This is a genomic window from Sphingomonas sp. Leaf257 (assembly GCF_001422185.1).
Lineage (GTDB): Bacteria > Pseudomonadota > Alphaproteobacteria > Sphingomonadales > Sphingomonadaceae > Sphingomonas > Sphingomonas yabuuchiae.
This window is the reverse complement of record NZ_LMMH01000032.1, coordinates 1-227,011: the sequence shown is the minus strand read 5'-3', so window position 1 is coordinate 227,011 and position 227,011 is coordinate 1. Positions and strand designations below refer to the sequence as shown.

The following is a 227,011-nucleotide window of genomic DNA, read 5'->3' as shown; positions in this document are numbered from 1 at the left end:
TGGCCGCCGCCTATCATGACAAGCAGGCGGCAGAGACCGCCGCCGATACGCTGATGCCCCTGATCGAGCCGGAGCCTGTGCCCTTGGTTCGGGTCACGGCTCCGCTGATCCTGCGCGATGTCGCCATCCAGTATCCGGGCAGCGATGCCCCCGCCGTCTCGCATCTGTCGCTGCGGATCGACGCGGGCGAGACGGTGGCGTTGCTCGGCCCCTCGGGCAGCGGCAAGACCAGCGTGTTGCATCTGCTATTGGGGCTCGCGCCGCTATCGGCGGGAACGGTCGAGGCGGGCGGTGGCCCACTCACCTCGCTGGCGGGACATGCAAGCTGGGCGGGCCAGCACCCCCTGCTGATCGCGGGCACGATCCGCGACAATCTGACGCTGGCCCATCCCCGCTCGGATGAACTGGCGATCCAGCGCGCGGTCGCGGCGGCGGGCTTGGGGCCGATACTCGCGGCCCGGCCGGGTGGCCTCGGCGCCATGCTCGACGCGCGGGGCAGCGGGCTGTCGGGCGGCGAGCGGCGGCGGATCGCGCTCGCCCGCGCGCTGCTCAACCCCGCGCTCTTCCTGCTGCTCGACGAGCCGACCGCGCATCTCGACGCCGCCGCCGAAGCCGCGCTGATCGCCACCATCGCGCGCGCCGCGAAAGAGCGCACGACGCTGATCGCCACCCACAGCCCCGCGCTGGCCGCCATCGCGACTCGCGTCGTTCATCTGGGACATGCCGCATGACACTCCACAGGCTGATTGCCGCCGAACGCTGGCGGGAACGTCGTCGTCTGCAGCAGGCGGGACTCTGTGCCGCGCTGGTTGCGATCGCTTCGGTGCTGCTGCTCGCCTTGTCGGGTTGGTTCCTGACCGCCGCCGCGCTGGCGGGGGGAGCGGGGATCGTCGCGGCGCAGGCGTTCAACTATATGCTGCCCTCCGCCATGATCCGGTTGCTGGCGATCGTGCGAACCGGGGCGCGCTATGGCGAGCGGCTGGCGAGCCATGGCGCGGCCTTTGGTGCGCTCGCCCGGCTGCGGCCCGCGCTCTACCGCGCGCTCACCGTCGCGCCGCCCTCGGTCGCGCTGGCGCTCGGCCGGGGCGAAGCGACCGCGCGGCTGATCGGGGATGTCGATGCGGTGGAATGGCGCTTCGTCCGTTTGTCGGGGCCCTGGGGTGTCGTCGCGGCGCTGGCCTCGGGCGCGGCGCTGACGCTGCTTGGCGGCTGGCTGGCCATGGTCGCGACGCTGGCCTGTGTCGGGGGAGCGCTCGGTCTGGCCCGTGCCTGGGCGCACCGGTTGGAAGAGCCCGGCCGCGCGGTGCAGCAGGCGATGGGGGCCTTGCGCGAGGAGGTGGCGACGATCGGCGGCGCGGCGGCGGAACTCCGCTGTTTCGCACTGGAGGATTGGGCGACCGCCCGGATCACGGCGGCGAGCGACCGGCTGGCCGAGGCGCAGGCGCGGCAGGCGGCCGTGGCGGCCCGGTTCGAAGCGCTCCACGTGCTCGGCGTCGCGCTGGCAGCGGCATCGGCGCTGGTCCTGTCGGCGGACGCCGGCGCACCGATCGCGGCACTGGCGGCGCTGGCAGCGGCGATGACGGCCGATGCGAGCGCACCGATCCTGCGCGGCATGACCGAGCGGGGACGGCTGTGCGAGGCGGAGGCACGGCTGGAAACGCTGTTCGAGGCGGCGGAAGCGCATCCGGTTACGGACGTGGCGGAGGACGCGAGCCTCTTGATCGACCGCATGCCATTCGCGCCAGGCAGCCGGATCGCCCTGACGGGGCCATCGGGCTGCGGCAAGACGAGCCTGGTCGAGGGATTGCTGGGCCTTCGCCCGCTGTCACCCGGCCGGATCATGATCGGCGGACGCGATGCCGCCTCCCTCGCACCTGCCAGTCTTCGTGCGACCTTTGCCTGGACTCCGCAGGACGCGGCATTGATGGCGGGCACGGTGCGGGACAATCTGCGGCTGGCCGACGACCAGGCGAGCGAGGATCGAATCTGGCAGGCGTTGCACGATGCCGCGCTCGACGACGTGGTGCGCGCCTTGCCGCAGGGGTTGGATACATGGCTGGGCGAGGATGGGGCGCGGCTGTCGGGCGGCGAGCGGCGGCGGCTCTCCCTGGCGCGGGCCTATCTGGCGGATGCGCCCTGGCTGCTGCTCGACGAACCGGGCGAGGGGCTGGATGCGGTGGTCGCGGCACACGTCGCGCGGCGCATGGACGCACGGTTGAAGCGGACCGGGCAGGGGATGATCCTGGTCAGCCACCGCCCGGTGCTTTCGGCGCTGTGCGATCGCCAATGGGCGGCCGATGGGGGAAGCCGCCGATCCGCCGCTTAACTCGCGATCCCGGCCAGGCGGACCCGGTCGAGCAGGTGCACGCCCCGCAGACCTGCGAATGTGATCAGCCCATCCTGCTGGAACGCGGTCATGTGACGGCTGACCGTCTCGACCACCAGACCCGGCGCCTCCGCCATCGCAGCCCGCGACAGCGGCCATGTCGAGCAGCGATGCTGGCCCGCGCCTCGGCCTACGCGCGGGCCAGCATCGGCACCCAGCGTCGTCATCGTCCGGCGCAGCGATCGTGTCGGCGCAATGGCTGGCCGGATCGCCGTTCCGGCCGGATGCCTGTCCGGCCCTCAATCGGCGGCGGCGACCGATATCATGAAGCGCGGCGGCCGGTCAGACGGCATGGCTGAAACGCGTGTCGTCCTCGCTGCGCCAGGCGTCGAAGGCGGCGGCGATGCTGCGGGCATAGGGCAGCGCGTCGGCGGTCAGGCGGAGGCAGTGCCCTTCCCATCGGAGCAGTCCGGCCTGCTCGAAGCGGGAAAGCCGGGCATGAATGGCATCCCGCTCCGGCAAACCTTCCGTATCGGCGACTCCCTGGCACAGCACCCCCGCGATCGCTGCGCCCCGCCGCCGGTCGAGCGGCGTCCGCCGGATACCCCGCGCGGTCGCGAACCGACCGGCGTCGATCGCCTGGTGCCAATCGCCCGCCTTCTTCGCGTTCTGAAGCAGTCGGTCGGGGAATTCGCTGATCGCGCTCGCCCCTAGGCCGATCAGGATCTCGGCGGGATCGTCGGTGAACCCCTGGAAATTGCGGCGCAGCGTGCCGTTTGCCGCCGCCTGTGCCAGCGGATCGTGCGGCTTGGCGAAGTGATCGAACCCGACGGCCCGGTACCCGGCCGCCGTCAGTCGCTCATGCGCCGATGCCGCCTGCGCGAAGCGCGCTGCCGCACCGGGCAGCGCGGTCGCGTCGATCCGGCGCTGGCGTGGGATCAGGTGGGGGACATGCGCATAGCCGAAGACCGCCAGCCGCTCGGGCGCAAGCGCGACCGCTTCTTCCAGCGTGGCTTGAAGCGCCGCATCGGTCTGTCCGGGCAGGCCGTACATCAGGTCGAAATTGATCGATCCGACCCTGGCCCCGCGCAGCAGCGTGACGGCGCCGATGATATCCTCACGCGGTTGAACCCGGCCGATCGCCGCCTGGAGCATGGGATCGAAGGTTTGCACGCCCAGGCTGACCCGCGCGACGCCGGTCGCGGCGATGACGCTCGCCCAGTCCGGCGCGAAGCCGCGCGGATCGATCTCCAGCGATAGGGGTGCGTCTTCACACGCAAAGGCCCTGCGCAGATGCGCGACCAGTGCCGCAAAGGCGCCCGGCGAAATGGCGTTGGGACTTCCCCCGCCAAAGGCAATCCGCCGGATTCGTCCGCGCCCCTCCAGCCGGGCGGCGATCCTGTCGATCTCGGTATGGAGCCGGGCCAGATAGGCATCCAGACGCGCGGTGCGGTTCGCCGCGCCGGTGTTGCACCCACAATACCAGCAGATCGCCCGGCAATAGGGGATATGCAGATAGAGCGACACATCGGCATCCGCATCGACGGCATCGAGCGCGGCGGCCATGTCGTCATGACCCACCCCGTCGCCAAATTCGGCGGCGGTGGGATAGCTGGTGTAGCGCGGCACGGGCCGGGCGAGCAGGTCTGGATGATAGGGCCACATGGCGCATCCTGTGCCCAGATGCAGCCGACGTGCCCTTGACCATCGTCAAAACAGCCTTTGTCGATGATGAAGGCGGCGGGGGAGGCCCGCTCCCAATCGGCCCCCATAATGTAAGGCAAGAGACGACCGGTGTCAGAACCGCCGCCCTTCCGTTTCCGCGCGTCGGCTTCGACCCAGCATCGAACCGACGCACAGACTCAGGTCCGGGTCGGTGTGCGTGCGGGTGACGTTCTGTTCCATGCCCATGCCATCTCGGCTTCGGGCAGATCGCCTGCCGACCGTCCTGGGCTCGACGATCGCGGCGTGATGCCTGACCCGGGGAACAGTAAGGGCGCCGCGCAGGATGTCGGCTCGATTGCCCTCGGTACGTAGCCGCTGCCGGTCGAAAGGCTTCCTTGCACGCCTCCAGCAGGGAAATGATCCCCTCCTATCCCCATCCGGGTAGCCGATGATGGACGCGTGCCAAGGCAATTCGCCTTCCGCTTCGTCTGATGAGTGAGGGCGGCGAGAAAGCCTTGTGTGCCAGGTCTTGCCGGATGAACGGGAGTTACAATGCCGATGCGTCTTTGGGTTTTTGCCGCCATGGGATCGGTGGTGTGCCTTGGCGTGCCGGCGCTGATCCTGAACAGCAGCGAGGCGTTCGGGCAGATGACAGAGGGCAACGCCGCGCCCGGTATCTGCGTCCGCGCCGGCGGGGTGGGCATCGTGGTCAATGGCGGGAGTTACTGCCGCCTGGGGGACGGACGCCTTGTCGACCAGCGACTGCTGTTTCGTCGTCGGCCCCGGCGTGCGGTCATGCCCAATCCTGCCAGTGCCTATTGCGAACACAATGGCGGTTGGATCGAAACCGTAAATGCTCCTGGTGGCCAGACGGGCTATTGCCATCTGCCAAACGGTGCCGTCGTCGAGGAATGGGCATTTTTTCGTGGCCGCTGATATCGCGAACGTCGCCAGAGCGACGGTGGCTGTCGACCCTCAACAACGACAGACGATCTCTCCCCGGCCGGGCAAACGAAACATGGCCTGTCGAAATTCATTTCTCACGATTCATCCGGTAAGGGCCACGGCATGGTCCAATCCATCAATGTCGGTGCCGATGTCGTCAAACGGGCTTGAAGCGGTTTATCTTGCCAATCGTGACAAACTTGTCCGGTTTCTTGTCGCGCGTGGCGCGGGAGATGCAGCCGAAGACTTGGTTAATGATCTTTGGCTAAGGATATCAACGTCTTCGTCATCAGGTCCGATCGCCAATCCGATGTCCTACCTGTTCCGGGCGGCCGATACGCTGATGATCGACCGCTACCGCGCGAAACGCCAGGGGGAGAAGCGGGAGCAGGACTGGTACGAGCTTAGCGGGGATGGCGAGGCTTCACCCGAACCGGCGGGCGAGCGGGTGATCGGCGCACGACAGGAAGTGGCGAAGGTCGCCGCGGTCCTGGCAAGGCTGGGAGCACGCCGGGAAGCCATCTTCCGGCGCGCCCGGATCGATGGCGTGTCGCAACGGCAGATCGCCGCGGAACTGGGCGTCAGCCTCAGCACGGTGGAGGCCGATCTGCGGATCGCCACCCGTGCACTGATCGAATTGAAGGATGAACTGCAATGACCGGCAGACAGGTCGACGAACAGGCGCTGGAATGGGCGATCCGTGCCGCCGATCCTCACTTTGAAGACTGGGACGGCCTGACCGGATGGCTGGAGGCCGATCCGGGCAATCACGACCGGTATGACGATGCGCTGACCGCCATGGCGGAGGCCCGCGATCGTGTCGCCGCGATGCCCGTCCAGGCTGAACCGGTCGCGGCCAATGACGAACGGCCGGTGCGGCACGGCTTTTGGCGCTGGGGCGGCAGCGCCGTCGCCGCGATGCTCGTCGCGGTCGTGGGCGTCTCCGTCTGGAACGAGCGCAGCCAGCCCTATGCGGTCGAAACCGCCCCGGGCGAACAGCGCGCGGTGCAACTGGCCGATGGCAGCGAGATCGTCCTGGCCGGCGGTTCGCGCGTGACATTGGACCGGGCGGATGCGCGGGTGGCGAGCGTCGAGCATGGCGAGATGCTTTTCCGGGTGCGTCACGACGCCGCGCACCCGTTCCGGGTCACTGCAGGCGACACGCAGATGGTCGACCTCGGCACGGTGTTCGACGTAACGCATGATGCGGGAGGGACCCGCATCGCCGTCGCGGAAGGGGCGGTGATGGTCGCCCCGGACAGCGCGAAGCTGCGGCTCGAGCCAGGACAGGCGGTGGTGGCACGCGGCGGGGAACTGCGTCGACAGGTCGCGACGGATGTCGGCGGGTGGCGTGAGGGGCGGTTGACGTTCGACAACGCGCCATTGTCGGACGTCGCGCGCGATCTCACCCGCCAACTCGGCCGCACCGTCCGGGTGGATCCCGCACTGGCCGCCAGACCGTTCAGCGGGACGATCGACATCCGCAGTCTACGAGACGATCCGGCGCGGCTGGGTCGCTTGCTGGGGGTATCGGTCCGGGCCGATGGCAAGGAATGGGTGCTGGGCGACAATCGGTGACGTTCGGTGCGGCTGCGGTCGCGACAGGATTGACGCTCGCCATGACGGTGGCGGCTCCGGCGGAGGCGCAGAGCCTGTCGATCGATCTGCGCGCGGGCAGCGTCCGCGATCAGGTGACCACGCTCGGCCGTCTCGGCGGGATCAGCGTCGTGGTGACGGACCCTGGCCTCTGGTCGAAGCCGGTGCCGCGTTTGCGCGGACGGATGAGTGCGGTCGTAGCCCTTCGCCTGATTGCGGCACGCTGCGGCGGGGAAGTCGAGGCGATCGACAACCTGTTGTACCGGATCGTTCCCAGGCGCACGCCGAGGCCTCGTCCGACCCCGCCCCGGCCTAACCCCCAACCCGAAGCGGCGAAGACGCCCGAGGCCCCTCCGCCCGACATCATCGTCATCGGCAGCAAGCGCGATCTGCCGTTCGGCCAGACCGCCGGGCAGGTCATACGGGTGTCGGGGCAGGATCTCGAACTGGGCGGTGCCGGTGGAACCGGACGGCTCACGTCTCGGCTGACGACGATCGCCTCGACCAGCCTGGGGGCGGGCCGGAACAAGCTGTTCATCCGGGGCATCGCCGATTCTAGCTTTTCGGGTCCGAGCCAGGCGACCGTCGGCCAGTATTTCGGCGACCTGCGGCTTGGCTACAACGCACCTGATCCCGACCTTCGCCTCGCCGATCTGGCGGCGGTCGAAGTGCTGGCCGGGCCGCAAGGCACGCTGTACGGGGCGGGATCGATGGGCGGGCTGATCCGCCTGGTTCCCAATCCTGTCGAGCTGGACCGGACCGGTGGGTCGGTGGCGATCGGGGCATCCGCCACGGCCCATGGCGCGCCCGGCTTCGATACGCAGGCTGTCCTCAATCTCCCGGTCGTCACCGATCGACTGGGAATCCGGCTGGTCGCCACGGCGGTCGAGGATGGTGGCTATATCGACAAGCCGCTGCTCGGCCGCCGCAACGTCAATACGACCCGTATCGCGGGCGGGCGCGGCACCCTGCATCTCAACATCGCCGATGGCTGGAGCGCGGAGCTGATCGGCATCGCGCAGCGTATCCGGGGTGCGGACAGCCAATATGCGGATCGCGATGGCCCCTTCCTCACGCGCAGGACACGCGTGGTCGAGGGGTTCGGCAATGATTTCGGCCAGGGGCAGTTCGTGCTGGACGGACGAATCGGCGATATCCGATTGCGGTCCTCCACCGGCCTTACCGCGCTCGACCTGACCGAGCGCTATGATGCGACGACGCCCAACGATCCCGCGACGCTTTTCGTCCAGACCAACCGCACCCGCATGATCGCCAACGAGACACGCGCCTGGGTCACGCATGCCAACGGGTCGGGGTGGTTGCTGGGTCTGAGCTATACCGGGAATCGCACCCGGTTGTTGCGGTCCTTCGTCTTGCCCGGCCAGCGCTATCCGCTTCCCGGCGTGTCCAATCACCTGCACGAACTCACCGCCTATGGCGAGGCCAGCGTCCGGCTGACTCCGGCGATCCTGTTGACCAGCGGCGCGCGGGTCAGCCGATCCGTGTTGTCCGGCGCGGCGGAAGATGCCCGGGTGCAGGATGTGCCGATCGTGTCCGCTACCGTGGCGACGCGGCATGAATGGTCCGTGCTGCCCTCCGCCTCGCTTCTCGTCGACCTGCGTGGCGGGGCATCCGCTTTTCTGCGCTATCAACAGGGGTTCCGTCCGGGCGGTCTGGCGGTCGACGATGACTATGTCCGTCAGTTCGACAGCGACCGGGTCTCGACGATCGAGGCGGGCTATCGCTTCGGCCGTGCGGCGCGAGACCCCTTCGCCCTGACACTCACCACCGCCCATACCGATTGGCGAAATATCCAGGCGGACTTCCTCGATAGCGGAAACCTGCCGTCGACCGCCAATATCGGCAATGGCGATGTCTGGACCGTGGAGGCATCCGGGGCGATCCGCATCGCGAAGGGGTGGCGCATGGAGGGGGCCGTCTCGCTCAACGACAGCAGTGTCAATGAGGGCGATCCGAACGACCTGCCGCTGCAAGGGGCGCCCGGCGACCAGGGAGGCGTCTCGGCGCGCCTGCGTCCCATTCCCAATATCGCCGATATCACGGCACGGATCGGCATGAGCTATGAGGCCGCGCTGGGCGACCGGTCGCGGCTGAAGGTCGACGGCTGGGTTCGTTATATCGGGCTGTCGCGCCTGGGGCTGGGACCTGTGCTGGGGGATGAGCAGGGCAATTATGCCGACAGTGCCGTCACCGCGCGTATAGGCCGGGACCGCTTCGGCGTAACCGTCGGCGTGTCCAATATCCTCGACGCGCGGGGCAACCGTTTCGCGATGGGTACACCCTTTGTGACCGGCAAGGAGCAGATCACGCCCATTCGCCCACGCACCTTCCGCGTCGGACTGGATACGGCCTTCTGAAAAAATTCCTACGGTGTCGGCCTGTCTGCTTCGTCATCGTCATGCTGGCACCGCCACGTGGTGGCCGTGTCATGCAAGGCGGCGAACATGTTCAGGCATCGGCAATGCCGATGAAGGAATGTTCCGGCTGCTGAACTTGCAAACCGAACCGGACGACCAATCCGGCTTCGCCAGTAGGGACGATGAGATGAAGTCTGTAGTATTGATGAGCACCGGCCTGGTCTCGGCAGCGGCGGCCATGTTGTCCGTTCCGGCGCAGGCGGCCCCGGACAAGGTCGGCATCGCCAACCCGGCATCGGTATATTGCGGCTCGATCGGCGGCACGTCGTTCGTGCGCAAGACGCCGTCGGGCGATGTCGGCTATTGCCGCCTGCCCAACGGCCAGGTCCATGAAGAATGGGACCTCTTCCGGAACAGCCAGAAGCCTTCGCCCAAGCGCCGCACCGATGCGCATCTAGGCAATCCCGCCGCAGTGCATTGCACCAAGGTCGGCGGGACCAACCTGAACCGCCGGACCGCACGCGGTGACGTCGGGCTTTGCCGGTTGCGGAACGGCAAGACGGTCGACGCCTGGGACCTATTCCGCGGCGCCAATGGTAAGGGGAAGGACACGAATTCCCGCAATCACCGCGCAGTCATGACGAACCCTGCTTCCTCCTATTGCGTGGATCAGAAGGGAACGATCGAAGTTCGTCAGGACTCAGGGTATTGCCATCTGCCGAACGGACGGGTGGTCGAGGAGTGGAAGCTCTTCCGCGAACAGCCGGCCGGCCGCGCCCGCTAAGCACCCATGACATGAGCCGCGTCCGAAAGGGCGCGGCTCATATATTTGCGGTACATCCTATCCATCTGAAATCCTCAGCTAAAATCTCGGCTTATATAGTTTCTAAAAAAAGTTTCAGCTGCACCTAAGGCAATTCGAAAAGGGTGACGTCTTGTGAATGTAGGGGGACGCGAACTGGTGCGACCCACTCGATCACACGTTCCATTTCGAAGGACCAATTCCAATGACCCTGGTTAGCACGCTCGCGCCCGCCTATCGCGGTGCGCGCCGGAACTCGGCTGCTCTGTTCGCAGGCTTTGCCGCAGCGATCGTCGCAGTATCCCCCGCCGCCGCGCAGAAGGCGGAGCCAGGCGCCTATGCCGTCGCCCGCACCGGCGTGCAGATCGATTCCGACGTGAAGCCGACCCAGGTCCTGGCGAAGGGCCAGACCGTCGCCAAGACGACGCCGACCCTGCCCAAGAACATCGACCATGACGGCGGCTTCACCGGCGAACTCGGCATGGGGTACGACTTCGGCGGCCTCCGTGTCGAGGGAACGGCGGGCTACGACACCGCCAAGGTCAACGCCAAGGCGCTGAGCACCAAGACATATTCGGGCGCCGGGCGCACCAAGTCGTTCGATCTCGGAGTCGCCGCCTATGTCGACCTGGTCCGCGAAGGTCCGTTGAAGCCGTTCGTCGGCGGCGGCATCGGTGCCTCGCGCGTCGACTATTCGATCAGCCGCCTGATGATCGACAAGACCCCGGGCACCCGGAAGCCGATGGTTGGGATCATGGGCAAGGACTGGGGCTTCCGTTGGCACCTCGATGCCGGCGCGAGCTATGATGTGACGCCGCAGACTGCGATCGAAGTGCTTGGCCGCTACTCGCAGACCACCGGCCTGCGGATGAAGGACACGGCGATCGACGAAAATCTGGTCCCCCAGACGATGGACTATAAGCTGAAGAACACGTCGGTCTCGATCATGGCCGGTATTCGTCAGAAGTTCTGACCTCAAACCCGTACCCAAGGAAGGCGTCGCTCCCATTGCGGGGGCGGCGCTTTCGCTTTGCCTGAAGCTGATAAGCGATCGGATTTTACCGTATTTGGGCAGCCTTGGACGGAAGCGGCGCCTCGCCCGCATCGGTGTGGGAAGTGGCAAGGGTCCTGGGCGGTGTCTGCACTTGGATGGTTTCCTCGACGGGATCGATCCCGTCATCGAGCTCGGCCTTGGCCTCGTCGCGCTTCCGGCGCGCCTGGACCAGGGAGACATCGGGGAAACTGCCCAGCGACAATTTGCGCTTCATGCCGCAGCATCGATAGCGAAGGCGCCAAAGCAGGGCGCCGGATGGCTGCACCAGCAGATACATGCCGTCCGTATCGGCCACCTTGGAGGGACGCGCTGCCGGTTTCAGCGCCCGGATCTGCGCAACCGTCAGCATGAGGCCACGCCTCCCACAACGTTCGTGGCCCCTTTTGAATGGGCCACGGCGGAACATAATGAGATTTCGCGGGACCGCGGTGAGGCAGTTTACAGCAGATTTCTGCGGTTTTCCAGGTTTGTTCCGGAGTCGTGATGGTGCCGCTTACAGGACTCGAACCTGTGACCCCCGCATTACGAACGCAATAGATGTCCTTCATTTTGGGGAATCTTGAGCGTCGTTAGCGCGGTGCCAGCGACAATTTAGCCAGCATTTACAGAGAACGTCTCTGACCTGCGCGGGAATTGCGCAGGAAGGCTGCTGGCCAATCCCACCCTTCAAGACCTGGTGACAGGTCTGCCGATTTGCACAGCGCGCGTCTGAAAATGCGATTCAGGCGGCGCTTTCGTGCATCCAGATTACTTCGGTTGGGGAAGCCGAAAGATGACGTTCGCGGCCGCGCGGGAGACGCGCCAAATCACCAAGGCCCTGGCAGCAAAGCTGTCCGGAAAAGTGCGAGGAGAAGACCGCACGGTCCGGCGCGACAGCTATGACGTCGACGATAAGCGGGCCAATGTCTGGCGTCCGATCGGCGACGGCACGGTCGGGGGCGCGATGGACTGGCGGGATTCATTCCTCCAGACCGCCCGCGAATATGACGATCATCACCGAGGCGATCGGGGCGTGCGGCCGCTAGGCTGGACCGGCATCCGTGTCCTCGAGATGCTGCTCGGCGTGCGCGGCGTGCCGATCTGCTTCAAGACCGGCCGCCTGGAGCCCGCTATCGACACGCTCGCGCGAATCGGCCGCTTGTCCAGGACGACGGTGATCCGCGCCCTTGCGCGCCTGAAGCAGCACAATTTCCTGCGCTGGGTGCGCCGATCACAGAAGACCGACCGCAAGGGCGAGTTTGCGCCCCAGCGCGTCCAGGTCACGAACGCCTATTTCTTCGACATAGGCAGCCTGCCCAAGAACGTCCGCCAGCGCTTCCGCGACCTCATGAGCCGTCGTGCCCAGCGCCGCGCCGCCCACGCCACCCGGCAGCACTCCACGCCGCCTTTGCCCCCAGCGCCGCCGCCAGTGCCGTCGTCTCCGGACCTGCGAGATGCCTTGGCGCGCCTCGGCGCGCAGGTCGAGAGCGCGAGTACACCTAAGGGTCAGTATCCGGCTCAAGGGGTTAGATGAAAAGGAATGGCCCCGCTTTAGGCGGGTCCATGCGCAGTTTGTTAGGTCCCCCCCAGGTCTGACCGGCCTACCCAAAGCACCCGACGGCCAAGAGGCGTCCGTCGGGACCGGGCGGCTGTGCCGCCCGTGGGCTATCGAGGGGGGGACGGCACGAACCGTGCCATTCTCATTCCGGCCGATCGCCCGGCGCTGGCGTATCGAGCAGGATTTCCGCCCACCGATCGAACAGCCACCGTCGCCGGTCGAGATGCTGCGCCCGATTGTACGCCGCCTCGACGGCCGACGCCTGGACGTGGGCCAGGGCGCGATCGATGGCGAAGCGTTCGTCCGGAAAGCGGTCGTTCAGCGCCGTCGAAAAGGTGGCGCGCCATCCGTGAGGCACATGCCGCCCGCCGACACCGCACCGCGCGTACAGCGCGCCGATCGCGCCCTCGCCGATGGGTCGGCCCCCGCGATGAAAGATCAGATCCGCGCCGCCGATGGCCCGCGCCTGGCGAAGCACCGCGACGGCCGCCGCAGACAGCGGCACGAGGTGGGCATTGGCCGCGTCGGCCTTCTTGGCGACCGCCATCTTCATCCGCACGGCCGGAATGCGCCATAGCGCCGCCGGTGCTGGCGCGTCGGTCGACCAGTCGACGCCCTCGATCTCGTCCCACCGCGCGCCCCGCACGGCCGCGAGGCGGACAGCGGTCAGCGCCAATAATCGCGACGCCAGCCGGATCGCCGGGGCGACACGCGCGCGATCGGCGGCATCGAGGAGCGCGCGGGCTTCGCCCAGATCCTCCAGCGCGGGCTGGCGCTTGACGGGCGCGCCGGTCGCCAGCTCGCGGACCAGGCCAGCGGCGGGGTCGCCGTCGACGATACTTCGGGTACGCGCGAAGCGATAGATTGCCGAGAGGCGCTGCGCGATGCGCCGCGCCGTTTCGGCCGCGCCGGTGCGCGCAATCCGGCCGAGCAGGCGCAGCAGCTGCGGCGTGGTGATGGCCGTCGCCAGATCCTCGCCGATCACCGGGAAGACATGGCGCTCGAGGCTGGCCAGAACGTCGGCCGCGTGGACGGCGGTCCAGCGGTCGCGGCGATCGGCGTGCCAGTCGCGGGCCAGCTGCTCGACGGTGATCGCCGACTGCGCCAGGCGCTCGGCCATCTTCGCAGATATGGCCTTGGGCTCGACGCCGTGGATGTACATCCCGCGCGCGATGCCCGCTGCCTCGCGGGCGTCGTCGAGCGACACATTGGGCCAGTCGCCCAGCGAGATGACGGCCTCGCGCCGGTCGGCCCTGATCCGGACGCGCCAGGCCCGCAGGCCGGTGGGCGCGACATACAGGTGCAGGCCCTGCGCGTCCCACATCTTATAGGCGCGGGGCTTCACCCGCACGCGCTGAAGGGCGGCGTTGGAGAGCATATTGGTATCCGAAAGCACGAACGCCCCTGCCCAGGTGGACTAGGCGGGGGCGTTCAGTTGGGAGGAAGTCCAAGGCGCGGCGTGGCGCGGTAACGAAGCCTTCACCCGTGTGGGCGAAGCTGTCGGGCAAGCTCTGCCCGCAATCGGGGCGGAGGGAGTATCCGCCCCGGTTTCGCCGAATCGGCGGAAAAGCGCGGGTTCATGGGGTCGTTGGGCGACCGCCATTCCCCAGCGATACCCCCCGCTAGACGAACAGCGCCTTCCGCCCCTGGGAAATGGCGGCGACGATGATCCGGACCATTGAGGGCAGCGGGTGCACGCCTTCCGGGCAAGCTTGCGGGCGCAGGACCGTACCGGCGGGCAGCACGGCCGTCGTGGAAGAGACCGTGACGGTGTACGGCCCCGCGCCTGCGACCGCCTGGACCTGCAGCCAGGTGCTTCCCGATACGAGGATATCCCCGACCAGAGGCGCGGTAGTGGTCTGGATCGTGGTGTAGGCGGTCGTGCCGTCCGTCCCTGCCTGGGCTGCAAGGGTGAAAGTATTGGGGATGACCGGCCAGGTGGCGGGATAGGCCGGATCAAACCACGCTGGTCGCGTGTCGATATAGCCGGTCAGCCGACCGCCCGCGCCCGCCTCCTTGAAGGCTTCCAGCAGCCATTTGAACCCGTTGCCCCAACCGTTGGTGGTCGACGTCCATTCGTTATAGGCGGCAGGCGTCTGGCCGGTGCGACTGGTGAACATGTCGTTGGAAGTGTCGCGGCTTAGGACGCCCACCCCGACCATCGGCGCATTCGGGTAACGCGACTTGAAGCGGTCGACCAGGCCGGTCCAGTTGGCCTGCATCGTCGAATAGTTGCTATTGGAGTCGTTCTGCCCCAGCTGATTGAGCACGCTCGTGAACGGGCGCGCCGAATTGGTGTTGAAGGCGATCGCCTGATCCAGGACCTGCCAGCGCAAGGTCGCGTTAGTCCCCAGCTCACGCGCCGACCCGCAGCCGGGCATCCCCATCACCCAATGCGGCACCCGGCGATACGTGGGATCATCGACGTCCAGCCAGCGCCGCAGCCATCCCATGTTGCCGCGCGTATCGGCCTCGAGCGCATATTCCTGTCGCGCCTCGCCGATACTGTCGACCAGGCCCAGCAGGACCGGACGCCCGTCCCAGCCCCGTGCGACCGTCATATCCGGGCCGTAATAGGCGGGCATCGACTGGCCGAAGCCAGTGTCCAGCGACGCGGTCGACGGCGTATCCGGCGCGGTCAGCATGGGCATAAGGCTCGCTGCATCGGTGGCGCCCCATATCCGCTCGCCCCGGTGCCGCTGGATACGATACACCGGAATCTGCTTTTCGCCCGCCGCCGTCGAATAAAGCGTCCACACCGCCACCGCCGCCTCGGCCGGGATTTCGACATTGGGCTCGTCGGTCCACACGCCGATGTTGCCGCTGGCGATCGTCGCCCCGGGCTGACCACCGAACGACAGCGCGATCGGCGCGCCACCGTTCACGCTAAGCCAGGCACCGACGATCGTCTGCGCATTCCCGGGCAGGACCGTCTCCTGCGGGCTGTTACTGCCCTCGGTCGAGGCAAACCCGCTGAAATGAAAGCGCGGGTTGGTGACGGTGTGAACCGGCGCGTTCATCACGATCTTGCTGAGCTTGAAGTTCGTGTCGGCCGCAGCGGTCGTCAGCGCGCCGGATGGAAAGCGCGCCCTAGTCGACCAGAACATGTAGCGGGCCGCGTCGACCACCTGGGTCGGCATCAGAGGTGCCGGATCGACCGACACGGGCAGCCCAGCGATCGCGATCGCCAGCGCGGAAAAGCCGAAGCCGAACATCAGTCGAGCGCCACGATATCGGCAGCGGTGGTGCCCGTTGCCTTGATCAGCTTGAAGCGCATCGGGTGATATCCGACCCAGACCTTATAGGTGCGGTCAGCGACGTCGTCGCGCAGGCGGCCGACGATCGTCCCGGCCGTGCCGACCATGATACCCTTCGGGAGGAAGCCCAGCTCGTTCGTGTCGTGCGGCACGACATTCAGCGACCTGTTGGCGGGCGCGGTTACGGTATCGGCATTCGAGCCGTAGCGATCCTGGGGCATGTCAGTCCTTCCGGTTGGAAATGTTGGAGATGATGAGTTCGCGGACCCGCTTCCCGCTGCCGGAGCCGACCGTGTAGGTCGTCTCGACGTCCTCGATGTCGAAGCGGGAGAAGACGGCGCGCGCGCCGTCGGTGGCGTTGATCGAGAGGATGAAGCGGCCGCGAATGGTGGCGAGCTGGTCGGCCAGGCGCTCGAAGTCGGCGCGCTCGAAGACGCCGGTGCCGTAATCGTCCTCGCAGTCCCAATAGGGCGGATCGAGATAGAACAGGGCGCGCGGGTCGTCGTACCGCTCGATGACGGCCGCATAGCCCAGGCGTTCGATCGTCACGCCCGCGAGGCGCGAGCCAAGGCGCTCGAGGTTGGGGATCACCTTGCGCGGATCGAAACGGCTGGAGCCGGTCTTGTCGACGCCGAAAGTGCGGGTGCGGATCTTGCCGCCGAAGGTCAGGCGCTGAAGGTACAGGAAGCGACCGGCCCGTTCGATGTCGGTCAGGGTCGTTGGATCCACGCGGCGCAGGCGCTCGAATTCCTCACGGCTCGACAGTCGGCCGCGCAGATCCTGGGCCAGTGCGTCGGGGTGGCGCTGCGCCACCCGGAAGAAGTTGATGACGTCGCCCGAAATGTCATTGATGACCTCGACCGGCGCGGGGCGCGATCGGCGGAGGAAGATCCCGCCCATGCCCACGAAGGGCTCGACGTAGATCCGATGCGGCGTCGCACCGATCAGGGCGGTCAGACGCTTGGCGAGGTTACGCTTCCCGCCGAGGTACGGGGCGGGGGTCGAGATGCTGGAAATGGGATTGTCCTTCGCGAAGGCACGTCGGCTACGCGCGCGAAGTCTGGCCCACCGGCGGACTGCCGGCAGGGGGTGGCGCTCTGTCGCCAGGGAACGGGTAGTGACCGATAATGGTCGGTAATGGGGGAGTGGTGGGGCGGTCTCTGCCTATCGCGCCACCCGGCCGCGTACCGGGCGGGTCTTTCATTCAGCAGGCCACCCGGCAAAGCCGGTGCCTGTTCTTGCCGCGCACGGGCTGCTCCTTTCGGCTAGTCCAGAGCAGCAAGTCGGCCTTGCCGCCCGGACCGCCGATCGTCAACCGCCGGTGACGAAGCGGTACTCGGCCGTCGCCTTTTCGGCCGTGCGCAGCGCGTCATTGCGCTCGGCCGTACTGGACGCGCTGCGCGCCGTCGCCAGCGCCTGGCTGACCAGCTCGGCCGCCGCGCGCACCAGGGCGGCCCGCTCGGGCGGCAGGAAGGCGACGAAGGGCGCGGCGAATGCGCGCGCCTGGTCGAATTGGTCGGTAATCCGCGCCAGCCGCTGCATCGAGGAGGGCGCGCCGGTCGGGGTGGCGCACGCCGCCAGGCCCAGCGCCAGGCCGATCGCCGCGATCCTAGCGCGGGCACCCATGCCGGGCGGCAGGGTGTCGGTCGCAATGACATGGGTTGACCGGAAGCGCAGGATCAGCGTCGCGATCGCGACGAAGCCCATGATCGCCCCGACCAGCTGGTCTTGGTCGATGCCGGTGGGCAGGATGTTGAAGGTGGCGAGGATGGCGAAAAGCGCGGCGACGATCTGGAGCCAGATCGTCCGGCTCTGCCACCAATATTTGATGTCGGTCATGATGTCCTCCAGGGGATCAGGCGGGGCGGCCGACGCGCGCATATTCGGTCAGCGCGTCGAAGCAGGGGCAGGCTTTCAGCCATTCATTCGGCGTGATCTGGCCGTCGCGGTTGCGATCGGGCGAATAGTCGCGGTGGCCCTTGATGACGGCCGCCGGGTGCGCGCCCTTCAGCTCGGCCAGCAGATCGAGCATTGCGGCCTTCTGCGCCGGGGTGCGGGTGTCGACGGGCTTTCCGGCCGCGTCGGTACCGCCGACATAGACCACGCCGATGGAATGGGCGTTGAAGCCCTCGACATGGGCGCCGGGTTGCGCCTTCGGTCGGCCGATCTCGATCGTGCCGTCCAGGCCGACGACGAAGTGATAGCCGATATCCTTCCAGCCCTTGGCCAGGTGCCAGCCGCGGATCTGTTCGGCGCTGACCGCACGCCCGGCCGGGGTTGCGGTGCAGTGGACCGCGATGCTGCTGATCGAGCGGGTAATGGGCGCGCGCGCGGCTGCGCGCCACGGTGCGAGTGGCGTCGTCATGGTCGTCGGTCCTTTCAGGTGGTCGGGGTCAGCGCGCGGGGAGCTGGTCCAGCTCGGCGTCGACGCGCTTCAGGAAATGGTCGCGCGCCAGGCGCACGAGGCGATCGGAGCTGACGGCCGCCAGCGACCCGATCAGGACGCGGTAATCGGTCCCGACCGAGACGCCTATGATCCGGGCGGCCGCGTCGCTGATCGCGATCGCCAGCAGGCCCAGCATCCCAAGCAGCAGCAGATCCGCAAAGACGCTGCGCCAGGACAGTCGCCGCCCCTCGGTCACGGCCAGGCCGTATTTGGCGGCCGTCCCGATCACCATACCGGCGATCGTCGGCCCGTATTTCGCCCCGGCCAAGCCGAAGAAGTTGATCGGCTCGGACATCGGGTGTCTCCTAAATGGTACTGTAGATCAGGAAGAAATCAGGCAGCGGCGCGCGCAAACGCCTGGTCCGTGCGCAGCTCGGTCTCGCCGGGCGGCAGCGCGGTGATGCGAATGTCGAGCAATTTGGCGACGTTCGTGGCCCGGTTGGATTGGAGCACCCCGCCGGTCGGCCGATCGATGAAAAGCCCGACGTCCGCGTCGCGGATGTCATTGTCGTTGGCGACGAAATCCTTGCGATATTGCAGCCGGACGACGCGGCCATCCAGTGTCATCGTGGTTGTGCCATTGCCCGACGACGAGATACCACGACGACAGCCGACGATCACATTGCCATAGATGTGCAGACTGACGACATCATTGTCCTCGCCCGGCCCGATCGCCCAGCTGTAGGGATAGAGATTGGCATTTTCGCAGTAATTCCAGCGCACGATACCGCTTGCCATCACGCCGATGCAGAAATTGTGCCCGCGCACTCGATTGCCCTCGATCAGGCACGTCTCGGACCGCACGACGATCGCGCCCTTGCCGCCGCCCGTAAAGGCCACGACGCAATTGTTGCGCACGATGGCGTAGGCTGGATTGCGGACGTACAGCGCCGTCGAGCGGCCGATCTGGATACAGTCGGCCTGCGCACCCTCGGGCGGTGGCACGTCGCACGCCTCGATCAGCGTGACCCCGCCAATGCCCTCGCAATAGATGCCGTCGCCCGCACCATTGCCAGTGCGAAGGCCGTAATTGTCGTGGACGTAGCAACGCCGCACCGCGACATCCTCGGCCAGCGCATTCCCTGGGAAGGCGATCTCGCGAAACGGCAGCGTGCGCAGCTCGACCACGTCGCCGATCGCAGCGGTCCCGGCGATGGTGAAAGAGATGCCGACCGTCGACGAGGAATAGGCGACCCCACCGCTGGCCGTGCCCACGACCGATCCGTCCGGCCGACGTATCTGCCAGCGCGTCTCGCCACCGCTGCCGCCGGTCGTGCACTCCAGGCGAAAGACGCCGGTCAGCGCGGCTTCGGTCGCTCCGATCCCCGTCACCTGCACATCGGCCGGGGCCAATTGCAGGACGGCCACCGCGCGACGCGTATTGCCGCGCAGGGCGATGGCGATCGCATTCGGGTCGGTGCGCGACCCGTTCCCCGTCACCTCGCAGGTGTCGATAATGATGCCCGAGCCGCCATAGGTATTGACCCCGCGCTGGGTCGCCCCGGTGACGCAAAGCCCGTCGAGCCGCCAGAGGCTCTGGCCATTCTCGTCGACGCCGACCGATCCTCCGCCGACGCGGGGGCGATCGCCCGCGCCGAAGCCCGTGTACGTGCAGCCATAGCTGGCATAGAGCGTCTCGGCCCAGGTGCCGCCTCGCGCCAGCCGAAGCTCGCTCCCCGCCGCCAGCACGCCCAGCATCGCTGCGACCGCCAGCGATTTCCACGCCTTGGCCGGGGTGGTCCCGTCCGCCGTGTCGTCGCCGGTCGGCGAGACATAGCGTGCCGCGTCGACCACCATCGTGCCGGTCGCCGTCCACTGTGCCAGCGCGCCGTCCGACAGCTCGCCGCGCACCTCGACCGACCGGATCGTGCCGTTCAGCGGCGTGCCTCCCGCCGCATCCGCGCCGATAATCAGCCTGGACAGACCGGCAGGCGGCTCGCGCCAGCAATCGTGGCGCAGCATCCCTGCCGCCGCCAGCGTCCAGCCCCTGGGCGATACGCGCAGCGCCACCCGCAGCCGCCCCGGCCCCAGCACGCGCGCGATGCGCGGCCGCCACGGGCTGGCGGTCGAGGTGACGGACAGCGCATTGTCGATCGTGCGGCTGACCGCGATCTCGCCGCCGGTCGGTGACACGAGGGTCAGGACGCGGCGATCGATGCCGTCCGCCCGGTCCAGCTCCAGCTCGATCAGGATTGTGTGCGGCCGGGAATAGCGCGGTGCGACATCGACCAGCGTCTCGGCTCCGCGCGTGGCAGCCTGGCCCAGCGTGACGATCGGGCTTGTGATGCGGTCCAGCTCGACCTGTGGCAGGATGATGAGGACTTCGGACCCGGCCCGCACGATCAGGCGCGCCTGGCCCCCGCTCGCCGTCGCCGTATGCACGCGGCCGACCCGTCGCCATTCGGGGCCGGAGAAATCGGGCGTCGACCCGCCGCCGCCCGTGACGGTCAGATAGCCGGAGCCTTTGACACAGCGGACATAGGCCGAAATCCCCAGCCGCTGGCCACCCGCCGCATTGGCGAAGGGAACGGCGAAATCGGTGTCGCTTGGATTGATGCACCGGATGACCTTGCCCGACATAACGCCCGCTGCGAGCAGCTCGTCGAATATCCCGGATGCGGCCAGCGCCGCGCTGTCATCGGCGACCAGGATATCCGCGCCGCTCGGCCGATTGGACAGCCGGGCATAGCCGTCGATCGACGTCGGCGCCGCGTTGCGCATCGTCAGCAAATTGGTCGCGGCAGGCTCCAGCTTCAGCCCGGCGCTCGCCACGATGCGCGGCTGTCCGGCAGGCGACAGGCGCAGCCTCCCGTCCGACGCCAGCGTGATCCCGCCCGCGCCGATGACCGTCATCCCGGCCACGTCGGCCGCGCGCGCGAAGCTGCGCTTGCCGACCGAGAAGCGACCGCCCGCGAAATCGACCCGCAGCTTGCTCATGCCCAGGTGCCCTGAAGGACCAGGCGCAGGCCCTCCGCATCCTTGCCCTCGGCCTGGACCGCCAGCGTCATGAGGCTGTCCAGGCCGACCAGCGCGCGGGTGATCGTCGGCTGCGCGGTGCCCGCCGCCCGGCTGGATCGCTGCCCTGGCAGGACGCGCAGCGGAGCCGACAGGATCGACGCCCCGCTGACCTTCAGGTCGGCCTGGATGCCGAGCGTCCCGGCAGGGGATTGATCCGGCTTGCGCACCGACAGGCTGACAGCCGACAGCATCATGGCGGCGGGGGCCATCATCCAGCCCGCCTCCTCGTCGACGCGCACGATTTCGTCATCCGCATAGCATTCGATGGGGATAGTGAAGGGCGCGCCGACCGCTCCGACGACCTGACCCGCATCGATCAGCCTGCCATCGGTCAGGCGCTGCATCAGGTGGCCGGTGGCCTGGTCGACATAGGCGTTCGCCACGCCGACGCCCTGGGGGCCGCGATCACCCTGCGGGGGATTCACGACGGCCGATCCGGCCAGCGTCTCGGTCGCCGCGATGAGAGACAGCACCTTCCGGGAAAGGGCGTAATTCTCATTCATGATCGGCAGCAGGAAATAGGACAGCTGGGCGGCCGTCACGCCTGGATAAGGCTCGACCAGCGTCAGGCTGCTCGGACCGTCGACCGAGGCGACCGGAAACACCGCGCCCGCGATGTTGAGCACCAGGCCGTCATAGCCCGCCAGCCATGCCGTGCCCGTGCCTGTCACGGTGCGCGACCCGCGCGTGACGGCGACCGTGCCTGCCTGTTCAAATGGGCTGGGCATTGCTGTGTCCTTCAATCAGTAGCCGACCGCGAACCAATCGAAGCCGTCGAGGGTCTGGCGGGTGACGTTCGGTGCCTGGGTGTAGACGGAAGCGCCGAAGCGGCTGGGCGCGCCCATGTTCTGGAGCCACAGGTCGCGGACATCGCTGGCGCTGTTGATGTACGGCGTCGCGACAAAGCTCATGCACATCGTCGGGAATGCTATCGGGAAGACGATAGAGAGAGACGTCTCGCTGTTGATGTATTGGCGGTACTGCCCCCACATCATGTAGAAGCCACCCGGCAGCGCCTGGTAGCCGCCAGCCGGGTCTCTCAGCGATTGCCTCGACAGAAACTCGAAGTCGATCGCACCCGCCGACAGATGGTCGACACGCACATTCGGCATGTAGACGCCGCCGATATCCGCCCGCAGTAGCGGCTTGTCGCCACCATCCGGCGTTTCAATGCTCAGGGTGTCGGTGGTCAGCACGATCGCCGACACGCCGTTTTCGCTCGCGATCCCCATGCCCGCGACGCGCTTCCGTCCATTCCGGTCCGTCTGGACCTTCAGCGTGTATTCGGCGGAAAGGCCGGTGACCTTGTCGGCGACCGTCTTGAAGGATTGCTCGATTGTCGCACCGCCAACATCATCCATGCGGGCAGCGAGCGTCTTTACGCTTTTGGCGACCGTGCCGACGTCGGTCTTGTACGATGTGTCGACGGTCTGGATCGCCGACTCCAGCGTGACCGGCTTCCCGTTGAGCATGACGGTGACCCGCGTGCCCAGGCCTTGAATGCGCTCGACGACGAGATTTCCATTCTCGTCGATAAGCATATTGCGCAGGTCTTTGATGGCCCCAGCGCGATCCAAGCCTTCCTGAACGACACGGAGACCGACTTCGTCGACGCTTTTGTAGACGGCCTTGTTGGCCTCGACCCGCGCCTTTTCCTCCTTGATCTGCCAGGCCGTCACGCCTTCGCCGTAGGTGGCAATCCGATTGTCGACGGCCTCGAACGACGCGTAATTCGCGTTGGCGATGGTCCGGCGCAGCTGGGTCATCCCCGCTGCGACCTCGCCCTTGACGTCGATCCCGGCCACCTTCTTTTCGGCCTCGTCCAGGCGGCTGGTCAGCTGCTCGAAGCTCTCCGCGACCTTGCTGCCATCGTCCTCGATCCGGGTGCCAAAGGTCTGGATCGCGACCAGGTTCTGCTTGGCCAGGGCGCTGGCAGCGCTGATCGCCGCCGCGCCGAAATCAATATTGAACGCGGCCTGCTCGTCCAGCGGGGTCCGCAGGAGGTTGCTCAGCTTATCGCCGACCAGGTTCTTCGTGATCGCGTCGGCCTTGTCGCCCGCGCTCTTGATGGCCGTGACGACGCCTTCGGTGCCCGAGACATTCGACCACTCGGCCGTCTTGCCAGCATCGGCGATGGCCTGTTGCACCGGCCACAGCGTCGGATCGTAAGTCGTCGGCGCAGCGGCTTTGATTGCCGCCGCTTCGTTGGAATAGGCCAGATAGATGTCGGGATGTTCTTCCCGCAGCATCATCGGCACGGTGCCGTCGACCTGCGTCGCCATGTCGGCGATGCGGAACAGCTTCTTGTCCCACCCGAGCGGCAGGAACGAGAAGCGGATGACGTCGCCCTTCTGGTATTTCCAGGCCGTCGCCTGGAACACGGCGGTGAAGGTGCCACCATATTGCGCGCGGCCGAGGCGCAGCTTGAACAGCCGCTGGCCTTGGCCCGGCGATTGGACCAGGGCGAGGTTCACGGTCTGCGGTCGATCGATCCCATCCGGGCTCGCGATCTTCACCTCGGGCAGGTCGACCAACTGATACAGGGAATTGGCCGAGGGGTCGGTGTACCCGCCCCGGATGATGTTGACCGAGTCCGTCAGCGGCGGGGTCTGCAACCAGGTGAATTCACCCATGACGTCGCTGGTCGACAGGTCGCCGATCGGCGTCGCCAGATCATTGTGCAGGACGGTGACGCGGATTTTGCCATCCGCATCGTCCAGCACGGCATTCATCGCCGCCTTGTAATTGTCGAGGACCAGGCCGGGATCGTCGCCCTCGCTGTAGATGCCGTCGCTGCGATAGCGCGCCTCGGTCGTACCGTCGGCGCGCGTCACCGGCTCATCACAGAGGTTCGCGGCGGTGATGAAGCTCGGCAGATCGATGCGCGAGGCGGGGATGCCCTTGCCGACCGCCAGCTTCCATTCGCCCGTCGCCGGGTTCTGAATGCGCCAGCCCAGCAGGAAGAACAGCAGGCCCAGCGCCGGATTGCGGCAGGCGCTGGCGCTCCAGGCCCAGGTGCGCTGATCATCGGCGCGCATCGGGCCCGACCCACCGGGGACCGTCGAGTCGAGGCGGGGATCATAGAAGAGCGCGCCATCGCCGACGATCGTGACCCGCGACGGGATCGACGATGCGAAGGGCGACTCGGCCTTCTTGCCGTTCCCCGTCAGCTTGAAGCGGAGATACACATAGGCGAGGCCGGTATACCGCCGGGTGTTGCCCATGCGCGCGCCGATGTTGATCGCGTTGGCGGCGGAACCTTCCAGGACCGGCGTGACGTCGAGATAGCCGACATAGGGAGCCTGGACCCCGCCGGTCGCCGACCAGGCCAGCTTGTCGTCGAACCAGATCTCGCGGATCGCCTGGCAACGATGGCTGGCGCAAACGATGAAGCGGTGCAGGATGCTCTGATCGGCCGACCATTCCTGATCGCGCAGATCCGTCGCCATCGCGGTCGATCCGACCACGGTCTTGCGAAAAGCCCGCACATCCATGGAAACGGTCAGGCGATTGGCGTTCGCCTCACTGGTCGCCGGTGCTTTCGGTTTCGGCGATAGCAGCGACCCGGCGGTGTTCAGCACGGCGCTGGCCGCGATCAGACCGCCGACCGTCAGGCTGCCCACGCCGAAACTGGCCGACATGATGAAGCTCAGCGACGCACCGGCCGCCAGGCCGCCGGTGACGATCGCAAGGCCCGCGACCGCAACGACGGCTCCGGCGATTTTCAGCGCCTTCGCCATCAGCCGACACCCCAGCAGCGCGCCCATTCTGCGCGCGGATAGCGGACCAGGCCCGCCGCCCCGTCTTGCTCGCCGATGAAGATGGCATCGGTGCCGATGCACACGCCGACCATGCCGTCGACCATGACCAGGTCGCCGCGCCGGGCGTGGCCGATCGGCCGCTCGGGAAAGTCCGCCGATATCGTCTCGGCCAGCGATCCCGCGCCATAGCGGCGGAGCGCGCGCGCCGATCCGATCGCCGTCGTATAGCGCCCGCGATAGGCGGCAGCGGGATCGATGCCGGTCATGGCTTCCACGGCCCCGGCCGCGAACAGCGCGCAGTCCAGCTCGCCCCAGGCGAATACGGCCCCGTCCAGCGCCGCCATATAGGCGTGCAGACGTGCCTCCCAATCGGGCAGCCGGATCATAGCGCCTCCATCCGGCTGTACATTCCGCCCCCGCCACCGGCTGGGCTTTGCGTGGGGGTGTTGCTGACAAGCGGACTGCCCGACATGCCGTTCGCAACCGCGATCGCCGCGCGCGCGGACTGGTCGCCAGGGTCGAAAGTGTCCTGATCGAGATAGGTGCGCCCCGACGCCTTGCTGAAGGCGGCGAGATAGCTCTCGATCGTCAGGTTGATAGTCTGGCTCTCGGGCGATCCGCCGATCGCCAGCGACGTCATCCAGCCGGTGTAATAGTGCTGGACCCCGCCCTGTTGGTTGCCGTTCTCGTCGCGGATCATCCGCCACAGGCGCGCGGTCCGCCCCTGCCAATTGGCCTTGTTGCCGATGATGTTCAGCAGGTCGGCATCAAGCGCGACGATGCCCGACAGCTTGGCCGTCACCGCATCGGCACCGCCATCCTTGTTCCGGACGGGCCCGATATCGACGACGGTCGGATCGATCCCGTCGAAGGTGAAGCCGTCCAGGTCGACGTCGCCAGTACCGGAGAAGCCGAAGCTGCGCCCGGCCGTGCAGGCGCGCATTGGGTCGCCGACAATATCGAGGTAGCAGAAGAAGACCGGGCGAATGACCGACGCGTCGAGCGCGGCCGAGGCGGCAGCATCGGGGCGGCTCATCGGCGCTCCTCGGCCGTCACGGCGAATTGGTACATCTGCCCAGGTTCGACATCCCAGCCGGGCGGCTCGCTGGTCAGCGCCACGACGGCGTAGGGACGCTGAATCTCGACCGCCGCGCCTGCTGCCGGCGCTTCGCCCAGCTCGGGGCCGAAGACCGCCGTCGCCAGGCCCTGGCCATTCGTCACCAGATCCTGCGTCAGGCAGACGAGGCGGCGATGCCCGCTGGGCAGAAATACCGTCATCAGGTCGCCCGTCACCAAGACGGTAGCATTGGCGGGCAGGCCCTGGAGCGGGCAGCTATTGCCGCTGCCAGCGCCCGACCGCACGGTAGGGTTTGCCGCGCTGGTTTGGCGAGCGCTCTCGATCGCGACGATCGGGAAGCGGTGCACCGGCCCGTTGAGACTGACGAAGAACCCGCGCCAGCGCTTCGCCCGGTCCTCGCCGATCAGGACGCGGAAATTCCCGCTGACGGTCCAGAACTGCGCACCGGGCAGCCCGACCGTTTTGGTGGTGCCGGTCCATCCGGATCGATTGACCTGGGCGGCGAACGGCAGACGCCACTTTACGTTCTTCAGCGGTAGGTCCGCTGGCGGCATGATCAGGGCCATGGCAGTCCTAGAGGCTGGGGCGCTTGAGGATCGCGACCGTGGCGGACGCTGACGCCTCGACGAGCTGGGGCGCGGCGGATTTCACGACCTGGACGGCGACACCCGCCGCCCGGTTGTCGATCCGGGCGTCCAGGTCCTCGCTCAGCGCAATCGAGACGGTGACATTGCCCGACGCCCCGCCCAGCGCCGGGCTGCTCAGCGCGGACAGGGCAGGCGCGCGGGTGGGAATGATGCTGGACGGGGTCGATGCCCCGGACAGCGAACCGCCGGTGGCGAAGCGCGGCAGGCGACGACCATTGATCGCGGCCATGGTATCGGCCCCGTAATAGTCCACCGCGCGCTCGTTCATGATGAACTCACGGTTCGACAGCCGCACCGCACCGCCGCCAGGACCGCTCAGCAGGGCGAGGATGCTATCCGACCGGCCGGTGCCTGGCCCGCTGATCATGCCGCCCAGGGAGCCGCCATTGGCGCGCCCTGGTATCGACGACAGCGAGCCGCCATCCGCGAAGCCAAAGCCCGTGGAGCCGCCGATCGCGGCAAGGATCGCCTTCTGAATACCGATCCGGACCAGGTCGGAAATGATGCTCTCGGCCATTTTCTTGAAGGCCGAGCCGACGTCCTCGGTCCCGCTGATGATGCTTGCCAGGCCGCTCTCCAGCGACTCCAGGCCATTGACCTCGACGCTTTGCAGCGCCTCTTTCATGTCGCCGGTCGCGGCCTGAAGGCGCTGGCGATACTGGTCGAGCGGCCCGGCATTCTGGCGATCGACGTTCTTTTCGTCGGCCGCCTGAAGGTCGCCCAGCATTTCCTTGCGGCGCTGGGCGATTTTCTTTTCCGCCTCGGTGGAGTCGCGCGAGGCGAGGACGCCTTCCAGCTTTGCCCGCTCTTCCTCATACTGGATGTCGAGGATGCGGCGCTCCAGATCGCGACGATCCGATGCGGACGTGACCAGATTGCCCTGCGCCTTCAGCAGGTCCGTATGATTGGACCGATCGGCGCTGGCCAGCGCCAGCGCCTCGTCGGCGATCCGCTGACGCTCGCGCGCGTCGACGACTTGCGCTTCCAGGGCCGCGCGCTCGTCGTTCTTGGCCTGAAGGGTCTTCAGGCGCTGCTGGCCGGTTTCGCCGTCGCCCAGGCTGCCCTGCTTCGCCTGCTGGGCCAGCTCCTCGTTCCGGCTTTGCCGCTCGGCCTCGATCCGGGACTTCTCGATCGCGGCACGCTCGACGGCGGAATTGGTCAGGTCGGCGCGGGCGGCCGCGATATCGTTGTTCGCCTGGCGCTCGGCCGACGCAAAAGCACGGGTGTCGGACGCCGTGTCGCGCACCTGAGCGATTTCACGCTTTGCTGCCGCGTCGGCCTCGCGATCGGCCTTGTTGCGCGCGGTCCGGCTGATGCGGGCATTGCGATCGCCCTGCGCCCCGGCCGAGGCGCTGCGGAAGGACGCGGCGTCAGCGCTGGCCGCCTCGGACGCAGCTTGGGCCGACAGGCCGTCCTTCCGATATTTCTTGTACTGGGTCAGCTCGAATTTCTGGGCTTCCAGCGTGTCGATCTGCGACCGGATGCCGCGCTCCCTGGCAACCGTCAGGTCACGCGTGACGCGGGCCAGATCGCCGTCGACGTCACGGCCGCCGACGCGGTCGCTTTCCTTAATGCGCGCGACGAGTGGGATGTTGGCGGCAGCTTGCGCGCTGCGGTACGCGTCATTCTGACGCTGGCGAGCATCGCGAAGCGTGAAGCGATCCTTCTCGTCATCACGGCTCTCCGCTGCCGTATACTGGCCGAGCTGCCCGCGCACGCTCCGGTTCGCGACGGTCTGGGCGCGTGCATTGATGCGCGACTGGGCGGCATTCGCCTCGGCTTCCGCCGCGACGGAAAGGGACGTCAGGCCGAGCACCTGCTCATGGCGGCGCGCCTTGGCCAGATCATATAGCTTCTGCGCGGCTTCGCCGACCGCCCCAGCGAAATTGCGCATCTGGCCGGTCGATGATGCCGCCGCACCGCCAGCCTGGCTGATGGCGCTCGCAGCGGCACCGGCGGTTTGTGCCATCTGCGCCATGCGCTCGTTCAAGATCCGATTGGCCTCGGCGTTGCCCTGGAATGCCAAGGCGGTCGCCTTGCTGCGCTCCTCCGCCTCCGCCATCTGATGGTTCGCGTAGAGGATGGCCGCGACTAGCGCGCCGATCGTCAGCACCGCCGCGCCGCCCGCAACGGAGCCGCCGATCAGCGTCAGCCCACCGGCGAAAAGCTTCGACGCGGCCGCCGATGCGCGGCTGGCGATCGTCAATTCCGCCGCTGCCGCCGTGGATGCGGTCGAGGCGGCTGCGGCGCGGCCCTGGGCAGCGGCCAGCGCGTTCTCCAGCTCGATCAATTCGGCGTCGACGGTGGCCAGCGCGCGCTTGGTGACAAGCTGCGCCTTCAGGTCGGCATTCACGCGCCCCGCATCGGCCGACGTCACCGCCCGGCCGAGCCCGAAATTCAATTTCGAGTTGAAGGCCTGCTGCTCGGCCGCCTTCAGCGATTCCGCGCGCTGTGCCTCGATCAGCGCCATCGTCTCGCCGATCGCGACCTGATCCTGACGGCGGGCCGCGATCGTCGCCTCGATCGCGGCGACCTCGGTCCGCGCCGACGCTGCGGCAAATTCCGCCTTCTGCGCCGCCGCAGCCTTGCCGCTTAAGAGTACGATGCGCTCGCCATCCAGCGCCTTGGTCAGCAGCAGCACCTCGGCCGCCACCGCCGCCACAGGCCCCGCTGCAAAGCGGGTCGCAAATCCCGCGCCGACTATGGCCAGGGCGGGGACCAGCGTGTCCAAATTCTCCGACATGGCGACGATCGCGTTCGACAGGCGCGCTGTCGCGCTCAGCCCGGCATCCGTCTCGCCGATATACTTGCCCAGGGCATTGTTCAGGATCGTCAGCGACGCGCCGATCGTCAGGTTCGCTTTTGCGGCCTGCGCCTCCAGATCCGCCGAGCCCTTCAGGAAGGCGCGGAAAAAGTCGGTGTTCGACACCTTGCCGTCGTTGACCAGCTGCTTGAGCTTGGACACCGAGCCGCCCGCCCCGTCGAGGTTCTTCGCGACGGCCTGGAGGATCGGGCGCGCGCCATCGACGATCGAATTGAATTCTTCGGCCTGCACGCGCGAGCTGCCGAGCAGCTGCCCCAGCTGCTGGAGCGCGCCGCTCGCCTCCTGGGTCGATCCGCCCTGGACGCGCAGCGCGGCTGACACGCCGCTGGTGAAGCGGAGCAGGTCCGCGTTCGATGCCCCCAGCTCCTTCGCGGCCGTCGCCGCCTTGCCGTAAAGGGTGCCGACCGATTCAAGCTCGACGCCATTGCGCTGGGCGACGGCGTAAAGGTCGTTCTGCGTCTTGGCGAGCTGGATGCCCTCCAACCCGGCGACCTTCAGCTGATTGGTGTAGCGGGTGTAGCTGTCCGCATAATCCTTCACGCGATCGGCCGAGAAGGCTGCGGCCAGGCCCGACGCCGACCCGAGGAGCGCGGCCTTGATGCCGCTGGTCGAGGCGCGGATGCGCCCCTCGGTCTGCTCGACGGCCGTGCCGATCGTCGCGATCTGGCGGCGGGCGGCATTGATCGACGTCTGCATGCCCGCCAGGGGACGGCCGAACTCGCCGAACCGGCGATCGGTGGCGTCCAGGCGGCGCTGCGTCTCGGAGGTGAAGCGGTCCACCTGCGCCTGCCCGGCGCTGAGGTTTCGCCGCAGCAGCTCCACCGAGGCATCCACCTGGAGGAGGAGCGTCTTGACGTCGGTCGCATCCGCCATCGCCTCACTCCTCGCTGGACACGTTCATGGATTTCCAGACCTCGAAAGCGGCCCAGAACTCATGCGGTGTCGATTTCCAGAACTGCGCGGCGGGCCACCCCAGGGCGGCCGACGCGATGCCCGCTAGTCGGCGACGGGGATCTCGGGGGTCATCATCCCCGTCGCCTTCGCTTCCCCCGAGGGGAGGCATCCGCCGGTGGCCGCCAGGCCGAGGACGATCGCGATGCGCGGCTGCACGGCCATCACACCGACCGGGAACAGCAGCTCCGCGATCGTGTCGACGTTGACCCCTTTGTGCGCAGTGACCCGCGACCGTTCCGAAGCCGAGGAATATTCATCCAGGACCTGCTCGCGGCCCCAGCCGCGAACTAGCTCGGTGACGACGATCGCCTGCGCCTCTTGCGTCAGCACGCCTTGCTCGGCCAGCTGGGTCAGCTGCAACAGCGCGAGGCCGGTCTTCTTTTCCATCGCGACGATGGCGGTATACGACGGGCGAAGCACAAAGCTCTGCCCGTCGAGTACCAGGTCAACCTCGCCGCGAACCGCGTTCGCGTCGCCCATGATCAGGCGAGCTTGTCGGTGGTCGGCGCGGCTGCGGCCGAGAATTCGATTTTGGCCTTCACCGCGTCATTCTGGCCGAATTCGGTCGACGCGATGTTGCCATAGACCGACCCGGCAAAGACGACATCGGCGGGCGATGCGCCGGTCTGGCCACCCTTGCGGATCTGGACATTGAACGGCGTGGCGGGCGCGGCATTGCACAGCGTCTCCAGGCGAGTGTAGCCATCGGCGTCCGGCAAGTTGGGGATCGCGTCGAGCGACAGCTTCAGCGATTTCAGGCCGGGGGCCGACGTGCCGTAGCCGGAATCGTCCTTGCTGGTCGTGTCGATCGAGCCCGCATCGCGGCTGACCGACAGGGTCTGCTGCCCCTTCACCAGGTTATAGGTGCCTGCGGTCGCGCTCTCGACCCAGAGCAGGTAATCGTTGCCAAGCTTCTTCGCCATCGTGCTTCTCCCATACGAAAAGCCCCGCTGGCGAGGCGGGGCGAGGGTTTATGAAAGGGTGGGGTTCTCAGCTGTCGCTGAAGGCCAGGATCGTCAGGATCGTGGTGCCGATGTAGCCGGAGCCGTCCCCGGCCAGCTCGGCCGCGCTGCTGGCGATGGAATAGTGGAAGTTCCAGCCCAGCCGCTTGAAGGACTTCCCTGCGAGCAAGGCCTCGATCTGGTCCTGGATGTCGGAACAGGGGCGGCGTTCATCGCCCTCGGTCAGCACGATGATGGTCAGGGTGATGCGGCGATCGGGATCGTTGGCGCGGCCGTACGGGGCGCTCAGCATCTCGCCGATGATGACCACCGGCAGCGGCTGATCGTCGGGCACATCCTGGAAGACCGGAGCGCCGGTGATGCCGAGATGCAGCACGTCATAGCTGGTCGCCTCGACGGCCGCTGTGGCGCTAGTCATTGCCACCACCGATCCGCTTCAGCGCGCGGTCGAACACCTTGTTCGCGCGCTGGTTGATCATGTCGCGCAGCTCGCGGTAGCGGCCGGACACGAAATGGTCGCCTGCCCGGCCCCGCACGCGCATCTGATAGACCGACACCAGGTGGGCCGATTTGTTGTTGTTGCCGCCATGCTTCAGGTGCGCCGTCTCTTTCGCCCGAGCCCCGCGCTTGTAGCGGCGGACGGTGACGGTCTGCGCCCTGCGCCCCTTGTCCAGGATGAAGCCGTAAAAGAGCTTGGCCCGGCCGCGCGGCGTGCCCAGCAGGCCGACCTGAAGGCGCAGCGACTTCGGCAGCACCTTGTACTTCACACCGGCGATCAGGCGTCCAGTCCGGTTCCGGGCACGCGCCTGCATCGCGGCGCGGATTTTCTGACCGCCATCCTCGAGGACCGAAACAATCTCGGCCGAGACGGCATCGGGCAGCTGCTTGAGGCGGCGACGCAGGGCCCGCGCGCCCTTTACGGTGCTCATCGGCCGTTCCCTCCACTCTCGCAGGTCAGAACCAGGCCGTCGCCCGCCTCGTTGGGCGCTGCGGCCGTGATGTTCATCACGATCGCACCCCAGACCAGGCGCAGCTGCGGCGTCACGTCGTTGCGGTGTCGGATCGTGACGCGCCACAACTGCACCGCCCGCTCGATGCTCTCGCGCACCGCTTCCTGCCCGCGCAGGGCGATGATCTCGGCCCAGGGCATGGCGACGTCGGTCCAACCGTCTGTCGCCGGGTTCTTCTTTCGCCCGCCAGTGCCGTTATCAATGGTGTCCGGACGCTGAAGCTTCACCAAATGCTTCAACCGGCGACTATCGAGCGCGCTCATCAGTAGATCCGATCGTTGACCAGCAGCGGCTCGACGTCGACCGGCCGATCGTCGAACCGGCTGCGGATCAGCACGAACAGCACGAGGCGCAGATTGGCCGGGACGGCAGACGGGTCGGACCCATATCCAACATTCAGGTCGACCAGGATCGGGCCCGCCACGGTACGCGGCAGGCGATAGCCTGGCACCGCCGCGATTCCGCGTTCCAGGCCAAGGCCGGTCAGATACAAGTTGGCGGGATCGATCGCGGTGGGCGCGCCAGGCGCGCCATAGGTGACGGCCTTGATGCTTTTGACCGGACCGACCGGCAAATGGTCCAGATCGTCGAAGCTGTCAGCCTGAACGCGCACGACCTGGTCGAGAAGCCGCTGGCCGGTAATCCGCTCCAGATCCGACCGCGCCGCCTGGATGAGCAGCGAGACGTCATCGTCCTGCGCGCTGCCATCGATACGAAGGAAGCGCTTCACCGCCTCCAGGTCGATCGGCTCTTTCGCCGGTGCGACGATGGTGACGGTCGCGCCGATCATGTCAGGCCGAGACCGCGAAGTCGGCATCGATCAGGCGCTGCGCCTCCTCGGCACCGATGTCGGTGCCGATCGTCAGCTCCTGACCACGAACCCGCGTCACGCTGGGGCCTTCCTGGCCTACCAACATTCGGATCGCGACCAGCTGGTCGGTCGGGGGCGGGGCGTCGGCCGTCGACGCGGTGTCGGTCGCGGGCGGAGTGTCGGCCGTCGGCGCGGTGTCGGTCGCGGGCGGGGCGTCGGCCGTCGACGCGGTGTCGGTCGCGGGCGGGGTGTCGGCCGTCGACGCGGTGTCGATCGCGGGCGGGGTGTCGGCCGTCGACGCGGTGTCGGTCGCAGGCGGGGCGTCGGCCGTCGACGCGGTGTCGGTGGCGGGCGGGGTATCAACCGCCGACGCAGCGGCGGTCGCGGTTTCGACCTTCGCAACCCGTGCAGGCTTCGCGGTAGGGGATTTTGCCATGGTGGGGGCTCCTTTGCGAGCGGCAGGCTCACCTGCGGCTGGCAGAAGAGGCGGGCCGCTTAGGACCCGCCTCCCTGGTCGATTACGCGTGCTTCAGGTGCTTCACGGCGTTGGCGTCGACCAGATTGCCGTCGTACCGGATCAGTCCGGCCATACCGACCTTCGGCCAGAAGCGTTCGCGGACGGTGCCAATCAGCGGCGAACCGACCTTGCGCACGGTGTAGGCGCTCAGATCGCCGAAGATGACCGAGCGATTGCCCGTGCCGATCTGCGGAACGTCGTCGTTCACCGCATAGGGCTTGCCCAGCAGCACGTCGGGCGCATTCGCGCGAACGTCGCCCATCTGCCACAGGAAGTTGCCCTGGCCGTCCTTCAGCTTGCGCGCCGCAGCCAAGGTGGTGTCGGCGAACATCCACCGACAGAACGGAGAGCGGCGATATGCCTGGTTGACCGAGTGCTGAAGGTCGATCAGCTCTTCGGCCGCCAGCGCGGCAGCGGACGCTGCCTGCTTGCCGAGCGCCGAGGCCACGACAATGCCCTTCGGGCCGCCTTGGCCGGTGCCCACGGTCAGCTTGCCGTTTGCACCCCGGCCAAGGCGCTGACCGAGCTTCTTCGCGATGAACTGCTCGACATTGAACTGGCTGTCCTGAAGCAGTTCGAAACTGATTTTCAACCAGGGGGTGGCGAAGACATAGGCGCTGAGCGTGGCCTGGCCGAAGGCCAGATCACCCGAGCCATCGTCGACGATATCCGCTCCTTCGTTCAGCGGCGCGGAGGTATTGCCGGTGTCGTCGTTGGTCGGGATGTCATACGGATTGCCCGAGCTGGTCGTCATTTCGTCGGTGATGCCCGGATCATACATCGGGCCCCAATCGCGCATGACCTCGACAATGCGATTGGCGAGGGTGCGCGGAACGGTGAAGCCGCCCGCTGCCGGGGTTCCGACGGTCTGGGTACGATTCTCGACATAGCCGCGACGAAGCATGGTGCGGTGTTCGGTCGAAAGCGCACTAACGTCGCCACCCTCGGCCATCAGGGCATAGAAGGCGGTGCGATACTCGTTGTGGAGGCGATCCCCGTCGGCCGGGTCGTCGCGCTGCGTGCCGTCCTGACCGCGAACCTCCAGGTCCTCGCCGGTGGGGCGCAGACGGGCGCGGCGCTCTTCCTGGCTGCGCTCGGCCGCTGCCACACGCTCCTCGCGCGCGATATTGCGGTCGAGCGTGTCCAGCTCGCCCATGATGGTGTCGTGGCGCGCCTCCAGTTCGGCGGTGCGGGCGGCGTCGGTATTGGCGGTAATCTCGGCCAAGGCGGCGCGCGCCGACGTGACGAGGGTCCCGCGCTGCTCATGCAGCTGGGTCAGCATAACCATGGTGGTCTCCGGGCTTCAGGGGGATGGGCGTCGGATTGAAGCGCCGACGCGCGCCTCGGGCTGGGCCCGGTGACTAGATGCCGCGCTCGATCTGCGCCTGGCGGGCGCGGCGGGCGGCGAGGCGGGCACCCGCGCCCGCGCGATTATGGTCGCGGCGCTCGTCGCGGATCTGCGCGAGGCTGCGCAGCGCCACTTCGGTATCGCGGTAGGCGGGATAGGCGGTGTAGGTGATCTCGAAGAGCATCGCCTCCAGGATCGTGCGCTCGGTCAGGTCCTTGGTTTCGTCCCATTCCGAACGCACCGATACGAAGCCGATCGACATGCCCGCGATATCGCCGCGGTCGAGTTGGACGATCAGATCCCGGCCGTCATTGGTGTCGGGCAGCGGGTTCTCGAAGGCCAGGCCCTTGGCATCTTCGCGCAGGATCAGCGTCTTCGCGCCGAGGCGGCCGACGACGCGACCGCTATCGTGACTGTGCAGCGCCAGGACGTCGCGTTCCTGTAGCGACTTGGTAAAGGCACCAGGCGCAATACGCTCGCGCCACATGCCGCCGATATCGGTCCAGGTGTCAAACAGGGCGGCATAACCAACCCCGGTTCGGACCGATCCTTCAGCCGCAGCGCGTAGCTCGAGCGGGGTGATGATCGCGCGCGTCTCGCGGCCGTCAATCTTCGGTGCGGGCATCATTCTGGTCCTTGGATGCGTCGTCTTCCGACGTGGCGTCGTCGTCGAGTGCTGGTCCGCCGTTGTGGCCAATGGGCGCGGAGCCGAGGGGGACGGTCGCGCCCTGAATGTACAGGCGGGCACCTGCGCCGCTTGGATCGGGCGGCCGGTTCTCCAGCGCGCGGGCTTCGTCGGGCATCAGCTGGCCGGTCTGGATCGCGCGGGCGAGACCTTCGATGCGGGATTTGAAATCGCCGCGCTGCAAGCCGTCGAGGTTGTGCTTCACCTCGCGAGCGCGTCGGCGCTGGCCGAACAGCTTGAGGTTCAGCTCCTGCTCGAAGATGACCGCCCAGTGGACGACCAGGTGCTTTACGAGTTGCAGATCCTGCTGCTCGGTATTGGCGAAGGTGCCCTTCGACAGGTCCTGGAGGAAGACGGGCGGCAAACCGTAAAGGCGCGCGATCTCCTGAATCTGGAAAAGCCGCGCCTCGGTCATCTGACCCTTGGCGGGATCGATGCCGACCGGCTTCAGCGCATGCCCAGGCGGCATCCCGAAAAAGGCCCGTCCGGATTTACGGGCCAGCTCGATCGCGCGCTGAATCTGCTCGGTCGCACGACGGAAGGCGTCATTACCCTGTGGCAGCGGCCCTTCCAGCGCCATGGGCGGGATGCCGCCACCGGCGAAGAAACCGGCCGCGAAGTTGTTCATGGCGATCGCCAGGCCGATCGCCTTGCGCCCCATGTGGATCGGCCCATAGGCGCTGAGCTGATTGCTCCGGATGCCGAAGGTCACGTCGATGACGTCGGTCGCGGGATATTCGTTGCTACCGCACCGATAATATTTCCGGCCATTGCGACGCACGACGGTGGTCGCGGTCGGGTCCATGGGCCAGATCGCCACCGGCTTGACGCCATTGCGCTCGATCCATGACACTCCCCGCCCGCCGGTGAAGACACCGTGCCACATGTACCGTCGCCAGTTGGCGCTGGTCCATTCGGGGTTCGGTGCCTCGTTGAGCAGCATTTGCAGCTCGCCATCGACCCGCTCGGCCTTGCCAGCGGCATCGCGGAACGCATGGAGCGGCAAGGTCGCCATCATGCGCTCGAGGAAATTCACGGCATCGAACACGGCGGGCACTTCCAGCGCGCTCTCGACCGTGACGGTCGGCAGCTCGACGGTTCCGTTGGCGATGCCCAGGAACTGCGACCATTCTTCCCAGCTCGCCGACGATGCGATGGTGTCCGGGCGCTCGAACGACCGCTCTTCGCGGTCGCGGCCGAAAGGCCACAGCCTCATTCTTCGCCCACCATGTTGTAGTCGGGATCATCCCAGGGGGAAGCTGCCATGGGTTCTTCCTCCTTGGACAGTGCGACGGCCAGGGCGGCGATCAGCGCCACCGGGTTGTCGATCTTCGCCTCTGCGCGAGGCTTGCGGGGATAGACGTTGTCCTTGGCGTCCATCTGGGCGACGACGTTGGCGACCTGCCATTCCATGACCGGGCAGCCTGCGTGACGAATCAGCCCGCCCTTCATGAAGGCGTCGAGCTGTTTCATCGGATCGGAGAAGTTCAGCACGTTCGGCCGGACTTCCAGGACCGGCGCGCCCTGCTTGACCAGGTGATTGATCAGCATGGTTGCCTGCGCCGGGTCGTAAGCGACGGTCTCGACGTCGAACATGTCGCGCGCCTCGGCGATCGCGATCGCGATTTCGTCGAAGTCGGTGATGTCGCCCTCGTTCACGTCCAGCAGCTGCTGGGCGTCCCAGGCTTGGTACGTGCTGACGTCCTCCACCGCCTTGGTCGGCAGGAAGTACCGCCCGAGCCGGATGAACGGGTCTTTCTTCGTCGGTCGGCCGTCGATCGGCGGAAATAGATACTCGATCGCGGCGATATCGACCTTCGACGCCAGATCGAGGCTCAAGATGCAGCGACGGCCGCGCAGCCACTCCAGTGCCGCCGCCTCGGCGAACAGGACCGGAATTTCCGGATCGGCGCAGCGTCGCCACGCCTCGATATCGAAATAGGCTGCCTTCGCCGCGACCCACAGATTGAGGTGCTTGGTCTTGAAGATCGCCCGTTTGCGCGGTGTCGAGATGGCATCACGCTGCCGCGACAGCAGATATTCCAGGCCGACCGAAATCCCGATGTTGGGATTGGCCTTCCGGAGCGCCGCCTCGGTGCGCCAGTCGTCATCCTCGTCGATTGAATATTCGACGAAGAAGGTATCGTCCTCGATCGGCGGTCCGCCGTTATGCCCGATGCCTGCAAGCCGCTCGCGCTGCTCCAGGATCATGGCATAGCATGGGCCGCCTAGGTTTTCCCCGGCGGTGGTGATCAATAGCTGAAGCGGCTGATCGCGCGCACCCATGCCGGTGATCATCGTGTCGACCTGGGCGTCGTCGGCGTGTTCGTGATACTCGTCGTGGATCGAGCAGCTGGGCGATTGGCCGTCACCGGGGTCCCCGATGATGGTCTCCATCCGCGACCCGTCGTCGGGACGAAGCAGCTGCTTTGCCAGCAGCTGTATCCCGAACTTCTCCTTCAGCGCGGGGAGCTTCGACACCATCAGGCGGGCAGGTCGGAAAACCTCCCACGCCTGTTTCTCGTTGGTCGCCCCCGAATAGACCTCAGCGCCATATTCATCATCGGCACAGAGCATGTAGAGCGCCAGGCCCGACGCGACCGCCGACTTGCCGTTCTTTCGGGGAACAACCAGCAACCACCGGCGGAACCGCCGCGTACCCGCCTGCGTCCCGGACTTATGCAACCATCCGAAGACGACGCAGAAATTCCAGATCTGCCAGGGCTCGAGGATCAGGCGCTTCTTTTGGCGCGCCCAGATCCCCTTGGTATGGGGCAGCCGTTCGATGAACCGACACGGCCGCGCCGCCTTCGCCTCGTCGAAGCAATACGGGAAATCGTCCGACGCGCTGCGGACCAGATCGCTAAGAAAGCGCTGGCATTGCAGCCGGATCTGTTTGCCAGCCGGAATGCGCCCGGAAACGACGTCGGCCGCATACTGGCGCGCGATCGCGGGATAGTCCCTCGATGGCAGCCCTTGAGCTGTCGACACCCTAGAAGTCGTCGAACTCGCCCGGCCCGTCCTTCTTCCCGCCGCCAAGCTTCATGGCGGCCGAGGGGCTGAGCATCAGATCCCCCAGCAGGGACTGGGCGTGACGCATGGCCTCGGACAGCATCGCGACCTCCGGCCGCGCCCGAATCATCTCCGTCGTGACCTGCTTGCCGTCGACCTTACGGATCGTCGTGCTGGTGCAGGTGTCGCCAGTGCTTTCCAGAACGGCTTGGAACCGCTGCACCTGCTCGAGGCGCTGGGCCAGCAGGGCGACGATCTGGGCCCATTGGGGTTCGGCGCGCCCCTGCGCTTCCAACATCGCCGCAATGTCCGCGAACAGCAGCTGCGCCAGGCTCGACAGGTGAATCGGTGGGATCATCTGCGGCGTCGCGCCGGGCACAGGGATTTGCTGCTGCTGGGCGGCCGATAGCGTCAGGGCCACCGGCTTCGGTTTCCGGCCGGAATTCGGCCGCGATCCACCACTCGCCATAGGCCACCTCCGTGGGGATCATTTTGGTTTTGAAATCGCCCGCGCGAGAATTTGGTTAGCCATCGGTGTCCGGGGGGAGGCGACCAAACCTTTTGACCCTCCCCCCCCCGGTCAGTCGACGTCGGGGCGCGATCGGCGGGCCAAGGCCCGTTCAGCGGCGGACTTCCTCGCGTGGCACGGGGCACAGAGCGCCTGTTTGTTGTCCCGCGTGTCCGTCCCGCCTTCGCTGAGCGGGCGAATGTGATCGACCTCGTCTGATCCGATCTCTTTCCCTGCCTTCAGGCAGGCGCGGCAGAACGGTTCCTCGGCCAGCACCTGGGCGCGATCGCGCTGGCCAGCTCGGCCGCGCTTGCGCTTGTCCTTACGGTAGGGCGATGGCTCCCAAGCCTTGCGCGGCGCGGTCTGACGACCGAACCGAGGGGGCTGCATCGGCATCGAGGATCAGGCCGAAGCCATGTCGATCGAGACGGCGCGCCACGATGCGTCCGGCTGGGCCCGGTCATAGAAGCGCATGTAGGTCCGGGTCGACACGACCCGCATCGAGTCCCGGATCGCGTCCATGGCGCGCTTCCAGCGCTCGTTGGTGGTCTCGACGCGCAGCAGCATGAACAGCGCGCCGCGATTGATCTTGCCCTGCTGGTCGACCTGGAAGACGCGGTTGACCAGCGCGCGCATCTCATGGGCGCTGCCCTCGCTCCATTCGGTCAGGCATTCGTCGACCAGGGCCTTGGCGGCCTGAAGCTCGGGGCCGAACTCCAGCAGGTCCGACACCTGGACCTGCACCTTCATGCACCCGTCGAAGGTCAGCAGGGTGACGTTGCCCTTCGTGCCGCCCACGGTCGCGCCATATTGCTGGGCCAGCAATTCTTGAAAGGCGTTGACCCGGTCGAAGGCGCGCCGCTTGAACGCCGCTATCTGCTCGGACAGCGCCTGGGCCTCGGCCAGCATCTCCCGCACCGTCTCATCCATGAGCAGGTCCTGCGCCTTCACCGAGGCGAGCGGGACAAGCGAGCCCTTCGCATCGCGCAGATAGGGCAGGCCACCGACATCGATGGCGGCGGGGTGCTGGCGATCGGTCATGCCGCCGCGCTCAGGGGCGGCGTATAAGCGTTGCCGGGACGCGAATAGGGATCATGGTCCAGCTCGGCGCGCCCGGCGCGGCTGGCATGAAGCTCGGCATAGACCTGCGCCAGGAAACGCCGGGTGACGGGGACCGAGTCATGCGGCTCGCCAGCCGTCGCGACCTTGTTGAGTTGCGTCAGGTCAATACCACGGGTCATCGTCACCATCCTGCGGAACGGCCGTCTGGGCTGACCCACAGCGGCGGATTAACGGGGCGGGCCTCCGGCCCACGGAAAGGTTTGACCAGGTCGCGCGCAATCCGATGCGCTTCGGTTTCCTGGTCATGAAAATCGGCGTGGGAGCGCGCACCCTTACGAACGCGGCGAATCAGGGCCTCCAGCCGATCGCGCACGCTTTCCAGGTCGTCGGCCGGGTGACGCCGCTGCTCGCCTCGGGGGGAGGCGGCAGCGGCGCGGCCCGCGCAACCGGGGGGCGTGCTACGGTTGGGTGGGGCCATCTCGGCATCTCCAAGACGCGAAAAGGCCCGCCTCTCCAGGGGGGTGAGAGGCGGGCCATGCGGTCGGGTCGCAATTCGCGCGGGGTCGAAATGGCCCGAAATGTGGCCGCTTGGGGAGGGGATATTTTGGGTTGTCTCAATAATATTTGCGCCGGGCGATCGTTCCCTCCGTCAGAGGATGCCCGCATGGGCAGCGGCCAGCGTGGCCGGATCGATCTCTTTGCAGGCTTCCGCCTGGTAGCGGGGCCAAGCGTCCAGCGCCTCGATCAGCAGCCGTTTGGCGCGACGGTGCGACATGCCATAGCGAGCGGCCGCAACCGTGAAGGCCACGCCATTGACGATCATATCCAGCACCGCCGCCGCATGGGGCAGCACGGCCCGCCAATTGGTATAGGCCACCTCGGCACGAACTGCGCCCAGCGCTTCGTAGAATGCGCCGTCGCCGCGCGGCGATCGGTCCACGCGGGCCTCGATACTGGCAACCGCGATGCTGACCTCACCCACGACACGGCGATGAACCGTCTCGATCGCCTCGGCCGCTGCCAGTTGATCCTTATCGATATCGCCGGTGCCGTACAGCCGCATGAGCGATCCGAAGGGGCGATGGGCGACGTCGCGTAGCGTTTCCGGCGTTGCTTCCTTGCCGGTATAGCGTCGGTCTTCTTTCAGCCGCTGGTCGTGCAGCCGGGTGGCGGCGTTGCGCGCGGCTTTGCGCTCCTGCTTGTTCAGCCCCGTCGTATCCACGGCAGGCATGATGCGCGGCTTGCCGAGCACCAGGCGATGTACGCGATCGGCCTCGCGCGCGCGGCTGGCGGCGACCAGCACCATGGTTTCATCCGAACTGCGATATTGCGGGCATGGTGTCGCGCGAATGAGGCGCGCCATCTGGTCGGCTACACTTGAAACCTGCGTCATTCGAAATTCACCCCACTGTCATCCGGGGTCGTAATCCAGCTCCGGAACGGGCGGCAGGGGAGGAAATGGGCTGCGCACGACGTCCTCGTCGACGATAAAGCCAGCGGCACGCAATTCTCGCAGCGCGTCCGCCAGCCGGTCCGGGAGGACGATACCACGCGCGCCAGGGCGACGGATGATCAGGCCCTCCGCCTCCAGATATCGCAGCGCTTTCTTGACGGTGTCCCGGCCGGATTTGGTGCCCTGGGCGATTTCGGAAATCGACGGTGAGCCACCCCACCGACCGATATAGTCGCGAATGAAGGCCAGCATGAGCAATTTCCGGCTCGCCATAGCCGGTTCCAGGCGCAACGCCCCGTCCATCGATTTTTATTATCCCCCGCCCGATTAATATAGGGAGAATCAGGGCTGTAGGAAAGACACGGCCGACCTGGGCTTTCCGCCGGATCGCGTCGGATTGCCTATTTCCTACACGGCCGTGTTCTGCTTCCGTTCTTGCATGGGCGATGCAGAAGAATTGGTGGCGGGATATTTCCACCTCATGCGGTCGCAGCGCCGCAAGAAGAAGACCGAGTGGACGCCCGCCCACCACCAGATGCTGCGCGCGATCGAGCTGCGCGCCGAGAATGACCGGCGACGCGCGCTGCGTCAGGCGCGCCTCGAATGGGCCGAGGATCGCGACGCTTGGGAACGCCAGTGGCGATAGCGGGCGGCCGCGATCGCGCGGTTACGCCGCCGGGCTGGCGAACCCGCGCACCGTCATGGGATCAGCCGCGCGCCGCCAAGAGCATCCGCGCCCCTTCAGCGAGGAAGCCCGAACGGTTGGCCGAAACCTTTTCGATTTCGGCGAGCAGGCTCTCGTCCATCGTGACGTTGATCCGGCGCTGCTTGCCGGGCAGATCGGCCCGCACCAGGATGCGCGCCGCCTCGTCGACGTCGGGATCGCGGGCGACCGCGTCCAGGTCGGACGGAGCCGGGATTTCGTCGCCATATTCGACGGACAACTTGATATGCCCGTTCAGCGCGACCTCGGCATTACGCGCCGCCTGTTGCAGCGTGCTGCCGTGCGAGGTGCATCCCGGCACGTCCGGGAAGAAAACGCCATACCCGTCCGGGGCGCGTTCGATGATTGCGGGATAATATGCGATGGCCATGACACATCCTTTCTAAGCCGTGGAGGGAGAGATGGTTGGGAGCCGGGGGCTCCGCTGACCCTTAGGTCAGCTTCACCCCCGTTTGCCTCTCGATGCTCTTCAAAGTCCCGATTGGCATTTCACGTTTCGGGTGGGGGACGGTGGCCGTTCCGGGCTTGGTGGGGTGCCTGAAGTGCTTGTGGCTCCCACTCTGCCGGACCTCGAACCATCCGTCCGACCCGATCCGCTTTATGACTTCCTTACTCGTCATCTCCTTCCCCCTTCATAAGTGTGTATATACATACCAGAGCAGAGGGCAGCAAGAAGAAAGTGTGTACAGTGTGTATTAAATTTGGCTATTGGTAGGCAGCGAAACGGTCACCCTCACCGGGCGCGCGACCAATTTGACGCCTTTCTTCCGCTACCTCAGTGACAAAGGCGAAGCGTAAACCCAAAACTTTCATCGCTATGAACACCCTAGGCCACAGGTCTTGTTCGACCTCGTCACTCTCGCCGCGCGCGAACTCGACCAACGACTCGGCGCGTGCATACAGTGTTGCAGCCTGCAATATTATGTTGCCTAGCCACTCCAAAGAGACAGGTTCACCGGATTGGAATGGCCTTGTACGTGCGTCAAGCACCTGAGCCTCACGAAAGATACTTGCGATCCGGTCATGTACATAAGGATCGTCGAGGTTGACCAAAATTTCTCGTAGCGGCATCACGAGCGCCGCCGGAAACGTTGGAACGTCGATGTTCATAATGGGAGTTTGGCCGGGCCCTCTCTCACTGGGATATAATACGGCGCTGACGGGCCATGATGCGGCTAGAAGCTTTGCAACATTTCCCGCGTGATCGCAGATTGCCGATAGTACCCCCGGTAGCGCCGCCCTTGCGGCTCGCAAATTACGTTGACGACGATCCGCTTCATCTCGCTGTTGTGCTTCGAGCTGTTGCCTTGCCGCTTTGACTTGATCCCGACCAATGCTCAACGCGTTAGCCGAGATATACGCCGCAATTGCCGCAGCTAATAGGGCTAGAAGGCCCGTGATCATCGTTTGCCAGTGGTCGGCCCAGTCAACCCAGCACCAGCCGTCGTCAAGGCGGCAGAAGCGCCACTTGTTCATGAGTCCCCCTCAACAGCGACCGATGCGGCCGCCTTTATCCCAATCGGCACGATACTTTGCCTGTCCACGCCGCAGTTGGATGCAGGATAAATCCTTTCCACTGGCTGATACGAAAGCCAGTGTTCGCCCGTATCGGTCGCGGCCGACGCGCTCGATGGCGATAGGGGCGACCAGTGCGCGGGTCAGGCTGTAGCGCGCGGCGAATGGATCGCCGATGACGCACCGCCGTCCAGCGCGGCAATGGCCAGGCATCTCGGGCGCGTCGATACCGATCAAACGGATACGCTCGCGGCCGCAGCGCAGCGTGTCGCCATCGACCGCGCTACATCGCCCCCGCGCTTCGATAGTTTGCGGCGCGACCAACATGGCGACGGCAAAAAGGATCGGTATCCTCATGTTATCGTGTGACCAGCCAGAGCAGGAGGGCTAAGGCCGCAATCCCTAGGCCGACGGACATCGCCCAGCCGTCCACTTTGCGCTGTTGCTCCACGGCCTCCGCCCGCATCTGCACCACCTTCGCGGCGTCCGCCTCAGCCGCTTCCTCAGCGGCCGCCGCCTCGGGATTGAGAACCCGCAAGGTCCTGCGCGCTTCGGCGATTTTGGCCTGCACCTCGGCCGTTTGGGATGGGCTCAGAGCACCAGCAAGCGCATCGTTCCCGGCGCTGACGATCAACCGCAATCCCGGCTCGAACTCCGGCATCCAGCGCATCCCGACGTCCATCGCATCCAGAATTGCCAATGACACCGATGAACGCCGTTCCGCCATACCTGGCGCACCGGCAAATTGCGCTACGTGCTCCAGCAGCTGGATCGAAATTTTCAGGCCAATGTTCGTCAGCTCTGCGATCGCCAAGCGTGCCGTGTCCGGCTGCGCTTCCTTCGGTGTAGTGGCAATTGCGTGTCCGAACGACACCGCCATTTCCCGCATCCGCACATTGGCTAGGCTGGATTGTCTTGCGACCGCATATCCCTTGCCGAGCCAGGCTTCGGACACGGTCGGATCGATCTCAAGCACGCGATTGAAATAGCTGATCGCTTCGTCATCGTTTCTTGCCTCGACGGCGGTCCGCGCCATGCCGAGCAGATTGCCGATATTGGCCTGTCCCTGTTCCACCCTGTCCCCCTGAACCTGTCTCGGGCGGTTAACCCACATAGGTTAGTTCGCCGCCGCCTCCCATCCGGCCACCATCTGGAGGCCCCCCAATTCGTGAATGAGTATCTGTTGCCGAGTCCTGCCTGCCCGTTGGCTTGCCCTGAATGCCCCCTGAGATGCGCAACTATTGCGAAGGTGCTGACCGAGCGTCACGCGAGCCTTCAGGATCTTCTTCACGCTGCGCGGGCTGGTAGACCCGATGCGACGGCCGAGCGGATCGCGCAAGCGCGAGCGCTTTGGGAAGCTGCACTGAAAGCTCGTGAGCGAGTTCGTCCGTCGACATCCCCTCCGATGCCAGAAGAAGCCCCGCGAACATCTGCTCCAGCGCTGGCTGGCTAGGAAATAGGACTTCCAACGTTACCGCTTGGAAGTCCGCTTCCGGCGGTGGAGGCGGAGCATTCTCGTCAGGATCGTTGATTTCGCCGGTCAGATATTCCGGTGATGTCAGCAGCGTGCGCGCGATCTTGTGCAAGTGTGCGGATGAACGGGATGACCCCCGGATCAAACCGTTGATAGCAGGTTGGGTAATGCCAACCTGCCGCGCCAGCCAAGACTGGCTCTTCCCTAGGGCACTGAGGCGCAGGAGGATGCGTTCGCCGATCATCGGCTAGGCACCCTATAAACGAAATTATAGGCTGCCACATCAGTCTCGTGTTGACTGACCTATAAGCATACTTATAGTTGAGCGCATGGACTCGAATCTCACGATGCTCGCAGCGCTTGAGCTGGCTGTCCGCCGGATCGGCGGACAATCAGCCACCGCGCGGTGCCGTGGGGTTTCGCAGCCCACGGTTCACAACTGGCTTCACAAGGCGAGGAAGTGCCCTCCAGAGCATGTGCTGGGCCTTGAGGCCGCCAGCGAAGTATCGCGTCATGACCTGCGGCCGGATCTGTATCCGCGCGATGACGCGACCCCGACGCCAGCCGCACCGCCGCTGATCGAGCCGACTCAGGGAACGCGCGCATGAGCCGCGATCATGACCCCGCTGAAATCGCCGCTGATGCAGCATTCGTGCGGCAAATCCTCGTGGTTCTTGCGGACAGCGAGTGCGCCGGGTTGGCCGAGCAAGCCCTCCGCAATCTTGGGCAAGACGCGTCGGACGAATGTCTCGCCAAGCTGTGGCAGCTGACGCGATGACCGGCGCGCACATCACTTCCTGCCTCGTCCGCCAGTCGGGTGGCGAGCGCCAGCAGCGCCTTCCTCGGGGGTTGATGCTGCTGGCGACCTGTTCCGCATCGCACGGCGATATCGCCGATCGCGCTGCAATGCTTTTGCGGTCGTCCAGCGGTTCCGCAATTCGTCTCGGCGTCCGACGGGGCGTCGTGGGTCGGCGGTGGGTGAATTCATCCGGGGCCGCGCGCCGCCGACCATCCCTGGAATCGGTGCGATGACGCTCCCACGCGAACCCGTGTCCTTCGCCGCGGCACTGGCGACGATCGAGAAGCGCGTCGGCAGCGACGTCGTGCGGCGGATCGCCAGCCGGGCGCAGCGGACCATCGACGACTGGCGTCATCCTGAAACGCCGCGCACGCCGCCGATCGAGACGGCACTGGCGCTCGACTGCGCCTGGCGCGCCGCCGGTGGCGCTGGCGCGCCCATGCTCGAAACCTATCGCCGACTTTTCGAGGTGTCGGCGCCGATCGTCATCGACATCGACGACGGCCAACTGCCCGGTCTGACGGTGGTGGCGATCAAGGAAACTGCCGAGGCCCACGCCGCGCTCCTCATTGCCCTGCAACCGCAGGCAACCGAGCACCATCGCCGCGAAGCCGTCCGGGAAGTCTCCGAGGCGATCGCCGCGCTCGAGGCACCCCTGCCGCACCTCTACGTCCAGCAGCCGCCCTGATGGCCCCCGCCGACCGTACTCCCATCGATCGTACTCCCTACGACCCGACCCGAAGCCGCCCCCGCCGATCCGATGCGATCGGCGGAGCGGTGATTTTCTGCCCGGAGCCTTGATGCCCATGCTCGACACGGACGAATTGTTGGTGGCCCTCGCGATGACGCGCTGCGCCCGCGATCATCTCGCTCGCCAGCTGCCGCATAACTTCGTCCAGGACTCGCCGGAGCAGATGGCCCTGCTCCAGCGAATGAACATGGCGTTCATGCAGATCAGCGTCGCCGCCGCCGATATGGCGCTCGCTCTGAAGCAGCACATGCAGCCGACCATCGACATCGAGTTCGCAACCGGGGGGCAAACGGCATGATGACGCCCGGCGCATACCTGAAGGCCCTGCGGCGCGGTCGCCGCCTGTCGTTGAATGACATGGCAGGGGCGATCGACACCGTGCCCCACCTGACCGATTTCGAGCGGGCCGAATGGCTGGAGCGGATTGAGGCCGATATCGTGCCGATGGACCTCAGCACGCTGGCCGTCCTGAGCCGCGTCTATCCATTCGATATTGCGCTGATCTACGAGCTGGAGCGGCATCGCCTCGGCATAGAGGACGCGACCACCCGCTTCTGCGTCATATGCGGCAAGACCGACCGGGCTGAATGCACCGCTGCCTATGCGGCCGTCTGCGTCTGGAACCTGCCCCCGCTCGCCGCCGGGGCCGCCGTATGAGCGACGAGCTGCACTACCGCGTGACCATCACGCTGCGTACCCTGACCATCGGGACGGGGCTCGCCGCCGGGATCGCCCTAGCCTTTCTGTTGATGGGCCATCTGCGCATCGCGCTGGCCGCCGTCATCCTCATCATCATCGCGCAGGTCCTCTCGATCGAGACGCTGCGCGCCTTCGCCGCCCTCCAGTTACGGGACCCACGCGCATGAAGCCGATCGCGCCCACCTCGCTGCATCCGATGACGTGCCGCTGTACCGAGTGCCGCCCCAAGGAAACTCCGGCCGACAATTACCTGCGGCCGAATGACATCGCCCTGCTGGTGATCGCGGGCCTGATCGTCGGCCTGATCCTCGCCGAGCTGGTCGACTGGATGATCGCTGGGCCCGGCGTCATTCCGGAGCTGGGCCTGTGAGGGAGGTTCCCCGCAACCTCGAGACGATGCCCGTGCTGGTCACGAAGGCGGACGTTCTCGACCACCTGGCTAAGATCTGTGACCAAATGGCCGTTGGCATCGAGATGGCGTCGATGCTCATCGACCTGCCCCTGTCCCTGCCGCGCGGGAGCGACACCGAGAAGCTAGTAGCGGTCTGGAAATCCAAGCTGCCCGCGCCCGATCTTCAGATCGAGGCAGCGCGAAGCGCGGGCAAGATGCTTAGCCACCTGGCATCCGAAGAACGCATTGTCGCGGCACGCACGGCTGCCGGGCAAACCCGGGAGCCGACCCGTGGCTGATGCTCATGGCGACGGCCACAACGTCACCGCCGACGAGCTGCGCCTGCTGATCGAGCGGGCCGAGCGGCTGGAGGAAGAGAAGAAGGGCATTTCGGACGACATCAAGGATGTCTTCGCCGAGGCCAAGGCGCGCGGGTACGACCCGAAGCAAATCAAGAAGATCATGGTGATCCGCAAAAAGAAGCGTGAGGAATATCAGGAGGAGGAAGCCATCCTCCAGGTGTACCTCAAAGCCCTGGGCATGATGTGATGGCAACGCGTCATCACACCCCGGCCGAGCGCATCGCGGCTGCCCTGAACGACGACCTGGAGCAGGTCTTCCTGCGCCATCTGCCGGTGGCGAATGCGACAATGACGCCGCAAGAAGTCACGGACATGCTGACGCGGGTCGCGGTGAACGCCGCCAAGGGGGCGACAGTCACTGCCCTGGTGCACAAGCATGAGGATCATTCCCAGTGGGAGGTCTGCAATGCCATCCAGGCGGCGATCGGCCATATGTTGTGGGTGGCTCGCGGCGAAATCCTCGCGACTGCCGAGCGGACGCGCGCCGTCCTCGGGAAGGCCAGCTAGATGGGTTACGCGGCCAAGACAGAAGTACCCTTCGAGAAATCCATGGGGGAAGTCGTCGCGCTGCTGGCGCGGCACGGCGCGGACCATATCGGTCAGATGCAGTCGCGTGACCGTTTCACGCTGCAATTCGCGCTCGGCGATCGGACGATCCGCTTCGTCATCCCCTTCGCCCAGCCGGAGCAGATCGAGGCGACGCGCGGCCGTCGTGCTTTCGAGGACGCCGCCGACCAGGCGCGCCGCCAGCGCGGCCGGGCGCTGCTGCTGGTCATCAAAGCGAAGCTGGAAAGCATCGACACGGGCATCGAGACGACTGAGCAGGCATTCCTCGCGAATGTCGTGATGCCCGGCGATCGCACCGTCCACGAGCATGTCGCCCCCGCGATCGCTGCCCATTATGCGGGCCAGAAGACCGGCGCGCCCCTTCTGCCGGGGCCGACGCGATGACCTGCGACGCATTCCGCCGCGCCGATCGGTGCTTTGCTCTAGCCCGGTCGACCACGTTCCCGGCCGAGCGGGAAACGGCGATCGCACACGGCACCACCATCGCCGAGGCGGCGGGGATCGACCTTGATCGCTTCGACATCCCCGGCCGCGCCCAAGCCGCGCCGAAGCACCACCAGATGGGTTTCCGGTCCCAGCCCGCGCCCGACGACTACAACGTCGACGAGATTGGCGACCTGATGCGCGCCCATCGTCGCCACATGGAGGAGGCCAGCGCATGACGTTAAACACCGAACCGAAACAGGCCCTGACGGAAATGTTTCACGACTATGTCGCCTCGACCATCGATCCGGACGGCTTCCCGATCCCAAATGCCCTGGTCCTCGATCAAAATGGGGCGCTGACCGTGGTGGCCTTGGCGGTGGGGCCTACCGAGGCCTATCCCGTCATGCTGAAGCTGTGGGACCAAGGTGCCGCAGAAATGATCTTCGCGCTCGATCGCTATGCGCTACCTGGGCAGGGCACGACGCTCGGGGATCTACTGGCGGGCTTTCACTTTACCCGTCACGCGGCCCCGCGTCCCTTTATCATCGAGTACCAATACGACCCTCGGATCGTGCAACCCATCGATTGGGACAACGCCTATTGGACGGCCGGGCTGTACGGCGAAATCAACCAGTACCTGCGCCAGCGCCTGGGGGTCGATCCTGCGGCAGTGAGGCAATAATGGCGTCCGCCCATTCCGTCGTCCGATTAGATCAAAAGCTCGCCCGCGCCGTGGAGGCGGGGCGAGGTATCCGTCTGGAAGCCCCCGATCTCGATATGCTCGCCCAGCTGGGCCTGTTCGAAATCACCAACCGCGCAAAAAATGAATATCTGAAAGATCGGGCAAAATGTCGGGACGCGAAGCTCCAATCTACCAGCGCGGCAAATACTGGCTCAACCACTACAAGCGGAAAGACGGAAGCCTCCGAAGCGAAAACTTCTATGTCTTCTGGTACGACCCCGCCGCGCGACGTCGATGCAGCGCGTCGACGGGTACGGCCAATGAGGAATTAGCGCGTCGCAACCTCGATCAGCGGTATCTCGCCGATCGCGGCGAAGCGGCGGCATTTTGCGAGACGTGTGGCCAGCCCTTGGCTTCGGCGAGCGGCTATCTGCTGACCGACGCCATGGCCGACTATAATCTGGAATGGGGCGTGAATCAGGTGTCAGGCGACACGATCGCGTCTCGCCTGAATCACGTCGTCGCCTTCCTCGATGCCGAACAGGCCTTAGGGGCCAAGGGGCGTTTCGGACACGCCACCACCTGTGCGGTGGCGTGCAGCAAGCCGTTCGTGACCGCCTTTCGCGCCTGGTCTCGGAAGCAGCCGGTCGTCTGGAAGAACGGGAAGGGGGAAATCACAAAAAGCCGCCCTCGGTCCCCGGCCGCGACAGAGGCCGCGATCGCTCAGCTGATCGCGGCCCTGAATCACGCGGCCGATGCTGATCCGCCCCGGATCGACAAGCGCCCGATCTTCAAGCCGCTGCCCGCTGCCCAGGTTCAGCGGACGCGACGCACCCGGATTGGCGTCGAGGATCTGGCGAAAATGCTGACCTACGCGGCCGAGCCGAACGTGCAGCGCGAATCGCTTCACGCTTTCCTTGTCGCGTCGATCTGCACGATCGCGCGGCCGGGGGCAGTCGTCGACATCAATGTCTCGCCCGAAAGGGAGCAATGGTGGCCGGGGGCAGCGCAGATCGATCTCAATCCACGTGGCCGCGCCCAGAACAAGAAACACCGCGCCTTGCTGCCCGTCCTGCCGCTGCTGGATGCTTGGCTGCGCGAGGAGCTGGCGATTTACCAGAGCCTGTCACCCGACGCGCGCGAAGGGCGCGGGTGGCTGGTGAACTATTTCGGCCGAGGAATTCAGGACGTGGACCGCGCATGGAACACGATGCTGATCAATCTCGACATGCCCCAGGTCAAAGAGATGCGACCCTATGTCCTTCGTCACAGTCTGGCGACGCTGGTCCGCAATCGCGGTGCCACGCGCTGGGACCTTGAAGGCTTCATGGGACACCGCTCGGGCAGTCAGACCGAGGTGTACGCGATCGGCGAATATCCGACCGTCGTAACAGCCTTGGAGGCCATCATTTCCGATCTGGAAGCCCTCGCACCCGGCGCATTGCGCAGGAACCGCGCAGGAACAGATCAGCCCTACGCATTCGAGGGAGGCGAAAAAATGTCGCCATAACAATGGATTAGGGTGGTGCCGCTTACAGGACTCGAACCTGTGACCCCCGCATTACGAATGCGATGCTCTACCAGCTGAGCTAAAGCGGCCCGTCTCGTGAACCGGCTGGTTTCCGGTCAGGTGGGGGCGCTTAACAGGTCGTTGGGGGGCTGGCAAGCGGCTTATGGCGGGTGGGGCGATCTTCATCGATGGTTAACTATGTCGGGGCATGACAGGAGCATGACCAGGAAGACCGTCATGGACCGCGAACCGCAAAACCCCCGGGATCCCGTTCCGGCTCGTCCGGCGGGCGAGATCGCGGGCGGGGCGGAGGATGCGCTGTCGCGGCTGGGCGGGGTGGAGCGGCGGCTTCATGCGCGGGCCTATCACCACTGGGTTTCGCTGTCGGGGGAGGCGCGGTTTCCCTCGATCCGGGCGCTCGATACCGAGGCGATCGGCGATTTTGCGGCCAATTCTGTACTGCTGGATTTTCGCGGCGACCGGATCGATCCGGCCATCGCCTATATCGGCCAGGCCCTGCGCGAGGAATGCGGCACGGCGGCGCGACCGACTCGAATCGGGGAATTGCCCGAAGCGTCGTTGCTGGCGCGGCTGACCCGGCATTTCGACCATGTGCTGGCCGATCAGGTTCCGGCCGGGTTCGAGGCAGAATTCGTCAACGCGCGCGGGCGCATGACGCTGTATCGCGGCATATTGCTGCCCTATTCGTCCGACGGGTTGATGATCGACTTCATCCACGGCGTCCTGAGCTGGAAGGAACTGGCCGATCCGCTGTTGCAGGCGGCGCTGGATTCGGAGCTAATGGATTCCGCCGGGGAGGGGATCAAGCCGCCGCCGCCGGGTTCGGCCGCCGCGCTGTGGAACGGGCCGTCGTCCCCCGGTAGGGAGGAGCCCGAAGCTATCGCTAACATATCATGGCCGACCGATGCACAGCCCGGCACGCCCGTGGTGATGGTCGGACGCGTCGCCGGGGATGGTAGCGTTTCCATCACCGGGACGGTGGTCGGCGACGTGCGCTTGGCCGAAAGGGTATTGCGCGCTTCGCAATGAAAATTGCGCTGCGGCGCAACATCTTTTCTCTCGCGGCAAAGGGTTGAGCACCGCGAGAGCCCGGCCTAGGACTTGGCACCATGGCACCGAATATGTCGCATCCGATGGCCGACGCGATTGCCGCGCGGCTGACCCAGGGCGCCCTTCCGGCGGAGTTGCAGGGGTTCGGCCCCGCGGAGGTGGCTGCTGCGGCGGCCTTCGTCGCGGGCGTGGCGCAACAGCGCTCGCCGGGAGAACCGTCGATCGCGCTGGAGCCGATGTCGGGCGACGACACGCACCGCCGGATGCGTCTCGCCATCGTCAATGACGACATGCCCTTCCTGGTCGATTCGATCGCGGCGATGGTCGGCGCGGACGGCATCGCGATCGACCGCGTGATCCACCCCGTCCTGCCCGTGACCCGCGATGCCGAGGGACAGCTTCTGGCGATCGGCACGGGCGGAAAGTCCGAATCCTTCATCTATCTGGAAATGGAACGCGCCGATGCGCGTGACCGGCGCGGGCTGGTCGACGATCTGCGCGCGGTGCTGGCCGATGTCCGCGCCGCGGTGGCCGACTGGTCGGGGTTGCAGGACGCACTGGCCGCCGATGCGACGACGCTGGGCGAGAAGAATGGCGAGGGCGCGGCGCTTCTCCTGTGGTTCCTGGGCGGCAAGTTGACGCTGCTGGGCCATGAGAAATGGTATGAGGATGGCCGCGACGCGCCCGCGCTGGGCGTGGCGCGGACGCCGCACAAGGTGCCGCTGCTGGCCGAGACGTCGCGCCAGCGCGCGCTGGACTATTTCGCCGAGGGTGGCGCGGCGCCGCTGCTGCTCAAGTCGAATGCGATCTCGACCGTCCACCGCTCGGTGCCGCTCGACCTGGTGCTGGTGCCGGTGATGGAAGGGGGCCGCGTCGTCGGCCTGTCGATCCATGCCGGGCTGTGGACCAGCGCCGCGCTGGCCAGCCCGCCGCATGAAGTGCCGGTGCTGCGTACGCGCCTGGCCGCGCTTCAGGCCAAGTTCGGTTTCGACCCGCGCGGCCATACCGGCAAGGCGCTGACCCATGCGCTGACCGCGCTGCCGCATGACCTTGTCACCGCCTTCCCGGCCGAGGCGCTGGAGCAGCTGGCGCTGACCGCCATGTCGCTGGCCGATCGTCCGCGCCCCGAGCTGGTGCTGATCCGCTCGGTCTTGCAGCGGCATCTGTTCGCCTTTGTCTGGCTGCCCCGCGACGAGCTGACCACCGCGCGGCGCGTGGCGATCGGCGAGATGCTGGGCGAGGCGGCGAACGGCTCGCTGCTCAACTGGTCGATCGCGCTGGAGGACGGCGTCGTGGCGCTGATCCGCTATACGATCGACCTGCGCCAGGACGGTCGCCTGCCCGATACGGCGGCGCTGTCCGAGCGGCTGCGCAAGATGGTGCGCGGCTGGATGCCCGATGTCGAGGCGGCGCTGGCCGAGCAGGTGCCCGCGCCCCGTGCCGCGCGCCTTGCGCTGCGCTGGGCCAATGGCTTCCCGACCAATTACCGCAATGTCAGCGATGCGGCGGAAGCGGCGGCGGACATTCTGCGCCTGTCGTCGCTGGAGAATGAATCGAGCCGTTCGGTCCGCCTCTTCCCGGTCCAGCCGGGGCAGGATCGCCAGCTGAAGATTTACAAGCTGAACGGCGCGCTGCCCTTGTCGGACGCGGTGCCGGTGCTGGAGAATTTCGGCTTCCGCGTGATCGGCGAACTGCCGACGCGGTTGCGCGACGAGGCCGATCCCTTCGTCCACGACTTCATCGTCGAGACCGAGGCGACGACCGAGCCCAAGGGCGCGGCGGTGCTGGAGGGCGCGATCGCCGCCGTGCTGGAGGGTAAGGCGGAAAATGACGCGTTCAACCGCCTGATCGTCGATGTGGGATTGAGCCCGCAGGCGGTGGTGCTGTTCCGTGCGTGGTTCCGCTATCTGCGCCAGGCGGGGCTGCCTTATGGCCTGACCACCGTGGTCGATGCGCTGCGCCGCGCCCCCAAGCTGGCGACCGCGCTGATCGAGCGGTTCACGGCGGCGCATGACCCGAAGGCGGGGGGCGATATCGCCGCCGCCGATGCCGCCATCGCGGCGGGCCTCGATGCGGTGTCGGCGATCGACGACGACCGGATCCTGCGCAGCTTCCGCGACATGATCGCCGCCACGCTGCGCACCAATGCCTTTGCCGAGGCGGGCAGGGAGGCCCTGGCCTTCAAGCTAGATAGCCACAAGATTCCGGGTCTGCCCGCGCCCCTGCCGTGGCGCGAAATCTGGGTCTATTCCCCCCGCGTCGAGGGTATCCATCTGCGCGCCGGACCCGTCGCGCGTGGTGGCCTTCGCTGGTCGGATCGCCGCGACGACTTCCGCACCGAAATCCTGGGCCTGATGAAGGCGCAGCGGGTGAAGAACGCGGTCATCGTGCCGACTGGTGCGAAGGGCGGTTTCTACCCGAAGCAGCTGCCGTCGCCCGTCACCGACCGTGACGGCTGGGCCGCCGAGGGCAAGGAAAGCTACCGCGTGTTCATCCGCGCGCTGCTGTCGATCACCGACAATATCGTCGAGGGCGCGGTGGTGCACCCGGACGGCGTCCGCGTGCTGGACGGTGAGGACCCCTATTTCGTGGTCGCCGCCGACAAGGGCACCGCGACCTTCTCCGACGTCGCCAATGCGCTGGCGCTGGAGCGCGGCTTCTGGCTGGGCGACGCCTTCGCCTCCGGGGGCAGCCAGGGTTACGACCACAAGGCGATGGGCATCACCGCCAAGGGTGCCTGGGTCTCGGTCCAGCGCCACTTTGCCGAGCGGGGCGTGGACGTACAGAGCCAGCCGATCCGCGTCGTCGGTTGCGGCGACATGTCGGGCGACGTGTTCGGCAACGGCATGCTGCTGTCCAAGGCGATCAAGCTGGTCGCCGCGTTCGACCATCGCCACATTTTCCTCGATCCCAATCCCGATCCCGCGACGAGCTGGGACGAGCGTGCACGCATGTTCGCGCTCCCCCGGTCGAGCTGGGCGGATTACGACACCAGCCTAATCTCGCCCGGCGGCGGCGTCTTCCCACGTTCGGCCAAGACCATCCCGCTGTCGGACGAAATCCGTGAGGCTCTGGGCGTTACCGCCACCTCGCTGGAGCCGGCGGCTTTGATCTCGGCGATCCTGAAGGCCCCGGCCGACCTGCTCTGGTTCGGCGGCATCGGGACCTATATCAAGGCGGCGGCGGAGAATAATGTCCAGGTCGGCGATCCGGCGAACGACCGCCTGCGCGTCGATGCCGAGGACCTAAGCGTCATCGCGATCGGCGAGGGCGCCAATCTGGGCGTCACCCAGGCCGCGCGCATCGCCTTTGCCGAGCGGGGCGGGCGGATCAACACCGACTTCATCGATAATTCGGCGGGCGTCGACTGTTCGGATAACGAGGTCAACATCAAGATCGCGCTCAACCGCGAGATGATCGAGGGCCGTCTGGCGGAGGGCGATCGCAACACGCTGCTCGCCTCGATGACCGACGACGTGGCGCATCTGGTGCTGGAGGATAACCGCCTCCAGACTTTGGGCCTGTCGATCGCCGAGGCGGACGGCGCGGGCGCGATGGCGAGCTATGTCCGCGTCATCGAAATCTTCGAGAGCGCCGGGCGGCTCGACCGCGCGGTCGAGGGGCTGGGCAGCAACGACGTGCTGCTGCGGCGTGGGCAGGACGGCATATCGCTGACCCGGCCCGAACTGGCGGTGCTGCTGGCGACGGCCAAGCTGACCTTGCAGGACGCGATCGAGACCAGCCCGCTGGCACTGGACGACGAACTGCTCCCCGATCTGCGCGCCGCCTTCCCGCCCGCGATGCAGGAGGCCTTCGGTGAGGCCATCGACCAGCATCGCCTGCGCGGTGAGATTGTCGCGACCAAGCTGGCCAACCGGATCGTCAACCGGCTGGGCATCCTCCACCCGTTCGAACTGGCCGAGGAGGAAGGCGCGGCGATGGCCGACATCGCGGCGATGTTCGTCGTGGTCGAGCGGCTGTTCGACCTGCCCGCCCTGTGGACCGCGATCGAGACGGCGGCGATGCCCGAGGCGGCGCGTATCGCGCTGTTCGACGAGGTGGCGCGCGCGACGCGCCCCGGCGGCTCCCTCGGTGCAGATCGACGCGTGGCAGCCCGCTCGGCCCTATCTGGAGCTGTATGACGGCAAGCCCGCCGATCTCGCGGCGCGGGTGGTGCGCGTGTCCGAACTCGACGGCGCGGTGGGGCTGGCCGATCTGGGCCAGCGGCTGTCGCTGGACGAGACGCGGTTGACCCATGCCTTCACCCGCCTGGGTCAGGCGCTGGGCCTCGACTGGGCGCAGGGCCAGGCGGCGCGGATCAGCCCGAGCGATCCGTGGGAGCGCCTGTTGATTGCAGGGCTTGCCCGTGACTTCCAGCAGCAGCGGCTCGATTTCCTCGGCCGTGCGGGAACCACCGACCCCGAAGCGGCGGTCGAGGCCTGGCTGGAGCGTAACGCCGCGCGTGTCGGCCAGTTCAAGGCGGTGATCGACCGCGCCCGCCTGGCCGCCCAACCCAACGCCGCGATGCTGGCCCAGATCGCGGGGCAGGCGCGGGTCCTGCTGGGGCGCTGATCTGTTCCCCGGCGAAGGCCGGGGTCCAGTTCTTGTACCGTGTGAAGCGCGCAAAACGCCGCGTGGGAGGCCCTCCCGCGCGGCGTTTTCTTGTTCACGCGAAGCCGCGATGACGCGAAGATTGATTGCGCGCGGAGACGCGGAGGCGCGGAGAAGAAGGTTCGTTCGCGCAGAGGCGCAGAGGACGCAGAAAGGAATTGCCGCGCGCAGCGGCCTCTATTCATCAACGCCTGATACAAGAGGGCCGCTGGCGCGGCGGGCGAGACACCTCCGCGTCTCCGCGCCTCCGCGCGAACCAACCTTCTTCCGCTTCGCGTGAAAAATCAGATCGCCGCACATTTCTCCAGCAACCAGTCGCGATCCGCCCCCTCCAGCTCCGGCGCCAGAACCTGCGCCACCCGCGCATGATAGGCGTTGAGCCAGTCCCGCTCCGCCGCGCTCAGCAGTTCGGGAACGATCAGCGTCCGCTCGATCGGGCACAGGGTCAGCGTCTCGAAGCCCAGCATGTCGCGGTCCGCGCCCGCGATGGCGCGCGGTTCGACCAGCACGAGGTTTTCGATGCGGATGCCGTACTCGCCCGCCTTGTAATAACCCGGCTCGTTGGACAGCATCATGCCCGCGCGCAGCGGCTCCATTGCCGCACCGCCGGGATAGTTGGGCGCGGCGATACGCTGCGGCCCCTCATGCACCGACAGATAGGCGCCGACGCCGTGCCCGGTGCCATGCGCATAATCCAGCCCGACCTCCCAGAGCGGCCGCCGCGCCAGCGAGTCCAGATGCCCGCCCAGTGTCCCGTCCGGGAAGACAGCGGTGGCCAGGCCGATATGCCCCTTCAGCACGCGGGTGAAGCGATCGCGCATCTCGTCGGTCGGCTGGCCGATCGGCATGACGCGGGTGATGTCGGTGGTGCCGTCCTGATATTGCCCGCCCGAGTCGATCAGGAACAGCTGCCCCAATTCGATGGCCGCGTTCGATTCCTCGGTGACATGATAATGCGGGCTCGCGCCATGCGCGCCGGTCGCCGAGATGGTCGAGAAGCTGGTGTCCTTCAGCAGCCCGGTCGCCTCGCGACAGGCCAGCAACCGCGCGGCGGCGGACAATTCGGTCTGTCCACCCTTGGGGCATTCGCTTTCGACCCAGCGCAGGAACTTCACCATCGCCGCGCCGTCGCGCACCGAGGCGGCGCGGTGCCCGGCGACCTCGGCGGGGTTCTTGATCGCCTTGGTCAGCACCACCGGATCGCGGAGCGCCAGCACCTTGGCCCCGCCTGCTTCCAATGCCTGCGCAATGGCGGCGACCGCGCGCTCGGGATCGGCGACCACGCGCTTGCCCGCAAAGCCGGTCAGATAGCCCTCGAACGCCGAACGCTCGTGCAGCCGGACGGCATTGCCCAGATGCGCGCGCACCTCGGGCGTGATCTTCTCGGGTGCGACGAACAGGTCGGTCTCGCCGTCTGCATGGACGATCGCATAGGAGAGTGCGACCGGCGTATGCGCGACATCGGAGCCGCGCACGTTCAGCGCCCAGGCGATGGAATCGAGTGCCGACAGCACCACTGCATCGGCGCGCTGCTCGGCCAGCCATTCGCCGATCCGCGCGCGCTTGGCGGCCGAGCTTTCGCCCGCCACCGCATCGTCCTGCACGCTCAAGCTGGCGGGGGAGGGGGCGGGGCGGTCGGTCCAGACCGCGTCGATCGGGTTGACGGTGACGGCGACCAGTTCGGCGTCGCGATCGGCCAGCGCGGCGGCCATGTCGGCGACCTGCTGGCGCGTGTGCAGCCACGGGTCGTACCCGATCCGCTGCCCCGCCGCCGTCTCACGACCCAGCCAGCCCGCGACGCTGTCCTGCGGCACCGGGATATAGGCATAGTCCTCGCCCGACACCTGCTCGCGCACCTGAAGGGTGTAGCGCCCGTCGGTGAAGATCGCCGCCTTGTCCGTCAGCACCACCGCCGACCCCGCCGACCCGCCAAAGCCGGTCAGCCAGCCCAGCCGCTGTGCATAGTCGCCGACATATTCGCTCATATGCTCGTCGGTCAGCGGCACGACGAAACCGTCGAGCCCCTGGGCGGCCAGTTCGGCACGAAGGGCGGCAAGGCGGGCGGAATGGGACATGGAACAGCCTGACAGCAATGGAAACGCGGTCGGTCTAGCCCTCCGCCCACACAGCGTCGAGCCTCACAGGGGCTTGTCGAATTTGTCAGACCATATACGATCCTTGAGAGAGCAGATGGGAGGTTGGAATGATGATCGACCGGCGGAGCGTTTTGGCAGGGGCGGGCGCGGTGGCGCTGATGGGCAAGGCCGCGCAAGCGGCGGGACCGGATGGGTTCCGGCCCGGCGAAGTATGGAACGACACGAACGGCGTCGCGATCAATGCGCATGGCGGCGGCCTGCTGCGTCATGGCGGACGCTGGTGGTGGCATGGCGAGCACAAGACGGCCGGAGACGCGGGCAACCGTGCGCAGGTCGGCGTCCATGCCTATAGCTCGGCCGACCTGGTGAACTGGCGCGACGAGGGGGTGGCGCTGGCGGTCTCGGACGACCTCGATAGTCCGATCGCGCGCGACTGCATCCTGGAGCGGCCCAAGGTCGTCTATAATCCGCGCACTCGGAAATTCGTGATGTGGTTCCATCTGGAACTGCGCGGCAAGGGGTACGGCGCGGCGCAGGCGGGCGTCGCGGTCGCCGACCGGCCGCAGGGGCCGTTCCGTTTCCTGCGCGCGGGCCGCGTCAATCCGGGCATCTGGCCCGCCAATGCGACCGCAGAGGACAAGGCGCCGGACACCAAGCTGGCCCAGGACATGCCCGGCGGGCAGATGGCGCGCGACATGACGGTCTTCGTCGACGACGACACCGCCTGGCATGTCTATGCTTCGGAAGAGAATGCCACGCTCCAGATCGCACGGCTGACGCCCGACTGGACCAGGCATGACGGCTATTATGTCCGTGCGCTGCCCGATGGCGGGAACGAGGCGCCCGCGCTCTTCAAGGCCAAGGGGCGCTATTACATGTTCGCCTCGGGGCTTACCGGCTGGCGACCCAATCCGGGGCGGGTCTACGTCGCGGACAAGGTGACGGGGCCGTGGCGCTCGCTGGGCAATCCGGTGCGCGGGAGCGAGGTCGACCAGAAGACGACCTTCCATTCGCAATCCACCTTCGTCCTGCCGCTGCCCGCCGCGCATCCGGGCGGTGAGCCGCGCTTCATCTTCATGGCGGATCGCTGGCGGCCCGAAAATGCGATCGACGGACGCTATGTCTGGCTGCCGGTGGAATGGGAGGGGGAGACGCCGGTGCTGCGCTGGCGGTATCGCTGGACGCTGGCGGATGGGTGGGAGGGTTAAACGCCACCGCCGTTCAGCCTGAGCGAAGTCGAAGGCCACGGGATTCCCTTCGTGGCTCATCGCGGAACGTGCGCTTCGACTTCGCTCAGCGTGAACGGCTGTTGAGGAGGCACGTGGCGAGGGAATGGCGGGGCATGAGAAATAGCCGAGCCGCCGCCTCTTCCGGCAGACCCCAACCCTAGCTACATCCGGGTGATGACCGAACCCGTTGCGCCGACGCCGCCCATTGCCCAGACCCGCCCGCACAGCTTCACCGCGCACGGGATCACCATCACCGACCCCTATGCCTGGCTGAAGGACCCCGCCTATCCGGAGGTCGAGGACAAGGACGTCCTCGCCTATGTCGAAGCGGAGAACGCCTATTTCGAGGCGGTCATGGCCCCGCGCCAGCCGCTGATCGACCGGCTGTACGAAGAGATGAAGGGGCGGATCAAGGAGGACGAATCCTCGGTCCCGCAAAAGGATGGCGACTGGCTCTACTGGACCGGGTTCGAGACCGGTGGGCAATATCGCAAATGGTGGCGCAAGCCGGTCGCGGGCGGTCCGGACGAGCTGCTGCTCGATGAACCGGCGCTGGCCGAGGGCAAGGAATATTTCCGGCTGGGGGCCTTCTCGATCAGCAACAATGGCCGCTACCTGGCCTATGCGATCGACGACAATGGCTCGGAACGGTTCGAGGTGCGGATCAAGGACCTGACCACCGGCGAGCATTTGCCCGAGGTCATTCCCGGCATGCTGTCGGAGATCGTCTGGGTCGCCGACGATAGCGGCTTCCTCTATGGCGTGGCGAATGCACAGTGGCGCACCGACAATGCGCGCTTCCACAAGCTGGGCACGCCGGTCGAGAACGACGTCGAGCTGTTCCATGAGGATGACGAAGGCTATCGCGTCGCCGTCGCTGAAACCTCCGCGCGCAACTGGATCGTGATCGCGACCGGCGACCATGTCACCAGCGAGGTGCGGCTGCTGCCTGCCGACAATGTCTTCGCCGAACCGATCCTGGTCGCCCCCCGCAAGGAGGGCCGCGAATATGACGTGGACGAGCATGACGGCACGCTGTTCATCCACACCAACGATGTGGATCCGCAATTCCGCCTCTGCACCGCCTCGATCGACCATCCCGGCGAGTGGCACGAGCTGATCGGGCCGGACCCGCATTTCTACATGACCGGGGTGGAGTGCTATAAGGACTTCTTCGTGGTCGAGGGGCGCGAGGACGGCTTGGACCGCATCGCCATCCACCGCTACGACACGCCGACCATACCCCAGCGGATCGAATTTCCCGAGGCGAGCTATACGGCGGGCCTGGGCGACAATCCCGAATACGACGTCTCGGTGCTGCGGCTGGGTTACGAATCCATGGTCACGCCGGGCACCGTCTATAATTACGACGTCGCGACCGGCGGCCTGACCGTGTTGAAGGTGCAGGAAATCCCGTCGGGCTATGACGGCGACAAGTACCGGACCGAGCGGCTGAAGATCGCCGCGCGTGATGGGACGATGGTGCCGGTGTCGATCGTCTATCCCAAGGACTTTCCGCGCGACGGATCGGGCAAGCTGTTCCTCTATGCGTACGGCGCCTATGGCTATGCGATTCCGCCGGGTTTCTCGACGGGGCGCATGAGCCTGCTCGACCGCGGCTTCGCCTATGCCATCGCGCATATCCGCGGCGGCGACGATCTGGGCCAGCAATGGTATCTAGACGGCAAGCTGGAAAAGCGGACCAACACCTTCCATGATTTCGTCGACGTGGCGAAGGGGCTGATCGAGGGCGGTTGGACCAAGGCGGGCCAGATCGCCATCGCAGGCCGTTCGGCGGGCGGCGAGCTGATGGGCGCGGTGGTCAATTCCGATCCCGAGCTGTGGGGCGCGGTGATCGCCGATGTGCCGTTCGTCGACGTGCTCAACACGATGATGGATGCCGAACTGCCGCTGACGCCGGGCGAGTGGCCCGAATGGGGCAACCCGATCGAGGACAAGGCGGCGTTCGAGCTGATCCGCAGCTACAGCCCCTATGACAATGTGAAGGCCCAGGCCTATCCGCCGATGTTCATCTCGGGCGGGCTGAACGATCCGCGCGTCACCTATTGGGAGCCCGCCAAATGGGCCGCCCGGCTTCGCGCGACCAAGACCGACGACCATCTGCTGCTGCTCAAGACCAATATGGGCGCCGGGCATGGCGGCAAGTCGGGCCGGTTCGAAAGCCTGCGCGAGGGCGCGGAGGAGCACGCCTTCATCCTGTGGCAGATGGGAGTCGAATCCTGAGCATAGAGGCGATCGTCGCGCGCTACGGCGTTGCGGCCATCGCGCTCGGCGCCGGGCTGGAGGGTGAGACGGCGGTCGTGACGGGCGGCATCCTGTCGCATCAGGGGCTGATCGGCTGGCCCGCCGCCTTTCTTGCTGCGGCGATCGGGTCGTTCCTGGCGGACCAGGTCTTCTTCACCATCGGCCGGCGGGCGCGCGACGGGCGCTGGGTGGGCAAGTTGCGCAAGCGGCGGGTCTATACGCGCGTCACGAAGCTGATGGAGCGTTACCCGGTCGGCTTCATCTTCGCCTTCCGCTTTCTCTATGGCCTGCGCACGATCAGCCCGGTGGCGCTGGGCACCAGCCATGTGTCGACCCGGCTGTTCGTCGCGGTCAATGCCGCATCCGCCTTGTGCTGGGCAGCGATCTTCACCGGCATCGGTTATCTGTTCGGTGAGGCGTTTCACGAACTCGCCGCGCGCTATCGCCCGACACTGCCGCACATCTTGATGGCGGCCGGGCTGGTGATGGTCGCCGCCGCGATCGGCTGGGGCGTCCGCGCGCTGTGGTTGCGATACAGGGAAACGGACGAACAGGCATGAGCCGCTTCACCATGACCTTCACCGCCCAGCCCGATCATATCGACGAGCTGGGCCATGTGAACAACGCCGTCTGGGTCCAGTGGATTCAGGCGATTGCGGGCGCGCATTGGGAATCGGTCGTGCCCCCCGAACATGCCGCCGCCCATGTCTGGGTCGTGACGCGGCACGAGATCGACTATCGCGGCAATGTCGTGGCGGGCGAGACGGTGGCCGCCGAAACCTGGGTGCCGGACCCGCCCAAGGGCGCGCGCTTCGACCGGCATGTCCGCTTTCTGGATGCCGAAGGCCGGGTGAAGGTGGAGGCGGTGACGACCTGGGCGTTGATCGACCGCGCCACCGGCCGGTTGCTGCGCGTCACGCCCGAGATCGCCGCACCCTTCTTTCAGCTTTGACCGCAAGAAGCGGGACGCTTCGGACACGTCCCTGCGCTAAGGTCGCGCCCATGTTGAGCCAATGCACCATGGCCTCGCCGGTGGGCGAGCTGACCCTCGTGGCGAGCGAGCAGGGCCTGCGCGCCGTCCTGTGGACCGAGGAGCGGGCCGGGCGGGTGAAGCTGCCCGAACGACAGGGCGATCCGGCGCACGCGATCCTGACGGAGGCGATGTGCCAGCTGACCGAATATTTCGCGGGGGAGCGCCGCGTGTTCGACCTGCCGCTCGATCCCGTCGGCACCGATTTTCAAAAGGCGGTGTGGACCGGCTTGAACGCCATTCCCTATGGCGAGACGCGCAGCTACGCCGCGCTCGCCACCGCGATCGGGCGGCCGGGGGCATCGCGCGCGGTCGGAGCGGCGAACGGGCGCAACCCCCTGTCGATCGTGACGCCCTGCCACCGGGTGATCGGCGCGAACGGCACGCTCACCGGCTTTGCGGGTGGACTGGCGGTCAAACAATGGCTGCTCGCACACGAACGTGGTGAGCCGGCGCTGGCGCTGGCATGAGCTATCCGCCGCGTGCCTTTCGCGAGACGCGGGAAGAGGTGCTGTTGAAGGCCGTGGCGGAAATCGGCCTCGCTTCGCTGGTGGTGGTGCGTGATGGCGTGCCCGAGGCGGTTTCGTTGCCGATGATCGCGACGCGCGATGGCGGGGCGCTGATCCTGGAAGGGCATGTGGCGCTCGCCAATCCGGTCTGGCGGCTGGCCGAGGGCGGTACGGCGGCGCTGGCGATCTTCCAGGGGCCGCATGCCTATGTCCATCCCGGCTGGTATCCGACCAAGCGCGAGCATGGAAAGGTCGTGCCGACCTGGAATTATGTGGTGGTACAGGCGCATGGGGTCCTGTCCGTCACGCGCGATCCCGAATGGCTGGCGGCCCATCTGGCGCGCCTGACGGAGACGCGGGAAGCGGGCCGGGCAGAACCCTGGTCGATGGACGATGCGCCTGTGGATTTCATCCATGGCTTGCAGCGGGGCATCGTCGGCCTGACCCTGCGCGTCGCCCGGCTGGAGGGCGTGTGGAAGACCGCCCAGCATCACCCCGAGCCCAATCGGCGCGGCGTGATCGCCGGACTGGCGGCATCGGACGTGCCTGGTGACCGGGCGATGGCGGCCGTGATGGAACAGGCCGAGCGCGACCGGGCGGGGTAAGGCGGATCATCCGACTCATTCCTCCCCTGGAAGGGGAGGAATCGGATCACCGCAACGTGACGGCGATGTCACTGGTGGCGGGAGAAATGCGGCCCTACCGGGCCGGATATCCGTCCATGTCGGAGACTCCGGATGCGCCTGTTGCCCGTTTGCTCCACGCTTTTCGCCATCCTGCTATCCGCGCCCGCCCCGGCAGAGGTGCCTGCCACGCCCTGCTGCCGGACTCTGGGTGAAGTGCGTGCCAACATCGACCGGATCGACGACCAGATCCTGCGCCTGATGGCCGAGCGGTCGCGCTATGTGGCGCAGGCCGGGCGCTTCAAGACCTCCGCCGCGACCGTGCGGGACGAGGCGCGGATTCGGCAAATTCTAACGCGCATCCGGGAAAAGGCCGTGACGCAGGGGGTAAGCCCGGATGTGGCGGAAGCGACCTTCCGCGCGATGGTCGAGGGATTCACGGCGGAGGAGGCGCGGCAGAAGAGGCGGTAGGTTCAGGCCTGTTCCTCTCCTTGCCGGGGAGGAACAACGGGAGTCACTCCTCGTCCCAGATAATCGCGATCGGCGCGTCGATTCCCAGCACCGCATGAACCTGACAGGCCGCCGCCGCCGCTTCCAGTCGCTTGCGCTGCGCCGTATCATATCGCCCCGACACCCGGACCGTCACGCCCAGCGTGGTGATCCGGCGCGGCGCATTGCCCATCTGCTTGGTCACGGTCGCCGTCGCGCCCGCCAGTTCCAGTCCGGCGACGCGGCCCGCCATCGCCATGATGCTCAGCACGCAGCCGCCCAGCGACACCGACAGCAGGTCGCTGGGCGAGAAATTCTCGCCGCGCCCGCCCAGTTCCTGCGACGCGTCCATGACCAGCACCGCGCCATTATCGGGATGGGCGACATGACAGCGCAGGCCGCCTTCGTAATGAACCACGAAATCCGCCACCGCTTTTACCCGCTGTTGCGCAACGCCGTGGCGATGCCGTTGATCGACAGCAATATGCCCTCGCCGATGCGCGGATCGTCCTCGCCCGCGCGGTGGCGCTTCATGAGTTCGATCTGGAGCAGGTTGAGCGGCTCGATATAGGGCAGGCGCAGGCGGATCGACGCCTCCAGCGCCGGATTGTCGGACAGCAGGCGTGTCTGGCCGGTGACGGTCAGCAGGCCGTCGCGCGCGCGGTGCCAGCCGTCATGGATCCGCCCGAAGATCGCATCGCGCAGGGCTTCGTCCTCGACCAGCCCGGCATAGCGCCGCGCGATGCCGATGTCGGACTTGGCCAGCACCATCTCCATATTGGCCAGCGTGGCCGCGAAGAAGGGCCAGTGTTTCGCCATCTCGGCGAGCAGCGCCTTGTCCTCGAAATTCGCGATCGCGGTGCCGACGCCGTACCAGCCGGGCAGCATGACGCGCGCCTGTGCCCAGCTGAACACCCAGGGGATGGCGCGCAGATCCTCGATCGCGTCGGACTTCTTGCGGCTGGCCGGGCGGCTGCCGATCTTCAGGCCCGCGATCTCGGCGATCGGCGTCATCTGGCGGAAGAAGGTACGGAAACCCTCGGTGCCATAGACCAGCCCGCGATAGGTGGAGAAGGCGGTGGCCGACAGTTCTTCCATGGCGGCGGTAAAGCGCGCGGTGTCCGCCGCCGACAGCCGGTCCGGCTCCAGGCTGGCGAGCAATGTCGCCGACGCCATGGCTTCCAAATTGGTCAGCGCCGAATCGCGCGTGCCGTATTTGCCCGCGATCACCTCGCCCTGTTCGGTGATGCGGATGCGGCCCTGCACCGTGCCATGCGGCTGGGCGCGGATCGCGGCAAAGGCGCTGCCGCCGCCACGCCCGACCGCGCCGCCGCGCCCGTGGAACAGCTGCATCCTGACGCCCAGTTCGTCGAAGACCGGGCGAAACGCGCTCGACGCCTTGGACAGCGACCAGGTGGAGGTCAGATAGCCGCCATCCTTGTTCGAGTCCGAATAGCCGATCATCACCTCCTGATGGCCCCGCGCGCGGACGATCGCGGCGATCTCCGGCAGCGCGAAATAGGCGCGCATGATCTCGGGGCCTGCCTCCAGATCCTCGATCGTCTCGAACAGGGGCACCGCCATGATCGCGGCGGTGGCGGGCTCGCCGGGGCGGTAGAGGCCGAATTCCTTCAGCATCAGGTTGATTTCGAGCAGGTCGGACACCGACTTGCCCATCGAGACGATATAGTTGGTGATGCACTTCGGCCCATAGGTGGCATGGGCATCGGCGGCGGCCTGGACGATCGCCAGTTCGGAGCGGGTCTCGTCCGAATAGTCGGCATAATGGCTGAACAGCGGCCGGGCATTGGCCAGTTCGCGACGGAGCAGCGCGACACGCGCCTCCTCGTCCAGGGCCAGATAATCCGCCTCGACCCCGGCAACCTTCAGCAGCTCGGCGACGACGCGTTCATGCACCGCCGAATTCTGCCGCAGGTCGAGCGTGGCGAGGTGGAAGCCGAACGTCTCGACCGCGCGGATCAGCCGCCCGAGCGCACCACCGCTGGCCAGCGCCCCGTCGCCCTGTGCGGCCAGCCCCCGCGCGATTGCGACCAGATCGGTGCGCAGTGCCTTGGGGTCGGGATAGGGGTCGCCGGTCAGGCGGCCGGGGCGCGGCGGGGTCTTGCCGGTCAGCTTCTGATGCGTGGCCGAAAGCCGCGCGTAAATGCCCGACAGTGCGCGGCGATAGGGCTCGTCCGAGCGGCTCAACGCCTCGTCGCCGCTGGCATCGGCCAGCGCCAGCACCGCCTCGTCCACCTGCACATGGCCGGTCGAGATCGACAGCTCGGCGCCCAGCGCATGCACCCCCTCACAATAATGGGTCAGCACCGCATCCGCCGCCTGGGCGAGCGCGGTGGTCAGCGACTCGGCGGTGACGAAGGGATTGCCGTCGCGGTCGCCGCCGATCCACGAACCGGGGCGTAAGAAAGCGGGCACGCGCGCGCCGAACGCCTTGTCCCAGCGCTGGTACAAAGCGGGCAGCACCGGCAGGAACACGTCGCGCAGGTACGACAGCGCCGTCTCGACCTCGTCGGTGACGTAGAGCCGCTCGCGGCGCAGCACGCGCGTCTGCCACAACAGCGCGATCTGGCGGCCGATCGCCGCGTCCACATCGTCGCCATCGGGCGTGACGTCACGGCCCGCATCACGCATCGCCAGCAGTTCGGCGATGCGGTTGCGGTGGTCGATCATGCTCTTGCGCCGCACCTCGGTCGGGTGCGCGGTCAGCACGGGGACGACCAGCGCCTGCGCCAGCAGCTCCATCGCGGCCTCGCGGTCAATACCCTGTTCGGACAGCGTCGCCAGCACCTCGGCAATGTCGGTGCCCGGCTCGCGCGCAATGCCCTGCCGGTCCTCGGCCAGATTGGCGAGCATCGAGAACAGCATGAAGCCGCGCACGAAATCCAGCGTCTCGTCGAGCGCGAGGCGTTCCAGTTGCAGGTCGACCGACCCGTCCTCGCCCAGCCCGCGATAGCGATCGACCGAGGCACGCCGGATTGCCTCGGTCGCCTCGAATAGCGCGTCGCCGCCATAACGGCGGATCACATCGCCGAGCTGGGCGCCCAGGAAGCGTATATCGGCATTGTTGGCGATCGGAGGCAGGGTCGTCATGGGCGCTATTGCTGCAACGCAATAGGGCAGGCGTCAACCGATTGCGGACGGTAATTTTGGTATAATATCTAGGCGCGGCAATTACGGGATATTGCGCCTCGACGTAAGGTTGGTCACGGCTAGGGAGTCGCCTGCGATCCCATCAATGTCGACGGGGTCAGGGTCGGGGCGACGACCAGCAGGTCGAATTGCAGGCTCTTTTGGCGCCACGTCGGCGGCATATCCTTGGGTGGATGGGCACGAAGCTGGCGCAGATCGACCAGCATCCATTCGGAAGAGCCGCTATCGAGCCCGCCCAGCGCGTCCTTCAGCCAGACATAGTCCGCATCGTCGGTCATGACGAAGGGCTCGGTGCGCACCTGCCGCCCCACGCCGTTGTAAAGGGCATGCACACCCTTGGCGCCATAGACTGCGATGTGCAGCGACTCGGCGCCTTCGCCCTCGGCGCGTTCGGCGATGAAATTGCCCAGGTCTCGCTGGTCGAGCCCGTTGACGCCCTTGGCGGCGTGGAGATCGCCGAACTTGAACAGAACTCGCGCCGATTTGGGAACCTCGGCCAGATGCTTCATCAGCGTCCGCTTCATCAGACGGGCACGGCGTCCGTTCGAGGCATAGCCATCGTCATTCTGACCCAGATAGATGGCGCGCGTCTCGACCAGGCTGTCGAACAGCTCGCGAACCCGCTGCCCGCCGTCGCGCCGGACGGCGGCGTCCGCGTCGGCCAGCTGGGCCTCGCCGATCGTGAAGATCAGCAGATCGCCGACCGATCCCGATGCCATGGCCTTTTGGCTGGCCGCGCGGTCGAGCTCGACCAACTGCGCGATCGCGGTGCGGGCGACGGGGCCGGGGTGGGCGGCCTGCATCTGTTCGAGCAGAAAGCCGGACACACCAAAAAATTCTTGGTCCAGGCCCCAGATCGCGAAGTCGGGCCCGGCCATCTTGGCGCAATCGGCCGCCATGTCGCTTTCGTCGCGGCCATTCTGGAAGGCCATGCCGTCGGGATGCGTCTGCATGAACGCGGTAAGGCGCGCGACCCGGTCGGGGCGGCGGAGATGGGCGTTGACGATCCGGGCGGCCTCGGGCCCCGTCTCGACGGCAAAGGCGCGCAGCCCGTCCGGCGCCATCAGACGGCATAGGCCGCGCGCAAACATCGGGATTTCGCGTGACAGATGATCCTCCCCGATCATCACATAGCGCGCCTTGGTGACGGCATCGGCGATGGTCGTGGCGCCTGGGCCGTGCAGTCCGGTCGCGTCGACGCCGAAATGCGATCGGGCCTGCGCCAGGCGATCGGCAAAGGGCGGCTTCTTTTGGGGTTCCTGGGCCGACAGCGTGGTTGCGCAGGCCATCAGCGTCACCGTCATCCATAGCTTGCGCATGATCATGCCCCCCAATCCGCATAATCTGACGCATGGTGTCGGCCCTGCCTAGGTCCTCCGTACCGGGCGCCGTGGCGTCAGTTCGCATTCCCCGGCGGGGTCGCGTTCGCGCCCGTCGCGACCGGATTGCTGGGTGTGGCAGGCCGTTCGGTGCGCGACGCCTCGCGTTCTTCGGAGGTGACGGTGCCGTCGCGGTTCAGGTCCATCCGGTCGAAGCGCGCCAGCATCCCTTCGAAGAACTCGCTTTCGGTGATCTCGCCGTCCTTGTTGCGGTCCAGCTCCCACAGGCGCGAATTGGTCGTGGGCATTTCATCGGCGGTGATGATGTCGTTGCCGTCGCGGTCCAGTTCGCGGAAGCGGCGCGCCATCATGCTGCCAAAGTCGACGCGGGACGTGACGGAGGGCGGAACGAAGCCCGCCTTGGCGGCGGCGCGGTCGGCTTCGGCGCGGTTCTCCGCCTTTTTGCCACAGGCGGTCGTGGTGGCGGCCAGTGCCATCAAACCCAGGCTGATCAGGCCCCTTGCCCATCCACGCATTCGACACTCCCGCTTCGTTACGCTTCCAGCTCAACGTCCCAATAGAGCCAGTCGTGCCATGTTTCATGCAGATAATTGGGCGGGAAGCTGCGGCCATGTTCCTGTAAATGCCAGTTTGTCGGGCGGATCGGCTCGATATGCAGCGGCATCGCGGCCTGGCGCGGGGTGCGTCCGCCCTTCTTCAGGTTACAGGGCGCGCAGGCGGTGACGACATTCTCCCAGGTCGTCCGCCCCCCTTGCGCGCGCGGGATGACATGGTCGAAGGTCAGGTCGCGGTGCGATCCGCAATATTGGCAGGAGAAGCGGTCGCGCAGGAACAGGTTGAAACGGGTGAAGGCCGGGAATTGCGACGGCTTCACGAATTGCTTGAGCGCAATGACCGAGGGCAGCTTGACCTTGGCGGTCGGGCTGCGCACCTCGCGCTCATAATGGGCGACGATATCCACCCGGTCGAGGAACACGGCCTTCACCGCGGTCTGCCAGGGCCAGACCGACAGCGGATAATAGGACAGCGGCGTATAGTCCGCATTCAGTACGAGCGCCGGACAACTGTCCGGGTGTCGGATCAAATCGGGATGAAACACAGCTCCTCCCATCGATGTACGCCGACGCTATTCGCGCAAGCGCGTGACATGGCTATGACACTCGGGCGTATGAGAACATGCTATTGGAATCGCGGTCAAGAGGGCGGGCGATGAGTGGAGCGCCACGCACCACGCGTTTCGCGCCCAGCCCGACCGGGCGGCTGCATCTCGGCCATGCGCTGTCGGCGGTGCGTGCGTTCGATCTGGCGCGTGCGGGGGGCGGGCGCTTCCTGCTGCGGATCGAGGATGTCGATGGTACGCGCAGTCGGCCCGAGCATGTCGATGCCATATTGCGCGATCTGGAATGGCTGGGGCTGGAATGGGACGAACTGTCCTTCCAGTCCGAGCGGCTGGACCTTTATGCGGCGGCGCAGGCACGGCTGGCCGATCTGCTCTATCCCTGTTTCTGCACCCGCGCCGAAATCGCCGCCAGCCTGTCCGCGCCGCATGGCGCGACGCCGCTCTATCCGGGGACGTGCCGCCATGTGTCGCCCGAGACGCGCGCCGCGCGGATGGGGGAGCCGCATAGCTGGCGGCTGGACATGGCACGCGCGGTCGAGCGTGCCGGGCCGCTGACCTGGCAGGACGAATATGCGGGCGAGGTCGTCGCCGATCCGCTCGCCCATGGCGACGTCATCCTGGCGCGCAAGGATGCCCCCGCCAGCTATCATCTGGCGGTGACGGTCGATGATGCGGCGCAGGGCGTGACCGACGTGGTGCGGGGCGTCGATCTGTTCGACGCCACCCATGTCCACCGATTGCTCCAGGCGCTGCTGGACCTGCCGACGCCGCTCTATCACCACCACCCGCTGATCGTCGGCACGGACGGCCAGCGTCTGGCCAAGCGGCACGGTGCGCCCGCCCTGGCGGCGATGCGCGAGGCGGGCGAGGGCGGCCGCGCGCTGGCGGATGCGCTGCGGCGCAATATGCTTCCCGCTGGATTTCGGCTGGGGGAGGCGTAAGCTCAAGGGCATGACCACTTTTCTCGTGATCCTGCTGATCGCGGCGATGCTCGCCACCTTGGTCGCGCTGGTGCGCGGCATCATCACCTTTCTCCAGGAGGCGACGGCCGAGGCGAAGGGCGAGGGGCCGACCGCGTCGCAGCTCAAGTCCAACCGGATGATGCAGCAGCGTATCTTCTTCCAGGCGCTGGCGATCACCGTGGTCGTGCTGCTGCTGTTCATGGCTGGGCGGACCTGATCCCTTGGTCAAGCTGACGAAAATCTACACCCGCACCGGCGACGGAGGCACGACCGGGCTGGTCGACGGATCGCGCCGCTCCAAGGCGGATATGCGCATGGTCGCGATCGGCGAGGTGGACGAGGCGAACAGCGCGATCGGCGTGGCCTTGCTGTCTGTCGAAGGGCCGCTGGGCAAGCGACTGACCATGATCCAGAACGACCTGTTCGACCTCGGCGCGGATCTTGCCACGCCCGGAGAGGTGGAGGGGGCGCTTCGCATCATTCCCGAACAGGTCGCGCGGCTGGAGGCGGAGATCGACGCGATGAATGCGTCGCTGTCGCCGCTGACCAGCTTCATCCTGCCCGGCGGCAGCCCGGCGTCCGCGCATCTGCATCTGGCGCGCGCCATCGCCCGGCGGGCCGAGCGCGCCGCCGTGGCGCTGGCCGGGCAGGAGGCGATCAACCCGCCCGCGCTCGCCTATCTCAACCGATTGTCGGATTGGCTTTTCGTCGCCGCGCGCACGATGAACCAAAGCGGCGCATCGGACGTTCTTTGGGTTCCAGGAGGGGCACGCATGGTACGGTAAGGGGCCGACCGCGTTTCCCGCTATCCCGGGGAGCGCCCAATGCCGACCCTTGTGCCGTCCTCTGCGGCAACCCCGACACCTGCCGATTCCCTGGCATCCCGCTATCGCTCGGTCCGCGCTCTGACCCTGGCGCTGGCCGAGCCGCTGTCCGATGCCGATGCGACCGTCCAGTCGATGCCGGACGCCTCGCCCGCCAAATGGCATATGGCGCATACCACCTGGTTCTTCGAAACCTTCGTGCTGCGCGACCATGTGCCGGGTTACGGCCTGCACGACCCGCGTTTCCCCTTTCTCTTCAACAGCTATTATGAGGCGGAGGGAAAGCGCCATGCGCGCCATCGCCGGGGGATGATCACCCGGCCGACGCTGGACGAGGTGCGCGCCTATCGCGCCCATGTCGATGACGCATTGCTGGCGGCACTGCCCGACCTGCCCGCCGAGGCACTCGAACTGGTGGCACTGGGCTGTCACCACGAGGAGCAGCATCAGGAATTGTTCGTCACCGACATCCTGCACCTGTTCTCGGAAAACCCGCTGGAACCGGCAATCTATCCGCCCGAGCCGAAAGCTCCTGTTGCCATGCCCAGTCCGATCGGCTGGATCGAGGGCAGGGCGGGGATCGTCGAGATCGGCCATGACGGGCAGGGCTTCGCCTTCGATTGCGAAGGGCCGCGTCATCAGGCGCTGCTTCAGGGCCATGCCATGGCCGACCGCACCGTCACCAATGCCGAATGGATGCAGTTCATCGACGATGGCGGCTATCATGACGCACGGCTCTGGCTGTCGGACGGCTGGGCCTGGGTAAAGAGCGAGGGCATCGCCGCGCCGCTCTATTGGGAACAGCGCGACGGCGGCTGGACCCGGTTCGGGCTCGACGGGCGGCGTTCGATCGACCCCGCCGCGCCGGTCACCCATGTCAGCTTCTATGAGGCCGATGCCTTCGCCACCTGGGCGGGCGCGCGACTGCCGACCGAGTTCGAATGGGAAGCGGCGGCCGCGTCGTTCGACGCATCGGGCGGCAACCAGTTGGACCGCGCGGGCGCGATCGAGCCGCGCTCTTCCTCGGGCGGCCCGGCCTTTTTCGGCGATGTCTGGGAATGGACCGGCAGCGCCTATCGCCCCTATCCCGGCTTCCGCCCCGTCGAGGGCGCGGTCGGCGAATATAATGGCAAGTTCATGAACGGGCAGTTCGTCCTGCGCGGCGGCAGCTGCGCGACGCCGCGGGGCCATGCCCGCGCCTGTTACCGCAATTTCTTCTACCCCCATCAACGCTGGCAGTTCACCGGCGTCCGCCTGGCAAAGGATCTTTAAGCATGCTGAAGCCCGAGATCGAGGACGGCCAGATGTCGCTGGCCGACCCCGCCTTCCGCGCCGACGTCCTTGCCGGGCTGGAGCGTCGCCCGCGCGCCATCCCCGCGCGCTGGTTCTACGACCGCAAGGGGTCCGAGCTGTTCGAGGCGATCACCGACCTGCCCGAATATTATCCGACGCGGACCGAGACGGCGATCCTGAAGACCATGTGCCCCGATCTGGTCGCGCATGTCGGCAAGGGGCGCGCGGTGGTGGAATTCGGATCGGGCTCCTCGACCAAGACGCCGGTCCTGCTGCGCTGTGTCGAACCATCGGCCTATGTGCCGATCGACATTTCGGGCGACTTCCTGCGCGAATCCGCGCGCGGGCTGCAACAGGCGTTTCCCGACTTGCCCATCCATCCGCTGGAGGGCGATTTCATGCGCCCGCTGACGCTGCCCGCAATGGTGGCGGATGCGCCGAAACTGGGGTTCTTCCCCGGATCGACCATCGGCAACATGACGCCCGCCATGGCGACCGACCTGCTGCGCGCGATGCGCGGCTCGCTGGGCGAGGGGGCGATGCTGCTGATCGGCATGGACCGGACCAAGCCCAGCGACGTGCTGGTCCCCGCCTATGACGATGCGGCAGGCGTGACGGCGGCGTTCAACCGCAACCTGCTCGACCGGATCAACCGCGAGCTGGACGGCACCATCCCGGTCGATGCCTTTCGCCATCGTGCCATCTGGAACGACGACCGCTCGCGGATCGAGATGCATCTGGCGGCGCAGCAGGATGTCGACTTCACCATCGAAGGCCGTCCCTTCGCCATGGCGGCGGGCGAGACGATCCACACCGAGAACAGCCACAAATATGGCCCGCGCGATGCCAAGATCCTGCTGCGTGCGGGGGGCTGGACCCCGGTGAAGGACTGGACGGACCCCGACCAGCTGTTTTCGGTCTATCTGGCCGAAGCACAATCGGCTCGGCTTGCGCCATGAACGTCCTGTCGTGATATCGCGACTAAAAGCTAATTTTTGTTAGTTCGATGCGTCTTTTTCGTCGGAGCCGACGTTTTGACTCCCGGTTCGGCCAAGACCTCGCTCACAAGCCAGGCCTTGGCAAAACCCCACGGCATGTACTTCTGATCGTTACATCATAACAGAAGAGCTGGCCGCTGGTTCCTGATCGGGAGGAGCATGATGACGGAAAGCGCACAACTGCTCGACGCGTTCGATGCACGGGTCGAGCGCCGCAATATGCGGCGCGAATTCTTCAAGACGGCGATGGGCGCGGCAGCCGCCGGCGTGACCGCCTTTTCCCTGGCGGGCAAGGCCGGGGCCCAGTCGACGATCACCGACACCGACATTCTGAACTTTGCGTTGAACCTCGAATATCTCGAGGCGCAGTTCTATGCCTTTGCCGCCAACGGCACCGGCCTAGCCTCCAACCAGCTGACCGGCACCGGCACCCAGGGTGCCGTGACCGGCGGCCAGCAGGTCAATTTCGCGACCGGCAGCGCCGACGACGCCATTGTCGGGCAATATGCCCGCGAGATCGCGGCGGACGAGGCGGCGCATGTCGCCTTCCTGCGCACCGCCTTGGGCAGTGCGGCGGTCGCACAACCCGCGATCAACATCTCGGGCGATGCCAATGGCCCGTTCACGGCGGCGGCGCTGGCCGCAGGCGTGATTACCAGCGGCACCTTCAACCCCTATAGCTCGCCCACCGCCTTCCTGCTGGGCGCGTATATCTTCGAGGATGTCGGCGTGACCGCCTATAAGGGTGCCTCGCCGCTGATCAGCAACAAGACCTTCCTGCAGGCGGCGGCCGGTATTCTGGCGGTCGAGGCCTATCACGCGGCCATCGTGCGTACGACGCTCTATGCCCGCGGCTATGCCGACCCCAACCCGGAATCGTCACTCGTCACCACCGCAGGCAAGATCTCGGACGCGCGCGACAGCCTGGACGGTTCGACCGACCTCGACCAGGGGATCGCCCAGACCACGGTCAACGGACAGCTGGTGTCCAACATCGTGCCGCTCGATACGAACGGCATCGCGTTCAGCCGCTCGCCGGGTCAGGTGCTCAACATCGTGTACCTGAACAAGGCGGCCGCCACGCTGGGCGGGTTCTTCCCGGCCGGCGTCAACGGCAATCTGCGCGCGAGCGTGGCGAACTGATCCCCTTTTTCCTCCTGTGGAGAGGATTTGAATCATGAGCGAAGAACGCTGCATTCTCGAGGTTATTGAAGAAGCCTCCGCCAAGCGTCGGTCCGATCGTCGCCGTTTCATGCGTATGGCCGCCGGGGCTGGCGCCGTCGGCGGCCTGGCGATGCTGGGCGCCTGCGGTGACGATGGCGACAATGTCATCGTCGTGCCTACGCCGACACCCACCACCACCCCGACCGGGTCGGTGACGGATGCCGATGTGCTGAACTTCGCGCTCCAGCTCGAATATCTGGAAGCGCAATTCTACAGCTATGCCGCCTTCGGCACCGGCCTGCCGTCGTCGGCGCTGACCGGCACCGGATCGCAGGGCGCGGTCGCGATCAACACCAGCGCCACCAACGGCGCGGGCCAGCCGCGTAAGGTCGAGTTTCAGGACCGGATCGTCGCGCAATATGCGCGCGAGATCGCCTATGACGAGATCGCGCATGTCAACTTCCTGCGCTCGGCGCTGGGCAGTGCGGCGGTGGCGCAGCCTGCGATCAACCTGTCGGGCGATGCCAGCGGCGCGTTCACGGCGGCGGCACTGGCGGCGGGCGTGATCACCAGCGGCACTTTCGACCCCTATGCCTCGGACGAAGCCTTTCTGCTCGGCGCATTCCTGTTCGAGGATGTCGGCGTCACCGCCTATATGGGCGGCGTCTCCCTGCTGACCAACAAGACCTTCATCGAGGCGGCGGCGGGCATCCACGCGGCCGAGGCCTATCATGCCGGTCTGGTCCGCACGACGCTGTACCGCAAGGGGCTGAGCAATTCGGCGCTGATCACCAATGCGGGCAAGATCTCGGACGCGCGTGACAGCCTGGACGGCTCGGCCGATCTCGACCAGGGCCTCGTGACGACGGTGAACGGCACGCAGGTGGCGAACCTGGTTCCCGCCGACTCCAACGCCATCGCCTTTGTCCGCACGCCCGGCCAGGTGCTGAACGTCGTGTACCTCAACAAGGCGGCGGTGACCGGCGGCGGCTTCTTCCCCAGCGGCCTGAACGGCAACGTCCGCACCAGCGCCGCCAGCGGCTAAAACCCCCTTCCCAAGGTCCCCTCCAAGGGCCGTTTGCCCCGATCGGTCGCTAGTCCCCTGGCCGGTCGGGGCATTTTGTTTGCGTCGCGGGGCTGATCCACCTTCACGCAAAACCGCTTCTTATCCGCCGCGAAGTCGCTTATGACGGGCCCATCCCCGGGGGAGCGCTGGCCTGCGCTTGAGAGGGGGGCAAGAGCCCCTGACCCGCTGAACCTGATCCGGCTGACACCGGCGTAGGGAGGGAGCGGCCCCATCTCTCATGGTCCGTTTCCTCCGCATGGAGTGGACGACTATGGCAGATATCCCCGCAAAGGCCGAAATTGGCGTGACCACCGGCCCCATTCGTGGCTCGAAGAAGATTCACGTCGGCCCGCTGAACGTCGCGATGCGCGAAATCCATCTCGACCCCTCCTCGGGCGAACCGCCCTTGCGCGTGTACGATACGAGCGGAGCATATACCGATCCGAATGCGCGCATCGACATCATGGCGGGCTTGCCGCAGATCCGTCGCAACTGGATCGAGGCGCGCGGCGATGTCGAGGCCTATGACGGCCGCGAAATCCGTCCCGAGGATAACGGCCAGCTTGGCCCCGACCGTTCGGGCGGCGTGCCGCAATTCCCGCGCACCGGGCTGAACCGTCCGCTGCGCGCGCGTGCAGGCATGAACGTCAGCCAGATGCATTATGCCCGCCGGGGCATCATCACGCCCGAAATGGAATATGTCGCGACCCGCGAAAATCTGGGCCGTGAGATGCTGAAGGAATATGTCCGCGACGGCGAGAGCTTCGGCGCGGACATCCCCGATTACGTGACGCCCGAATTCGTCCGCGACGAAGTGGCGCGCGGCCGGGCGATCATCCCCAACAACATCAACCACCCCGAATCCGAACCGATGGCGATCGGCCGCAACTTCCTGGTCAAGATCAACGCCAATATCGGCAATTCGGCGGTCGCCTCCAACGTGGCGTCCGAGGTCGACAAGCTGGTCTGGTCGATCCGCTGGGGCGCGGACACGGTCATGGACCTGTCGACGGGCCGCAACATCCACGACACGCGCGAGTGGATCATCCGCAACTCGCCGGTGCCGATCGGCACGGTCCCCATCTATCAGGCGCTGGAAAAGGTCGGCGGCATTGCCGAGGAACTGACCTGGGAGATCTTCCGCGACACGCTGATCGAACAGGCCGAGCAGGGCGTCGACTATTTCACCATCCATGCGGGCGTGCGCCTGCCCTATATCCCGCTGACCGCCAAGCGCGTGACGGGCATCGTGTCGCGCGGCGGCTCGATCATGGCGAAGTGGTGCCTGGCGCATCACAAGGAGTCGTTCCTCTACGAACGCTTCGACGAGATCACCGAGATCATGAAGGCGTACGACATCGCCTATTCGCTGGGCGACGGCCTGCGTCCCGGTGCCATCGCCGACGCCAATGACGAGGCGCAGTTTGCCGAGCTCTATACGCTGGGCGAGCTGACCAAGCGCGCCTGGGCGCAGGACGTGCAGGTCATGATCGAGGGCCCCGGCCATGTGCCGATGCACAAGATCAAGCAGAATATGGAAAAGCAGCTGGAGGCGTGCGGCGAGGCGCCCTTCTACACGCTCGGGCCGCTCACCACCGACATCGCACCGGGCTATGACCATATCACCAGCGGCATCGGTGCGGCGATGATCGGCTGGTACGGCACGGCGATGCTTTGCTACGTCACGCCCAAGGAGCATCTGGGCCTGCCCGACCGCGACGACGTGAAGGTCGGCGTCGTCACCTACAAGCTGGCCGCCCACGCCGCAGACCTGGCCAAGGGGCACCCGGCTGCCAAGATGCGCGACGACGCGCTGTCACGCGCCCGCTTCGAGTTCCGCTGGCGCGACCAGTTCAACCTGTCGCTCGACCCCGACACGGCGGAATCCTACCACGACCAGACCCTCCCGGCCGAGGGCGCCAAGACCGCGCATTTCTGCTCGATGTGCGGCCCGAAATTCTGCTCGATGAAGATCACGCAGGAAGTGCGCGAGTTCGCGGCCAAGCAGAATGCGCCGGTGGAAACCTTCGTCGCGGCCGAGGATGCCGAGGCGGGGATGCAGGAGATGAGCGAAAAATTCCGCGAGAAGGGCGGGGAGGTTTACCTTCCGGCGGAGTGAGGCTGTTTGATCAGTCTGGATCAGACAACATTGAATGCCGCTTTTCGGCGGATTGATATTTGGCCGGAAGGGGGACCCCTTTCGGCCAATATCCTATTCCCTTTAAATTCAAGAAGCGCTTTGAGCGCCAAAGGTTTGTGCCAAAAACCTTGGTTTTGTCGGTGCCTGGAAAGTGAAACCCTCGGCGTTCAAGCCGATCCATCAGCTCACTGCGCGATAGCGGTTTGCCCGCCTCGGCGATAACCGCTTCGGCCGCATCCATCACGTTTTTAAGCTCTGTGCCTGTCAAGCGGTGACGCGTGGACTCAGGAGCTTCTAGGGACAGCTCATAATTAGCGGGCTCTGCGCGATTGAGAGTGTGAGCCTCAAGTCGTAGATAATCCGCAATGAGATTTTCTACGAGTTTGAGTTCCTGGCGGAGTCTCTCTCGGCGTTCATATGCTTGGCGCAGAAGCTCATCCATGCTCATTCCCTCGCAGCCAATGCCTAATAGGGCCTAAAAGTCACACCTTGCAAGATTTGGACTCGAAAGAGTGTTGACGTGAGTGCTGCGTAATGTATGTATGAGTCGGGTTATCAGAATCTTAAGGAGTGCTCGAAAGGTCATCATGGAAGCCCGGCAATGCCGGAGAAGCGAAGAGGGCCGACCTTTCGGTCGGCCTCCCCGATGTCTCAACGTCGGAGCGACGCGAAACCTCTTTGGTTGCACACTGAGAATCGCACGCTCCGACGGTTGGGTCAACCCCAATCCATTCACGGAGACGTTCCATGGCCGATCAGGCAATGCGTGACGACGGCAAGACGTATATCTTCCGTCAGTGCATCACGCTTCGGAACGGGAAGCGGATTTGCAAGCCTAACGGGCAAGCATTCCGCATCCCGGTGGACGATAACGAGGACAAGTAAAATGTTGAGCCGACGTCGTATGACGTCGGCTCAATAATGATACCGGCACTGTGCCACTTGCAGCACCTGCTCGTCGCCGCTGCCCGCCACCCGGTATACCAGCCGATGCTCATGGCTAATCCGGCGCGACCACCAGCCTGACAGGTTGCCGCCCAGCGGTTCGGGCTTGCCGGTCCCCTTGAACGGGTGGCGGCGGCATTCCTCGATCAACGCATTGAGCTTGTCGCAGAGCTTGGCGTCATGTTCCTGCCAATGGCGATAATCGTCCCACGCCGTCGGCCAGAACGCCACTTTCACGGAAAGGGCACGCCTTCATCGCCCGCCTCAAAGCCGCGCACGGCGTCGAGTAGACGTTCGGCATTCTTGGGCGAGCGTAGCAGGTACAGCGTCTCTTCGATCGACGCCCATTCGCTGGCGGAGATCAGCACGGCGCCTTCGCCCCGCTGGCGGGTGATCGCCACAGGTGCGCGGTCGGCGACGACCTTGTCGATCATCGCCTTCAGGTTCTCGCGTGCTTCGGAATAGGAGACAGCCTGCATACGTGTAGAATTGTACAATCACCTGTCCAATGTCAAGGTTTACCGCTTCCGCACGAACTCCGCCCTCAGCACCAATCCCTTGATCCCGTCGAACTTGCAGTCGATCTCCTGCGCGTCGCCGGTCAGGCGGATCGACTTGATGAGGGTGCCGCGCTTCAGTGTCTGGCCTGCGCCCTTGACGGTCAGATCCTTGATCAACGTCACCTGGTCCCCGTCGTTCAGCACATTGCCGACCGAGTCCCGCACCACCACCGCATCGTCGTCGCTGGCCGTTCCGCCCTTGGCGGCGGCGTCGGCGGCGCTGATCCATTCGCCGGTCGCTTCGTCATAGACATAGTCGTCATCGGCCATCGCCTGTATTCCTTCGTCAGATGGGGATGCGCGACCCTATGCGCGCTCGGGCGTAATGATGCCATAGCGATTACAGATCATGATAGCGGCGGCAGCGCCCAGTCGATCGGCGGCTGGCCATGCTCGACGAGGAAGCTATTGGCCTTGGAAAAGGGCTTGGACCCGAAAAAGCCGCCCCGTGCCGATAAGGGCGAAGGATGGACCGAGGTCAGGACGCAGTGCCGCCCTTCGCCCATCTCGCGCACGAAGCCCGCCTTCTTCTGGGCATAGGCACCCCACAGGATGAAGACGACCGGCTCGGGCTTGGCGGCGACGGCGCGGATCACGGCGTCGGTGAAGCGCTCCCAGCCACGCCCCTGATGCGAGGCAGCCTGGCCCATGCGTACGGTCAGTACCGAGTTGAGCAAGAGCACCCCCTGTCGCGCCCAATGGTCGAGCAGGCCATGGGAGGGCGGCGCGATGCCAAGATCGGTCGCCATCTCCTTGTAGATATTGACCAGGCTGGGCGGCGGCCGGACGCCGGGCTGGACCGAGAAGGCCAGGCCATGCGCCTGCCCCTCGCCATGATAGGGGTCCTGCCCCAGGATGACGACGCGCACCTGATCCAGCGGCGTCAGGTCCAGCGCGCGGAACCATTCGGACGGGCGGGGGAAGACGCGCTGGCCGCCCTCGCGCTCCTGGCCAAGGAAGGTCTTCAGCGCCTTCATATAGGGTTCGTCGAATTCGGGCCGCAGCACCGACAGCCAGCTTTCGTGCAATCGAACGTCGCTCATGAATGCGTCTTGCCGTTCGCGACGGATGCGCGCAACCGGTGTCGCCGACGATCGTTATGCAGGCGATACGGTCGCCCTCCCGCGGCCGCCCGATAGGAAAGGACCTGGATCATGCAGCGTTCCACGATTCTCCTGGCCGTGATGGCCGCCGCGCTGCCGCTGGCGGCGTGCGGCTCGTCGAGCGAACCGGCCAATAACAGCGCGGCCGCCGTCACCACCAACGGCACAGAGATGAGCGCCGACACGCTGGGGGCGAAGATCCGTGCGCTGCCAGAGGGCCAGCGTCGCGGCGTCCTGTTCCGCGCGATCCGCGATGCCGGGCCGAGCGGCGCCAGCTGCCAGTCGGTCACGGCGATGAAGGAAGCCGCCGCCACCAACGGCAACCCGACCTGGAACGCGGTATGCGACGGCACGACCCAGTGGACGATCGTGCTGACCGCCGACCAGTCGGCCAGCGTCACCGGCCCCGGCCCCGTCACGATCAAGTGACGCAGGGCGGAGACTCGACCGTCACCGTTCGGGACGGTCGAGTCTCGCCAGCGTCGCGGGATCGTCCTGCCCGTCGAAGAAGCGCGCGAGTCCCTGGCGGAACGGCGCGGGATCGTCGGCCACGGTGGCAAACAGGGTCAGCGACGAACGCAGCTTCATCGCATCGACCGCGCCGAAGATCGCCTCGGCCGAGCCCGGCGCATTGATCGCGGCGGTCACGGCGTCCAGCAAACGCGGTCCGAGCAGCGGATGCGCCAGATAGGCCCGCGCTTCCCCGGCATCGGCGATGGCATAGAATATCGCGGTCGGGCTGCGGCCCAGTCCGGCGATCTGCGGGAAGATGTACCACATCCAGTGGCTTTGCTTCCGACCGGATCGCAGTTCGGCCAGCGCGGTGGCAAAACTGTTCGCCTGGGCCTCGACAAAGCGGACCAGCGCGGCATCATGGGAAGGCGGGGGTGACATGAAGGGGCAACCGGCCGCAGTCCCGAAGCGTTCCCGCCAACACGAGATTCGTCAGGAGAGAGACATGCGCCGTTTCGCCATCCTTGCCCCCTTGGCTCTGCTCGCGCTGTCGGCGTGTGGCGGGCAGGGTGGGGATACCGACTCGGATGTCGCCCCCGGCAACTTCACCCCGCCGGGCACGGCACGGCCCACGCCGATGCCGGGCGTGGCGCAGGTCAATCCGCTGACCAGCTATATCGGCCATTATCCGGGCGATGCGGTCGACGGGGTCAGCTTCTTCGATCGGACCGAGGTGGCGACCGCGCTGCACGATGCGGTCGGCGATCAGAAGCTGGTCCAGCGGATCATGTCGCGCGGCGCGGTGACGGTGCCGATCTTCCGCCAGGGGGAGCAGGGAATCGCCGCGCATGGCTGCACTCCGCATGACTGCGCCGACAACAACTGGACGGTCGAGATCGACATGAAATCGACCAAGGCGCGGGTCTGCTATCACGACCGCGAGACGATGGGCGACCGCAGCCACTGGTATATGGGCGGCGCGCCGGTGACCCAGCCGGGGGAATGCCCGCAGGAGGGTTGATCCTCCCCCGTGAATGGCGAGGGGGCGCCAGCGGCTCACAGCGAAGCACGCCCCTCCCGCAGGCGGGAGGGGATGGGGGAGGGTTAAGCCGCAGGCGATGGCCTCGGTGAGACTCCTGCCCTTCCTCTCCCCTCCCGCTTGCGGGAGGGGAGAGGAAGGCGCACCGATTGACCCGTATGAAAGGCGTTCATTCCAGGGAGGATCGCCGCCGGATATGCCTACGGCAGTTCCTCCCCGGTCGGGCCTTTAGCTTGTCCTCAGAACGTGTAGGCCAGCCCCAGCGCGCTCAGCCACTGGCTGCGCGAACCGGCCTGCGACACGATGGGGCTGTCGCCGAAGTCGTTGACCATCCGGCCATAGGTCAGGCCGCCGACGACCTTCCAGCCCTTCAACAGGTTGCCGGTGATCGAATAGGTGGCGAGACCGCCGACCGACCAGTCCTTCCAGCCCGAACGCGCGTTATAGACCGGCAGGCCGCTCGCCGCGCTCTGATCCTGGTTGATCGAGAAATAGCGCCGGGCATAGCCGCGCCCGACGCGCTCGGCGGTGGCGAACAGGCCGACCGCCGCCTTGGTCGACAGCGGCGTGAAATAATTGACCGAGGGCTGCCAGATGCCGCTGTCATGCACGCCGGTCACGTCATGGCGATAGCTGACCGACACGGACAGCCGGTCATAGGGGCTGGTGATAACGCCGATCTTGCCGATGCCGACATAGCCGCCCAGCTCGACCGCCGCGCCGATCTTGCCCAGCGCGCGGACGCGGGGATCGTCGATCCGCGACGGCGCGGTACGGTCCAAATTCACTACGCCGATCGGCCCCGCCTGGATATCCCAGTCGCGATTGGCCTTGTCGCCGATCAGGTCGACCGAGACGCGGTTGCCGATATAGGTGATCGTATGCCCGTCGATATAGGCCAGCGCGGCGGGGGCGGGGGTGAACTGATAGTCGTTCGACCCCTCATAATCCGGCAGATAGGCCCCGGCCAGGCCGACGGTGATGGTGTTCTTGCCCAACTGGCCCGCCATCTCGGCGGCGGCGGGGTTGCTGGACACCGTGGCATCCTGCGCAAAAGCGGGGGCCGACAGGGACAGTGCGCCCATGACGATCAGCGGGGCGGAAACGCGCGAAAATAGGCGCAAGACGGAAAACTCCCTGAATTCGGTTATCCGAAATGCAACGCTACGGTAACGATTTCGCTCCGGCGGATTGTGTCAGAAGATGTACCGCATTTTGATCTGTTGTGTTTCGGCAACAGAATCGAGCGTGAACCGCGCCGCGGCAAAGCGCGGCGGGCCGAACCGAATCACCGGATTGCGCGAAAAGCCGAAGCCCTCGCGCGGGATGCCCGCCAGCGTGTCGAGCTTGGCGTTGTTGTTCTCGTCATGGATGACGGCCGCGGCGTAATTGCCGTGCGGCAGGCCGTCCAGGTGGATGCCCCGCTGCCCGGCGGGAACCGAACGGGTCAGCGCGCGGGCATCGTCGACGCATTGCGGGAAGTTATCCGGGTCGGCGGTCAGGCACAGCCGGATCATGCCCTTGGCCGAGCGGAGCTGGTCGATCCCGATGTCCAGTCGGCTGACCGGCGCGGCGCTGATCAGCGGCAGGGCGGCCAGCACCAGAAGCGCGGCGCGCGGCCTGCGCATGGGCGCGCTCGAAATCCCCGAGCCCCCGGTCCGTGCCGCACAATCGATCCCAGAACCGGAAATAGAGTCCATAATTGCACCCACATTGCTCATGATGCCGTTGATGATGGCTTGCCGTGATGAGCCACCCCCCCAGGTGCCCCTGCCACAGGAATCGCGGAAAAATCTCCCAACCCATGTGGTTGGTCACGCCCATAACGGTCATGATGGTCAGCACCAAGCCGAGCGCGCCGATGTGAATCGGAATCACAAACACAAGTAGCGGAATTACCACAGCGCCCGTCACCGCCTCGATCGGGTGGAACGCCATGGCGGCCCAGGCAGTCGGCGGTCGGCTGGCATGATGGACGGCGTGGGCGGCCTTGAAGATGGCGGGCCGGTGCATCCAGCGATGCGTCCAGTAGAACCAGGTGTCGTGCGCGATCAGGTACAGCAGCACCGAAACCGGCCAGTACCAGAGCGGCCAGGCGTGGATATCGGCGTAGATTTGCGTCCATCCCCGATTCTGCCAGCCCCAGGCGACGATCCCCGCGGGCACGCCGTAAATCGCGGCGGAGGCGAGGCTCCACCAGATTTCCCGCCGGATCTGCGGATCGAGCCCGGCATAGAGGTTCGGATGCCGCGCCTTGGTCGCCAGCGCGAACGCCCCCGAGGCGAGCAGATAGCGGACACCGACGATCAGCGTCATGGCGATGGCGGACAGGATCAGGGCAAGCGTCACGGGGGTCTTGTACCCTATCCGGGGCGGGGCTTGAACCGCGAACGTCCGGCGCGCGGCCTTTTGTTCGCGCGGAGGCGCGGAGACGCAGAGGGGGCTGGTCGGGCGTCGGCGTCCGCCGCCCGTTCGACCGCTATCCTTGCCGCACCGTCGGTAATGAGAAGGGGCCTGTCGGCCGGGCGTGACACCTCCGCGTCTCCGCGCGAACTTCCCCCTCCCTCCGTTCAGGCTGAGCGAAGTCGAAGCCTACGCCCTGCCCTTGCCGCGCGTGCATTTCTGCGCACTTCGACTTCGCTCAGTGCGAACGGAGGTTGGGATTAACCCCGGTGGAAAATCCGGATCGGACGGTCATGATAAACCCCCTCGACCGGCGTGCCGTAGCCCAGCTTCTCGGCCAGTCGGATCGACGCCACATTCCCCGGATCGATGATGCAGCATGTCCGCGTCAGGCCGCGTCCATCGGCCCAGCCGAGCACCGCACGCATCGCCTCGGCCGCAAAGCCCCGGCCATGCGCCGCCGGGACCAGCGTCCACCCCGCCTCCGGAACGGTCAATTCGGGCACGATCGCACGCCGCGATTCGAGCAGGCCCATATCGCCCAGTACCTGCCCGGTCGTCCGGTCGCACACCACCCAGGCGCCATAGCCGAACACCGTCCAGCACCCGACCGAGCGCAACAGCCGGATCCAGACATCCTCGCGCGGGCGCGGCTTGCCGCCGATCATCCCATAGACCGCCGGATCGGCCCACATCGCCGCCAGCGCGTCGAGATCGCTTGGCTGGTGACCGCGCAGCGTCAGTCGCGCGGTGGTCAGGATTGGGGTCAGGGTCGGGGCGCTCATGCCCCGTAGTTTAGTCCGCCTCGCGGATCACCGCCAGAAACGCTTCGCCATAAGCATCCAGCTTGCGCGCGCCGATCGCCGACAGCAACGACAGCGCCGCCCGGCTGGTCGGACGTTGCGCCGCCATGTCGCGCAGCACCGAGTCGTGGAAGATCACGTAAGGGGGCACCCCCGCCTCCTGCGCCAGCTCGCGACGCTTGGCGCGCAGCGCCTCGAACAGCGGATTGTCCGCCGGATTGGCGGCGACCGGCGCGGCGCGACGGCCCTTGCGTTCGCGCTTGGGCGGCACGACCAGCGACAGCCGCGCCTCGCCCTTGATCAGCGCGCGCGCGGCGGGGCCGAACTCGAGTCCGCCATGGTGATTGGTGCGCAACGCATCGCGCAGCAGCAGCGCCCGGTGGACCGGCTTCAGCAGCGCGACCTCGTCGCCCGAGACGATGTTCCACACCGACAGCGCCTCATGCCCGTTCATCAGGCTGCGCTCGGTCGACTGGCCGGTCAGCACCTGCTCGATATAGCCTGCGCCGAACATCTGGCCGGTGCGGAACACCGCCGAGAGAAATTTCTGCGCTACGGTCGTCGCATCGACGGCATCGGGCGACCCCAGGCAATTGTCGCAGTTGCCGCAGTCCTCGGCCAGCTCCTCGCCGAAATGGCGTAGCAGGATGCGGCGGCGGCATCCCCCCGTCTCGACCAGCGCACCCAGCGCCGACAGCCGTGCGCGCTCGCCCGCCTGCCGCTCCGGCTCGACCTCGGCCATGCGTTGCCGCGCACGGGCGAAATCGTCGGCGCCCCAGAAGAGATGCGCGACCGACGGATCGCCGTCGCGGCCCGCGCGACCGGTTTCCTGATAATAGGCCTCGATCGACTTCGGCAGGCCCGCATGCGCGACGAAGCGGACGTCCGGCTTGTCGATCCCCATGCCGAAGGCGACGGTGGCGCAGATCACCATGTCTTCGGAGGCCACGAAATCGGCCTGGTTCTTCGCGCGCACGGCGGGGTCCAGCCCGGCATGATAGGCGCGCACCGGGCGACCGGTCCGGGCCAGCGCCTCGGCCAGCTTCTCGGTCGCCGCGCGCGTCTGGGCATAGACGATGCCGGGGCCGGGCGTGTCGGCGACCACCCGCGCGATCTGCAGGTTCACATTCGCCTTGGGGCTGATCGCATAGCGGATATTGGGCCGGTCGAAGCCCGAGACGATCATCCCCTCGGTGGGGATGCCCAGCTGCTTGGCGATGTCGGCGCGGGTATGCGCATCGGCGGTCGCGGTCAGGGCGAGCCGGGGCACCTCGGGAAAGGCGTCCATCAGCGGTTCGAGGAGGCGATAGTCGGGGCGGAAGTCATGCCCCCATTCGCTGACGCAGTGCGCCTCGTCGATCGCGAAGAGGCTGAGCGGCGCCGAGGCCAGCAACTCGCGGAAATGCCCCGATGAGGCACGCTCGGGTGCGACATAGAGCAGGTCGAGCTGCCCGTCGCGGAAACGGGCGACCGTCTCGGCGCGGTTCTGGTCGACGCTGGTCAGCGTGGCGGCGCGAATGCCGACCGCCTCGGCGGCGCGCAGCTGGTCATGCATCAGCGCGATCAGCGGGCTGACCACGACGCAGCACCCGTCCATCATCACGGCGGGCAACTGGTAGCAGAGCGACTTGCCCGCGCCGGTCGGCATGACCGCCAGCGTCCGCTGCCGCGCGAGCACGCGGTCGACCACCTGTTCCTGCACACCCCGGAACTGGTTGTACCCGAAAACTTCGTGGAGCTTGGCAAGGGGGTCGGCGACCATCGCCGTGCATGTAGCGACGGCGCGGGGGCGGGGGAAGGGCGGGAACCCCTTCCGGCGTGTCGTCGCGCGGGCTTGGGCATGATTTCGGCATCGCGATAGTGCAAAGATATCAGGAAACATCCTCGCGTTCAGGGGTTTTGACCCTCCGTAATCCCAAAGCCAAAGAGGAGATGTCCCATGAACACCGACACGATGAATGGTGCGGCCACCGACTTCGGCGGCAAGGTGAAGCAGGGCATGGGCGCCATGCTGGGCGACAAGTCGATGGAAGCCGAGGGCAAGGGCGAACAGCTGGGCGGCAAGACGCAGAAGGCGTTCGGCGATGCCAAGACCAGCGTCGACCAGACGGTCCGCCCGCTGCTCGACCAGGCACGCCAGTTCGTGAAGGATCGCCCCTTCGCCTCGGCGGCACTGGGCGGCGTCGTGGGCCTCGCGCTGCTGAACACGCTGCGCGGCAAGTAAGCGCGATCAGAATCGGGCAGGGGGCGGTGCGGCGGGTCCGCGCCGCCCCTTTTGCTATTCGCGCCCAACTGGCTCGGCAGGCCGCAACCCCGCTTGCCCCACCCGGCCCCATGGCTTAGCGCTTGGCCCATGAAGCGATTGGCCATTTACTGCGGGTCGGCGACCCCCTCCGACCCCCAATATATCGAGACCGCCCGGGACGTCGGGCGCGGGCTGGCGGAGCGGGGGATCGGCGTCGTCTATGGCGGCGGGCGGCTGGGCCTGATGGGGGCGGTGGCGGATGCGGCGCTGGCGGCGGGCGGGGAGGTGATCGGCATCATCCCGCAGGCGCTGGTCGATGCCGAGGTGGCGCATCGCGGCCTGACCGAGTTGCATGTCGTGCCCGGCATGCATGAGCGGAAGAAGGCGTTCACCGACCTTTCCGATGGCTTCATCACCATCGCGGGCGGCACCGGCACCATGGACGAGTTGTGGGAGGCGCTGAGCTGGGCGCAGCTGGGCTATCACGCGGATCCGGTCGGGCTGCTCAATACCGGCGGCTATTATGACCATCTCGTCGCCTTCTGGGAGAAGATGGGCGAGGTTGGGTTCCTGCGGCCGCAGCATCGCGAGCTGCTGATCGTCGATACCACGCTTGACGGCCTGCTCGACCGGATGGACGCGCATGTGCCGACCCAGCCGATCGTGCGCATGAACGCGGACGACCTGTGAGCGACACCGCCGCCCCGACCGAGCGCGACGCGCTGGTGGCGGCGGCGCGGGACTCGATCGCCAAGGGCTCGAAGAGCTTTGCGGCGGCGAGCCTGTTGTTCGACCCCGAGACGCGCGCGCGGGCCTGGCTGCTCTATGCCTGGTGCCGCCGCTGCGACGATATCGCCGACGGGCAGGATCATGGCCATGGCATGACCCGCGTCGCCGATGCGCCCGCGCGGCTGGCCGAGCTGACCGAGAAGACCGAGGCGGCGCTGGCGGGCCGGGTGGTCGGCGACCCGGCCTTCGACGCGCTCCGTGTGGTCGCCGCCGAGACGGGGATGCCGCATCGCTGGCCCCGCGACCTGATCGCCGGGTTCGCGCTGGATGCCGAGGACTGGCGGCCCGAGACCGAGGACGATCTCTACCGCTATTGCTATCATGTCGCGGGCGTCGTCGGTTGCATGATGGCGGTGACGATGGGCGTCGCGCCGGACGATGAAGCCGTGCTCGACCGCGCCTGCGATCTGGGCATGGCGTTCCAGCTGGCCAATATCGCGCGCGACATCGCCGAGGATGCCGGCGCGGGGCGGCATTATCTGCCGCGCCAGTGGCTTGCTTATAAGAGCATCGCGCCCGACGCGATCATGGCCCCCTCGCACCGGCCGGGCCTGAGCGCTTTGGCGCGGCGGTTGACCGACCGGGCCGCCTTGTTCGAGGCGAGCGCGCGGATGGGGACGCCCGCGCTCTCCTATCGCTCGGCCTGGGCGGTGTTGTCGGCGGCGGCGATCTATGGCGCGATCGGGCGCAAGGTGGCCAAGCGCGGGCGTCGCGCCTGGGATGTGCGGGTCGGGACCGGCAAGCTGGAAAAGCTGGGTTTCATGACGCGCGCCAGCATCCAGGCGGCGCGACGGGACAAGATGCGGATTACCCCACGCGATCCGGAACTGTGGACACGACCGCGTTAAGCCTGCGCCCATACCCCCGTTCAGCCTGAACGGAGGGAGGGCTTCAGCCCTTGGTCGGCTTGCGCTCGGTCTTGACCATCTGGGCGCCCATGCGGCGGCAATCGGCACCGATCACCGGATAGGGAACGTCGGTGTTGGCGGCGATGCGGTTGGCCAGATCGGCCCGGCACTGCGCCATGGTTTCGTAGCGGGCGGGGATGATCCGCGCCTCCGTGCAGTCCACACTGCCGTCGCCACAACCCAGGATTGCCATCACGAAGAAAACTGGCTGCATAACCGTCTCCACTCGGGAAGAAAAACACGCCAGCGCGGCCGGAGGTTCCGGATTTGCGGCTGTCCGGCGGTGGGACAGATTGCCTTTTTCGCCGGGTGTCGCCGCGTCGGCCATACCGTCGGCATTGAACTCCAGGCCCGATCGTCCGACATGGTGTGGACATGCCCCCAATCGATCCCACCGCCGGGACGGCCGACCGGCCGCTGATCCCGACGCTTCGCCGCTTCCTTCCCTATCTCTGGCCCGCCGGAGAGCCCGGCCTGCGCGTGCGGATCGTGGCGGCGATGGCGCTGGTCATCCTGTCCAAGCTCGTCCAGGTGCTGGGCGCGGCCTATACGTTCAAATATGCGGTCGACCGGATGGCGGCGAACGATCGGAGCGCGGTGACGCTCGTGATCCTGCTGGTCGTCGGTTATGCGGGGGCGCGGTTCGCGACGACGCTGTTCGACAATCTGCGCAATGCGGTGTTCGAAATGGTCGGGCAGGACGCGACCCGGCGGCTGTCGGCCGATGTGTTCCGCCATCTCCACCGCCTGTCGCTGCGTTTCCATCTAGAGCGGCGGACCGGCGCCGTCACCAAGGTCGTCGAGCGGGGCACGAAGAGCATCGACACGATGCTGTATTTCCTGCTCTTCAACATCGCGCCGACCGTGCTGGAACTGGGGCTGGTGCTGGCGATCTTCGGGCGCAGCTTCGGCCCCGTCCTGGTCGTCACCACCATGGCGATGGTCGTCCTCTATATCGTCTTCACCCGCAAGGTGACCGACTGGCGCAATGCGCTGCGCACGCAGATGAACGACCTCGACACCGGCGCGGTCGCGCATGCGGTCGACTCGCTGCTGAATTTCGAGACGGTGAAATATTTCAACGCCGAGGAGCGCGAGGCGCGGCGGTACGAAAACGGCGTCGCGGCCTATGCGCGCGCGGCCACCAAGTCGGAAAACTCGCTGGCCTGGCTGAACGTCGGGCAGGCGGCGATCACCAGCCTGATGCTGGGCTTCGCCATGGCCTGGGTTGTGCGCGAATGGAGCCGGGGCGCGGCGTCGGCGGGTGACGTGGTGCTGGTATCGACCCTGTTGTCGCAGCTGTTCCGGCCGCTCGATCTGCTCGGCATGGTCTATCGCACCATCCGTCAGGGGGTGATCGACATGGGCGCGATGTTCGACCTGATCGACACGCCCGCCGAAGTGGTCGACACGCCCGGCGCGCCGCCGCTGAAGGTCAGCGGCGGGCATGTCCGCTTCGACCAAGTGGTGTTCGGTTACGATCCCGAACGGACCATATTGAAGGGGCTGACGCTCGACATACCCGCTGGCACGACCTGTGCGGTGGTGGGGCCGTCGGGCGCGGGCAAGTCGACGCTCGCGCGGCTGCTCTATCGCTTCTACGATGTGAATTCCGGCGCGATCACCATCGACGGCCAGCCGGTGTCGGCGGTCGCGCAGGACAGCGTGCGCGCCGCGATCGGAATCGTGCCGCAGGATACGGTGCTGTTCAACGAGACCATCGGCTACAACATCGCCTATGGCCGCGAGGGCGCCGACCAGGATGATGTCGAGCGCGCTGCGAAGGGGGCGGCCATCGCCGACTTCATCGAACGCCAGCCCCAGGGCTATGCGACCCGCGTCGGCGAGCGCGGTCTGAAGCTTTCGGGCGGCGAGAAGCAGCGTGTGGCGATCGCGCGCACCCTGCTGAAGAACCCGCCGATCCTGATCCTGGACGAAGCGACCAGCGCGCTCGACAGCCGGACCGAGGCGGACATCCTCGCGACGCTCCAGGCGATCGAGCGCGGGCGCACCACGCTCGTCATCGCGCACCGACTGTCGACGGTGGTCCATGCCGACCAGATCGTCGTGCTCGACGGCGGCCAGGTGGCCGAGCGCGGCACGCACGGCGAATTGCTGGCAAAGGGCGGGCTCTACGCCGAGATGTGGGCGCGCCAGGCCGCCGAGGTGGAAGAGGCCGAGGAGGATGCGCTGCTGGCGTGAGATGTAACGCGAGCCCCTCCCCTTCAGGGGAGGGGTTGGGGTGGGGCCTCTCCACGAACGCCGCGCTTGCGGACACGCCCCACCCCCGGCCCCTCCCCTGAAGGGGAGGGGAGAGAATCCACCTTATGCCGCTAGAGTTTCTTTCCTGACGATCAGCGGCAGCTCAGCCGAATTTGCTTCGCCGGTTTGTCGAAGACGATCGACGAACAACGATCGAGCAGGTCCGCGCCGATCGCTAGTCGATCGCGGTTGATGTCGTGCTTGCCCTTGCCGGTGATGACGACCTCGTTGGGATCGGCATGCTGGTCGGCATCGGCGATCGTTTCTGTGCGGCCATGATCGACCGTGCGTACGCCCAGCGTCGCGATGGTCAGCGGCCCGACCGAGAAGGGCGTCGCGAGAGTCATGGTGCGGATGGGGCGCTGGACGCCGAATGCGATCTCGGTCGGGCTGGTCGCTCCTGACAGCGTGCCGCCATAGGCCCGCGCCAGCCGCACCGCTGCGCCTGCATTGGCGAGGGTCCGCGGATGGTGGGGATCGAAGCGGACGCGCATCGGCCGGCCCTCGACCATGATGACGGCGAACCGCTCGGCCCAGCCGCCGAACAGGTCGCCCTGGTCCACCATCGGGAATGCCGTGACCCGTTCGCCCGCAACAGCGTCATGTAGGCGGAAGCGGACGATCGGGTCGGGCAGGCTACCGGGACCGAACACCCCTGCAAAGCCCGCCGCGTAGGGCTTTTCGGTAAAGCCGATACGCTGTTTGGCGGGCTTTGCGCCGCCGAACGCGACCCGCGCCACGGCCGTTCCTCCGGCGATCATCACTTTGGGGCCAAAACCCATCGCGAAGCCGAACATGCCTCGCTTCATACTGGCGGTTTCAGCAAATTCCTTGGTGATGATCGGCATCGCTGGCACACCCGGATCAATCCGTACCGAGCGTACGACGCCGTTGATCGTGACCATTTCCCGTCCATCCGGGGCGATGACACGCTCCAAGGGTGGCGATGCCGCTGCGGTCAACAGAAGTGCGATTGCAGGAAGCGTGAAACTTAAAAAGTCAATGGCCACAAACATCTTCTCCCATAATGTTGCGCATGTGCAACATTATGGGAGATAGTGGCGCAAAAAAGGCCGGATCGGGCAGACCGCTATTTTACGATGTGGGAGCCGATAAAGTCCGCCACCGTCGTCAAGACGCCGGGCGCGATCGGCAGGTTGGGATCGGCATAGGTCGCGATATTTGCGCCGTGGCTGTTACCTTCCACCGTTTTCAGGACGTGATTGACGCCGGGCAGCAGGACGAGTGTCGCCTTGGGCTGTCCGGCCTTCAACCTTTGCGCATCCTCGACCGTGACCTGCAGGTCGCTCTCGCCCTGCACGATCAGCATCGGCTTTGTGACGGTGGCGGCCAGCTTTGCGGGATCCTTGGCGAGGGCGTTAATCAGAAAGGGCTGGACCGCGTCGGCGAAGATCATCGGCAGGGGCGGGGCCAGCGTCGCGGCGGGGATGGTGCGGCCCGCTTCCAGCGCGTCGATCATGCGGTCGGCGTCGGCCAGGATCGGCGCGTTGGCGGGGTTGGCATGAAACTGCGCCCGCATCACCGTGCCCAGCCGCCGTCCGGGGGTGGAGACGGCGATGACGCCGCACAGCCCCGCCGGTTTGGCGGCGGCGGTATCCAGTGCGACCAGCCCGCCTTCGCTATGCCCCAAGACCCAGACGCACGGGACACCGGTCTTCGCGCGGATAGCGGCGATCCAGGACCGGGTGTCGGCGGCGTAGTCGTCGATCGTCACCTTGTTGGCGTCGGGGATCGCGCCTGCGCTGGCGAACATGCCGCGCTTGTCGATTCGCACGCTGGCGATACCCTTCGCCGCCAACCCTTCGGCGAGCAGGCGCAACGGGGCAGCCTTTAGCCCGCCCGGGCTGTTGCCGTCACGGTCGGTCGGACCCGATCCGGGGATCATCAGCACGACCGGCACCTTGGCGCCTTCCGGTCCGGCCCAACTGCCCTTCAGCGGTCCCTGCGGACCCGGCGCGGCGATGTCGCGGTCGGCCATCGGTGCGGTGGTGGCGATGATGGCGGCGAACAGCGTGACGAGCGACATGACCTACCCCTTTTCAATGACCTTTATTGCCACGCTCCGTTCAGCCTGAGCGAAGTCGAAGGCCACGCGATACCCTCACCACCGGGATGTGAGGCCAGGTTTTCGCTTGGCCTTCGACTTCGCTCAGGCTGAACGGAGGGGGGAGGGGGCCGTTACTGCCGCTCCAACATCAGGGCCGCGGTCGCCTTGGCGCTGCCGACTACGCCCGGAATGCCCGCGCCCGGATGGGTGCCCGCGCCGACGAAATACAGGTTCGGGATCGAATCGTCGCGGTTGTGGACCCGGAAATAGGCGCTCTGGGTCAGGATCGGCTCCAGCGAAAAGGCCGAGCCCATATGCGCGTTCAGGTCGGTCGCGAAGTCGGCCGGGGCATAATGGAACTTGGTCACGATCCGCTCATGGATATCGGGGATCAGGCGGCGGCCGACCTCGTCCAGGATGCGCTTTTCCAGGATCGGTCCGACCTCGTCCCAGTTCATCGGGAACTTGCCCATGTGCGGCACCGGGGCCAGCGCATAGAAGGTCGAATGACCCTCTGGCGCAAGGCTCGGGTCGGTGACGGTCGGGTGGTGGAGATAGAGCGAGAAATCCTCCGACAGCACGCCGGTGTCGTAAATGTCGGTCAGCAGGCCCTTATAGCGCGGGCCGAACAGGATCATGTGGTGCGGGATGCCCGGCCACGCGCCCTTGATACCGAAATGGACGACGAACAGCGAGGGCGAGTAGCGCTTGCGCTCCAGCCGGTTGACCGTCCGCCGGGCCGAGCGATTGTCGGACAACAAATCGCGGTAGCTGTGCATGATGTCGGCATTGGTCGCGACCGCATCGGCCGGGATGGTCAGGCCGCTCTTGGTCACGACGCCGGTCGCGCGGTCGCCCAGCGTCTCGATCCGCGTCACGGGATCGCCCAGGCGGATCACGCCGCCGATCCGCTCGAACTGCGCGACCATGCCCGCCACCAGCCGGTTGGTGCCGCCGCGCGCGAACCAGACGCCGCCGTCGCGCTCCAGCTTGTGGATCAGCGCATAGATGGCGCTGGTCGTCATCGGATTGCCGCCGACGAGCAGCGTGTGGAAGGACAAGGCCTCGCGCAGCTTCTCCGACTTCACGAATTTCGACACCATGGCATAGACCGAGTTCCATGCCTGGTACTTCGCCAGCGCGGGCGCGGCCTTGATCATCGAGGCGAAGTCGAGAAACGCGACATGGCCGAGCTTCTCATAGCCTTCCCGGTACACCCCCTCGGCATAGTCGAGGAACTTGCCATAGCCTTCGATATCGTCGGGGTTCAGCTTGGCGATTTCGGACCGCAGCTGGGTGTCGTCGTTGCTATAGTCGAAATTGGTGCCGTCGACCCAATTGAGCCGGTAGAAGGGGCTGACCGGATCGAGCGTCACATCCTCGGACATCGACCGGCCGGTCAGCGCCCACAATTCCTCCAGACAGGCCGGGTCGGTGATGACGGTGGGCCCGGCGTCGAAGGTGAAGCCGTCGCGCTCCCAATAATAGGCGCGACCGCCCGGCTTGTCGCGGGCCTCGACGATCGTCGTCTGCACGCCCGCCGATTGCAGGCGGATGGCCAGCGCCAGCCCGCCGAAACCCGATCCGATGACGACCGCGCTCTTCATGCCCGGCCCCCCGACTTGTCTCTCAGGGCGGCGATGGCGCGCAGGATCGGCACCGGCGGCCGTCCGGTCAGAATTCGTGCCTTGTCGGCCATGGTCGATTGCCCCGCATAGAAACGCCCGATCAGGTCGGGCGGAAGTCGATAGAAACGCTCGAGCACCCGGTATCGCTCATCCGGCTCCGCGGCCTTGAACAACATCGTGTCGAGCATACGGTAAAAGCCGCGCGCGTCCCAGGCGTCGCGCGCCATGCGATAGGTCGCGTCGTGCAGGTCGGCGCCTGCAAAGTCGCGCCGCTCGGCCAGCATCGCGGCCATGCGGATCGCATCGGGCAGCGAATAGCCGGTGGTCGGGTGGAACAGCCCGGCGCGCATCCCGGCCTTGGGCGTCCTGGCCCCGCCGCTGCGCCAATAGCCGTCGAAATCGCCGCCCATCGCGACCGGCAGCACGCCCGCCTCCTCGCGCACCACCTCGGCCCCCACCCAGTCGCGGCTGTCGGCATAGCGTTCGATCCGCTGGACGATGGCGCGACGGTTCAACTCGGCGGAGGTGGAGTAATAGGTGTCCTCGACGAAAATCCGGTCCTCGGCGAAGGGCAGGGTGTAGACGAAGCGATAGCCGTCCAGCTGCTTGACGGTGGCGTCCATCACCACCGGCCGCTCGACCCCGTGCGGGCGGGTGAGCTTCAGCTCCTGCCCGACGAATTTCTGCCAGCCGCAGGACAGCGAAGACAGGTCGCCCGCGCCGCGCGCGTCGATCACGCCCGTCGCCTCCACCCGGTCGCCATCGGCGAAGACGGCGGCGGTGGCCGACACCGCCAGCACCTTGCGTCCCAGGATCAGCGCGTGCGGCGGCAGCGCCCGGCGCACCTCGGTGTCGAGGCGGTGGCTCTCGATCGAATAATAGGTCTGGTCGATGGTGCGCGAATGCGCCGGAAAGGCGACGTCGTAACTGCGCCAGCCATGCGCGACGAGGCGCTCGACGATCCAGCGGTCGCGCTTGGCCACGTCGCTGCCGAAAAAGGACCAGAGGTGGTTGCCGCCGATCGTCTCGCCCGCATCGACCAGCCGGACTTCGAGCGAGGGGTGGCGGGCTTTCAGCGCAAGCGCGATCAGCCCACCGGCCAGGCCTGCGCCAATGATCGCAACATCACAGGAGATTTTGGCAGCCATCGCGCTACCGCTACCGGAAAGCGGGGCCAAGGCAAAGGGTCGGTGCCATTACAGAAGGACGGCGGTGTCGGGCGCGTCGCCGGTCGCAAAGCCGCCGGTGATCGTCCACGCCGCCAGATCGACGATGGCGATCCGGTTATTCTCCAGTGCGGCGTACAGGATCGATCCTCCGGCGGGCAGGTTCAGCCCCGGCGCGGCGGCGGGCAGCGGCAGCCGTGCTTCCTCGGCCAGGGTGGCGGGGGAATGGCGGGTCAGGCTCTTGTCGGCGGTGTTCGACACGATCAACCGGCCGTCCGCCTGCACGACCACCCGCACCGCCTCGCCGCGCAGGGTGGTGCGGGCACGCGGGCGCAGCGTCACCGCATCGAGCGCGTGGAGCACGCCCGCCGGACGGTCGATGACATAGAGCGTCCGCTCGTCCGGGCTGAGCGCCAGGCCCTCGGGCGCCTTGCCGATATGCTGTTTGACGGGCGCGAAGCTGGCATCGTCGGGGTCGACCATGATGACGGTGCCGCTCATCGTGTCGGCGACATAGGCGCGGCTGCCATCGGCCTTCACCACGAAATAATGGCTGCGTGCGCCGCCGACCGGGATCATCCGGTCGGGGCTGTCGGCACTGGCCGGCGTGTCGAAGCGGGCGAGCAGGCTGTCGGTCTCGGACAGGGCATAGAGGCGCCCCTTCGCGTCCATCCGCATGCCGTGCCAGCGTCGGTGCGGCGACAGGTCGATGGCGCGCGCCAGCTTGCGTCCCTCCAGGTCGATCACCCAGAGCTGATGCCCGCCCTCACCGCCGAACTGCCAGCCCTTCACGCCGTACCCGCCGACATAGGCGAAGCGGCCGCCCGCATCGGCGACCATCTCGTGCGGCTGCGTGCCCAGCGGCACCTGGCCCAGCCGCTCGCCATCGGGCACGCGGTAGAAGACGACGCCGCCGGTGCCCTTTTCGACGACCGCCAGCACGCCGCGCTGCGGAGCCGCCGCCTGCGCCCGGCGCGCCCAGGCGAGGGGAAGGGCGGAGGCCACGCCCAGGGCGGCCAGGCTCCACAAGCCCTGACGGCGATCGATCAGCGGCATGGGGACGGCTCCTGGAACAACGGGGGATGACAGCCAGACGTGGCGCGGGGCCGTATGTTCCGCCGTGCGGCGGAGCCGATACGAAACTGATGCGTCTTTTCCGACAAAGCAGGCCCGCCACCGGTTGCGGTGAAACGGCCCATTGAATAGGTGAACCGCATGATCCGCCCCATCAACGAAAGCGTCGCCGTCGCTCCCCAGATCCGGCCCGAGGACGTCGCCGCGATCAAGGCGGCGGGCTATGCCGCCATCGTCAACAACCGTCCCGATGGCGAGGAGCCTGGCCAGCCGACCGGCGATTCGATTCGCGCCGCGGCCGAGGACCAGGGGCTGGCCTATACCGCCATCCCCGTGACGCCCGGCGGGTTCAGCCATGAGATGGTTGACCAGATGACCCAGGCGCTGGTCGAGGCCAAGGGGCCGGTGCTGGCCTATTGCCGGTCGGGCACGCGCAGCTGCAATCTGTGGGCGCTGGCGGCGGCCAAGGCCGGGCGCAATCCGACCCTGATCGTGATGCAGGCCGAAGGGGCGGGCTATGACCTGTCCGGCCTGCGCCCGACGCTGGACGCGCTGGCAGGCAACGCCGGATGATCCTGCCGCTCGTCGGCACGGTGACGACCGGGGCGCTGACCGGGCTGGGCGTCGGCGTGGCGCTGGGCGGGGCGGGAATCGCGTGGCTCTGCACGCGCCGCCGCGATCGCCGGATCGGCTCGCCCGAGGATGTCGCGGCGGCGGCCGAGGCGGCGCTGACGGGCTTTACCGTCGCGGGGGCCGTGGTCGGTGCCGATGGCCAGGGTGCGCTGGTGGTGGCGACCGATGGCCGGGTCGCGGCACTCAAGCTGCATGGCCGGCGAATCGCGGTGCGCGAAATTCCCTGGACGCGGGTGCGTTCGAGCGCCGAGGGCATCGTCGCGGAGGTCGAGGGGCGTTTCGGGCCGGTGATGCTGGCCGGGGTGGACGTGCTCGACATCCGACGGCTGGCCCCGCGTTGAGGGTGGGGGCTGGCCCCTCCACCACCCGGCTGTGCCGGGCGGTCCCCCTCCCCAAGCACAGCTTGGGGAGGATTGAAGATAAGTCCTCCCCATCTTTGATGGGGAGGGGGACCATCCGAAGGATGGTGGAGGGGCATTCCCCGGCATGATCGACTGGACCTTTCTCGCGCTCGCCGCTGCCGGGGGCTTTGTCGGGGGCGCGATGAACGCGCTGGCGGGCGGCGGCAGTTTCTCGACCATGCCGACGCTGATCGCGCTGGGCCTGCCATCGACCATCGCCAACGCAACCTCCAACGTCGCGCTGCAACCCGCCGCCATGGCCAGCGTCTGGGCCTATCGCCATGGGCTGGAGCCGGTGATGGGCGTGTCGATGCGGCGGATGGCGGCGCTGACCTTCGTCTTTGCGCTGCTGGGCAGCATCCTGTTGTTCCTGACGCCGCCGCGTGCCTTCGACCTGATCGTGCCGTGGCTGCTGCTGACCGCGACGATCGCGATCGCGGGCGGGCGGCATGCCTCGGAATGGCTGGCGCGGATCGCCCGGCCGGGGCCGCGCGCGCTGATGGGGGCGCAGGCGGTGCTGGGTGTGTATGGCGGATATTTCGGCGGCGGCATCGGCATGATGGTGACCGCCGCCTGGGGGCTGCTCTCGGGGCGCAACCCGGCGCAGCTGGCCGCGCCGCGCACGCTGATGCTGGCCACCGCCAATGCGGCGGCGACGCTGGTCTTCGTGGCGACGGGCATGGTCGCCTGGGCGCAGTGCCTGCCCATGCTGGCGGGCGGCATCGTCGGCGGGTGGAGCGGCGCGCTGATCGGGCGCAGGCTGCCCGCCGGGCTCATCCGGGGCTGGACGCTCCTTCTGACGACGGTGACGACGGCGGTGTTCTTCTATCGGGGATATGCCTGACGCGCGATGGCGATCGGGGGCAGGGACTCCGCTTCCAGTTCCGCCGCCAGCGCCCGGATCCCGAATTCCTCGTCGCGCAGCCATGCTGCGATCTCGGTGCGCAACTCGGCGCAGCCACGGCGATATCCGTCCCAGTCGGCGATGATCTCTTCGAGCGGCCAACTCGAAAGAAAGCCGGATATACGCTGGCGATAGGCAGGCATGGTCGCCTGTACCGCGAGCCAGGCGGCACCGCCGGTCGTGTGTGCCAATCGTTGTGCGGTCGGGTTCGCGTTGCGCATCAGCCAACTCGCCCGCTGACGGCTGGCGTTGGAAAGCAGCCAGCGGCTGCGGCTGAGCGCGACGGCATCGGGCTTGGGCGCGTTGCACAGGGCGCGGTGTTCGGTCATCACGCGAACCAGTTCGTCGCGCAATTCGAGCCATTCGGTCAGCATGGGGCGTGCCTTCGATATAGTTGCGATCGCATGCGACGGTTGCCCTCCATCAGCCCACCCCGGCGATGTCCGTGCGATCCCATAAATTATGAACAGGATAGGCCCCCCGGCCTTTCTTGATGGTCATCGTAACCCGGAATCGATGCCCTCCGCGGTGACGATGGAAATGGTCATATTATCGGATCATCAATGCCTCCTAATGACGGCATTGTGACATATTGATCTAAATCAAAGTTTAATGTGGGCATAGCGGGTCATCGGGCCGAATACCGCCATTCCGGCCCTGCGGATGATCACTCCGCGCCGTCGCAGGCGCCGATATGGCGGCCCTCGCTATCGACCTTTTGCGACATCGGATGGGCGCCGGTCATCTCCATCTCCTGATCGGTGGTGAAGCTGGTCGCGGTGAAGCTGCCCTTCGTCTTGCTGTGCATGGTCATGTCGCCGGGCATCCTGCAGGTCAGTTCGCTTTCGACCTTGCCGCCCTCGAAGGTCGCGCTTTTGACGGTGCAGTCCGATTGCGCCTGCTTCAGCAACTCGGCGGGGCCCTTGGCGGCCTGTTCGGCGGTCAGGCAGATACTGTTGGTCTGGGCGGGCGGCGTCGGGCTGACGCCCTTGGGCATGTTCGCCATCTTCAGGTCGCTGACCTGGGTCTTCACCTCCCATCTTGCCCGGCGGATATCGATGGCCGTTCCGCCTGTGCCGTACCAACACATGGATGGGTTTCAGGTTGCGGTCAGAAGGCGGTCGCGGCCGCCGCCATCTGATCCGCCGATGGGGGAAACACGCCTCCCGGCTGCCATTCGACCTCGGTCAGCAACAGCCGCAGATGGCGTTCCTCCGCGAAGAGCCGCTTGTCGGCATCGCGGCGAAAGGCGTCGGCCGCGCGGGCATAGGCGGCCGGCGCTTCCATCACCGCCTCCATCGGCCAGCGGGCAATGAAGGCCGACAGGGCCCGGCCATAGACCGGAGTCTCGTTGCGCAGGGTCAGTAGCCCGGCGGCCGCTTTCAGCGCGGCATGGGCTTCGGCCAAGGGAAAGACCGTGTCCGTCAGAAAGGCGAGCCGCTTCCGGCTGACGAGCGCGATCTGCCACCGGACATGGCGGAGGGCCTGGTAATCGATCGGCGCGGCGGCGCACAGGTTGCGATGGGCATCCAGCCAGCGGGCCAGCGCGGCGTGATGCTCCCGAAGCTCGGTCAGCATGGTGGGCCTTCTGAAAACATCGACCCACCTATCGTGCTCGAGGGTTACAAAGCCGTATACGATTACGGAAATCCTTTGCAGCCCCGTTCGGACGGTTGGATCAGGCGTCGGGGCGCCGCATTTCGAAGCGGGCCGCCTCCGTCACCTCGAAATAATCGACCGGTCCCCCGCCGCGCAGGATAGGGCGGGCGCGGGCGGTCTGGTAGATACCGTTCTCGATCAGGTCGGCGGCGATATGGATGCCCACCGCCTCGCCGATGACCAGCCACTGGTCCAGCTCGCGGCCCTCCTGGGTCTCCAGCCGGATCAGCTGGGTCAGGCGGCATTCGAACGATACCGGGCTCTCCGCCACGCGTGGGGCGTCGACCAACTGTCCGTCCTGCGCCGTCACGCCCGACTGCGCGAACTCGTCCACCTCCGCGGGCACGGTCGCCGCACTGGCGTTCATCGCCTGCGCCAGCGTCATGGTGGCGAGGTTCCAGGTGAAGACCTTGGTCTCGGCGATGTTGGCGACCGAGTCCTTCCACCCCTGCGACGAAAAGCCGATCAGCGGCGGACGGTAGTTGAAGACGTTGAAAAAGCTGTAGGGTGCCAGATTGTTGACGCCCTGCACCGACCGGCTGCCGATCCAGCCGATCGGGCGCGGCGCGACGATCGCGTTCAAGGGATCATGCGCCAGCCCATGACCGTTGACGGGTTCGTAGAAATGCCAGTTGTCGATCATGGATGGTCACCGAAAGGGAGTGTGGATGGAAGCCGGAACGCCGACCGAGCCGGAAAGAGCCCCGGAGTCGCTCCCGGAGCCACCGGGCGTCGTCATCCGTCGCCACGGTTGGGTGACGCGCATCTGGCACTGGGTCAATGCGGTCGCGGTGCTGATCCTGCTGGGATCGGGGCTGGGCATCTCCAACGCGCATCCCCGGCTCTATTGGGGGCGTTACGGCGCGAATTTCGATCACGCCTGGGCCAGCCTGCCGCACTTTCCGGCCTGGCTGACCATTCCGGCACGCTACAATCTGGCGATCTCGCGGCGCTGGCATCTGCTCTTCGCACTGGTGCTGGGGTTCGGGCTGCTCGCCTATATGATCGGCGGCCTGGTCACGCGGCATTTCCAGCGCGACCTGCGTATCCGGGGTTGGGAGCTTCGGCCGCGTGCAATCTGGGCGGATTTTCGGCGGCATCTGGCCCTTCGCTTTCACGACGAGCGTGATCCGCGGGCCTATAATCTGTTCCAGAAGCTGAGCTATGCGGGGGTGCTGTTCGTCGCCCTGCCGCTTGCCATCCTGACCGGCATCGCGCTGTCGCCGGGCATGAATGCGGCTTGGCCCTGGGTCTTGGACCTGCTGGGCGGGCGGCAATCGGCGCGGTCGATCCACTTCATCACGGCGACGCTGCTGGCGCTGTTCACCATCGTACATCTGGTGCTGGTCATCCTGGCCGGGCCGCTCAACGAGATGCGGTCGATGATCACCGGCCGCTGGAGGGTTCCCGAATGACCGCTGGATTGATTGGGCGTCGTACCATCCTGACCGGCGGCGCCGGACTGCTTCTGGCGGGCTGCGACCAAGTGATCCAGCAGCCGACCGCGCGGAAAATCCTGTTCGCGGGCGAGGATATGCAGAAGGGGTTGCAACGCGCGCTGATGGACCGGGGCGCGCTGGCCCCCGAATATCGCCGCGACCAGATGTCGCCCGTCTTCCGCACCAACGGCACGCGCGACCCGGGCACACCCGAATATGCCGCACTCGCCGCCAACCGGTTCGAGGACTGGCGGCTGACGGTCGGCGGGCTGGTGGCCAAGCCGCTGTCTCTGTCGCTGCGCCAGATCGGCGAGTTTCCCGCGCGGCGTCAGATCACCCGCCACGACTGCGTCGAGGGATGGAGCGCGATCGGCGAGTGGATGGGGCCGATGCTGGGCACGATCCTGAAGGCCGCCGATATCAGCACGCGGGCGCGCTATGTCGTCTTCACCTGTGCCGACCTGTACGGCGGCCAGCCCTATTACGAATCGCTCGACCTGATCGACGCCTTCCATCCCCAGACGATCCTGGCCTGGGGCATGAACGGGCGGTTGCTCGACATCGGCCATGGCGCGCCCTTGCGGCTGCGCGTCGAGCGGCAGCTGGGATACAAGCACGCCAAGTATCTGATGCGGATCGATGCAGTAGAAAGCTTGGATAACATAGGTTTGGGCAAGGGCGGATACTGGGAAGATCACGTCGATTATGACTGGTATGCGGGAATTTAAGGCACTAGGCGGTGCCATATGGCGCTGATCGATCTCTTTCTGTCGCGCGCGGTCCGCAAGGGCCGCCTGTCCCTCACCCATCATGATGGAAAGGTCCGCGAGTTCGGCTTGCCCGAACCCGGTTATCCCGATGTCGCGATCCGCTTCACCGATCGCCAAGTCGCCGGGCAGATCGTCCGCAATCCCGCGCTGGCGGCGGGCGAGTCCTTCATGGACGGCCGCCTGGTCGTCGAGAAGGGCGATGTCCGCGACCTAGTCGAACTGCTGACGGCCAATGACAAATGGGAAGCGGGCCGCGCGAACCTGAACCCGTCGCGGCTGGTCCGGGCGGCCGGCGCGATCAAGCACCGCATCGACCGGATCAACATGGAGCGTCGGTCGAAGAAGAACGTCGCGCATCATTACGACCTGTCGGGCACGCTGTACGAACTCTTCCTCGACACCGACAAACAATATAGCTGTGCGTACTTCACCGATCCGAAGAACGATCTGGAGCGGGCGCAACGCGACAAGAAGGCGCATATCGCCGCCAAGCTGGCGATCGAGCCGGGGATGAAGGTCCTCGACATCGGTTGCGGCTGGGGTGGCATGGCGCTCTACCTGCACCAGAAATGCGGCGCCGAAGTGCTGGGCGTCACCCTGTCCGAGGAACAGCTGAAGGTCGCGCGCGCGCGCGCCGAGGCGCTGGGCGTATCGGACAAGGTGAAGTTCGAGTTGATCGACTATCGCCGGGTGGAAGGGCAGTTCGATCGCATCGTCTCGGTCGGGATGTTCGAGCATGTCGGCCCGCCGCAATACCGGACCTTCTTCCGCAAGTGCCGCGACCTGCTGACCGAGGACGGCGTGATGCTGCTCCACACGATCGGGCGGCTGAATGGGCCGGGCGTCACCGACGACTGGACGACCAAGTACATCTTCCCCGGCGGCTATAACCCCGCCCTGTCGGAAATCGTCCGTGCGCAGGAGGGGCTGCGCATGTTCCTGACCGATGTCGAGGTGCTGCGCTGCCATTATGGCTGGACGCTCGACATCTGGTACGACCGGACCGTGGCGGCGAAGGACCGCATCGTCGAGCTGTATGACGAGCGCTTCTATCGCATGTGGCTCTTCTATCTGGCGGGTGCGGGCGCGGCGTTCCGCAATGGCGGCCTGTGCAACTATCAGGTGCAGTTGACGCGCGGGCGGCTCTCGGTGCCGGTGACGCGGGATTACATGTTCGAGGGCGAACGCGCGCTCCGGGATTAAAATCCTCCCCGGCACGGGGAGGGGGACCGCCGCGAAGCGGTGGTGGAGGGGGCGTTCTGCAAGGGATGTCCTATGAGGAAGCCCCCCTCCGTCAGGCCTGCGGCCTGCCACCTCCCCGTGCCGGGGAGGTGCGATTCAACCCAAAGCGGCGAACTTCTCTTCCGCCTCGCGGTCGAGCTGCGCGCGGCTCTTCTTCTCGGCAGCCGTCTTCAACTGGCCGCAGGCCGCATCGATGTCGCGCCCGCGCGGGGTGCGGACCGGCGCGGAAATCCCGCCCTCGAACACGATGTCGGAGAAGCGCCGAATCCGCTCCGGCGTCGAGCATTCGTAATCGGCACCAGGCCAGGGGTTGAACGGAATCAGGTTCACCTTGGCGGGCAGGTCGTAATGGCGCAGCAGCCGGACCAGCTCATGCGCATCGGCGTCCGAGTCGTTCTTGTCCTTCAGCATCACATATTCGAAGGTGATGCGCCGGGCATTGTTGGCACCCGGATAGTCGGCACAGGCCTGCAACAGCTCCTCGATGCCGTATTTCTTGTTCAGCGGCACCAGCTCGTCGCGCACGTCCTTGGTCACGGCGTGGAGCGACACGGCCAGGTTCACGCCGATCTCCGCGCCCGCGCGCGCCATCATCGGCACGACGCCGCTGGTCGACAGGGTGATGCGGCGCTTCGACAGCGCGAGGCCGTCACCGTCCATCACCAGCTTCAGCGCATCGCGCACCGCATCGAAATTATAGAGCGGCTCGCCCATGCCCATCATGACGATGTTGGTCAGCATCCGCCCCTCGGGCTGGCTGGGCCATTCGCCGAGCGAGTCGCGCGCGAGCATGACCTGCCCGACGATCTCGCCCGCCGTCAGGTTGCGGACGAGGCGCATCGTGCCGGTGTGGCAGAAACGGCAGTTCAACGTGCAGCCGACCTGGCTCGAGACGCACAAAGTCCCCCGATCGGCGTCGGGGATGAACACCATCTCGTAATCCTGCCCGTCGGCCGAGCGCAGCAGCCATTTGCGCGTGCCGTCGTTCGACACCTGCGCTTCGACCACCTCGGGACGGCCGATGACGAAGCGTTCCTCCAGCCAGGGATGCTGCGCCTTGGCGATGTCGGTCATGTCGGCGAAACGGGTCGCGCCGCGATTGTAGAGCCAGTGCCAGATCTGCTTGGAGCGCAGCTTGGCCTGCTTCAGCTCCATGCCGCCCGACAGCAAAGCCTCGCGCAGCTGGTCCTTGGTCAGGCCGATCAGGTCGACCCGACCATCGGGGCGCGGTTGCACGCCGCGCGGCACGGGCACGGGATCGATGTGCCCCGGAATGGGCATGAGGGCGGCCGAAACTGTCTGCATGCGCTGCCCATAGCGCAAAATTGCGGAGATTTCTATCCTCCCCTGCAAGGGGAGGTGGCAGGCCACAGGCCTGACGGAGGGGTGTCCCGCTATCGAGAGGGGGGATACCCCTCCGACGCGCTACGCGCGCCACCTCCCCTTCCAGGGGAGGAAAACTTTCACCCCACACACGCCAAGGTCGCGGCATCGATCGCCGCTGCCGCGCCCGCCAGCGCATAGGTATCGGCGAAGGGCCGGTGGCGCGGGTCGACGGCGGAGACGCTCATGCTGCGGCCCGAGCGTATCGCCATGACCAGCGCATGGTCGGTGGCCGCGTCGGGCGCCCAGACGTCCTGGGTGGTGCCGACTAGCGGAAAGCGGCGCTCGCCGATCGCCAGCGTGACGGCGGCGGCGCGGTCGCGGGGGCTGCTGAGATGCGCGTGGAAGGATTCGCGCAGGCGCTTGGCGGGCCAGGTGCCGACGCTGGCAAAGCCGCCGACCCGCCCGTTGGCCAGCACCGGTCTGGCGATGGCGTAGCAGCGATCGGGATCGCGAAACGCGCCCCAGCCCTTGTAGATGCCGATCGTCTCGCGTGCGAGGACCGGCGCGGCGACCAGCGTCAGGCAGAGCGCCAGGCGTTTCATGGGCAAGCCCGGTGGATCACCGTTTCGGCGGAGCCCTCGATCATCACGATCGACCCCTGCGGCAGGCGTTCCGCCACCGGCACACCGCAATGCGGATCATCGGGCAAACCTAGCATCAGCCCGCGCAGCACCCGGCTCGACAGGCCGTGCATCAGGATCAGCCGGTCGCCGTCATGCTCGGCCGTGTCCGCCAGCCACGCGGACAGCCGTGCCGCCATCGCCTCATAACGTTCGCCATCCGGCGCGCCGACCGCCATGCCGTGCGGATGGACGATCGAGCCGTGGATCGAACTCAGCGCCGCGAAATCCTGTCCGCCCCAGCTGCCGAAACCCAGTTCGATGAGCCGCCTATCATGCCGTGTTTCATGCCAGTCGAGCGCCAGATGCTCGGCGATCACCGCCAGCGTCTGCAGCGCCCGGCCGGTGGGCGAGGACCACAGGGTCAGGGCAGGGGATTCGCCCAGCCGTTCGCGCAACGCTTCGCCGATCGCCTCGGCCTGCGCGAATCCCTTGCGGGTCAGCGGGGTGTGCAACTCGACCCGGTCGCCCTGGATACGTCCGATCCGGTTGAACACCGTCTCGCCATGTCGGGCTATATAGTCTCGGCCTTTCCGGGCGGGCGGGGCGGGGTGGGTGGTCATGACCCGCAATCCCTGTCCCGGCTGTTGCCTCCATGCAACGCTTTTTCCTGTTTAGCTGAGGTTCATGCAACGCCTGGGCTTTCGCGTCATTAGTGCCGCAACCGCCGAATGTAACGGCGGCCGGTACAGTAATGGAGTATAGTGTATGCGTAAGCTCATGCTCGCCGCCCTGGCGACCTCGGCAGCCATCGCCGCCGCGGCCCCCGCCGCCGCCCAGACCGCACAGCCCTTCACGGGTTTCCGCGTCGAAGGCCTGATCGGCTATGGCAGCCTCAACGATCGTCAGGGTCAGGACAAGAGTTCGAGCGACGGCGTGCTCTATGGCGCCGCGATCGGTTACGACCTTCCGGCAGGCCCCGTGATCCTGGGTGCCGAGGGCGAGATTTCGGGTAGCAGCTCGGACACGCGCAGTAGCGGCATCCGCGTGCCCGGCGACGAGTTCCGTCTGGGCGCGGGCCGTGACCTCTATGCCGGTGCGCGCGTCGGCTATGTCATCTCGCCGGTCGCGATGGGCTATCTGAAGGCCGGTTACACCAACGCCAAGTTCGATGCGCGCTACACCACGGCGGGCGTCACCACCGTCAATTCGCAGGAAGTCGGCGGCTATCGCCTGGGCGCCGGTCTGGAATATGCGATCAGCCCCAACACCTTCGTAAAGGGCGAATATCGCTATTCGCATTATGACGAACTGGACGGCGTCGGCATCAATCCGAACCGCCACCAGCTGATGGCAGGTCTGGGCCTGCGCTTCTAAGCCGGGATTCTTTTCCACATTAACGGTGGTTTTACTCCCAGTGTAAGAGGGGTCGGAGCCTTGCTTCGGCCCCTTCTTGGCGGGTAGGAACCAAGGCCATTTATCATTCGGACTCGGGGACCATGCGGTCGTTCCGGCGGGGGATCAGGAAATGAAGGCGACGATCGAACGCGCAACGCTGCTCAAGGGGTTGAGCCATGTCCAGTCTGTGGTGGAGCGGCGGAACACGATTCCGATCCTCTCCAACGTGCTGCTGGAGGCGACGGCCGAGGGCCAGCTGCGCATGATGGCGACCGACCTGGACCTGCAGATCAACGACAGCGTCGCCGCCGCCGTCGACCAGCCGGGTTCGACCACCGTGTCGGCGCACACGCTGTTCGACATCGCCCGCAAGCTGCCCGAGGGCGCGCAGGTCCAGCTGACCGCCGCCGAAGGCCGCATGACCATCGTGGCGGGCCGCGCCCGCTTTTCGCTCGGCACGCTGCCGCGCGACGACTTCCCCGTCATCGCCGAGGGCGAATTGCCGACCCAGTTCGAGCTGCCGGTGGAACTGCTCAAGCAGATCATCGACAAGACGCGCTTCGCCATTTCGACCGAAGAGACGCGTTATTATCTGAACGGCATCTTCCTGCATGTCGCCGAGGATAACGGTGCCCCCGTGCTGAAGGCCGCCGCCACCGACGGCCACCGTCTGGCGCGCGTCACCATCGAGCGCCCGAACGGCGCCGAGGGCATGCCCGACGTGATCGTGCCGCGGAAGTGCGTGGGCGAGTTGCGCAAGCTGCTCGACGAGGTGGACGGCTCGGTCGGCGTGTCGCTGTCGGGCACCAAGATCCGTTTCGACCTGGGCCAGGCGATCCTGACCTCCAAGCTGATCGACGGCACCTTCCCCGATTACAGCCGCGTCATCCCGACCGCGAACGACAAGATCCTGAAGCTGGACCCCAAGGCGTTCATGCAGGGCGTCGACCGCGTGTCGACCATCGCGACCGAAAAGACCCGCGCGGTGAAGATGGCGCTGGACCGCGACCGGATCACCCTGTCGGTGACCAGCCCCGAGAACGGCACGGCGTCGGAAGAGGTGCCGGGCGAGTACACCTCGCTGGGCTTCGAGATCGGCTTCAACAGCCGCTATCTGCTCGACATCCTGGCGCAGATCGACAGCGACCTGGTCGAGGTCCATTTGGCCGACGCCGCCGCGCCGACCCTGATCCGCGAGAATGACAAGGCACCGGCGCTGTACGTGCTGATGCCGATGCGGGTGTAAGGCGCTAAAATTCCTCCCCTGCAAGGGGAGGGGGACCATCGCGAAGCGCTGGTGGAGGGGTGTCCCGGCTTGTGATAGATTTCTCGCTGGCGGTTACACCCCTCCGTCAGGCCTTCGGCCTGCCACCTCCCCTTGCAGGGGAGGATGTATTGAGGGCGCATACCCTTTAAGGCGGTCATGATGCTCACCCGCCTGGTCCTCACCGATTTCCGCAATCATGCCGACCTCGCGCTGTCACCGGCGGCGGGGTTCGTCGTGCTGACCGGCGAAAATGGCGCGGGGAAAACCAACGTGCTGGAGGCGGTGTCGCTGCTCGCGCCCGGCCGGGGGCTGCGCCGGGCCGCGCTGTCGGCGATGGCCCGACAGGGGGGCAAGGGCGGGTTCGGCGTCGCGGCGACGCTCGACGGCGATGTCGAGATCGCAACCGGCGCGCTGGCCTCCGCGCCCGAACGGCGGGTCGTCAGGGTGCAGGGGGCGGCCACAAGCGCCAATGCGCTGGCCGACTGGCTGTCCGTTCTGTGGCTGACCCCGGCGATGGACCGGCTGTTCGTCGAGCCCGCGTCCGAGCGGCGGCGGTTTCTCGACCGGCTGGTGCTGGCGCTGGCCCCGGCGCACGGGATGCACGCGACCCGCTATGACGCCGCGATGCGTGAGCGCAACCGGCTGCTGGCGAGCGACGGTCCGGTCGATCCCGACTGGCTGAGCGCGCTGGAGGCGCGGATGGTCGAACATGGCGCGGCGCTCGATGCCGCGCGGGTGGCGGCGGTGGCGGCGCTCGACCAACGACTGGAGGAGGCGCCCGACAGCGTGTTCGCTCGGGCCGCGCTGGCGCTGGAGGGGGAGGCGGTCGACCCGGCGGCATTCTCCCATGCGCTGGCCATGGGGCGAAGGCGTGACGCGGCGGCGGGGCGGACGCTGATCGGGCCGCACCGGGCCGACCTGTCCGTGACGCATGTGGCCAAGGGGCAGGCGGCGGCGCTGTGCTCCACGGGCGAGCAGAAGGCGCTGCTGCTCGGCATCGTCTTGGCCCATGCCGATCTGGTGACCGAGCAACGTGGGCTGCCGCCGGTGCTGCTGCTGGACGAGGTGGCGGCGCATCTCGATCCGTCGCGCCGCGCCGCGCTGTTCGAGCGGCTGGCGGGGCGGGGGCAGGTGTGGATGACCGGGACCGAGCCCGGGCTGTTCACCGATGTGCCGGGGGAGGCGACGCGGGTGGAGTTTTGAGGGGGGCGGGGCTCGGTGAGACACCGGACCCTCCACCATCCCCTCCCGCCTGCGGGAGGGGTGCGTTACCGGGCGACGTTCAGCATACTGAGAAACGGCATCCTACCGTAGCGCCAAGGCACGCCCCTCCCGCAGGCGGGAGGGGATGGGGGAGGGCTCAGGGTCTCCCAGAGACCATCACCCGCGACAGACCCGCATCGCCACCCCGTCCAGCGCCCTGTCATAGCTCGCCGTCTCGCCCGCGCTCAAAAATCCCTGCTTCTCCACGAAGCGGTTCACATCGTGCCGCACCCGTGCAACCGCATTCCACAAGGATTGGGCCTCACTCTGCGACAGGCGACGCGCCTTTCGCGCGGTGCCGATATCCGCCTGAAGGATATCGGCGCGCATCGCGATATGGGCCTGGCGCGGATCGCGGATCGTGCCGCCGACCGGCCCCTTGAGAGCGCGCTGCTGTGTCAGGTTGCAGCTGGGATAGTCCCGCCGCAACGACTGCGCCGAAAGCGGGACGGCGGCGAGCATCGCCAGCATGATGGGGAAGAGTAAGGCCTTGCCGGTCATCGCCGTCTCCAATGCCAAGAAGCGGAAACGGGATACGCGCAAACGGGGGCTCCGGCTCCCGATCGGGGCATGAAATCGGCGTCACGAACGACGTGTCGCCGCCGGGTTTTGCCGCCCGGCGCAAGGGCGGGCGAAAGGGCCGCCGCCCCTCCCATTTCGCTTTCCCTGAGGGCCTGTAATTCCTATATACTCGCTATGGCAGATACCCCCCAGACGAACGAATATGGCGCCTCCTCGATCAAGGTGCTGAAGGGCCTCGACGCGGTACGCAAGCGGCCGGGCATGTATATCGGCGACACCGACGACGGCTCGGGCCTCCACCACATGGTGTTCGAGGTTTCGGATAACGCGATCGACGAAGCGCTGGCGGGGCATTGCGACCGCATCGACATCCAACTGAACGCCGACGGCTCGGTCAGCGTGACCGATAACGGCCGCGGCATCCCGACCGGCATCCACCCCGAAGAGGGCGTGTCGGCGGCCGAGGTCATCATGACCCAGCTGCACGCGGGCGGCAAGTTCGAGAATACGTCGGACGACAACGCCTACAAGGTGTCGGGCGGTCTGCACGGCGTCGGCGTGTCGGTGGTGAACGCGCTATCCGAGTTCCTGGACCTGACCATCTGGCGCGACGGCGAGGAGCATTACATGCGCTTCGCCCATGGCGATGCGGTCGCGCCGCTCAAGGTCGTCGGCAAGGCCGAGCCGGGGCAGAAGGGCACCCGCGTCACCTTCCTGCCGTCGCCCGCGACGTTCAAGATCACCGAGTTCGACTTCGCGAAGCTCGAGCATCGCTATCGGGAGCTGGCCTTCCTGAACTCGGGCGTGCGCCTGTTCCTGACCGATGCGCGGCACGAAGAGCCCAAGACGGTCGAGCTCTATTACGAGGGCGGGATCGCTGCGTTCGTGAAGTGGCTGGACCGGTCCAAGTCGCCGCTCTTCCCCGAACCCATCGCCATCCATGGCCAGCGCGATGCGATCGGCATGGACGTCGCGCTGGAGTGGAATGACTCTTACTACGAGAACGTCCTGGCGTTCACCAACAACATCCCGCAGCGCGACGGCGGCACCCATATCGCGGCGTTCCGCGCGGCGCTGACCCGTACGCTCAACAATTATGCCGACAAGTCGGGCCTCCTGAAGAAGGAGAAGGTCACGCTGACCGGCGACGACATGCGCGAAGGCCTGACCGCGATCGTTTCGGTCAAGCTGCCCGATCCGAAGTTCAGCAGCCAGACCAAGGACAAGCTGGTTTCCTCCGAGGTGCGCCAGCCGCTGGAATCGCTGATCGCCGACAAGCTGGCCGACTGGCTGGAGGAAAACCCGCAGAACGCCCGTGCGATCATTGCCAAGGTGATCGACGCGGCGGCGGCGCGTGAGGCGGCCAAGCGCGCCCGCGAGCTGACCCGGCGCAAGGGCGTGATGGACATCGCCTCGCTGCCCGGCAAGCTGGCCGATTGCCAGGAGCGCGATCCCGCCAAGTCCGAACTCTTCCTGGTCGAGGGTGACTCGGCCGGTGGTTCGGCCAAGCAGGGGCGCAACCGCCATTTCCAGGCGATCCTCCCCTTGCGCGGCAAGATCCTGAACACCGAGCGCGCGCGGTTCGACCGCATGATCTCGTCCAAGGAAATCGGCACGCTGATCCAGGCGATGGGCACCGGCATCGGCCGCGACGATTTCAACGCCGACAAGCTGCGCTACCACAAGATCGTCATCATGACCGACGCAGACGTCGACGGCGCGCATATCCGCACGCTGCTGCTGACCTTCTTCTATCGCCAGATGCCCGAGCTGATCGAGCGCGGGCACCTCTACATCGCCCAGCCGCCGCTCTACAAAGCGACCAAGGGGCGGTCGGAAGTCTACCTCAAGGACGACACCGCGCTCGACGAATATCTGGTCGAGGCGGGTGTCTCGACCATGGTGCTGGAGGGTGCGGGCGGTGCGCGGTCGGGCAACGACCTGAAGACGCTGGTCGATCATGCGCGGCGGATGCGGACCCTGATGCGGTACGTGCCGCGCCGCTACGATGCGTCGATCATCGAGGTGCTGGCGCTGGCCGGGGCGCTCGACCCCGTGCTGACCCGCGAGCAGCGCATGGCGACGGTGGTCGAAACCACGCGGCGGCTGGAGTCGGGCGATCACGAGGCGCGCTGGTCGGCGCGTCTTACGGAAGATGGCGGCGTCCATTTCGAGCGGCTGTGGCGCGGCGTGACCGACCACCATATCGTCGAGGCCAGCTTCATCGCCTCGGCCGAAGCGCGCAAGCTGCATACGCTGGCCGCCGAACAGGCGGAGAGCTTCGCCCATGCCGCCAAGCTGGTGCCGCTGCGTCATGCCGCGACCGAGCCGTCGGCCGATGTCGTGCCGACCGATGAGGACGGCAACGCCACGACGCTGGCACGCGGCGAAACCCGCGTCGCACGGCCGAGCCAGCTGCTGGAGGCGATCCTGACCTCGGGCCGCAAGGGGCTGGCGATCCAGCGCTACAAGGGTCTGGGCGAGATGAATGCCGAGCAGCTGTGGGAAACCACGCTCGACCCGGCGGTCCGCTCGATGCTGCGCGTGACCTCGGACGATGTCGCGGCGGCGGACGAGGTGTTCAGCCGTTTGATGGGCGAAGTGGTGGAGCCGCGTCGCGAGTTCATCCAGGACAATGCGCTGAACGTGGCCAATCTGGACGTGTAAGCCAAATTATCCCGCCCTCCGTTCGGGCTGAGCGAAGTCGAAGCCTAAGGGAATCGCGTGGCCTTCGACTGCGCTCAGGCTGAACGGGGCGGGGGAATAGAACAGTCGAGGAGAGAGCAGGCATGAAGGCGATCGCACTGGGACTGATGCTGGCGGCGGGCACCGTCGCGGTGGCGCAGCAAAAGCCTGCCGCTCCGGCCAAGGTCCCGGCTTATATCACCGCCGCGCTGGCCGACCCCGCGCGCGCCGATCAGGCGGGGGACGACGAACGGCGCCAGGCGGCTGCCGTCCTCGCCTTTTCGGGTGTGAAGCCCGGCGACACGGTGATCGATTACCTGCCGGGAAAGGGCTATTGGACGCGTATTTTCTCGGGCGTCGTCGGGCCGAAGGGCCATGTCTATGCCTATTGGCCCGCCGCCGGGCAGAAATATGCCGAGAAGTCGCTGGGCACGATCCAGGGCTGGAACCTGCCCAATGCGACCGCGCAGGTGCAGGCGGTCAACCTGCCCGCCTCCGACAAGCCGGTCGACCTGTTCTGGACCGTCCAGAATTACCATGACGTCGCCAACAAGGATGCGGCCGAACCGGCGCTGCGCGCCTTCGACCAGGCGGTGTTCAAGCTGCTGAAGTCCGGCGGCACCTATGTCATCATCGACCACGCTGATACGGTGGGGAAGGGGCTGGCCAACACCAACACGACGCACCGGATCGACCCGGAGGCGGTGAAGCGGCAGGTCCAGTCGGTCGGCTTCCGCTTCGTCGGCGAGAGCAAGGTGCTGCGCAATCCGGCGGACGATCATTCGAAGAATGTCTTCGATCCCGCCATTCGCGGGCAGACGGATCAGTTCGTGTACAAGTTCCGCAAGCCTTGAGGTCGAAGACTTAAGCCCCTCCCGCAGGCGGGAGGGGTTTGGGGAGGGCGGGTGCCTCGTGGAGACGGTCGCTTGTGGCGTTCCCTCCCCCATCCCCTCCCGTAAACGGGAGGGGCGTGATGCGCGGAGAGGGCAGGGCTTGGCCTTCGACTTCGCTCAGGTTGAACGGCTGTTGTGGAGGACCTGCTCCCTCGCTCCGTTCAGCCTGAGCGAAGTCGAAGGCCACGGACCACCCGCAACCGCAAGACCTAAAGCAGGATGACATTCCGCTGAGTCGATGCGAGCCCCTCCCCTTCAGGGGAGGGGTTGGGGTGGGGCCTTTCCACGAACGCCGCGCTTGCCGAAGCGCCCCACCCCCGGCCCCTCCCCTGAAGGGGAGGGGTGGGGCCATTTCGGGTCATCAGAGGCTAGACCGGCACCCGCAACACCGCCCGGACCCCGCGATGCGCCGGGTCATATTCCACTGCCGTCTGCAGGCTCTGCGCCATCACCCGGATCAGCTTCGCGCCCAGCCCCGTGCCTTGCGGCTTCTGGTCCGCCGCCATGCCGCAGCCGTCATCCTCAACGGTCAGCACGCAATGGCCATCGGCTTCGTTCACGAAAATCCGCACCTCGCCCCCGCCATCGGGATAGGCATATTTGCAGGCATTGGTGACGAGTTCGGTGATGATCACCCCGATCGACACTGCACGGTCGGTCTTCACCCGGATCGGCTCGGCCGACAGGGTCAGGGTGCGGGGCAGGGCATCGCTCGACCAGCTTTCCCCCAATTCCTCGATCAGCGAACCCAGATAGTCGCGCAGGTCGACCTGTTCCACGTCATTGGCGGTATAGAGCCGCCGGTGCACCTGCGCGATCGCGCGGATGCGGCGTTGCGTGTCCTCCAGCATGTCGCGGGCGCGGGGGTCGGTCAGCACGCCCTTCTGCAACCCGATCATTGCCGAGACGAGTTGCAGCGAGTTGGCGACGCGGTGGTTCACCTCGCTCAGCATCGCCTCCAGCCGGGCATTGGTGGCGCGCAACTCGGCTTCGGCCGCCGCCTTGGCGCGCTCCAGTCGGGTGCGGTCGAGCACCTGGGCAAAGCTGGCGGAGAGCAGGTCGAAGAAATCCTCGCCGACCGTCTTCACTACATAATCCGCCGCCCCGGCCTTCAGCGCGGCGACGGCAATGCGCCCCTCGTCCGATCCGGTGACATAGACCACGGGGGGTGGGTCGGGCAGCGCAGTGATCGCGGCGAGCGTCTCCAGGCCGTCCATGCCGGGCATATAATGATCGACCGCGACCAGATCGAAGCCGCCCTCCGCCGTCCCCGCACCAGCCATCGCGACGCCCTCCGCCCCCGAGGCGGCGGACGCCACGTCATAGCCATGCCGCGCCAGCGCGCGCGACACCAGCCGCCGCAGCGCGTCGTCATCATCGATATAGAGGATGCGGGGGGCCGCGCCGGTCGTCATGACGGGGCGTTCAGCCCTCGACCTCGGGCACCTGGATCACCGACAGGAACAGGCCCAGCTGGCGGATCGCCTGGGCGAAATTCTCATAGTTCACCGGCTTGGTGATATAGACGTTGCAGCCCAGATCGTAGCAGCGCTGGATCTCGACCTTGTCGTCGGTGGTGGTCAGCACGACGACCGGCGCGCGGCGCAGCGGGCTGTTCTCCTCCTTGATCCTGGCGAGGATGTCGGTGCCGCTCATGTCGGGCAGGTTCAGGTCGAGCAGGACCATCGCCGGGCCGCTCTTGGCCGGACCGTCGGGCGCGTGGAACAGATATTCCAGTGCGGTGGTGCCGTCGGTGAAGTGACGGATGTCGTTCAGGATACCGGCGCGCCGGATATTCTTCTCGATCAGGCGGGCATGGCCCTCATCGTCCTCGATCATGACGATGCCCACGGAGCGATGGTCGTTCATTCAGGCACTTTCCTGGGGGGGAGGGGCAATGGAAAGGGTGGGGGGTAGCGAGAGGAAGAAGGTCGCGCCTTCACCCAGTTGGGATTCGACGGAAATCGTACCGCCCAGACGATAGGCGAGCGCGCGGACATGGGCCAGGCCGATACCCTCGCCCGGCTGGTCCTGCTGGCCCGAGCGGCGGAACAGATCGAAGATGCGCTGATGGTCGCGCGGGTCGATGCCCCGGCCATTGTCGCGCACCGCCACGATGACCCGGCCCGGCGTCTCCTGCGCGGAGACATGCACCTCGGCGGGGCGCGACGGGTGGCGGTATTTGGTCGCATTCTCGATCAGGTTGGACAGGATCTGTTCCAGCGCAATGCGGTCGCTGACGACGACCGGCATCGGTCGCTCGATCGTCACGGTGACGCCGCGATCGTCGATGACGTGGCGGATCGCATCGGTGATCTGTTCGACCAGATGGTCCAGCGCGATCATCTCGGGCGCGAGCACGCGGCGGCCTTCGCGGCTGAGTTTCAGGATGGCGTTGATCAGCCGGTCCATCTTGGCGGTCGAGGTGCGGATGAAGCCGATCGCCTCGGGCAGGTCTTCGCGCGCCGCCAGTCGGGCTTCCTCGGTCACGATCTGCGGCGCCTCCGCCTCGGCGCGGTCGATCAGCTCGGCGAGCGGCTGGGTCGCGGCCGACAGCTCGGCGGTGAAGCCCATGACGTTGACCAGCGGCGAGCGCAGATCGTGGCTGACGATATAGGCGAAGCGCTGGATCTCCTCGTTCGCCAGGGCGAGGTCGGCGGTCCGCTCCTTGACCTGATCCTCCAGCGTGGCGTTGAGCACGGCGAGCGCGCTGCGCGAACGATGCAGGTCGCGGGTGTAGCGGCGGATCGTCAGGAAGGTGACGACCGCGACCGCGACGAACAGCAAGGCGGCGATCGCCATGACGGTGGAGAAGGTCTGGCGGCTGGCGACCTGCTCGGCATCGCGAAGGGCCAGCAGGCGGCGTTCCTCGCGCGCCATCGCATCGAACACGCGGCGCAGCTTCTGCATCCGCAGCAAACCGCTGTCGGCACGGAACTGGCGCAGCGCATCGGCGCCGCGCCCCTGCTGGACCAAGGCGTTGGTCTGGCGCTGCGCGGCGTCGAGATCGGCGAGGCGCTGCTCCACCATCGCCATCGGCGCACGCTGGCGCGGATTGTCCGCGGTCAGGCGGCGGAGTTCGTCGACCTGCGGGGCCAGCTCGGTATGGGCGCGCTCGAAACTGTTCAGAAAGGCCTGGGAGCCCGCCAGCATGTAACCGCGCCGGGCGGTCTCCTGCTGCTCGGCCAGACGGCGCACCTCGATCAGGACGCTTTCGACGCGGTAGGTGTGGATGACCCAGTCGCTGTGCCGGTTCGTCTGGCGCACGACATAACCCGCCGCACCCGCCGCGACGAGCAACGCCAGAAAGCCGATCGCCATGGCGGCGACCAGGATGCGGCCGATAGGATTTTCGGCCGGTGCGAGCGTGGGAGACCCCTGCATGGCGCCATGCCTTATCGAAGGAAAAGCAGCGACGCCAGAGCCGTTACGTCAGCATTACGGTATCAATTAAACGTGGCATTACAGCAGCAGTTCCTGCGGGCTGGGCCGCCCGACATGACCGCCGCCACGCCGCCGCGCCATCTCGGTCTCGGCGGTGAATCGGACATCGGGATCGCGGTCGCTGAGGAAGCCGATCAGCGAGTCTTCGTCGATCTCGCGCCAGTCCTTGCCGCGATCGGGGCCGTAGCGGACACGCGGCAACAGCCCCGGACTGCGCGACCATTCCAGCAGCTGCGCCAGGCTCGCCTCGTTCAGCTGGTCGCGCAGGTGATGCGCGGTGACATAGGCGTCCGGGAAGGCGCGGTGGATGGGCAGGCCGCGCTCATGGACCAGTCCGTGCGGCTTACGCCAGTAGCGCAATACCTGGTTGGAGAAGCTGGGGCTGTCGGGCCACAGGCGCAGCGCGCATTTCCAGGTGCAGATCCAGTCGGCCGACTGGGTCATGGCCGGGGTGCAATATTGCTGCTCGAAATCCGCGCGATGCGCCGCCAGCGCCAGGCGGCGCGGCCAGGGATCGAGCACGCGACGCGCGACGTCATGCCACCAGGGGGCGTCGGCGACCTGTTCGTCCAGGATATGATGGATGGCCTGGGTGATCGGCGGAATGGGGCGGCCGGGATTGACGAGAATGCTGCCGCCCTCGCCCTCCAGCTCCCAGCGGCCGTCCTTGCCCAGTGCGACATCCTGCCAGCCGATCTCGCACACGCCGTGCGTGGGCGGGGCCTGTCCGGTGGTCTCCAGGTCGATGACGCGGATGATCTGGGGCTGGGGACGCTGCATCGCCCCTATGTGGGCGTTCGAGCCCCGAAAAGCGAGGGCTTATCCGATCAGCGCGCGGTCGCGTAAGCCCCGCCAGACGTGCAGCGCCTGTACGGTTTCCGGCACGTCATGCACGCGGATCAGCTGGACTCCCGCTTCCGCGCCCTTGATCGCCAGCGCCAGCGATCCGCCGAGCCGCGCATCGACCGGGGCCTCGTTCGACAGCGCGCCGATCATCCGCTTGCGGCTGGCCCCCAGCATGATCGGGCAGCCCAGGCCGTGGAAGATGGCCAAGCCGTTGATGAGCGCCAGATTGTCGGCCAGCGATTTGCCGAAGCCGATGCCGGGATCGACCATGATCCGCGACCGGGGAACCCCCGCCGCCTCGACCGCCGCGATGCGTGTCTCCAGCCAGTCGAACACGTCGGTCAGGACATCGGCATAACCGACCCGGCCATGGCCGCCCTTGTCGGGGTCGGGGGAGTGCATCAGGATGACGGGGCAGCCCGCCTTGGCCACCACCTCCAGCGCGCGGTCGTCCCATAGCAGGGCGGCGACATCGTTGACGATCCCCGCGCCCGCCGCCAGCGCCGCCTCCATCACGGCGGCCTTGCGCGTGTCGATCGACACCAGCGCGCCGCCCTTGGCCAGCCGCTCGATGACGGGGGCGGTGCGCGCGACCTCGTCACCTTCCCAGACGGTCGCGGCACCGGGGCGGGTGGACTCGCCGCCCAGGTCGATGACCGCCGCGCCCTCCGCCGCCATCGCCATGCCGCTGTCGGCGGCGGCGGCCGGGTCGCCGATATGCTTGCCGCCGTCGGAGAAGCTGTCGGGGGTGACGTTCAGGATCGCGGCGACCTGCGGCTGGTCGAAGCGCAGGGTGCGCGGACCCATGACCCAGGGCGCACGGGGCGACGTGAAGGCGGCGTGCAGCGCCCGGGCGCGGGGGGAGCCGCCCAGTTCCTCCGCGAAGCGCGCGATGGGGACGATGCGGCGGCGCACGCCTTCGCGGACCTCATAGGCGGCGAACCACTGCATCCCGCCCGCCAGCCGGGCGACGCTGCCGTCTTCCAGTCCCACGGGGGTGTCGACGAATTGGACGGGGCGCAGGTGCATGGGGTCTTCCTTTTATTCCTCCCCTTGCAGGGGAGGTGGCGCGCGCAGCGCGTCGGAGGGGTGTCCCCCTCTCCATAGCGTGACACCCCTCCGTCAGGGCTTCGCCCTGCCACCTCCCCTGCAAGGGGAGGAATGGGGGTTACGGCTGCGTCGCCAACAGCCAGGTCTGGCGCATCGCGTCGATCGGCTTCAGCGCGCCTTCCAGCTCGTAATGCCAGAAGGTCCAGCCATTGCAGGTCGGCCGGTTCTGCAACACCGAGCCCAGCCGGTGGATCGACCCCGCCTGCCCGCATTCGGACAGCAGCGACCCGTCCGCGCGCACCGTCGCGCGCCATTTGCGCTTGGCATCCATCAACGGCATGCCGGGCAGCAGATAGCCATTCTCGACCAGCGTCCCGAACGCGACCTTGGGCTGCGCCTTGGGGCTCTGCATCGTCGCCAGCGCGCTTTCGTCGAGCGGCAGGGCGGCCTCGATCCGCTCGATCGCGGCGGCGCAATAGGTCGGCTCGCGTTCGATCCCGATCCAGCGGCGGCCCAGCCGCTTGGCGACCGCGCCGGTCGTGCCGGTGCCGAAGAAGGGATCGGCGATCACGTCGCCGGGCCGGGTGCAGGCGAGCAGGATGCGATAGAGCAGCGCCTCGGGCTTCTGGGTCGGATGAACCTTGTGCCCGTCCTTCTTCAGCCGCTCCTGACCGCCGCAGATTGGGAACTCCCAGTCCGAGCGCATCTGGATTTCGTCGTTCAGCGTCTTCATCGAGCGATAGTTGAAGGTGTATTTCGCCTTCTCGCCCTTGGATGCCCAGATCAGCGTTTCATGCGCGTTGGTGAAGCGGGTGCCCTTGAAATTGGGCATGGGGTTCGACTTGCGCCAGATGATGTCGTTGAGGATCCAGAAGCCCAGATCCTGCACTGCGGTCCCGACGCGGAAGATGTTGTGATAGCTGCCGATGACCCAGAGCGAGCCATTGTCCTTCAGGACGCGGTAGCATTCCGCCAGCCAGGTGCGGGTGAAGGCGTCGTAAGCGGCGAAGGTGTCGAACTTGTCCCAGGCGTCGGTGACGGCATCGACATGGCTGCCATCGGGGCGGAACAGCTCGCCGCCGAGCTGGAGATTATAGGGCGGGTCGGCGAACACCATGTCGACCGACTTGTCGGGCAGCGAGCGGAGCGCCGCGATACAATCGCCCATCAGGATCTGGTCGAGCGGCAGGTCGCTTTCGCGGTGCGCCGATACCGGCCGCGTCCCGATCGGCTTTCCCACCGTCTGGATCACCCCCATGCTACCCGTTCCTTCTACCCTCGAACCCTCGCATCCACCCGGAACGAGTCGCACGTCAAGAGGCGATTCATGTCCGCGACTCGCGCGATTCCGCCAGATTCGATGACGTGTTGCGATTTCGTGGCAGATATTGGGGCTGTGGATAACTTCGCCCCCAAGGGAGTGGGGTGTGGCCGTTGCGACTCGCGGTTAACCTAAAATCCTCCCCAAGCTCGGCTTGGGGAGGGGGACCATCGCGTCAGCGGTGGTGGAGGGGCTGACGGAGCGGCCACGCCCCTCCACCACGCCCTTCGGGCGCGGTCCCCCTCCCCATCTGACGATGGGGAGGAATTAGGGCGTCACAAATCCAGATAACATTGCGCCACGGGCGCGAAGCTGCGGCGGTGGAGCGGCGTCGGGCCATGTTCGCGCAGCGCTGCCAGATGGACGGCCGAGCCATAGCCCTTGTTGCTGTGCCAGCCATAAGCGGGCCACTCCGCCGCCGCCGCGATCATCATCTCGTCGCGGACATGCTTGGCGACGATCGAGGCGGCGCCGATCGCCAGCGACTTGGCATCGCCCCCGACGATCGCGGTGGCGCTATAACCCCATTTGGGCAGCTTGTTGCCGTCGACCAGCACATGGGCGGGATGGCATCCCAGTGCCTCGACCACCGCGTCGACCGCCAGCGTCATCGCCTTCATCGTCGCCCAATAGATGTTGAGCCGGTCGATCTCCTCGGGGTGGACGATCCCGACCCCGACGACCGCGCAGCCACGAATTTCGGCACACAGGCGCGCGCGCGTCTTTTCGGTCAGCTTCTTGGAATCGTTGATGCCGGGGGGGCAGTCCCGTTCGGGCAGGATGACGGCGGCGGCGACCACCGGCCCCGCCAGCGGTCCACGACCCGCCTCGTCCACGCCGCACAGGGGGGCGGGAAAACTGTGATCGACCATGAGCGCGCTCTATCGCGGGGTGGCGGGGAAGGGAAGATGATCCTCCCCGGCACGGGGAGGGGGACCAGCCGCAGGCTGGTGGAGGGGGTGTGCCGCAAAGGTCATCCTGTGTGGGAGCCCCCCTCCGTCAGGCCTGGCGGCCTGCCACCTCCCCGTACCGGGGAGGATAAGGCTCACCCCCAGCGCGCGGCAAAGGCGGCGGCGTCCCAGCCTTCGCGGCTGATCGCGGCGAGCAGGTGGTAGAAGGGCACCATGCCCAGGCCGTGCCCCATCGGCCCATGCCCCCGGCCCAGCCCCGGTGCGGCGGCGAGCGCGGCCTGGACGAAGGCGATGGCGCGGTCGACCGCGTCGGCCAGCGGCAATCCCTGGCCCAGCCCGGTCGCGATGGCGCTGGCCAGCGTACAGCCGGTGCCATGGGTCGAGCTCGTCTCGCGACGGGGATGCTGCCAGCGTTGCTCGGCCCCGGACTCGACCAGCCGGTCCTCGATCACCGGGCCTTCGCCATGGCCGCCCTTGACCAGCAGCGCGCGCGTCTGGTGCCGCACCACCGCCTCGCCGCCCAGCGCCGCCAGTTCGGGAAGGTTGGGCGTGGTCAGCGCGGCCAGCCCGAGGAAACGGCGAAAGGCGGCGATCACGTCCGCATCGGCCAGCACCGACCCGCTGGTTGCGATCATCACCGGATCGAACACGACGGGCAGGTCCAGCGCCTCCAGCCGGTCGGCCAGCGCATGGGCGGTCTCGGCCGATCCGATCATGCCGATCTTGACGGCATCCGCGCCGATATCGGCCAGCACGCTGTCGATCTGCGCCATCACCATGTCGGTCGGGACGGGGTGGACCGCCTGTACGCCCAGCGTGTTCTGCGCGGTGATCGCGGTGATCGCGGTCATCGGATAGCCGCCCAGCATCGCGACCGTCTTGATATCCGCCTGTATCCCCGCGCCTCCGCCTGAATCGGAACCGGCGACGATCAGGATGCGGGGCGGGGGCGTGGCGCTCATATTTTTGTCATGCCCGGCGGGCCGGTGCCGGGCAAGCGCGACCACGCGGACAGGGGCGGTGTCCATCAGCGACATGGCGCGGAAATGGTCGCGGAAAGAAGCACTTGGTCGCCCGAGAATGGACGGCGGCTATATGGCCTGTTCGTGACGTTTGATTTCCGGGCCCCTCCGGCCCCTTCTCCTGCTGCACCGCGTCATTATTTCGGTCGCGCATCCATCGGCGTGCTTTCGCGTTGCTGCGCATCGTGGATGATGAGGGAGACCAGAGTTGATCGTCGATGCCGTACCCCGCACTCGAATCATCATCGCCGAGGTTTGGCGTCCGCTGCTGGCGCTGTTCATCTGGGACGTGATCGTCACGGTCGCCTATTATGTCCTGCCCTTCAAGGCACCCTCGCTGCCGCTGACGCTGTTCGGTACCGCACTGGCGCTGTTTCTGGGGTTCCGCACCAATTCGGCCTATCAGCGCTGGTGGGAGGGGCGGCAGCTCTGGGGCCTGATGATCAACGCCTCGCGCAACATCGCCCGTAGCGCGCGCAACTTCCTGCCCGAACCCGAAGGGCATGACCTGAAGCGGTCGATTGTGCTGCGCCAGATCGCCTATGTAAACGCGCTGCGCTGCCAGTTGCGCAAGCAGCCGGTCGATGGCGAGGTGCTGCGTTTTCTGTCGCACGGCGAGGCCGAACCCGCGCTAGCACGGACCAACACCGCCAACGGCCTGCTCGACGGTACCGGCCGCCGCATCGCCGATGCGCAGCGCCGGGGCTGGATCGACACCATCCAGCAGGCGCAGATGGAATCGGTGCTGGTCGACATCGCCAACTCGCAAGGCGGCATGGAGCGCCTGAAGAACACGCCGCTGCCCAACCAGTATCGTTTCATCCCGGCCTTCTTCACGCGGCTGTTCTGCGTTCTGCTGCCCATCGGCCTGGTCGAGACGCTGGGTTTCGCGACACCGGTCGGCTCGTCGATCGCGGGGCTGATGTTCCTGGCCGCGCTGCAGATCGGTGACGATCTGGTCGATCCGTTCTCGGATACCGTCCACGACCTGCCGCTCAGCGCCATGTGCCGGACGATCGAGATCGACCTGCTCCAGGCGATCGGCGACCCCGCGCCAGAGCCGATGAAGCCGGTCGACGGGGTGTTGTGGTAAGCTTGTCTTATTCCTCCCCTGCAAGGGGAGGTGGCAACGCGAAGTGCTGACGGAGGGGTGTCCCGCTATCGAGATGGCGACACCCCTCCACCAGCTTCGCTGGTCCCCCTCCCCTTGCAGGGGAGGAATTAGCTCTCAAGCCGCGTTGTCGATGCCCAGTTCGCCGAGCTTGCGATAGAGCGTCGAGCGGCCGATCCCCAGTCGTCGGGCGACCTCGGTCATGCGGCCGCGATAATGGCCGATGGCGAGGCGGATGACGTCGGCCTCGATATCCTCCAGCGGGCGGAGATGCCCGTCGGGGCGGAACAGGCTGACCCCGCCATTGGGGCTTCCCGCCGTCGCGCCCGTCGTGGCGGAGGGGCGATCCCCCAGCGAGGCGATCTGCGGGAAATCGGCGGTGGTCAGCGCATCGCCCTCGCACAGCACGGCGGCGCGGAAGAGCGCGTTCTGCAACTGGCGGACATTGCCCGGCCAGTCGTAACGGCGGAGCAGGTCGAGCGCGTCCTCGGTGATGTCGAGCTGGCGCAGGCCCGGCTGCTGCGCAATGCGGTCGAGCAGATGGCGGGTCAGCGCGGCGATGTCGTCGGCGCGTTCGCGCAGCGGCGGCACGGCGACATGGGTGACGTTCAGCTTGTAATACAGGTCTTCGCGGAAACGCCCGGCTTCGACCGCCTCGACCAGCCGCACGTCGCTGGCGGCGATGATCCGCACATCGACTTCGCGCGCATGGCGGGCGCCCAGCGGCAGGATCGCGCCGGTCTGGAGCATGTCGAGCAGTCGTGCCTGGGTTTCGGGCGGCATTCCCGACACTTCGTCGAGGAACAGCGTCGAACCATGCGCCTCGACCATCTGGCCGATGCGTCGTTCGAACGCGCCCGCAAAGGCGCCTTCCTCATGGCCGAAAATCACGCTGTCGAGCAGATTGGCCGCGATCGTCGAGCAGTTGACGCCGATCATCGCCCGCTCGGCACGGGGCGAGGCGGCGTGGATCGCCATGGCGAGCGATTCCTTGCCGACGCCGCCTTCGCCCTCGATCAGGACGGGGGCACGGGTGCGCGCGGCCTTGGCGGCGACGGCCAGCGCGGCGCGGAAGTCGGGGGCGTCGCCGACGATCTCGTCAAAGGCGAGAAGGGCGGGGATCTTCTCGGTCAGCGGGCGAAGCTCACCGCTGGTCTGGCCCGCGACACAGGCCTCCAGCGCGGCGAGCAGCCGTTCGGGGGCGAGCGGCTTGACCAGGAAGTCGGTCGCACCGGCGCGGATCGCCGCCACCGCCTGCGCCACCGAATCATTGGCGGTCAGCATCAGGATGGGCAGTTCGGGGCGAAGGGCGTGACAGTCGGCGATCAGCGCGGTGGCATCGGTGCCCGGTGCCCAATGGTCGATCAGCACGGCGTCCAGCTCGCGCCCCTGTGCCGAACCCAGGACCGAGGCCGCCATGTCCGCATCCGTCGCGAACAGCGTGCGCCATCCGCCGCGCTGCGCCAGCGCCGCGATCAGGCGTTGCTGTGCCGGCTCGTCATCGATCAGCAGCAGCAAACGTTGGCCGTTGCGCGTCATAGCTTGTCCTGTAACCCCTATTCGCCACTGTATAGCGCAACTTTGTTAAAATCCGCGTTAATTCGGGACAATCCCTTTTGCCATAGGCCAGGCCCCGGATCATTTTTAAGATGGTTGGCCGATCACGCCGAAAGCCGCAAGGATCCGCGCCGGTCGTTTCGGGGTTGATCCCGGCGGTCCGTCGAATAAGCTCCCGACAGGTTCATGCGGCGCGGGTCACGGCGGCAGGACGATAGCGGAGGTGAGGATCATGGCGGGCAACGATACCGGCATCAACAACGGCCCCGGCGGCATGAAGGCGCATGTCGCCACCTATGACCTGATGATCGGCATGCTGAAATGGGGTGCGGTGGTCGCCGCCATCCTGGTGGCGATCGTCCTCTGGCTGATCGCCTGATCCGGTGGCCCTGCGCATCGCGGTGCTGCGCGAAACCGCAGCCGACGAGGCCCGCGTCGCCGCCACGCCGGAAACCGTCAAGAAGCTGACCGCGCTGGGCGCGACGCTGGCGGTGGAGCGGGGCGCGGGGCTCGGGGCGGGCATCGCCGATAGCGATTACGAGCAGGCGGGCGCGCAGCTCGGCGAACGCGCCGGGGTGCTGGCGGGGGCCGCGATCGTCCTGGCGGTGCAGGCGCCCGACCCCGCGACTCTGGCCGGGACCGCGCCGGACGCCTGGGTGGTCGCGGCGTTCGATCCCTTCCGTCGCGGTGACATGGTTGCGGCCTATGCGGCGACGGGGCTGGAGGCCCTGGCGATGGACTGGATGCCGCGCATCACTCGCGCCCAGTCGATGGACATCCTGTCGTCCCAATCGAATCTGGCGGGTTACAAGGCGGTGCTGGAGGCGGCGAGCGCCTATGGTCGCGCCTTTCCGATGATGATGACGGCGGCGGGGACGATTCCCGCCGCACGCGTCTTCGTGATGGGCGTCGGCGTGGCGGGGCTCCAGGCGATCGCGACCGCCCGGCGACTGGGCGCGCAGGTGTCGGCCACCGATGTCCGCTCGGCCACGAAGGAGCAGATCCAGTCGCTCGGTGCCAAGCCCATCTTCGTCGAAGGCGTGGCGGGGATCGAGGGCGAGGGCACCGGCGGCTATGCGGGCGAGACGAGCGAGGACTATCGCCGCGCGCAAGCCGAACTGGTCGCCGGGCATATCGCCAAGCAGGATATCGTCATCACCACCGCGCTGATCCCCGGCCGCCCCGCGCCGAGGCTGGTGACGGATGCCCAGATCGCGACGATGCGGCCCGGCAGCGTCATCGTCGACCTGGCGGTCGAGGCGGGCGGCAATGTCGAGGGTGCGGTGCCGGGCGAGGTTGCCGAGCGACATGGCGTCAGGATCATCGGCCACCGCAACATGCCCAGCCGCCTGGCGGCGGATGCCTCGGCACTGTTCGCGCGCAACCTGCACAATTTCCTGGCGGCCTTCTGGGACAAGGAGGCCGGGCGTCCCGTGCTGGACGCCGAGATCGGCGACGCGATCCGGCTGACCCGCGGTGGCCAGGTGGTGAACCCGAGGTTGCAGTCGTGACCGTAATTCCTCCCCTTGCAGGGGAGGTGGCAGGGCGAAGCCCTGACGGAGGGGTGTCGTGCTATCGAGAGGGGGACACCCCTCCGACGCGCTGCGCGCGCCACCTCCCCTGCAAGGGGAGGAATTGAGATGTTGCAGGGGGATGAAGCGATTGGTGATCGGGCGCGTGACCTCCGCCAGGTGATGTCACCGCCCGAGATCACGCTTTGGCAAATTCTCCGCCACCGACCCGGCGGCTTTAAATTCCGAAGGCAGCATCCGTCGGGTCCGTATATCGCCGACTTCTACTGCCATGAGGCGCGCCTAATTGTCGAAGTCGATAGCGAAGCGCACAGTCTCGGCGATCGACCGGCACGCGACGAGGCCAGGGATCGCTGGTTTTCCGACCGTGGACTGATAACCCTTCGTATCGGCGCAACCGACATTCAAAAAAATATCGAAGGGGTCGCGCGGCAAATCTTGGATACCGCCAGCCGCCGTGCCGGGGAGGATACATCATGGACTTCATAGCGATCCTGTCGATCTTCGTGCTGGCGTGTTTCGTCGGCTATTATGTCGTCTGGTCGGTGACGCCCGCGCTGCATACGCCGTTGATGGCGGTCACCAACGCCATCTCCTCGGTCATCATCGTCGGGGCGCTGATCGCCGCCGCTGCCTCTTCGGGCGCGACGGGATCGGGCGTGGCCAAATGGCTGGGGCTGGCGGCGGTGGTGCTGGCCAGCATCAACATCTTCGGCGGCTTTGCGGTGACGCAGCGGATGCTCGCCATGTACCGCAAGAAGGAGAAGCGTTCGTGATCGCCCCAGTGTCACCTGCGCTGCCGCCCGCGCCGCTCGCCCCTGCGGTCGAGGCCGTTGCCGCGAACCCCTTCGTCTCGCTCGCCTATCTCATAGCGGGGGTATGCTTCATCCTGGCGCTGCGCGGGCTGTCGAGCCCGACGACCAGCCAGCGGGGCAATCGTTTCGGCATGATCGGGATGGCGATCGCGGTCGTGACGACGTTGGTGACGCATGTGCCGATTACTGGCGGCATCATGTCTATTGGTGATGAGCAAATACTAACTACAGCCACCGATTGGGTCGCCGTTCTCGAAATTCTCGCCGCCATCGGCCTCGGCGCAGCAATCGGCATCGTCACCGCCCGCCGCATCGCGATGACCGCGATGCCGCAGCTGGTCGCCGCCTTCCACTCGCTGGTCGGCCTCGCCGCCGTCGCGGTCGCCTGTGCGGCCTTCCTCAACCCGGTCGCGTTCGACATCGCCGATATGGTGGTGCCGATGATCGGCCAGCCCTTTGCCAGCATCCATGTCGTCAGCCGGGTCGAGATGGCGCTGGGCGTGGCGATCGGTGCGATCACCTTTTCGGGATCGGTCATCGCCTTCCTGAAGCTCAACGGCAATATGGGCGGCAAGCCGATCCTGCTGCCCGGCCGTCATGCGCTGAACGCGGGGCTGTTGGGCGCGATCGTCATCCTGGTGGCGATGTTCACGCGCGACCAGTCGCCATGGATTTTCTGGACGATCACGATCCTGTCCTTCGTGATCGGCTTCCTGCTGATCACTCCCATCGGCGGCGCGGACATGCCGGTCGTGGTGTCGATGCTGAACAGCTATTCGGGCTGGGCCGCCGCCGCCATGGGCTTCACGCTCCACAACAGCGCGATGATCATCACCGGCGCGCTGGTCGGCAGCTCGGGCGCGATCCTGTCCTATATCATGTGCCGGGCGATGAACCGCAGCTTCATCAGCGTGATCGCGGGCGGCTTCGGCGCCAGCGATGCGGGGAGCAGCGGCGGCGGCGCGGCGGTCGACCGCCCGTGGAAGCGCGGCAGCGCCGAGGACGCGGCCTTCCTGATGAGCCAGGCCGAACAGGTCGTCATCGTCCCCGGCTATGGCATGGCGGTGGCGCAGGCGCAGCATGTGCTTCGCGAGATGGGCGACCTGCTCAAGAAGGAAGGCGTGCGCGTCAAATACGCCATCCACCCGGTCGCGGGGCGGATGCCCGGCCATATGAACGTGCTGCTGGCCGAGGCGAACGTGCCCTATGACGAGGTGTTCGAGCTGGAGGACATCAACGCCGAATTCGCGCAGACCGATGTCGCCTTCGTCATCGGCGCGAACGATGTGACCAACCCGGCGGCCAAGACCGACAAGTCCTCGCCCATCTACGGCATGCCGGTGCTCGACGTGGAAAAGGCCAAGACGGTGCTGTTCATCAAGCGTTCGATGGGCGGCGTCGGTTATGCGGGCGTCGATAACGAGCTATTTTATCGCGACAACACCATGATGCTTCTGGCGGACGCCAAGAAGATGGTCGAAGAGATCGTCAAGGCACTCGGCTGAGTGTCTGATTCGGACTGACGTCGACTCCCGGACGTCGGTCGGGGTTGCATCGGCGCATGGGCGAAGGGGCGGGGGCCCCGCGCCCGTTGCGCCGATCGCGACCATGACGATGGACCAGCCCGCAAGGCTGGCGGCGGGGGACGAGCGTGGACGAACAGGATCTTTACGGCACCGGCTTTGCGGTCGTGGTGATCGGCGTGCCCGCGCTGGCGCAGGCGGCGGGCGATCTGGTCGGGCAGGCGGGCGGGCGGGTGCTGCGCCATACCGCCTGGCCGGCGGTGGCGGAGGAGATCGGGCAACAGGCGGGGCGGCCGCTGCTGCTGGTCGACACGCACGGCGCGGAGGTGGCGACGATGGAGATCGCGCTCGCCCGCATCGACGCGGTCGCCACCGCGCTGGACCTGCCCATCGTGGTCAGCATGGCGACGGGCGATATCGATCTGGTCGCCGCGATGCTGATCGGCCCGCGCGTGGCGATGCTGTGCGACGCCAGCCCGCTGGAACTGGTCGCCGCGCTGGCGGTGGCGGGGGCCAGCCATGGCGGCGCGGCGCTGCTCCACGCCTATGTGCGCGAGGGCGAGTCCGAACGGCTGCGCAAGTTGAACGCCGAGGTCGCGCGCATCGCCGAGGCACTGACCAGGCTGTCGGTGCAGGAGGACGAGGACCGGCGCGGCAGCGTCGGCGACCGGCATCAGAGCTTCCACGCCGCCCCGCCGCGCGCCCAGCCGGGCGATGCCGAACGGGTCCGCCGGATGATCCGCGCCCGGCGGCTGCGCGACGGGTTTTTCGAGGGCGGGCTGTTCGAGGAACCGGCCTGGGACATGCTGCTCGACCTCTATGCCGCGCATCTGGAGGGGACGCGGGTGTCGGTGTCCAGCCTGTGCATCGCCGCCGCCGTCGCGCCGACCACCGCGCTGCGCTGGATCGGCAAGATGACCGAGGCGGGGCTGTTCGCGCGCCAGCCCGACCCGGCCGATCGCCGCCGCGCCTTCATGGTGCTGACCGATCGCGCGCAGGAGGGGATGCGGGGCTATCTGAACGCGCTGCACCGTATCGGCGGCGTTTAGGTCTATCCCGCCAGTGCCCAGCGGATCGCGCCGCCCAGTCCGCGCGTGCCCGCCCGGATCGCCGGTCTGACCGCGCCGTAACCGTCCAGCCCATGCAACCGCGCCGCCCAGTCGGGGAGCAGCGCGATACCCGCCTGGGTTAGCCAATTGCTGACCGGCGCGAGGGCGGGGGTGGGTGCTGGCTGGTTGAGCAGGGTGCGCGCCACCGCCCGCGTCCGCGCATCGACGCGCAGTTCGGGGCGGATCGAATCCAGAAAGCGCGCCAGCTGCTGCCGGGTCTCGGGCACCTGCTCGGCCCCCAGCCGTCGGGCGATCGTCGCCATTTCCGCCAGATAGCGATCCGCCTCGGCATCGGAGAAGTCGGGATCGCGATAGGTGCGATGGGCACGCAGGAAGCTGTCGACTTCGGCGGCGTGGACGAAGGTCAGCAGATGCGGATCGTTCGCCGCATAGGGCGTGCCGTCGGGCAGGGTGCCGCCAACCCGGTCGTGCACCGCCCGCACGCGCGCGATCATCCGTTCGGCGGCCTCGGTCGCGCCATAGGTGGTGACCGAGATGAACCCCGCCGTCCGCCGCAGCCGCCCGGCCATGTCGCGGCGGAAATCGCTATGGTCCCACACGCCTGCAAGGGCGGCGGGGTGCAGCATCTGGACCAGCAGCGAGGCGATCCCGCCCGCCATCATCGCGGTGAAGTCGCCATGCACGACCCAAGTCGCGGAGCCGGGGCCGAACAGCCCGTCATCTCCCGGTGGCCGGGTCAGGTCGAGCTGACGACTCCCGACCACGTCGCGTATCTGGTCGGCGATCTGGCGGCGCACGGGAAGCATGGGGGGACAACGCGCCGGGTGGCGGGGCGTTGCGTGGGGGCGGACGTTCTCAGCCCCCACGCCCGTTCGCACTGAGCGAAGTCGAAGTGCACGCCCCGCGCTTGCGGCGAGGCCGATCCCGTGGCCTTCGACTTCGCTCAGGCTGAACGGGGCGGGGGGCGAGTGGGTGGCTCGCCGTCCATCCGCCGCTTACCCCCGCTTGGCGGCCTCCCAGGCGGCGATCTCCTCGGGGAAGCGCTGCTCCACCACCAGGTCACTCGCCGTTTCGCTGGCCAGGTCGACCGTCACCGACCCCGCCCATTCATAGGTCGCATTGCCCGACAACGTGACCATCCCGTCCTCGCCCGCAAAGGCGCGGACCAGGCCGCCGCGATTGAACACCACGGTCGGCGCGTCCCAGGCGATCCGTCCGGTCAGGCATGCGGCATAGGTCGACGCCGCCATCGCGCTGCCGCAGCTGTCGGTCAGGCCCACACCGCGCTCGAAGGTACGGACGAACAGCGAGTCCCCGCGCACTTCGACGAAGGACACATTGGCGCGGTTGGGCAGCCAGTCGGGCGCCGCCTCGCAGATTTCGCCCAGGCGGACGAGTTCGGCTTCGTCCACCGTCTCGACGAAATGGACGAGATGCGGGTTGGGCATGGTGACGGCAGTAAAGCACTTGTCCGCGTCGAGCATCGGCAGCACCGCCTCGACCAGTTGCTCGGGGGCACCATGGATCGGCCAGGCGGCGGTCGACAGTCCGGCAGGGCCCGCCGTCTCGCGCACCGTATAGACGCCGGGCGCGAGGTCGGCATCGTGGACCGCATCGGCGTGCGATGTCTTCAGCCGTACGGTGGCCGCCGCGATCCCCAGCGCTTCGAACCCCGCGCGCGCGACGCAGCGCACGCCGTTGAGGCAGGTCTCCGCCTCACTGCCGTCGCTATTGCGCATCACCATGCCGAAGGCGGCGCGTTCGTCGCCGGGGACCAGCAGCAGCAGCCCGTCGCCGCCCACCGGCCCCGCCCGGTCGGCCAGCGCGCGTGCGACGCCCGCCCATTCCGCCTCGGAAAGCGACAGGTCGCGGGCGTCGATCATCGGGAAATCATTGCCCGATCCATGGCATTTGACGATCGCGAACCGCATGGCGATAACTCCGACAGGACAGGATGTGGCGCTTAGCTCAGCCGGACCGGGTTCGCCAGATGGGCGGCCATATGGATGGGGCCGGGCCGTCGGGTCGAAAAATGGAAGGGGAAGAGGGGGATGATTACCGCGATCCGCGAGGTGCGCCGAGCCAAGGGCATGACCCTGGACGATGTCGCCCGCGCCTGCTCGCCCCCCACCACGCCGCAAACGATCGGGCGGCTGGAGATGGGCACGCGCACCGTCTCGCTGCCCTGGCTGAACCGGATCGCCGCCGCCCTGGGCTGCACGCCCGCCGATCTGGTGACGTTGCCGATCCGCGAGACGCTGCCGGTCGCGGCGCTGCTGGGACCGCGTGGCGCCGTGGCGCCGCGCAGCGCCCGCTCGGTCTCGCCGCCCTGTGCGACGCCGGGGATGCTGGCGGTGACGGTCAGCGGCGCGGTCGGCGACTACCGCGCGGGCGATGAGCTCTGGTGCGAACCGCTGGCCCCCGATAGGTTCGCCGATGCCATGAATCGCGATATCCTCGTGCCCCGCGCCGCCGGTGGCTATGTCTTTGCCCGGCTGGCGGGTGTGATGCCCGACGCGCTGCGCCTGTTGCCGCTGGAGCCCGGGGCGGCGGGGGTGACGGTGTCCGCGCCCGCCTGGATCGCGCGCGTGGCGCGGCTGGTGCGCACGCTGTGATCCGCGCCATCCTGCCGCTGGTCCTTGCGCTGGCATGGCCCGCCGCCGTGCCGCAACAGGCGACGCCCGCCCCCGCCGCGCCGACCCCGCCGCCGATCGAAAAGCCTGTGCTGGTCCATGCCTTCCCCCACGATCCGACGGCCTTCACCGAGGGGCTGCTGATCGCCGACGGCACGCTGTATGAAAGCACCGGGCGCGAGGGGGAGAGCTTTATCCGCCAGGTCGATCTGGGCACCGGCAAGACCCTGCGCCGCGCGACCGTGCCCGATGGTCTGTTCGGCGAGGGCATCGTGGCCTGGGGGGCGGAGCTGCGCAGCGTGACCTGGCATGGCGGACGCGGTTTCCGCTGGAGCCGCCCGGCGCTGAAGAAGCTGGGCGAGTGGCGCTATGACGGGGAAGGCTGGGCGATGACCGATGACGGGCATCACATCATCCTGTCGGACGGTACGCCGCGCCTGCGCTTCCTGGACCCCGCCACGATGAAGGTTGTCCGCACGCTGGACGTGACGGTGAACGGACGGCCGCTGCGCAATCTGAACGAGCTGGAATATATCGACGGGCAGGTCTGGGCCAATGTCTGGATGACGCCCTATATCGTGCGGATCGATCCGGCGACGGGCGTGGTCGCAGGCGTCGTCGACCTCGGCGATCTGGTCGCGCGGGTCGGGCTGACCGATCGGGATTCGGTGGCCAACGGCATCGCCTATGACCGGGCCAAGCACCGCATCTTCGTGACCGGCAAGAACTGGCCCGAGCTGTTCGAGATCCGCCTGCCCAGGGCGGCGCGCTGATCCCGGTCAGTCGGTATCGCCCCGCCCGGCCAGCCGCCCATCGGCCGCACGATCGTGCAGCCCGGGGTCGTCACGCCCAAGGGCGATATCGTGGCAAGTCCGACGAAGCCCGTCGGGCTCCATGACATGTGCGTGTCCCCCAATCCGACGGATAAAGTGTTGGATACGGCGGATGACTGGAGCGTTACCGTAGTATATTGGTATAAATATAACATGGATTATAGCGTCTAAGCCCGCCATGATCCGATCGTCATGCAATCCCGCCATGCCCCTCGTTCACGGGGGGATGCGCGGGTCAGGTGGATAAGGGAGCGCAGTTTCTTGCCGACCAGTACTCGTTTTGTCGTCTCGCTGCATATGCTCGCGCTGATGGCGGAGCATGGCGATACGCCGCTGCGCTCCGAGGATATCGCGGTCAGCGTCAATTCCAACGCGGCGGTGGTCCGCGCGCTGCTGCTGCGGCTGGCGGCGGCGGGGCTGACCCGGTCGCAACTGGGCAATCGCGGCGGGGCGATGCTCGCCAAGCCGTCGTCCGACATCAGGCTGGTCGATGTATACCAGGCGGTGGAGGACCGGAACTTCTTCGCCTTTCATCGCCAGCCGCCCGAAGGCGAGGGGATGATCGACCGGCATATCACGTCCAGCCTGGAATCGATCCTGACCCCGGTGCGCGAGGCCCTGGAAAACAAGCTGGCCGGGCTGACGCTCGACGACGTGCTGGACGATATCCGTGCAAGGGCCGGTAGCGATGGGGCAGGGTCAGACGAGATTCAAATCGGCCGGGCGCGTGTCGGGGAACAACGTCGCGAGGCGGTCGCCTGACAGGCCGAACTGCCGCTGGACCAGCCCGCCGATCAGCGCGCGGTAATCGGTCAGCACAGGCAGATCGCGATTTTGGTTGAGCGTGGCGGCGGACAGGGCGACCTGTTCGCCCGCCATGCGCCCGCCCGACACGCCGCCGCCCAGCACCCAATAGATGCTGCCATGGCCATGATCGGTGCCCCGGTCGCCATTTTCGCGGAAGGTGCGGCCGAACTCCGACACGACGACGACCGTGGTGGTGCGCCATGCGTCGGGCCCGATCGCCTGGGCGAAGCTGGCAAGGCCCCGTCCCAGATCGCCGATCCGGTCGGCGAGATAGCCTGTCGCGCCGCCCTGGTTCACATGCGTGTCCCAACCGCCGACATCGACGAATGCCAGGTTGAACCGGTCGCGCATCAGCGTGCCGATCCGCTGCGCCGACAGCGCAAAGCCCTTGGCGGAAACCGCGCCGCGACTGGCGGCCTTCATCTCCTGATCCAGCGTCTTGTACACCGTGTCGCGCACGGTGAAGCCCTCGCTGACCGAGCGGGCGAGGTCGGGGTGTCCGGCATACATGCTCTGGATCAGAGCGGCCTGGCGCTGGTCGATCGGCTTGCCGACATTGGCGAGTGCCAGATTGGGGATCGGGTCCTCACCGCCGCGAAAGCATAGCGGCAGCTGGTCGGTAAAGGCGATCGGCCGCTCGCCCGTGCCCAGGATATCCGCCAGCCTCGCCATGAAGCCCGAGCCATAATCGCGGTGGCCGCCGACCGGCTGGCCCAGCTCGATCGTGTCCTGGGTCTCGAAATGGCTGCGGCTCATATCGTCGGTGCCCGCAAAGGGTATGAAGGCGATCTGCTTCGCCTGCCACAGCGGCAGGATCGAGTCCTTCAGCGCCGGGTGCAGCGCCCAGTCGGCATCGAGCGGCAACGGCGCGTTCGGGTTGGCCGGATCGGGTTTGGGCAGTGCGATGGTCGGGCGCGACTGGCGGTAGAAGTCGCTGGTGCTGGGCACGACGATGTTCACCGCGTCATAGGCGCCGCGCAGAAACACGACCAGCAACCGGCTGCCCGCCTGCGGCGCGGCAAAGGCACGGCCCGCCATCACCATGGGGGCGAGCGCGGCGGCTCCGCGCAAGAGGTCACGGCGATGAAGATGGGGGAACATCATGCGATCCTCCTATCGGTGCATGAATTCGGGCGAGGAGAAATAGAGCGCGTTCCACTCCGCCGGGGACCGCGCCTGGCCGAGTGCTGCGAGTGTCGGCTGGCCCAGCATCGGCACCCGCGCAGCGAGGATAGGGGAATCCTTCAGCATCGGCGGCGGGGACGGCGGGGGCGGGGTGCCCGGCGCGACGTCGGGGGCTTGGAACAGCCGCGCCGCACCACTGCCCAGTTGCCGCGCGATATCGAACCGCGTCGCCATCTGCCCCGGCGCTGCCCAAGCGGCGCTCGACAGGTCATAGCCGTCTGGCGTCTCGTGATCGTACAGACCTTCGCCCATCTGGCGGATCCAGCCCACCACCGGCTGCGCATTGGTGATCGTCCGGTCGCCATAGGCCAGCCGCACCGCCGACAGCGTATAGCCGACCGGGTCCTTGAAACCTTTGCCCAGCGAGCCCGAAAATTCGCGCGACCGGATCATGGTCTTCAGCACCTCGGCGATGTCGCCATGGCTCTGGCGGAATTTCGCCGCCATCCGGTCGACCAAAGCGGGCGGCGGATTGTCGCCCATGAAATAGGTCGCCAGCTTCAGGCTGACATGATGCGCGGTCGCCGGACTCTCGGCGATCAGGTCCAGCGCCTGCTCGACCTCGGCGAAGCCCGACCCGGTGATGGTGTGGCCCAGGAAATGCTTGGTGCCGAAATCATGGCGGGCCGGATTGAACTCGAACAGGCCCGCGCGGATGTAGAGCGGCTGAAGCTCGGGCTTTAGTTTCGGCGCATCGGGTTTCTGGTCGACGCCGACCCCGGTCAGGATGCGCGCCAGTTCCTGCACATCCTGCTGGCTGTAGCCCGAGCCGACGCCCATGGAGTGCAGCTCCATGATCTCGCGCGCGTAATTCTCGTTGATCTTGCCCTTGGCGTTCTGGTCGTTGTCCAGATAGCGCAGCATCGCCGGGTGGCGCAGCGTCGCCTCCAGCAGGTCGCGATAGCGGCCCAGCGCATGGGCGCGGATCGTCTCTTCATAATCGCCGACCATCGCGCGGATGTCGCGCTTGGCCGCCTGTACGTTGAAATGGTTGAACCAGAACCAGGTCATCCGCTCGCGCAGCTGATCGGGCGAATAGAGCGCGCGCAGGACGAAACGTTGCCGCGCCTCGTCGGCCAGACCGTTCATCGCCTTCTGATAGGCTTCGCGGGCGGCTTTTTTCTGGTCGGGGTCGGCGATCGCCTTGAAATCGCGCTGCATCGCGTCGGTCTCGACGACGAGCGCAGCGACGCGCTCCCGGGAGATGCGCATCGCGTCGATCTGCGCCTGGACGGCGGGGGGCAGGGGGGCGGGCTGGTCGTCAAACTGACGCCGCAACCAGGCATCGCTGCCCGGGGCAGGCCCGGTTTCGGGCGCGGCCGACGGCCCCCAGCCCAGCCGTTCCGCCCAGGCCGCGTCACGCGCGGGGTCGGCGGCATAGGCCGGAACCGGGGCCATCAGCGCCATCATGCCGATCCAGGAAGCGATCCGCGCCACGCCTCGCTCTCCATTTCCGCCTGCCGCCAACGGGTTGGGCGCAGGCTTCTTCGGACTGTAATGTGGCGGAGAGAGGCTGAACCCCGGCTTGCCCGGAGATGAAAAGGACGTCAGCGGCCCTCCATCAATCCTCCCCGCTCGGCGGGGAGGGGGACCAGCGAAGCTGGTGGAGGGGGGAGTGCCGTAGGGGATGTCCTATGAGGAAATCCCCCTCCGTCAGCGCTTGCGCGCTGCCACCTCCCCGTGCCGGGGAGGATTTTACTTCGGCAGCTTGCAGTCGACCGGCTGGGTCACCGGGTTGCACCGCTCCATCACCCCGCCCGGCAGCGTTACCGTGAAGCCCCGCTGCCACGCCCGCGTCGGCGCGCCGGGATAATAGTCGGTCGACACCGCCTGCGCGCCGCTGTCGATCGCGGCCTGTTGGCGGGCATGATCGTTGGTGCGGGCTTCGACCGTGTCGGCGTCGCTGCGGGTGCGGACGATGAAGCCCTGTTTCACCCATTCCGTGATCTTGGCCCCGTCGGTGCGCGGATCACCGACGATCTCGACCGAAGCCTCGGGCTGGTCGGTGTCGTACCAGCCGAAGATCGGGCGGCCTTTGAGCGAAGGATGCCCGGCGCGGTAACGGTCTGACACGTCGCCGGGGGTATCGAGGACGAAGTAGATTTTCCCGCGCGCCTGCTCCAGCGTCGGCCAGCCCTTGGTCGTGACGGCTTCACGCAAGGTCTTCGCATTGCCGCGTACGTCATCGGGCGCGATGATCCGGTCGGGCGTCAGCACGTCGCGGATTTCCGCATCCAGCGCGTCGAGCAGCGGCGCGGTCAGCGGCAGCGGATCGGTGACGCCGGGCTTGTTGATCGGCCGGTCGGCGGCGTTGATCGTCACCATGATCGGCACGTGGTGCGGATGCGCGCGCGACCAGGCGTCGATCTGGCCGATGCACTGCTTGAAGGTGCCGCAGGAGCGGTAGTCGACTTCGGGAATGTGAAAGACCTTGAAGCCGGGCTTCAGCATGGCGGCCTCGTCGAAGCCGGTCTGCTCGCCCGCCGCCTTGGCCAACGCCTCGCCCTTGGGATGGGCGAAGCGCCCGCCTTCGGGATCGGCGAAGATGTCGATCTCCAACTGGCGGACGCCCTGGTCGAGCTGCTGTGCGAGCGTCAGGTGATCGTAATCCAGCGCGGCGGCGAGCTTCGGGTCACGCCGCTCCAGTTCGGCGAAGACCGCAGGCGCGATCCGCTTCTTATAGCTGTTGTGCGATCCGACGACCTGGATGTCGTTCATCCGCAAGCCTGCTTGCGGCGCCGGAGCGGCGGCGGTCGCAAGGACCGCCGCCAGGGTGAGGAAAGCCTTCATCAGAACTCCGCCCGGATGCCGAACAGGATCGTCCGGCCGTAATAGTTGATCTCGCCGAAGCGCAGAGCATTGTCGTTATAGGTATCCTGATGCGCGCCCGCGATGTTGATTGCCTCCAGGCTGAGCGTCAGATTGTCGGCGGCGCGCACCGAGAGCTGGCCGTCGAGCGAACCGAAGGCGGCGACGTAAGTGGGTGCCTGCACCGTGCTGCCCGTGCTCGACAGATATTTGTCGCGCCAGACATAGGAGAGGCGCGCCGACAGCGGCCCCTTGTCGTAGAAGCCGACCAGGTTGAAGCTGTTCTTCGACAGGCCGATCAGCTGGTCCTTGATGGTGCGCGACCCCGCCGTGTAATCGGCCTTCACCTCGGTATGGGTGTAGCTGCCCTGCACACCGAAGCCGTCGAACGGTTCGGGCAGGAAGGTGAAGACCTGGCTGTATGCCGCTTCCGCACCGTAGACCTTGGCATTGCCGCCATTGACCGAGCTGGACAGGCGGACGGTGCCGCGACCCGGAATAGTGATCTCGGTATTCGACTGGGTGATGTAATTGTCCATCGCCTTGTAGAAGACCGCACCCGACAGCATGCCCGAGGGCGCGAAATACCATTCCAGCGACCCGTCGAACTGGGTGGCGAGGAACGGCACCAGCTGCGGGTTGCCGCCGCTGGCGGTCGGCGCGTCGGTCGACACGGTGATGCGCGGCGCGGTGTCGGTGACGTTGGGACGGGTCAGCACCCGGCTGGCGGCCAGGCGACCGACGAGCGACGGCGACAGGTCGGCGCGCAGGTTGAAGCTGGGCAGGACGTTGTTGAACGTCTTGGGGTAGCTGACCGGGGTAGCGAGATTGCCGCTGGTCAGCGTGCCGCTGGCCACCTGATCGGTGTGGACATAGCGGACACCCAGATTGCCGGTGACGGGCACCGCGCCTGCGTCGAACTGGTAATCGGCGCGGACATAGGCCGCCGCGATCTTTTCCGACACGACGAAGGATGAACGGCGGTCGCCATTGGTGATCGGCTGCGCCTGGATGGCGGGGGTGAAGAAATTGCCGACATAGGCCTGGCTGACGGGCACCAGCCAGTTGCGGAAGCCGTTGCCCGACACGCCGGACAGGAAGTCGTCATAGGGAAGCTGCTGATACGCGCCCGCGCCCAGGTTGGTCAGCGGCTGGTTGGTCGCGGTGTCGATCAGGTAATCGCGGCGGAAATAGTCGCGCTTGCGCCAGTGATATTCGCCGCCCGCCTGCAGCTTCGACAGGAAACCGTCGAAATCATGACCGACATCGAGGCGCGAATAGAAGTCCCAGTCCTTGCTGTCCTTCGGCGCGATGTTGAACTGGAAGAGCTTGTAATTGGCCGGGTTGGTGACATCGACCGGCGTGGTGAAGGTCGGCACCGACTGGTAACCGGCGCTCGCGTCATAGGTCAGCGGCGCGACGAAATAGGCGCGGCTGCGCACCGTGCCGGTGCGGTAATCGGGGTGATAGCTGTGCGCCGCCGACCAGTTGACGTTGGCGGCGACATGCCAGCGATCGGGGTTCCACGTCTGCTTCAGCCCGACGGTCAGCAGGTCGTGGCGGTTGAGGCTGTATTCGCGCGTGCCCATGAAGCGGACATTGTTGATCGTCGCCTTGGTGATCGTATCGCCGACGACCGTATAGCCCGGCTGGATCTGTGCCGGGGGGCCGCCCGCCGTGCCGCCGTCATCGGGATAGATGTCGAGGCCGAACTCGTCATAGGCGACGTCCAGGCGCGTCGCGACCATGTCGAGCGTCGTCTGGAGCTCGGGCGTCGGCTGCCACTGGGCAGAGACGATGCCCGAGATGCGCTTGCGATCCTCGGTCTCGACGGTCGGACGGGTCCGGGTCGGCGAGTAGAGACCGGCGGGAATGCCGCCCTTGTTGGCCGCCGTGTAGCGGTCGGTCAGCCAGCCGAAATTCATGAAGCGGTCGTTGCGGACCGTCTTGCCCCAGTACTGCGCGCCCGCGAGGATGCCGAAGGTGCCGTCGCCGTTCTTCGCGCTGGTCAGCACGGTGACGTTGGGGCGGACATCCTTGGTCTGGGTCGTATAGGTGCCGCGAATGTTGACGGTCGTCTTGTTGCCGACCTCCAGCGGGCGGAAGGTCTTCACGTCGATATTGCCGCCCAGCGCGCCCTCGCTCATGTCGGCGGTCGGCGTCTTCACCACGTCGATGCTGGAGGTGAACTCGGCGGGCAGCATCTCGAAGCGGAACTGACGCCCGGCGGCACCGCCATTTTCGATCAGGTCGTTCAGCGCGACGGTGCGGCCGTTCATCAGCGTGTTCTGGAACTGCGGCCCCAGGCCACGGACGCTGACATACAGGCCCTCGCCGCGCGGGCGGGTGATCGCCACGCCGGGGACGAGCTGCAATGCTTCGGCGACGTTCTGGGTCGGGAACTTGCCGATATCGGTCGAGCTGATCGAGTCGACACCATAAGCGGCACGGCGCTTGGTCTCGATGCCTGCCGCCAGGCTGCGCGCATAGGTGCCGTTGACGACGATATCCTCGCCCACGGCGTCGGCATCGGTCGCCTGCGCGGCCTGCGGCGCGGCGGCGGCGGTGCCTGCGCTGTCCTGCGCATGGGCGGCGAGCGGGCCCGTCACCAGAATAAGCGAAACCGATGCCTTCAGCAGGCCGCGAAACGTCAGCATGTCTTGATCCCCCATCGGCTGTCTTGCCGGTTCGGCGGGGGCGTTAGGATCGGTCGGTGTCAGCTTGGCGTAAAATTGATGACGACTGTGTGAAACAGGCTGAACGGGTCAGAAAGTCATCAGAATGATGCGGGAATGGTGAATGATGATCCGAACGGCTTGATTCCTCCCCGGCAAGGGGAGGAATTTCCGCGTCAGTCCACTCTCGCCTGCGGCATGGTCTGGGTGCCGGTCACCTGCGGGCTCAATCGGCCGATGGTACGCGCGGTGCGTTCGGGATCGCGGAGCAGGACGCGGCCCGATTTCCACATCAGGTCGCCGTCGCGCCGCGCCTGCTGGATCATCCGGTTGACGTGCACCGGGGTCAGGCCCAGCGCATCGGCCAGCATTTCCTGGGTCAGCGGCATCTCGAAACTGCCGCCCACGGTCAGCCCGGCGAGCGACAGCCGCTCATAGATTTCGAGCAGGAAATCGCTGATCCGCTCCTGCGCGTTCAGTCGGCCGAGCTGGACGACATGGCCCAGCAGATAGGCCTCGTCCAGCGCCTCGCCGACGGCATAGGCCTGGGCCAGTCCCGATCCTGTCGGGGCGGTGGGGGCGGGGCAGGCGACGCATTCGGTGATGGCCACCACCGTCGCGGAGGCGATGGGGTGCGCATGATGCGTCGAACCGATGACGTCGCCCGGCAGGTAGAAGCTCATGAACTGCCGCCGCCCGTCGGGCAGGATCCGCACCCGCGCGGCCCAGCCCTGCAACAGCAGCAGCGGGTCGGCCACCGGACGGCCGATCGTCTGGAAGGTGTGGCGCACCGGATACGTCAGTGCCCGGTCGGCGGCGGCGTCGAGCAGCGTGAGGTCCGCGTCGGCCAGCGGCGTCAGCGCGGTCAACCGACGGATCGCGGCGGCGGCAATCCCCTCAGACGCGGCGGCCGAGGACGGGGAGGACGACAGGGCGGCGGAGGAAGAGGTCATGCGCATCCTTTGTCGGGGATCAAGGCGCCGATCGCGCGGATGATGCGATCGGGCTGGAACGGCTTGGCGACGATCGAGGCCGATCGATAGGGGGCGGGCAGCGCCCATTCGTCATAGCCGGTCAGGAAGGTCCAGGGCACGTCGCGCGCCGACAGGCAGTCGGCGATTTCGAAAGCGCGTTCGCCCGCCAGATTGACGTCGAGCACCGCCGCGTCGAGCGGCTGGTTCTCGGCAAGGTCGAGCCCCTGTTCCAGCGTGGCGACGGGGCCGACCACGATGGCATCGGCGGCGCGCAGCGCGCGCTCCAGGTCGCGGGCAATGAAATACTCGTCCTCGACCACGAGGATACGCTTGTCGGCCAGCGGCGATCGGCGGTTCATCCCTCGGTGCTCCGGTTCAACGCGTCGGCGTCATCTGCAGCCCATGGTAGCGTTATCACACATAGGACGCCGCCACCGCGAAATTCCAGTCTGGTCCGTGCGCCCAGCCCATAAGGCAAGGCCTCGCGGATCAACTCGGTCCCGAATCCCTGACGTACAGGCGGGACCGGCATTGCTGGTACACCCGTTTCATCCCATTTTACAATCAGTTCGCATTCGCTATTTGATTTAAGTTCGATCGCCCACGCGATCGACAACCGTCCGGCGGGATGGCGCAGCGCCCCATATTTCAGGGCATTGGTGGTCAGTTCGTGGATCGCCAGACCCATGGTTTCTGCCGTATCCGCGGGCAGCGAGATGTCCGGCCCTTCGATCGACAGCCGGTCATCCTCGATAGCGCCCACACCCAATAGCTCGTCGCGGATCAGGTTTTCCAAGTCCACGCGGCCCGACCGTGTCTGGGTCGCGACCACCTGGGTACGCGCCAGCGAGTCGAGCCGTCCGCGGAAATGATCCGAAATCTCGTCGATCGGCCCGCCGCTCTCGACGGTGCGCGTGAAGATCGAACGGACGATGGTCAGGATGTTGCGGACCCGGTGCTGCAACTCGGCGACCAGCGTCTCCTGCCGCTCGCGAAGACGGCGCAGCGTGTCGATATCGGTCGAGGTGCCGAACCATTCGACGATGGTGCCGTGATCGTCGCGCACCGGCGTCGCGCGTGTCTTGAACCAGCGATATCGGCCGGTCTGGCCATGGCGCAACCGCCCCTCCATCGCCAGCTCGCCATGCTCGCCCGCGCCGTTCCAGAAACGCCGCGCGGCATCGCGGTCGTCGGGATGGACGGCAGCCAGCCAGCCATGGCCCAGGCTTTCCTCGACGCTGAGCCCCGTCATGGCGACCCATTGCGGGCTGACCCAGGTCCATTGCCCGTCGCGCGTCGCCGTCCAGACCAGTTGCGGAATACCCTCGATCAGGCTCAGCAACCGCCGCTGGCTGGCGCGCGAGGCCACTTCGGCCCGCTTGCGCAACAGGGCCTGGACGATGGCGGGGGCCAGTTCCTCGGCGATGGCGCGTTCGCGCTCGGTAAAGCCGGTGGGATGGTTGCCCAGGGCGAACATCGCGAAGGTCTCGCCATCGCGGCGCAGTGGCACGCCCAGGAAGTTGCGCAACATGGGATGACCCTCCGGCGTGCCCACCCGGTCGGGGTGGTTGGCGGGGTCGTTCACGATCATGCTGCGATCCTGAAGGATCACTTGGCCGAAAATGCCGTGGATCTTCATGCCGTTGGGCAGCTGGCGCTGGCTGAAGTCGGGATCGTCGCCCGCATAGGCGGCCCAGCCGCGCTCGCTGATCGCGATATGATCCAGCCGGTCGTGCGAGTCCCGCCGCTCGCCGAAAAAGCTGAACGCCGCGCCGGTCAGGTCCTCGGCCACCGCCAGGCACAGCTGGCCCAACTCCTCTTCGGTCGAGGCGCGCAGCGCTTCCTGCAGGATGCGGTTGATCCCCGCCAGCACATGCGAGTCATGCGGCAGCGGCCCCCTGGGGGGAGCGGACAAGGGCGTTTGCCCATGAAGGGAGGCGAGTTCAGTCATGCGCGAAATGGTCCGATCGGCGTCAACGATCCCGGCCGGTGCGGGCTCCCCGATACACACGATTTCGGATCAACTGGCAAATGTCCGGGATGGACCGAATGGAATAGCGGAACCCTCAGCCTCTCGCCTGACCGGCGGCGGGGGGTTATGAGCATGCCCCATGTCCCGGTCCTCTTTCACGCTGTCCTGTCACGCGCCCTCCGCTGTCCTGCGCTTCCTCGTCCTGGCCTGCATCATGGTCGGGCTGGTCGGAACGGGCATGCCGGTGTCGGCGCAGGGCAATCCTGCGGCGGCCTCCGCCACCCGTATCGCCGAGGCCGAGGCGGAGGTGCGCGCGGTCGACCGGGCGCTCGACTCCAAGGTCGATGATGACGACCGGCGCGAACTGCGCGACCGGGCGCAGGGCGCCAAGGACTCGACCGACCAGGCGGTGTCCGACCTGACCGAGCAGCTGGCGCTGGTGAATGCGCGGATCACCGGGCTGGGCACGCCGACGCCGGGCGAGGCGGAGGCCCCCGAGCTGGTCGCGCAGCGCAAGGCGCTGTCGCTGCTGCGTTCGACCATCGACGCGGCGATCAAGCGCGGGCGGCTGGCAGGGGTCGAGGCGGGGCAGCTGGTCGACGAGATCGATCAGAGCAAGGCCGCGCAGTTCAACGAGAAATTGTCGTCCAAGGCGCCGTCGCCGCTGAGCCCCGCCTTCTGGACCATCGTGCTGGAACAGGCCCCGCGCGACTGGCGGCGGGTCGGGCTGTTCCTGAAACAGGGCGGCGAACAGATCGCGCAGCAATGGCGCGGCGGCATCCCGTGGCAGGCGCTGCTGGGCTTTGCCCTGGCGGTCATGCTGATCGGCCCGGTACGGCTGGGCGGACACCGGCTGGCGCAACGCCGTCTGATCGCCGAGGCGCCGCCCAGCCGGGTGCGGCGCTCGGCCTATACCTTCTGGCGGGTGGCGGTGGGCACGCTCTGCCCGCTCGCCGCCGCCTTCATCTTTGTCCAGGGGCTGCGCTGGGCAGGGTTGCTGCCACAGCGTTGGACGAGTTTCCTCGACGGTTTCGTCTTCGCCTCGGGCGTGGCGGGATTCACCGCGGCGGTGACCGGCGCGGTCCTGATGCGCAGCCAGCCCTCGTGGCGGATCGCGCCGCTCGACAATGAAACGGCGCAGCGGCTGCGGCCCCTGTCCTGGGGCCTGACCCTGCTGACCTTCATCACCACGATGGTGATGTCGTTCGAGGGCGCGATCGGCAGCAGCCGCAGCGCGGTGATCGCCAGCCAGGCGGTCGAGGCGCTGCTTCACCTGTTGCTGATCGTCGCGACCCTGGTGGTGCTGGGCCAGTTGCGCGCCCGCCGCATCGCGCAGGAGGATGCCGCGACCCATGCCGGGGTCAGTGCGGGACTGAGTGTCGCGACGCTCGTCGCCTGGATCGCGGTCGGGGTGGCCGGGCTGGCGCTGCTGGTCGGCTATATCTGGTTCAGCTGGTTCGTCGCGCTGATGATCGGGTGGACCGTGCTGCTCGGCTCGGCGCTCTATCTGATGCTGGTGGCCGCCGATGATATCGCGACCTCGGTCTTCGTGCGCGACAGCAAGGTCGGCGTAACCCTGACCCGCGCGCTGGGCGTACGCGGCAGCATGATCGACCAGTTCGGGTTGGTCCTGTCGGGCATGATCCGGCTGGTCCTGGTGCTGCTGACGCTGGGCGTGCTGCTCCAGCCGTTCGGGGCGAGCGGCGATCCGGGGGCGGTGTTCGACCAGATCACCAGCGTCGCCGACGGGGTCAAGATCGGCAATGTCTGGATCTCGCCCGGTGCGATCCTGCGCGGGCTGGTGGTGCTGTTCGTCGGGCTGGGGCTGGTGCGCCTGTTCATGCGCTGGCTGGAGCAACGCTATCTGCCCGCGACCGACCTGGACGGGTCGGGGCGTAACTCGGTCAGCCTGGTCGCGCGTTATATCGGCATCGCGCTGGCGGTGATCTGGGCACTGGCGTCGCTGGGCATCGGGGTGGAGCGGATCGCGCTTCTGCTGTCCGCCTTGTCGGTCGGCATCGGCTTCGGCCTTCAGGCGATCACCCAGAATTTCGTCTCCGGCCTGATCCTGCTGGCCGAGCGGCCGATCAAGATCGGCGACCTGATCCGGGTCGGCACTGACGAGGGCGACGTCAAGCGGATCAGCGTGCGCTCGACCGAGATCGAACTGGCCGACCATTCGACGCTGATCGTCCCCAATTCCGAACTGATCACCAAATCGGTGCTCAACAAGACGCTCGCCGGGCCGCTGGGGCGCGTCCAGATCCAGTTCTCGGTCCCGATCGAGACGGATGCGGATATGGTCCGGGGCATCGTGCTCGACTGTTTCACCGCCGAGGAGGCGGTGCTGGCCGATCCGGCGCCCAAGGCGTTCATCGACTCGATCGTCGACGGGCGCATTCATTTCAACTGCTTTGCCCATGTCGAAAGCCCGCGCGCGGCCTATGGCACGCGCAGCGCGGTGCTGTTCGCGTTGCTTTCAGCGCTCCGGGACAAGGATATCGAGATCGGCACCCTGCCGCAGAAGATGGAACTGGTGCGCCATGGCGGGACGGCCAGCCCGGCCGCGCCTGCGCCGCCAGGCCAAGATGAAACCAAGATGAAATGAACAAGTTGGCATTGGTCATAAAAAGGTAACACCAGCTTCTTCGAGCATCCCTATCCGCGCGGCCAGCGACGACCGGAAGGTCGATCGGGGGATAGGGATAATAACCACCATGAACACCAATTTCGTTCGCGCCGCGCTGCTGGGCGGTTCCGCGCTTCTGGCACTCGCCGCCACGCCTGCTTTCGCCGCCGACACTAAGCCTGCCGCCGATCCGGCCCCCGCCGCCGCGGCGACCGATCCCGCCACCGATTCGGGTGAGCTGAAGGACATCGTCGTCACCGCGACCAAGCGCGAGACCAGCCTTCAGAAGACGCCGATCGCCATCTCGGTCATCGACCCGACCGTGCTGAAGGACCGCCACGTCCAGAGCCTGCTCGACCTGGCCGACGGCACCGTGCCGTCGCTCCGCGTCGCCACCTTCGAGGCGCGCCAGTCGGCGCTGACCGTCGGTATCCGCGGCATCGTGCCGTTCGACCAGAACCAGACCGCGCGCGACACCGGCGTCGGCGTCTATTTCGACGGCGTGTATCTGGGCCGTTCGCAGGGCCTGAACGCCGCGCTGTTCGACATCGAGCGCGTCGAAGTGCTGCGCGGGCCGCAGGGCACGCTGTTCGGCCGCAACACCGAGGGCGGCGCGCTGTCGATCGTCACCGCCAGGCCGACCGGCAAGTTCGGCGGCTCGCTGACCGCGGGCTTCGGCAATTACGGTGCGTACAACACCGCCGCGCACGTCAATCTGCCCGAGTTCAACAATATCTCGATCAAGCTGGACGGCGTGATCCAGCACCAGAACCCGTTCGTGAAGAACCCGCTGCCGGGCAGCGTGGGCTGGGGCGCGTACAACCGCGTGGGCGGCCATGTCGCCGCCGTGTGGAAGCCGGTCGACGGCTTCTCGGCCGAACTGTCCTATGACCAGGCCAAGGACGAGAACTCGCCCTTCTACAGCCAGCTGCTGAACTACAACCCGCGCGGCCTGCCGGTCGCGACCATCGCGCAGATCAACGCCAATGGCGGCAAGCTGCCCTCCGGCACCATCGCGCCGCTGTCGCCTCTGGTCGTCGTGTCGGGCGACGATCGCATGAAGACCGCCGATATCGGCGTGCCGCAGCAGTACAGCGTCGACCGTACCCACGGCTTCTCGGCCAAGCTGAACTATGACGTGGCGCCGGGCCTGGAGCTGCGCTCGATCACCGCATGGCGCGGCGTGTCGACCGACCAGTGGGACAATTCGGGCGGTGCGCACCGCACCGTGTTCCTGCCCAACGGCAAGTTCAGCCGCTACAGCCTGTCCTTCATGCAGCAGCACCAGTTCAGCCAGGAATTCCAGGCGGTCGGCAGCCTGCCGCAGCTCGATTACGTGGCAGGCCTGTTCTACTTCACCGAAAACGCCCGCGAGCAGGCGGCGACCCCGTCGACCAACCAGTGGAATGCGGACGGCACCGGCTACACCATCCTGTCGCAGACCGCGCTGGGCACCATCGGTTCGGGCAACCAGGGCTGGGCGCCGGGTTCGTTCTTCTTCCAGCGCGGCAGCTTCGCCCGCGCCTATAGCTATGCGGCCTTCGCGCAGGCGACCTATACCCCGGCGGGCTTCGACGCCTTCCACCTGACGCTGGGCGGCCGCTACACCCACGACAAGCGCAACGGCACGCTGTACCTGGTGCAGGGCAAGTCGACCAACTTCCCCTTCACCTTCGACAACAGCCGGTTCGATCCAATGGTGACGGCGGCGTTCGACGCGACCGACACGGTCCATCTCTATGCGAAATATTCGACCGGCTACCGCGCGGGCGGTGCCAATGACCGGTCGCAGACCTTCGCCTCGTTCGGCGCCGAAGCGGTCAAGTCCTATGAGATCGGGTCGAAGATGGACCTGTTCGACAAGCGTGTCCGCCTGAACCTGGCGGGCTATATCATGGACCGCACCGGCACCCAGATCGACTTCGACAATGTCGACACCAACCCGGCCAGCCCGACCTACAACCTGCACACCGAGGAAACCCGCAACGCGCCGGGCACGTCCAAGATTCGCGGGGTCGAGGCCGACATCACGACCAGCCCGATCGAGGGGATGACGGTCGGCGCCTCCTATGCCTACACCTATACCAACGTGCCGCTGACGCCGAACCCGTTCCTGGGCAACGCGCTGACCCAGGTGTTCGTGGTCTATACGCCGCGCAACGCCGCCTCGGCCTATGCCGATTACGAAGTGCCGCTGGCAGGTTCGGAGGCCAAGGTCCGTTTCCACCTGGACGCCAACTATGCCGACCCGGCCTACAGCTTCCAGAACGAGACGACGCGCACCGACAAGACCTTCGTGATGAACGGCCGCATCGCGCTGGCCGACCTGCCGCTGACCGAGGGCGGCACGAAGATGACCCTGTCGCTGTGGAGCCGCAATCTGCTCAACAACAGCTTCGTCTATCGCCGCTCTGCCGCCAATGCCGCGACGCTGGGCGACTATGGCAACTTCAACCCGCCGCGCACCATCGGCCTGGAGGGCACGGTTCGCTTCTGATCCCGACCCGGATACCCAACTTCAGGGCCGCCCTTCGGGGTGGCCCTTTTTTGTTTATCGTTCCTCCCCTGCAAGGGGAGGTGGCAGGCCGAAGGCCTGACGGAGGGGTATCACGGCGGGCGAGGATGGGCGCATCTCACCATCGGTGATGCCCCTCCACCATGCCGCACACCCTCCCCTTGCAGGGGAGGAACGACTTTGCGCTATCGGCCGGGCAGGATCAGCGACACCACCAGCCCCGGCGCGGCATCGCCCAGTTCCAGCCGCCCGCGATGCAGCCGTGCGATCGCTTCGACCAGCGGCAGGCCCAGGCCATGGCCCCCCGTCGCCCCCCGCGCGGTGTCGAGCCGTCCGAAGCGGCGCAGCGCATGGGCGCGATCCTCGGCCGCGATGCCGGGGCCGTTATCCGTGACGCTCAAGGTCACGCCCTCTTCGCCAGCGTCGAGCGAAATGGTGATCCTGTCGCCGCCATATTTGATCGCATTGCCGATCAGGTTGACCAGCACCTGGGTCAGCAACTGCCGATCCCCGACGAAATCCGGGAGCGCGGCATGGATTGCGATGCTCAGGGAATGGCCCGCATCCTCGGCGACGGGAATCATCATCGCGCCCGTGTCGCGGACCAGCGCGGACAGGTCGAAGGGGGCGAAGCCCGCCTGACGGTGCCCCGCCTCGATCTCGGCGATGCGGAGCAGGGCGGCGAACATGGCGAGCAGCGCGTCGCACTGGGCCAGCGCGGTGCCGGCGCGCTCGGCCTGGGCGGGGTCGCGGGCGTCCTCGACCATGCGTGCCAGCTGGCCGCGCAGCCGCGACAGGGGCGTGCGCAGGTCATGCGCTATGTCGTTCGACTGGCTGCGCATCGCGTCCATCAGCTCGGCGATGCGATCGAGCATACGGTTGAAGGCGGCGGCCTGGCGGTCGAACTCGTCGCCCGATCCGGTCACCGGCACGCGGTGACGGATATTGCCTGCGATGATCGCCTCTACCGTGGCGCGCTGGTCGGCGATGCGGCGGCCGACCAGCATCGAAAAGGCGATGACGCCGCCGACCACGATCAGGATGATCGAGCCGAACCCGGTCAGATAGATGCGCGTCCGCATCGCGCGGTGGCTGTCGAACGGTTCGGTCTCCGCCACCACCGCCAGCCGCCGCCCTTCGCCCGCATCGCGAACCAGCGCGCGGCCATGCGACAGGCCGATGATCCCGTCGCGCTGGCGCAGGTCCGACCGGCCCATCGGCAGGGTGGAGCGCGGGGCGATATTGCCGCCCAGCCGCCGTCCGTCCGCCCCCAGCAGCAACAGGCCGATATCGCCGGTATCGCGCTGCCCCGACAGGGTGGCGATCCGCGCGAGCAGCAGCGGGGTGGGGAGCCGCTTCTCGCCCGCGTCCCGCTCCAGCACCAGATCGGCGATCGCCTCGATCCGGCGATCGACCGCGCGTGCGACCGTCACCCGGTTGGCGGCCAGGATCGAGATGCCGGTGGCGACCGTGGCGATCAGGAACAGGGCCAGGACGGCGATGGTCAGCCCGCGTAGCGACAGACGACGGATCGCGCGCTTGATCATGGTTTCAGCGAATAGCCGATCCCGCGCACCGTTTCGATGGGATCCTCGCCGCCATTCTCGGTCAGCTTGATGCGCAGGCGCCGGATATAGACGTCGACGATATTGGTCTCCGGCTCGAAATCATAACCCCAGACCCGCTCGATCAGCATGGCGCGGGTCAGCACCTCGCCCGCATGGCGTGCCAGTTCGGCCAACAGCTTCAGCTCCAGATTGGCCAGCGTGATCGGCTGCCCACCGCGCCAGGCGCGAAAGCTGGTCGGGCTGACCACGATGTCGCCTGCGCGGATGGTGTCGGTTTCGCTGACCGTCCAGCGGCGGCCCCGGATCACCGCCTGGATGCGCGCGACCAGTTCCTGCGGCTCGACCGGCTTGACGACATAATCGTCCGCGCCCGCTTCCAGCCCGTCGACCTTGTCCGTCGCCATGGACAGCGCGGTCAGCATGACGACGGGCAGGGTGATCCCGCGCGCGCGCAGCGTCTCGACCACCGACAGCCCGTCGAGGCGCGGCATCATCCGGTCGAGGATCACCGCGTCATATTGCTCGCGGTCGATCACGGCGAGTGCGAAGCGGCCATCGATGACATGTTCGACCCGGTGCCCCAGCCCCATCAGGTCGGCGGCGAGGCCATGGGCATAGGTGGCGTCGTCCTCGACCAGAAGCAAATGCAGGCTCATCGTCACTTTCCAAACCGTCTTCGCCTTCGCCCTACCGGGCAAAAGCGCGGTGGCAAGTCCTGCCCTGCCGATCCTAGCCCACCAATTTCACTGGGCCAGCGGAGCCAACCGCTCGCCGAACAGCCGCACGAAACGGTCGAGCGGACAGGGCGCATGGGTGGGACAGCCGCGCACCGTCACGGACCGTGTCGAGACGGCGGCGGCATGGGCGCGGATCCCTTCGGGCGACTGGGTGCGATAATGGACGGTGACGAAGGCCCGGCCCTTCGCATCATGCCAGCGCTCGATCAGGATCGCTCCGCCCGGCGCGGCATCGTTCACGGCATAGCCCGGCGCGACCAGATCGAAGCCGAGCAGGGCGGCCAGCGCGGTGACATTGGTGTCGTGCCCGACCAGCATGTCCAGCTTCGCACCGTCCTTCGCGGTCAGCGCGTCGATCATGTGCCGCCCGAACGCCGCCGACTGGTGCGCGGCCATATAGGGCGAGCGCGAATAGACGTCGAACAGCGCGGCATGGACCGTGCCCAGCCGTGCCAGTATCTTACCGTCGACCGGCACGCCGCCGACCGAGGGCGACAGCCCTTCGGCATATTGCAGCAGCAGCACCTGCGCGGTGCCCGAGGCGGTGCGGATCGGCCCGGTGAGGTCGATGCCATGGCCATCGGCCGAAGGCGTCAGCCGTGCCGGGCCTGCCGGATCGCAGCCCTTGGCATCGCCGCAGCCCAGCACCCGGTCCAGCAGCCGAAGTGCCGGACGGTAGCGCGCGACCAACGCGTCCATGCCGCCGGTGAAGCGATTGATATCCGCCACCGCCGCGTCGGCATCGAAACGGGTGGCACGGGCGCGCAGCGGCTCGAACAGGGGATCGACCTGGCCCATCGGACTATGCGCGACGGGCAAAGCGCAACCCGGGGTCAGCGCCTTGGCATAGGCCTCCCCGCTGGCGATCGTGCGGGACGAGCTGTTGGTGCGGATGCGGATGCTGCCCGGCGCGGGGCAGCCCTGCGGCAACAGGCCGCGCGCGATCCAGGCGGCGCGATCGGCCCGCGCCTCGGCGGCCAGCGCCTCGGCCCCGCGCGGGGTCAGCTCGCTTTCGGGCGTCGTCCAGACCGGCCAGGGCTTGGCGGTGCGCGTGCCGTGCGGCACCTCGCCGTCCAGCGGCGCGCGGACGCCATGCCGCATCAGCACCACCACCCGGTCGAGCGTCAGCCCCTTTGGGGCAGGGACATCCTGCGCCGCGACCGGCACGGCCAGCATGGACAGGGCATAGAGGGCGAGCGGCGCGATCAGGCGGCGGGAAAGGACGGTCATCGCGCGGCTTTGGACCGATTTCGGGTCAGGACTGTGACATTGGCCACGGCTTCGCGAGGCTGGGCCAGCGTCGTGGCAAGATTTTTTAGAAGTCATCAAAATTCGGTCAATAAGTCATCGCGCTGTCACATGCCATCCCTAGCGGGGCCGTCGAAGGCGTCCTGGGGGGCGTCGCCATCAAATTGATCCAGGGGAAATTCCATGACCGCTTCGGCCAAGCGGGCGCATGTCGTGCGCCTGTTGTGCGGCACCGCCGCGACCTTCCTGATTGCCGCGCCGGCTTTCGCCGCCGATCCGATCGTCGCGCCGGACGAACCGGCGGTCGCGGCCGCCGATCCACAGGTCGGTGAGGACGTGGTGGTCAAGGGGCATCGCCAGGCGGTGGTCGATGCGCAGGACGAACAGCTGCGCAGCCAGTCGCTGGCCACCGTCGTCTCGGGCGAGGAACTGCGCCTTCAGCCGCAGCAGAACCTGGCCGACCTGCTGACCCGCCTGCCGGGCATCAGCTCCTCGGTCGACCAGTCGCGCAACGCGGCGGCGACCGGCGAGGCGCAATATGTCTCGATCCGTGGCCTCGACACTTCGTACAACGCCTATTCGCTGGACGGCGTGCGCTTGGCACAGACCGATGCGCGCACCCGCGCCATCTCGATGAACCTTTTGTCGCCCTTCTCGCTCCAGACGGTGCGCGTCGACAAGGCGCCGACCGCCAAGTACGACGGCGACGCGATCGCGGGCATCATCGACATGGTGCCGATCACCGCCTTCGACCTGCCCAACCACCGCACCCAGATCCGCCTTCAGGGCCAGCTGGCGGGCCGTGCCGATGCGCGTCGCCAGGACCCCTGGGGCGGCACCGCACAGGTCGAGACCGCCCAACGCTTCGGCGATTTCGGCGTCTATGCCTCGGCCTATTATGGCCTGAAGCATGTGCTGGGCGAGTCGACGGCCGTGCAGCATGACTGGGAGAAGTATAACAACAACATCTCCGGCATGATCCGCGACAATCTCGACAATCTGTTCGCGCGCGGTGCCCAGTGGCAGTCGTTCCGGAACCGCATCGAGCGGATGGGCGGCACGCTGAACCTCGACTGGAAGGGCGAGGGCACCGACCTGTACCTGCACTCCACCTATGGCCGGTACAATCTGAAGAGCTGGATGGACCAGACCGCGCTGCGCCAGACCAGCCTGGCGCCCGACCAGATCAACCCGAACCCCAACAAGGGCTCGTATGACGCCGCCGGCTATCGCGCCGATTACGGCCTGACCGCGACGCATTATTTCCGCACCGAGCACAGCAACCAGGAGCTGGTGACGTCGAAGCTGGGCGGCCAGACCCGCTCGGGCGACTTCACCTTCGACTATCACGGCGCCTATTCGCGCGGGTCGCAGGACTATCCGCTGCGTATCCAGTCGGGCTTTGCGGGCCGTCCCTATATCGGCACCGCCGATAACACGGGCACGGCGGCCTATCGCATGGTCACCTCGATCGGCCAGCGCACCTTCCCGCAGGTCGTCCTGACCGACGCGGCGCGGGCGTACCTGACCGACCTCAGCAAGCTGCGCCAGTGGTACGTCACCCAGCAGTTCGAGAATACCTGGGAACGCCGCTTGGAGGGTCAGTTCGACACGACCTGGCACCATGCCGATCAGGGCCTCGTCTCGATCTCGGCGGGTGCCAAGGTCGAGGACGCCAAGCGCTATGCCAATGCGCTGGGTGACGACGGCGCGCTGCAATATACCTTCCCCAATGCGGACGGCAGCAACTCGCCGCGCTATGCCGCGACCGGCCCGGTCCTGACCTCGCTGCCCGGCCGTCTGCTCGGCGGGTTCATGAACAACGCCGCGCAGGTGCCGATCTTCCTGATCGACACCGACTATATCGAGAATCAGGTCCGCCAGCTCTCCAGCCCGAAGATCGCCGGACTGGACCCGGTGAAGCTGAAGGAAAACCGTCTCGACGGGCGCGAGAACCGGCTGTCGGGCTATGTCATGACGACGCTGCGGTTCGGCGACCTGGAGGTCGTGCCGGGCGTCCGCTACGAATATAACCGCTTCAAGGGCACCTATTTCCAGGAGCAGGGCAATAGCGGCGCGTTCGTGACCTCCGACCGCCATTACGACCAGTGGCTGCCGAGCGTCATCGCCAATTATCGCCCCAACGATGCGATGGTCATCCGTGCCTCGATCCGGAAGAGCTATTCGCGGCCCGCTTTCGACCTGCTGCTCGGGCCGACGCAGGTGACGCGCAACGACCTGGGCGAGGTGACGGGGGTGTTCATCCCCAATCCGAACCTCGATGCGCAGACCTCGTGGAATTACGACGCCTCGATCGAATATAAGGGCCAGGGCACCGACTTCTTCTCGATCAGCCCCTTCTACAAGGATCTGAATCACGTCCTGTTCGCGACCGGCACCACCAATGCCAGCGGCGACTATAACATCTGGGGCGCCCCCCAGTCGGAACAGCAGGGCGGGGTCGAGGTGTCGAAGCTGACCACCGACGCCACGGGCAAGATCTACGGCGTCGAACTGTTCGGCCGTTACTCGCTAAAGGGTCTGCCGGGGTTGCTCGACGGCCTGGGTCTCCAGGCCAATGTCACGGTGCAGCGCGCGCAGGCGCGGGTGTTCGTCAACGGCCAGATGCGCGACCAGCGCATGACCCAGGCACCGAAGATCATGTACAATGCCGCGCTGTTCTATGCCCATGGCCCGCTGTCGGCGGAATGGAACTACAATTATACCGGCGACCGGCTGTACGATCTGCGCTCCAGCCGTCCGGACACCTATATCCAGCCGACCACCATCTCGAACCTGATCGTCAACTATGTCCTGCCCTCGGGCCTGACGATCGGCGCGTCGGTGCAGAACCTGTTCGACGAACACAGCTATTGGGCGACGACCAGCGAGCGCAAGGCGTACCTCTCGAACGACCGCAAGGGCGGTTATGTCGAGACGGGGCGCATCTACATGCTCAACCTGACCTACGCCTTCTGATCCTACCCTCTCCCCGATCCGGTGCCCGCCCCCATGGGCGCCGGAGCGCACCTACGCCGGCGGCGCATCTTTGTGCCGTCGGCGATTTTGTGTGGGGTTCCTGACCACATGGTCACACGCTAGCATGATCCCGAAGAGAGGACCTGCCAGACATGATGAAACGCCAACGCCGCCAGCATGAGATCGTGGCGTATCTTGCCGAGGGCGGGTTCCACGGAATCGGCGAACTCGCCGAGGCGCTGTCGGTGTCCGAGGAGACGGTGCGGCGCGAGCTGCGGGTGCTCGAGGCATCGGGCGCGGTCGTGCGCGCGCATGGCGCGGTGCGGATCGCCAAGGTCGAGACCGAGGGCTCCTTCGCCACGCGCCTGCAACGCCATGCCGAGGCCAAGCAGCGGATCGCCGCCGCCGTCGCCGAGGTCGTCGCGGACGGGCAGACCATCTATATCGATGCCAGCACCACCGGCCATTATGTCGCGCGGGCGCTTCGGGATCATCAGAGGCTGACCGTGGTGACCAATGCGGTCGGCGTCGCCGCCGAGCTGGGCGGGCGCAACGACAATCGCATCATGCTGGCGGGCGGCGAGATGGATTACGAGTATCGCGCCTGTTTCGATGCCACCGCGCGCGAATATTTAAGCATGTTCACGCCCGCGCTGGCGATCTTGTCCGTCGAGTCGGTCAATCTCGACCATGGTTTCGCCGATTATCATGCGGGCGAGGCGGCCTTGTGCCGGATGATGATCGCCCGCTCGCGCCGCACGCTGATCGCGGCCGACCAGAGCAAGTTCGACCGGCCCGGCACCATCCAGGTGGCGGCGCTGGATGCGGTGGCGATGCTGGTGACCGATGCGCCCCTGTCGCCCGCTTATGCCGAGGCGCTGGCCGGGGTGGAGGTGGTCGTCGCCTGACCCCGCGGGATCAGCAGCGCGATCGTAGCGCCCGCGATTCCGAAACCGGCATGGATCAACCAGAAATGCGGTTGCTCCATGCGCGAATAGAGCGTGCCCAACTGCCCGACCACCAGATGCGCGACAAAGCCGTGGAGATAGAACAGCCCGGTCATCAGCCCGCGCCGTGACGGCGGCGCGGCGGCAGCGACGATCGCCAGCGCCGAGGGCCAGGACAGGACCACCCCGACCGACAGCAATGCGATGGCGCAGACCGGCGCGATCAGCCCGACCTGCGCTGCGCCCCCGGACAGCCCGGCAAGCAGGACATAGGCCATCGCCATCGCCATCCCTCCGGCGGCCAGCTTCATCGCCGGGCCCGGCTCACGCGGCAGGCGCGGCCAGAGGCGATAGGCGAGCAGCGCCAGCGCGATGGTGAACAGCCCGTCCGCCGCCGCCAGCCAGCTTGGCGGGACCGTCATGGTGCCCAGCGTCAGGTCGACGCGCTGTTCGGCCCAGAGCAGCACCATGTTGTTGAGTTGCTCATAGGCACAGAAGCACAATGTCACGGCAATGACCGCGAGGATCACGCGCGGCCAATCGGTGCGGCGATGGTCCGCCTCGCGCGCTTCGAGCAGGCGAACCGGCGGGGCGGTGCGCAGGGTCAGCATCGCCGCGATCATGCTGGCGGCCATGACGACGAAGGCGGCGGCAAATCCGAACCGCAACGCCAGCCAGCCGCCGATCAGCGGCCCCGACAGTGCGCCGCCGTTCAGGCACGCGAGATAGGCCGCATAGAGCCGCTCGCCCGCCGCGCGTCCTCGCAACACCCCAACCTCGGCGGCCAGATTGCCCTTGAGCAGTCCGATCCCGCCGATCAGCAGCGCCAGTCCCGGTAGCGCCCAGCTGCGGCTGGCCAGCGCGAGCAGTCCCAGCGTCATCAGCATGGCGCCGACATACATGGCGAACCGCCGCCGCCCGCTGCGATCCGCGATCCAGCCGCCCAGCGGCAGGACGAGATAGGTGAGCGCGCCGTACAGGCCGTAAAGCTGCGAGGCGAAGGCGATGTCGCCATGTGCACCGGTCACGCCCTCGATCCCGCGGCGCAAGGCGGACAGTCCGATCACCCCCTGGCCGTGGACCAGCAGGTCGGTGACCAGGAACAGGGTCAGTAGCGACTTCGCGCCCTGAATCGCACAACGCTCCCATCCCTCGACGCTGGCGAGCGTCCAGAAACCGGGGGCGGGCGGGGCGGTGTCCCTTTCGCGCATGATGCTGATGTCGGTCCGTCTTGGGGCTTGGGGAGGAAGCGACGGCTCCCTAGCGTCGGTATGTGACGGGTTCGCGGCGCTCGACAAAGCGGCCCGCGCACGGCACCACGGGGCCATGGACCTGTCCGCGATCGTCGCCGATATCGCCGCCGAAATGGCCGAAGCCCCCGACCGGGGCACGCCCGCCGATTATATCCCCGCGCTGTCGGACATCGACCCGCAGCGTTTCGGCATCGCCATCGTCGAGGCGGACGGCCAGTGCCATCTGGCGGGCGATGCCGAGGAGAGCTTCTCGATCCAGAGCATCTCCAAGGTCTTCGCGCTGACCCTGGCGCTGGGCGCGGTCGGCGACCAGCTGTGGCGGCGGGTGGGGCGCGAACCGTCGGGAACCGCGTTCAACTCGATCGTGCAGCTGGAAACCGAGCACGGCATCCCGCGCAATCCGTTCATCAATGCAGGTGCGATCGTCGTCGCCGATGTGATCCTGGGCAACCATGAACCTCGCGAGGCGATCGGCGAGTTGCTGCGCTTCGTGCGTGCGCTGGCGGGGGAGGACGACATCGTCATCGACGCCGCCGTGGCGCGAGGAGAGATGGAGACCGGCCACCGCAACCAGGCGCTGGCCCATTACATGCGCGCCTTCGGCAATCTGCATCACCCCGTCGAGCGCGTGCTGGGCGTCTATTTCCACTTCTGCGCGCTGGCCATGAGCTGTCGGCAGCTGGCGCTGGCGGGGCGTTACCTGATGGCGCGGGGCGTCAATCCGGGGGCGGGGCGCTCGGTCGTGTCACCGCAGCGCGCGCGGCGCATCAATGCGCTGATGATGAGCTGCGGCCATTATGACGGGTCGGGCGAGTTCGCCTTTCGCGTCGGCCTGCCGGGCAAGTCGGGGGTGGGCGGAGGCATATTGGCGATCGTGCCCGGCCGTGCCTCGATCGCCGTCTGGTCGCCCGGCCTTAACGCGCGCGGGAATTCACAGCTTGGTACGCTGGCGCTCGAACGGCTGGTGCAGCGGACGGGCTGGTCCGTGTTCGACCCGCAAGCCGGTTGACCGCCCGCAGGGGGGCAAAGGCCGCCTGCGCGCGCACCGACAGGATCAGGTTGAGCGCGACGCCCGCGATCGAGGCGGCACCGAACATGCGCACGATCCGCTCGCCCGTGACCGCCGTGCCGCAACCCGACAGCGCCACCAGCAGCACCGCGCCGCCGAGCAGCTTCAATCCGGTGCGCAGCCGTGCGTCATGCAGCGTCCCCGCCTCCTTGGCATGGCGATAGGACCCGGCGGCGAGCAGCCAGAAGCCGACGAAGCAAAGGGCGATCGTATCAAGCATGGGCAGGCTCCATGGTCCGGCGCGACCGGCCGGGGGTTTTGGGGGCGGGGCGGGCGCTGATCCGGGCGGCGGCGGCAAAGCCGATGCCGATGGCCAGACAGGACAGGTCGAAGGCGACGAACAGCTGGTCGCCGTCGAGCAGCGAAGGGACCAGCCAGCGCGCGGTGGTCAGCGCGTTGACCACGGGAATCGCGGTCCAGAAGGCGGCGGCGATGGCGAACAGCACGGTCCAGGCGCGGCGTGCGGGCAGGCCGAGCTGCGCCAGTGCCAGCAGGCCCCAAGTCCAGAACATCGCCGACACTTCCATATCCGCGCGACCCTCGAGCGTGGCGGGGATCAGCCGGTTGGCGAGCAGATAGGCGGCCATGCCCGCCGGAAAGGCGGCGATCACCGCGATGTTCAGCCGCTCGGCCAGCTTCAGGCCGAAAAAGGGCGCGGCACCCGGCTTGCGCCGCTTGGCGGTCCACAGCAGCAGGCCGGTGCCGACCATCGCCGCGCCGGTCAGCCCCATCACGAAATAGGCCCAGCGCAGTGCCGGTCCGGCGAAGGTGGCGAGGTGCAGGCCCAGCATGACGCCCGCCGTATCGATCGCGACGGCGGCATCGCCGCTGCGGCTGAGGAACCGGCCGGTCGCGCCGTCATAGGTGGCGATGGGGGTACGCGAATTGATCGCGCCGCGCTTGGCTTGGGCGATGGTGATACGCGCCGCCGCATCGCCGGGATTCTGGACGATGACGCGGGTGGCTGGCCCGCCCAGCCGCTGTTCGGCATCGCGCACCAGCGGCGCGATCGCGACCAGCGGACGCCGTACGCCGCTGGCGGGCACGTCGGCCGGGGTGCCATAGGCGGTCTGCATGAACTGGGCTGGCGAGGCATAGTTCATCAGCACCGGCCAGGGCATGTACATCGTCACCAGCGTGATCAGCCCGGTATAGGTGATCATCGCATGATAGGGCAGGCCGAGCACCGCCGAGACATTGTGCGCGTCGAGCCAGCTGCGCTGCCCCTTGTTCCAGCGCAACGTGAAGAAGTCGGCGAAGATGCGCTTATGCGTGATGACGCCCGAGATGATCGCGCCCAGCATGGCCATCGCGCACAGCCCCGCCAGCCAGCGACCCCAGGGGTGCGGCAGCTGAAGCTGGAAATGGAAACGATAGAATTGCTCGCCGCCCTTGGTCTCGCGCGCGGTCAGGGGGGCGCCGCTGACCGGATCGAGGTCCAGCTCGTCGCCGCGCATCTTGGGATCGGGCTTGGCGGGGATGCGGAAGATGCGCGTCGCGACCGTGCGCGCGTCGGGCAGGTAGATATACCATTGCCGATCGTCCGGCCCGACCCGCGACAGGTAACGGACCGCCGAGTCCGCCGCCTGCGCCGGCGGGGCGGCCTCGGCACGGATTTCCGGCTGCATCCAGCGGGTGATCTCGGGGCGGAAATAGGCCGAGGTGCCGGTCAGGAACATGGTGAATAGGATCCACCCGGAGATCAGGCCCAGCCAGCCATGCGCCCAGGCCATGGTCTGTCGCAGCCCGCGCCGCGCCGCCGCAGCGCTCACGGCCGCACGCCCAGCAGCTTGAGCGTCACCGCCATCACGATCGCCCCGCCCCAGATCACCGCGCTGACCCGGCCCAGCCGGACCTCGTGCAGCGCCCAGAGGCCGATCCCGGCATAGAGCAGGAAGGACAGGATCATCGGCCAGCCGGTCGCCTCGACCCGCGCCGTCGCATCGGGCGCGGGGAGCAGGCGCGCGGTCAGCATCGCGGCGGCGACGGCAAAGGCATAACCACCGAGAATCGCCGTGATCCAGCGCCAAGCCATGGCGAAGCCGCTCCGCCAACGGCCTCCGCCTTGTTCGTCAATGGCTTGGCCCGATGCCACCCGCGCTTTCCCCTTGTCATCCCGATCGCGTCGCTTTAGCAGCATTTGAGAGTCACTATCAATAGCAGGGAGTAAATTTATGCGCGCACTTCGCGGAGCGCTGCTGGCAGCGTGCGCCACCGGGGGAATGCTGGGCAGCGCGCTTCCTGCCCATGCGATGACGCTGCCCGACGAGGACCCGCAGCGGCTGCGCAACGAGGACATCGTGGTCGAGGGGCAGCGCGAGAAGAAGAGCGCGTCCTCGGGCACCAAGACCGACGTGCCGCTGATCGCGACGGCGCAGAGCATTACCGTGATCGACCAGGAGGAACTGACCCGGCGCAACGCGCTGTCGATCAACCAGGCGCTCGGCTATGTCGCGGGCGTCGCGCCCAACCAGCGCGGCAATGTCGCCACCCGCTACGACCAGCTGTTCCTGCGCGGCTTCGCACCCGGCGTGTTCATGGACGGGATGCGGCTGATGGGCGGCGTCTATGCCAGCCCGCAGATCGATTTCCATCTGGTCGAGTCGGTCGATGTGGTGAAGGGCCCGGCGGGCGTCACCTATGGCTCGGGCACGCCCGGCGGCCTCGTCAACCTGACCAGCAAGCTGCCCTATGCGGGGGCCGGCGGGCGGATCGAGCTGGCGGCGGGTAATTATGCGCTGCTGCGCTCGAGCATCGACGTGAATCAGCCGCTCGATGAGAATGACCGCTGGCTGTTCCGCATGATCGCAGGCGCTGAGGAATCGGACGGCTTCATCCGCAACACCGCCAATCGCCGCTATTATGCGCGCCCCATGCTGACCTTTGCGCCCGACACGGCGACTAGCGTGACGCTGATCCTCAACTATCAGCGCGATCCCGAGTCGGGGTCGTATAGCGGCGTACCCGTCTATGGCTCGGCGCTGCCCAATCCGTTCGGCGTGCTGCCGGTCGATTTCAACACCTCGGAGCCGTCCTACGAGGCGTTCGACCGGACGCAGAAATCGGCGACGATCCTGTTCCGCCATGACCTGAACGACCGGCTGAGCTGGACCACCAACGCGCGTTACCTCGCAATCGGGCTGCATTACCGGCAGATCTATGGTTCGGGCTATGTCACGCGCGGCGGGAATAGCGACTTCTCGACCCTGCAACGCGGCGGCGGCGGATCGGATGAAGCGTTCCAGACCTTCACGATCGACAATCATCTGGTCGGCAAGCTCGATACCGGCCCGGTCAAGCACACCATATTGGGCGGCGTCGACTGGCAGCATAATCGCGGCGAGAACTACCAGGCCTTCTACACCGGGCAGAATGCGAACCCGGTGTTCAACATCCCCAATCTCAGCCTGTTCGCGCCGGTTTACGGCGTACCGCTGCCCAGCTTCCCGATCAATCAGACCCACAATTACACCAAGCGCGATCAGGTCGGCGTCTATCTGCAGGACCAGATCGCGATCGGCGGCCTGCAACTGATCGCCAGTGGGCGTTGGGACACCTACAACCAGACGACGCAGAATCTGAACACCAATGCCGTCGCTCGTCTGAACCAGACGGCGTTCACCACCCGGCTGGGCGCGCTGTATGAAACGAAGATCGGCCTCTCGCCCTTCGTCAGCTATTCGGAAAGCTTCGAGCCGCAGGCGGGTAGCACCTGGGACGGCAGCAACTTCATCCCCGTCACCGGCCGCCAATATGAGGCCGGGCTGAAATATCAGCCGCGCGGCACGACCGCCTTGTTCACCCTGTCCGCCTTCGACCTGCGCCGTCGCAACGTGCCGGTCGCCGATCCGCGCGCGGGCACCGGCAATATCCCCAGCAATTCGCAGGTGCAGATCGGCGAAGTCTCGGTGCGCGGGATCGAGCTGGACGGGCGCGGCACGGTTGCCCCCGGCTTCGACGTGGTCGTCGCCGCCACCTATAACGACCCCTATGTCCGGCAGGGCACGCCCGTGGTCGGCACCGGCGACCAGATGAGCGGCGTCACCGGCACGCGGCCGTTGGGCGTGCCGCAATGGAGCGCGTCGAGCTTCCTGTCCTATGATTTGGGCAAGGCGGGTGTCGGCAGCGCGCTGGGCGGCCTGAGCCTGGGGGCAGGGGTGCGCTATGTCGGCGAATCGGATGGCACCGCGACCACCGTCGCTGCGGGCCGTACCGTCGTCCGCCGCTTCCAGTCGCCCGATTACTGGCTGGCCGACCTGATGCTGGGTTACGATCTCGGCCGGGTCAGCCCGGCGATGGAGGGGCTGAGCCTGACCGCCAATGTCGCCAACCTGTTCGACCGGCGGCACATCACCAGCTGTTTCTTCAACAATGGCTGCTATTACGGGGCATCGCGGACCTTTGTAGGCAGCCTGCGCTATTCTTGGTAAGGCGCACCCGATTCATTCGCATTTGACGTATCCGCCCGTCCCACCGACCGATCGGCGGGCAAGGGGCGCAAAGGAGTTTTGAGGTTTGTCGACCGATACTGCCCTGCCCGAACTGACCCCGACCACGGCGCTGAGCGTCGAGACGGTTCAGAGCGTCCATCACTGGAACGAGCATCTCTTCTCCTTCTCGGTGTCGCGCCCCGACAGCTTCCGTTTCCGTTCGGGCGAGTTCGTGATGATCGGCTTGCAGGGCGACAACGGCAAGCCGCTGCTCCGCGCCTATTCGGTCGCCAGCCCGTCCTATGACGAGAAGCTGGATTTCCTGTCGATCAAGGTCGAGGACGGCCCGCTGACCAGTAAGCTGCAAAAGGTGCAGCCGGGCGACAACATCTATCTGGGCCGCAAGCCGACCGGCACCCTGGTGGCCGACGCGCTGCTGCCCGGCAAGCGGCTGTTCATGCTGTCGACCGGCACCGGCCTGGCGCCGTTCCTGTCGGTGGCGCGCGACCCGGACATCTATGACATGTTCGACGAGGTCATCATCGTCCACTCGGTGCGCCGGGTCAGCGACCTGGCCTTCCATGACGAGCTGGCGGGCAAGCTGGCCGAGGATCCGCTGGTCGGCGACGTCGCGCAGGAGAAGTTCCACTATATCCCGACCGTCACGCGCGAACCGTTCCACACGACCGGCCGCATCGACGCGCTGATCGAGGATGGGCGCCTGTTCGCCGGGCTGCCTAGCGCGCATGGCTTCAACCCGGAAACCGACCGGATCATGATGTGCGGCAGCATGGAGATGATCAAGTCGCTGGGCGCCAAGTTCGAGGAAATGGGCTTCCCCGAAGGCTCCAACGCGCAGCCGGGCGCGTACGTGATCGAAAAGGCGTTCGCGGGCTGACCCTTTCCTCCCCTGGAAGGGGAGGTGGCAGGGCGAAGCCCTGACGGAGGGGTGTAACCCGTTGTGATGGAACAGTTCCTCGCAACCGGCGACACCCCTCCACCAGCTTCGCTGGTCCCCCTCCCCTTACAGGGGAGGAAGGAGCGTGTTTCCCAGCCTGCTGTCTGCATCGCTCTCGCGACATTTGTCATCGCAGGCGGCACATTTGTGCGACATTTGCGTCCTAACGCCCAAGCCTTGGACAAGGGAAAAGGGACGGACATGCGGCTTTGGGCGGGTTTGATGCTGGCGAGTGCGATGCCGGCGATCGCGCAGGCGCAGGTTTCGACCGAGCCCGCCCCGCAGGCCCCGCCCCCTTCGACGGCTTCCACCCCCGCCGTCCCGGCGACCGCGACCGCGACACCGCAAGCGCAGACGGCCAGCCCGGCCCGTACCCAGGCACAGCCCGAGGCCGAGGAGGAAGGCGAGGAGGCCGAACCCGACGTCGTCGTCACCGCGCGGCGCGAACCGGGCAAGGTGATCGGCGACATCCCGCCCGACCAGCAGCTCAGCCCCGCCGATATCCGCTCCTATGGCGTGTCGAGCGTCTCCGACCTGCTCACCGAACTCGCGCCGCAGACGACCAGCGGGCGCGGCGGATCGCCGGTGATCCTGCTCAACGGTCGCCGTATCGCGGGCTTCCAGGAGATTCGCGATCTGCCGACCGAGGCCATCCAGCGCGTCGATATCTTCCCCGAGGAAGTCGCGTTGAAATACGGCTATCGCGCCGACCAGAAGGTGGTGAACTTCGTCCTGCGCCCGCGCTTCCGCTCGCTGGCGGCCGAGGCGGTGGGCAAGGTGCCGACCGAGGGCGGCTCGGCGACGGGGCAGGGCAAGCTCGACTGGTTGCAGATCCGCCGCGACAAGCGGTTGAGCATCCACACCGATTATTCCGAAACCTCGCGCCTGACCGAGGCGGAGCGCGGCATCGTCGCACCCGCCTCGAATGCGTCGCTGGGCGGCAATATCGTCACCGCCGATCCCGCCCTCGCCGCGCTGACCGGCACCAGCCCCAGCGTGGTGGGCGTGCCCGGCGGGCTGACCGCCGCGCCGTCGCTGGCGCAGCTCGCGGGCAGCCCGGCGACCGGCACCGACGTCACCCCCTATCGCACGCTGCAATCGGCGCAGCGGCAATGGGACGCCAACATCGTCTATTCACGCAACATCTTCGACAAGGTGTCCGCCTCGTTCAATGCCGAGGTGCAGACGACGCAGAGCAACAGCTGGAACGGCCTGCCCTCGGCCAATCTGCTGCTGCCTGCGGGCAATCCCTATTCGCCCTTCGGGACGACCGCGACGGTCAGCCGGTTGACCAATGCCTATGGCCCTCTGGTCCAGAACAATACCGGGCTGACCGCGCATCTGGGCACGGTGTTCAACGGCGATCTGGGCCGGTGGCGCTGGTCGGTGACGGGCGCCTATGACCGGGCCGAGAGCCGGGTGGCCACCGATACCGGACTGGACGTGGCGGGGTTGCAGGCCAGGCTGAACGCGGGCGATCCGACCGCCAATCCTTACGGACCGCTCGACGGACTGGGTCTGGCGGCGCGCAATTTCGCGCGGTCGACCTCTTCGTCGGGGCAGGTCGATGCGCTGCTCAACGGCCGGGTCTTCGCGCTGCCCGCGGGCGATGTGCAGGCCAGCGTGAAGGTCGGCGGGCAGACCAGCGATTTCTCCAGCAGCTCGACCCGGTTCGGCATTCCACAATCGGGTGACGTGTCGCGCGACATCGTCAACGGCCAGGCCAATCTGGACCTGCCGATCGCCAATCGTAACCGCCAGATCCTGAGCGCGATCGGGGACCTGTCGCTGAACCTGAATGTCGGGGCGGATCACCTGTCGGACTTCGGCACGCTGACCACGGTCGGCTATGGCGCCAACTGGTCGCCGCTGGAGGGCGTGCGCGTCATCGCCTCCTGGACCGATCAGGAGGATGCCCCGACCGCGCAGCAGCTCGGCAACCCGTCGATCACCACGCCCAATGTCCGCCTGTTCGACTATGTGCGCGGCACGACCGCGACGATCACGGCGGTGACGGGCGGCAATCCGAATCTGGTCGCGGACAATCGCCATGTCATGAAGCTGGGCCTGACGCTGAAGCCGTGGCGCGACCGCGACATCAACCTGACCGCCAATTATTACCGGATCGACACCGACGATCCGATCGCGTCCTTCCCGACGCCGACCGCCGCGATCGAGGCGGCGTTCCCCGACCGTTTCACGCGCGATGCCGCGGGCAACCTGCTGCGCGTCGATTCGCGCCCGATCAACTTTGCGAACACCGAGCGGTCGCAGCTGCGCTGGGGCTTCAACGTCTCCAGGCCGATCAAGTCGAAGATCCAGAAGGAGCTGGAGGCGTTCCGTGCCGGTACCGGCCCCAATCCCTTTGCCGGGCTGAACTTTCCCGGCCGTCGTGGCGACGGCGAAGGCCCGCGTCGCGAGGGGCAGGGCGGTCCCGATGGACCGGGTGCGGGTGGGCCTGGCGGTCCGGGTGGTCCCGGCGCGGGCGGACCCGGTGGCGGCCCGGGCGGCGGTGGTTTCCGGGGCGGCGGCTTTGGTGGCGGACGCGGCGGCGGTGGCGGGCGCGTGCAGTTCGCGCTCTATCACACCTGGACCTTTGCCGACCGGGTGACGGTGGCAGAGGGTGGCCCGGTCCTCGATCTGCTGCGCGGCGATGCAATCGGGTCGAGCGGCGGCACCTCGCGCCATCAGCTGGAAGCGCAGGCGGGCTATTCCAACAACGGCATCGGCGTGCGCCTGTCGGGCAATTGGCAGAGCGCGACGCGGGTCAATGGCGGCACCCCCGCCAATCCGCAGGCGCTCGATTTCGGCAGCCTGGCGACGGTCGACCTGCGCCTGTTCGCCGATCTGGGCCAGCGGCTGGACCTGTTGAAGGCGCATCCCTGGCTGCGCGGGACGCGGGTCAGCCTGTCCTTCGACAATCTGTTCAACCAGCGGCAGCGCGTGACCGATGCCAATGGTACCGTGCCGATCGGCTATCAGCCGGGCTATCTCGATCCGCTGGGCCGAACCGTCCGATTGTCGATCCGCAAGCTGTTCTTCTGAAAGATCAGGCCCTTTGTCAGGAAAAGCACATCCGAAACAGGATCAAATTGGGATCGCTAGCGCAAGATTTTGGTTAACCTAGACTAATTTCGCTGGCATCCCGCCCCCTTAGGAATTGCGGCGCTGCTACGGAAACGGAATAAATCCGATGAAGTGATGTCGGCCGGCGTCGATAGCGGGGGGTACATGGATCGGGGCGGAGAGGTCATGAGTGACCGCTATCACGGGCAGGTCGACGATCTGGGGGATGCGATCGACGATCGCCTTCGCCGGATTCGGGACGAACTCGCCGCCGTGGAATCGATGGTCCGTCAGGATCATGAAAAGCGGATCAGTTCGGCTGATATCGGTTTGGTCCTGCGCGCCGCGCGGGAGGGGATCGGGGGATTCTTCAACCCGGACCTGTTCGCCGATCCGGCGTTCGACATGCTGCTGTTCGTCTTCCTGGAGGAAGAAGCGGGACGCAGCGTGGAAACCAGCGCCTGTTACCGCGCCTCGGGCGTGCCGCGCACCACGGCGGTCCGCTGGATCAACATGCTGGTATCGATGGGAATGTTCCACAGCACGCCGCATCCGACCGATCGTCGGCTGGCGCTGCTGAGCCTGAGCGAGGGGACGCGCGCCTCGGTCGGGCAATGGCTGGAGGGTCTGCGCCCGCTGGTCGAGCGGATCGCGATGCGCCCGGCGATGGCCGCCAAACCGGTCGCCTGACGGATAAGAGCGAGGGCCGGGGCGGCGGTGTCAGGCCGCCTTGGCCATCCGCGTGCGCAGCCGGTCGGCCAGCGTCTCCAGCGTCACCCCGTCGATCCGCGCCGCGACCGGCGCGTCGGACCGCAGGATATCGGCGATCGCCAGCTGCGACTGTGTGATCCGGTCGACCGCCTGGATGCTGACCATATGGCGGCGCAGCGTGTCGGGATCGCTGCCCAGTTCATAGGCCAGGTCGGCGAGCGAACGGGTCAGTTCGACCAGCTCGTCCGCCAGCGCCCGGGCAAGGGCCGGTTCCATGGCCCCCTCCGTCATTTGCTGCACAGTTTCACGATGTTGGCGAAGATCGCATCGCCCGCCACCGGCTGCGACACCGCGCCCTTGTTCAGCGTGAAGTCGGTGCCGTTGCGGCCGATGGCATAGGCGCCCCCCGCCAGCATCGCGCGCAGACCCGCCGAGCCGTCCTCGTCGTCCAGCGCCAGCAGCACGCCCAGGCCGTTGCCGCCCGCCGCCTTGGCGACCGAGGCGAAGAGCAGCGAGATGGACGGACGCTCGCCCGCCACCGGCTCGCGGGCCAACAGGCGCAATGTGCCGTTCGGCCAGGTATCGACGACCATATGCGTATCGCCCTGCGGCGCGAAATAGATGGTGCCCTGTTCCACCTTCATCCCGTCGGTCGCCTCGACGACCTTGGGCGCGATCTGCTCACGCAGCTGCTCGATCATCGGGGTCAGCAGGCCCGGCGACATCTGCTGCACGACCAGGGTCGGCGGGCAGTTGGCGGGGAAGTTCTGGAACAGGTCGAACAGCGCCTGGGTATTGGCGGCATCCGCGCCGATCGCCAGCAGGCGGCCGTTCCAGTTGATGTCGGCGACGGGGCCCTTGCGGCTCTTGGCGGCCTTGCCGCGCTTCAGATCGGCATTGCGCGCCGACTTGATGCGCTTGCCCAGCTTGCCGATGATCGCGTCCAGTTCGGCCTGCACCGCGACCTTGGGCTTGGGGAAACAGTCGATCGCGCCGAGGCGCAGCGCCTCGACCGATTCCGCGGCGCCGGCAGCGGTCCGGGTCGAGAACATGATGACCGGCATCGGCCGCTCCTCCATGATCTCGGCGAGATATTCCAGGCCGCTCATGCCGGGCATCTCGACGTCCAGCGTCATCACCTCGGGGCGATACTGGTCGACCATCTTGCGCGCTTCGGCCGCACCGTCGGCGGCACCCACCACCTGCACGCCCTTGATGCGTTCGAGCGCGCCCGAGATGAGGACCCGCATCGTCAGCGAGTCGTCCACGACCAGAACCTTAACGTCCGCCATTACTCAATACCTTCCAACGGAAACGCCGTTACGTCTTGAAAAACATGCGATTACGCGGCTTCGGCCGTCAATGTCACGCTATCGGTCAGGCGATCAAGCGCCAGGATCAGGATCAGCCGCTGTTCGATCGTGGCCAGCCCTTCCAGATAATGCGCCGCCGTCGCGTCGCCCATGTCGGGCAGCGGCTGCATCGCTTCGGGGGGAATGGTCACGATGTCGTTCACCGCATCGACGATCAGGCCCTGAAGCTGCTCGCCGATCCGCACCACGATGATGACATGGCGCGCGCTGGGATCGGTCACGCCCCAACCCAGCCGGTGGCGCAGGTCGAGCACCGGCAGGACCACGCCGCGCAGATTCACCACGCCGCGCACATGGGCGGGGACGTTGGGCAGCGGGGTCGCGGGCGACCAGGCGCGGATCTCGCGGATGGCCATGATGTCGACGCCCAGTATCTGGTCGCCGAGCTGGAAGGTGATGAGCTGACGCGACATGGTGGGGTTCCTCGGGATCAGGGGATCAGTGCAGCACGCGGCGGATGGCCGCGGCGAGCTTTTCGGGGTTGAAGGGTTTGACGATCCAGCCGGTCGCCCCCGCCTCGCGCGCGCGGGCCTTCTTCTCGTCGGAGCTTTCGGTGGTCAGCACCAGGATCGGCAGGTTGCGGTGGCCGGGCTGGCGGCGCAGCGCCTCGATCAGGCCAAAACCGTCCATGCGGGGCATGTTGATGTCGGTGATCACCAGATCGGGCGCGGTGTCGGCGGTGACTCCGTCCAGCGTGTCGAGCGCATGAACGCCGTCCTCGGCCTCGAGCACCCGATATCCCATATCGGTGAGCGCGGCGCGCAGAAGCATTCTCATGCTGGGCGAATCGTCCACGGTCATGATGAGTTGGGACACGAACTGGCCTTTCCGGTGAGGATCGAGAGACATTAGAAGAATTCCACATCGCCGGTCGCGGCGGGTGGGGGTGGCGGAACGGGTCGCGCGGCGCGCGGCGGCGGCATGGCCGTGTCGGTCACGTGGCGGCACCGGGCCAGGCCGAGTGCCGGGCGGAACTCGACGCGGCGGGCGCTGACGCCGCCGACATCCTCACCGACCAGTGCGATCCGCTCGTCCGCCAGGAAGCGGCGGGCGAACTGCGCATTGGCGGTGCCGATGTCGCGAAAGCCGTCACGCATCATCGCGCCACCGAACAGCCTGGCCTTCAGGCTGTGCCGCTGTGCGCCGAGCGCCATCATCGCGTTGATCAGAACTTCCATCGCATACACACCATAGCGCTGCATGGATTTAGGATCGGTTTCCGCGACGCCCGGTTCGGCGAGCAAAAAGTGATTCAATCCGCCGATTCCGGCGATCGGATCGTACAGGCACGCCGAAATGCAGCTGCCGAGCACGGTCGTCAGCACCACGTCCTTGTCCTGGCTGACTCGCGTCTCGCCCTGGATGACGTTGATTCGGCGAAGCCCGTCGCGGTTCGCCAGCCGGGTCAGCGGGGAAGGCTGGGGCGGCGGGGCGAAGGGCGGCGGCTGATGGGGCATGGCCTGGATCACGCCCGGCACCGGTCGATCAGTGCGGGCGCGATCCGGGTCAGCGTCAGCTGCCTGGTCACCGCGCCGATATCCTGGGCGACGCCGGGCATGCCATAGACGACGCAGCTGTCGCGATCCTGGCCGATGGTCATGCAGCCCTTGCCGCGCATGGCGAGCAGGCCGTCCGCCCCGTCCCGGCCCATGCCGGTCAGGATGGCGCCCACCGCCTTGGCCCCGACCGTCTTGGCGACGCTGTGGAACAGTCGGTCGACCGAGGGACGATGGCCGCTGACCGGATCGTCGGGGATCAGGCGCGCGCGATACTGGCCATCGACGCCGCCCACCTCCATGTGATGCGTGCCGCCGGGCGCCAGATAGACATGGCCCGCCACCAGCGGCTGGCCATGACGCGCCTCGGTCACGGTCGGCTTGGACAGCCGGTCGAGCCGGGCAGCGAAGCTGGTGGTGAAGGTGGCGGGCATATGCTGGCAGATGACGGTCGGCGGGCAGTTGGCCGGAAAGCCGCTCAGCACCTGGATCAGCGCCTCGACGCCGCCGGTCGACGCGCCGATCGCGATCAGCGAGCCGGGGATCGGCTTGAAATCAGCCATCGGCGTGGGCGCGGCGGGCGCCATGTCGCGCACGCGGATCCGGCGGCTGCTGGCGGCGGCCTTCACGCTTTCGGCGATGCGCGGGTCGATGCAGTTGGTAGCGGGCTTGGCGCAGCATTCGACCGCGCCCAACTCCAGCGCGCGGATCGTGGTGTCCGCACCCGCCTGGGTCAGGGTGGAGAGCATGACGACCGGCATCGGACGCAGCCGCATCACACGCTCGAGGAAATCGAGGCCATTCATGTCGGGCATCTCGACGTCCAGCGTGATGACATCGGGATCGAGCGCCTTGATCATCTCACGCGCCTGGTGCGGGCCGTTGGCGGCGCCGACCACTTCGATATCGGGGTCGCGACTCAGCATGCCCGCGATCAGCGCTCGCATGGTGGGGGAATCGTCGACAATCAGGGTACGTACGGCCATCAGGATACTTTCTGGAAAGCGGTGCGACCGATGCAGTGAAAGCGCGCCGATACTTCCGGCGGGATGCGCTCGGCATGACCAATATAAAGGGTGCCGCCGTCGACCAGCTGGTCGGCGAAGCGGGCGAGCAATTGGGCTTTGGTCGGGTCGTCGAAGTAGATCATGACGTTGCGGCAGAAGATCACATCGAAGGGCCGCCGCATTGGCCAGTTGCGAAGCAGGTTGAGTTCACGAAACGCAATCGGGTTGCGCAGCGCGGGGAGCAGTTCGTCCGTATCGCCGACGCGGCGACACCAGGTCGATCGCATCGCGGCGGGCATGGCGCGGGTGGTGTCCAGCGGATAGCGGCCCGCGCGTGCGGTCGCGATCACGCTGGGCGACAGGTCGGTCGCCAGCACGCGGAAATCCTGGGTCGCCAGCTTCTCAGCGGCGCGGACATCCTGGCCCGCGATCGTCATCATCAGCGAATAGGGTTCCTCGCCGCTGGAACAGGCGGCGGACCAGACCCGCACCCGCCCGCCGCTCGCCAGACGCTGCGAGAAGCCGGGCCAGAGCTGGTCGCGGAAATGTTCGAAATGATGATTCTCGCGGAAGAAGGAGGTGTGGTTCGTGGTCAGCGAGTCGACCGCGCGGGCCCGCTCGGCCGGATCGCTGGCGATCAGCGCGAGATAATCGGGGAAGTTGCTCAGCCCGCAGGCGCGCAGGCGCCGGGCCAGCCGCCCATAGATCAGCTTCGCCTTGCTCTCGGGCAGCAGGATGCCCGATTCGGCGTAGATGATGTCGGCGATCGCGCGGTGGTCGGACGCCGAGAAGGCGAACTCCATCTCCCGCTGCGGTTCGCGCGACGCCAGGGCGGCGAGTGCGTTCACGCGGCCATGTCCTCGAGGAAGGCGCTCGGCCCGCGTCCGTCGCGGCGCCAGCGGCCGATCAGCGCATCGACATCGAGAATGAGCGCGACCCGGCCGTCGCCCAGGATGGTCGCACCGGCCAGCCCGTGAATGGCGCGGTAGTTCGCCTCCAGGCTCTTCACGACCACCTGACGCTGGTCCTGGATCGAGTCGACCATCAGCACCGCCTGGCCCTGGTCGCTTTCGACCACGATCAGCACCGCGTTTTCGGGCTTGGCGATCGCGCCGGTCACGCCCAGCTGCTCGCCGACGCGGTGGACGGGGACATAGGTGCCGCGCACGTCGAGCAGCGGCGACTGGCCGCCCACGACATGCACCTCGTCGATGCCCGGACGCAGGCTCTCGACGATATGGGTCAGCGGGATGACGAAGGTCTGGTCGCCGACGGTGACGATCATGCCGTCGAGCACGGCGAGCGTCAGCGGCAGGCTGAGCGAGAAGCTCGACCCCTTGCCCAGTTCGGACTGGATGCCGATGCGGCCGCCCAGCGCCTGGATGTTCTTGCGCACCACGTCCATGCCGACGCCGCGGCCCGAAATGTTGGAGACGACGGCGGCGGTCGAGAAGCCGGGGGCGAAGATCAGATTGTCGATCTCTTCCTCGGACAGCTGCGCATCGGGGGCGATGATGCCGCGCTCGATCGCCTTGGCCTTGACGCGCGCGCGGTCGATGCCGCGTCCGTCATCGGCCACCGTGATGACGATCCGGCCCGACTGGTGCGCGGCCGACAAGGTCACGACGCCCTCGCCGTCCTTGCCCGCCGCCTTGCGATCGGCGGGGGTTTCCAGGCCATGGTCGACGGCATTGCGGATCAGATGGGTCAGTGGCTCGCCGATGCGCTCGACAACGGTCTTGTCGACCTCGGTCATCTCGCCCTCGACTTCCAGGCGGACACGCTTGCCGGTCTCGACCTCCAGTTCGCGGATGATGCGCGGCACGCGGCTGAAGACGGTCTTCATCGGCTGGGCGCGGATCGCCATGGTCGAATCCTGAAGCTCGCGGGTCAGGTGGTCGAGGTCGGACAGCTCGGGGATCGAGCCCATCTCGTTTTCCGACAGGCGCTGCGCCAGCATCGCCTGGGTGATGACCAGCTCGCCGACCAGGTTGACCAACCGATCCAGCTTGTCGAGGTCCACCCGGATCGTCTGGGCGGCGGCGGCGGCGACACGCGGGCTGCTCGCCGCCTCGACCACCGACACGACCGGTGCGGGCGGCGCAGCCGGGGCGGGGGCGGGGGCCGCCGCCGGAGCAGGCGCGGCGATGACGGGCGCGGGTGCCGGTGCGGCGACCGGCGCCACGGGCGCAGGGGCCGCGACCGGCAACGGGATCACATCGGCCATCGGCTCGGCAATGGCCGGTTCCACCACGATCTCGGGCTCGGCGAAGGCCATTGCGGGATCGGCGCGGGTGACGGTCAGGCGGCATTGCGGATCGGCAAAGTCGAAGACCGCGCGGATATCGTCCTCGTCCAGCATACCCGGCAGCGCCATGGTCACGCCGATATAGGCACGCTCGGCATCCAGCCCGTCGAGCTGCGGCAGCTCGGACAGGTCGGCCGCCAGCGTGCGGCCGCCCATGCGCGACAATTCGCGCAGCGCCAGCATCGGCTCGGCACCATGGTCGAAGGCACGTGGGCCGGGATATACCGAGACGATCCACTCGGCCGGGCCAGCGGGTTCTGCGGCGGGGGCCGGGTCCTCGAGCATCGCGAACAGCGCGTCGAAATCGTCCAGCGCGGCGGCGGCGACATCGGAGGTCGGGGCGGCGAAAGCGATATCGGCGACGGGTTCCGGCTCGGCGACGGCAGCCGCTGCGCCACCGATCTCGCCCTGGGCGGCGGCGGCCAGCCGGTCGAGCATCGCCTGGTCGGCGGGCATGCCGCCCTCGCCGCGTGCGGCGGCGACATGGTCGGCCAGCGTATCGAACGCCGCGACGATCAGGTCGATCAGCGGTTCGCTCAGCGGCAGCGTGCCGTTGCGAATCAGGTCCAGCAGGGTTTCGTAATGGTGCGAGAAATGCTGGAGCCGCTCATGTCCGAAGGCGCCCGCCCCGCCCTTGATCGAGTGGACCGACCGGAAGACCGTGTTGATCGTCTCGTCATCGTGGCGGTCACGCTTCAGGTCGGCAAAGGCGGTTTCGAGCGCGCCGAGACCTTCTTCACATTCCTGGAAGAAAATCTGCTGAATCTCGTCGAGGTTCATCGGTCAGGCCTTTCAGGCGGCGGCGACGAGGCTGTCGAGCCCCGCCAGCGCGATCATCGAAGCCAGCGGCTCGGATGGGCTGTTCAGTTCGAAATCGGTCGGGATCGACGCCGCCATCGCTTGGGCGCTGGCCAGCACCTGGAGGCAGGCCTGGCCCGCCTGCGCCACCTGCGATCCGTCGAGCGTGATCGGGTCGCCCGATGCGATCAGGTCGAGCAGCGCCTGACGCAGCGGAACGGCGGCGGCGGTGTCGAGCACGGGGGCAAGGGACAGAGCGGTCACGGCGAGACTCCAGTCGCGGGTTTCGGGGGGCAGCATGGCGCGAAGGTCGTTAAGAAAGCGTGGGTTAACCGAATTTTACGCTTTGCCCCCGGCCGGGCCGCCTGCGCATGCCGGGGGCGAGCCGATCAGAATTCGGTCCAGTCGTCGTCGCTGACCGCAAGCGCGGCATTGCCCATAGATGCGGGCGGGGCCTGAATCGGCGCCGGAGCGGCGGCGGGACGCCCGCCTTGCGCGATCCGGCGGCTGGCGGCGGCCACGCGCTGCTGCAGCTGATGGACCGGCTGGACGGGGGCGGGGAAATGGCCGGGCTGGTTCTCGATGCGGAAGCGCGAGATCTCGCGTGCCAGGCCATCGGCCTCGACCGCCAGCGAGCGTGCGGCGGCGGTGGCCTGTTCGACCATCGCGGCATTCTGCTGAGTCACGCCGTCCATCGCGGACACGGCGGTGTTGACCTCCTGCAGCCCGATCGCCTGCTTCTCGGCCGAGCTGGCGATATTTTCGACCAGCGTGCTGATCTCGGCGATCTGGCCGATGATTCGCTCCAGCGCCTTGCCGGTCTCGCTGACCAGGCTGACGCCCGATTCGACCTGTTCGGAGCTGGCGAGGATTCGCGATTTCACGTCCTTGGCGGCGTCGGCCGAACGCTGGGCGAGCGCCCGGACCTCGGAGGCGACGACCGCGAAGCCCTTGCCCGCGTCACCGGCACGCGCCGCCTCGACGCCCGCGTTGAGGGCAAGCAGATTGGTCTGGAAGGCGATGCCGTCGATGACGCTGATGATCTCGGAAATTTCGCTCGACGTGCGTTCGATCCCGGCCATGGCATCGACCGCGCGGCGGACGATCTCCCCCGATTGCTGCGCCTCGATCCGCGCATCGGCGACGGCGCGATTGGCGCGATTGGCGCCCTCGGCGGTCTGGCGGACGGTCGAGGTGATCTCGTCCATCGCGGCGGCGGTTTCCTCCAGGCTGGCGGCCTGCTGCTCGGTACGCTGCGACAGGTCGTCCGAGGCCTGGCGGATGTCGCTGGCCCCCGAATTGATGCCGTGCGTGGCGGCCGTGACGGCGCTCATGGCGCGGCCCATCGATTCCATCGCGCGGTTGAAGTCGACGCGCAGCTTGTCATATTCGGACGGGAAGGGGGTGAGGATGGTCTCGGTCAGGTTGCCGTCGGCCAGTTCGCCCAAGCCCTTGCCAAGCTCGTTGACGACGATCTTCTGCGCCTCGCCCGCCTTCTTCACCTCGGCGGCATTGCGACGGAAGACGTGCATCGCACGGGCCATCCGGCCGACACAGTCCCCATAGTCGTCATAGAGGATTTCGCGATGGACGTCGCCCGCAGCCAGCTGCTCCATGGTCACGACGCTGCTGACATAGGGGTCGCAGATCAGCTTGCGCGCGACCCGCATCGCAATCAGGGACACGACCAGCGCCATGGCGGCGAAGGCGACCGGCAGCGACAGCGAAAAGCCACCTTGAGCAAGGATCGTCGCCATCAGTCCGACCGCGGCGAGCGTTCCGTAAAGACCGGTCAACACGTCGAATTTGAGACGAATCGGTGCCGTCTTGGCAAACCAGGACAACATAGCGGCGTAACCTCCAAAAACCTTTCAGCGAGCAGATGCACTCGCCGGGCGCAGCGGAGGGGTCAGACGGTCACCAAGGCCTCCGGCGTGTGACCATAATGGGCAGAAACGGTAAACATCCCGTTTCAGCTGCGTCACGACGCCGGAAGAACTTTGATGGATTATTGATTCACATTACGATTATCGGTCATGCCGGTTGCCGACAATATCTCGATCCAATAGCCATCGGGATCGGTGATGAATGCGATGTCCTTCATCTTGCCGTCCTGGGGCCGCTTCTTGAACGTCACGCCCAGCGACTCGAACCGTTCGCAGGCGGCGGTGACATCGTCGACGCTGATCCCGATATGACCAAAGCCGCGCGGATCGCCGTTGCCGTCGTGATAGCCCTTGAAGTCGGGGTCCGACTCGGTGCCCCAATTATGGGTGAGCTCGAGCGTCGTCTCCCGGTTGAAGATGAACCGGGCGCGCTCGGCGGGGTCCTGCGGGATCGTCTCGCCTTCGCCCAGATAGGCGAGGAAATAGAGCGAGAAGCGCATCTCCTCGAAGTCCAGCTTCTGGAGCAGGGTCATGCCCAGCACGTCCTGGTAGAAGGCGAGCGACGGCTTGGGATCGCGGATGCGCAGCATCGTCTGGTTGAGCGCGAAGCTCTCGGTTCCGGCGGGGCGGGTCGTCATCATGGGGTCCTTGGAAAACGGCGAGGCCCTCCGCCGCTGGGGACGAAGGGCCTCGGAGTGCGCGAAGCGGGACGGCTCAGGCGAGCGTCAGGCCGACATCCACATTGTTACGGGTCGCGTTGGAATAGGGGCAGACCTCATGCGCGGCATGCATCAGCTTCTCGCCCTCGGCACGGTCGACGCCGGGGAGGTTCACGAGCAGGTCGACGGTGATGCCATAGCCGCCTTCCTCACGTGGGCCGAAGCCGACCTCGGCGGTGACGGTCGCATCCTGCGGGACCTTCACGCCTTCCTTGCCCGACACCGCCTTCATCGCGCCCAGGAAACAGGCCGAATAGCCCGCCGCGAACAGCTTTTCCGGGTTGGCGCCTTCGCCGCCGGGGCCGCCCATTTCCTTCGGTACGACCAGCTTGACGTCGACCGAGCCGTCTTCCGACCGCGCCGCGCCGTCGCGACCGCCGGTCGCCGTCGCCTTGGTCTTGTAGATCACATTCACGCCCATGTTGCTCTCCTGTGGGTCATCGGGTCCAGAATCGGTTCGATGGCGTCAGCGCGTCAAGGCCCGGTGCGTTCCATCGCGACCCTATTACCGCGCCGTCGCCTGAATGGCATCGGGCGACCAGCCGCCGCCCATCGCCTGATACAAGGTGATATAGGCGGTGAGCTGATTGGCCTGCGCCTCGGCCAGTGCCAGTTCGGCGTTCAGCAAACCGCGCTGCGCATCCAGTTGTTCGAGATAGGAGGAATAGCCCGCGCGGTAGCGGTTGGAGGCGATGCGAAGCGCATCCGCCTGCGCCGCGCGCTGCCCGGCGAGCGCTACCGCCTGTTCGCCCGAGCGGCGGACCGAGGCGAGGCTGTCGTCCACCTCGCGAAACGCGGTCAGCGCGGTGCGGCGATAGGCAAAGGCGGCCTGGTCCCGCCGTGCCGCGCTGGCATCGGCCTGCGCCCGCAACCGCCCGGCGTCGAAGATCGGGGCCAGCACGCTGCCACCGATCGAGAAGATGGTGATCGGGTTCTTGAGCGCGCTGGACAGCACGACGCCCGCCGAGCCGGTCAGCCCTAGGCTGGGCAGCATCGCCGCGCGCGCACTGTCGAGCGAGCGGTCGGCGGCGACCAGCGCCTGTTCGGCCTGGAACAGGTCGGGGCGGCGGCGCAGCAGGTCGGACGGCAATCCATCGGGGATGGCGGGGCGGACCAGCCGATCGATCGGCAGCCCGCGCGGGATCGGGCCGGGCGCGCCGCCGATCAGGACGCTCAGGGCATTCTCCTGCCGCGTGACGGCCAGCCGGGCGGCGGCGACCAGCTGCTCGGTCGCGCGATACTCGCCCTCCGCCTGTCGCAGTTCCAGGTTGGAGGTATAGCCCGTCGTCGCCCGCCGCCGCGCGATGCGCAGCGCATCCGCGCGGGCCGCCAGCGTTTCTTCGGCGATGTGCAGACGGTGGTCGAGCGCGCGCAACGTAACGTACCCGCTCGCCACCCCGGCGGCGAGCGCCAGGCGCACCGTGTCCCGCGCCGCCTCGGTCGCCAGCAGCTGCGCGCGGGCGGCGGCACGGGCGTTGCGCAACCGTCCGAACAGGTCGAAATCATAGCTGGCCTGGACCAGAGGCTGCGACCCGAACTGGTCGAGCCCGGTGCCGAAGGCGGTGACGGTGCGCCCCTCGGTCAGCGGCAGGCCCGCCGTGACGTTCGGCGACAGCTGCGCGCGGGCCAGCCGTTCCTGGGCGCGCGCCTCCTCGATCCGTGCCGCCGCGCTGCCCAGATCGGGGCTGTCGGCCAGCGCGCGGGTGACGAGCGAGGTCAGTTGCGGATCGCCGAACGCCTGCCACCAATCGGCCGCGATCGGGCTGCCCGGCCCAAGCGTGGTGCGCCAGGCGGGCGGCGGCACCACGGCGCTGGCCGTCGGGGCGGCGGGACGCGGCCCGATACACCCGGCGAGCAGCAGCGCGGCGGCGATGGGGAAAGCGGCGTGCCTCATCGCACCTGCGGCCCGCCAGCCGTGTCGACGCTCGCCTGCACCGACATGCCGGGGCGCAGGCGCGCGGCCAGGGGCTGGCCCGGATCGACGCGGATCCGCACCGCGATACGCTGCGGCACCTTGGTGAAGTTGCCGGTGGCGTTGTCGGACTTCAGCACCGCGAATTCGGAACCGGCGGCGGGCGAGATCCGCTCGACATGGCCCTTCAGCCGGGCATTGCTCAGGCCGTCGACGGTGAAGCTGGCGGGCTGTCCCACCGCCATGCGCGCGGTCTGCGCTTCCTTGAAATTGGCGATGACCCAGGTTTCGGGCGGCACCAGGAACATCAGCTGCGAGCCCGCCGTGACATATTGACCCAGCCGCACGCCGACTTCGGACAGGCGGCCATCCTCGGGCGCGCGGACGACGGTGTTGGCGAGGTCGATCTGCGCCAGCCGCCGTGCGGCTTCCGCGCCCGACACGCCTGCCTGCTGCCCGCCGCGTCCGACCTGGACGGTGCGGACATCCTGCTGGGCGATCTCCCGCGCCGCCTTGGCCTGACGCAGTTGCGCCTGGGCCTGGCGGAGCGCGGCAAGCGTCTGGTCGCGTTCGCGCAAGGATACCGAGCCGTCGGTGACCAGATCGTTGACCCGCGCCATATCGGCCTGGGCGCGCATCAGCTGCGCCTCGGCATTGGCGACGGCGGCGTCCTGCGCGGCGAGGCTGGCGGTGCGCGACGCCTGGGCCTGGCGGCTGTTGGCGAGCGTGGCGGCCTGCGCCTCCACCTGTGCGGTCGCCTGGTCGACGCGCTGGCGATAGATGCGGTCGTCGATCCGTACCAGCGGCTGACCGGCGCGAACCGTCTCGAAATCCTTGACCAGCACGGCGGTGACGTAACCGCTGACCTGCGGTGCGATCACCGTCGTCCGCCCGCGCACATAGGCGTTGTCGGTCGACTGGCGATCGCTGGAAAAGGGCGGCAGCCGCCACGCCGCCAGCACCGCGGCGATACCGCCGATGACCAGCAGCGCGATCAGCGCGCGCGACCGCCACCCGCCCGATGGCGGACGCCAGCCCGAGGATGGAGCAGGCGGCGGCACCGGCGTCGGAGGGGGCGGGGGCACCCCCGCTTCGGCGGCGGCCTGTTCGGTCATCGGGGTGGGGGAGACGGGCGATCGTGTGTCGGTCATGACTGCACCTTGGCCGCCGCACGGGCGCGGCGCGCACGCCGCCAGGTCAGCAGCGCGAGGAAAAGGGTAACGGCCGCCGCCAGTGCGGCGACCAGTCGGAAGACGTCGTTATAGGCGCGGATATTCGCCTCGCGCGTGGCGGCCTGCGACAGGAGCGCGGCGCCCTCCGCGCGGGCGAGCGTCGGGTCGCCGACCACGCCCGACACCCGCGCGCCGCCCGCCGCGATACGCTGCGTCACCTGCGGGTCGGTGGGATCGATATTCTGGACGATGGCGGCGCTGTGCGCCTTTTCGCGGACCACCTGATAGGTGCCGAGCAGGGCGGTGCCGCCCAGACTGCCGACCGAATTGAGCATCCCGAACAGCGCGATGAAGCTGATGACATGTCCGGCCCCCTGTTGCAGCGCGCGGGTCATGCCGAACAATAGCGACGGGCCGAGGAAGAAGGTGGTCGAAAAGGCGATCACCGCCTGGGTCGCGTACAGCTCGGGCGCGCGGGTCAGGTTGGTCGAGAAGCTGTCGGCATAGGCGGCGATGGCGACCAGCCCGATCGCATACATGATCGGGTGGGTCAGCTTGGTCGGGTTCAGCGTCACCGCGCTCATGACGACACCCGCGACCGAGGCGATGAAGGCGATGGTGAACAGCGTGCCGAACTGGTCGTTATTCTGGCCCAGCGCGGTCAGCAGGCCGACCGCGCCGAAATTCTGTTCGGAAAACACGATGCGCGCCATCAGCGTGACGATGGCGAAGCGCACGATGTCGATCGACCCCAGCCAGCGCGTGTTGAGCAGCGGATTGGCCCGGTGATGCTCGATCCACAGGGCGAGCGCCAGGAGCGGGATGGCGATGACCAGCGCCCAGCCGATCCACGCGGCCTGCGTCCACCAGACCAGCCGCCCCTGGCCCAGCACGGCGCAGAACAGCCCGATGGCGGGCGCGTAAAGCACGAAGGTCAGGAAATCGAGCGGCTCGAACGCCTTGAGTTTCTGAGTCGGCGGCAGGCGCAGCGCGATGATCGAGGCCAGGCTGATCGCCGCCAGCCCGAACTCGAACAGATACAGCGTGCGCCACTGCGACATGGCGAGCAGCTCTGGCGAGAAGAGCCGGGCGAGCGGCGTCGCGCATTGCGGCACGCCGATGCCCAGCACGATCGCCTTCAGCCGCCATTTCGCCGGAAGCGCCTGCATCATGTAATAGAGGCCCAGCGACGACAGCGCCGCCGCCGCCATGCCGCTGGCCCCGCGCACCGCGATGGCGGTGGCGAAATCGCGCACGAACAGATGGGCAAAGGCCAGGATCGTATAAAGGCCCGAGAACAGCAGCGCGAAGGGGCGCAGGCCGAATTGCTGGCGGAACTTGATCAGCAGCAGGTTGATCGACGCGTTGGTCATCACATAGGCGATGGGCAGCCACGCGATTTCGGTCGGATCGAGCCCCAGCGCACCCTGGAGCTGGATGGTGTTCACCTGGACCAGCGCATTGCCCAGCCCGCCGGTCAGGCCGATCAGCACCGCGATCACGCCATATGCGATGCGCCGCCGGTTGGGATGATCGAAATTGCCGGGCGAGCCGGGAATGGTCGGCCGCTCATGGGGAGCGAAGGACCATTCCTCCTCGCTCCAGAATTGCCGAAACCGCGATGCCATCCCCGTCCTTTCGTCCCGTCGCGCTGAACGCGCAACCCGCCGACTCGGGTGCGTCCGGGAAAGCGCACGGTCATCGCCCCAGAAGAATGGAGGATTTTTAGGGTGTTGCGGGACCGTTTGACGCCGATGGTTTGGCGGGCGGCCATCCGCCTTCACGCCCCGGCCTGGCTTATTGGCCGTCCAGCATCGCCCTGATCCGCGCCGCCAGATCGGCAAAGTCGAACGGCTTGGTGATCAGCGCCACCCCGGCGTCCAGCCGCCCGCCATGGACGATCACGTCGCGGGCATAGCCGGTGGTGAACAGCACCTTCAGCTCGGGGTGCAGCGACCGCGCGGCCGAGGCCAGGTCGGCTCCCGTCATCCCGCCGGGCAGCACCACGTCGGAAAACAGCAGCGCGATCCGCGACGCGTCGGGCGCATCGAGCAGGGCGAGCGCCGATGCTCCGTCCTCCGCCTCGATCACGTCATAGCCCAGTTCGCGCAGCGCCTCGGTCGAATAGCGACGGACATCGGCATCGTCCTCGACCACCAGGATCGTCTCCGACCCGCGAACGGGATGCGCGGCGACCTGGGGCAGGTCCAGCGGTGCGGTCACCTCGCCCTGGAAGCGCGGCAGGAACAGGGTGACGCAGGTGCCCTCGCCGGGGCGCGATTCGATCTGCACCTGCCCGCCCGACTGCTTGGCAAAGCCATAGACCATCGAAAGGCCCAGGCCGGTGCCCTTGCCGACCTCCTTGGTGGTGAAGAACGGTTCGAACACGCGACCCAGCGTCGCGCGGTCCATGCCGGTGCCGGTGTCGCTGACGTCGATGGCGACATAATCGCCCGGATCGGTGGGATAGGGCACCGGCCCCGCCGCCATCGTCGCCTGTCCATCCAGCGTGGCGTTGCGCATCGTGATCGACAGGGTGCCGCCATGCGGCATCGCGTCGCGTGCATTGACCGCCAGGTTCAGGATCGCGCTTTCCAACTGGTTGGGGTCGGCCTCCGTGACCCACAGATCGGGCGCGGATTCGACCGACAGGCGCACCTGTTCGCCCAGTGTCCGGGTCAGCAGGTCGGACAAGCCGTCGACCAGCCGCCGTGCATCGACCGATTGCGGGGCCAGCGGTTGCCGCCGCGAAAAGGCGAGCAGCCGCTGGGTCAGCGTGGCGGCCCGCCGCGCGCCCGTCATTGCATTGGTCGCGGACCGTCTGGCGCGCGGATGCTCGCCCTCCGGCAGGAACCGGTCGAGCATCTCCAGATTGCCGACCACGACCTGGAGCAGGTTGTTGAAGTCGTGCGCGATGCCGCCGGTCAGCTGGCCGACCGCCTCCATCTTCTGGCTTTGGCGCAGCTGCGCCTCCATGTCGTGCAGCCGTTCCTGCTGCGCCAGCCGTTCCGAAACATCGGTCGCGAACTGATAGGCGCCGATCGGCGTCCCCTCGGCCGAGACCAGCGGGCTGAAGCGCAGTTCGTAATGGTGCCGCGTGCCCGTCAGATCGTCGAGCGCCTGGATGACCGAAAATTCCTCGCCCGCCAGCGCGCGTGTCCAGTAATCGCGCATCACCGTCAGGATCTCGGGCCGGTCGGCCATCGCCTCGGCCTTGTGCTGGCCGATCTGCGGGCGGGTGCCGAAGATGCGCTCGAAATCCTCGGCGGCGGCGCGGTTGATCGCCAGATAACGATGGTCGAAGCCCAGCACCTGGACCAGCGTGCCGGTGGAATCGATGATGTCGGCGAACAGCTTGCGCTCGGCCAGCGCCTCCATCACCCGGCGCTCCAGCACCGCATTGACGTCGCGCAGCGTCGCCTCGGCCCGGCGGCGCTCGTCGATATCCACGACCGTTCCGATCATGCCCAGAAAGGCACCGTCATCGTCGAAGCGCGGCACGGCGGACGCCATCACCCAATGATAGCCGCCCTGCGCCTGCGCCAGCCGATATTCGGTCTGGAAGGCGCGCGGCCCGACCATCGCCTCGCGGAATGCCCGTTCCGCCGACGGGCGGTCGTCGGGGTGGAGCATCTCGGCCCAGCCGAAATGCAGCCCCTGTGCGACGTCCTGCCCGGTCTGCACCTGCCACGCACTGTTGATATAGGTGCAATGGCCGTCGGTGTCGGTCACCCATATGACGATCGGCGCATGGTCGGCGACGTTGCGGAACCGCGCCTCGCTTTCGCGCGCGGCGGACAGTGCGATCTCGCGATCCTGTCGGTCGCGCATCCGGGCGCTGCTGTCGATCACGGTCGCCAGGATGCCCGCCGGGCGGCCGCTTTCGTCGGCGATGGGGGTATAGTCCAGGTCCAGCCAATGCTGCTCGGGCACGCCCTTGCGATCGAGCATCATCGCCTGGTCGCGATAGGCCAGCGTGCGGCCGGCCAGCCCCTCGGCGATGACCTGGGCATTGAACGCCGCCGCCTCGGGCCACACCCCGACCAGAGGAACACCCAGCATCGCCGGATGCCGGTCACCCGAAAATTCGGCATAGCCGGCATTGTAGATCAGGATGCCTTCTGGGCCCCAGATGGTGGCGATCGGGATCGAGGAGGCAAGCGCGATGGCGATCGCCGTCAACCGGCTCTGCGGCCAGGTGGCGATCGGCCCCAGCGGCGTCGCGGCCCAGTCATGCCCGGCGATCAGCCGACCCATCTCGCCGCTGCGCGCCAGAACAGCGGCAAAACCGGCGGGTATGTCGGCAGGGTCGTGGGCAGTCGCGATCATCCTCGGTCCGTCCCCCTCGAAACCTGGCATGTTTGTCGCTGTAGCGTTGCTTTGACGGCAGGAATAGAGGGGGTGGGCGGTATCTTGCTCTGGATGGATGCAAATGTTCCCGGCCCGCCCTTGGTCTTGCCGCAAACTCTCCGACATTATGATGAACGGTCGTCATGGTAGCGACATTTTGGCCGGGCATCCGAACCCGATCGCAGGACGCACTTTGTCACGGAGCCGATAGGCAATTGTGATGTTGGACTGCTAAAGGTCGGACAAAGACAAAGGAGAGACAGGCATGAGCGCCCATGTTCACCCCGTTCCCGAATGGGCCGATAGCGCGTCCATGGATGCGGAACGCTACGCCCGGGCCTATGAGGCGGCGAAGACCGATCCCGACGGCTATTGGCGCCAACAGGCCGGGCGGCTGGACTGGATCACGCCCTTCACCAGCGTGAAGGACACCAGCTTCGCCGAGGCGGATTTCCGTATCAACTGGTTCGCCGACGGACAGCTGAACGTCGCGGCGAACTGCATCGACCGGCATCTGGAAACGCGCGCCGATCAGGTCGCCATCCTGTGGGAAGGCGATGCCCCCGGCACCGATCGCCGCATCACCTATCGCGAGTTGCACGAGCAGGTCTGTCGCCTCGCCAATGCGCTGAAGGGGCTGGGCGTCGCCAAGGGCGACCGCGTCACCATCTATCTGCCGATGATCCCCGAGGCCGCCTTTGCGATGCTGGCCTGTGCGCGGATCGGCGCGATCCATTCGATCGTATTCGGAGGTTTCTCGCCCGAAAGCCTCGCCAACCGTATCGTCGATTGCGATTCGCGCATCGTGATCACGGCGGATGGCGGCTGTCGCGGGGGCAAGGCGGTGCCGCTCAAGGCCAATGTCGACGCCGCGCTGGACCATGACGGCGTGACGGTCGACCATGTCGTCGTCGTCCGCCACAGCGGCGTGGACGTGACGATGAAGGACGGCCGCGACCAATGGTATGGCGATCTGGTCGACGCGGCCGCCACCGACTGCGCGCCCGTGGCCGTGGGGGCGGAGGACCCGCTGTTCATCCTCTATACCAGCGGCTCGACCGGCAAGCCCAAGGGCGTGTTGCACAGCAGCGGCGGCTATCTGCTCTGGGCGTCCTACACCCACCAGCATGTATTCGATTACCGCGAGGGCGAAATCTTCTGGTGCGCCGCCGACGTGGGCTGGGTCACGGGGCACAGCTATGTCGTCTATGGCGCGCTCGCCAACGGCGCGACGACGCTGATGTACGAAGGCGTGCCCAACTATCCCGATTTCAGCCGCTTCTGGCAGATCGTCGACAAGTACCGGGTCGCGACCTTCTATGCCGCGCCGACCGCGCTGCGCGCACTGATGCGCGAGGGCGACGAATGGGTGAAGAAGACCGACCGCTCGTCGCTGCGCGTGCTGGGCTCGGTCGGCGAGCCGATCAACCCGGAAGCCTGGGAATGGTATCACAAGGTGGTGGGCGAAGGGCGCTGCCCGATCGTCGACACCTGGTGGCAGACCGAGACCGGCGGCCACATGATCGCGCCGATCCCCGGCGCCGTGGCGCTCAAGCCCGGCTCGGCCACCTTGCCACTGCCCGGCGTGCTGCCGCAGATCGTCGATGCCGAAGGCAAGGTGCTGGACGGCGCGGTCGAGGGCAACCTCGTCATCGCCGACAGCTGGCCGGGGCAGATGCGCACCGTCTGGGGCGATCATGACCGTTTCTTCCAGACCTATTTCACCACCTATCCGGGGAAATATTTCACCGGCGACGGATGCCGCCGCGACGAGGACGGCTATTACTGGATCACCGGCCGGGTCGACGACGTCATCAACGTCTCCGGCCACCGTATGGGCACCGCCGAGGTCGAATCCGCGCTGGTCGCCCATGCCAAGGTCGCCGAGGCGGCGGTGGTGGGCATGCCGCACGACGTGAAGGGGCAGGGCATCTATGCCTTCGTCACGCTGAACGCGGGCGTCGAGGAAGACGAGGCACTGCGCGCCGAGCTGGTCCAGTGGGTGCGCCGCGAGATCGGCCCGATCGCCACGCCCGACGCGCTGCAATTCGCCCCCGGCCTGCCCAAGACCCGCTCGGGCAAGATCATGCGCCGCATCCTGCGCAAGATCGCCGAGAACCAGGTCGATGCGCTGGGGGACACCTCCACGCTGGCCGATCCGGCGGTGGTGGATCATCTGGTCGCCAACCGGATCGAACCGGGCAAGAAGGCGGCGTGATGTGGGACGGGGCTGCTGGTTATCCAGCAGCCCCGCGATTCGCTTGGCCTTCGACTTCGCTCAGGCTGAACGGAGCGAGGGAATAAGGCCTCTCATACAGACCTCCGTTCAGCCTGAGCGAAATCGAAGGTTACGCCCCAACGCGAACCTCAGGGCGTTTTCCGAACCGGCGGCAAGGCCGCGCAGATATCCACGCCCCCCGCAGGCACGGTGAAGAAGTCGTTCTTCCGATTCTCCCGGCCCTTGATCCACGCGGCGAAGCGTGGCGACCCGGTTTCGCGATACTGGAAATGCGGCCGCTCGGCAGCCGGGATGTCGCTCGCCAGCCGTGCCGAGACGATTCCCAGCCGCTGCCCCTCATCCTTGTAGAAGCCCAGATCCCCCGTCCCGCGCGGCAGGGTGGAGAGCGCATCCATCCCGTCGACCACCCGGCCGACCACCGCGATGTTGCGGTCCAGCCCGCGCGGCGAGTGACCGATGATCGTGTAGAGCTCGGCCCCCGACCCCGTGCTGGGCGCCAGATCGCGCGCGACGCCGACCATGCCATAGCAATGCGGCACCCACTCGCTGGTCGCATCCCCCGCCAGCGGCCAGCCGTCACGGCTATAACCCGCCCAGGCGGCATAGGGATCGGGCTTGCTCAGCCGCGCTACCGCGCTGTTGCCGGAGCGGATATATTCGGCCGGAGGATTGGCGACGATGCCGGTCGGCAACGGCTTCTTCTCGGTCGCGTCGCCCCATTGCGCGACGTAATTCTCCTGCACGCGGTAGACGCTCGTCCCCGCATCCCACCAGCGCGCCCGCGCCAGCGCCCGGATATTGGCGACATGGACCGGCGCCCGGGCAGGTGCCAGCCGCAGCGTCACCGTCCGTCCATTGGCCAGGGTGAAGACCAGCAACTCGTCATCGGGCACCGCGATCCAATCGCCGGGCAGCGGATCGCCCACCTGCGCGGCAGGGGCGGGGGAGGGCGAAGCCTGCGCCAAAAGCGCGGCGAGCAGAAGCGTGATCGTCATCAAGCAATAGACTGCCCCAGCCGACCGATACACGCAATCGCTTGCGCGCCGCGAGGAAGCGCATTAGGGCCGCGTCTTCCAGGCATGGACTCATGCGGAGCGGTGGCCGAGTGGTCGAAGGCGCTCGCCTGGAAAGTGAGTATACGGCAAAACCGTATCGAGGGTTCGAATCCCTCCCGCTCCGCCATTATCCCCGAAGTTTCGCCTCAGCGCTCGACCTTGTGGCTCTGCCCCAGGCGCAGCGTCATGCCCCACAGGGCCTGGACCGCAGGCCCCCCATCCTCCGTCTGGCCGGGCAGTATCGCGACCAGTCCGCGCGCCAGGGCCAGTCCCAGATTACCCAGGTCCAGTGAGAAGCAGGTGAGGTCGGGGGTCAGCGCGCGGCAGGCAGGGTTGTCGCGCAGGCCGATCACCGCGACGTCGCGCCCCGGCTCCAGGCCCAGGCGGCGCAGCGCGCGATAGGCTCCGACGGGCGCGGTCTCACCCATCAGCAGTAGCGCGGTCGGGCGGTCGGGCATGGCCATCAATTCGCTGGCCGTCGCCTCGCCGTCGCTTTCGTCGGTTTCGCCATGATGGACGAGCGCAGGGTCGAAGGGAATGTCCGCGCGGGCCAGCGCATCGCGATAGCGTTCGACCACGATATGGCTGTTGTTGATCGTCGCTGGCGGCGCGACCAGGCCGATACGGCGATGCCCGGCCTTGGTCAGCAGCGTCATCGCGTCGGCCATGACGCCCTCGAAATCCAGGTCGATCCAGGCATAATCGCGCGCGATCGCGGTGCGGCCCAGCGCGATGAAGGGGATGTTGCGGTCGAGCAGGAAGGGGATGCGCGGATCGTCATGCTGCGTCCCCGACAGCACCCAGCCATCGACCGTTCCGCGCGAGACATGGCGGCGCAGGAAGGTCAGCGCGTCCTCGCCCTTGCGCGCCAGCAGCACGACGAGATCGAGGTCATGCTCGCTCAGGCCGTTCTGCAACCCCTCGAGCAGCGCCATGAAGAAGGGGTCGCCATGGATCGCGCTGTCATGCTCCAGCGTCAGCATGAAGCCGACCGTGCCGGTGCGCCCGCTGCGCAACGTCCGCCCCGACTGGTTGGGGATATAGCCATGCTTGGCCGCCGCCTCGACCACCCGCTGGCGGGTCGCAGGGCTGACGTCCTTGCGATCGTTCAGCGCCCGCGACACCGTGCCGATCGATAGCCCCAGATGACGGGCAAGTTCGCGTATATCCATGCGCCCTTTGATCGCGGCGCGCCTCGTTTCGCACAAGCCCTCCAAATGCTCCTCCTGCGGGGGCAGGGTCGAGCGGCCTGCAAACAGATCATTGACAGGGGAACGGAATGGGGCGATACCCGTAAACGTTTACGGCCATCGAAGAATGGCGGCAAGAGGATCGGGTCGCTTTGGACACGCTTGTTCTGGAAGCCCGCGCGATCGCGTGGAGCTATAATGGGGGGTGGTTGCGGATCGAGGCGCATGGGCCGCACGGCCTGCGCCTGCGCGCATCGCCCTTTTCCGATTCCGGGGCACGCGCCGGGGCGCTGCTCGATGACGGTGCCGCTGCGGGTGCCGATCCGATCGTCACGCGGGACGGCGCGACCGCGCGGATCACGCAAGGCCGGATCACCGCCGAAGTCGACCTGCAGGGGCGTGTCCGTTTCCTGAACGCGGAAGGCGAGTTGCTGCTGGAGGAAAAGTGGCGGCAGCGCGACACGATCAGCAAATTCTGGACCGTCGGCACCGAGGAAGTGCGCACGATCAGCGCGCTGGGGCTGGCCGGGCGTGAGTTCAAGCCGCTGACCGGCGACACCGCGCGCATCACCGTCCGGTTCGAGGCGAAGACCGGCGAGCGACTGTACGGCATGGGCCAATACCAGCAGCCCAATCTGGATCTCGCCGGATGCACGCTGGAACTGGCGCAGCGCAATTCGCAGGCCAGCGTGCCCTTCGTGGTGTCGAGCCATGGCTATGGCCTGTTGTGGAACATGCCCGCGGTCGGCGCGGTGCATTTCGCCGCCAATGGCGCGACCTGGACCGCCGAGGCTGCGAGCGAGATCGATTACTGGATCACCGCCGGCGACACGCCCGCCGACATCGTGCGCAACTATGCCCAGGTGACGGGCACGGTGCCGATGATGCCCGACTATGCGCTGGGGCTGTGGCAGAGCAAGCTGCGCTACCGCACCCAGGACGAGTTGCTGGCGGTGGCGCGCGACTATCATGCACGCGGGATTCCGCTGGCGGTGATCGTCGCCGACTTCTTCCACTGGCCGGTGCAGGGCGACTGGCGGTTCGATCCGCGCGAATGGCCCGATCCCGCCGCAATGACCGCCGAGCTGAAGGCGATGGGCACCGAGTTGCTCGTCTCGATCTGGCCGACGGTGGATCATCGGTCGGAAAATTATCCCGAGATGGTCGAGAAGGGCTATCTGGTGCGCTCCGCGCGCGGGCTGGACGTGCAGCAGGAGTTTCTGGGCAATACCCGCTTCATCGACGTCACCCATCCCGGCGCGCGTGCCTTTTTGTGGGACCGGGCAAAGCGCAATTACCGTGACAAGGGCGTGGCGCTATTCTGGCTGGACGAGGCCGAGCCCGAATATAGCGCCTATGACTTCGACAATTATCGCTATCATGCGGGCAGCGTGCTGGAGGTCGGCAACGCCTATCCGCTCCATTACGCCCAGGCCTTTTACGATGGCCTGGCGGCCGAGGGCGAGCGCGAGATCGTCAGCTTGATCCGTTGCGCCTGGGCGGGCAGCCAGCGTTACGGCGCGCTCGTCTGGTCGGGCGATATCCATTCCTCGTTCGAGGCGATGCGCAACCAACTGAGCGCCGGGCTGAATATGGGGATGGCGGGTATCCCGTGGTGGACGACCGATATCGGCGGCTTTCATGGCGGCCATGTCGACGACCCGGCCTTTCACGAACTGATGATCCGCTGGTTCCAATGGGCGGTGTTCACGCCCGTCCTGCGGATGCACGGCCACCGCGATCCCGTGACCCCGCCGCCCGAGCCGTTCCGCGACGGCGTGGCGCAATGCGACACGGGCGCGGGCAATGAGCTGTGGAGCTTCGGAGAGCGGGTGTATGAGGTGCTGCGCTGCTATGCGGGGCTTCGCGAGCGTTTGCGGCCCTATATCGCCGGACTGATGCGGGCGGCCCATGAGCAGGGCGATCCACTGATGCGGCCGATGTTCTATCACTATCCCGACGATCCGCGCTGCTGGGCGGTGGACGACCAGTATATGTTCGGCCCCGACCTGCTTGTCGCGCCGGTGACGGCGGCGGGCGTCGGCGAGCGGTGCGTCTATCTGCCCGACGGGATATGGCTGGACGCCTGGACCAAGGAGCGGGTCGAGGGCGGCGGCCATATCTGTTGCGCGGCACCGCTGCACCGGATTCCGGTCTTCATCCGCGACAGCGCGGAGGTGATGGCGGCGTTCGACAAGAAACAGTGACCGGCCAAGCATCGGTCATTTCATCGGAGCCGTCAAAGGACGGACCAGAACGGGAGGGTATAGGGCATGGCGGCATCGATGGCGGATCACGCCATGGCGGCGGACAGCGGGCAGCGACACGGCACCCCCGCGCCGATCCCCCTTGCTTCCATCCCGTTCGTCGAGAAGATCTGTTACGGCTTCGGCGATGCGGGCGGCACCATCGTCACCGGGCTGATCGCCAATTTCCTAACCTTCTACTATACCGATGTCTTCGGGCTGGCGCCGGGCATCGTCGGCGTCCTGTTCCTGTCGCTGCGCATCTTCGACGCGGTATCCGATCCCCTGATCGGGATCATGGCCGACCGCACCACCACCCGCTGGGGGCGGTTCCGGCCCTATCTGCTCTGGACCGCGATTCCGGTGGGCCTCAGCTGCTTCCTGACCTTTCAGGCCCCCGACTTCAGCTATGACGGCAAGGTCGCCTATGCCGCGATCACCTATTTCCTGCTCGCGCTGTCCTATTCGCTCAACAACGTGCCGTACTGCGCACTGATCACCCGGATGACCGACAGCGAGCGCGAGGGTGTGTCGTGCCAGTCGGTGCGCTTCGCGATGGTGGCGATCGCGTCCTTCTGCGTCTCGGTCGGGTTGCCGATCCTGGTGCGCCATCTGGGGGGCGCGGACATCGCGCGCGGTTACCGCGACGGGGTCGCGATCCTGAGCGCCGCCGCGGTCGTCATGTTCCTGATCTGCTTCCTGTTCGTGCGCGAGCGGGTGGTCGCCGCCGATACCGCGGACGTGCCGCTCAAGGTCGCGATCGCCAACACGTTGAAGAACGACCAGCTGCGCTGGACCTTCCTGATGACGCTGCTGCTGATCGCGATCTTCAATACCAAGGGCGGCGCGGCGCTGTACTTCATCACCTATGTGCTGAAGGGCGATGCGACCTATCAGGCGCTGTTTTTCGGCACCGCGACGGCGGGCGGGTTCCTGGGTTCGATCGTGGTGCAGGCCTTCACCCGGCGATACGACGTGCGCAGCATCTATATCTGGGTGAATCTGATCCTGGTCGCCGGACACTTCGCCGCCTTTTTCGTGCCGGGCGAGTATCCGACCCTGTGGCTGGTGCTGGTCGGGCTGTGCTGCATCGTGCTGGGCTGCACCCTGCCGCTGCACTTCACCCTGATCCAGCTGGCCGACCAATATGGCGAATGGAAGCTGGGGATGCGCTCCTCGGGCATGAGCTTCGCCTTCAACCAGTTCTTCGTGAAGCTGGCCTGGGCGGTGGCGGGCGCGCTGATCAGCGGGGTGCTGGTCGCCGTGTCATACAAGGCGGGCGCGGGCAACCAGACGGCGTTGTCGCTCACCGGCATCCGCCTGTTGTCGACGATCATCCCCGGCCTGATGCACCTGGCGCTGGCCTTTGCGATTTCCCGCCTGATCCTGAACCGCGACACGATTGCGCGCATGACCGCCGCCCGCGCCCTATGACCCCTATTCCGGAGCCCCGCCTCATGACCCAGCCGCTTCGCCGTTCCGCCTCCGTCCTGATCGCTGCGCTGCTCGGCTCGGTCGCCATGCCCGCGCTGGCGCAGGAGCGGATGACGGTCGATCTGGCCAGCGACACCGGCGCCTTTCACGGCGGCGCGTCGGGCACGCTGTACGGCCTTTACGATGCGCGGCTGCCGCATCCCAATCTGGTCGAGGGCATCGGGCTGCGGACCGTTTCAACCAAGGCGCAGGACGGGCCGCAGCATCCCGGCGCCGATGCGCTGGAGGTGTCGACGCTGCTGACCGATGCGTCGGGCGGCGACACCTATATCTACATGACCGACATCAACCGCGAATTCCCCTATGATTGGAAGACCGGCGACTGCGCCCAGTCGGTGACGAACTATATCGAAAAGCTGCGCGCGCAGGTGCGTCAGGTAAAGGGCATGGCGCCGCGCTACCGCGACCGGATCGTCTTCGTCCCCTTCAACGAGCCCGACGGCAACATGTTCGCCGAAGGGCCCAAGAGCTGCAACAATGTGCGCTGGCAGAAGGACCCGACCGCGTTCAACGACGCCTGGGACCGGGCGGTGCGGATGATCCGCCAGGAACTGCCCGGCGCGCGGATTGCCGGGCCGAATACCAGCATCCTCTATCCCGAGGTCGAGGGTTTCCTGCGCCACGCCATCGCGGTCGAGACCATGCCCGACATCGTGACCTGGCACGAACTCAGCAACCCGGCGGCGGTGCGGACCAGCGTACGCAAATATCGCGAATGGGAGGACCGGCTGTTCGCGGGCACGAAGTGGCAGGGCCGCCATCTGCCGGTGAACATCAACGAATATGCCTATAACTATCACACCTCGGTCCCCGGCCAGATGGTGCAGTGGGTTGCCGCGATCGAGGATTCCAAGGTCGATGCCGATATCGCCTATTGGAACATCGACGGGAATTTGAGCGACTCCGCCGTCCAGGCCAATCGCGGCAACGGGCAATGGTGGCTGCTGAACGCCTATGCGACGATGAGCGGCCACACCCTGGCCGTCACCCCGCCGCATCCCGACCAGAGCTATACCTTGCAAGGTGTCGCGACGCTCGATCCCGCGCGCCGCCAGATGCGCCTGCTGTTCGGCGGCAAGTCGGGTGATGCCACTGTCGCGCTGACCCATGTGCCCGCCAGCTTCGGCGAAACGGTGCGCGTCCGCGTGCGCGAGATCGACTGGACCGGCCAGCTGGGCGACTCTCCGCCGCCGGTGGTGGTCGGTGACCGCCTGGTGCCGGTGAAGGACGGACAGATCGACCTGACCTTCGGCCGGGACGGCTGGCCCGCTTTGCGCGAGGAAGCGGCCTATGTGTTGGTCCTGTCCCCCGGACAGGGCGTACGCCCCGCCGCCGTCGCCCCCCGCTGGCGGCAGGATTACGAAGCCGAAAAGGCGACCCGCCAAGGGCAGGGACTGACCGTGCGCGGGCCGGAGGGTTCGCCCGATCATGTCGACCGCTTCCATGTCTCGAACGGCTATCTGGTCGAGGGGTTCAAGACCGGCACCGACGCCGCGCTCGACTTCGCGGTCGATGTGCCGCGCGACGGCCGCTACGACCTGCGCGTCCTCGCCAACAGCTTCAACAAGGACCCGCTGGTCGAGCCGCAGGGGGCAACCAACGTCTTCCTGCGCATCGACGGCAAGCCGGAGGGCGAGACCGAGCTGTTCCTGCCGCTGGGCTACAAGCCCGCCGTGCTCGACCATGCCGATACGGTCGTCACCCTGACGCGCGGCCGCCATATCCTGACGCTCGCCACCCGCAGTCTGGACGGCACACGCCGGACCCAGGGCAATGCGATGGTCGACCGCATCACCCTGACCGCCGCCGATCCCGCCGTGACCGCCACGCGCTATGATGTGGCGGATGCCGTGGTGAAGGGCGGCAGCGCGACCTTCTGGGTCTATGCCGCGAAGGACGGACTGGCGCGCCTGAGCCCGGACGCCAGCGGCGGCGGCGCGGTGCGTATGGCGGTCAACGGCCGCGCGACGAAGGGCCGCGCCTTCCTGCTCGGCGGGATCAACAAGGTGGTGCTGACCACCACGGGATCGGCGGCTGTTCGTGGCCTGTCGATGACGCCGAAGAACGGACCCGCGCCCTATCTCTACGAGGCGGAGGATGCGCAGGTCGCCGGGACAGCACGGATCGCTGCGGCTTCGCGGGCCAGTGGCGGCCGGGCGGTATTCGCCATCGGCGGCGCGCCGGGCAACGGCAACACGCTGACCTTCCCCAGGGTGATGGCGCCGCGCGCAGGGACCTATGCGCTGACGCTACGCTTCTCGAACGAGGAACAGGCCAAGGCGACGCACTACAATCCCGATCCGCTCGCCCGCATCGCGCGCATTTCGGTGAACGGCGGCAAGCCGATGCTGGTCAGCGCGCCGCACAGCTTCAACGCCAACAACTGGTGGGAGATGACCGTGCCGGTGGCGCTGAAGGCGGGGGCCAACACCATCCGCATCGCGGGCGAGGAACAGCCCAATTGGGACGGCCGCACCTATGCCTCGCAGAGCTGGCCGGGTGTCCAGCTCCGCTCGGCCTATGCGCCCAATATCGACCGGATCGCTGTTACGCCGATGCCCTGAGGGCGGACCTGCCATGACGGGCCGTCGTGGGAGGAGAGGGGTTTGGAAAAGGGGAATGACCTGAAAAAGGGATGGCGTGCGGGACTGGCGGCACTGGCCGTGATGGCGACGGGGGTCGTGCCCGATGGCGCGCAGGCGGACAATCCGATCATCCAGACGCGCTTCACCGCCGACCCGGCGCCGCTCGTCCATGACGGCGTCGTCTATCTCTATACGGGCCATGACGAGGATGATGCCGAAGGGTTCTGGATGCTCGACTGGCGGCTCTACAGTTCGACCGACATGGTCAACTGGACCGACCGGGGCTCGCCCGCCTCGCTCAAGACCTTTCCCTGGGCGCGGCAGGACAATGACGCCTGGGCGCCGCAGGTGATCGCACGCGACGGCAAATTCTATCTCTACGCCCCGATCAGCGTCGCGGGCGATCCGAAGACGGCGATCGCGGTGGCGGTGGCCGACCGGCCCGAGGGACCGTTTCGCGACGTGCTGGGCAAGCCGCTGATCGCGGCGCGGCGCGGGGCGATCGATCCGACCGTGGCGATCGACGATGACGGGCAGGCCTATCTCTACTGGGGCAATCCCGACCTGTGGTATGTCAGGCTGAACCGCGACATGACCAGCTATGCCGGAGAGATCACCAAGGTCGCCAAGCCGATCGATTATCAGGAGGGCCCCTGGTTCTACAAGCGCGGGCCGCATTACTATATGGCCTATGCCTCCAGCTGCTGTCCCGAGGGGATCGGCTATGCGATGAGCGACCGGGCAACCGGCCCTTGGGTCCACAAGGGGCCGATCATGGACCCCAATGCCGCCTCGACCGGCAATCACCCCGGCATCATCGACTATAAGGGGCATTCCTATCTGTTCGGCTTTCACTACGAGCTGAATTTCGCCCTGACGCCGATCCATCACGAGCGGCGATCGGTGACGTTGCGCGAGTTCCGCTACAATCCGGACGGCACCATTCCGCGCCTGCCCTGGTGGACCGACGAGGGCGTGGCGCAGATCGCAACCCTCGATCCCTATCGCTGGGTGGAGGCGGAGACGATCGCCTGGACCTCACGCATCGGGCGCGACCGCGACCGGCCCTATCGCTGGGCACCGGGCGTCACGACCGCAAGCGCGGCGGACGGGCGGGTTCACGTCACCCGCATCGCCGATCGCAGCTATATCAAGATCGGCGGCGTCGACTTCGGACGCGGCGCGGCCAGCTTCGCCGCCAGCGTGGCGCGGGTGCGCGGTCGTCCGACGATCACGCTGCATCTCGACCGGGTCGACGGGCCGCAGATCGGGACACTCGCCCTGACCGGCGGCGACGGCCCGGATTGGGGGACGCAAGCCACGGCAGTGACCGGGGCGAACGGCGTGCACGACCTGTTCCTGGTCTTCCACGGCGATGGCGGCGGACTGTTCGACTTCGACCGCTGGCAGTTCCGCCGCCAGTAAGGGGCCGCGCTCAGGCGGCGCCGATGGTCAATGCAATCCGGTCCCTCGCGCGGGTGGCGATGCGCATGCCGTCCTTGGTCGTACGGATCGCTACGGCCCGGCCGCCACGCATGGCCACGCGGACCCGGCGACCGGCGGGCAGGCGAACGACCAGCTCGCCGCCCAGCGCCGACAGCAGCTCGGCCTGTTCCAGCTGCCCCGCCGCCCAGCGCTGATCGACGGTTACGCCGCCGCGTGCGCGCAGGCCGTGGACGCGGCCGTCGCGCCACGCCGGGGGCAGGGCGGGCAGCAGGGCGATCGCGCCGTCATGGCTTTGCAGCAGCATCTCGGCGATGGCGGCGGTGATCCCGAAATTGCCGTCGATCTGGAAGATCGGCCCCTTGTTGGACGGATGCGTGTCGAACAGATTGTCGAGCGTGCTGCCCTGGAAGAAGGCGTCGATCAAACGGCCGGATCGTGCGGCATCGCCCATCCGCGCCCAGATGCAGGTCGCCCAGGCACGGCTCCATCCGGTCTGCGCCCCGCCATTGTCTTCGCGCCGCTGCATCGATGTCGCCGCCGCCCTGGCCCAAGCGGGCGTGCGGCGGGGCGTGAATTCTTCGCCGGGATAAAGGGGATAGAGGTGCGAGATATGGCGATGGCCCGGCTCCGCCTCGGCAAAGTCGCGCGACCATTCCTGCAACTGGCCGTGGCTGCCGATCCGATACGGCTCCAGCCGCTCGACCAGTCCGCGCAGCTTGGTCGCGAAGGCTGCATCGGTGTTCAACAGGGCGCTGGCGGCGATACAGTTGGCGAACAGCTCGCGGATCAGCGCCAGGTCCATGGTGCAGCCCGTGCTGATCGAGGCGGGCTTGCCGTCGGGGGCGAGGAACTCGTTCTCGGGCGAGATGGAGGGCGCGGTGGTCAGCCGCCCGTCCGTGCCGTTCGCCACCAGCCATGCCGCGCAGAACTCGGCCGCACCGCGCATCAGCGGCCAGGCCCGATCGCGCAGGAACGCCCGGTCGCCGCCGAAGGTGTAATGCTGCCACAGATGCTGCATCAGCCAGGGTCCGCCCATCGGCCAATTGGCCCAGATCGGCGCGGCGCTGCCTTCGCCGACCGGATTGGCCATCGCCCAGATGTCGCTATTGTGATGCAGGCACCAGCCGGGCATCCCGTAATAGCTTTGCGCGACCCGTCTCCCGCGCACCGCCACCCGCTCCAGCCAGTCGAACAGCGGGGTATGGCAATCGGCGAGATTGGCGACCTCGGCGGGCCAGTAGTTCATCTCGGTATTGATGTTGGTGGTGTGGTTGCTGCTCCAGGGTGGCCGCACCTCGGCATTCCAGATGCCCTGGAGATTGGCGGGCTGGGTTCCGGTGCGTGAGCTGGCGATGAGCAGATAGCGGCCGAAGTGGAACAGCAGCGCGGCCAGACCCGGATCGCTGGCCCGCGCATTGCCCGCGCGGCGCTCCGCCGTCGTGCCCGTCATGCCGCCCGCCAGCTGCAATCCGGCCCGGCGATAAAGTGTCCGGTGGTCGGCGACATGCGCCGCCCGCAACGCCGCATAGCCGGTCCCCCGCGCCGCCGACAGCGCCGCCACCGCCTTGGCCTCGATCGCCTCGATCGGCAGGTCGGGCGACTGGTCGAAACCGCGAAAGCCGGTGGCGGCGTTGAGGCGGATCTCGATGCTCCGGGCACCGCGAACCACGATCCGGTCGCCCGACACCGTGGCCTGCCCGCCCTCGTTCATGACGTCTGCCACGGCGGCGAACATCATGCCGCGTCCGGCGGCATCGTCATAACGGACCGGATCGGCGACCGAATGATAATTGGGCGCGGCATAGGAGGGGGCCTTGCCGTGCAGGATCAGCCGGTTGCCCTCCGCCCGTACCGATCCCTTCAGCAGCGTGGCCAGCGAGACGTCGGCGTCGATCGCCCCGCCTTCCGCCGTCATCCGCACCACGACCAGCTGCGCCGGGTGCGACACGAACACCTCGCGCCGGTAACGCGTCCGCCCCGCGGTATAGGCTATGTCGACTACCGCCTGGTCCAGGTCGAGCGCCCGGCGATAGGCGTCGTGCGTCGCGCCGTCATGGGCCAGTTCGATCACCAAATCGCCGATCGGCGCATAGCTGTTGGAATAGGCGCCTTGCAGCTTTTTCGCGCGCGTGTCGGCGGCGTGGTAATCGCCCGCCAGCGCGGCCTGCCGCACTTCCGCCAGCGATCCTTGCGCATCCGGCTTGGCATCGCTGCCCGGATAGCCGGACCACAGGCTGTCCTCGTTCAGGGATATGATCTCGCGCGCGGGGCCGCCGCGCACCATCGCGCCCAGCCGCCCATTGCCGACCGGCAATCCGTCGACCCAGCGGGTCGCGGGCGCATCGAACCAGAGGCGGTGGGAGTCATCGGCCATCACCGGCTGCGCCCGCAGGGGCAGGGCGCCGATCCCGCCCGCCGCCATGGCGAAGGCACCCGCTTCCAATACGCCGCGTCGCGTCAGATCGGTCATGCATTCCCCTTCCGTCTCATCCCTGATGCCGGGACGGTGGCGTATTCAAATGCATGAAGAAAGGACAAAATAAGGGATCGGTGCGGGAGCGTCGAAACCCTCCCGCACCGCCCGCGCATCAGAACGAGAAGCGCACGCCTGCGTCGTAGCGCGGCCCGAAATTCTGGTAGCGCAGCAGCTGATTGTCGAACCGCCCGGTGGCAAAGTATTTGGCGTTGAACAGGTTGGTGCCCTCGACAAAGACCTGGGCGAAGGGGGTGATGTTCACCGCCACGCTGCCGTCGAACTGGCCGTAGTCGCGCACGAACACCGGCTCGTTGCCCGGACCGCCCGCCAGCTGTTGCAGGAAGCGTTCGCGCCGGTTGTACGCGATGCGCGCCGATACGCCGAACTTTTCGTAGAACAGGGTGGCGTTCTGCGAATTGCCGATGCCTTCCGCCGCGAAGGACTGGCCGACCTGGCTGACGTCGAACTCGCGATTGGTGGTCACGAAGGTCGCGTTGGCCTGCACGCCGAAGCCGCTCAGCACGCCGGGCAGCCAGTCGAGCGTATGGACCAGGTTCAGCTCCAGCCCCTTGATCTTCAGCGATTCCGCGTTGCGCGGGCGCCGGACGCTGAACTTCGCGGTATTCTGCCCGACGATCAGCCCGCCGACCGGCAAATTGCCCGCATTGGCGATGGTGAACAGTTCCTCGCCAAAGGTCTGGACGATGAAGTCGTCGACCGTCTTGTGGAACACCGCCGCCGACAGGGTGGTGGTCGACGTCGGATACCATTCGAGCGACAGGTCGAAATTGGTCGCGCGGTAAGGCTTCAGCGCCGGGTTGCCGCCGCTGGCGGTCAGCGTGGCGGGGCGCAGCGTGCCGATGTCCAGGCTGGGCGCCAGATCGCCGATGGCGGGGCGCGTCAGCGTCTTGTAGGCGGCGAAGCGCGCCTGCAGCTTGGGCGTCAGGTTCAGCTTCGCGTTCAGGTTGGGGAGGAAGTTGCTGTAGGACGAGCGCCGGTCGACCGACACCGCCGCGCGGTTGTTGGCGAAGACGCCGGTATAGGTGGTCGGATCGCCCGGCACCGGCAGCAGGTCGGTCAGCTGCAATTGCTGCCCGGCCGAAACCAGTTCGGTATATTCGTAACGCCCGCCGACATTGATGAACCAGGGAAGCCCGGCGACCGTGCCCTCCAGATCGACATCGGCATAGCTGGCGAAGACCTTCTCGCGCACCCGGGCCGAGGGCTGCTCGGTGACCGCATAGCCGTTGGTGCGCGCGAAGATCGCCGCCGTCGTGCCCACCGGCTGGCCGCGCGCCAGGTCGAGCGCGGTCGTGGCGGCGGTGCTGGTCAGATAGTTGAAATAGGCCTGCGGGTTATAGGTCAGGAAGGTGGTCGGCACGCTGCCGCCCTTCTGCCCCAGCGACCCCAGGGTGAAGGGCGAGAGCAGCGACGGATCGGCCAGCGTCGGATAACCGCAATAGAGGCAGCCGATATTGGGATCGGACGAGAAGGGCACGTTGCGCTTGTCGCGCGAGGTGCCGGTCAGGCCGAAACGCAGCGCCGTGACGATGTCCCAGCCGGGCTTCCATTCGGTGTTCCAGCGATATTCCTGGACCTTTTCGGTCACGTCGTTGCCGCTGCGCCCGGCGATATGGGTGCGGCCCAGTGCCGGATTGGTCAGCACGCCGTTCGCGTAACCCGAGGTCGAGGGGATGCCGTTCCCTTGCGCCGCGTTGAACGAATACTGCGTCGGCACACCGATGACGGTGAAATAGGATTTGCCGCCGCCCGCATTCTTGGCCTGCGAATAGGTGGCGTCGAAGACCATGCGGACATTGTCGGCCGGACGCCATTCGGCATTGAACCCGGCCTCATAGGTCGTCGTCTCACGCACCCCGCCCGAGGCGATGAAGTCGGCATTGCCGTTGGTGGTCAGCGAGGTGACGGTGCGGTTCGAATCGATGCCCGCCGCCGTATAGCTGGTCGGCTCGAACCAGCTGCCCAGGCCGCGCGTCGTCGTGTCGCTCTTGAAGCGGTTGTAGAGGCCGTCGACGGTGAAGGTCAGCGCGTCGGTCGGCGCATATTGTGCGACCAGCGTCGCGCCCAGACGGGTGCGGTCGTCGCGCGTCTCGTTCACGTCCTGGTTACGCGGCGCATAGACATTGGTGTAGAGCGGCGCGTTGTTCGGCCCGACCGAGGTGCCGGGGATATAACCATCGGTGCTGATCGCCCGGATCGAGGCGATACGCTTCTGATAGGACAGCGAGGCGAGCAGCCCCAGCTTGCCGTCGGCGAAGGTGTCGCTGAGCAGGCCGAACAGCTGCGGCGTGACCTTCTTGCTGTTGCCCTCGTACAGCGCCTTGGCGGTGAAGACGCCCTTGAATTCCTTGAGCGCGAGCGGGCGCGGCGTCTGGACGTTGATCGTCGCGCCGATACCGCCGCCCTGAAGCGGGGCCTGCGAGCTCTTATAGACCTGCGCGCCGCTGATCAGTTCGGCGGGGATCAGGTCGAAGGAGAAGGCGCGGTTGTAATTGTCCGAGGCGAAGCTGCGGCCGTTGAACAACACCGTGTTGAAGGCGGGCCCCAGGCCGCGCACGCTGACCGATGCGCCCTCGCCGTTGCTGCGGTCGATCGCGACGCCCGGAATACGCTGGAGCGACTCGGCGACATTGGCGTCGGGGAACTTGCCCAGATCCTCGGACGAGATCGCATCGAGGATACCGGCCGCGTCGCGCTTGATCGCGGCGGCCGATTCGATGCTGCGGCGGATGCCGGTGACGATGATGTCGGCCGAGGTGCCGTCGGCTTCGCTCTGGCTGGGCAGGGTGGCGGTCTGGTCCGCCGGTGGCGTCTGGCTCTGCGCCAGGGCCGGAGTGGCCACGATAAGTGCGACAAGTGCGCTGGCCAGCCCTTGGGCGGCGTAGCGGGCGCTGGTCTTTGGATTCCGGGCTTTCTTCAGCATAGCTCTCCCCTATGAAACCGGTGTTCGATGCTTCTTGGCGAGCATCTATGCTGCTCTTGTTAGAAGCTATGTCTGACAAGTACAAGGGTAGGCAGTTCTTCTAGGTATCGGAAGTTCCGGTATAAAAGGCGAAGAGCGGAGCGGGAGAGGCACAGGTGGGCGAGACGGAAGTTCGGCGCGTCGTCGTGGTCGGCGGCGGATCGGCAGGCTGGATCGCGGCCTGTCGACTGGCGGCGCAGGCCCGTCGAATCGGAAGCGGGGTGCGGGTCACGCTGGTCGAGTCGCGCCATGTGCCGACGGTCGGGGTGGGCGAGGGGACCTGGCCGACGATGCGCAACACGCTGGCGAAGATCGGCATCACCGAAACCGACTTCATCCGCTCCTGCGACGCCGCGTTCAAACAGGGTGCGCGGTTCGTCGGCTGGACCGACGGGACGCCGCAGGACGGCTATTACCATCCGCTCAACCCGCCTGCGGGCGCGACCGAGATCGATCTGGCGCCGCATTGGCTGCACGGGGCGGCGGAGAATGCCAGCTTCGCCGACTGGGTCGATTACCAGCCGATGCTGTGCGATGCGGGGCTGGGGCCCAAGACGATCGTGATGCCCGAATATGCGGGGCATGCGAATTACGCCTATCATCTGGACGCGGGCAAATTCGCCACGCTGTTGCGCGAACACGGCGTCGGCACGCTGGGCATCGACCATGTGCTGGGCGATGTGGTGCGCCCGCAGATGAGCGACCATGGCGATATCGTGCATCTGGAACTGGCCGATGGGCGAACGGTCGCGGGCGACCTGTTCATCGACTGCACCGGCTTTGCCGCGCGACTGATCGGCGGCGTCTATCAGGTGCCGTTCCGCCGTTGCGGCGATGTGCTGTTCGCCGACCGGGCGATGGCGCTTCAGGTACCCTATGCGGATGAGGGCGCGCCGATCATCTGTCATACGGTGTCGACCGCGCAAGACGCGGGCTGGATCTGGGACATCGGGCTGTGGACCCGGCGCGGCGTCGGCCATGTCTATAGCAGCGCCCACACCAGCGACGATGCGGCCGAGACGGCGTTGCGCCGCTATGTCGGTCCCGCCGCCGAGGGGCTGAGCGCACGCCGGATCACCATCGATGCCGGGCACCGGACGCGCTTCTGGCAGAATAACTGCGTGGCGGTCGGCCTGTCCGCCGGGTTCATCGAACCGCTGGAGGCGTCGGCGCTGATGCTGATCGAGGCGTCGATGGATGCGATCGCCGACCGCCTTCCGCGCACCCGCGCCGCGATGGATGTGATGGCACGCCAGTTCAACGCGACCTTCACCCATCACTGGATGCGGATCATCGAATTCCTGAAGCTGCATTATGTGCTGACCCGGCGCACCGATACCGATTTCTGGCGCGACAATGTCGCGGCGTCCTCCATCCCCGACGGCCTGGCCGAGCGGCTGGAGCTGTGGCGGCACCATTCGCCCGGCCCGCAGGATTTCGATCATGCCCGCGAAGTGTTTTCCTGGCCCAGCTATCAATATGTCCTGCACGGCATGGGTTTCGACAGCCGCCAGCCGCGCATCGACGCGGCCGCCCCCGACACGGTGCTGGCGCAGCGTTTCGTCACGCGGATGGCGCGCGCCAGGGACGATCTGCGTGCCCGCGCCCCGCGCCACCGCGACCTGTTGCGCGCGATCCGCGAACATGGTCTGCAACGCGTATGATCGGCATCCCCCCGCTTTCCCCGGCCGCGCATCGCGGGCTGCGCTATGACCGCCATGCCGCAGGCGGGACGCGCCGCTTCGCCCGGATCGGCCTGTCGGAAATCGCGGTCGCGGCCGCCGACATGCCCCTGTGCCTCGCCAAGGACGGCCAGACCGGGCGCTTCAACCTGATTGCGCTGATGAGCTTGGTCGAGCCCGCCAACCTCTTCGTCTTCGGCGGCGGGTTCCAGGCGACCTATGTGCCGCGCGCGGTGATGCTGGGCGGGTTCCGGCTCGACGCGCGCGGGGCGGCGGGACTGGCCATCGATCCGGCCGACCCCAGCCTGGGCGATGCGGGTGAGCCGCTGTTCGCGGGGGAACAGCCGACGCCGCTGGCGGATGACATCGCCCGCGCGCTCGAACGGCTGGTGGCGGATGTCGAGGCCGCACAGGCGCTGGTCGATGCCTGGGCCGCGCATGGCCTGATCCGCCTGCTGGACCTCTCGCTGGCCAAGGCGGATGGGGGCGCGCATGATCTGGCGGGGCTCTACACGATCGATGAGGCGGCGGTGCAGGCGCTGCCCGATGCCGATGTGATCGCGCTCCACCGGGCGGACCGGCTGGCCCCCGCCGCCGTCCTGACCGCCTCGCTGGCGCAGGTCGAACGGTTGCGCCAGTTGCACAATGCCCGCTTCGCGCCCGCCCTGACCGGCTATTCGCTGGATTAGCTTGTTCGGGGCCCGGCGGCGGGTTAGCCTCCGGCGATCGGAGGGGGGCGAAGATGCTGGCACGGTGGCGGGGACTCGTGGCGCTGGGGCTTGCCCTTGTGACGGGACAGGGGGCGTGGGCGCAGACCGCCAACCCCATGCTGAAGGCCCATGCGGCGGGCATTCGCGACGCCGCGCATGAACGCAATGTGTCGCTGGGGCGTCTGGACATCGCGGTCGAACAGCTCGGCAGCGTCGTCGAAACGACCATCTCCGCCGCCTTCGTCAATCCCGAGGCGGCGCAGCTGGAGGGTGATTTCCGCCTCACCCTGCCCGAAGGCGCGGTCGTCACCGGCTATGCCTTGGATATTGGGGGGCAGATGGTCGACGGCGTGCTGGTCGATCGTCCGCGCGCCAAGGCAGTCTATGAAGCGCGGGTCCGCCAGCGGATCGATCCCGGACTGGCCGAAGTGAGCGCGGACAATGTCTTTTCGACGCGCGTCTATCCGATCTGGCCCGGCCGTGGGCGGACGATCCGGGTGCGTTTCGTTGCGCCCGTGGGGGCGGGGGGCTGGCGCCTGCCGCTCGGGTTCGACGGTGCGGTCGGCGACTGGTCGATCCGCATCCATGGCAGCGGCACCGTGGCAAAGCCTTTGGTGACGCTGGGCGAGACGCCATTGGCGATCACGACGGACGGCGAAGGCTGGGGCGGCGTGGTGAGCGGCAAGGACAGGCCGTTGTCGGGCGCGCTGGCCATTGCGCCCGCTCGCGCCGCCGATCTGGTCGTCAGCACCCATCATAATGGCGAGCGGGATCTGGAACTGGGCGGCGACCTGCCCGCCGTTACCGGGAACGAGATGACTCCGGCGCATCTGCGCATCTACTGGGATCGTTCGCGCTCGCGGTTGAAGGCCGACACGGCCCGCGAGATCGCGGTGGTCCGCGCGACGATCGACCGCTGGCACCCCGCCAAGGTCGAGCTTGTCGCCTTCAACAGCAGCGGGGCGCAGACCAAAAGCGTCACCACCGCCGGTGAAGCGGCGGCGTGGCTGGGCGCGCTCGATTATCGCGGGGCGACGGGCTTCGCGCCGCTGTCGCTGGGCGGTCCCGCCGACCGCTGCCTGATCTTCACCGATGGCCGCGCAACCATCGACCGCGATGCCACGATCACCCCGCGTTGCCCGCTGGATGTGGTCAGCAGTGCGGGCAGCGACGACCGTGCCTGGCTGGGGCATCTGGCGCGCGTGCATGGCGGGCAACTGATTCTGCTGGGCGACGATCCGGCGGCGGCGCTGGCGCTGTTGCAGGCCGGAGGGCCGGGCGTGATCGCCGTCACCGACCGCGACGATCGCCCCTTGCCCTTCGTGCAGCTGGCCACCGCCCAGGGACGCTGGGCGGTGCTGGTCCGTGCGCCGGGCTTCGGGCCGGTGAAGATCCGGCTGGGTGCGGGGCAGGAACTGATCCGCGCCATCGATGGCGGCGGCGAGACTCCGGCCTTTGACGGTCCGGGGGCGCTCCTAGCGCAGGATGCACTGGCGACGCTGGGCGCAACCGAGCAGCGCGACGCCTATGTGGCGCTCAGCCGCCGCTATGGCATTGCCAGCCCCAGCCTGTCCTTCCTCTTGCTGGAGAGTGTGGGCGATTATCTGAACGCCAAGATCGATCCGCCCGCGACCCTGCCCTCCGAATGGCGCGACGATTATGCCCGCCAGCGCAAGGCGATGGAGGCGGATGACGCCCGCATCGCGCAGCGCCATTTCGATCAACTGCTCAGAGAGTGGCAGGACGAGGTGGCGTGGTGGAAGACTCGGTTCGACCCCGCTGCGCGTCCCAATCGGATTGCGACCTCGCGCAGTTTCGACCGGACCGGACCGCCTCCGACGACGGTCGTCACACCACCGCCGATGGTCAACGTCCCCTCGGCTGCGCCGCCTCCGCCGCCCCCGCCGCCGCCCCCGCCAGCGCCGGAAATATTCGTCATGTCGGCCCCTGGAGCACCTCCGGCCCCTGCGGCTCCCCCGGCCCCACGCATCAGTCAGGCGACGGACAACATCGCCGTGACCGGCGCCGCCACGCGCATGACCCCGGCGGCTCCCTCGGTGCAGATCGACGCGTGGCAGCCCGCTCGGCCCTATCTGGAGCTGTATGACGGCAAGCCCGCCGATTTCGCCGAACGCTTCCGCGAGGCGGAGGCACGGCACGGGGCCTTGCCGAACTTCTATCTCGACACCGCCGCCTGGCTCGCCAGGCGGGGCCGTGTGGCCGAGGCCAGCGAGATGGTTTTGTCGGCGCTGGACCTGCCGACCGCCGACGACACGACGCTGGGCATGGTCGCCGACCGGCTGGAGCGGTATGGCGACTGGGACCGCGCGGTCGAACTGCGCGAGCGGCAGGCGGTGCTCGATCCCGACCGGCCGCAGCCGCGCCGCCTACTCGCGCTGACCCTCGCGCGCCGTGCCGCCGTCCGTCCGGCCCAGGCCAAGGCCGACCTGACCCGCGCGATCACCCTGCTCTATGAGGTCGCGACCAGCCCGCAGGCCGAGTCATGGGACGGCATCGACCTGATCGCGCTGAACGAGGCCAATGCGATGCTGCCGCGCCTGCGCAAGCTGGGCGGCAAGGTGGAAATGGACCCGCGCCTGGTCATGCTGCTCGATGTCGATGTCCGCGTCGTCATCGACTGGACCACCGATGGCTCCGACATGGATTTGTGGGTCGACGAGCCGACGCGCGAGCGGGCGATCTACAACAACAACCGGACCGCCATCGGCGGACGGCTGTCACGGGACATGACGCAGGGCTATGGGCCGGAGGAATATATGATCCGCGCGGCACCCCCGGGCACCTATACGGCGCAGGCCGATGTCTTTGCCCCCGACCGGATCGATCCCAACGGCGCGACCATCCTGACCGCGCACCTGTTCCGCAATTTCGGGCGGGCGAACGAGACGGTCGACAGCGTCGATATCGAACTGAAGCGCGATGAAAAGGGCGCGCGGATGATCGGCCGTATCGTCGTGCCGGGCAAGCCGGTGTCGAGCAGGATACCGGCGAAGGACGCAGTGCCGCTGCCCTGATCGGGGCGCGCGCTATGGCTGGTTTTACGAAGCGATAAGGGTGTAGGGGCGGACCATGGCCGAGCAGAGTCCGCCCTTCCCGTCATTCCGCAAATGGACGCCCGCGCGTTATCGTGCGCTGCTGCGGGCGCAGGGGCCGGGATCGGTCAAGTTCCGCACCCGGCTGGCGATCCTGATCGGCGCGGTCGCGATCGGGCTGGCCGCGACGGTCTTTGCCGAGGCGGCGGATGCGGCGGGCGAGATCTTCAGTCACTTCGTGCACCGTTATCACTGGGCGCCGCTGGTCGTGACGCCGCTGCTGTTCGCGGGGCTGGTCTGGATCACGCGCCGGTTCGCGCCGCTCGCGCGCGGGTCGGGCATTCCGCAGGTCATGGCTGCGCAGGCCGATCCCGAGCGGGCGACCGGCGGGTTGGTGTCGATTCGCACCGTCGTCGCCAAGGCCGGGCTGACGCTGGCGGCGGTGCTGGGCGGTGCTTCGGTCGGGCGCGAGGGGCCGACCGTGCAGATCGCCGCTGCCATCATGGGGCTGACCCACCGCCTGTTGGGCGTGCCGCTCCGCGGTGCGGTGCTGATCGCGGGCGGCGCGGCGGGCGTCGCGGCGGCGTTCAACACGCCGCTGGCCGGGCTGCTCTTCGCGATCGAGGAATTGGCGTCCGCCTATGAGCAGAAGGTCACGCTGCTGGTCATCGCCGCCATCGCGATCGCGGGCATGGTCGCCCAGTCGGCGCAGGGGGATTATGTCTATTTCGGGCTGATCGGCGCGCATATGCCGATCGTCACCGCACTGGTCGCCGCGCCGGTCGCCGGGATCGTCGGCGGGCTGGCGGGCGGCGGCTTTGCCCGGCTGATGCTGATGATGGCGACCGGCACCAACCGCGTGACCCTGTGGAGCAAGCAACGTCCCATCCTGTTCGCCGCGCTGTGCGGCGTCGTGGTCGCCGGGCTGGGCGTCGGCACCGGCCTGACCTGGGGTACCGGTTACGGCGCAGCGCGGGCGATGATCGTCGGGGTCGATGCGCCGCTCTGGTACGGCCCGGCCAAGTTCCTCGCGACCCTGTCGACCGCCGTCGCCGGGCTGCCCGGCGGCATCTTCGCGCCGTCGCTGTCGGTGGGCGCGGGGCTGGGCAATCTGTTGCGCTCGGTCTTTCCGGACTCCCCCGCCTCGGCGATCGTGATCCTCGGCATGGTCGGCTATTTCGCGGGCGTCGTCCGCGCGCCGCTGACCGCCGTCATCATCCTGTCCGAGACGACCGCCAGCCGCGGCCTGATGCTGCCGATGTTCGCCACCGCCTTCATCGCCGACGGGGTCAGCCAGCTGGTATGCCGCGAGAAGCTGTATCACGGCCTGTCGCGGACCTTCGCGATGCGGTGATCCGCTATTCCTCTCCTACGGGGGAGGGAGGCCTTGATGGACCTGACCCAGTGCGATCCCCGCGAGGTTCTGCGTCCGCTTGATATGGCGCAGCCGGAACCGGGGCGGGCGGGGGAGGGCCGACCACTCGGCGAAATGCGCGATATGCGCGGGGGGCACCCGCACCTTGCCGTTTGCCTGCGCCACCACCGCCGCCGCATCGCCCAGCAACAGCGCATCGATCAGCCCCGCCTCATGCGCCGCGCGGGTCGCGGCGATGAGCGCCAGCCATTCGGCGGTCATGCTGGTGCCGAGCCCCAGATCGCGGACGATCCGGGCGCGGCCGCCGATCACCACGGCATATTCCATCCCGCCGGGGCGAAGCCCGCCGTCGAAGAAAATCTTCAAGGCGTACCGATGCTGCGCGCGACCGCCTCGGCCGTCTTGATGCCGTCGACCGCCGCCGACAGGATGCCGCCCGCATAGCCAGCGCCTTCGCCCGCCGGGTAGAGGCCATAGGTGTTCAGGCTATGCCCATCCTCGCCGCGTGTGAAGCGAACGGGCGAGGAGGTGCGCGTCTCGACGCCGGTCATCACCACGTCGGGGTGGTCGTAACCGGCGATCTGGCGGCCGAAGACCGGGATCGCTTCGCGCATCGCCTCGACCACGAAGTCGGGCAGGCATTCGGAGAGGTCGGTCGGCGTCACGCCGGGGCGGTAGGACGGCGTGACCGAACCCAGGCTGGTCGAGGGCCGCTTCGCCAGGAAGTCGCCGACCCGCTGCGCCGGGGCCTTGTAGTTGGAACCGCCCGCGACATAGGCGCGCTCCTCCCAATGGCGTTGCAGCGCCAGCCCCGCCAGCGGATCGCCGGGGAAGTCGCGTTCGGGATCGATCGCGACGACGAAGCCCGAATTGGCGTTACGCTCGTTGCGCGAATATTGGCTCATGCCGTTGGTCGCGACGCGGCCCTCTTCGGACGTGGCGGCGACCACCGTGCCGCCCGGACACATGCAGAAGCTGTAGACCGTCCGCCCGTTCTGGCAGTGGTGCGAGATGTGATATTCGGCCGCACCCAGGATCGGATGCCCCGCCTGATGCCCGAAGCGCGCGCGGTCGATCCACCCTTGCGGATGTTCGATGCGCACGCCGATCGAAAAGGGCTTGGCCTCGACATACACGCCCGCCGACTGGAGCATCGCGAAGCTGTCGCGTGCGCTGTGCCCGATGGCGAGGACGACGTGATCCGCCTCCTGATAGCCGCCGCCGTTCAGGTGCAGCCCGCGCACCCGGCGCGTGCCCGACCCGTCGGTCTCGACGTCCAGTCCGTCGACCCGGGTGGAGAAACGATATTCGCCACCCAGTTCCTCGATGGTCGCGCGCATGCTCTCGACCATCGTGACCAGGCGGAAGGTGCCGATATGCGGATGCGCCTCGGTCAGGATTTCGGGCGGTGCACCCGCCTTGACGAACTCGGTCAGCACCTTGCGGTTCAGGTGGCGCGGGTCCTTGATCCGGCTGTAGAGCTTGCCGTCCGAAAAGGTGCCCGCGCCGCCCTCGCCATATTGCACGTTGGATTCGGGATTGAGCACGCTCCTGCGCCACAGGCCCCAGGTGTCCTGAGTCCGCTCGCGTACCACCTTGCCGCGCTCCAGGATGATCGGCCGGTATCCCGCCTGCGCCAGCACCAGCGCGGCGAACAGGCCGCAGGGGCCCGCGCCGATCACGACCGGGCGCTTGGTGCCCGGCGGCGGCGCGCTGGGCAGGTGATAGCGGGTGTCGGGCGTGCGCTGGACATCGCGGTCGCGGCGGAACCGCTCCAGCACGGCTGCTTCGTTCTTCAGGTTCACATCGACCGAATAGACGAGCTGGATATTGTTCTTGTCGCGCGCATCATGCCCGCGCCGGGCGATCACGAAGCGGACCAACTCGCGCGGCGTCACGCGCAACCGGCGACAGATGGCGGCGGGTAGGGCCTCGTCCGCATCGTGGAGAGGCAGTTTCAATTCACTGAGGCGGATCATCCCGCGCGCCATACAGAATTGCACGCGCTCCCGCCATCGCGCTGTGCGGCGAGGACGGGAGGCGGATCTAGCGCCCGCCGACGGCGTGGCTCAGCGGGGTTTCGGGGAAGGTGGGTTCCGCCAGGATTTCGGCCTGGAGTGCGGGCCAGCGTTCGCCGAACCAGTAATCGCCGCGTTCGGCGCGCTGGATCGGGTCATGTGCGGTCGCGACATTCTCGATCGCGACCGGCCCGTGGCTGGGAATGTCGAAGAAGACGCGCACGACCGGCATGGTCGGACATTCCCCTTCGCGCACCACGATGCCCAGCCGGTTGGACCGCAGCCGGACCAGCGCGGCAAAGGGCTGGATGCCCAGATTGGCGATGAAGGCGCGCAGGGTCTCGGGATCGAAATGGCCGTCCCATTCCAGCATCTGCGCCAGCGCCTCGTGCGGTGACCAAGCGCGCTTGTACGGGCGGATCGAGGTCACGGCGTCATAGACGTCGCAGACGGACGAGATACGGACGAACTGGCTGATCTCGTCGCCGCGCAAGCCGTCGGGATAACCGGCGCCATCCATCCGCTCGTGATGATGGCGGCACACGTCCAGGATGCGCGGGTCGAGGTCGTTCATGTCGCCCAGGATCCGATGGCCCAGGCCCGGATGGCGGCGGATCTCCACCATTTCCTCGGCGGTCAGGCGACCGGGCTTGTCGAGGACATCGGCGTCGATCTGCATCTTGCCGATGTCGTGCAGCAGTCCGGCCATACCGGCGACGTGCACATCCTCTTCGCTGAGGCCCAGATGACGCGCGAGATTCATCATCAACGTGCCGACTGCGACCGAGTGGATATAGATATACTGGTCCCGGTCCTTCAGCCGCGTGACCGCGATCATCGCGGCGGCGGACTTGGCGGTCGTCTCGGCAATGTCCTCGACGATCGGGACCAGGTCGCGGGTGCGGATGGTACGCCCGAGCCGGGCCTCGCCGAACAGCTGGGCCACGGCGGCGGCGGCGCGCGCGGATACGGCGCTGGCCCGCTCCACCTCGGTCGCGGGCTTGGCGCGACGCGGACGCAGGGCCGTGACAATCGGCTTGGTGATCGACTCGACGACGGGCGCGAGGACAGGCTCGGGCGTATCGGTGGCAGCGATCATCATGGGGCCGCGCCCCTTGGTCAGGTCGATGGTGACGGACGGCACCGATGCGCGAATCTTCTCCAGATCGTCCGGCTCGGTCAGGAGGAAGGACTTTCGCCAAAATGGATTGTGGATCCACGAGCAGTGCAGTGCATGGATGTACATGCCAAGCGCGACCTGTCGGCTCTCGATCTGGAGGTATCGATTCGTGGTCGGCTGCTCTTTCATCCCGAAAATCTTACCGTTGTGTCGTAAAATTTTCGTTTCGGGAGAAGCGAAATCCGGATGCGGAAGGCGCCGTGAAGCGACCCAACCAATTGTCCATTTTCGGCAGTTCCGTCGGGTCTGCTCGACCGGGAGCGGATCGGTATGCTCGGCGAGCCAGCTATAACATCAACATGATAATCATTAGCAATCGCATTGACAGTGCGAATGTTTCGCAATAGCCGATGCCCTCGAAGGGGAAACATTCATGTCGCATTCGTTCATCGCATTGTCGTGCGTGGGCTTTCTGGCCACCGCGCCGCATGTCGCCGCCGCAGAGACCGGCCCCCGCGCCGACAGCGCGCCGCCGCCCGCCGCTGTGGCCAAGTCCCAGGATTCGACCGGCGCGCGCGACGTGATCGTCACTGGCCAGCGCGGCACCGGCGCCGCGGTCCTGGAGAGCCCGAAGGCCACTGCCGCGTTGCTCGACACGCCGCAGACGATCACCGTGGTCAGCGAGCAGACCATCCGGAAGCAGAATCTCCAGACGCTTCGCGACGTGCTCCAGACGCTGCCGGGGATCACCTTCGGCGCGGGCGAGGGCGGCGGCGGTTACGGCGACTCGATCAACCTGCGCGGCTATTCGGCCAGCAACGACATCACCATCGACGGCGTCCGCGACAGCGCGCAGTACAGCCGCACCGATCCGTTCAACCTGCAGCAGGTCGAGGTCTATAACGGCGCGAACAGCGTCTTCAACGGATCGGGTTCGGTCGGGGGCACGATCAACCTCGTCTCCAAGGTGCCCACGCCCGAGACGCTGACGATCATGCAGGGCTCGGTCGGCACGGACAATTATTATCGTGGCGCGATCGACAGCAACGTCCGCGTGTCGGATCTGGTCGCGGTGCGCCTGAACGGCGCATACCACCATAACGACGTGCCCGGCCGCGATGTCGAGAAGATGCAGCGCTGGGGCATCGCGCCCTCGGTCACGATCGGCATTGGCGGGCCGACCAGCCTGACTCTGGCCTATGTCCATCAGGAGGATCGCAACACGCCGGTTTACGGCATCCCCTGGTTCGACAATGGCCTGGTCGATGGCTTCGTGCCGGGGGCTAAGCGCTCCAGCTATTTCGGGATCGCCAATCTCGACCGGCAGGACAGTACGGTAGACCGCTTCACCGCGACCTTCCGCCACCAGATCGACGAGCATTGGAGCGTGCGCAACCTGACCCGCTGGCAGCAGGTGACGCAGGATAGCGTCACCTCCGCGCCGCAGGGGACCTTCTGTCTCGCCGCGACCAACCGCCAGCCGGTGACGGCGACGCCGGGCGCCACGATCGGTGCGGCATGCCCGGCCAATCTTCCGGCGGGCTTCTACCAGCCTTCGGGCCCGCGCGGACTGGTGCGCGATCAGCAGAACCAGATGCTGACCAACCAGATCGACCTGCGCCATGAGGCAGGCGCCAAGGGCGGCCTCCACAATGTCCTGAACATCGGCATGTCGGGCATGATCGAGAATTACCGCCTGACCCAGGGGTCGCTGCTACGCAACGCGGACGGCAGCGTCGTGGCGCAGCCCGCGATCGATATCGCCAACCCGAACACCAACTATACCGGCCCGATCAACTTCGTGGCTACCGCCCAGTCGCGCAGCGAGACGCGCAACCTGGCCGTCTATGCCTTCGACACGCTGGCGCTGAACCGCTTCTTCGAGCTGAACGGCGGCGTGCGTTGGGAATATCAGGAAGCGAATTTCCGCGCCCTGCCGCTGGCGGCGGCCAATGCGGGTCAGCTCGCCTATCAGCCGCAGGTCAGCCGGGAGAAGCTGTTCTCCTGGCGGGTGGGCGCGGTGTTCCACCCGGTCGAGAATGTCAGCGTCTATGCGGGCTATGGCAATGCCAAGACGCCGTCCTCGACGACCGTCCGGCTGGGCTGCGGCGTGCCGTCGACCGCGACCGCCGCGAACCCCTGCGCCGTGGCACCGGAAACCGCGAAGAACTATGAGGCGGGGGTGAAGGCCGGGCTGTTCGGCCGTCGCCTGGAGCTGACCGCCGCGGTCTTCCGCAACGAGCGGACCAATTACCGCGTGCCCTCCAACGATCCGGCGCTGCCGGTGGGCCTGCAGGTGCTGGACGGGCGCAGCCGGGTGGACGGCATCGCGCTGGGTGCGTCGGGATCGATCACCCCGGCCTGGACGATCTTCGCCAACTATACCTATCTCGACGGCAAGGTGCTGCAGAGCATCTCGAACCGCGACAAGGCGGCGGGCGTGCTCGATCCGCAGGCAGGCGCCGAGCTGGTCCAGACGCCCGAGCATTCGGGCAGCCTGTTCACCACCTACAAGCTGCCTTTCGGCCTGGAGGTCGGTTACGGCCTGACCTATCAGGGATCGTTCGCGACCAACTTCCCCGTCGCGGGGAATCGGGTGCAGTTCCATGTGGACGATTATCTGATCCACCGCGCCTTCCTGGCCTATACCATCGCCCAGCGCTGGACGATGCAGCTCAACGTCCAGAACTTCACCGACGAGAAATACGTCACGGGCGTGCGCAACAATATCAACGGCACGACCGGCAACATCACCGGCGGCTGGGCGATCCCCGGCGACCGGCGTCAGGCGACGCTGAGCCTGTTCTACAATTTCTGATCGGGCTAGCCTTCGTCCATGCTGATCGTCCTTCCCGATATCCTCGATCCCGCCGGGGTCGCCCAGGTCCGCCGCGTCATCGATGCGGGAGCCTGGGCGGACGGCAATGCCACCTCCGGCCCGCAGGCGGCGCTCGCCAAGCGCAACGAGCAGTTGCCGGAGGATTCGGGGGCGGCGGTTGAGGCGGGACGGATGGTCCTCGACGCGCTGGGGCGGTCGCCGCTGTTCGTGGCGGCGGCGCTGCCGCTGAAGGTCTATCCGCCCTTGTTCAACCGTTATGCGGGCGGACAGGCGTTCGACGTGCATGTCGACAATGCGGTGCGGCTGAAGCGGGGCAGCGACTTCCGGATGCGCTCCGACCTGTCGCTGACCCTCTTCCTCGAGGACCCGGACGCCTATGACGGCGGCGAGCTGGTGGTCGAGGATCTGTACGGCGAACAGCGGGTGAAACTGTCCGCCGGAAGCGCGGTCCTCTACCCCGCCTCCAGCCTCCACCGGGTCGAGCCCGTCACGAAGGGCACGCGCGTGGCGTCCTTCCTGTGGATTCAGTCGATGGTCCGCGACGATGGCGAGCGGCGCATCCTGTTCGACCTGGATCGCGCGGTGCAGCGGGTCGGCACGGACAAGGGGCAGGGGGATCGTTCGGTCGTCGAGCTGACCGGCGTCTACCACAATCTGCTGCGCCGCTGGGCCGACGCATGACCGCCGCGACCCTCCCCAAGCCCAAGAAGCGCAAATGGCGCAGCTGGTGGTTGAAGCAGTTCCATACCTGGCACTGGATCAGCGCGGCGGTGTCGCTGGTCGGCATGATGTTGTTCGCGATCACCGGGCTGACGCTGAACCACGCCGCCAGCATCTCGGCCAGCCCGAAGACGGTGCAGAAGAGCGGGCTGCTGGCCCCCGGCCTGCGGCCGTTGCTGGCCAACCCGAAAACGAATGACGCCCCCTTACCGACGCGTGTCGCGGAGGCGGTCGAGAGTGCGGTCGATCTGAACCCCGCCGGACGGCCGGGGGAATGGTCGGACGGCGAGGTCTATGTCGCCATGCCCCGCCCCGGCGGCGATGCCTGGGTCAGCATCGACCGGGCAAGCGGCGCCATCACCTCGGAGCGGACCGATCGCGGTTGGGTCTCCTACCTCAACGACCTGCACAAGGGGCGCAATGCCGGGACCGCCTGGTTCTGGTTCATCGACGTCTTCGCGGTCGCCTGTATCGTCTTCACCTTGACCGGACTGCTGCTGCTCCAGATGCATGCGCGGCACCGGCCCTCGACCTGGCCGCTGGTGGCGGCGGGGTTCCTGATCCCGGCGGCGATCGCCGTCTTTGTCCTGCACTGATGGAGAATATCACGATGCGATCGACCGCTATTCTGGCGCTGGGCGCGGTGGCACTGCCGGGGGCGGCGGGCGCCGCGACGGTGAACGTCACCATTCCGCGCCTCAACGTCGCCGAATATCACAAGCCCTATGTCGCGGTCTGGCTGGAGCCCGCCACAGGCGGTCCGGCGCGCACGCTCGCCATCTGGTACGACGTCAAGAAGACGGGCGGGGAGCCGGGCACCAAATGGCTGTCCGACCTGCGCGCCTGGTGGCGGAAAGGTGGGCGCAGCATGGCAATGCCCGCCAGCGGCATCAGCGGCGCGACCCGTGCGCCCGGCACCCATGCCATCCCGCTGCCCGCCGACCTGAAGCCCGGCCAGTATGTCCTGAACGTCGAGGCCGCACGCGAAACCGGCGGGCGCGAACTGGTGCAGGTGCCGCTGACCGTACCCAATCCGAACGCGCGGGCGAGCGGCAGCCATGAACTGGGCGCCGTGACCGTTTCGGCACGCTGACACAGGGGAGGATCATCATGAAGAATCATCATATCAAGCTGCTCGCCGCCGCCGCGCTGCTGGCGATCCCCGGCCTCGCCTCGGCGCATCGCATGTGGCTGCTGCCCTCGGGCACGATCTTTTCGGGGACCGATAGCTGGGTGACGGTCGACAGTGCCGTCTCCAACGACCTGTTCTATGCCGACCACCAGCCCGGCCGGACCGAATGGGTGAAGGTATGGCAGCCCGATGGCACGCCCGGGCGGATCCAGAACGGCTCGACCGGACGCTATCGCTCGGTCTTCGACGTGCAGCTCGACAAGCCCGGCACCTGGAAGATCGGCAGTGCCATGTCGGGCATCATGGGCAGCTTCAAGGTCGACGGCGTCGAGAAGCGAGTCGGCGGACGGGGCGGCCCGCCGGGGGCGAACGGCGTGCGCCAGCCGCCGCTGACCGTCGCCGACATTCCCACGAACGCGACCGACGTGACGCTGACCGAGACGAGCGCGCGCAACGAGATTTTCGTGACCGCAGGAGAGCCGACCCGCACCGTTCTGAAACCCGAGGGCAAGGGGCTGGAGTTCGATCCCGTCACCCATCCGGACGAACTGGTCGCGGGCGAGACGGCGAAGTTCCGCTTCCTGGTCGATGGCAAGCCCGCGCCGAACCTGAAGGTCACGATCGTCCCCGGTGGCAAGCGTTACCGCGACGCCGAAGGGGCCAAGGAGGTGACCACCGACGCGCAAGGCGTGCTGTCCTACGCTTGGCCGGCGGCGGGCATGTACTGGTTGAACGCGACGCTGACCGACGACAAGCCCACGGCCCCGCGCGCGACGCAGCGGCGGATGAGCTACACCACCACCCTCGAAGTCATGACCCCGTAACCATGCGCATCGTCCTGCCGCCCCGGATCGACCCGAACGCCGTGGCGAACGGCGATCCGGCGGCCATCGTCACGCTGGGCGGCGAGACGATGGGGACGATGTGGCGGGTGCTCTATGCCACGTGCGACGTGCCCGGCGCGCAAGGCGTCGGCGCGACCGTCCAGGCACGGCTCGATGATCTGGTCGCGCAGATGAGTCACTGGGCACCGGATTCCGTGCTTTCGCGATTCAACCGTTCGGCACCGGATAGCTGGTGCAGGCTGCCACCCGATTTCGCGGCGGTCATCGACACGGGGTTGCGCGTCGCGGCGCTGAGCGGCGGTGCCTTCGATCCGGCGATCGGCTATCTGGTCGATCTCTGGGGTCATGGGCCGAAGGGCCCACAACCCGAGCCCGATGCGGCGGCGATCGAGCAGGCCCGGTCCAACAGCGGCTGGCGGCATCTGCGCTGGAATGCCGAAGGGGCGATGCTGTGGCAGCCGGGCGGCGTAGCGCTCGACCTGTCGGGCATCGCCAAGGGCTATGCCGCCGATGCGGTCGCCGACATGCTGGCGGGGCTTGGCTTTCGGCATTGTCTGGTCGAGGTGGGCGGCGAACTGGTCGGGCGCGGCATGCGGCCCGATGGCGATCCCTGGTGGGTCGACCTTGAAACCCCGCCGGGCGTCGATCTGCCGCCGATGCGCGTGGCGCTGCACCAGATGGCGGTGGCGGGCAGCGGGACCTATCGCAAGGGCGAACACGGCCTGGACCCGCGTTCCGGGTACCCGCCGACGAACGGCGTGATCGCGGTCCATGTCATCGCCGAGACCGCGATGCTCGCCGATGCGCTGGCGACCGCCGTCGCGGTGTTGTTCCCCGACCTGTCGGCGCTGGCGCCGATGCAGGTCGCCGCCCGTATCCTGGTTCGTCGGGGTGACGGGGCGGAAGAGGTTCTGACCGAGCCGTTACAAAGGCTGCTCGGCTAAACCTCCACCCTCACCCTTCCGGCGCTTTGCGCCTCCCTCCCTCTCCCATCGGGAGAGAGAAGGGGCCCACCCGCGATAGCGGATGGGAAGGGTGAGGGCGGTCCTTAGAACCGCCCCCTGAGCGTCACGCGAACGTTGCGCGGCGCGCCCGGCATCGTCCACACATCGGCATAGCTGCTGGCGATATAATAGGTGTCGAACAGGTTCTCGAGGTCGAGCCGCACATCGAAGCGCGGGTTGACCGCCCAGCTCGCATCCAGCCGCGCGATGGTATAGGCGGGCAGGCGATAGCCGCTGGCGAACGGATCGCCGTTGCGCGCACCCACATGCGTCACGCCGCCGCCCAGCGTCACCGTGCCCAGCCGCTGATGCAGGTCGAGCGCCGCCAGATGCTTGGGCACGTTGGACAGCATCGTGCCGATCAGCGCCGCATTCTTGTCGTTGCGCACCGTCGCATCGGTATAGGTATAGGTGGCGGTGCCGGTCAGCCCGCCGGTCAGGTGCAGGTCGGCGACCGTCTCGACACCCCGCGACCGCTGGCGGCCGATCTGCGTCTTGACGAAGACGTCGATGGCATTGGGGTTCAGCACGTTGCGCTTGGTCATGGTGAACAGTGCGGTCTGACCGGTCAGCGCGCCGCCGAACAGGCTGTACTTGGCGCCGACCTCGGTCGAACTGCTGTGCTCGGCATCGAAGCTGCTGACCCCGTCCGAGGGATTGAGGCGCAGCGACTGGCCCCAGCTGGTGAACAGCGAAAATTGCGGACTCGCCGCCCAGGTCAGCGCGGCGCGCGGCGTGATGCCGCGATCGACGGTGTCGAGGACCAGATTGCCGCGCACATAATTGGTCATCGTCTCGCGGAAATTGTTCCAGCGCGCACCGACCAGCGCGGTGAAGTCGCCGAAGCGGATCAGGTCCTGCGCATAGATGCTTTCGCTGCGGAAGGCGTGGTGACGGTCCTGAAACGCCGTGGGTACCGGCAGCGGCTGGCCATAGACAGGGTTGAAGGCGTCGATGGTCAGGATCGGCGCGCCCGGCCGCCCGCGCGCCTGGTCCATGCGGAAGTCCAGGCCGTGGCGCACCCGGTCCACCCCGACGCGGATGTCGTGCGACAGGCCCAGCCAGTCGACCTTGGCGGTCAGCTCCGCCCGCGCCGTCAGGTCCTGCCAGCGAAAGTCGTGGAAACGCCGCGACCGGCCGATCGTCCGGCCATCGGCCTGCACCCCCCGCGCGCCGAAATCGACCTGGGTCGCATAGCCGGTCAGGAAGCCGTCGCGGCTCGACAGCCCGGCTTCCAGCGAGATGCGGTCGCTCAGCGCAGCAAAGACGCTGCCCTGCTGCCACAGCATCCGCTGGGTCATGCGACCATCGGCGGGCTCGCCTAGGAACGTATCGCGGTCCATCGCACGCGCATTGCCCCTGATCGCCGCCACGCCGCGGTCGATCGGCGCGCGGTTGCGCATGAACTCGCCCTGATAGAGGAAGCGCAGATCCTGGCTCGGCGTGAAGGACAAGGACGGCGCGATCAGCAGCCGGTCGGTGTGGACGGTATCGCGAAAGCTGTCGCCTTCCTCCGCCACGCCGATCAGTCGCGCCGACAGGGTGCTCGTCACCGGGCCGCTGATATCGCCGGTCGCCCGCACCCGGTTCCAGCTGCCATAGCTGAGCGAGGCCTCGCCTTGGCGGGTGGGCGTAGGTGCCTTGGTGACGATGTTCAGCGACCCGCCCGGCTCGCCCAGCCCCGACAGCGCGGCGGCGGCGCCCTTCAGGAATTCGAAGCGTTCGACCGTGGCGACATCGACCGGCGCGTTGAAGCCCAGATTGCTGCTGAAGCGGTTGATGAGGATATCGGGGCCGCTATTCTCGTTTCCGGCAAAGCCACGAATGGCATATTTGTCCCACAGCCCGCCAAAGTCGTTCTGCCGCGACACGCCGCCCGCCAAGTCGATCGTATCGTCCAGCCGCGTCGCGCCGGTCCGGTCGATGATCGCACGGTCGATGACGCGCAGGGACTGGGGATAGCGGTTGGGTGCGGTGTCGGTCCCGGTGATGCTGGCATTGGCGTCACGCAAGGCGGTGACGACGATATCCTTCTGATCGTCGCTGCCGCCATCGACCGGGGCGGCCAGCGTCTGCGCCACCGCACCCTGGCTGATCGCCACTCCGGCCAGCAGAATCGCGCGCCAGATCACCTTCGACATATACGGCCCCCCAATCGATTTCGGCGCGGCCAATATCGATAATGCTAATAACTCTCAATCAGAAATTGGACCTGTTTTGGTTTTGGCGGCGTGATGACGAAGCGTGTCACGCGCATGCCATGTGATGCAGCCATGACCCGCGGGCGGCGTTGCGCCATGGTGTAAGTCTATGAAGGGTAATGAGAATGACGGTGGTGCGGCGAACGATTCGGGGTGTGGCGCTGGCGGCGGCGGGGCTGCTCGCGGCGACGGGGGCGATGGCCGAACCGATCCCCGAACCGATCCCCGAACCGATCCCCGAACCGATCAGGGTCATGACCTTTAACGTACGCTATGCCTCGGACGAGGGTGCGACGCGCTGGGCAGTGCGGCGGCCGGTAATGGTCGAACTGATCCGCCGCGCCGCGCCCGATGTGATCGGGACGCAGGAACTGCTCCAGCGGCAGGGCGACGACCTGACCCATGCGCTGCCCGGCTATCGCTGGTTCGGGCGCGACCGGCGGGGCGGGCATGACAATGAGCATATGGGCATCCTTTATCGCCCCGACCGGCTGACCCTGGTCGAGCATGGCGATTTCTGGCTGTCCGAGACGCCGGACGTCGTCGGCAGCCAGAGCTGGGGCACCGACCTGCCGCGCATGGCGAACTGGGCGGTGTTCGAGACCAAGGGGGCGAAGCCGCATCGCTTCCTGTTCCTCGACACGCATCTGGCGCACCGCGACGAGGATGCCGAGGCGCGCGACAAGGCGGCGGCGCTGATCCTGGCGCGGCTGCCCGCGCTGGCGAAGGACCTGCCGGTGGTGGTGGCGGGCGACATGAACGCGCGGCCCGACACGGCCGCCTATCGCCGCTTCGCGGCGACGCTGACCGACGCCTGGCCCGCCGCCGCGCGGCGCGAGGGGCCGGAGATGACCTTTCACGACTTCACCGGCACGCCCGACCGGCGCATCGACTATCTGTTCGTGCGCGGCTTCCGCACGCAGGCGATCGCGACCGATAGCTATCACCGGGGCAAGACCTATCCCTCGGATCATTTCCCGGTCGCAGCGACGCTGACGTTCGAGGATGAGACGCGCTGACCAAAGCGATTCCTCCCCTGCAAGGGGAGGTGGCAGGGCGAAGCCCTGACGGAGGGGTATCACCCTATCGAGAGCGGGACACCCCTCCGACGCGCTGCGCGCGCCACCTCCCCTTCCAGGGGAGGAATGGACGCCGCGTTTCCCGATAGCGTTATCATTTGCCCGCTCCTATGATCGCGATACGAGCCTTGGCAGCACGGAATTGTGGTTTCGCCGGGCATAGGAGAGGGATGACATGCGGATGGGGCATTCATGGTCCGGCGCCGGGCGGCGTGTGGGTTTGGCGTTGCTGCTGGGCACGGCGGCGGCCTGGCCCGTCATGGCGGAGGCGCGACCGCGCATCCTGACCCCGATGAGCGCCCATGCCGTCCTGCAACGCGACCGCCCGATCGTCGTCGAGGGCGCGGCCCATGCGGGCGAGGGCGTCACCGTGACGCTGGGTGGTGCCAGCGCCACCGCGACCGCCGATGCCAAGGGCCGTTGGCGCGCGACCCTGCCTGCCATGGCGGCGACCGCCACCCCGCTGACGCTGACCGCGACGGGCAAGGACGGCGCTGTCGACACGATGGACGACCTGCTGGTCGGCGATGTCTGGCTGTGTTCGGGCCAGTCCAACATGGAATATCCGACCAAGCAGGCGCTGAACGGCGAGGGGCTGGTCAAGGGCGCGGCCAATGACCGTATCCGCCTGCTCGATATCGCGCACCATGTCGGCCTGTCCGCCGAGGAGCCGCTCGAGAAGCGCCCGGTCTGGGCCGCCGTCTCGCCCGCCAGCGTCGCCGACTTTTCGGCCGCCTGCTATCTGATGGTCAAGGATCTGGCGGCCAAGGCGAATGTGCCGATGGGCGCGATCGATTCGAGCTGGGGTGGGACCAAGATCCTGCCCTGGATCGCCGCGACCGATGCGCGCAAGCTGCCCGGCCTGTCCGCCGATGCCGACCTGCTGGCGCTCTATGCCCGCGACCATGCGGCGGGCTTGCGCGCGTTCGGCGACCGCTGGGGCGAATGGTGGCGCAAGGCGAGCGGGACGAAACGCGGGCAAGAGCCGTGGAATGCCCCCGACCGGCTGAACTGGACCCCGGTGCCCAAATTCGGCCCGTGGGAGGAATGGGGCGTTCCCGAACTCGCCGACTATAACGGGCTGGTGTGGTTCCGGCAGGGTTTCGACTTGGCCCAAGCCCCGACCGGTGACGGCGTGATCGAACTGGCCGGGATCGACGAGCTCGACACCGTCTGGGTCAATGGCGTGGTCGTCGGCGCGACCTTCGGCTGGGGCGACTGGCGGCGTTACACCGTGCCGCGCTCGGCATTGAAGAAGGGCCGCAACGAGATCGTCGTCGGGCTGGGCGACACCTATGGTCCGGGCGGCATGTTCGGGCCCGGTGACAAGATCCAGTTCACGCCCGCAGGCGGCCAGCCGATCCCGCTCGGCACCGGCTGGCGCTATTCGGTCTACAAGGCGAACGACCAGAGTTATCCGCGCAGCCCCTGGGAGAGCCATGCGGGGCTGGGAACGCTGTATAATGGCATGATCGCGCCTTTGGGGCCGATCGGATTGAAGGGCGTCGCCTGGTATCAGGGCGAATCCGATGTCGGCCGCGCCGATTATGGCGACCGGCTGGCGGCGTTGATGACCGGCTGGCGACGGCAGTTCCAGAGCCTCGAACTGCCGTTCCTGATCGTCCAGCTTGCCAATTTCGGTGCGCCGCCGGTGAAGATCGAGAACAGCGCCTGGGCGGCCCTGCGCGAGACGCAGCGTCTGGCGGTGCTGCGTGATGCGCATGCGGCGCTCGCGACGACGATCGACATCGGCGTGCGCAACGACATCCACCCGGCGGACAAGAACGAACTCGCCAAGCGGCTGGTCTTTGCGCAAGGCCGCCTGGAGGCGGGCGACCGCGCCAATGCGTCCGGACCGATGATCGCCTCGGCCACCCGCGCGGGGGGCGAGGTCGTGCTGCGCTTCGACGGGGTGCAGGGCGCGCTTCATGCTTGGAGTGCAGGCTCGCCGATCGGCTTCGAGTTGTGCGATGCGAGCGCCTGTCGGTATGCGAATGCAAGCGTGAACGGGGCGGAGGTACGGCTGGCCGATGCGCGGCCAGGCGATGTCCGCGTGCGCTATGCCTGGGCCGATGCGCCGGTGGTCAATTTCTATGACGAAGCCCCGCATCCGGTGGTGCCGTTCGAGGCGGTGATTACGGGGAATTGATCCAATATTCCTCCCCTTGCAGGGGAGGGGGACCATGCGCAGCATGGTGGAGGGGTGTCCCCGCTGGCCGTGACACCCCTCCGTCCGTATCCTTGCGGGCGGCGCGCCGGACGTGCTGGTCACCG

General features: G+C 67.1%; 214 protein-coding genes, 2 tRNA genes, 1 pseudogene and 1 riboswitch (1 of these 218 cut by a window edge). Of the genes and pseudogenes, 96 read left to right on the top strand and 121 right to left on the bottom strand.

Annotated features, from left to right (window positions below):
• Together cydD and ASF14_RS13930 are read left to right on the top strand one after the other, a co-directional pair.
• On the top strand, positions 1-731 hold the 3' portion of the coding sequence (cydD, locus tag ASF14_RS13935; RefSeq protein WP_056436432.1) for a thiol reductant ABC exporter subunit CydD. The gene continues 901 nt to the left of window position 1, outside the view; 731 of the gene's 1,632 nt are visible here — the last part of the coding sequence; its start codon lies off the left edge, out of view; its stop codon occupies positions 729-731.
• Positions 728-2,326: an amino acid ABC transporter ATP-binding/permease protein gene (locus tag ASF14_RS13930; RefSeq protein WP_056436098.1), complete on the top strand. Its 1,599-nt coding sequence runs from the start codon at positions 728-730 to the stop codon at positions 2,324-2,326. The genes cydD and ASF14_RS13930 overlap by 4 nt, the downstream gene beginning before the upstream one ends.
• Here ASF14_RS13930 and ASF14_RS13925 read toward each other — a convergent pair.
• Both ASF14_RS13925 and hemN read right to left on the bottom strand, forming a co-directional pair.
• A complete protein-coding gene (locus ASF14_RS13925) occupies positions 2,323-2,553 on the bottom strand; it encodes a helix-turn-helix domain-containing protein (protein WP_056436095.1) in 231 nt (76 codons plus the stop codon). The genes ASF14_RS13930 and ASF14_RS13925 overlap by 4 nt on opposite strands.
• Before the next feature lie 115 nt (positions 2,554-2,668).
• On the bottom strand, positions 2,669-3,991 hold the full coding sequence (gene hemN, locus ASF14_RS13920) for an oxygen-independent coproporphyrinogen III oxidase (protein WP_056436089.1): 1,323 nt from the start codon (positions 3,989-3,991) through the stop codon (positions 2,669-2,671).
• A gap of 552 nt (positions 3,992-4,543) precedes the next feature.
• On the opposite strand from hemN, the gene ASF14_RS22075 reads away from it, so the two are divergent.
• The 6 genes from ASF14_RS22075 to ASF14_RS13890 all read left to right on the top strand — a co-directional run bounded on the left by ASF14_RS22075 (position 4,544) and on the right by ASF14_RS13890 (position 10,685).
• On the top strand, positions 4,544-4,927 hold the full coding sequence (locus ASF14_RS22075) for a DUF333 domain-containing protein (RefSeq protein WP_201780597.1): 384 nt from the start codon (positions 4,544-4,546) through the stop codon (positions 4,925-4,927).
• Positions 4,917-5,594 carry an RNA polymerase sigma factor gene (locus ASF14_RS13910; protein WP_330218793.1) on the top strand — a complete coding sequence of 226 codons (678 nt, stop codon included), beginning with the start codon at positions 4,917-4,919 and terminating at the stop codon, positions 5,592-5,594. Before ASF14_RS22075 ends, ASF14_RS13910 begins: the two co-directional genes overlap by 11 nt.
• The gene (locus ASF14_RS13905) at positions 5,591-6,514 is read left to right on the top strand and encodes a FecR family protein (RefSeq protein WP_056436083.1); all 924 of its coding nucleotides are present in this window, start codon (positions 5,591-5,593) and stop codon (positions 6,512-6,514) included. The genes ASF14_RS13910 and ASF14_RS13905 overlap by 4 nt, the downstream gene beginning before the upstream one ends.
• Positions 6,511-8,910 (top strand): TonB-dependent receptor, encoded by a 2,400-nt coding sequence (locus ASF14_RS13900; RefSeq protein ID WP_236697075.1) that lies wholly within the window; start codon positions 6,511-6,513, stop codon positions 8,908-8,910. Before ASF14_RS13905 ends, ASF14_RS13900 begins: the two co-directional genes overlap by 4 nt.
• Positions 8,911-9,028: 118 nt before the next feature.
• A complete protein-coding gene (locus tag ASF14_RS20930) occupies positions 9,029-9,694 on the top strand; it encodes a putative hemolysin (protein WP_076714126.1) in 666 nt (221 codons plus the stop codon).
• Positions 9,695-9,917: 223 nt separating this feature from the next.
• Positions 9,918-10,685, top strand: a complete 768-nt coding sequence (locus ASF14_RS13890; RefSeq protein ID WP_056436076.1) for an outer membrane protein — start codon at positions 9,918-9,920, stop codon at positions 10,683-10,685.
• A gap of 85 nt (positions 10,686-10,770) precedes the next feature.
• On the opposite strand, the gene ASF14_RS13885 is transcribed toward ASF14_RS13890, so the two are convergent.
• Positions 10,771-11,115 carry an Arm DNA-binding domain-containing protein gene (locus ASF14_RS13885; RefSeq protein WP_056436073.1) on the bottom strand — a complete coding sequence of 115 codons (345 nt, stop codon included), beginning with the start codon at positions 11,113-11,115 and terminating at the stop codon, positions 10,771-10,773.
• A 423-nt stretch (positions 11,116-11,538) separates the two neighbouring features.
• On the opposite strand from ASF14_RS13885, the gene ASF14_RS13880 reads away from it, so the two are divergent.
• The gene (locus ASF14_RS13880) at positions 11,539-12,279 is read left to right on the top strand and encodes a hypothetical protein (RefSeq protein WP_056436070.1); all 741 of its coding nucleotides are present in this window, start codon (positions 11,539-11,541) and stop codon (positions 12,277-12,279) included.
• Positions 12,280-12,445: 166 nt separating this feature from the next.
• Here ASF14_RS13880 and ASF14_RS13875 read toward each other — a convergent pair whose 3' ends face one another.
• From ASF14_RS13875 to ASF14_RS13725, 31 genes are all read right to left on the bottom strand, one after another.
• Entirely contained in the window at positions 12,446-13,699 is a 1,254-nt protein-coding gene (locus ASF14_RS13875; RefSeq protein ID WP_236697074.1) for a tyrosine-type recombinase/integrase, read from the bottom strand.
• A 226-nt stretch (positions 13,700-13,925) separates the two neighbouring features.
• A complete protein-coding gene (locus tag ASF14_RS13870; protein ID WP_056436064.1) occupies positions 13,926-15,518 on the bottom strand; it encodes a hypothetical protein in 1,593 nt (530 codons plus the stop codon).
• Positions 15,518-15,781 (bottom strand): spike base protein, RCAP_Rcc01079 family, encoded by a 264-nt coding sequence (locus ASF14_RS13865; RefSeq protein ID WP_056436061.1) that lies wholly within the window; start codon positions 15,779-15,781, stop codon positions 15,518-15,520. Before ASF14_RS13865 ends, ASF14_RS13870 begins: the two co-directional genes overlap by 1 nt.
• 1 nt (position 15,782) lies before the next feature.
• Positions 15,783-16,568, bottom strand: coding sequence for a DNA adenine methylase (locus ASF14_RS13860; RefSeq protein ID WP_330218795.1), 786 nt, complete (start codon positions 16,566-16,568; stop codon positions 15,783-15,785).
• 303 nt (positions 16,569-16,871) lie between these two features.
• Positions 16,872-17,399 (bottom strand): hypothetical protein, encoded by a 528-nt coding sequence (locus ASF14_RS13855; protein WP_156361197.1) that lies wholly within the window; start codon positions 17,397-17,399, stop codon positions 16,872-16,874.
• Positions 17,400-17,415: 16 nt separating this feature from the next.
• Positions 17,416-17,925, bottom strand: a complete 510-nt coding sequence (locus tag ASF14_RS13850) for an N-acetylmuramoyl-L-alanine amidase (RefSeq protein ID WP_056436052.1) — start codon at positions 17,923-17,925, stop codon at positions 17,416-17,418.
• Positions 17,926-17,953: 28 nt separating this feature from the next.
• Entirely contained in the window at positions 17,954-18,301 is a 348-nt protein-coding gene (locus ASF14_RS13845; RefSeq protein ID WP_056436047.1) for a hypothetical protein, read from the bottom strand.
• A gap of 38 nt (positions 18,302-18,339) precedes the next feature.
• Positions 18,340-20,943: a hypothetical protein gene (locus ASF14_RS13840; RefSeq protein WP_056436038.1), complete on the bottom strand. Its 2,604-nt coding sequence runs from the start codon at positions 20,941-20,943 to the stop codon at positions 18,340-18,342.
• Positions 20,940-21,752, bottom strand: a complete 813-nt coding sequence (locus ASF14_RS13835) for a hypothetical protein (RefSeq protein ID WP_056436030.1) — start codon at positions 21,750-21,752, stop codon at positions 20,940-20,942. Before ASF14_RS13835 ends, ASF14_RS13840 begins: the two co-directional genes overlap by 4 nt.
• Positions 21,753-21,767: 15 nt before the next feature.
• Positions 21,768-24,764: a gp53-like domain-containing protein gene (locus ASF14_RS13830; RefSeq protein ID WP_168371535.1), complete on the bottom strand. Its 2,997-nt coding sequence runs from the start codon at positions 24,762-24,764 to the stop codon at positions 21,768-21,770.
• On the bottom strand, positions 24,764-25,171 hold the full coding sequence (locus ASF14_RS13825; RefSeq protein ID WP_056436025.1) for a DUF6950 family protein: 408 nt from the start codon (positions 25,169-25,171) through the stop codon (positions 24,764-24,766). The genes ASF14_RS13830 and ASF14_RS13825 overlap by 1 nt, the downstream gene beginning before the upstream one ends.
• The gene (locus tag ASF14_RS13820; RefSeq protein WP_056436020.1) at positions 25,168-25,821 is read right to left on the bottom strand and encodes a hypothetical protein; all 654 of its coding nucleotides are present in this window, start codon (positions 25,819-25,821) and stop codon (positions 25,168-25,170) included. The genes ASF14_RS13825 and ASF14_RS13820 overlap by 4 nt, the downstream gene beginning before the upstream one ends.
• A complete protein-coding gene (locus ASF14_RS13815; protein WP_056436015.1) occupies positions 25,818-26,429 on the bottom strand; it encodes a hypothetical protein in 612 nt (203 codons plus the stop codon). Before ASF14_RS13815 ends, ASF14_RS13820 begins: the two co-directional genes overlap by 4 nt.
• 7 nt (positions 26,430-26,436) lie before the next feature.
• On the bottom strand, positions 26,437-30,207 hold the full coding sequence (locus tag ASF14_RS13810) for a tape measure protein (RefSeq protein ID WP_056436008.1): 3,771 nt from the start codon (positions 30,205-30,207) through the stop codon (positions 26,437-26,439).
• A 123-nt stretch (positions 30,208-30,330) separates the two neighbouring features.
• Positions 30,331-30,768: a hypothetical protein gene (locus ASF14_RS13805; protein ID WP_056436005.1), complete on the bottom strand. Its 438-nt coding sequence runs from the start codon at positions 30,766-30,768 to the stop codon at positions 30,331-30,333.
• A gap of 2 nt (positions 30,769-30,770) precedes the next feature.
• A complete protein-coding gene (locus ASF14_RS13800) occupies positions 30,771-31,211 on the bottom strand; it encodes a phage tail tube protein (RefSeq protein WP_056435999.1) in 441 nt (146 codons plus the stop codon).
• A gap of 67 nt (positions 31,212-31,278) precedes the next feature.
• A complete protein-coding gene (gene gp17 / locus ASF14_RS13795; protein WP_056435996.1) occupies positions 31,279-31,668 on the bottom strand; it encodes a tail completion protein gp17 in 390 nt (129 codons plus the stop codon).
• Positions 31,661-32,179, bottom strand: a complete 519-nt coding sequence (locus ASF14_RS13790) for an HK97 gp10 family phage protein (RefSeq protein WP_056435993.1) — start codon at positions 32,177-32,179, stop codon at positions 31,661-31,663. Before ASF14_RS13790 ends, gp17 begins: the two co-directional genes overlap by 8 nt.
• Positions 32,176-32,523 carry a head-tail adaptor protein gene (locus ASF14_RS13785; protein WP_056435990.1) on the bottom strand — a complete coding sequence of 116 codons (348 nt, stop codon included), beginning with the start codon at positions 32,521-32,523 and terminating at the stop codon, positions 32,176-32,178. The genes ASF14_RS13790 and ASF14_RS13785 overlap by 4 nt, the downstream gene beginning before the upstream one ends.
• Entirely contained in the window at positions 32,523-33,050 is a 528-nt protein-coding gene (locus ASF14_RS13780; RefSeq protein ID WP_056435987.1) for a head-tail connector protein, read from the bottom strand. Before ASF14_RS13780 ends, ASF14_RS13785 begins: the two co-directional genes overlap by 1 nt.
• Position 33,051: 1 nt before the next feature.
• Positions 33,052-33,507, bottom strand: coding sequence for a hypothetical protein (locus ASF14_RS13775; protein WP_056435985.1), 456 nt, complete (start codon positions 33,505-33,507; stop codon positions 33,052-33,054).
• 82 nt (positions 33,508-33,589) lie between these two features.
• Positions 33,590-34,876, bottom strand: coding sequence for a phage major capsid protein (locus ASF14_RS13770; RefSeq protein ID WP_056435982.1), 1,287 nt, complete (start codon positions 34,874-34,876; stop codon positions 33,590-33,592).
• A gap of 73 nt (positions 34,877-34,949) precedes the next feature.
• A complete protein-coding gene (locus tag ASF14_RS13765) occupies positions 34,950-35,564 on the bottom strand; it encodes an HK97 family phage prohead protease (RefSeq protein ID WP_156361196.1) in 615 nt (204 codons plus the stop codon).
• Entirely contained in the window at positions 35,542-36,837 is a 1,296-nt protein-coding gene (locus ASF14_RS13760; RefSeq protein ID WP_056435975.1) for a phage portal protein, read from the bottom strand. The genes ASF14_RS13765 and ASF14_RS13760 overlap by 23 nt, the downstream gene beginning before the upstream one ends.
• Complete coding sequence (locus ASF14_RS13755; RefSeq protein WP_236697073.1) at positions 36,834-38,612, bottom strand: terminase large subunit; 1,779 nt, start codon at positions 38,610-38,612, stop codon at positions 36,834-36,836. Before ASF14_RS13755 ends, ASF14_RS13760 begins: the two co-directional genes overlap by 4 nt.
• Position 38,613: 1 nt before the next feature.
• A complete protein-coding gene (locus ASF14_RS13750) occupies positions 38,614-39,102 on the bottom strand; it encodes a P27 family phage terminase small subunit (protein WP_056435972.1) in 489 nt (162 codons plus the stop codon).
• A 111-nt stretch (positions 39,103-39,213) separates the two neighbouring features.
• Positions 39,214-39,531 carry an HNH endonuclease signature motif containing protein gene (locus tag ASF14_RS13745; RefSeq protein ID WP_236697086.1) on the bottom strand — a complete coding sequence of 106 codons (318 nt, stop codon included), beginning with the start codon at positions 39,529-39,531 and terminating at the stop codon, positions 39,214-39,216.
• Positions 39,532-39,543: 12 nt separating this feature from the next.
• Positions 39,544-40,182 carry a DUF3164 family protein gene (locus ASF14_RS13740; protein ID WP_056435969.1) on the bottom strand — a complete coding sequence of 213 codons (639 nt, stop codon included), beginning with the start codon at positions 40,180-40,182 and terminating at the stop codon, positions 39,544-39,546.
• Positions 40,179-40,382, bottom strand: coding sequence for a hypothetical protein (locus ASF14_RS13735; RefSeq protein WP_156361195.1), 204 nt, complete (start codon positions 40,380-40,382; stop codon positions 40,179-40,181). The genes ASF14_RS13740 and ASF14_RS13735 overlap by 4 nt, the downstream gene beginning before the upstream one ends.
• Positions 40,383-40,852: 470 nt before the next feature.
• Positions 40,853-41,596, bottom strand: coding sequence for a hypothetical protein (locus ASF14_RS13730; protein ID WP_168371534.1), 744 nt, complete (start codon positions 41,594-41,596; stop codon positions 40,853-40,855).
• Positions 41,597-41,614: 18 nt separating this feature from the next.
• Positions 41,615-41,929 carry a LexA family protein gene (locus ASF14_RS13725; protein ID WP_168371533.1) on the bottom strand — a complete coding sequence of 105 codons (315 nt, stop codon included), beginning with the start codon at positions 41,927-41,929 and terminating at the stop codon, positions 41,615-41,617.
• 166 nt (positions 41,930-42,095) lie between these two features.
• Between ASF14_RS13725 and ASF14_RS13720 the strand changes: the two genes are divergently transcribed.
• Complete coding sequence (locus ASF14_RS13720; protein WP_056435957.1) at positions 42,096-42,302, top strand: hypothetical protein; 207 nt, start codon at positions 42,096-42,098, stop codon at positions 42,300-42,302.
• Positions 42,303-42,363: 61 nt separating this feature from the next.
• Here ASF14_RS13720 and ASF14_RS13715 read toward each other — a convergent pair whose 3' ends face one another.
• The 6 genes from ASF14_RS13715 to ASF14_RS13690 all read right to left on the bottom strand — a co-directional run bounded on the left by ASF14_RS13715 (position 42,364) and on the right by ASF14_RS13690 (position 45,613).
• The gene (locus ASF14_RS13715) at positions 42,364-42,750 is read right to left on the bottom strand and encodes a type II toxin-antitoxin system HicB family antitoxin (RefSeq protein WP_056435954.1); all 387 of its coding nucleotides are present in this window, start codon (positions 42,748-42,750) and stop codon (positions 42,364-42,366) included.
• Between the two features lie 61 nt (positions 42,751-42,811).
• On the bottom strand, positions 42,812-43,000 hold the full coding sequence (locus ASF14_RS13710) for a type II toxin-antitoxin system HicA family toxin (protein WP_056435951.1): 189 nt from the start codon (positions 42,998-43,000) through the stop codon (positions 42,812-42,814).
• Between the two features lie 85 nt (positions 43,001-43,085).
• On the bottom strand, positions 43,086-43,856 hold the full coding sequence (locus ASF14_RS21580) for a hypothetical protein (protein WP_156361193.1): 771 nt from the start codon (positions 43,854-43,856) through the stop codon (positions 43,086-43,088).
• Between the two features lie 9 nt (positions 43,857-43,865).
• Positions 43,866-44,252: a thermonuclease family protein gene (locus tag ASF14_RS13700; RefSeq protein ID WP_056435947.1), complete on the bottom strand. Its 387-nt coding sequence runs from the start codon at positions 44,250-44,252 to the stop codon at positions 43,866-43,868.
• 1 nt (position 44,253) lies between these two features.
• The gene (locus tag ASF14_RS13695; RefSeq protein WP_156361192.1) at positions 44,254-44,970 is read right to left on the bottom strand and encodes a tetratricopeptide repeat protein; all 717 of its coding nucleotides are present in this window, start codon (positions 44,968-44,970) and stop codon (positions 44,254-44,256) included.
• Positions 44,971-45,133: 163 nt separating this feature from the next.
• The gene (locus ASF14_RS13690) at positions 45,134-45,613 is read right to left on the bottom strand and encodes a helix-turn-helix domain-containing protein (RefSeq protein ID WP_056435943.1); all 480 of its coding nucleotides are present in this window, start codon (positions 45,611-45,613) and stop codon (positions 45,134-45,136) included.
• 85 nt (positions 45,614-45,698) lie between these two features.
• Between ASF14_RS13690 and ASF14_RS22590 the strand changes: the two genes are divergently transcribed.
• From ASF14_RS22590 to ASF14_RS13630, 14 genes are all read left to right on the top strand, one after another.
• Positions 45,699-45,977 carry a YdaS family helix-turn-helix protein gene (locus tag ASF14_RS22590; protein WP_201780596.1) on the top strand — a complete coding sequence of 93 codons (279 nt, stop codon included), beginning with the start codon at positions 45,699-45,701 and terminating at the stop codon, positions 45,975-45,977.
• Entirely contained in the window at positions 45,974-46,147 is a 174-nt protein-coding gene (locus tag ASF14_RS21575) for a hypothetical protein (RefSeq protein ID WP_156361191.1), read from the top strand. Before ASF14_RS22590 ends, ASF14_RS21575 begins: the two co-directional genes overlap by 4 nt.
• A 250-nt stretch (positions 46,148-46,397) precedes the next feature.
• Positions 46,398-46,856, top strand: coding sequence for a hypothetical protein (locus ASF14_RS13685; RefSeq protein WP_156361190.1), 459 nt, complete (start codon positions 46,398-46,400; stop codon positions 46,854-46,856).
• A gap of 112 nt (positions 46,857-46,968) precedes the next feature.
• On the top strand, positions 46,969-47,217 hold the full coding sequence (locus ASF14_RS13680) for a hypothetical protein (RefSeq protein WP_056435938.1): 249 nt from the start codon (positions 46,969-46,971) through the stop codon (positions 47,215-47,217).
• Entirely contained in the window at positions 47,214-47,576 is a 363-nt protein-coding gene (locus ASF14_RS13675; RefSeq protein WP_056435935.1) for a helix-turn-helix domain-containing protein, read from the top strand. Before ASF14_RS13680 ends, ASF14_RS13675 begins: the two co-directional genes overlap by 4 nt.
• The gene (locus ASF14_RS13670; RefSeq protein ID WP_056435932.1) at positions 47,573-47,785 is read left to right on the top strand and encodes a hypothetical protein; all 213 of its coding nucleotides are present in this window, start codon (positions 47,573-47,575) and stop codon (positions 47,783-47,785) included. Before ASF14_RS13675 ends, ASF14_RS13670 begins: the two co-directional genes overlap by 4 nt.
• The gene (locus ASF14_RS13665) at positions 47,782-47,988 is read left to right on the top strand and encodes a hypothetical protein (RefSeq protein WP_056435927.1); all 207 of its coding nucleotides are present in this window, start codon (positions 47,782-47,784) and stop codon (positions 47,986-47,988) included. The genes ASF14_RS13670 and ASF14_RS13665 overlap by 4 nt, the downstream gene beginning before the upstream one ends.
• Before the next feature lie 26 nt (positions 47,989-48,014).
• Complete coding sequence (locus tag ASF14_RS13660; RefSeq protein WP_156361188.1) at positions 48,015-48,308, top strand: hypothetical protein; 294 nt, start codon at positions 48,015-48,017, stop codon at positions 48,306-48,308.
• Complete coding sequence (locus ASF14_RS13655) at positions 48,301-48,558, top strand: DUF2312 domain-containing protein (protein ID WP_056435918.1); 258 nt, start codon at positions 48,301-48,303, stop codon at positions 48,556-48,558. Before ASF14_RS13660 ends, ASF14_RS13655 begins: the two co-directional genes overlap by 8 nt.
• Complete coding sequence (locus ASF14_RS13650; protein WP_056435915.1) at positions 48,558-48,878, top strand: hypothetical protein; 321 nt, start codon at positions 48,558-48,560, stop codon at positions 48,876-48,878. The genes ASF14_RS13655 and ASF14_RS13650 overlap by 1 nt, the downstream gene beginning before the upstream one ends.
• Positions 48,879-48,920: 42 nt before the next feature.
• Complete coding sequence (locus ASF14_RS13645) at positions 48,921-49,322, top strand: hypothetical protein (protein WP_056435912.1); 402 nt, start codon at positions 48,921-48,923, stop codon at positions 49,320-49,322.
• On the top strand, positions 49,319-49,600 hold the full coding sequence (locus ASF14_RS13640; RefSeq protein ID WP_056435908.1) for a hypothetical protein: 282 nt from the start codon (positions 49,319-49,321) through the stop codon (positions 49,598-49,600). The genes ASF14_RS13645 and ASF14_RS13640 overlap by 4 nt, the downstream gene beginning before the upstream one ends.
• Complete coding sequence (locus ASF14_RS13635; protein WP_056435904.1) at positions 49,597-50,046, top strand: hypothetical protein; 450 nt, start codon at positions 49,597-49,599, stop codon at positions 50,044-50,046. The genes ASF14_RS13640 and ASF14_RS13635 overlap by 4 nt, the downstream gene beginning before the upstream one ends.
• A 166-nt stretch (positions 50,047-50,212) precedes the next feature.
• Positions 50,213-51,556 (top strand): hypothetical protein, encoded by a 1,344-nt coding sequence (locus ASF14_RS13630; RefSeq protein ID WP_056435897.1) that lies wholly within the window; start codon positions 50,213-50,215, stop codon positions 51,554-51,556.
• Positions 51,557-51,569: 13 nt separating this feature from the next.
• Here the strand turns inward: ASF14_RS13630 and ASF14_RS13625 are convergent.
• Positions 51,570-51,645: transfer RNA gene (locus tag ASF14_RS13625), tRNA-Thr, on the bottom strand.
• 130 nt (positions 51,646-51,775) lie between these two features.
• On the opposite strand from ASF14_RS13625, the gene ASF14_RS13620 reads away from it, so the two are divergent.
• Both ASF14_RS13620 and ASF14_RS13615 read left to right on the top strand, forming a co-directional pair.
• Positions 51,776-52,606 carry a hypothetical protein gene (locus ASF14_RS13620; RefSeq protein ID WP_056435895.1) on the top strand — a complete coding sequence of 277 codons (831 nt, stop codon included), beginning with the start codon at positions 51,776-51,778 and terminating at the stop codon, positions 52,604-52,606.
• Between the two features lie 80 nt (positions 52,607-52,686).
• Positions 52,687-57,199: pseudogene (locus tag ASF14_RS13615) on the top strand (NAD-glutamate dehydrogenase).
• A 323-nt stretch (positions 57,200-57,522) separates the two neighbouring features.
• On the opposite strand, the gene ASF14_RS13610 reads toward ASF14_RS13615, so the two are convergent.
• Entirely contained in the window at positions 57,523-59,313 is a 1,791-nt protein-coding gene (locus tag ASF14_RS13610) for an aminopeptidase P family protein (RefSeq protein ID WP_056435892.1), read from the bottom strand.
• A gap of 128 nt (positions 59,314-59,441) precedes the next feature.
• On the opposite strand from ASF14_RS13610, the gene ASF14_RS13605 reads away from it, so the two are divergent.
• The 7 genes from ASF14_RS13605 (at position 59,442) to ASF14_RS13575 (ending at position 65,461) form a co-directional block, all read left to right on the top strand.
• Positions 59,442-60,542: a glycoside hydrolase family 43 protein gene (locus tag ASF14_RS13605; RefSeq protein WP_056435889.1), complete on the top strand. Its 1,101-nt coding sequence runs from the start codon at positions 59,442-59,444 to the stop codon at positions 60,540-60,542.
• A 195-nt stretch (positions 60,543-60,737) separates the two neighbouring features.
• Positions 60,738-62,807, top strand: a complete 2,070-nt coding sequence (locus ASF14_RS13600) for a S9 family peptidase (RefSeq protein WP_056435886.1) — start codon at positions 60,738-60,740, stop codon at positions 62,805-62,807.
• Complete coding sequence (locus tag ASF14_RS13595) at positions 62,783-63,388, top strand: DedA family protein (protein WP_236697072.1); 606 nt, start codon at positions 62,783-62,785, stop codon at positions 63,386-63,388. The genes ASF14_RS13600 and ASF14_RS13595 overlap by 25 nt, the downstream gene beginning before the upstream one ends.
• Positions 63,385-63,780: an acyl-CoA thioesterase gene (locus tag ASF14_RS13590; protein ID WP_056435878.1), complete on the top strand. Its 396-nt coding sequence runs from the start codon at positions 63,385-63,387 to the stop codon at positions 63,778-63,780. Before ASF14_RS13595 ends, ASF14_RS13590 begins: the two co-directional genes overlap by 4 nt.
• A gap of 50 nt (positions 63,781-63,830) precedes the next feature.
• The gene (locus ASF14_RS13585; RefSeq protein WP_056435875.1) at positions 63,831-64,328 is read left to right on the top strand and encodes a methylated-DNA--[protein]-cysteine S-methyltransferase; all 498 of its coding nucleotides are present in this window, start codon (positions 63,831-63,833) and stop codon (positions 64,326-64,328) included.
• A complete protein-coding gene (locus ASF14_RS13580) occupies positions 64,325-64,972 on the top strand; it encodes an FMN-binding negative transcriptional regulator (protein WP_056435871.1) in 648 nt (215 codons plus the stop codon). The genes ASF14_RS13585 and ASF14_RS13580 overlap by 4 nt, the downstream gene beginning before the upstream one ends.
• Positions 64,973-65,104: 132 nt before the next feature.
• Entirely contained in the window at positions 65,105-65,461 is a 357-nt protein-coding gene (locus ASF14_RS13575) for a chorismate mutase (protein ID WP_082442257.1), read from the top strand.
• A 43-nt stretch (positions 65,462-65,504) separates the two neighbouring features.
• On the opposite strand, the gene ASF14_RS13570 is transcribed toward ASF14_RS13575, so the two are convergent.
• The 5 genes from ASF14_RS13570 to ASF14_RS13550 form a co-directional block, all read right to left on the bottom strand.
• Positions 65,505-65,909: an OsmC family protein gene (locus ASF14_RS13570; RefSeq protein ID WP_056435868.1), complete on the bottom strand. Its 405-nt coding sequence runs from the start codon at positions 65,907-65,909 to the stop codon at positions 65,505-65,507.
• A gap of 5 nt (positions 65,910-65,914) precedes the next feature.
• Positions 65,915-68,590: a phosphoenolpyruvate carboxylase gene (gene ppc, locus ASF14_RS13565; RefSeq protein ID WP_056435866.1), complete on the bottom strand. Its 2,676-nt coding sequence runs from the start codon at positions 68,588-68,590 to the stop codon at positions 65,915-65,917.
• Positions 68,591-68,709: 119 nt separating this feature from the next.
• Complete coding sequence (locus ASF14_RS13560; RefSeq protein ID WP_156361186.1) at positions 68,710-69,969, bottom strand: hypothetical protein; 1,260 nt, start codon at positions 69,967-69,969, stop codon at positions 68,710-68,712.
• A gap of 77 nt (positions 69,970-70,046) precedes the next feature.
• Entirely contained in the window at positions 70,047-70,505 is a 459-nt protein-coding gene (locus ASF14_RS13555) for an EF-hand domain-containing protein (protein ID WP_056435861.1), read from the bottom strand.
• A 17-nt stretch (positions 70,506-70,522) separates the two neighbouring features.
• Positions 70,523-71,089: an HNH endonuclease gene (locus ASF14_RS13550; protein WP_042485172.1), complete on the bottom strand. Its 567-nt coding sequence runs from the start codon at positions 71,087-71,089 to the stop codon at positions 70,523-70,525.
• 110 nt (positions 71,090-71,199) lie between these two features.
• Here ASF14_RS13550 and gluQRS point away from each other — a divergent pair, with 110 nt between their 5' ends.
• From gluQRS to thiC, 8 genes are all read left to right on the top strand, one after another.
• Positions 71,200-72,051, top strand: coding sequence for a tRNA glutamyl-Q(34) synthetase GluQRS (gene gluQRS / locus ASF14_RS13545; RefSeq protein ID WP_056435858.1), 852 nt, complete (start codon positions 71,200-71,202; stop codon positions 72,049-72,051).
• Positions 72,052-72,061: 10 nt separating this feature from the next.
• Entirely contained in the window at positions 72,062-72,289 is a 228-nt protein-coding gene (locus tag ASF14_RS13540; RefSeq protein ID WP_056435854.1) for a twin transmembrane helix small protein, read from the top strand.
• Positions 72,290-72,293: 4 nt separating this feature from the next.
• Complete coding sequence (locus tag ASF14_RS13535) at positions 72,294-72,857, top strand: cob(I)yrinic acid a,c-diamide adenosyltransferase (protein ID WP_056435851.1); 564 nt, start codon at positions 72,294-72,296, stop codon at positions 72,855-72,857.
• Between the two features lie 39 nt (positions 72,858-72,896).
• The gene (egtB, locus tag ASF14_RS13530) at positions 72,897-74,168 is read left to right on the top strand and encodes an ergothioneine biosynthesis protein EgtB (RefSeq protein WP_056435847.1); all 1,272 of its coding nucleotides are present in this window, start codon (positions 72,897-72,899) and stop codon (positions 74,166-74,168) included.
• A 2-nt stretch (positions 74,169-74,170) separates the two neighbouring features.
• Positions 74,171-75,148: an L-histidine N(alpha)-methyltransferase gene (gene egtD, locus ASF14_RS13525; protein WP_056435844.1), complete on the top strand. Its 978-nt coding sequence runs from the start codon at positions 74,171-74,173 to the stop codon at positions 75,146-75,148.
• A 201-nt stretch (positions 75,149-75,349) separates the two neighbouring features.
• Entirely contained in the window at positions 75,350-76,330 is a 981-nt protein-coding gene (locus tag ASF14_RS13520; protein ID WP_056436416.1) for a ferritin-like domain-containing protein, read from the top strand.
• A gap of 34 nt (positions 76,331-76,364) precedes the next feature.
• A complete protein-coding gene (locus ASF14_RS13515; RefSeq protein ID WP_056435841.1) occupies positions 76,365-77,396 on the top strand; it encodes a ferritin-like domain-containing protein in 1,032 nt (343 codons plus the stop codon).
• A gap of 153 nt (positions 77,397-77,549) precedes the next feature.
• Positions 77,550-77,640: riboswitch (TPP riboswitch) on the top strand.
• Between the two features lie 48 nt (positions 77,641-77,688).
• A complete protein-coding gene (gene thiC / locus ASF14_RS13510) occupies positions 77,689-79,536 on the top strand; it encodes a phosphomethylpyrimidine synthase ThiC (RefSeq protein ID WP_056435838.1) in 1,848 nt (615 codons plus the stop codon).
• Positions 79,537-79,546: 10 nt separating this feature from the next.
• On the opposite strand, the gene ASF14_RS21570 is transcribed toward thiC, so the two are convergent.
• Entirely contained in the window at positions 79,547-79,999 is a 453-nt protein-coding gene (locus ASF14_RS21570) for a hypothetical protein (protein ID WP_156361185.1), read from the bottom strand.
• A gap of 305 nt (positions 80,000-80,304) precedes the next feature.
• On the opposite strand from ASF14_RS21570, the gene ASF14_RS21925 reads away from it, so the two are divergent.
• Entirely contained in the window at positions 80,305-80,442 is a 138-nt protein-coding gene (locus ASF14_RS21925; protein ID WP_168371530.1) for a hypothetical protein, read from the top strand.
• Positions 80,443-80,472: 30 nt separating this feature from the next.
• On the opposite strand, the gene ASF14_RS13505 is transcribed toward ASF14_RS21925, so the two are convergent.
• The 4 genes from ASF14_RS13505 to ung form a co-directional block, all read right to left on the bottom strand.
• Complete coding sequence (locus ASF14_RS13505) at positions 80,473-80,739, bottom strand: Txe/YoeB family addiction module toxin (protein WP_056435835.1); 267 nt, start codon at positions 80,737-80,739, stop codon at positions 80,473-80,475.
• Positions 80,736-80,981, bottom strand: a complete 246-nt coding sequence (locus ASF14_RS13500; RefSeq protein WP_056435832.1) for a type II toxin-antitoxin system Phd/YefM family antitoxin — start codon at positions 80,979-80,981, stop codon at positions 80,736-80,738. The genes ASF14_RS13505 and ASF14_RS13500 overlap by 4 nt, the downstream gene beginning before the upstream one ends.
• Before the next feature lie 39 nt (positions 80,982-81,020).
• Positions 81,021-81,332 (bottom strand): alkylphosphonate utilization protein, encoded by a 312-nt coding sequence (locus ASF14_RS13495; RefSeq protein WP_056435829.1) that lies wholly within the window; start codon positions 81,330-81,332, stop codon positions 81,021-81,023.
• A 77-nt stretch (positions 81,333-81,409) separates the two neighbouring features.
• Positions 81,410-82,105, bottom strand: a complete 696-nt coding sequence (gene ung / locus ASF14_RS13490; RefSeq protein WP_056435826.1) for a uracil-DNA glycosylase — start codon at positions 82,103-82,105, stop codon at positions 81,410-81,412.
• 111 nt (positions 82,106-82,216) lie between these two features.
• Here ung and ASF14_RS13485 point away from each other — a divergent pair, with 111 nt between their 5' ends.
• Positions 82,217-82,594 carry a hypothetical protein gene (locus tag ASF14_RS13485; protein ID WP_056435823.1) on the top strand — a complete coding sequence of 126 codons (378 nt, stop codon included), beginning with the start codon at positions 82,217-82,219 and terminating at the stop codon, positions 82,592-82,594.
• Between the two features lie 21 nt (positions 82,595-82,615).
• On the opposite strand, the gene ASF14_RS13480 is transcribed toward ASF14_RS13485, so the two are convergent.
• Positions 82,616-83,059 carry a DUF1810 domain-containing protein gene (locus ASF14_RS13480; RefSeq protein WP_056435820.1) on the bottom strand — a complete coding sequence of 148 codons (444 nt, stop codon included), beginning with the start codon at positions 83,057-83,059 and terminating at the stop codon, positions 82,616-82,618.
• Between the two features lie 64 nt (positions 83,060-83,123).
• Here ASF14_RS13480 and ASF14_RS13475 point away from each other — a divergent pair, with 64 nt between their 5' ends.
• Positions 83,124-83,639 (top strand): hypothetical protein, encoded by a 516-nt coding sequence (locus tag ASF14_RS13475; RefSeq protein ID WP_056435817.1) that lies wholly within the window; start codon positions 83,124-83,126, stop codon positions 83,637-83,639.
• Between the two features lie 257 nt (positions 83,640-83,896).
• On the opposite strand, the gene ASF14_RS13470 is transcribed toward ASF14_RS13475, so the two are convergent.
• From ASF14_RS13470 to recQ, 5 genes are all read right to left on the bottom strand, one after another.
• Positions 83,897-84,781: a MipA/OmpV family protein gene (locus tag ASF14_RS13470; RefSeq protein ID WP_236697071.1), complete on the bottom strand. Its 885-nt coding sequence runs from the start codon at positions 84,779-84,781 to the stop codon at positions 83,897-83,899.
• A gap of 72 nt (positions 84,782-84,853) precedes the next feature.
• Complete coding sequence (locus tag ASF14_RS13465; protein WP_330218791.1) at positions 84,854-85,174, bottom strand: DUF2141 domain-containing protein; 321 nt, start codon at positions 85,172-85,174, stop codon at positions 84,854-84,856.
• Entirely contained in the window at positions 85,140-85,973 is an 834-nt protein-coding gene (locus ASF14_RS13460) for a sterol desaturase family protein (RefSeq protein WP_236697085.1), read from the bottom strand. The genes ASF14_RS13465 and ASF14_RS13460 overlap by 35 nt, the downstream gene beginning before the upstream one ends.
• Before the next feature lie 347 nt (positions 85,974-86,320).
• Entirely contained in the window at positions 86,321-86,845 is a 525-nt protein-coding gene (locus ASF14_RS13455) for a GNAT family N-acetyltransferase (RefSeq protein WP_056435807.1), read from the bottom strand.
• 10 nt (positions 86,846-86,855) lie between these two features.
• Positions 86,856-88,625: a DNA helicase RecQ gene (gene recQ, locus ASF14_RS13450; protein ID WP_056435805.1), complete on the bottom strand. Its 1,770-nt coding sequence runs from the start codon at positions 88,623-88,625 to the stop codon at positions 86,856-86,858.
• Between the two features lie 177 nt (positions 88,626-88,802).
• Here recQ and ASF14_RS13445 point away from each other — a divergent pair, with 177 nt between their 5' ends.
• From ASF14_RS13445 to ASF14_RS13435, 3 genes are all read left to right on the top strand, one after another.
• Positions 88,803-89,087 (top strand): CsbD family protein, encoded by a 285-nt coding sequence (locus ASF14_RS13445; protein WP_056435802.1) that lies wholly within the window; start codon positions 88,803-88,805, stop codon positions 89,085-89,087.
• 129 nt (positions 89,088-89,216) lie between these two features.
• Positions 89,217-89,798: a TIGR00730 family Rossman fold protein gene (locus ASF14_RS13440; protein WP_056435799.1), complete on the top strand. Its 582-nt coding sequence runs from the start codon at positions 89,217-89,219 to the stop codon at positions 89,796-89,798.
• The gene (locus ASF14_RS13435; RefSeq protein ID WP_056435796.1) at positions 89,795-90,745 is read left to right on the top strand and encodes a phytoene/squalene synthase family protein; all 951 of its coding nucleotides are present in this window, start codon (positions 89,795-89,797) and stop codon (positions 90,743-90,745) included. Before ASF14_RS13440 ends, ASF14_RS13435 begins: the two co-directional genes overlap by 4 nt.
• A gap of 43 nt (positions 90,746-90,788) precedes the next feature.
• Here the strand turns inward: ASF14_RS13435 and ASF14_RS13430 are convergent, their stop codons facing one another.
• Positions 90,789-91,019: a hypothetical protein gene (locus tag ASF14_RS13430; RefSeq protein ID WP_056435793.1), complete on the bottom strand. Its 231-nt coding sequence runs from the start codon at positions 91,017-91,019 to the stop codon at positions 90,789-90,791.
• A gap of 161 nt (positions 91,020-91,180) precedes the next feature.
• On the opposite strand from ASF14_RS13430, the gene ASF14_RS13425 reads away from it, so the two are divergent.
• Positions 91,181-93,007 carry an ABCB family ABC transporter ATP-binding protein/permease gene (locus ASF14_RS13425; protein ID WP_056435789.1) on the top strand — a complete coding sequence of 609 codons (1,827 nt, stop codon included), beginning with the start codon at positions 91,181-91,183 and terminating at the stop codon, positions 93,005-93,007.
• 152 nt (positions 93,008-93,159) lie between these two features.
• Here the strand turns inward: ASF14_RS13425 and ASF14_RS13420 are convergent, their stop codons facing one another.
• The 5 genes from ASF14_RS13420 to ASF14_RS13400 all read right to left on the bottom strand — a co-directional run bounded on the left by ASF14_RS13420 (position 93,160) and on the right by ASF14_RS13400 (position 98,985).
• Positions 93,160-93,972 (bottom strand): hypothetical protein, encoded by an 813-nt coding sequence (locus ASF14_RS13420; RefSeq protein ID WP_056435786.1) that lies wholly within the window; start codon positions 93,970-93,972, stop codon positions 93,160-93,162.
• Positions 93,973-94,157: 185 nt separating this feature from the next.
• Positions 94,158-95,114, bottom strand: coding sequence for an alpha/beta hydrolase (locus tag ASF14_RS13415; protein ID WP_082442256.1), 957 nt, complete (start codon positions 95,112-95,114; stop codon positions 94,158-94,160).
• A 152-nt stretch (positions 95,115-95,266) separates the two neighbouring features.
• Complete coding sequence (locus ASF14_RS13410) at positions 95,267-96,742, bottom strand: phytoene desaturase (protein WP_056435782.1); 1,476 nt, start codon at positions 96,740-96,742, stop codon at positions 95,267-95,269.
• Positions 96,739-97,911 carry a lycopene beta-cyclase CrtY gene (gene crtY, locus ASF14_RS13405; protein WP_056435779.1) on the bottom strand — a complete coding sequence of 391 codons (1,173 nt, stop codon included), beginning with the start codon at positions 97,909-97,911 and terminating at the stop codon, positions 96,739-96,741. The genes ASF14_RS13410 and crtY overlap by 4 nt, the downstream gene beginning before the upstream one ends.
• 48 nt (positions 97,912-97,959) lie before the next feature.
• Positions 97,960-98,985 (bottom strand): YncE family protein, encoded by a 1,026-nt coding sequence (locus tag ASF14_RS13400; RefSeq protein ID WP_056435776.1) that lies wholly within the window; start codon positions 98,983-98,985, stop codon positions 97,960-97,962.
• Positions 98,986-99,144: 159 nt separating this feature from the next.
• On the opposite strand from ASF14_RS13400, the gene ASF14_RS13395 reads away from it, so the two are divergent.
• The 3 genes from ASF14_RS13395 (at position 99,145) to ASF14_RS13385 (ending at position 100,881) form a co-directional block, all read left to right on the top strand.
• On the top strand, positions 99,145-99,576 hold the full coding sequence (locus ASF14_RS13395) for a TIGR01244 family sulfur transferase (protein ID WP_042485259.1): 432 nt from the start codon (positions 99,145-99,147) through the stop codon (positions 99,574-99,576).
• Positions 99,573-99,977 carry a hypothetical protein gene (locus ASF14_RS13390; RefSeq protein ID WP_056435773.1) on the top strand — a complete coding sequence of 135 codons (405 nt, stop codon included), beginning with the start codon at positions 99,573-99,575 and terminating at the stop codon, positions 99,975-99,977. Before ASF14_RS13395 ends, ASF14_RS13390 begins: the two co-directional genes overlap by 4 nt.
• 145 nt (positions 99,978-100,122) lie before the next feature.
• Entirely contained in the window at positions 100,123-100,881 is a 759-nt protein-coding gene (locus ASF14_RS13385) for a sulfite exporter TauE/SafE family protein (RefSeq protein ID WP_056435770.1), read from the top strand.
• Here the strand turns inward: ASF14_RS13385 and ASF14_RS13380 are convergent.
• The 4 genes from ASF14_RS13380 to ASF14_RS13365 all read right to left on the bottom strand — a co-directional run bounded on the left by ASF14_RS13380 (position 100,863) and on the right by ASF14_RS13365 (position 103,243).
• Positions 100,863-101,315: a hypothetical protein gene (locus ASF14_RS13380; RefSeq protein WP_056435767.1), complete on the bottom strand. Its 453-nt coding sequence runs from the start codon at positions 101,313-101,315 to the stop codon at positions 100,863-100,865. The genes ASF14_RS13385 and ASF14_RS13380 overlap by 19 nt on opposite strands.
• 293 nt (positions 101,316-101,608) lie before the next feature.
• The gene (locus tag ASF14_RS13375) at positions 101,609-101,974 is read right to left on the bottom strand and encodes a DUF3617 domain-containing protein (RefSeq protein WP_056435764.1); all 366 of its coding nucleotides are present in this window, start codon (positions 101,972-101,974) and stop codon (positions 101,609-101,611) included.
• 77 nt (positions 101,975-102,051) lie between these two features.
• The gene (locus ASF14_RS13370; protein ID WP_056435761.1) at positions 102,052-102,519 is read right to left on the bottom strand and encodes a hypothetical protein; all 468 of its coding nucleotides are present in this window, start codon (positions 102,517-102,519) and stop codon (positions 102,052-102,054) included.
• A 100-nt stretch (positions 102,520-102,619) separates the two neighbouring features.
• Positions 102,620-103,243, bottom strand: a complete 624-nt coding sequence (locus ASF14_RS13365; RefSeq protein WP_056435759.1) for a flavin reductase family protein — start codon at positions 103,241-103,243, stop codon at positions 102,620-102,622.
• A 25-nt stretch (positions 103,244-103,268) separates the two neighbouring features.
• On the opposite strand from ASF14_RS13365, the gene ASF14_RS13360 reads away from it, so the two are divergent.
• Genes ASF14_RS13360 through ASF14_RS13350 form a run of 3 tightly spaced genes read left to right on the top strand, consistent with a single transcriptional unit; the run spans position 103,269 to position 106,012 of the window.
• Positions 103,269-104,015, top strand: coding sequence for a cytochrome b/b6 domain-containing protein (locus ASF14_RS13360; protein ID WP_056435758.1), 747 nt, complete (start codon positions 103,269-103,271; stop codon positions 104,013-104,015).
• Positions 104,012-104,767: a molybdopterin-dependent oxidoreductase gene (locus ASF14_RS13355; protein WP_056435755.1), complete on the top strand. Its 756-nt coding sequence runs from the start codon at positions 104,012-104,014 to the stop codon at positions 104,765-104,767. Before ASF14_RS13360 ends, ASF14_RS13355 begins: the two co-directional genes overlap by 4 nt.
• A gap of 18 nt (positions 104,768-104,785) precedes the next feature.
• On the top strand, positions 104,786-106,012 hold the full coding sequence (locus ASF14_RS13350) for an SAM-dependent methyltransferase (RefSeq protein WP_056435752.1): 1,227 nt from the start codon (positions 104,786-104,788) through the stop codon (positions 106,010-106,012).
• Between the two features lie 135 nt (positions 106,013-106,147).
• Here the strand turns inward: ASF14_RS13350 and rlmN are convergent, their stop codons facing one another.
• The 3 genes from rlmN to ASF14_RS13335 form a co-directional block, all read right to left on the bottom strand.
• Complete coding sequence (gene rlmN, locus ASF14_RS13345) at positions 106,148-107,356, bottom strand: 23S rRNA (adenine(2503)-C(2))-methyltransferase RlmN (protein ID WP_042485348.1); 1,209 nt, start codon at positions 107,354-107,356, stop codon at positions 106,148-106,150.
• A gap of 158 nt (positions 107,357-107,514) precedes the next feature.
• Positions 107,515-107,979: a hypothetical protein gene (locus ASF14_RS13340; protein WP_056435748.1), complete on the bottom strand. Its 465-nt coding sequence runs from the start codon at positions 107,977-107,979 to the stop codon at positions 107,515-107,517.
• A complete protein-coding gene (locus ASF14_RS13335) occupies positions 107,976-108,620 on the bottom strand; it encodes a histidine phosphatase family protein (RefSeq protein ID WP_056435745.1) in 645 nt (214 codons plus the stop codon). Before ASF14_RS13335 ends, ASF14_RS13340 begins: the two co-directional genes overlap by 4 nt.
• Before the next feature lie 145 nt (positions 108,621-108,765).
• Between ASF14_RS13335 and ASF14_RS13330 the strand changes: the two genes are divergently transcribed.
• The 3 genes from ASF14_RS13330 (at position 108,766) to recF (ending at position 111,865) form a co-directional block, all read left to right on the top strand.
• Positions 108,766-109,374, top strand: a complete 609-nt coding sequence (locus ASF14_RS13330) for an outer membrane protein (RefSeq protein WP_056435742.1) — start codon at positions 108,766-108,768, stop codon at positions 109,372-109,374.
• Positions 109,375-109,525: 151 nt separating this feature from the next.
• Positions 109,526-110,641, top strand: coding sequence for a DNA polymerase III subunit beta (dnaN, locus tag ASF14_RS13325; RefSeq protein ID WP_056435738.1), 1,116 nt, complete (start codon positions 109,526-109,528; stop codon positions 110,639-110,641).
• Between the two features lie 180 nt (positions 110,642-110,821).
• The gene (gene recF / locus ASF14_RS13320) at positions 110,822-111,865 is read left to right on the top strand and encodes a DNA replication/repair protein RecF (protein WP_056436406.1); all 1,044 of its coding nucleotides are present in this window, start codon (positions 110,822-110,824) and stop codon (positions 111,863-111,865) included.
• A 177-nt stretch (positions 111,866-112,042) separates the two neighbouring features.
• Here the strand turns inward: recF and ASF14_RS13315 are convergent, their stop codons facing one another.
• Positions 112,043-112,426 carry a hypothetical protein gene (locus ASF14_RS13315; RefSeq protein ID WP_056436403.1) on the bottom strand — a complete coding sequence of 128 codons (384 nt, stop codon included), beginning with the start codon at positions 112,424-112,426 and terminating at the stop codon, positions 112,043-112,045.
• 195 nt (positions 112,427-112,621) lie between these two features.
• Between ASF14_RS13315 and gyrB the strand changes: the two genes are divergently transcribed.
• Both gyrB and ASF14_RS13305 read left to right on the top strand, forming a co-directional pair.
• Positions 112,622-115,114: a DNA topoisomerase (ATP-hydrolyzing) subunit B gene (gyrB, locus tag ASF14_RS13310; RefSeq protein ID WP_056435735.1), complete on the top strand. Its 2,493-nt coding sequence runs from the start codon at positions 112,622-112,624 to the stop codon at positions 115,112-115,114.
• Positions 115,115-115,236: 122 nt separating this feature from the next.
• Positions 115,237-115,986, top strand: coding sequence for a class I SAM-dependent methyltransferase (locus tag ASF14_RS13305; RefSeq protein WP_056435732.1), 750 nt, complete (start codon positions 115,237-115,239; stop codon positions 115,984-115,986).
• 407 nt (positions 115,987-116,393) lie between these two features.
• Here ASF14_RS13305 and ASF14_RS13300 read toward each other — a convergent pair whose 3' ends face one another.
• The 8 genes from ASF14_RS13300 to thiD form a co-directional block, all read right to left on the bottom strand.
• Positions 116,394-117,440 carry a sensor histidine kinase gene (locus ASF14_RS13300; RefSeq protein ID WP_056435730.1) on the bottom strand — a complete coding sequence of 349 codons (1,047 nt, stop codon included), beginning with the start codon at positions 117,438-117,440 and terminating at the stop codon, positions 116,394-116,396.
• A gap of 10 nt (positions 117,441-117,450) precedes the next feature.
• On the bottom strand, positions 117,451-117,894 hold the full coding sequence (locus ASF14_RS13295; protein ID WP_042485336.1) for a response regulator: 444 nt from the start codon (positions 117,892-117,894) through the stop codon (positions 117,451-117,453).
• Positions 117,895-119,409 carry a sensor histidine kinase gene (locus ASF14_RS13290; RefSeq protein WP_056435729.1) on the bottom strand — a complete coding sequence of 505 codons (1,515 nt, stop codon included), beginning with the start codon at positions 119,407-119,409 and terminating at the stop codon, positions 117,895-117,897.
• 78 nt (positions 119,410-119,487) lie between these two features.
• Complete coding sequence (locus tag ASF14_RS13285) at positions 119,488-120,249, bottom strand: exonuclease domain-containing protein (RefSeq protein WP_056435726.1); 762 nt, start codon at positions 120,247-120,249, stop codon at positions 119,488-119,490.
• Positions 120,250-120,288: 39 nt separating this feature from the next.
• Complete coding sequence (folP, locus tag ASF14_RS13280) at positions 120,289-121,344, bottom strand: dihydropteroate synthase (protein ID WP_056435723.1); 1,056 nt, start codon at positions 121,342-121,344, stop codon at positions 120,289-120,291.
• 139 nt (positions 121,345-121,483) lie between these two features.
• Positions 121,484-122,623: a site-specific DNA-methyltransferase gene (locus ASF14_RS13275; RefSeq protein ID WP_056435719.1), complete on the bottom strand. Its 1,140-nt coding sequence runs from the start codon at positions 122,621-122,623 to the stop codon at positions 121,484-121,486.
• A 338-nt stretch (positions 122,624-122,961) separates the two neighbouring features.
• Positions 122,962-123,558 carry a ribonuclease HII gene (locus tag ASF14_RS13270; protein WP_056435716.1) on the bottom strand — a complete coding sequence of 199 codons (597 nt, stop codon included), beginning with the start codon at positions 123,556-123,558 and terminating at the stop codon, positions 122,962-122,964.
• Positions 123,559-123,731: 173 nt separating this feature from the next.
• Entirely contained in the window at positions 123,732-124,559 is an 828-nt protein-coding gene (gene thiD, locus ASF14_RS13265) for a bifunctional hydroxymethylpyrimidine kinase/phosphomethylpyrimidine kinase (protein ID WP_056436400.1), read from the bottom strand.
• 268 nt (positions 124,560-124,827) lie between these two features.
• Here thiD and ASF14_RS13260 point away from each other — a divergent pair, with 268 nt between their 5' ends.
• Positions 124,828-125,712: a bestrophin family protein gene (locus ASF14_RS13260; protein ID WP_056435713.1), complete on the top strand. Its 885-nt coding sequence runs from the start codon at positions 124,828-124,830 to the stop codon at positions 125,710-125,712.
• A gap of 135 nt (positions 125,713-125,847) precedes the next feature.
• Here the strand turns inward: ASF14_RS13260 and ASF14_RS13255 are convergent, their stop codons facing one another.
• A complete protein-coding gene (locus ASF14_RS13255) occupies positions 125,848-127,269 on the bottom strand; it encodes a sigma-54-dependent transcriptional regulator (protein ID WP_056435710.1) in 1,422 nt (473 codons plus the stop codon).
• 250 nt (positions 127,270-127,519) lie between these two features.
• On the opposite strand from ASF14_RS13255, the gene ASF14_RS21565 reads away from it, so the two are divergent.
• The 6 genes from ASF14_RS21565 to ASF14_RS13235 all read left to right on the top strand — a co-directional run bounded on the left by ASF14_RS21565 (position 127,520) and on the right by ASF14_RS13235 (position 132,206).
• A complete protein-coding gene (locus tag ASF14_RS21565; RefSeq protein WP_042485366.1) occupies positions 127,520-127,666 on the top strand; it encodes an aa3-type cytochrome c oxidase subunit IV in 147 nt (48 codons plus the stop codon).
• A 10-nt stretch (positions 127,667-127,676) separates the two neighbouring features.
• Positions 127,677-128,798, top strand: a complete 1,122-nt coding sequence (locus tag ASF14_RS13250; RefSeq protein ID WP_056436397.1) for an NAD(P) transhydrogenase subunit alpha — start codon at positions 127,677-127,679, stop codon at positions 128,796-128,798.
• Between the two features lie 129 nt (positions 128,799-128,927).
• Positions 128,928-129,308: an endonuclease domain-containing protein gene (locus ASF14_RS20920; RefSeq protein WP_082442254.1), complete on the top strand. Its 381-nt coding sequence runs from the start codon at positions 128,928-128,930 to the stop codon at positions 129,306-129,308.
• Positions 129,296-129,595: a proton-translocating transhydrogenase family protein gene (locus ASF14_RS13245; RefSeq protein WP_056435707.1), complete on the top strand. Its 300-nt coding sequence runs from the start codon at positions 129,296-129,298 to the stop codon at positions 129,593-129,595. Before ASF14_RS20920 ends, ASF14_RS13245 begins: the two co-directional genes overlap by 13 nt.
• Positions 129,596-129,615: 20 nt before the next feature.
• The gene (locus ASF14_RS13240; protein WP_056436394.1) at positions 129,616-131,139 is read left to right on the top strand and encodes an NAD(P)(+) transhydrogenase (Re/Si-specific) subunit beta; all 1,524 of its coding nucleotides are present in this window, start codon (positions 129,616-129,618) and stop codon (positions 131,137-131,139) included.
• A 146-nt stretch (positions 131,140-131,285) separates the two neighbouring features.
• Positions 131,286-132,206, top strand: a complete 921-nt coding sequence (locus ASF14_RS13235) for a winged helix DNA-binding protein (protein WP_056435704.1) — start codon at positions 131,286-131,288, stop codon at positions 132,204-132,206.
• Between the two features lie 2 nt (positions 132,207-132,208).
• Here ASF14_RS13235 and ASF14_RS13230 read toward each other — a convergent pair whose 3' ends face one another.
• Both ASF14_RS13230 and dapF read right to left on the bottom strand, forming a co-directional pair.
• Positions 132,209-133,033 (bottom strand): oxygenase MpaB family protein, encoded by an 825-nt coding sequence (locus ASF14_RS13230; protein ID WP_056435701.1) that lies wholly within the window; start codon positions 133,031-133,033, stop codon positions 132,209-132,211.
• A 189-nt stretch (positions 133,034-133,222) separates the two neighbouring features.
• A complete protein-coding gene (gene dapF, locus ASF14_RS13225; RefSeq protein WP_056435696.1) occupies positions 133,223-134,158 on the bottom strand; it encodes a diaminopimelate epimerase in 936 nt (311 codons plus the stop codon).
• 120 nt (positions 134,159-134,278) lie between these two features.
• Here dapF and ASF14_RS13220 point away from each other — a divergent pair, with 120 nt between their 5' ends.
• From ASF14_RS13220 to ASF14_RS13205, 3 genes are all read left to right on the top strand, one after another.
• Positions 134,279-134,842 (top strand): helix-turn-helix domain-containing protein, encoded by a 564-nt coding sequence (locus ASF14_RS13220; RefSeq protein ID WP_056435693.1) that lies wholly within the window; start codon positions 134,279-134,281, stop codon positions 134,840-134,842.
• Positions 134,843-134,853: 11 nt separating this feature from the next.
• Positions 134,854-135,633 (top strand): glutaminyl-peptide cyclotransferase, encoded by a 780-nt coding sequence (locus ASF14_RS13215; RefSeq protein WP_156361209.1) that lies wholly within the window; start codon positions 134,854-134,856, stop codon positions 135,631-135,633.
• A 321-nt stretch (positions 135,634-135,954) separates the two neighbouring features.
• Positions 135,955-136,455, top strand: coding sequence for an Rrf2 family transcriptional regulator (locus ASF14_RS13205; RefSeq protein WP_082442253.1), 501 nt, complete (start codon positions 135,955-135,957; stop codon positions 136,453-136,455).
• On the opposite strand, the gene ASF14_RS13200 is transcribed toward ASF14_RS13205, so the two are convergent.
• The 7 genes from ASF14_RS13200 to ASF14_RS13170 all read right to left on the bottom strand — a co-directional run bounded on the left by ASF14_RS13200 (position 136,393) and on the right by ASF14_RS13170 (position 146,057).
• A complete protein-coding gene (locus ASF14_RS13200; RefSeq protein WP_236697070.1) occupies positions 136,393-137,604 on the bottom strand; it encodes a DUF1501 domain-containing protein in 1,212 nt (403 codons plus the stop codon). The two genes, ASF14_RS13205 and ASF14_RS13200, sit on opposite strands and share 63 nt — an antisense overlap.
• A gap of 9 nt (positions 137,605-137,613) precedes the next feature.
• On the bottom strand, positions 137,614-139,122 hold the full coding sequence (locus ASF14_RS13195) for a DUF1800 domain-containing protein (protein ID WP_236697069.1): 1,509 nt from the start codon (positions 139,120-139,122) through the stop codon (positions 137,614-137,616).
• Between the two features lie 258 nt (positions 139,123-139,380).
• Entirely contained in the window at positions 139,381-140,475 is a 1,095-nt protein-coding gene (locus ASF14_RS13190) for a phosphatidylinositol-specific phospholipase C1-like protein (protein WP_236697068.1), read from the bottom strand.
• Positions 140,475-143,150 (bottom strand): TonB-dependent receptor, encoded by a 2,676-nt coding sequence (locus ASF14_RS13185; RefSeq protein ID WP_236697067.1) that lies wholly within the window; start codon positions 143,148-143,150, stop codon positions 140,475-140,477. Before ASF14_RS13185 ends, ASF14_RS13190 begins: the two co-directional genes overlap by 1 nt.
• Positions 143,151-143,344: 194 nt before the next feature.
• Positions 143,345-144,121: a Crp/Fnr family transcriptional regulator gene (locus tag ASF14_RS13180; RefSeq protein WP_082442268.1), complete on the bottom strand. Its 777-nt coding sequence runs from the start codon at positions 144,119-144,121 to the stop codon at positions 143,345-143,347.
• Positions 144,118-144,501: a response regulator gene (locus tag ASF14_RS13175; protein WP_056435683.1), complete on the bottom strand. Its 384-nt coding sequence runs from the start codon at positions 144,499-144,501 to the stop codon at positions 144,118-144,120. Before ASF14_RS13175 ends, ASF14_RS13180 begins: the two co-directional genes overlap by 4 nt.
• Positions 144,498-146,057 (bottom strand): sensor histidine kinase, encoded by a 1,560-nt coding sequence (locus ASF14_RS13170; RefSeq protein ID WP_168371529.1) that lies wholly within the window; start codon positions 146,055-146,057, stop codon positions 144,498-144,500. Before ASF14_RS13170 ends, ASF14_RS13175 begins: the two co-directional genes overlap by 4 nt.
• A gap of 196 nt (positions 146,058-146,253) precedes the next feature.
• Between ASF14_RS13170 and ASF14_RS13165 the strand changes: the two genes are divergently transcribed.
• The gene (locus ASF14_RS13165) at positions 146,254-148,722 is read left to right on the top strand and encodes a DUF3772 domain-containing protein (protein ID WP_330218789.1); all 2,469 of its coding nucleotides are present in this window, start codon (positions 146,254-146,256) and stop codon (positions 148,720-148,722) included.
• Between the two features lie 109 nt (positions 148,723-148,831).
• Complete coding sequence (locus ASF14_RS13160; protein ID WP_082442251.1) at positions 148,832-151,240, top strand: TonB-dependent receptor; 2,409 nt, start codon at positions 148,832-148,834, stop codon at positions 151,238-151,240.
• Between the two features lie 203 nt (positions 151,241-151,443).
• Here ASF14_RS13160 and ASF14_RS13155 read toward each other — a convergent pair whose 3' ends face one another.
• The 3 genes from ASF14_RS13155 to ASF14_RS13145 all read right to left on the bottom strand — a co-directional run bounded on the left by ASF14_RS13155 (position 151,444) and on the right by ASF14_RS13145 (position 154,793).
• Complete coding sequence (locus ASF14_RS13155; protein ID WP_156361184.1) at positions 151,444-152,805, bottom strand: sensor histidine kinase; 1,362 nt, start codon at positions 152,803-152,805, stop codon at positions 151,444-151,446.
• Positions 152,802-153,482, bottom strand: coding sequence for a response regulator transcription factor (locus tag ASF14_RS13150; protein WP_201780595.1), 681 nt, complete (start codon positions 153,480-153,482; stop codon positions 152,802-152,804). The genes ASF14_RS13155 and ASF14_RS13150 overlap by 4 nt, the downstream gene beginning before the upstream one ends.
• Positions 153,483-153,569: 87 nt before the next feature.
• Positions 153,570-154,793: a histidine-type phosphatase gene (locus ASF14_RS13145; RefSeq protein WP_056435674.1), complete on the bottom strand. Its 1,224-nt coding sequence runs from the start codon at positions 154,791-154,793 to the stop codon at positions 153,570-153,572.
• A 201-nt stretch (positions 154,794-154,994) separates the two neighbouring features.
• On the opposite strand from ASF14_RS13145, the gene ASF14_RS13140 reads away from it, so the two are divergent.
• A complete protein-coding gene (locus ASF14_RS13140; RefSeq protein ID WP_056435671.1) occupies positions 154,995-157,790 on the top strand; it encodes a TonB-dependent receptor in 2,796 nt (931 codons plus the stop codon).
• 152 nt (positions 157,791-157,942) lie between these two features.
• Positions 157,943-158,698, top strand: a complete 756-nt coding sequence (locus tag ASF14_RS13135) for a DeoR/GlpR family DNA-binding transcription regulator (RefSeq protein ID WP_056435668.1) — start codon at positions 157,943-157,945, stop codon at positions 158,696-158,698.
• Here ASF14_RS13135 and ASF14_RS13130 read toward each other — a convergent pair.
• Positions 158,656-159,948, bottom strand: coding sequence for an MFS transporter (locus tag ASF14_RS13130; RefSeq protein WP_056435665.1), 1,293 nt, complete (start codon positions 159,946-159,948; stop codon positions 158,656-158,658). The genes ASF14_RS13135 and ASF14_RS13130 overlap by 43 nt on opposite strands.
• Positions 159,949-160,063: 115 nt before the next feature.
• Here ASF14_RS13130 and ASF14_RS13125 point away from each other — a divergent pair, with 115 nt between their 5' ends.
• A complete protein-coding gene (locus ASF14_RS13125) occupies positions 160,064-160,999 on the top strand; it encodes a glutaminase (RefSeq protein ID WP_056436367.1) in 936 nt (311 codons plus the stop codon).
• On the opposite strand, the gene ASF14_RS13120 is transcribed toward ASF14_RS13125, so the two are convergent.
• From ASF14_RS13120 to ASF14_RS13110, 3 genes are read right to left on the bottom strand one after another with little or no spacing between them, the layout of a single operon-like run.
• Entirely contained in the window at positions 160,905-161,279 is a 375-nt protein-coding gene (locus ASF14_RS13120) for a DUF3325 family protein (RefSeq protein WP_056435662.1), read from the bottom strand. The genes ASF14_RS13125 and ASF14_RS13120 overlap by 95 nt on opposite strands.
• Positions 161,272-162,831, bottom strand: a complete 1,560-nt coding sequence (locus tag ASF14_RS13115; RefSeq protein ID WP_056435659.1) for a PepSY-associated TM helix domain-containing protein — start codon at positions 162,829-162,831, stop codon at positions 161,272-161,274. Before ASF14_RS13115 ends, ASF14_RS13120 begins: the two co-directional genes overlap by 8 nt.
• The gene (locus ASF14_RS13110; RefSeq protein ID WP_156361183.1) at positions 162,828-163,094 is read right to left on the bottom strand and encodes an iron transporter; all 267 of its coding nucleotides are present in this window, start codon (positions 163,092-163,094) and stop codon (positions 162,828-162,830) included. The genes ASF14_RS13115 and ASF14_RS13110 overlap by 4 nt, the downstream gene beginning before the upstream one ends.
• 139 nt (positions 163,095-163,233) lie before the next feature.
• Here ASF14_RS13110 and ASF14_RS13105 point away from each other — a divergent pair, with 139 nt between their 5' ends.
• From ASF14_RS13105 to ASF14_RS13090, 4 genes are all read left to right on the top strand, one after another.
• The gene (locus tag ASF14_RS13105; RefSeq protein WP_082442249.1) at positions 163,234-165,489 is read left to right on the top strand and encodes a TonB-dependent siderophore receptor; all 2,256 of its coding nucleotides are present in this window, start codon (positions 163,234-163,236) and stop codon (positions 165,487-165,489) included.
• Between the two features lie 85 nt (positions 165,490-165,574).
• Complete coding sequence (locus ASF14_RS13100) at positions 165,575-166,387, top strand: ferredoxin--NADP reductase (protein WP_056435650.1); 813 nt, start codon at positions 165,575-165,577, stop codon at positions 166,385-166,387.
• Between the two features lie 261 nt (positions 166,388-166,648).
• Entirely contained in the window at positions 166,649-169,492 is a 2,844-nt protein-coding gene (locus ASF14_RS13095) for a TonB-dependent receptor domain-containing protein (protein ID WP_056435648.1), read from the top strand.
• 207 nt (positions 169,493-169,699) lie between these two features.
• A complete protein-coding gene (locus ASF14_RS13090; protein WP_056435644.1) occupies positions 169,700-170,203 on the top strand; it encodes a hypothetical protein in 504 nt (167 codons plus the stop codon).
• A gap of 30 nt (positions 170,204-170,233) precedes the next feature.
• Here the strand turns inward: ASF14_RS13090 and ASF14_RS13085 are convergent, their stop codons facing one another.
• From ASF14_RS13085 to ASF14_RS13010, 16 genes are all read right to left on the bottom strand, one after another.
• Complete coding sequence (locus tag ASF14_RS13085; protein WP_236697066.1) at positions 170,234-170,500, bottom strand: hypothetical protein; 267 nt, start codon at positions 170,498-170,500, stop codon at positions 170,234-170,236.
• An 11-nt stretch (positions 170,501-170,511) separates the two neighbouring features.
• Positions 170,512-171,516, bottom strand: a complete 1,005-nt coding sequence (locus tag ASF14_RS13080; protein ID WP_056435638.1) for a chemotaxis protein CheB — start codon at positions 171,514-171,516, stop codon at positions 170,512-170,514.
• A gap of 50 nt (positions 171,517-171,566) precedes the next feature.
• Positions 171,567-172,010, bottom strand: a complete 444-nt coding sequence (locus tag ASF14_RS13075) for a chemotaxis protein CheW (protein ID WP_042485432.1) — start codon at positions 172,008-172,010, stop codon at positions 171,567-171,569.
• 25 nt (positions 172,011-172,035) lie between these two features.
• Positions 172,036-172,413: a response regulator gene (locus ASF14_RS13070; RefSeq protein ID WP_056436364.1), complete on the bottom strand. Its 378-nt coding sequence runs from the start codon at positions 172,411-172,413 to the stop codon at positions 172,036-172,038.
• 32 nt (positions 172,414-172,445) lie between these two features.
• Entirely contained in the window at positions 172,446-173,054 is a 609-nt protein-coding gene (locus ASF14_RS13065; RefSeq protein ID WP_237243461.1) for a chemotaxis protein CheD, read from the bottom strand.
• Between the two features lie 8 nt (positions 173,055-173,062).
• Entirely contained in the window at positions 173,063-174,079 is a 1,017-nt protein-coding gene (locus ASF14_RS13060; RefSeq protein WP_042485438.1) for a protein-glutamate methylesterase/protein-glutamine glutaminase, read from the bottom strand.
• On the bottom strand, positions 174,079-174,948 hold the full coding sequence (locus ASF14_RS13055; RefSeq protein WP_172839597.1) for a CheR family methyltransferase: 870 nt from the start codon (positions 174,946-174,948) through the stop codon (positions 174,079-174,081). Before ASF14_RS13055 ends, ASF14_RS13060 begins: the two co-directional genes overlap by 1 nt.
• Positions 174,945-177,188 carry a chemotaxis protein CheA gene (locus ASF14_RS13050; RefSeq protein WP_056435635.1) on the bottom strand — a complete coding sequence of 748 codons (2,244 nt, stop codon included), beginning with the start codon at positions 177,186-177,188 and terminating at the stop codon, positions 174,945-174,947. Before ASF14_RS13050 ends, ASF14_RS13055 begins: the two co-directional genes overlap by 4 nt.
• Positions 177,189-177,200: 12 nt before the next feature.
• On the bottom strand, positions 177,201-177,506 hold the full coding sequence (locus ASF14_RS13045) for an STAS domain-containing protein (RefSeq protein WP_056435631.1): 306 nt from the start codon (positions 177,504-177,506) through the stop codon (positions 177,201-177,203).
• Positions 177,507-177,595: 89 nt separating this feature from the next.
• On the bottom strand, positions 177,596-179,053 hold the full coding sequence (locus tag ASF14_RS13040) for a methyl-accepting chemotaxis protein (protein ID WP_056435628.1): 1,458 nt from the start codon (positions 179,051-179,053) through the stop codon (positions 177,596-177,598).
• Positions 179,054-179,214: 161 nt separating this feature from the next.
• On the bottom strand, positions 179,215-179,733 hold the full coding sequence (gloA, locus tag ASF14_RS13035) for a lactoylglutathione lyase (protein ID WP_056435623.1): 519 nt from the start codon (positions 179,731-179,733) through the stop codon (positions 179,215-179,217).
• Positions 179,734-179,806: 73 nt separating this feature from the next.
• Entirely contained in the window at positions 179,807-180,232 is a 426-nt protein-coding gene (locus tag ASF14_RS13030; RefSeq protein ID WP_042485447.1) for an organic hydroperoxide resistance protein, read from the bottom strand.
• 84 nt (positions 180,233-180,316) lie between these two features.
• Positions 180,317-181,705 (bottom strand): efflux transporter outer membrane subunit, encoded by a 1,389-nt coding sequence (locus tag ASF14_RS13025; protein WP_056435620.1) that lies wholly within the window; start codon positions 181,703-181,705, stop codon positions 180,317-180,319.
• The gene (locus ASF14_RS13020; protein WP_056435617.1) at positions 181,702-182,874 is read right to left on the bottom strand and encodes an HlyD family secretion protein; all 1,173 of its coding nucleotides are present in this window, start codon (positions 182,872-182,874) and stop codon (positions 181,702-181,704) included. Before ASF14_RS13020 ends, ASF14_RS13025 begins: the two co-directional genes overlap by 4 nt.
• Positions 182,871-184,523: an MFS transporter gene (locus ASF14_RS13015; RefSeq protein WP_056435614.1), complete on the bottom strand. Its 1,653-nt coding sequence runs from the start codon at positions 184,521-184,523 to the stop codon at positions 182,871-182,873. Before ASF14_RS13015 ends, ASF14_RS13020 begins: the two co-directional genes overlap by 4 nt.
• 169 nt (positions 184,524-184,692) lie before the next feature.
• Positions 184,693-187,224, bottom strand: a complete 2,532-nt coding sequence (locus tag ASF14_RS13010) for a PAS domain-containing protein (protein ID WP_056435611.1) — start codon at positions 187,222-187,224, stop codon at positions 184,693-184,695.
• 286 nt (positions 187,225-187,510) lie between these two features.
• On the opposite strand from ASF14_RS13010, the gene acs reads away from it, so the two are divergent.
• Positions 187,511-189,463 carry an acetate--CoA ligase gene (gene acs, locus ASF14_RS13005; protein WP_056435608.1) on the top strand — a complete coding sequence of 651 codons (1,953 nt, stop codon included), beginning with the start codon at positions 187,511-187,513 and terminating at the stop codon, positions 189,461-189,463.
• Between the two features lie 149 nt (positions 189,464-189,612).
• Here the strand turns inward: acs and ASF14_RS13000 are convergent, their stop codons facing one another.
• Positions 189,613-190,479, bottom strand: a complete 867-nt coding sequence (locus tag ASF14_RS13000; RefSeq protein ID WP_056435605.1) for a peptidylprolyl isomerase — start codon at positions 190,477-190,479, stop codon at positions 189,613-189,615.
• A 96-nt stretch (positions 190,480-190,575) separates the two neighbouring features.
• Here ASF14_RS13000 and ASF14_RS12995 point away from each other — a divergent pair.
• Positions 190,576-190,666, top strand: a tRNA-Ser gene (locus ASF14_RS12995).
• Between the two features lie 19 nt (positions 190,667-190,685).
• Here ASF14_RS12995 and ASF14_RS12990 read toward each other — a convergent pair.
• Positions 190,686-191,711, bottom strand: coding sequence for a substrate-binding domain-containing protein (locus ASF14_RS12990; RefSeq protein WP_056435602.1), 1,026 nt, complete (start codon positions 191,709-191,711; stop codon positions 190,686-190,688).
• Between the two features lie 170 nt (positions 191,712-191,881).
• Here ASF14_RS12990 and ASF14_RS12985 point away from each other — a divergent pair, with 170 nt between their 5' ends.
• The 4 genes from ASF14_RS12985 (at position 191,882) to ASF14_RS12970 (ending at position 199,479) form a co-directional block, all read left to right on the top strand.
• A complete protein-coding gene (locus ASF14_RS12985) occupies positions 191,882-193,936 on the top strand; it encodes a glycoside hydrolase family 31 protein (RefSeq protein ID WP_056435599.1) in 2,055 nt (684 codons plus the stop codon).
• 66 nt (positions 193,937-194,002) lie between these two features.
• The gene (locus ASF14_RS12980; protein ID WP_236697064.1) at positions 194,003-195,409 is read left to right on the top strand and encodes an MFS transporter; all 1,407 of its coding nucleotides are present in this window, start codon (positions 194,003-194,005) and stop codon (positions 195,407-195,409) included.
• A 23-nt stretch (positions 195,410-195,432) separates the two neighbouring features.
• Complete coding sequence (locus ASF14_RS12975; protein ID WP_056435596.1) at positions 195,433-198,033, top strand: hypothetical protein; 2,601 nt, start codon at positions 195,433-195,435, stop codon at positions 198,031-198,033.
• A gap of 42 nt (positions 198,034-198,075) precedes the next feature.
• Positions 198,076-199,479, top strand: a complete 1,404-nt coding sequence (locus tag ASF14_RS12970) for a glycoside hydrolase family 43 protein (protein WP_236697063.1) — start codon at positions 198,076-198,078, stop codon at positions 199,477-199,479.
• A gap of 10 nt (positions 199,480-199,489) precedes the next feature.
• Here the strand turns inward: ASF14_RS12970 and ASF14_RS12965 are convergent, their stop codons facing one another.
• Both ASF14_RS12965 and ASF14_RS12960 read right to left on the bottom strand, forming a co-directional pair.
• On the bottom strand, positions 199,490-201,970 hold the full coding sequence (locus tag ASF14_RS12965; RefSeq protein ID WP_201780594.1) for a glycoside hydrolase family 95 protein: 2,481 nt from the start codon (positions 201,968-201,970) through the stop codon (positions 199,490-199,492).
• Positions 201,971-202,088: 118 nt separating this feature from the next.
• Positions 202,089-204,920: a TonB-dependent receptor gene (locus tag ASF14_RS12960; RefSeq protein WP_056435593.1), complete on the bottom strand. Its 2,832-nt coding sequence runs from the start codon at positions 204,918-204,920 to the stop codon at positions 202,089-202,091.
• A gap of 155 nt (positions 204,921-205,075) precedes the next feature.
• Here ASF14_RS12960 and ASF14_RS12955 point away from each other — a divergent pair, with 155 nt between their 5' ends.
• The 4 genes from ASF14_RS12955 to ASF14_RS12940 are packed head-to-tail and all read left to right on the top strand — an operon-like array spanning position 205,076 to position 211,758.
• Positions 205,076-206,623, top strand: coding sequence for a tryptophan halogenase family protein (locus ASF14_RS12955; RefSeq protein ID WP_056435590.1), 1,548 nt, complete (start codon positions 205,076-205,078; stop codon positions 206,621-206,623).
• Positions 206,620-207,330 (top strand): SapC family protein, encoded by a 711-nt coding sequence (locus ASF14_RS12950; RefSeq protein WP_056435587.1) that lies wholly within the window; start codon positions 206,620-206,622, stop codon positions 207,328-207,330. The genes ASF14_RS12955 and ASF14_RS12950 overlap by 4 nt, the downstream gene beginning before the upstream one ends.
• Positions 207,331-207,383: 53 nt before the next feature.
• Positions 207,384-210,386 carry a VIT domain-containing protein gene (locus tag ASF14_RS12945; RefSeq protein ID WP_056435584.1) on the top strand — a complete coding sequence of 1,001 codons (3,003 nt, stop codon included), beginning with the start codon at positions 207,384-207,386 and terminating at the stop codon, positions 210,384-210,386.
• Between the two features lie 55 nt (positions 210,387-210,441).
• A complete protein-coding gene (locus tag ASF14_RS12940; protein WP_056435579.1) occupies positions 210,442-211,758 on the top strand; it encodes a chloride channel protein in 1,317 nt (438 codons plus the stop codon).
• A gap of 15 nt (positions 211,759-211,773) precedes the next feature.
• Here ASF14_RS12940 and ASF14_RS12935 read toward each other — a convergent pair whose 3' ends face one another.
• The 3 genes from ASF14_RS12935 to ASF14_RS12925 form a co-directional block, all read right to left on the bottom strand.
• Positions 211,774-212,145 (bottom strand): reverse transcriptase-like protein, encoded by a 372-nt coding sequence (locus tag ASF14_RS12935; protein WP_236697062.1) that lies wholly within the window; start codon positions 212,143-212,145, stop codon positions 211,774-211,776.
• Positions 212,142-213,758 carry an NAD(P)/FAD-dependent oxidoreductase gene (locus ASF14_RS12930; RefSeq protein ID WP_056436344.1) on the bottom strand — a complete coding sequence of 539 codons (1,617 nt, stop codon included), beginning with the start codon at positions 213,756-213,758 and terminating at the stop codon, positions 212,142-212,144. Before ASF14_RS12930 ends, ASF14_RS12935 begins: the two co-directional genes overlap by 4 nt.
• Before the next feature lie 67 nt (positions 213,759-213,825).
• Positions 213,826-215,106, bottom strand: coding sequence for an HD-GYP domain-containing protein (locus ASF14_RS12925; protein WP_056435576.1), 1,281 nt, complete (start codon positions 215,104-215,106; stop codon positions 213,826-213,828).
• Between the two features lie 244 nt (positions 215,107-215,350).
• On the opposite strand from ASF14_RS12925, the gene ASF14_RS12920 reads away from it, so the two are divergent.
• From ASF14_RS12920 to ASF14_RS12895, 6 genes are read left to right on the top strand one after another with little or no spacing between them, the layout of a single operon-like run.
• Positions 215,351-217,735: a TonB-dependent receptor gene (locus ASF14_RS12920; protein ID WP_056435574.1), complete on the top strand. Its 2,385-nt coding sequence runs from the start codon at positions 215,351-215,353 to the stop codon at positions 217,733-217,735.
• An 18-nt stretch (positions 217,736-217,753) separates the two neighbouring features.
• Complete coding sequence (locus ASF14_RS12915) at positions 217,754-218,437, top strand: Fe2+-dependent dioxygenase (protein WP_056435571.1); 684 nt, start codon at positions 217,754-217,756, stop codon at positions 218,435-218,437.
• Positions 218,434-219,072: a PepSY-associated TM helix domain-containing protein gene (locus ASF14_RS12910; protein WP_056435567.1), complete on the top strand. Its 639-nt coding sequence runs from the start codon at positions 218,434-218,436 to the stop codon at positions 219,070-219,072. The genes ASF14_RS12915 and ASF14_RS12910 overlap by 4 nt, the downstream gene beginning before the upstream one ends.
• Before the next feature lie 14 nt (positions 219,073-219,086).
• Positions 219,087-219,569, top strand: coding sequence for a DUF2271 domain-containing protein (locus ASF14_RS12905; protein WP_201780593.1), 483 nt, complete (start codon positions 219,087-219,089; stop codon positions 219,567-219,569).
• A gap of 17 nt (positions 219,570-219,586) precedes the next feature.
• Positions 219,587-220,432 (top strand): DUF4198 domain-containing protein, encoded by an 846-nt coding sequence (locus ASF14_RS12900; protein ID WP_056435561.1) that lies wholly within the window; start codon positions 219,587-219,589, stop codon positions 220,430-220,432.
• 2 nt (positions 220,433-220,434) lie between these two features.
• The gene (locus ASF14_RS12895; RefSeq protein WP_236697061.1) at positions 220,435-221,397 is read left to right on the top strand and encodes an FAD:protein FMN transferase; all 963 of its coding nucleotides are present in this window, start codon (positions 220,435-220,437) and stop codon (positions 221,395-221,397) included.
• Between the two features lie 104 nt (positions 221,398-221,501).
• On the opposite strand, the gene ASF14_RS12890 is transcribed toward ASF14_RS12895, so the two are convergent.
• Entirely contained in the window at positions 221,502-223,598 is a 2,097-nt protein-coding gene (locus tag ASF14_RS12890; protein ID WP_056435559.1) for a TonB-dependent siderophore receptor, read from the bottom strand.
• A gap of 185 nt (positions 223,599-223,783) precedes the next feature.
• Between ASF14_RS12890 and ASF14_RS12885 the strand changes: the two genes are divergently transcribed.
• Together ASF14_RS12885 and ASF14_RS12880 are read left to right on the top strand one after the other, a co-directional pair.
• Complete coding sequence (locus ASF14_RS12885; RefSeq protein WP_056435555.1) at positions 223,784-224,677, top strand: endonuclease/exonuclease/phosphatase family protein; 894 nt, start codon at positions 223,784-223,786, stop codon at positions 224,675-224,677.
• Between the two features lie 235 nt (positions 224,678-224,912).
• Positions 224,913-226,886 carry a sialate O-acetylesterase gene (locus ASF14_RS12880; RefSeq protein WP_056435553.1) on the top strand — a complete coding sequence of 658 codons (1,974 nt, stop codon included), beginning with the start codon at positions 224,913-224,915 and terminating at the stop codon, positions 226,884-226,886.
• Positions 226,887-227,011 lie beyond the last annotated feature (125 nt).

What these genes read in the sequence shown, in the direction of transcription:
- ASF14_RS13050 (WP_056435635.1), bottom strand. Translation starts at nt 177,188, where the DNA reads ATGAACCTCGACGAGATTCAGCAGATTTTCTTCCAGGAATGTGAAGAA.
- ASF14_RS13460 (WP_236697085.1), bottom strand. Translation starts at nt 85,973, where the DNA reads ATGACGCTGATCGTCGGTGTCCGCTATCTGCTCGCCTCGGGGGCGTTC.
- ASF14_RS13370 (WP_056435761.1), bottom strand. Translation starts at nt 102,519, where the DNA reads ATGCTGACCGAGCTTCGGGAGCATCACGCCGCGCTGGCCCGCTGGCTG.
- ASF14_RS13835 (WP_056436030.1), bottom strand. Translation starts at nt 21,752, where the DNA reads ATGCCCAGCCCATTTGAACAGGCAGGCACGGTCGCCGTCACGCGCGGG.
- ASF14_RS13605 (WP_056435889.1), top strand. Translation starts at nt 59,442, where the DNA reads ATGATGATCGACCGGCGGAGCGTTTTGGCAGGGGCGGGCGCGGTGGCG.
- ASF14_RS13925 (WP_056436095.1), bottom strand. Translation starts at nt 2,553, where the DNA reads ATGACGACGCTGGGTGCCGATGCTGGCCCGCGCGTAGGCCGAGGCGCG.
- ASF14_RS13275 (WP_056435719.1), bottom strand. Translation starts at nt 122,623, where the DNA reads ATGGGGGTGATCCAGACGGTGGGAAAGCCGATCGGGACGCGGCCGGTA.
- ASF14_RS13495 (WP_056435829.1), bottom strand. Translation starts at nt 81,332, where the DNA reads ATGGCCGATGACGACTATGTCTATGACGAAGCGACCGGCGAATGGATC.
- ASF14_RS13290 (WP_056435729.1), bottom strand. Translation starts at nt 119,409, where the DNA reads ATGCAGGGGTCTCCCACGCTCGCACCGGCCGAAAATCCTATCGGCCGC.
- ASF14_RS13465 (WP_330218791.1), bottom strand. Translation starts at nt 85,174, where the DNA reads ATGATCCGGCTGTGCCTGACCGCCGACCCGGATAACTTCCCGCAATGC.
- ASF14_RS13865 (WP_056436061.1), bottom strand. Translation starts at nt 15,781, where the DNA reads ATGCCCCAGGATCGCTACGGCTCGAATGCCGATACCGTAACCGCGCCC.
- ASF14_RS13330 (WP_056435742.1), top strand. Translation starts at nt 108,766, where the DNA reads ATGCGTAAGCTCATGCTCGCCGCCCTGGCGACCTCGGCAGCCATCGCC.
- ASF14_RS21925 (WP_168371530.1), top strand. Translation starts at nt 80,305, where the DNA reads ATGGCCGATCAGGCAATGCGTGACGACGGCAAGACGTATATCTTCCGT.
- ASF14_RS13775 (WP_056435985.1), bottom strand. Translation starts at nt 33,507, where the DNA reads ATGGCAAAATCCCCTACCGCGAAGCCTGCACGGGTTGCGAAGGTCGAA.
- ASF14_RS12925 (WP_056435576.1), bottom strand. Translation starts at nt 215,106, where the DNA reads ATGAAAGAGCAGCCGACCACGAATCGATACCTCCAGATCGAGAGCCGA.
- ASF14_RS13000 (WP_056435605.1), bottom strand. Translation starts at nt 190,479, where the DNA reads ATGACGATCACGCTTCTGCTCGCCGCGCTTTTGGCGCAGGCTTCGCCC.
- ASF14_RS13870 (WP_056436064.1), bottom strand. Translation starts at nt 15,518, where the DNA reads ATGTTCGGCTTCGGCTTTTCCGCGCTGGCGATCGCGATCGCTGGGCTG.
- gluQRS (WP_056435858.1), top strand. Translation starts at nt 71,200, where the DNA reads ATGAGTGGAGCGCCACGCACCACGCGTTTCGCGCCCAGCCCGACCGGG.
- folP (WP_056435723.1), bottom strand. Translation starts at nt 121,344, where the DNA reads ATGCACCTGCGCCCCGTCCAATTCGTCGACACCCCCGTGGGACTGGAA.
- ASF14_RS13485 (WP_056435823.1), top strand. Translation starts at nt 82,217, where the DNA reads ATGCAGCGTTCCACGATTCTCCTGGCCGTGATGGCCGCCGCGCTGCCG.
- ASF14_RS13475 (WP_056435817.1), top strand. Translation starts at nt 83,124, where the DNA reads ATGCGCCGTTTCGCCATCCTTGCCCCCTTGGCTCTGCTCGCGCTGTCG.
- ASF14_RS13080 (WP_056435638.1), bottom strand. Translation starts at nt 171,516, where the DNA reads ATGGCGGACGTTAAGGTTCTGGTCGTGGACGACTCGCTGACGATGCGG.
- ASF14_RS13415 (WP_082442256.1), bottom strand. Translation starts at nt 95,114, where the DNA reads ATGTCGCTCGTCACGCTGTTCGCCGCCATCATCGCCACCACCGCACCG.
- ASF14_RS13220 (WP_056435693.1), top strand. Translation starts at nt 134,279, where the DNA reads ATGATTACCGCGATCCGCGAGGTGCGCCGAGCCAAGGGCATGACCCTG.
- ASF14_RS13620 (WP_056435895.1), top strand. Translation starts at nt 51,776, where the DNA reads ATGACCAGGAAGACCGTCATGGACCGCGAACCGCAAAACCCCCGGGAT.
- ASF14_RS12915 (WP_056435571.1), top strand. Translation starts at nt 217,754, where the DNA reads ATGCTGATCGTCCTTCCCGATATCCTCGATCCCGCCGGGGTCGCCCAG.
- ASF14_RS13380 (WP_056435767.1), bottom strand. Translation starts at nt 101,315, where the DNA reads ATGCTGACCGAATGGCTCGAATTGCGCGACGAACTGGTTCGCGTGATG.
- ASF14_RS13385 (WP_056435770.1), top strand. Translation starts at nt 100,123, where the DNA reads ATGATCGACTGGACCTTTCTCGCGCTCGCCGCTGCCGGGGGCTTTGTC.
- ASF14_RS22590 (WP_201780596.1), top strand. Translation starts at nt 45,699, where the DNA reads ATGGACTCGAATCTCACGATGCTCGCAGCGCTTGAGCTGGCTGTCCGC.
- ASF14_RS13890 (WP_056436076.1), top strand. Translation starts at nt 9,918, where the DNA reads ATGACCCTGGTTAGCACGCTCGCGCCCGCCTATCGCGGTGCGCGCCGG.
- ASF14_RS13715 (WP_056435954.1), bottom strand. Translation starts at nt 42,750, where the DNA reads ATGGCCATCGCATATTATCCCGCAATCATCGAACGCGCCCCGGACGGG.
- ASF14_RS13880 (WP_056436070.1), top strand. Translation starts at nt 11,539, where the DNA reads ATGACGTTCGCGGCCGCGCGGGAGACGCGCCAAATCACCAAGGCCCTG.
- ASF14_RS13710 (WP_056435951.1), bottom strand. Translation starts at nt 43,000, where the DNA reads ATGACGAGTAAGGAAGTCATAAAGCGGATCGGGTCGGACGGATGGTTC.
- ASF14_RS13355 (WP_056435755.1), top strand. Translation starts at nt 104,012, where the DNA reads ATGACCGCTGGATTGATTGGGCGTCGTACCATCCTGACCGGCGGCGCC.
- ASF14_RS13175 (WP_056435683.1), bottom strand. Translation starts at nt 144,501, where the DNA reads ATGAACCGCCGATCGCCGCTGGCCGACAAGCGTATCCTCGTGGTCGAG.
- ASF14_RS13015 (WP_056435614.1), bottom strand. Translation starts at nt 184,523, where the DNA reads ATGGCATCGCGGTTTCGGCAATTCTGGAGCGAGGAGGAATGGTCCTTC.
- ASF14_RS13300 (WP_056435730.1), bottom strand. Translation starts at nt 117,440, where the DNA reads ATGACGACCGGCGCGGCCCCCCGCATCCTCTATATCGATGATGACGAC.
- ASF14_RS13760 (WP_056435975.1), bottom strand. Translation starts at nt 36,837, where the DNA reads ATGAGGCTGTGGCCTTTCGGCCGCGACCGCGAAGAGCGGTCGTTCGAG.
- ASF14_RS13365 (WP_056435759.1), bottom strand. Translation starts at nt 103,243, where the DNA reads ATGATCGACAACTGGCATTTCTACGAACCCGTCAACGGTCATGGGCTG.
- gyrB (WP_056435735.1), top strand. Translation starts at nt 112,622, where the DNA reads ATGGCAGATACCCCCCAGACGAACGAATATGGCGCCTCCTCGATCAAG.
- ASF14_RS13120 (WP_056435662.1), bottom strand. Translation starts at nt 161,279, where the DNA reads ATGCTTGATACGATCGCCCTTTGCTTCGTCGGCTTCTGGCTGCTCGCC.
- ASF14_RS12990 (WP_056435602.1), bottom strand. Translation starts at nt 191,711, where the DNA reads ATGGATATACGCGAACTTGCCCGTCATCTGGGGCTATCGATCGGCACG.
- ASF14_RS13075 (WP_042485432.1), bottom strand. Translation starts at nt 172,010, where the DNA reads ATGTCGCGTCAGCTCATCACCTTCCAGCTCGGCGACCAGATACTGGGC.
- ASF14_RS13360 (WP_056435758.1), top strand. Translation starts at nt 103,269, where the DNA reads ATGGAAGCCGGAACGCCGACCGAGCCGGAAAGAGCCCCGGAGTCGCTC.
- ASF14_RS13725 (WP_168371533.1), bottom strand. Translation starts at nt 41,929, where the DNA reads ATGGCGAGCCGGAAATTGCTCATGCTGGCCTTCATTCGCGACTATATC.
- ASF14_RS12975 (WP_056435596.1), top strand. Translation starts at nt 195,433, where the DNA reads ATGACCCAGCCGCTTCGCCGTTCCGCCTCCGTCCTGATCGCTGCGCTG.
- recQ (WP_056435805.1), bottom strand. Translation starts at nt 88,625, where the DNA reads ATGGTCGCCGACCCCCTTGCCAAGCTCCACGAAGTTTTCGGGTACAAC.
- ASF14_RS13575 (WP_082442257.1), top strand. Translation starts at nt 65,105, where the DNA reads ATGCGCCTGTTGCCCGTTTGCTCCACGCTTTTCGCCATCCTGCTATCC.
- ung (WP_056435826.1), bottom strand. Translation starts at nt 82,105, where the DNA reads ATGAGCGACGTTCGATTGCACGAAAGCTGGCTGTCGGTGCTGCGGCCC.
- ASF14_RS13095 (WP_056435648.1), top strand. Translation starts at nt 166,649, where the DNA reads ATGCGGCTTTGGGCGGGTTTGATGCTGGCGAGTGCGATGCCGGCGATC.
- ASF14_RS13590 (WP_056435878.1), top strand. Translation starts at nt 63,385, where the DNA reads ATGAGCCGCTTCACCATGACCTTCACCGCCCAGCCCGATCATATCGAC.
- ASF14_RS12890 (WP_056435559.1), bottom strand. Translation starts at nt 223,598, where the DNA reads ATGTCGAAGGTGATCTGGCGCGCGATTCTGCTGGCCGGAGTGGCGATC.
- ASF14_RS13090 (WP_056435644.1), top strand. Translation starts at nt 169,700, where the DNA reads ATGAGTGACCGCTATCACGGGCAGGTCGACGATCTGGGGGATGCGATC.
- ASF14_RS13610 (WP_056435892.1), bottom strand. Translation starts at nt 59,313, where the DNA reads ATGTCCCATTCCGCCCGCCTTGCCGCCCTTCGTGCCGAACTGGCCGCC.
- ASF14_RS21565 (WP_042485366.1), top strand. Translation starts at nt 127,520, where the DNA reads ATGGCGGGCAACGATACCGGCATCAACAACGGCCCCGGCGGCATGAAG.
- ASF14_RS13140 (WP_056435671.1), top strand. Translation starts at nt 154,995, where the DNA reads ATGACCGCTTCGGCCAAGCGGGCGCATGTCGTGCGCCTGTTGTGCGGC.
- ASF14_RS13670 (WP_056435932.1), top strand. Translation starts at nt 47,573, where the DNA reads ATGAGCGACGAGCTGCACTACCGCGTGACCATCACGCTGCGTACCCTG.
- ASF14_RS12960 (WP_056435593.1), bottom strand. Translation starts at nt 204,920, where the DNA reads ATGCTGAAGAAAGCCCGGAATCCAAAGACCAGCGCCCGCTACGCCGCC.
- ASF14_RS13185 (WP_236697067.1), bottom strand. Translation starts at nt 143,150, where the DNA reads ATGCTGACGTTTCGCGGCCTGCTGAAGGCATCGGTTTCGCTTATTCTG.
- ASF14_RS13905 (WP_056436083.1), top strand. Translation starts at nt 5,591, where the DNA reads ATGACCGGCAGACAGGTCGACGAACAGGCGCTGGAATGGGCGATCCGT.
- ASF14_RS13630 (WP_056435897.1), top strand. Translation starts at nt 50,213, where the DNA reads ATGTCGGGACGCGAAGCTCCAATCTACCAGCGCGGCAAATACTGGCTC.
- ASF14_RS12965 (WP_201780594.1), bottom strand. Translation starts at nt 201,970, where the DNA reads ATGACCGATCTGACGCGACGCGGCGTATTGGAAGCGGGTGCCTTCGCC.
- ASF14_RS13085 (WP_236697066.1), bottom strand. Translation starts at nt 170,500, where the DNA reads ATGGAACCGGCCCTTGCCCGGGCGCTGGCGGACGAGCTGGTCGAACTG.
- ASF14_RS13200 (WP_236697070.1), bottom strand. Translation starts at nt 137,604, where the DNA reads ATGATGTTCCCCCATCTTCATCGCCGTGACCTCTTGCGCGGAGCCGCC.
- ASF14_RS13255 (WP_056435710.1), bottom strand. Translation starts at nt 127,269, where the DNA reads ATGACGCGCAACGGCCAACGTTTGCTGCTGCTGATCGATGACGAGCCG.
- ASF14_RS13165 (WP_330218789.1), top strand. Translation starts at nt 146,254, where the DNA reads ATGTCCCGGTCCTCTTTCACGCTGTCCTGTCACGCGCCCTCCGCTGTC.
- thiC (WP_056435838.1), top strand. Translation starts at nt 77,689, where the DNA reads ATGGCAGATATCCCCGCAAAGGCCGAAATTGGCGTGACCACCGGCCCC.
- ASF14_RS13810 (WP_056436008.1), bottom strand. Translation starts at nt 30,207, where the DNA reads ATGGCGGATGCGACCGACGTCAAGACGCTCCTCCTCCAGGTGGATGCC.
- ASF14_RS12945 (WP_056435584.1), top strand. Translation starts at nt 207,384, where the DNA reads ATGCTGGCACGGTGGCGGGGACTCGTGGCGCTGGGGCTTGCCCTTGTG.
- ASF14_RS13785 (WP_056435990.1), bottom strand. Translation starts at nt 32,523, where the DNA reads ATGAGCGCGCTCGATAGTCGCCGGTTGAAGCATTTGGTGAAGCTTCAG.
- ASF14_RS12930 (WP_056436344.1), bottom strand. Translation starts at nt 213,758, where the DNA reads ATGATCCGCCTCAGTGAATTGAAACTGCCTCTCCACGATGCGGACGAG.
- ASF14_RS13580 (WP_056435871.1), top strand. Translation starts at nt 64,325, where the DNA reads ATGAGCTATCCGCCGCGTGCCTTTCGCGAGACGCGGGAAGAGGTGCTG.
- ASF14_RS13765 (WP_156361196.1), bottom strand. Translation starts at nt 35,564, where the DNA reads ATGATGCCCGCACCGAAGATTGACGGCCGCGAGACGCGCGCGATCATC.
- ASF14_RS13805 (WP_056436005.1), bottom strand. Translation starts at nt 30,768, where the DNA reads ATGGGCGACGCGAACGCGGTTCGCGGCGAGGTTGACCTGGTACTCGAC.
- dnaN (WP_056435738.1), top strand. Translation starts at nt 109,526, where the DNA reads ATGAAGGCGACGATCGAACGCGCAACGCTGCTCAAGGGGTTGAGCCAT.
- ASF14_RS13045 (WP_056435631.1), bottom strand. Translation starts at nt 177,506, where the DNA reads ATGCTGCCCCCCGAAACCCGCGACTGGAGTCTCGCCGTGACCGCTCTG.
- ASF14_RS12940 (WP_056435579.1), top strand. Translation starts at nt 210,442, where the DNA reads ATGGCCGAGCAGAGTCCGCCCTTCCCGTCATTCCGCAAATGGACGCCC.
- gp17 (WP_056435996.1), bottom strand. Translation starts at nt 31,668, where the DNA reads ATGACTAGCGCCACAGCGGCCGTCGAGGCGACCAGCTATGACGTGCTG.
- ASF14_RS13455 (WP_056435807.1), bottom strand. Translation starts at nt 86,845, where the DNA reads ATGAGCGCCCCGACCCTGACCCCAATCCTGACCACCGCGCGACTGACG.
- ASF14_RS13830 (WP_168371535.1), bottom strand. Translation starts at nt 24,764, where the DNA reads ATGGCGAAGGCGCTGAAAATCGCCGGAGCCGTCGTTGCGGTCGCGGGC.
- ASF14_RS13560 (WP_156361186.1), bottom strand. Translation starts at nt 69,969, where the DNA reads ATGCGCAAGCTATGGATGACGGTGACGCTGATGGCCTGCGCAACCACG.
- ASF14_RS13800 (WP_056435999.1), bottom strand. Translation starts at nt 31,211, where the DNA reads ATGGCGAAGAAGCTTGGCAACGATTACCTGCTCTGGGTCGAGAGCGCG.
- ASF14_RS13660 (WP_156361188.1), top strand. Translation starts at nt 48,015, where the DNA reads ATGCCCGTGCTGGTCACGAAGGCGGACGTTCTCGACCACCTGGCTAAG.
- ASF14_RS13690 (WP_056435943.1), bottom strand. Translation starts at nt 45,613, where the DNA reads ATGATCGGCGAACGCATCCTCCTGCGCCTCAGTGCCCTAGGGAAGAGC.
- crtY (WP_056435779.1), bottom strand. Translation starts at nt 97,911, where the DNA reads ATGGCTGCCAAAATCTCCTGTGATGTTGCGATCATTGGCGCAGGCCTG.
- ASF14_RS13065 (WP_237243461.1), bottom strand. Translation starts at nt 173,054, where the DNA reads ATGCCCCATCAGCCGCCGCCCTTCGCCCCGCCGCCCCAGCCTTCCCCG.
- ASF14_RS13105 (WP_082442249.1), top strand. Translation starts at nt 163,234, where the DNA reads ATGCGCGCACTTCGCGGAGCGCTGCTGGCAGCGTGCGCCACCGGGGGA.
- ASF14_RS13430 (WP_056435793.1), bottom strand. Translation starts at nt 91,019, where the DNA reads ATGCAGCCAGTTTTCTTCGTGATGGCAATCCTGGGTTGTGGCGACGGC.
- ppc (WP_056435866.1), bottom strand. Translation starts at nt 68,590, where the DNA reads ATGACGACCCTGCCTCCGATCGCCAACAATGCCGATATACGCTTCCTG.
- ASF14_RS13440 (WP_056435799.1), top strand. Translation starts at nt 89,217, where the DNA reads ATGAAGCGATTGGCCATTTACTGCGGGTCGGCGACCCCCTCCGACCCC.
- ASF14_RS13335 (WP_056435745.1), bottom strand. Translation starts at nt 108,620, where the DNA reads ATGACCACCCACCCCGCCCCGCCCGCCCGGAAAGGCCGAGACTATATA.
- ASF14_RS13885 (WP_056436073.1), bottom strand. Translation starts at nt 11,115, where the DNA reads ATGCTGACGGTTGCGCAGATCCGGGCGCTGAAACCGGCAGCGCGTCCC.
- ASF14_RS13515 (WP_056435841.1), top strand. Translation starts at nt 76,365, where the DNA reads ATGAGCGAAGAACGCTGCATTCTCGAGGTTATTGAAGAAGCCTCCGCC.
- ASF14_RS13540 (WP_056435854.1), top strand. Translation starts at nt 72,062, where the DNA reads ATGACCACTTTTCTCGTGATCCTGCTGATCGCGGCGATGCTCGCCACC.
- ASF14_RS12885 (WP_056435555.1), top strand. Translation starts at nt 223,784, where the DNA reads ATGACGGTGGTGCGGCGAACGATTCGGGGTGTGGCGCTGGCGGCGGCG.
- ASF14_RS13295 (WP_042485336.1), bottom strand. Translation starts at nt 117,894, where the DNA reads ATGAACGACCATCGCTCCGTGGGCATCGTCATGATCGAGGACGATGAG.
- ASF14_RS13680 (WP_056435938.1), top strand. Translation starts at nt 46,969, where the DNA reads ATGCCCATGCTCGACACGGACGAATTGTTGGTGGCCCTCGCGATGACG.
- ASF14_RS13635 (WP_056435904.1), top strand. Translation starts at nt 49,597, where the DNA reads ATGACGTTAAACACCGAACCGAAACAGGCCCTGACGGAAATGTTTCAC.
- ASF14_RS12905 (WP_201780593.1), top strand. Translation starts at nt 219,087, where the DNA reads ATGCGATCGACCGCTATTCTGGCGCTGGGCGCGGTGGCACTGCCGGGG.
- ASF14_RS13855 (WP_156361197.1), bottom strand. Translation starts at nt 17,399, where the DNA reads ATGACCGACATCAAATATTGGTGGCAGAGCCGGACGATCTGGCTCCAG.
- ASF14_RS13390 (WP_056435773.1), top strand. Translation starts at nt 99,573, where the DNA reads ATGATCCTGCCGCTCGTCGGCACGGTGACGACCGGGGCGCTGACCGGG.
- ASF14_RS21570 (WP_156361185.1), bottom strand. Translation starts at nt 79,999, where the DNA reads ATGGATGAGCTTCTGCGCCAAGCATATGAACGCCGAGAGAGACTCCGC.
- ASF14_RS13600 (WP_056435886.1), top strand. Translation starts at nt 60,738, where the DNA reads ATGACCGAACCCGTTGCGCCGACGCCGCCCATTGCCCAGACCCGCCCG.
- recF (WP_056436406.1), top strand. Translation starts at nt 110,822, where the DNA reads ATGCTCACCCGCCTGGTCCTCACCGATTTCCGCAATCATGCCGACCTC.
- rlmN (WP_042485348.1), bottom strand. Translation starts at nt 107,356, where the DNA reads ATGCAGACAGTTTCGGCCGCCCTCATGCCCATTCCGGGGCACATCGAT.
- ASF14_RS13395 (WP_042485259.1), top strand. Translation starts at nt 99,145, where the DNA reads ATGATCCGCCCCATCAACGAAAGCGTCGCCGTCGCTCCCCAGATCCGG.
- ASF14_RS13820 (WP_056436020.1), bottom strand. Translation starts at nt 25,821, where the DNA reads ATGAGCCGCCCCGATGCTGCCGCCTCGGCCGCGCTCGACGCGTCGGTC.
- ASF14_RS12900 (WP_056435561.1), top strand. Translation starts at nt 219,587, where the DNA reads ATGAAGAATCATCATATCAAGCTGCTCGCCGCCGCCGCGCTGCTGGCG.
- ASF14_RS13520 (WP_056436416.1), top strand. Translation starts at nt 75,350, where the DNA reads ATGACGGAAAGCGCACAACTGCTCGACGCGTTCGATGCACGGGTCGAG.
- ASF14_RS13400 (WP_056435776.1), bottom strand. Translation starts at nt 98,985, where the DNA reads ATGCCGCTGATCGATCGCCGTCAGGGCTTGTGGAGCCTGGCCGCCCTG.
- ASF14_RS13815 (WP_056436015.1), bottom strand. Translation starts at nt 26,429, where the DNA reads ATGGCCCTGATCATGCCGCCAGCGGACCTACCGCTGAAGAACGTAAAG.
- ASF14_RS12880 (WP_056435553.1), top strand. Translation starts at nt 224,913, where the DNA reads ATGCGGATGGGGCATTCATGGTCCGGCGCCGGGCGGCGTGTGGGTTTG.
- ASF14_RS13850 (WP_056436052.1), bottom strand. Translation starts at nt 17,925, where the DNA reads ATGACGACGCCACTCGCACCGTGGCGCGCAGCCGCGCGCGCGCCCATT.
- ASF14_RS13845 (WP_056436047.1), bottom strand. Translation starts at nt 18,301, where the DNA reads ATGTCCGAGCCGATCAACTTCTTCGGCTTGGCCGGGGCGAAATACGGG.
- ASF14_RS13675 (WP_056435935.1), top strand. Translation starts at nt 47,214, where the DNA reads ATGATGACGCCCGGCGCATACCTGAAGGCCCTGCGGCGCGGTCGCCGC.
- ASF14_RS13720 (WP_056435957.1), top strand. Translation starts at nt 42,096, where the DNA reads ATGGGCGATGCAGAAGAATTGGTGGCGGGATATTTCCACCTCATGCGG.
- ASF14_RS13145 (WP_056435674.1), bottom strand. Translation starts at nt 154,793, where the DNA reads ATGACCGTCCTTTCCCGCCGCCTGATCGCGCCGCTCGCCCTCTATGCC.
- ASF14_RS13645 (WP_056435912.1), top strand. Translation starts at nt 48,921, where the DNA reads ATGGGGGAAGTCGTCGCGCTGCTGGCGCGGCACGGCGCGGACCATATC.
- ASF14_RS13825 (WP_056436025.1), bottom strand. Translation starts at nt 25,171, where the DNA reads ATGATCCGGCTGCCCGATTGGGAGGCACGTCTGCACGCCTATATGGCG.
- ASF14_RS13745 (WP_236697086.1), bottom strand. Translation starts at nt 39,531, where the DNA reads ATGCAGCCCCCTCGGTTCGGTCGTCAGACCGCGCCGCGCAAGGCTTGG.
- ASF14_RS12950 (WP_056435587.1), top strand. Translation starts at nt 206,620, where the DNA reads ATGATCGGCATCCCCCCGCTTTCCCCGGCCGCGCATCGCGGGCTGCGC.
- ASF14_RS13285 (WP_056435726.1), bottom strand. Translation starts at nt 120,249, where the DNA reads ATGCAGCGTCCCCAGCCCCAGATCATCCGCGTCATCGACCTGGAGACC.
- ASF14_RS13135 (WP_056435668.1), top strand. Translation starts at nt 157,943, where the DNA reads ATGATGAAACGCCAACGCCGCCAGCATGAGATCGTGGCGTATCTTGCC.
- ASF14_RS13730 (WP_168371534.1), bottom strand. Translation starts at nt 41,596, where the DNA reads ATGACGCAGGTTTCAAGTGTAGCCGACCAGATGGCGCGCCTCATTCGC.
- gloA (WP_056435623.1), bottom strand. Translation starts at nt 179,733, where the DNA reads ATGATGACGACCCGCCCCGCCGGAACCGAGAGCTTCGCGCTCAACCAG.
- ASF14_RS13155 (WP_156361184.1), bottom strand. Translation starts at nt 152,805, where the DNA reads ATGATCAAGCGCGCGATCCGTCGTCTGTCGCTACGCGGGCTGACCATC.
- ASF14_RS13650 (WP_056435915.1), top strand. Translation starts at nt 48,558, where the DNA reads ATGGCAACGCGTCATCACACCCCGGCCGAGCGCATCGCGGCTGCCCTG.
- ASF14_RS13780 (WP_056435987.1), bottom strand. Translation starts at nt 33,050, where the DNA reads ATGATCGGCGCGACCGTCACCATCGTCGCACCGGCGAAAGAGCCGATC.
- ASF14_RS13585 (WP_056435875.1), top strand. Translation starts at nt 63,831, where the DNA reads ATGTTGAGCCAATGCACCATGGCCTCGCCGGTGGGCGAGCTGACCCTC.
- ASF14_RS13010 (WP_056435611.1), bottom strand. Translation starts at nt 187,224, where the DNA reads ATGATCGCGACTGCCCACGACCCTGCCGACATACCCGCCGGTTTTGCC.
- ASF14_RS13500 (WP_056435832.1), bottom strand. Translation starts at nt 80,981, where the DNA reads ATGCAGGCTGTCTCCTATTCCGAAGCACGCGAGAACCTGAAGGCGATG.
- ASF14_RS22075 (WP_201780597.1), top strand. Translation starts at nt 4,544, where the DNA reads ATGCCGATGCGTCTTTGGGTTTTTGCCGCCATGGGATCGGTGGTGTGC.
- ASF14_RS21580 (WP_156361193.1), bottom strand. Translation starts at nt 43,856, where the DNA reads ATGAACAAGTGGCGCTTCTGCCGCCTTGACGACGGCTGGTGCTGGGTT.
- ASF14_RS13410 (WP_056435782.1), bottom strand. Translation starts at nt 96,742, where the DNA reads ATGAAGAGCGCGGTCGTCATCGGATCGGGTTTCGGCGGGCTGGCGCTG.
- ASF14_RS13160 (WP_082442251.1), top strand. Translation starts at nt 148,832, where the DNA reads ATGAACACCAATTTCGTTCGCGCCGCGCTGCTGGGCGGTTCCGCGCTT.
- ASF14_RS13190 (WP_236697068.1), bottom strand. Translation starts at nt 140,475, where the DNA reads ATGAAGGCTTTCCTCACCCTGGCGGCGGTCCTTGCGACCGCCGCCGCT.
- ASF14_RS12910 (WP_056435567.1), top strand. Translation starts at nt 218,434, where the DNA reads ATGACCGCCGCGACCCTCCCCAAGCCCAAGAAGCGCAAATGGCGCAGC.
- acs (WP_056435608.1), top strand. Translation starts at nt 187,511, where the DNA reads ATGAGCGCCCATGTTCACCCCGTTCCCGAATGGGCCGATAGCGCGTCC.
- ASF14_RS13270 (WP_056435716.1), bottom strand. Translation starts at nt 123,558, where the DNA reads ATGGTCGATCACAGTTTTCCCGCCCCCCTGTGCGGCGTGGACGAGGCG.
- ASF14_RS13735 (WP_156361195.1), bottom strand. Translation starts at nt 40,382, where the DNA reads ATGACCCGTGGTATTGACCTGACGCAACTCAACAAGGTCGCGACGGCT.
- ASF14_RS12920 (WP_056435574.1), top strand. Translation starts at nt 215,351, where the DNA reads ATGTCGCATTCGTTCATCGCATTGTCGTGCGTGGGCTTTCTGGCCACC.
- ASF14_RS21575 (WP_156361191.1), top strand. Translation starts at nt 45,974, where the DNA reads ATGAGCCGCGATCATGACCCCGCTGAAATCGCCGCTGATGCAGCATTC.
- ASF14_RS13340 (WP_056435748.1), bottom strand. Translation starts at nt 107,979, where the DNA reads ATGAAACGCCTGGCGCTCTGCCTGACGCTGGTCGCCGCGCCGGTCCTC.
- ASF14_RS13245 (WP_056435707.1), top strand. Translation starts at nt 129,296, where the DNA reads ATGGACTTCATAGCGATCCTGTCGATCTTCGTGCTGGCGTGTTTCGTC.
- ASF14_RS13790 (WP_056435993.1), bottom strand. Translation starts at nt 32,179, where the DNA reads ATGAGCACCGTAAAGGGCGCGCGGGCCCTGCGTCGCCGCCTCAAGCAG.
- ASF14_RS13445 (WP_056435802.1), top strand. Translation starts at nt 88,803, where the DNA reads ATGAACACCGACACGATGAATGGTGCGGCCACCGACTTCGGCGGCAAG.
- ASF14_RS13555 (WP_056435861.1), bottom strand. Translation starts at nt 70,505, where the DNA reads ATGCGTGGATGGGCAAGGGGCCTGATCAGCCTGGGTTTGATGGCACTG.
- ASF14_RS13425 (WP_056435789.1), top strand. Translation starts at nt 91,181, where the DNA reads ATGCCCCCAATCGATCCCACCGCCGGGACGGCCGACCGGCCGCTGATC.
- ASF14_RS13350 (WP_056435752.1), top strand. Translation starts at nt 104,786, where the DNA reads ATGGCGCTGATCGATCTCTTTCTGTCGCGCGCGGTCCGCAAGGGCCGC.
- ASF14_RS13030 (WP_042485447.1), bottom strand. Translation starts at nt 180,232, where the DNA reads ATGGGCGTGAATGTGATCTACAAGACCAAGGCGACGGCGACCGGCGGT.
- ASF14_RS13315 (WP_056436403.1), bottom strand. Translation starts at nt 112,426, where the DNA reads ATGACCGGCAAGGCCTTACTCTTCCCCATCATGCTGGCGATGCTCGCC.
- ASF14_RS13130 (WP_056435665.1), bottom strand. Translation starts at nt 159,948, where the DNA reads ATGCGCGAAAGGGACACCGCCCCGCCCGCCCCCGGTTTCTGGACGCTC.
- ASF14_RS13110 (WP_156361183.1), bottom strand. Translation starts at nt 163,094, where the DNA reads ATGGCTTGGCGCTGGATCACGGCGATTCTCGGTGGTTATGCCTTTGCC.
- ASF14_RS20930 (WP_076714126.1), top strand. Translation starts at nt 9,029, where the DNA reads ATGTTCCGGCTGCTGAACTTGCAAACCGAACCGGACGACCAATCCGGC.
- ASF14_RS13930 (WP_056436098.1), top strand. Translation starts at nt 728, where the DNA reads ATGACACTCCACAGGCTGATTGCCGCCGAACGCTGGCGGGAACGTCGT.
- hemN (WP_056436089.1), bottom strand. Translation starts at nt 3,991, where the DNA reads ATGTGGCCCTATCATCCAGACCTGCTCGCCCGGCCCGTGCCGCGCTAC.
- ASF14_RS13060 (WP_042485438.1), bottom strand. Translation starts at nt 174,079, where the DNA reads ATGGCCGTACGTACCCTGATTGTCGACGATTCCCCCACCATGCGAGCG.
- ASF14_RS13740 (WP_056435969.1), bottom strand. Translation starts at nt 40,182, where the DNA reads ATGACCGATCGCCAGCACCCCGCCGCCATCGATGTCGGTGGCCTGCCC.
- ASF14_RS13700 (WP_056435947.1), bottom strand. Translation starts at nt 44,252, where the DNA reads ATGAGGATACCGATCCTTTTTGCCGTCGCCATGTTGGTCGCGCCGCAA.
- ASF14_RS13040 (WP_056435628.1), bottom strand. Translation starts at nt 179,053, where the DNA reads ATGTTGTCCTGGTTTGCCAAGACGGCACCGATTCGTCTCAAATTCGAC.
- ASF14_RS13180 (WP_082442268.1), bottom strand. Translation starts at nt 144,121, where the DNA reads ATGACCTCTTCCTCCGCCGCCCTGTCGTCCTCCCCGTCCTCGGCCGCC.
- egtD (WP_056435844.1), top strand. Translation starts at nt 74,171, where the DNA reads ATGCTGAAGCCCGAGATCGAGGACGGCCAGATGTCGCTGGCCGACCCC.
- thiD (WP_056436400.1), bottom strand. Translation starts at nt 124,559, where the DNA reads ATGAGCGCCACGCCCCCGCCCCGCATCCTGATCGTCGCCGGTTCCGAT.
- ASF14_RS20920 (WP_082442254.1), top strand. Translation starts at nt 128,928, where the DNA reads ATGTTGCAGGGGGATGAAGCGATTGGTGATCGGGCGCGTGACCTCCGC.
- ASF14_RS13125 (WP_056436367.1), top strand. Translation starts at nt 160,064, where the DNA reads ATGGACCTGTCCGCGATCGTCGCCGATATCGCCGCCGAAATGGCCGAA.
- ASF14_RS13020 (WP_056435617.1), bottom strand. Translation starts at nt 182,874, where the DNA reads ATGACCGACACACGATCGCCCGTCTCCCCCACCCCGATGACCGAACAG.
- ASF14_RS12980 (WP_236697064.1), top strand. Translation starts at nt 194,003, where the DNA reads ATGGCGGCATCGATGGCGGATCACGCCATGGCGGCGGACAGCGGGCAG.
- ASF14_RS13685 (WP_156361190.1), top strand. Translation starts at nt 46,398, where the DNA reads ATGACGCTCCCACGCGAACCCGTGTCCTTCGCCGCGGCACTGGCGACG.
- ASF14_RS13840 (WP_056436038.1), bottom strand. Translation starts at nt 20,943, where the DNA reads ATGAGCAAGCTGCGGGTCGATTTCGCGGGCGGTCGCTTCTCGGTCGGC.
- ASF14_RS13025 (WP_056435620.1), bottom strand. Translation starts at nt 181,705, where the DNA reads ATGAGGCACGCCGCTTTCCCCATCGCCGCCGCGCTGCTGCTCGCCGGG.
- ASF14_RS13480 (WP_056435820.1), bottom strand. Translation starts at nt 83,059, where the DNA reads ATGTCACCCCCGCCTTCCCATGATGCCGCGCTGGTCCGCTTTGTCGAG.
- ASF14_RS13305 (WP_056435732.1), top strand. Translation starts at nt 115,237, where the DNA reads ATGAAGGCGATCGCACTGGGACTGATGCTGGCGGCGGGCACCGTCGCG.
- egtB (WP_056435847.1), top strand. Translation starts at nt 72,897, where the DNA reads ATGCCGACCCTTGTGCCGTCCTCTGCGGCAACCCCGACACCTGCCGAT.
- ASF14_RS13770 (WP_056435982.1), bottom strand. Translation starts at nt 34,876, where the DNA reads ATGGTTATGCTGACCCAGCTGCATGAGCAGCGCGGGACCCTCGTCACG.
- ASF14_RS13640 (WP_056435908.1), top strand. Translation starts at nt 49,319, where the DNA reads ATGACCTGCGACGCATTCCGCCGCGCCGATCGGTGCTTTGCTCTAGCC.
- ASF14_RS13420 (WP_056435786.1), bottom strand. Translation starts at nt 93,972, where the DNA reads ATGGTCACGATCAACGGCGTCGTACGCTCGGTACGGATTGATCCGGGT.
- dapF (WP_056435696.1), bottom strand. Translation starts at nt 134,158, where the DNA reads ATGCGGTTCGCGATCGTCAAATGCCATGGATCGGGCAATGATTTCCCG.
- ASF14_RS13230 (WP_056435701.1), bottom strand. Translation starts at nt 133,033, where the DNA reads ATGCTTCCCGTGCGCCGCCAGATCGCCGACCAGATACGCGACGTGGTC.
- ASF14_RS13150 (WP_201780595.1), bottom strand. Translation starts at nt 153,482, where the DNA reads ATGAGCCTGCATTTGCTTCTGGTCGAGGACGACGCCACCTATGCCCAT.
- ASF14_RS12895 (WP_236697061.1), top strand. Translation starts at nt 220,435, where the DNA reads ATGCGCATCGTCCTGCCGCCCCGGATCGACCCGAACGCCGTGGCGAAC.
- ASF14_RS13665 (WP_056435927.1), top strand. Translation starts at nt 47,782, where the DNA reads ATGAAGCCGATCGCGCCCACCTCGCTGCATCCGATGACGTGCCGCTGT.
- ASF14_RS13750 (WP_056435972.1), bottom strand. Translation starts at nt 39,102, where the DNA reads ATGGCGAGTGGTGGATCGCGGCCGAATTCCGGCCGGAAACCGAAGCCG.